Annotated in this window: 202 protein-coding genes, 1 tRNA gene and 5 pseudogenes (2 of these 208 only partly in view); 99 read left to right on the forward strand and 109 right to left on the reverse strand. The window is 67.3% G+C overall.

The annotated features are described in order from the left end of the window. The 3 genes from ABLE94_RS06395 to ABLE94_RS06405 form a co-directional block, all read left to right on the forward strand. Positions 1–554, forward strand: partial view of a hypothetical protein gene (locus ABLE94_RS06395; protein ID WP_348808347.1) — the 3' portion only. The gene continues 241 nt to the left of window position 1, outside the view; 554 of the gene's 795 nt are visible here — the last part of the coding sequence; the start codon falls outside the window, past its left edge; it ends in the stop codon at positions 552–554. Beyond that, positions 551–1,201, forward strand: coding sequence for a type II toxin-antitoxin system VapC family toxin (locus ABLE94_RS06400; protein WP_348808348.1), 651 nt, complete (start codon positions 551–553; stop codon positions 1,199–1,201). Before ABLE94_RS06395 ends, ABLE94_RS06400 begins: the two co-directional genes overlap by 4 nt. Positions 1,202–1,649: 448 nt before the next feature. Next, entirely contained in the window at positions 1,650–2,564 is a 915-nt protein-coding gene (locus tag ABLE94_RS06405) for a DMT family transporter (RefSeq protein ID WP_348808349.1), read from the forward strand. A 578-nt stretch (positions 2,565–3,142) separates the two neighbouring features. Here ABLE94_RS06405 and ABLE94_RS06410 read toward each other — a convergent pair. From ABLE94_RS06410 to ABLE94_RS06450, 9 genes are all read right to left on the reverse strand, one after another. Then, positions 3,143–3,385, reverse strand: a complete 243-nt coding sequence (locus tag ABLE94_RS06410; RefSeq protein ID WP_348808350.1) for a hypothetical protein — start codon at positions 3,383–3,385, stop codon at positions 3,143–3,145. An 18-nt stretch (positions 3,386–3,403) separates the two neighbouring features. Then, positions 3,404–4,387 carry a TauD/TfdA dioxygenase family protein gene (locus tag ABLE94_RS06415; protein WP_348808351.1) on the reverse strand — a complete coding sequence of 328 codons (984 nt, stop codon included), beginning with the start codon at positions 4,385–4,387 and terminating at the stop codon, positions 3,404–3,406. Between the two features lie 116 nt (positions 4,388–4,503). Then, a complete protein-coding gene (locus tag ABLE94_RS06420) occupies positions 4,504–4,935 on the reverse strand; it encodes a nitroreductase family deazaflavin-dependent oxidoreductase (protein ID WP_348808352.1) in 432 nt (143 codons plus the stop codon). A 9-nt stretch (positions 4,936–4,944) separates the two neighbouring features. After that, on the reverse strand, positions 4,945–5,166 hold the full coding sequence (locus ABLE94_RS06425; protein WP_348808353.1) for a hypothetical protein: 222 nt from the start codon (positions 5,164–5,166) through the stop codon (positions 4,945–4,947). A gap of 113 nt (positions 5,167–5,279) precedes the next feature. Next, positions 5,280–6,362: an ABC transporter substrate-binding protein gene (locus tag ABLE94_RS06430; protein WP_348805301.1), complete on the reverse strand. Its 1,083-nt coding sequence runs from the start codon at positions 6,360–6,362 to the stop codon at positions 5,280–5,282. Positions 6,363–6,489: 127 nt separating this feature from the next. Next, positions 6,490–7,293: an ABC transporter permease gene (locus ABLE94_RS06435; protein ID WP_348808354.1), complete on the reverse strand. Its 804-nt coding sequence runs from the start codon at positions 7,291–7,293 to the stop codon at positions 6,490–6,492. Further along, entirely contained in the window at positions 7,290–8,102 is an 813-nt protein-coding gene (locus ABLE94_RS06440) for an ABC transporter permease (protein ID WP_348805303.1), read from the reverse strand. The genes ABLE94_RS06435 and ABLE94_RS06440 overlap by 4 nt, the downstream gene beginning before the upstream one ends. Beyond that, a complete protein-coding gene (locus tag ABLE94_RS06445; RefSeq protein WP_348805304.1) occupies positions 8,095–8,952 on the reverse strand; it encodes an ABC transporter ATP-binding protein in 858 nt (285 codons plus the stop codon). The genes ABLE94_RS06440 and ABLE94_RS06445 overlap by 8 nt, the downstream gene beginning before the upstream one ends. A 100-nt stretch (positions 8,953–9,052) precedes the next feature. After that, positions 9,053–10,345 carry a DNA polymerase III subunit delta' gene (locus ABLE94_RS06450; protein ID WP_348805305.1) on the reverse strand — a complete coding sequence of 431 codons (1,293 nt, stop codon included), beginning with the start codon at positions 10,343–10,345 and terminating at the stop codon, positions 9,053–9,055. 173 nt (positions 10,346–10,518) lie between these two features. Here ABLE94_RS06450 and ABLE94_RS06455 point away from each other — a divergent pair, with 173 nt between their 5' ends. After that, on the forward strand, positions 10,519–11,976 hold the full coding sequence (locus ABLE94_RS06455) for an adenylate/guanylate cyclase domain-containing protein (RefSeq protein WP_348805349.1): 1,458 nt from the start codon (positions 10,519–10,521) through the stop codon (positions 11,974–11,976). 47 nt (positions 11,977–12,023) lie between these two features. Here the strand turns inward: ABLE94_RS06455 and topA are convergent, their stop codons facing one another. The 3 genes from topA to ABLE94_RS06470 all read right to left on the reverse strand — a co-directional run bounded on the left by topA (position 12,024) and on the right by ABLE94_RS06470 (position 16,288). Continuing rightward, a complete protein-coding gene (gene topA / locus ABLE94_RS06460) occupies positions 12,024–15,086 on the reverse strand; it encodes a type I DNA topoisomerase (protein WP_348805306.1) in 3,063 nt (1,020 codons plus the stop codon). A 314-nt stretch (positions 15,087–15,400) separates the two neighbouring features. Next, positions 15,401–15,982: a hypothetical protein gene (locus ABLE94_RS06465; RefSeq protein ID WP_348808355.1), complete on the reverse strand. Its 582-nt coding sequence runs from the start codon at positions 15,980–15,982 to the stop codon at positions 15,401–15,403. A gap of 102 nt (positions 15,983–16,084) precedes the next feature. Next, entirely contained in the window at positions 16,085–16,288 is a 204-nt protein-coding gene (locus ABLE94_RS06470; protein WP_004022110.1) for a cold-shock protein, read from the reverse strand. A 406-nt stretch (positions 16,289–16,694) separates the two neighbouring features. Here ABLE94_RS06470 and ABLE94_RS06475 point away from each other — a divergent pair, with 406 nt between their 5' ends. Next, positions 16,695–19,061 (forward strand): DEAD/DEAH box helicase, encoded by a 2,367-nt coding sequence (locus tag ABLE94_RS06475; RefSeq protein WP_348808356.1) that lies wholly within the window; start codon positions 16,695–16,697, stop codon positions 19,059–19,061. A gap of 146 nt (positions 19,062–19,207) precedes the next feature. After that, positions 19,208–19,753: a hypothetical protein gene (locus ABLE94_RS06480; RefSeq protein WP_348805309.1), complete on the forward strand. Its 546-nt coding sequence runs from the start codon at positions 19,208–19,210 to the stop codon at positions 19,751–19,753. Between the two features lie 28 nt (positions 19,754–19,781). On the opposite strand, the gene ABLE94_RS06485 is transcribed toward ABLE94_RS06480, so the two are convergent. Next, positions 19,782–20,387, reverse strand: coding sequence for a hypothetical protein (locus tag ABLE94_RS06485; RefSeq protein WP_348808357.1), 606 nt, complete (start codon positions 20,385–20,387; stop codon positions 19,782–19,784). 154 nt (positions 20,388–20,541) lie between these two features. Here ABLE94_RS06485 and ABLE94_RS06490 point away from each other — a divergent pair, with 154 nt between their 5' ends. Beyond that, on the forward strand, positions 20,542–22,026 hold the full coding sequence (locus ABLE94_RS06490; protein ID WP_348808358.1) for an MFS transporter: 1,485 nt from the start codon (positions 20,542–20,544) through the stop codon (positions 22,024–22,026). Between the two features lie 19 nt (positions 22,027–22,045). Here ABLE94_RS06490 and ABLE94_RS06495 read toward each other — a convergent pair whose 3' ends face one another. The 4 genes from ABLE94_RS06495 to ABLE94_RS06510 all read right to left on the reverse strand — a co-directional run bounded on the left by ABLE94_RS06495 (position 22,046) and on the right by ABLE94_RS06510 (position 23,828). After that, complete coding sequence (locus tag ABLE94_RS06495; RefSeq protein WP_348808359.1) at positions 22,046–22,426, reverse strand: Rv3654c family TadE-like protein; 381 nt, start codon at positions 22,424–22,426, stop codon at positions 22,046–22,048. A 13-nt stretch (positions 22,427–22,439) separates the two neighbouring features. Further along, complete coding sequence (locus tag ABLE94_RS06500) at positions 22,440–22,850, reverse strand: TadE family type IV pilus minor pilin (RefSeq protein ID WP_348808360.1); 411 nt, start codon at positions 22,848–22,850, stop codon at positions 22,440–22,442. Continuing rightward, positions 22,851–23,072, reverse strand: a complete 222-nt coding sequence (locus ABLE94_RS06505) for a DUF4244 domain-containing protein (RefSeq protein WP_348808361.1) — start codon at positions 23,070–23,072, stop codon at positions 22,851–22,853. Positions 23,073–23,189: 117 nt separating this feature from the next. Further along, positions 23,190–23,828 carry a TetR/AcrR family transcriptional regulator gene (locus tag ABLE94_RS06510; protein WP_348808362.1) on the reverse strand — a complete coding sequence of 213 codons (639 nt, stop codon included), beginning with the start codon at positions 23,826–23,828 and terminating at the stop codon, positions 23,190–23,192. 102 nt (positions 23,829–23,930) lie between these two features. Between ABLE94_RS06510 and ABLE94_RS06515 the strand changes: the two genes are divergently transcribed. Continuing rightward, the gene (locus tag ABLE94_RS06515; RefSeq protein ID WP_348808363.1) at positions 23,931–25,283 is read left to right on the forward strand and encodes an NAD(P)/FAD-dependent oxidoreductase; all 1,353 of its coding nucleotides are present in this window, start codon (positions 23,931–23,933) and stop codon (positions 25,281–25,283) included. 2 nt (positions 25,284–25,285) lie between these two features. Here the strand turns inward: ABLE94_RS06515 and ABLE94_RS06520 are convergent, their stop codons facing one another. Then, on the reverse strand, positions 25,286–25,912 hold the full coding sequence (locus ABLE94_RS06520) for a type II secretion system F family protein (protein WP_348808364.1): 627 nt from the start codon (positions 25,910–25,912) through the stop codon (positions 25,286–25,288). Further along, the gene (locus ABLE94_RS06525; protein ID WP_348808365.1) at positions 25,909–26,709 is read right to left on the reverse strand and encodes a type II secretion system F family protein; all 801 of its coding nucleotides are present in this window, start codon (positions 26,707–26,709) and stop codon (positions 25,909–25,911) included. The genes ABLE94_RS06520 and ABLE94_RS06525 overlap by 4 nt, the downstream gene beginning before the upstream one ends. 337 nt (positions 26,710–27,046) lie before the next feature. On the opposite strand from ABLE94_RS06525, the gene ABLE94_RS06530 reads away from it, so the two are divergent. The 8 genes from ABLE94_RS06530 to ABLE94_RS06565 all read left to right on the forward strand — a co-directional run bounded on the left by ABLE94_RS06530 (position 27,047) and on the right by ABLE94_RS06565 (position 37,183). Next, entirely contained in the window at positions 27,047–27,781 is a 735-nt protein-coding gene (locus tag ABLE94_RS06530; protein WP_348808366.1) for a hypothetical protein, read from the forward strand. 64 nt (positions 27,782–27,845) lie between these two features. Further along, positions 27,846–29,084, forward strand: coding sequence for an ImmA/IrrE family metallo-endopeptidase (locus ABLE94_RS06535; protein ID WP_348808367.1), 1,239 nt, complete (start codon positions 27,846–27,848; stop codon positions 29,082–29,084). Positions 29,085–29,093: 9 nt separating this feature from the next. Then, entirely contained in the window at positions 29,094–30,305 is a 1,212-nt protein-coding gene (locus ABLE94_RS06540; RefSeq protein WP_348808368.1) for a tyrosine-type recombinase/integrase, read from the forward strand. Beyond that, a complete protein-coding gene (locus tag ABLE94_RS06545; RefSeq protein WP_348808369.1) occupies positions 30,286–32,607 on the forward strand; it encodes a tyrosine-type recombinase/integrase in 2,322 nt (773 codons plus the stop codon). The genes ABLE94_RS06540 and ABLE94_RS06545 overlap by 20 nt, the downstream gene beginning before the upstream one ends. Next, positions 32,604–33,029 (forward strand): DUF6262 family protein, encoded by a 426-nt coding sequence (locus ABLE94_RS06550; RefSeq protein ID WP_348808370.1) that lies wholly within the window; start codon positions 32,604–32,606, stop codon positions 33,027–33,029. The genes ABLE94_RS06545 and ABLE94_RS06550 overlap by 4 nt, the downstream gene beginning before the upstream one ends. A gap of 97 nt (positions 33,030–33,126) precedes the next feature. Beyond that, complete coding sequence (locus ABLE94_RS06555) at positions 33,127–33,999, forward strand: DNA adenine methylase (protein WP_348808371.1); 873 nt, start codon at positions 33,127–33,129, stop codon at positions 33,997–33,999. Beyond that, positions 33,996–35,894, forward strand: a complete 1,899-nt coding sequence (locus ABLE94_RS06560; RefSeq protein ID WP_348808372.1) for an McrB family protein — start codon at positions 33,996–33,998, stop codon at positions 35,892–35,894. Before ABLE94_RS06555 ends, ABLE94_RS06560 begins: the two co-directional genes overlap by 4 nt. Positions 35,895–36,043: 149 nt before the next feature. Beyond that, the gene (locus ABLE94_RS06565) at positions 36,044–37,183 is read left to right on the forward strand and encodes a 5-methylcytosine restriction system specificity protein McrC (protein WP_348808465.1); all 1,140 of its coding nucleotides are present in this window, start codon (positions 36,044–36,046) and stop codon (positions 37,181–37,183) included. A gap of 6 nt (positions 37,184–37,189) precedes the next feature. Here ABLE94_RS06565 and ABLE94_RS06570 read toward each other — a convergent pair whose 3' ends face one another. Continuing rightward, complete coding sequence (locus tag ABLE94_RS06570) at positions 37,190–37,516, reverse strand: hypothetical protein (RefSeq protein ID WP_348808373.1); 327 nt, start codon at positions 37,514–37,516, stop codon at positions 37,190–37,192. An 85-nt stretch (positions 37,517–37,601) separates the two neighbouring features. Here ABLE94_RS06570 and ABLE94_RS06575 point away from each other — a divergent pair, with 85 nt between their 5' ends. Together ABLE94_RS06575 and ABLE94_RS06580 are read left to right on the forward strand one after the other, a co-directional pair. Further along, on the forward strand, positions 37,602–38,927 hold the full coding sequence (locus tag ABLE94_RS06575) for a site-specific DNA-methyltransferase (RefSeq protein WP_348808374.1): 1,326 nt from the start codon (positions 37,602–37,604) through the stop codon (positions 38,925–38,927). Between the two features lie 40 nt (positions 38,928–38,967). After that, positions 38,968–40,125 (forward strand): hypothetical protein, encoded by a 1,158-nt coding sequence (locus tag ABLE94_RS06580; RefSeq protein WP_348808375.1) that lies wholly within the window; start codon positions 38,968–38,970, stop codon positions 40,123–40,125. 22 nt (positions 40,126–40,147) lie between these two features. On the opposite strand, the gene ABLE94_RS06585 is transcribed toward ABLE94_RS06580, so the two are convergent. The 3 genes from ABLE94_RS06585 to ssd all read right to left on the reverse strand — a co-directional run bounded on the left by ABLE94_RS06585 (position 40,148) and on the right by ssd (position 42,758). Continuing rightward, positions 40,148–40,360, reverse strand: coding sequence for a hypothetical protein (locus ABLE94_RS06585; protein ID WP_348808376.1), 213 nt, complete (start codon positions 40,358–40,360; stop codon positions 40,148–40,150). An 83-nt stretch (positions 40,361–40,443) separates the two neighbouring features. Further along, a complete protein-coding gene (locus ABLE94_RS06590; RefSeq protein ID WP_348808377.1) occupies positions 40,444–41,625 on the reverse strand; it encodes a TadA family conjugal transfer-associated ATPase in 1,182 nt (393 codons plus the stop codon). Next, entirely contained in the window at positions 41,622–42,758 is a 1,137-nt protein-coding gene (ssd, locus tag ABLE94_RS06595; protein WP_348808378.1) for a septum site-determining protein Ssd, read from the reverse strand. Before ssd ends, ABLE94_RS06590 begins: the two co-directional genes overlap by 4 nt. A 401-nt stretch (positions 42,759–43,159) precedes the next feature. Between ssd and ABLE94_RS06600 the strand changes: the two genes are divergently transcribed. Further along, positions 43,160–43,969, forward strand: a complete 810-nt coding sequence (locus ABLE94_RS06600) for an HAD family hydrolase (RefSeq protein ID WP_348808379.1) — start codon at positions 43,160–43,162, stop codon at positions 43,967–43,969. 686 nt (positions 43,970–44,655) lie between these two features. Here the strand turns inward: ABLE94_RS06600 and ABLE94_RS06605 are convergent. Beyond that, positions 44,656–45,411 (reverse strand): Fic family protein, encoded by a 756-nt coding sequence (locus tag ABLE94_RS06605; protein ID WP_348808466.1) that lies wholly within the window; start codon positions 45,409–45,411, stop codon positions 44,656–44,658. Positions 45,412–45,674: 263 nt separating this feature from the next. Between ABLE94_RS06605 and acs the strand changes: the two genes are divergently transcribed. From acs to ABLE94_RS06620, 3 genes are all read left to right on the forward strand, one after another. Next, a complete protein-coding gene (acs, locus tag ABLE94_RS06610; RefSeq protein ID WP_348808380.1) occupies positions 45,675–47,627 on the forward strand; it encodes an acetate--CoA ligase in 1,953 nt (650 codons plus the stop codon). Positions 47,628–47,778: 151 nt separating this feature from the next. Further along, on the forward strand, positions 47,779–48,306 hold the full coding sequence (locus ABLE94_RS06615) for a phage holin family protein (RefSeq protein WP_348808381.1): 528 nt from the start codon (positions 47,779–47,781) through the stop codon (positions 48,304–48,306). A gap of 4 nt (positions 48,307–48,310) precedes the next feature. Continuing rightward, positions 48,311–49,249 (forward strand): alpha/beta fold hydrolase, encoded by a 939-nt coding sequence (locus ABLE94_RS06620; RefSeq protein ID WP_348808382.1) that lies wholly within the window; start codon positions 48,311–48,313, stop codon positions 49,247–49,249. Positions 49,250–49,294: 45 nt separating this feature from the next. Here ABLE94_RS06620 and ABLE94_RS06625 read toward each other — a convergent pair whose 3' ends face one another. The 4 genes from ABLE94_RS06625 to nth all read right to left on the reverse strand — a co-directional run bounded on the left by ABLE94_RS06625 (position 49,295) and on the right by nth (position 52,900). Beyond that, positions 49,295–50,488 carry a MarP family serine protease gene (locus ABLE94_RS06625; RefSeq protein WP_348808383.1) on the reverse strand — a complete coding sequence of 398 codons (1,194 nt, stop codon included), beginning with the start codon at positions 50,486–50,488 and terminating at the stop codon, positions 49,295–49,297. Further along, the gene (locus tag ABLE94_RS06630; RefSeq protein WP_348808467.1) at positions 50,485–51,246 is read right to left on the reverse strand and encodes an NUDIX hydrolase; all 762 of its coding nucleotides are present in this window, start codon (positions 51,244–51,246) and stop codon (positions 50,485–50,487) included. The genes ABLE94_RS06625 and ABLE94_RS06630 overlap by 4 nt, the downstream gene beginning before the upstream one ends. Positions 51,247–51,386: 140 nt before the next feature. Beyond that, positions 51,387–52,214, reverse strand: a complete 828-nt coding sequence (locus ABLE94_RS06635) for a TlpA disulfide reductase family protein (protein ID WP_348808384.1) — start codon at positions 52,212–52,214, stop codon at positions 51,387–51,389. Next, the gene (gene nth / locus ABLE94_RS06640) at positions 52,214–52,900 is read right to left on the reverse strand and encodes an endonuclease III (protein WP_348808468.1); all 687 of its coding nucleotides are present in this window, start codon (positions 52,898–52,900) and stop codon (positions 52,214–52,216) included. Before nth ends, ABLE94_RS06635 begins: the two co-directional genes overlap by 1 nt. Before the next feature lie 263 nt (positions 52,901–53,163). On the opposite strand from nth, the gene ABLE94_RS06645 reads away from it, so the two are divergent. Together ABLE94_RS06645 and ABLE94_RS06650 are read left to right on the forward strand one after the other, a co-directional pair. Further along, positions 53,164–53,376 (forward strand): hypothetical protein, encoded by a 213-nt coding sequence (locus tag ABLE94_RS06645; RefSeq protein WP_348808385.1) that lies wholly within the window; start codon positions 53,164–53,166, stop codon positions 53,374–53,376. A gap of 148 nt (positions 53,377–53,524) precedes the next feature. Beyond that, positions 53,525–54,199, forward strand: coding sequence for a Crp/Fnr family transcriptional regulator (locus tag ABLE94_RS06650; RefSeq protein ID WP_348805329.1), 675 nt, complete (start codon positions 53,525–53,527; stop codon positions 54,197–54,199). Positions 54,200–54,338: 139 nt separating this feature from the next. Here the strand turns inward: ABLE94_RS06650 and ABLE94_RS06655 are convergent, their stop codons facing one another. From ABLE94_RS06655 to sp36, 4 genes are all read right to left on the reverse strand, one after another. Beyond that, on the reverse strand, positions 54,339–55,190 hold the full coding sequence (locus ABLE94_RS06655; RefSeq protein WP_348808386.1) for an MBL fold metallo-hydrolase: 852 nt from the start codon (positions 55,188–55,190) through the stop codon (positions 54,339–54,341). Positions 55,191–55,251: 61 nt separating this feature from the next. Continuing rightward, entirely contained in the window at positions 55,252–56,019 is a 768-nt protein-coding gene (locus tag ABLE94_RS06660; RefSeq protein WP_348808387.1) for a TSUP family transporter, read from the reverse strand. Next, positions 56,016–56,492, reverse strand: coding sequence for a RidA family protein (locus ABLE94_RS06665; RefSeq protein ID WP_348808388.1), 477 nt, complete (start codon positions 56,490–56,492; stop codon positions 56,016–56,018). Before ABLE94_RS06665 ends, ABLE94_RS06660 begins: the two co-directional genes overlap by 4 nt. Before the next feature lie 5 nt (positions 56,493–56,497). Further along, a complete protein-coding gene (sp36, locus tag ABLE94_RS06670; protein WP_348808389.1) occupies positions 56,498–56,662 on the reverse strand; it encodes a Sp36 family protein in 165 nt (54 codons plus the stop codon). A gap of 57 nt (positions 56,663–56,719) precedes the next feature. Between sp36 and bagA the strand changes: the two genes are divergently transcribed. From bagA to ABLE94_RS06685, 3 genes are read left to right on the forward strand one after another with little or no spacing between them, the layout of a single operon-like run. Continuing rightward, the gene (gene bagA, locus ABLE94_RS06675; protein ID WP_348808390.1) at positions 56,720–57,862 is read left to right on the forward strand and encodes an ATPase BagA; all 1,143 of its coding nucleotides are present in this window, start codon (positions 56,720–56,722) and stop codon (positions 57,860–57,862) included. After that, complete coding sequence (bagB, locus tag ABLE94_RS06680) at positions 57,862–58,965, forward strand: ArsA family ATPase (protein ID WP_348808391.1); 1,104 nt, start codon at positions 57,862–57,864, stop codon at positions 58,963–58,965. The genes bagA and bagB overlap by 1 nt, the downstream gene beginning before the upstream one ends. A 60-nt stretch (positions 58,966–59,025) precedes the next feature. Next, on the forward strand, positions 59,026–59,664 hold the full coding sequence (locus ABLE94_RS06685) for a hypothetical protein (protein ID WP_348808392.1): 639 nt from the start codon (positions 59,026–59,028) through the stop codon (positions 59,662–59,664). A gap of 101 nt (positions 59,665–59,765) precedes the next feature. Here ABLE94_RS06685 and ABLE94_RS06690 read toward each other — a convergent pair whose 3' ends face one another. Continuing rightward, positions 59,766–60,074, reverse strand: coding sequence for a WhiB family transcriptional regulator (locus ABLE94_RS06690; protein ID WP_348805336.1), 309 nt, complete (start codon positions 60,072–60,074; stop codon positions 59,766–59,768). A 309-nt stretch (positions 60,075–60,383) separates the two neighbouring features. Here ABLE94_RS06690 and ABLE94_RS06695 point away from each other — a divergent pair, with 309 nt between their 5' ends. From ABLE94_RS06695 to ABLE94_RS06710, 4 genes are all read left to right on the forward strand, one after another. Next, complete coding sequence (locus tag ABLE94_RS06695) at positions 60,384–62,837, forward strand: penicillin-binding protein (RefSeq protein WP_348805337.1); 2,454 nt, start codon at positions 60,384–60,386, stop codon at positions 62,835–62,837. Positions 62,838–62,910: 73 nt separating this feature from the next. Further along, positions 62,911–63,909 carry a metallophosphoesterase gene (locus ABLE94_RS06700; RefSeq protein ID WP_348805338.1) on the forward strand — a complete coding sequence of 333 codons (999 nt, stop codon included), beginning with the start codon at positions 62,911–62,913 and terminating at the stop codon, positions 63,907–63,909. A gap of 11 nt (positions 63,910–63,920) precedes the next feature. Beyond that, positions 63,921–64,637, forward strand: coding sequence for a haloacid dehalogenase type II (locus ABLE94_RS06705; RefSeq protein WP_348805339.1), 717 nt, complete (start codon positions 63,921–63,923; stop codon positions 64,635–64,637). A gap of 97 nt (positions 64,638–64,734) precedes the next feature. After that, complete coding sequence (locus tag ABLE94_RS06710; protein ID WP_348805340.1) at positions 64,735–65,139, forward strand: DUF7144 family membrane protein; 405 nt, start codon at positions 64,735–64,737, stop codon at positions 65,137–65,139. A gap of 527 nt (positions 65,140–65,666) precedes the next feature. Here ABLE94_RS06710 and ABLE94_RS06715 read toward each other — a convergent pair. Both ABLE94_RS06715 and ABLE94_RS06720 read right to left on the reverse strand, forming a co-directional pair. Continuing rightward, positions 65,667–66,104 (reverse strand): hypothetical protein, encoded by a 438-nt coding sequence (locus ABLE94_RS06715; protein WP_348805341.1) that lies wholly within the window; start codon positions 66,102–66,104, stop codon positions 65,667–65,669. 231 nt (positions 66,105–66,335) lie between these two features. Next, positions 66,336–66,409, reverse strand: a tRNA-Pro gene (locus ABLE94_RS06720). A 171-nt stretch (positions 66,410–66,580) separates the two neighbouring features. Between ABLE94_RS06720 and ABLE94_RS06725 the strand changes: the two genes are divergently transcribed. The 4 genes from ABLE94_RS06725 to ABLE94_RS06740 all read left to right on the forward strand — a co-directional run bounded on the left by ABLE94_RS06725 (position 66,581) and on the right by ABLE94_RS06740 (position 70,135). Next, positions 66,581–67,000 (forward strand): DUF7144 family membrane protein, encoded by a 420-nt coding sequence (locus ABLE94_RS06725; RefSeq protein WP_348805342.1) that lies wholly within the window; start codon positions 66,581–66,583, stop codon positions 66,998–67,000. Positions 67,001–67,133: 133 nt separating this feature from the next. Beyond that, the gene (locus tag ABLE94_RS06730; protein ID WP_348805343.1) at positions 67,134–67,760 is read left to right on the forward strand and encodes a lipocalin family protein; all 627 of its coding nucleotides are present in this window, start codon (positions 67,134–67,136) and stop codon (positions 67,758–67,760) included. Positions 67,761–67,824: 64 nt separating this feature from the next. Continuing rightward, positions 67,825–68,865, forward strand: coding sequence for an acyl-CoA dehydrogenase family protein (locus ABLE94_RS06735; protein ID WP_348805344.1), 1,041 nt, complete (start codon positions 67,825–67,827; stop codon positions 68,863–68,865). Between the two features lie 46 nt (positions 68,866–68,911). Next, positions 68,912–70,135: an IS4 family transposase gene (locus tag ABLE94_RS06740; RefSeq protein WP_348807660.1), complete on the forward strand. Its 1,224-nt coding sequence runs from the start codon at positions 68,912–68,914 to the stop codon at positions 70,133–70,135. Positions 70,136–70,405: 270 nt separating this feature from the next. On the opposite strand, the gene ABLE94_RS06745 is transcribed toward ABLE94_RS06740, so the two are convergent. Both ABLE94_RS06745 and ABLE94_RS06750 read right to left on the reverse strand, forming a co-directional pair. Beyond that, positions 70,406–71,770: a dipeptidase gene (locus tag ABLE94_RS06745; protein ID WP_348806094.1), complete on the reverse strand. Its 1,365-nt coding sequence runs from the start codon at positions 71,768–71,770 to the stop codon at positions 70,406–70,408. A gap of 1 nt (position 71,771) precedes the next feature. Beyond that, complete coding sequence (locus tag ABLE94_RS06750; protein WP_348806095.1) at positions 71,772–72,332, reverse strand: hypothetical protein; 561 nt, start codon at positions 72,330–72,332, stop codon at positions 71,772–71,774. Between the two features lie 95 nt (positions 72,333–72,427). Here ABLE94_RS06750 and ABLE94_RS26405 point away from each other — a divergent pair. The 6 genes and pseudogenes from ABLE94_RS26405 to ABLE94_RS06775 form a co-directional block, all read left to right on the forward strand. Further along, positions 72,428–72,649, forward strand: a pseudogene (locus ABLE94_RS26405) (helix-turn-helix domain-containing protein); the annotation flags it as partial. A gap of 367 nt (positions 72,650–73,016) precedes the next feature. Beyond that, the gene (locus ABLE94_RS06755) at positions 73,017–73,355 is read left to right on the forward strand and encodes an SdpI family protein (RefSeq protein ID WP_348806096.1); all 339 of its coding nucleotides are present in this window, start codon (positions 73,017–73,019) and stop codon (positions 73,353–73,355) included. 41 nt (positions 73,356–73,396) lie between these two features. Beyond that, positions 73,397–74,101, forward strand: a complete 705-nt coding sequence (locus ABLE94_RS06760) for a sporulation delaying protein family toxin (RefSeq protein WP_348808393.1) — start codon at positions 73,397–73,399, stop codon at positions 74,099–74,101. Beyond that, positions 74,102–74,716, forward strand: a complete 615-nt coding sequence (locus ABLE94_RS06765) for an SdpA family antimicrobial peptide system protein (RefSeq protein ID WP_348806098.1) — start codon at positions 74,102–74,104, stop codon at positions 74,714–74,716. Then, the gene (locus tag ABLE94_RS06770) at positions 74,697–75,680 is read left to right on the forward strand and encodes a sporulation-delaying protein SdpB family protein (protein WP_348806099.1); all 984 of its coding nucleotides are present in this window, start codon (positions 74,697–74,699) and stop codon (positions 75,678–75,680) included. Before ABLE94_RS06765 ends, ABLE94_RS06770 begins: the two co-directional genes overlap by 20 nt. After that, entirely contained in the window at positions 75,677–76,000 is a 324-nt protein-coding gene (locus ABLE94_RS06775) for a hypothetical protein (RefSeq protein ID WP_348806101.1), read from the forward strand. The genes ABLE94_RS06770 and ABLE94_RS06775 overlap by 4 nt, the downstream gene beginning before the upstream one ends. A 136-nt stretch (positions 76,001–76,136) precedes the next feature. On the opposite strand, the gene ABLE94_RS06780 is transcribed toward ABLE94_RS06775, so the two are convergent. The 13 genes and pseudogenes from ABLE94_RS06780 to ABLE94_RS06840 all read right to left on the reverse strand — a co-directional run bounded on the left by ABLE94_RS06780 (position 76,137) and on the right by ABLE94_RS06840 (position 88,438). Further along, positions 76,137–77,234 carry an IS630 family transposase gene (locus tag ABLE94_RS06780; protein WP_348806102.1) on the reverse strand — a complete coding sequence of 366 codons (1,098 nt, stop codon included), beginning with the start codon at positions 77,232–77,234 and terminating at the stop codon, positions 76,137–76,139. Between the two features lie 48 nt (positions 77,235–77,282). Then, positions 77,283–77,504, reverse strand: a pseudogene (locus tag ABLE94_RS06785) (hypothetical protein); the annotation flags it as partial. A gap of 246 nt (positions 77,505–77,750) precedes the next feature. After that, positions 77,751–78,290, reverse strand: coding sequence for a histidine kinase (locus ABLE94_RS06790; RefSeq protein ID WP_348808394.1), 540 nt, complete (start codon positions 78,288–78,290; stop codon positions 77,751–77,753). Positions 78,291–78,363: 73 nt separating this feature from the next. Beyond that, positions 78,364–78,906, reverse strand: a complete 543-nt coding sequence (locus tag ABLE94_RS06795) for a CbrC family protein (RefSeq protein WP_348808395.1) — start codon at positions 78,904–78,906, stop codon at positions 78,364–78,366. 158 nt (positions 78,907–79,064) lie between these two features. Next, on the reverse strand, positions 79,065–79,553 hold the full coding sequence (locus ABLE94_RS06800) for a Dps family protein (RefSeq protein WP_348808396.1): 489 nt from the start codon (positions 79,551–79,553) through the stop codon (positions 79,065–79,067). A gap of 89 nt (positions 79,554–79,642) precedes the next feature. Further along, complete coding sequence (locus tag ABLE94_RS06805; RefSeq protein WP_348808397.1) at positions 79,643–80,074, reverse strand: organic hydroperoxide resistance protein; 432 nt, start codon at positions 80,072–80,074, stop codon at positions 79,643–79,645. 155 nt (positions 80,075–80,229) lie between these two features. Beyond that, positions 80,230–81,705, reverse strand: a complete 1,476-nt coding sequence (locus ABLE94_RS06810) for a catalase (protein ID WP_348808398.1) — start codon at positions 81,703–81,705, stop codon at positions 80,230–80,232. A 138-nt stretch (positions 81,706–81,843) separates the two neighbouring features. After that, on the reverse strand, positions 81,844–82,299 hold the full coding sequence (locus tag ABLE94_RS06815; RefSeq protein WP_348808399.1) for a Fur family transcriptional regulator: 456 nt from the start codon (positions 82,297–82,299) through the stop codon (positions 81,844–81,846). A gap of 86 nt (positions 82,300–82,385) precedes the next feature. Next, positions 82,386–83,045 (reverse strand): hypothetical protein, encoded by a 660-nt coding sequence (locus tag ABLE94_RS06820; protein WP_348808400.1) that lies wholly within the window; start codon positions 83,043–83,045, stop codon positions 82,386–82,388. A 55-nt stretch (positions 83,046–83,100) separates the two neighbouring features. Further along, positions 83,101–84,480: a hypothetical protein gene (locus tag ABLE94_RS06825; protein WP_348808469.1), complete on the reverse strand. Its 1,380-nt coding sequence runs from the start codon at positions 84,478–84,480 to the stop codon at positions 83,101–83,103. A gap of 675 nt (positions 84,481–85,155) precedes the next feature. Then, on the reverse strand, positions 85,156–86,442 hold the full coding sequence (locus tag ABLE94_RS06830) for a lipase family protein (protein WP_348806110.1): 1,287 nt from the start codon (positions 86,440–86,442) through the stop codon (positions 85,156–85,158). A gap of 101 nt (positions 86,443–86,543) precedes the next feature. Next, positions 86,544–87,932, reverse strand: a complete 1,389-nt coding sequence (locus ABLE94_RS06835) for a GntP family permease (RefSeq protein ID WP_425476159.1) — start codon at positions 87,930–87,932, stop codon at positions 86,544–86,546. Next, the gene (locus tag ABLE94_RS06840) at positions 87,932–88,438 is read right to left on the reverse strand and encodes a gluconokinase (protein ID WP_348806112.1); all 507 of its coding nucleotides are present in this window, start codon (positions 88,436–88,438) and stop codon (positions 87,932–87,934) included. The genes ABLE94_RS06835 and ABLE94_RS06840 overlap by 1 nt, the downstream gene beginning before the upstream one ends. A 155-nt stretch (positions 88,439–88,593) precedes the next feature. On the opposite strand from ABLE94_RS06840, the gene ABLE94_RS06845 reads away from it, so the two are divergent. Then, the gene (locus ABLE94_RS06845) at positions 88,594–89,310 is read left to right on the forward strand and encodes a FadR/GntR family transcriptional regulator (RefSeq protein WP_348806113.1); all 717 of its coding nucleotides are present in this window, start codon (positions 88,594–88,596) and stop codon (positions 89,308–89,310) included. A gap of 10 nt (positions 89,311–89,320) precedes the next feature. On the opposite strand, the gene ABLE94_RS06850 is transcribed toward ABLE94_RS06845, so the two are convergent. The 3 genes from ABLE94_RS06850 to ABLE94_RS06860 are packed head-to-tail and all read right to left on the reverse strand — an operon-like array spanning position 89,321 to position 92,701. Then, the gene (locus ABLE94_RS06850) at positions 89,321–90,349 is read right to left on the reverse strand and encodes a fused (3R)-hydroxyacyl-ACP dehydratase subunits HadA/HadB (RefSeq protein WP_348808401.1); all 1,029 of its coding nucleotides are present in this window, start codon (positions 90,347–90,349) and stop codon (positions 89,321–89,323) included. A 54-nt stretch (positions 90,350–90,403) separates the two neighbouring features. Further along, positions 90,404–91,432, reverse strand: a complete 1,029-nt coding sequence (locus ABLE94_RS06855; RefSeq protein WP_348806115.1) for an aspartate-semialdehyde dehydrogenase — start codon at positions 91,430–91,432, stop codon at positions 90,404–90,406. Between the two features lie 3 nt (positions 91,433–91,435). Continuing rightward, the gene (locus tag ABLE94_RS06860; protein WP_348806116.1) at positions 91,436–92,701 is read right to left on the reverse strand and encodes an aspartate kinase; all 1,266 of its coding nucleotides are present in this window, start codon (positions 92,699–92,701) and stop codon (positions 91,436–91,438) included. A 118-nt stretch (positions 92,702–92,819) separates the two neighbouring features. Between ABLE94_RS06860 and ABLE94_RS06865 the strand changes: the two genes are divergently transcribed. Then, positions 92,820–94,199, forward strand: coding sequence for a putative hexosyltransferase (locus tag ABLE94_RS06865; RefSeq protein WP_348806117.1), 1,380 nt, complete (start codon positions 92,820–92,822; stop codon positions 94,197–94,199). A 139-nt stretch (positions 94,200–94,338) separates the two neighbouring features. Here ABLE94_RS06865 and ABLE94_RS06870 read toward each other — a convergent pair whose 3' ends face one another. Next, positions 94,339–94,788 carry a hypothetical protein gene (locus tag ABLE94_RS06870; RefSeq protein ID WP_348806118.1) on the reverse strand — a complete coding sequence of 150 codons (450 nt, stop codon included), beginning with the start codon at positions 94,786–94,788 and terminating at the stop codon, positions 94,339–94,341. A 173-nt stretch (positions 94,789–94,961) separates the two neighbouring features. Continuing rightward, the gene (locus ABLE94_RS06875) at positions 94,962–95,657 is read right to left on the reverse strand and encodes a TetR/AcrR family transcriptional regulator (protein WP_348806119.1); all 696 of its coding nucleotides are present in this window, start codon (positions 95,655–95,657) and stop codon (positions 94,962–94,964) included. 247 nt (positions 95,658–95,904) lie between these two features. Here ABLE94_RS06875 and ABLE94_RS06880 point away from each other — a divergent pair, with 247 nt between their 5' ends. From ABLE94_RS06880 to ABLE94_RS06910, 7 genes are all read left to right on the forward strand, one after another. Then, positions 95,905–97,440, forward strand: coding sequence for an MFS transporter (locus ABLE94_RS06880; protein ID WP_348806120.1), 1,536 nt, complete (start codon positions 95,905–95,907; stop codon positions 97,438–97,440). Between the two features lie 10 nt (positions 97,441–97,450). Continuing rightward, complete coding sequence (locus ABLE94_RS06885; protein WP_348806121.1) at positions 97,451–98,023, forward strand: nitroreductase family protein; 573 nt, start codon at positions 97,451–97,453, stop codon at positions 98,021–98,023. Positions 98,024–98,064: 41 nt separating this feature from the next. Next, entirely contained in the window at positions 98,065–101,028 is a 2,964-nt protein-coding gene (locus ABLE94_RS06890; protein ID WP_348808402.1) for an ATP-binding protein, read from the forward strand. Between the two features lie 66 nt (positions 101,029–101,094). After that, entirely contained in the window at positions 101,095–102,084 is a 990-nt protein-coding gene (locus tag ABLE94_RS06895) for an ATP-binding cassette domain-containing protein (protein WP_348808403.1), read from the forward strand. After that, positions 102,081–102,902, forward strand: coding sequence for an ABC transporter permease (locus tag ABLE94_RS06900; RefSeq protein ID WP_348808404.1), 822 nt, complete (start codon positions 102,081–102,083; stop codon positions 102,900–102,902). Before ABLE94_RS06895 ends, ABLE94_RS06900 begins: the two co-directional genes overlap by 4 nt. 46 nt (positions 102,903–102,948) lie before the next feature. Continuing rightward, a complete protein-coding gene (locus ABLE94_RS06905; RefSeq protein ID WP_348808405.1) occupies positions 102,949–104,307 on the forward strand; it encodes a hypothetical protein in 1,359 nt (452 codons plus the stop codon). Between the two features lie 440 nt (positions 104,308–104,747). Then, positions 104,748–106,337, forward strand: coding sequence for an HNH endonuclease signature motif containing protein (locus ABLE94_RS06910; RefSeq protein ID WP_348808406.1), 1,590 nt, complete (start codon positions 104,748–104,750; stop codon positions 106,335–106,337). Positions 106,338–106,580: 243 nt separating this feature from the next. Here ABLE94_RS06910 and ABLE94_RS06915 read toward each other — a convergent pair whose 3' ends face one another. From ABLE94_RS06915 to ABLE94_RS06925, 3 genes are read right to left on the reverse strand one after another with little or no spacing between them, the layout of a single operon-like run. Continuing rightward, positions 106,581–107,918 carry a glycosyltransferase gene (locus ABLE94_RS06915; protein WP_348806128.1) on the reverse strand — a complete coding sequence of 446 codons (1,338 nt, stop codon included), beginning with the start codon at positions 107,916–107,918 and terminating at the stop codon, positions 106,581–106,583. 7 nt (positions 107,919–107,925) lie between these two features. Further along, positions 107,926–109,344, reverse strand: coding sequence for a hypothetical protein (locus ABLE94_RS06920; RefSeq protein WP_348806129.1), 1,419 nt, complete (start codon positions 109,342–109,344; stop codon positions 107,926–107,928). Next, a complete protein-coding gene (locus ABLE94_RS06925) occupies positions 109,341–110,300 on the reverse strand; it encodes a glycosyltransferase family 2 protein (protein ID WP_348806130.1) in 960 nt (319 codons plus the stop codon). The genes ABLE94_RS06920 and ABLE94_RS06925 overlap by 4 nt, the downstream gene beginning before the upstream one ends. Positions 110,301–111,050: 750 nt before the next feature. On the opposite strand from ABLE94_RS06925, the gene ABLE94_RS06930 reads away from it, so the two are divergent. Genes ABLE94_RS06930 through ABLE94_RS06940 form a run of 3 tightly spaced genes read left to right on the forward strand, consistent with a single transcriptional unit; the run spans position 111,051 to position 115,218 of the window. Next, positions 111,051–112,556, forward strand: coding sequence for a condensation domain-containing protein (locus ABLE94_RS06930; protein ID WP_348806131.1), 1,506 nt, complete (start codon positions 111,051–111,053; stop codon positions 112,554–112,556). After that, on the forward strand, positions 112,553–113,935 hold the full coding sequence (locus tag ABLE94_RS06935) for a condensation domain-containing protein (protein ID WP_348808407.1): 1,383 nt from the start codon (positions 112,553–112,555) through the stop codon (positions 113,933–113,935). Before ABLE94_RS06930 ends, ABLE94_RS06935 begins: the two co-directional genes overlap by 4 nt. After that, a complete protein-coding gene (locus tag ABLE94_RS06940) occupies positions 113,935–115,218 on the forward strand; it encodes a condensation domain-containing protein (protein ID WP_348806134.1) in 1,284 nt (427 codons plus the stop codon). The genes ABLE94_RS06935 and ABLE94_RS06940 overlap by 1 nt, the downstream gene beginning before the upstream one ends. An 89-nt stretch (positions 115,219–115,307) precedes the next feature. Here the strand turns inward: ABLE94_RS06940 and ABLE94_RS06945 are convergent, their stop codons facing one another. Next, positions 115,308–115,700, reverse strand: a complete 393-nt coding sequence (locus ABLE94_RS06945) for a hypothetical protein (protein ID WP_348806136.1) — start codon at positions 115,698–115,700, stop codon at positions 115,308–115,310. Positions 115,701–115,969: 269 nt separating this feature from the next. On the opposite strand from ABLE94_RS06945, the gene ABLE94_RS06950 reads away from it, so the two are divergent. The 5 genes from ABLE94_RS06950 (at position 115,970) to ABLE94_RS06970 (ending at position 122,963) form a co-directional block, all read left to right on the forward strand. Next, on the forward strand, positions 115,970–117,604 hold the full coding sequence (locus ABLE94_RS06950) for an FUSC family protein (RefSeq protein ID WP_348808408.1): 1,635 nt from the start codon (positions 115,970–115,972) through the stop codon (positions 117,602–117,604). A 176-nt stretch (positions 117,605–117,780) separates the two neighbouring features. Then, positions 117,781–118,890, forward strand: a complete 1,110-nt coding sequence (locus tag ABLE94_RS06955; RefSeq protein ID WP_348808409.1) for a lipocalin-like domain-containing protein — start codon at positions 117,781–117,783, stop codon at positions 118,888–118,890. A gap of 96 nt (positions 118,891–118,986) precedes the next feature. Next, positions 118,987–120,300, forward strand: a complete 1,314-nt coding sequence (locus ABLE94_RS06960) for a lipocalin-like domain-containing protein (protein WP_348808410.1) — start codon at positions 118,987–118,989, stop codon at positions 120,298–120,300. Positions 120,301–120,369: 69 nt separating this feature from the next. Next, positions 120,370–122,220: a 2-isopropylmalate synthase gene (gene leuA, locus ABLE94_RS06965; RefSeq protein WP_348808411.1), complete on the forward strand. Its 1,851-nt coding sequence runs from the start codon at positions 120,370–120,372 to the stop codon at positions 122,218–122,220. A 332-nt stretch (positions 122,221–122,552) separates the two neighbouring features. Beyond that, positions 122,553–122,963 carry a DUF6325 family protein gene (locus tag ABLE94_RS06970; RefSeq protein ID WP_348808412.1) on the forward strand — a complete coding sequence of 137 codons (411 nt, stop codon included), beginning with the start codon at positions 122,553–122,555 and terminating at the stop codon, positions 122,961–122,963. Between the two features lie 30 nt (positions 122,964–122,993). On the opposite strand, the gene ABLE94_RS06975 is transcribed toward ABLE94_RS06970, so the two are convergent. Then, positions 122,994–125,684, reverse strand: coding sequence for a winged helix-turn-helix domain-containing protein (locus ABLE94_RS06975; protein WP_348808413.1), 2,691 nt, complete (start codon positions 125,682–125,684; stop codon positions 122,994–122,996). Between the two features lie 172 nt (positions 125,685–125,856). Between ABLE94_RS06975 and ABLE94_RS06980 the strand changes: the two genes are divergently transcribed. Further along, positions 125,857–126,012 (forward strand): hypothetical protein, encoded by a 156-nt coding sequence (locus tag ABLE94_RS06980; protein WP_348806143.1) that lies wholly within the window; start codon positions 125,857–125,859, stop codon positions 126,010–126,012. Between the two features lie 77 nt (positions 126,013–126,089). On the opposite strand, the gene ABLE94_RS06985 is transcribed toward ABLE94_RS06980, so the two are convergent. The 3 genes from ABLE94_RS06985 to ABLE94_RS06995 are packed head-to-tail and all read right to left on the reverse strand — an operon-like array spanning position 126,090 to position 128,340. Continuing rightward, positions 126,090–127,505 carry a DUF2252 domain-containing protein gene (locus ABLE94_RS06985; protein ID WP_348808414.1) on the reverse strand — a complete coding sequence of 472 codons (1,416 nt, stop codon included), beginning with the start codon at positions 127,503–127,505 and terminating at the stop codon, positions 126,090–126,092. Between the two features lie 51 nt (positions 127,506–127,556). Continuing rightward, positions 127,557–127,853, reverse strand: a complete 297-nt coding sequence (locus ABLE94_RS06990; RefSeq protein ID WP_348808415.1) for an SHOCT domain-containing protein — start codon at positions 127,851–127,853, stop codon at positions 127,557–127,559. Between the two features lie 49 nt (positions 127,854–127,902). After that, positions 127,903–128,340: a DUF6325 family protein gene (locus ABLE94_RS06995; RefSeq protein ID WP_348808470.1), complete on the reverse strand. Its 438-nt coding sequence runs from the start codon at positions 128,338–128,340 to the stop codon at positions 127,903–127,905. Positions 128,341–128,564: 224 nt separating this feature from the next. Between ABLE94_RS06995 and ABLE94_RS07000 the strand changes: the two genes are divergently transcribed. Together ABLE94_RS07000 and ABLE94_RS07005 are read left to right on the forward strand one after the other, a co-directional pair. Further along, entirely contained in the window at positions 128,565–128,945 is a 381-nt protein-coding gene (locus tag ABLE94_RS07000; protein ID WP_348808416.1) for an SHOCT domain-containing protein, read from the forward strand. A gap of 423 nt (positions 128,946–129,368) precedes the next feature. Then, the gene (locus tag ABLE94_RS07005; protein WP_348808417.1) at positions 129,369–129,533 is read left to right on the forward strand and encodes a hypothetical protein; all 165 of its coding nucleotides are present in this window, start codon (positions 129,369–129,371) and stop codon (positions 129,531–129,533) included. 23 nt (positions 129,534–129,556) lie between these two features. Here ABLE94_RS07005 and ABLE94_RS07010 read toward each other — a convergent pair whose 3' ends face one another. After that, complete coding sequence (locus ABLE94_RS07010) at positions 129,557–130,963, reverse strand: amidohydrolase family protein (RefSeq protein WP_348808418.1); 1,407 nt, start codon at positions 130,961–130,963, stop codon at positions 129,557–129,559. An 83-nt stretch (positions 130,964–131,046) separates the two neighbouring features. Further along, the gene (locus ABLE94_RS07015) at positions 131,047–132,210 is read right to left on the reverse strand and encodes an ATP-grasp domain-containing protein (RefSeq protein WP_348808419.1); all 1,164 of its coding nucleotides are present in this window, start codon (positions 132,208–132,210) and stop codon (positions 131,047–131,049) included. A gap of 269 nt (positions 132,211–132,479) precedes the next feature. Between ABLE94_RS07015 and ABLE94_RS07020 the strand changes: the two genes are divergently transcribed. The 3 genes from ABLE94_RS07020 (at position 132,480) to ABLE94_RS07030 (ending at position 135,156) form a co-directional block, all read left to right on the forward strand. Continuing rightward, entirely contained in the window at positions 132,480–133,628 is a 1,149-nt protein-coding gene (locus tag ABLE94_RS07020) for a DMT family transporter (protein WP_348808471.1), read from the forward strand. A 58-nt stretch (positions 133,629–133,686) separates the two neighbouring features. Continuing rightward, positions 133,687–134,571 carry an SCO6745 family protein gene (locus tag ABLE94_RS07025; protein ID WP_425476160.1) on the forward strand — a complete coding sequence of 295 codons (885 nt, stop codon included), beginning with the start codon at positions 133,687–133,689 and terminating at the stop codon, positions 134,569–134,571. Positions 134,572–134,643: 72 nt separating this feature from the next. After that, positions 134,644–135,156, forward strand: coding sequence for a nuclear transport factor 2 family protein (locus tag ABLE94_RS07030; protein WP_348806154.1), 513 nt, complete (start codon positions 134,644–134,646; stop codon positions 135,154–135,156). Positions 135,157–135,191: 35 nt separating this feature from the next. On the opposite strand, the gene ABLE94_RS07035 is transcribed toward ABLE94_RS07030, so the two are convergent. The 6 genes from ABLE94_RS07035 to thiO form a co-directional block, all read right to left on the reverse strand. Beyond that, positions 135,192–137,795 carry a helix-turn-helix transcriptional regulator gene (locus ABLE94_RS07035; RefSeq protein WP_348806155.1) on the reverse strand — a complete coding sequence of 868 codons (2,604 nt, stop codon included), beginning with the start codon at positions 137,793–137,795 and terminating at the stop codon, positions 135,192–135,194. A gap of 71 nt (positions 137,796–137,866) precedes the next feature. Beyond that, positions 137,867–138,640 carry an ABC-2 transporter permease family protein gene (locus tag ABLE94_RS07040; protein WP_348806156.1) on the reverse strand — a complete coding sequence of 258 codons (774 nt, stop codon included), beginning with the start codon at positions 138,638–138,640 and terminating at the stop codon, positions 137,867–137,869. Next, positions 138,637–139,752: an ABC transporter ATP-binding protein gene (locus ABLE94_RS07045; RefSeq protein WP_348806157.1), complete on the reverse strand. Its 1,116-nt coding sequence runs from the start codon at positions 139,750–139,752 to the stop codon at positions 138,637–138,639. Before ABLE94_RS07045 ends, ABLE94_RS07040 begins: the two co-directional genes overlap by 4 nt. A gap of 61 nt (positions 139,753–139,813) precedes the next feature. Further along, entirely contained in the window at positions 139,814–140,575 is a 762-nt protein-coding gene (locus tag ABLE94_RS07050; RefSeq protein ID WP_348806218.1) for a thiazole synthase, read from the reverse strand. Between the two features lie 43 nt (positions 140,576–140,618). Continuing rightward, positions 140,619–140,816 carry a sulfur carrier protein ThiS gene (gene thiS / locus ABLE94_RS07055; protein ID WP_348806158.1) on the reverse strand — a complete coding sequence of 66 codons (198 nt, stop codon included), beginning with the start codon at positions 140,814–140,816 and terminating at the stop codon, positions 140,619–140,621. Further along, positions 140,813–141,931, reverse strand: a complete 1,119-nt coding sequence (gene thiO, locus ABLE94_RS07060; RefSeq protein ID WP_348806159.1) for a glycine oxidase ThiO — start codon at positions 141,929–141,931, stop codon at positions 140,813–140,815. Before thiO ends, thiS begins: the two co-directional genes overlap by 4 nt. A gap of 144 nt (positions 141,932–142,075) precedes the next feature. Here thiO and thiE point away from each other — a divergent pair, with 144 nt between their 5' ends. From thiE to ABLE94_RS07075, 3 genes are all read left to right on the forward strand, one after another. After that, positions 142,076–142,783, forward strand: a complete 708-nt coding sequence (thiE, locus tag ABLE94_RS07065; RefSeq protein ID WP_348806161.1) for a thiamine phosphate synthase — start codon at positions 142,076–142,078, stop codon at positions 142,781–142,783. 85 nt (positions 142,784–142,868) lie between these two features. Continuing rightward, positions 142,869–143,312: a hypothetical protein gene (locus tag ABLE94_RS07070; protein WP_348806162.1), complete on the forward strand. Its 444-nt coding sequence runs from the start codon at positions 142,869–142,871 to the stop codon at positions 143,310–143,312. 381 nt (positions 143,313–143,693) lie between these two features. After that, complete coding sequence (locus ABLE94_RS07075) at positions 143,694–144,062, forward strand: 2-isopropylmalate synthase (protein WP_348806163.1); 369 nt, start codon at positions 143,694–143,696, stop codon at positions 144,060–144,062. A 28-nt stretch (positions 144,063–144,090) separates the two neighbouring features. Here the strand turns inward: ABLE94_RS07075 and ABLE94_RS07080 are convergent, their stop codons facing one another. Continuing rightward, the gene (locus ABLE94_RS07080) at positions 144,091–144,570 is read right to left on the reverse strand and encodes an NUDIX hydrolase (RefSeq protein WP_348806164.1); all 480 of its coding nucleotides are present in this window, start codon (positions 144,568–144,570) and stop codon (positions 144,091–144,093) included. Between the two features lie 379 nt (positions 144,571–144,949). Here ABLE94_RS07080 and ABLE94_RS07085 point away from each other — a divergent pair, with 379 nt between their 5' ends. Genes ABLE94_RS07085 through ABLE94_RS07095 form a run of 3 tightly spaced genes read left to right on the forward strand, consistent with a single transcriptional unit; the run spans position 144,950 to position 149,982 of the window. Beyond that, complete coding sequence (locus tag ABLE94_RS07085) at positions 144,950–146,395, forward strand: GlnX family signal transduction membrane protein (RefSeq protein WP_348808420.1); 1,446 nt, start codon at positions 144,950–144,952, stop codon at positions 146,393–146,395. Positions 146,396–146,436: 41 nt separating this feature from the next. Continuing rightward, positions 146,437–147,450 carry a glutamate ABC transporter substrate-binding protein gene (locus ABLE94_RS07090; protein ID WP_348808472.1) on the forward strand — a complete coding sequence of 338 codons (1,014 nt, stop codon included), beginning with the start codon at positions 146,437–146,439 and terminating at the stop codon, positions 147,448–147,450. A gap of 6 nt (positions 147,451–147,456) precedes the next feature. Continuing rightward, positions 147,457–149,982 carry a tetratricopeptide repeat protein gene (locus ABLE94_RS07095; RefSeq protein ID WP_348808421.1) on the forward strand — a complete coding sequence of 842 codons (2,526 nt, stop codon included), beginning with the start codon at positions 147,457–147,459 and terminating at the stop codon, positions 149,980–149,982. 135 nt (positions 149,983–150,117) lie between these two features. Here the strand turns inward: ABLE94_RS07095 and ABLE94_RS07100 are convergent. The 5 genes and pseudogenes from ABLE94_RS07100 to ABLE94_RS07120 form a co-directional block, all read right to left on the reverse strand. Next, positions 150,118–151,661, reverse strand: a pseudogene (locus ABLE94_RS07100) (flavin-containing monooxygenase). Then, positions 151,658–152,251 (reverse strand): TetR/AcrR family transcriptional regulator, encoded by a 594-nt coding sequence (locus tag ABLE94_RS07105; RefSeq protein ID WP_348806168.1) that lies wholly within the window; start codon positions 152,249–152,251, stop codon positions 151,658–151,660. The pseudogene ABLE94_RS07100 and the gene ABLE94_RS07105 overlap by 4 nt, the downstream one beginning before the upstream one ends. 426 nt (positions 152,252–152,677) lie before the next feature. Then, positions 152,678–153,883, reverse strand: a complete 1,206-nt coding sequence (locus ABLE94_RS07110) for an acetate kinase (RefSeq protein ID WP_348806169.1) — start codon at positions 153,881–153,883, stop codon at positions 152,678–152,680. Further along, complete coding sequence (pta, locus tag ABLE94_RS07115) at positions 153,880–155,997, reverse strand: phosphate acetyltransferase (RefSeq protein WP_348808422.1); 2,118 nt, start codon at positions 155,995–155,997, stop codon at positions 153,880–153,882. The genes ABLE94_RS07110 and pta overlap by 4 nt, the downstream gene beginning before the upstream one ends. Before the next feature lie 38 nt (positions 155,998–156,035). After that, positions 156,036–156,623, reverse strand: a complete 588-nt coding sequence (locus ABLE94_RS07120) for a TetR/AcrR family transcriptional regulator (protein ID WP_348806171.1) — start codon at positions 156,621–156,623, stop codon at positions 156,036–156,038. A gap of 106 nt (positions 156,624–156,729) precedes the next feature. Here ABLE94_RS07120 and ABLE94_RS07125 point away from each other — a divergent pair, with 106 nt between their 5' ends. Further along, positions 156,730–157,323 carry a helix-turn-helix domain-containing protein gene (locus ABLE94_RS07125; protein ID WP_348806172.1) on the forward strand — a complete coding sequence of 198 codons (594 nt, stop codon included), beginning with the start codon at positions 156,730–156,732 and terminating at the stop codon, positions 157,321–157,323. A 28-nt stretch (positions 157,324–157,351) separates the two neighbouring features. After that, the gene (locus ABLE94_RS07130; RefSeq protein ID WP_348806173.1) at positions 157,352–157,885 is read left to right on the forward strand and encodes a GNAT family N-acetyltransferase; all 534 of its coding nucleotides are present in this window, start codon (positions 157,352–157,354) and stop codon (positions 157,883–157,885) included. 25 nt (positions 157,886–157,910) lie between these two features. Here the strand turns inward: ABLE94_RS07130 and ABLE94_RS07135 are convergent. From ABLE94_RS07135 to fgd, 3 genes and pseudogenes are all read right to left on the reverse strand, one after another. Beyond that, a pseudogene (locus tag ABLE94_RS07135) lies at positions 157,911–158,858 on the reverse strand (Abi family protein). Between the two features lie 85 nt (positions 158,859–158,943). Further along, a complete protein-coding gene (locus tag ABLE94_RS07140; RefSeq protein ID WP_348808423.1) occupies positions 158,944–159,906 on the reverse strand; it encodes a DMT family transporter in 963 nt (320 codons plus the stop codon). Between the two features lie 19 nt (positions 159,907–159,925). Next, positions 159,926–160,948, reverse strand: coding sequence for a glucose-6-phosphate dehydrogenase (coenzyme-F420) (fgd, locus tag ABLE94_RS07145; protein WP_348806176.1), 1,023 nt, complete (start codon positions 160,946–160,948; stop codon positions 159,926–159,928). A 179-nt stretch (positions 160,949–161,127) separates the two neighbouring features. Between fgd and ABLE94_RS07150 the strand changes: the two genes are divergently transcribed. Continuing rightward, entirely contained in the window at positions 161,128–163,050 is a 1,923-nt protein-coding gene (locus ABLE94_RS07150; RefSeq protein ID WP_348806177.1) for an ABC transporter ATP-binding protein, read from the forward strand. Positions 163,051–163,092: 42 nt separating this feature from the next. Here the strand turns inward: ABLE94_RS07150 and ABLE94_RS07155 are convergent, their stop codons facing one another. Genes ABLE94_RS07155 through ABLE94_RS07165 form a run of 3 tightly spaced genes read right to left on the reverse strand, consistent with a single transcriptional unit; the run spans position 163,093 to position 164,708 of the window. Then, positions 163,093–163,338 carry a hypothetical protein gene (locus ABLE94_RS07155; protein WP_348806178.1) on the reverse strand — a complete coding sequence of 82 codons (246 nt, stop codon included), beginning with the start codon at positions 163,336–163,338 and terminating at the stop codon, positions 163,093–163,095. A gap of 28 nt (positions 163,339–163,366) precedes the next feature. After that, the gene (locus tag ABLE94_RS07160; RefSeq protein ID WP_348808424.1) at positions 163,367–163,720 is read right to left on the reverse strand and encodes a YidH family protein; all 354 of its coding nucleotides are present in this window, start codon (positions 163,718–163,720) and stop codon (positions 163,367–163,369) included. 13 nt (positions 163,721–163,733) lie between these two features. Beyond that, on the reverse strand, positions 163,734–164,708 hold the full coding sequence (locus tag ABLE94_RS07165; protein ID WP_348808425.1) for an alpha/beta hydrolase: 975 nt from the start codon (positions 164,706–164,708) through the stop codon (positions 163,734–163,736). A 272-nt stretch (positions 164,709–164,980) separates the two neighbouring features. Here ABLE94_RS07165 and ABLE94_RS07170 point away from each other — a divergent pair, with 272 nt between their 5' ends. Further along, a complete protein-coding gene (locus ABLE94_RS07170; protein WP_348808426.1) occupies positions 164,981–168,868 on the forward strand; it encodes a Pls/PosA family non-ribosomal peptide synthetase in 3,888 nt (1,295 codons plus the stop codon). Positions 168,869–168,985: 117 nt separating this feature from the next. Here the strand turns inward: ABLE94_RS07170 and ABLE94_RS07175 are convergent, their stop codons facing one another. Next, positions 168,986–169,552, reverse strand: a complete 567-nt coding sequence (locus tag ABLE94_RS07175; RefSeq protein WP_348806182.1) for an HdeD family acid-resistance protein — start codon at positions 169,550–169,552, stop codon at positions 168,986–168,988. A 107-nt stretch (positions 169,553–169,659) separates the two neighbouring features. On the opposite strand from ABLE94_RS07175, the gene ABLE94_RS07180 reads away from it, so the two are divergent. Continuing rightward, positions 169,660–170,562: a thioesterase family protein gene (locus ABLE94_RS07180; RefSeq protein ID WP_348806183.1), complete on the forward strand. Its 903-nt coding sequence runs from the start codon at positions 169,660–169,662 to the stop codon at positions 170,560–170,562. Between the two features lie 117 nt (positions 170,563–170,679). Further along, positions 170,680–171,759 carry a glycoside hydrolase family 183 protein gene (locus ABLE94_RS07185; RefSeq protein WP_348808427.1) on the forward strand — a complete coding sequence of 360 codons (1,080 nt, stop codon included), beginning with the start codon at positions 170,680–170,682 and terminating at the stop codon, positions 171,757–171,759. A gap of 57 nt (positions 171,760–171,816) precedes the next feature. On the opposite strand, the gene ABLE94_RS07190 is transcribed toward ABLE94_RS07185, so the two are convergent. Genes ABLE94_RS07190 through ABLE94_RS07200 form a run of 3 tightly spaced genes read right to left on the reverse strand, consistent with a single transcriptional unit; the run spans position 171,817 to position 174,393 of the window. Further along, complete coding sequence (locus tag ABLE94_RS07190) at positions 171,817–172,479, reverse strand: DUF305 domain-containing protein (RefSeq protein WP_348806185.1); 663 nt, start codon at positions 172,477–172,479, stop codon at positions 171,817–171,819. 56 nt (positions 172,480–172,535) lie between these two features. Further along, a complete protein-coding gene (locus tag ABLE94_RS07195; RefSeq protein ID WP_348806186.1) occupies positions 172,536–172,961 on the reverse strand; it encodes a hypothetical protein in 426 nt (141 codons plus the stop codon). Between the two features lie 10 nt (positions 172,962–172,971). Beyond that, positions 172,972–174,393 carry a phosphatase PAP2 family protein gene (locus ABLE94_RS07200; RefSeq protein WP_425476152.1) on the reverse strand — a complete coding sequence of 474 codons (1,422 nt, stop codon included), beginning with the start codon at positions 174,391–174,393 and terminating at the stop codon, positions 172,972–172,974. Between the two features lie 177 nt (positions 174,394–174,570). Here ABLE94_RS07200 and ABLE94_RS07205 point away from each other — a divergent pair, with 177 nt between their 5' ends. Next, positions 174,571–174,777 (forward strand): hypothetical protein, encoded by a 207-nt coding sequence (locus ABLE94_RS07205; protein ID WP_348808428.1) that lies wholly within the window; start codon positions 174,571–174,573, stop codon positions 174,775–174,777. A 105-nt stretch (positions 174,778–174,882) separates the two neighbouring features. Next, on the forward strand, positions 174,883–175,659 hold the full coding sequence (locus ABLE94_RS07210) for a deoxyribonuclease IV (protein ID WP_348808429.1): 777 nt from the start codon (positions 174,883–174,885) through the stop codon (positions 175,657–175,659). A gap of 29 nt (positions 175,660–175,688) precedes the next feature. Here ABLE94_RS07210 and ABLE94_RS07215 read toward each other — a convergent pair whose 3' ends face one another. Next, positions 175,689–177,887, reverse strand: a complete 2,199-nt coding sequence (locus ABLE94_RS07215) for a hypothetical protein (protein WP_348808430.1) — start codon at positions 177,885–177,887, stop codon at positions 175,689–175,691. Between the two features lie 363 nt (positions 177,888–178,250). Continuing rightward, complete coding sequence (locus ABLE94_RS07220; RefSeq protein WP_348808431.1) at positions 178,251–179,192, reverse strand: aldo/keto reductase; 942 nt, start codon at positions 179,190–179,192, stop codon at positions 178,251–178,253. A 271-nt stretch (positions 179,193–179,463) separates the two neighbouring features. Here ABLE94_RS07220 and ABLE94_RS07225 point away from each other — a divergent pair, with 271 nt between their 5' ends. The 4 genes from ABLE94_RS07225 to ABLE94_RS07240 all read left to right on the forward strand — a co-directional run bounded on the left by ABLE94_RS07225 (position 179,464) and on the right by ABLE94_RS07240 (position 184,686). Then, the gene (locus ABLE94_RS07225; RefSeq protein WP_348806192.1) at positions 179,464–181,299 is read left to right on the forward strand and encodes an acyl-CoA dehydrogenase; all 1,836 of its coding nucleotides are present in this window, start codon (positions 179,464–179,466) and stop codon (positions 181,297–181,299) included. 242 nt (positions 181,300–181,541) lie between these two features. Then, the gene (locus ABLE94_RS07230; protein ID WP_348808432.1) at positions 181,542–182,021 is read left to right on the forward strand and encodes an SRPBCC family protein; all 480 of its coding nucleotides are present in this window, start codon (positions 181,542–181,544) and stop codon (positions 182,019–182,021) included. A 76-nt stretch (positions 182,022–182,097) separates the two neighbouring features. Continuing rightward, positions 182,098–183,153, forward strand: coding sequence for a zinc-dependent alcohol dehydrogenase family protein (locus ABLE94_RS07235; RefSeq protein ID WP_348806195.1), 1,056 nt, complete (start codon positions 182,098–182,100; stop codon positions 183,151–183,153). A 441-nt stretch (positions 183,154–183,594) separates the two neighbouring features. Then, positions 183,595–184,686 carry an alpha/beta hydrolase family protein gene (locus ABLE94_RS07240; RefSeq protein ID WP_348808433.1) on the forward strand — a complete coding sequence of 364 codons (1,092 nt, stop codon included), beginning with the start codon at positions 183,595–183,597 and terminating at the stop codon, positions 184,684–184,686. Positions 184,687–184,763: 77 nt separating this feature from the next. Here the strand turns inward: ABLE94_RS07240 and ABLE94_RS07245 are convergent, their stop codons facing one another. The 5 genes from ABLE94_RS07245 to ABLE94_RS07265 form a co-directional block, all read right to left on the reverse strand. Then, positions 184,764–185,540, reverse strand: coding sequence for an SDR family NAD(P)-dependent oxidoreductase (locus tag ABLE94_RS07245; protein ID WP_348806197.1), 777 nt, complete (start codon positions 185,538–185,540; stop codon positions 184,764–184,766). Positions 185,541–185,600: 60 nt separating this feature from the next. Then, complete coding sequence (locus ABLE94_RS07250) at positions 185,601–186,191, reverse strand: hypothetical protein (protein ID WP_348806198.1); 591 nt, start codon at positions 186,189–186,191, stop codon at positions 185,601–185,603. After that, on the reverse strand, positions 186,188–186,343 hold the full coding sequence (locus ABLE94_RS07255) for a hypothetical protein (protein ID WP_348808434.1): 156 nt from the start codon (positions 186,341–186,343) through the stop codon (positions 186,188–186,190). The genes ABLE94_RS07250 and ABLE94_RS07255 overlap by 4 nt, the downstream gene beginning before the upstream one ends. 84 nt (positions 186,344–186,427) lie before the next feature. Continuing rightward, positions 186,428–188,113: a VanW family protein gene (locus tag ABLE94_RS07260; protein ID WP_348806200.1), complete on the reverse strand. Its 1,686-nt coding sequence runs from the start codon at positions 188,111–188,113 to the stop codon at positions 186,428–186,430. Between the two features lie 549 nt (positions 188,114–188,662). Beyond that, complete coding sequence (locus ABLE94_RS07265) at positions 188,663–189,958, reverse strand: acetyl-CoA C-acetyltransferase (protein ID WP_348808435.1); 1,296 nt, start codon at positions 189,956–189,958, stop codon at positions 188,663–188,665. 106 nt (positions 189,959–190,064) lie between these two features. Here ABLE94_RS07265 and ABLE94_RS07270 point away from each other — a divergent pair, with 106 nt between their 5' ends. The 3 genes from ABLE94_RS07270 to ABLE94_RS07280 all read left to right on the forward strand — a co-directional run bounded on the left by ABLE94_RS07270 (position 190,065) and on the right by ABLE94_RS07280 (position 192,894). Next, positions 190,065–191,447 carry a 3-oxoacyl-ACP reductase gene (locus ABLE94_RS07270; protein WP_348808436.1) on the forward strand — a complete coding sequence of 461 codons (1,383 nt, stop codon included), beginning with the start codon at positions 190,065–190,067 and terminating at the stop codon, positions 191,445–191,447. After that, complete coding sequence (locus ABLE94_RS07275) at positions 191,447–192,361, forward strand: MaoC family dehydratase (protein WP_348808437.1); 915 nt, start codon at positions 191,447–191,449, stop codon at positions 192,359–192,361. The genes ABLE94_RS07270 and ABLE94_RS07275 overlap by 1 nt, the downstream gene beginning before the upstream one ends. 146 nt (positions 192,362–192,507) lie before the next feature. Further along, positions 192,508–192,894 (forward strand): nitroreductase family deazaflavin-dependent oxidoreductase, encoded by a 387-nt coding sequence (locus tag ABLE94_RS07280; protein WP_348808438.1) that lies wholly within the window; start codon positions 192,508–192,510, stop codon positions 192,892–192,894. A gap of 6 nt (positions 192,895–192,900) precedes the next feature. On the opposite strand, the gene ABLE94_RS07285 is transcribed toward ABLE94_RS07280, so the two are convergent. Both ABLE94_RS07285 and ABLE94_RS07290 read right to left on the reverse strand, forming a co-directional pair. Further along, on the reverse strand, positions 192,901–193,512 hold the full coding sequence (locus ABLE94_RS07285) for a TetR/AcrR family transcriptional regulator (RefSeq protein WP_348806206.1): 612 nt from the start codon (positions 193,510–193,512) through the stop codon (positions 192,901–192,903). Positions 193,513–193,707: 195 nt separating this feature from the next. Continuing rightward, a complete protein-coding gene (locus ABLE94_RS07290) occupies positions 193,708–194,697 on the reverse strand; it encodes a glycoside hydrolase family 3 N-terminal domain-containing protein (protein ID WP_425476153.1) in 990 nt (329 codons plus the stop codon). Between the two features lie 10 nt (positions 194,698–194,707). Here ABLE94_RS07290 and ABLE94_RS26410 point away from each other — a divergent pair, with 10 nt between their 5' ends. The 4 genes and pseudogenes from ABLE94_RS26410 to ABLE94_RS26415 form a co-directional block, all read left to right on the forward strand. After that, entirely contained in the window at positions 194,708–194,923 is a 216-nt protein-coding gene (locus ABLE94_RS26410; protein ID WP_425476154.1) for a hypothetical protein, read from the forward strand. Positions 194,924–194,972: 49 nt separating this feature from the next. Then, entirely contained in the window at positions 194,973–195,566 is a 594-nt protein-coding gene (locus tag ABLE94_RS07295; RefSeq protein ID WP_348808439.1) for a universal stress protein, read from the forward strand. Between the two features lie 206 nt (positions 195,567–195,772). Next, positions 195,773–195,982 (forward strand): DUF2613 domain-containing protein, encoded by a 210-nt coding sequence (locus ABLE94_RS07300; protein ID WP_348806209.1) that lies wholly within the window; start codon positions 195,773–195,775, stop codon positions 195,980–195,982. Between the two features lie 61 nt (positions 195,983–196,043). Further along, positions 196,044–199,196: pseudogene (locus ABLE94_RS26415) on the forward strand (alpha-(1->3)-arabinofuranosyltransferase); the annotation flags it as partial. Positions 199,197–200,140: 944 nt separating this feature from the next. Here the strand turns inward: ABLE94_RS26415 and ABLE94_RS07310 are convergent. Further along, positions 200,141–201,460, reverse strand: coding sequence for an acyltransferase family protein (locus ABLE94_RS07310; protein ID WP_425476155.1), 1,320 nt, complete (start codon positions 201,458–201,460; stop codon positions 200,141–200,143). A 72-nt stretch (positions 201,461–201,532) separates the two neighbouring features. Here ABLE94_RS07310 and pgfA point away from each other — a divergent pair, with 72 nt between their 5' ends. Then, on the forward strand, positions 201,533–202,735 hold the full coding sequence (gene pgfA / locus ABLE94_RS07315) for a cell envelope lipid trafficking protein PgfA (RefSeq protein WP_348806210.1): 1,203 nt from the start codon (positions 201,533–201,535) through the stop codon (positions 202,733–202,735). Between the two features lie 7 nt (positions 202,736–202,742). On the opposite strand, the gene ABLE94_RS07320 is transcribed toward pgfA, so the two are convergent. Continuing rightward, positions 202,743–204,023 (reverse strand): lipopolysaccharide biosynthesis protein, encoded by a 1,281-nt coding sequence (locus tag ABLE94_RS07320; RefSeq protein WP_348806211.1) that lies wholly within the window; start codon positions 204,021–204,023, stop codon positions 202,743–202,745. A gap of 104 nt (positions 204,024–204,127) precedes the next feature. On the opposite strand from ABLE94_RS07320, the gene ABLE94_RS07325 reads away from it, so the two are divergent. Together ABLE94_RS07325 and ABLE94_RS07330 are read left to right on the forward strand one after the other, a co-directional pair. Further along, positions 204,128–205,069: an HpcH/HpaI aldolase/citrate lyase family protein gene (locus tag ABLE94_RS07325; RefSeq protein WP_348806212.1), complete on the forward strand. Its 942-nt coding sequence runs from the start codon at positions 204,128–204,130 to the stop codon at positions 205,067–205,069. A gap of 51 nt (positions 205,070–205,120) precedes the next feature. Further along, entirely contained in the window at positions 205,121–206,842 is a 1,722-nt protein-coding gene (locus ABLE94_RS07330) for an MmpA family trehalose lipid delivery protein (protein ID WP_348808440.1), read from the forward strand. On the opposite strand, the gene ABLE94_RS07335 is transcribed toward ABLE94_RS07330, so the two are convergent. Further along, positions 206,808–207,944, reverse strand: coding sequence for a glycosyltransferase family 4 protein (locus ABLE94_RS07335; protein ID WP_348808441.1), 1,137 nt, complete (start codon positions 207,942–207,944; stop codon positions 206,808–206,810). The two genes, ABLE94_RS07330 and ABLE94_RS07335, sit on opposite strands and share 35 nt — an antisense overlap. Before the next feature lie 90 nt (positions 207,945–208,034). Between ABLE94_RS07335 and ABLE94_RS07340 the strand changes: the two genes are divergently transcribed. Next, entirely contained in the window at positions 208,035–208,769 is a 735-nt protein-coding gene (locus ABLE94_RS07340) for a class I SAM-dependent methyltransferase (RefSeq protein ID WP_348808475.1), read from the forward strand. A gap of 447 nt (positions 208,770–209,216) precedes the next feature. After that, positions 209,217–210,473: an HNH endonuclease gene (locus ABLE94_RS07345; protein WP_348808442.1), complete on the forward strand. Its 1,257-nt coding sequence runs from the start codon at positions 209,217–209,219 to the stop codon at positions 210,471–210,473. A 322-nt stretch (positions 210,474–210,795) separates the two neighbouring features. Here the strand turns inward: ABLE94_RS07345 and ABLE94_RS07350 are convergent, their stop codons facing one another. From ABLE94_RS07350 to ABLE94_RS07385, 8 genes are all read right to left on the reverse strand, one after another. Further along, the gene (locus ABLE94_RS07350; protein WP_348808443.1) at positions 210,796–211,509 is read right to left on the reverse strand and encodes a hypothetical protein; all 714 of its coding nucleotides are present in this window, start codon (positions 211,507–211,509) and stop codon (positions 210,796–210,798) included. A 92-nt stretch (positions 211,510–211,601) separates the two neighbouring features. After that, a complete protein-coding gene (locus ABLE94_RS07355; RefSeq protein WP_348808444.1) occupies positions 211,602–214,154 on the reverse strand; it encodes an ABC transporter permease in 2,553 nt (850 codons plus the stop codon). A gap of 4 nt (positions 214,155–214,158) precedes the next feature. Further along, positions 214,159–215,160, reverse strand: a complete 1,002-nt coding sequence (locus ABLE94_RS07360) for an ABC transporter ATP-binding protein (RefSeq protein WP_348808445.1) — start codon at positions 215,158–215,160, stop codon at positions 214,159–214,161. 93 nt (positions 215,161–215,253) lie between these two features. Then, a complete protein-coding gene (locus ABLE94_RS07365) occupies positions 215,254–216,276 on the reverse strand; it encodes an esterase-like activity of phytase family protein (protein WP_348808446.1) in 1,023 nt (340 codons plus the stop codon). 85 nt (positions 216,277–216,361) lie between these two features. Beyond that, the gene (locus ABLE94_RS07370) at positions 216,362–218,188 is read right to left on the reverse strand and encodes a phosphoenolpyruvate carboxykinase (GTP) (RefSeq protein ID WP_348808447.1); all 1,827 of its coding nucleotides are present in this window, start codon (positions 218,186–218,188) and stop codon (positions 216,362–216,364) included. A 243-nt stretch (positions 218,189–218,431) separates the two neighbouring features. Continuing rightward, the gene (locus tag ABLE94_RS07375; RefSeq protein ID WP_348808448.1) at positions 218,432–218,851 is read right to left on the reverse strand and encodes a DUF6802 family protein; all 420 of its coding nucleotides are present in this window, start codon (positions 218,849–218,851) and stop codon (positions 218,432–218,434) included. Further along, positions 218,829–220,397, reverse strand: a complete 1,569-nt coding sequence (locus ABLE94_RS07380; RefSeq protein WP_348808449.1) for a hypothetical protein — start codon at positions 220,395–220,397, stop codon at positions 218,829–218,831. The genes ABLE94_RS07375 and ABLE94_RS07380 overlap by 23 nt, the downstream gene beginning before the upstream one ends. Continuing rightward, the gene (locus ABLE94_RS07385; protein ID WP_348808450.1) at positions 220,394–221,233 is read right to left on the reverse strand and encodes a hypothetical protein; all 840 of its coding nucleotides are present in this window, start codon (positions 221,231–221,233) and stop codon (positions 220,394–220,396) included. The genes ABLE94_RS07380 and ABLE94_RS07385 overlap by 4 nt, the downstream gene beginning before the upstream one ends. A gap of 108 nt (positions 221,234–221,341) precedes the next feature. On the opposite strand from ABLE94_RS07385, the gene trmB reads away from it, so the two are divergent. The 3 genes from trmB to ABLE94_RS07400 all read left to right on the forward strand — a co-directional run bounded on the left by trmB (position 221,342) and on the right by ABLE94_RS07400 (position 226,609). After that, a complete protein-coding gene (trmB, locus tag ABLE94_RS07390) occupies positions 221,342–222,184 on the forward strand; it encodes a tRNA (guanosine(46)-N7)-methyltransferase TrmB (RefSeq protein WP_425476161.1) in 843 nt (280 codons plus the stop codon). Then, positions 222,181–222,957 carry an NYN domain-containing protein gene (locus ABLE94_RS07395; protein ID WP_348808452.1) on the forward strand — a complete coding sequence of 259 codons (777 nt, stop codon included), beginning with the start codon at positions 222,181–222,183 and terminating at the stop codon, positions 222,955–222,957. The genes trmB and ABLE94_RS07395 overlap by 4 nt, the downstream gene beginning before the upstream one ends. Before the next feature lie 124 nt (positions 222,958–223,081). Further along, positions 223,082–226,609 (forward strand): MMPL family transporter, encoded by a 3,528-nt coding sequence (locus ABLE94_RS07400; protein WP_348806471.1) that lies wholly within the window; start codon positions 223,082–223,084, stop codon positions 226,607–226,609. Here the strand turns inward: ABLE94_RS07400 and ABLE94_RS07405 are convergent. After that, positions 226,600–227,934, reverse strand: a complete 1,335-nt coding sequence (locus tag ABLE94_RS07405) for an AI-2E family transporter (protein WP_348808477.1) — start codon at positions 227,932–227,934, stop codon at positions 226,600–226,602. The genes ABLE94_RS07400 and ABLE94_RS07405 overlap by 10 nt on opposite strands. A 100-nt stretch (positions 227,935–228,034) precedes the next feature. Between ABLE94_RS07405 and ABLE94_RS07410 the strand changes: the two genes are divergently transcribed. Together ABLE94_RS07410 and ABLE94_RS07415 are read left to right on the forward strand one after the other, a co-directional pair. Then, the gene (locus ABLE94_RS07410) at positions 228,035–229,267 is read left to right on the forward strand and encodes a lysylphosphatidylglycerol synthase transmembrane domain-containing protein (RefSeq protein ID WP_348808453.1); all 1,233 of its coding nucleotides are present in this window, start codon (positions 228,035–228,037) and stop codon (positions 229,265–229,267) included. Between the two features lie 28 nt (positions 229,268–229,295). Continuing rightward, positions 229,296–229,766, forward strand: coding sequence for a DUF3054 domain-containing protein (locus ABLE94_RS07415; protein ID WP_348806473.1), 471 nt, complete (start codon positions 229,296–229,298; stop codon positions 229,764–229,766). A 45-nt stretch (positions 229,767–229,811) separates the two neighbouring features. Here the strand turns inward: ABLE94_RS07415 and ABLE94_RS07420 are convergent, their stop codons facing one another. Next, positions 229,812–230,686, reverse strand: partial view of an NTF2-like N-terminal transpeptidase domain-containing protein gene (locus ABLE94_RS07420; protein WP_348808478.1) — the 3' portion only. 763 nt of this gene lie beyond the right edge of the window; 875 of the gene's 1,638 nt are visible here — the last part of the coding sequence; its start codon lies beyond the right edge, outside the window — the gene reads right to left on this strand; its stop codon occupies positions 229,812–229,814.

Raw genomic sequence — 230,686 nt, forward strand, 5'->3', positions numbered from 1 at the left:
ACGGGGCGCGAACTCTCGAACGCGAGCCGGCCGTGCCGCGGTTGTTTCAACCAACGACAGTCAACCGGATCGCTGACCTGTCTGCCCCGCACGAAGGCGTCCGGTCGGTCTCGCTCGCGACCTACAACGGGCGCGTGGGTCGGCGCGTCGAACTGAGCGACAAGGTGAAGACCAACGCACTGGCCGCGGTCCAGCCCAACCAGACGACATACGGAACCGTCGTCGGCCGTGTCTTTGCAGTCGGCGAACTCCGAAAGCGGCGAGTCCTGAAACTCGCTATCCGAGACGAGAACCGCAACGAGGTGGTCGAGGCCGTGACTCCCGAATCGCTCGAGTCCGCGGCACGCGACGCATGGCGGCACCGAGTGATTGTCGGCGGCGAGATCCGACTCAACGCGCGCGGTCAGGCCGTTCGTATCGATGTGGACCGCCTCGAGCGAATGCCCGAGGACAACAGCGGCCGCCCCGCCGTCGGCGCCCTCCTAGGTTCGGTGAGCACAGAGATACTCGGCGGTCTCTCCGTGGACGAGTTCCTTGATCGGATGCGCGGATGAGTCGAGTGCCCGCCCCACCGCCTCGGATCTACGTCGACACGTCCGTCTTCTGCGACCTGCTCCTGCAGAATCCGGTACCTCACCCCGACACGGACGAACCGAGATGGAAGAGCGCCCTTCTGCTACTCCAGGCCGTGAACGACGACCGGGTAGTGCTCGCCGCGTCGGCGCTCGTGGAAGCCGAGGTCGGTTGCCTGGTGCCCTACCGCAACAGCGCCGAGGCGACGCGAGATCAGATACGCGGGTGGTTCACTGCACCCGCAACGAAGTGGACTGACGTCGACCGATTTCTGGCGCGAGATGCCGTCGCACTCGCAGACCAGTGGGCCCCGTTCGCCGAACAGGGCAAGAAGCTCGGCGGCGCCGACGCCACCCACCTGGCCGCCGCGGTCCGATTGGGATGCGACTACCTGATGACCCAAGACGGCGGATTTCCAATCGGGCAAACCGTCTCCGGCGTTCGCGTGAGGCGCCCCGACGTCGTGTGGGAAGAGACCCTGGACGACCTACTGGCCATCGAGACTGCGGACGGCGGCCACGCAAAGGGCACGAAAACAGAAAGCCCGAACGGCACTCCCCGGAACACAGAAGCGGCCTCGGCGCACGCGACCAGCACTAACCGGACTGACGGCCCCGATCCGGACTGAACATCCCGCCAGCTCTCAGCGACTAGGTCAGGGGTTCGATTCCCCTGGGCGGCTCCACGAGAACACACAGTTAACGGCAGTCTTCGGGCGTGACCACATGGCTGGTTCCGGCACGCAGGTTCCCCCGCACGGACGCGACACGGTGCTCGACGCCTTCCTGCGACCCAGAGTCACGGCTTGCCACAGTCGCGTTCACCGGTCTATGAACGCTGGTGCTTCGACCGACCACTGCGCCGCACTCGACAGTTTGGAGCATGACGAGCAGAGGCAGGAAGACGGCGACTGCCTGAGCAACTGCGAAGACCAGCACCTACCAGGCCGCAACCGGAGACATTCGTGAGGTAGCCATGTCTCGACCATTCGGACGTAGCGGACATGTGAACGGCCGCCCCGGGTAACCTCTAGCGATGTCGATGACCGCCGAACGACCCGACATTGTGGAGTAGACGTGATCCTGCCGATGATCCTGGCACTGGTTGCCGCCATGCTGTTCGCGCTTGCGTCGGTACTCCAGGCGAAGGGCACCCAGGGATTGCCGGACGAGGGCGCGACCGGCGCAGGATTCCTGGTGACTCTCGCCCGCCGCAAGACCTGGCTACTCGGTATCGGCGCCGACATCCTCGGATTCGTGGTGCAGGCATGGGCGTTGGCGGTCGGCAGTCTCATGCTCGTGCAGCCATTGTTGGTGAGCACCTTGTTGTTTGCGCTACCACTGGCCGCGATCACCGAGCACCGCAGGCTAATCGCCCGGGAATGGATTTGGGCGGCAATACTCTTCGCCTCACTGGTGGTATTCATGGTGCTGGGGCAACCGATGCACGGCATCGAGGATCCCGCGTTCAGTGCATGGATCATTCCGATCATCATCATCGTGCCGCTGGTCGCGGTGTGTGTCGGAGTCGGCTCGCGGCTGCCACACGGCACCTGGCGGTCATTGGCACTGGCGATCGCAGCCGGTGTCCTGCTGGGGGTTTCGGCCCCGCTGACCAAGACCACCATCGCCGAGTTCGGCCATGGCTTCCTGACCGGATTGGCGAGTTGGGAGTTCTGGGCGATGGCGGTGACGGCCACCCTCGGAACGCTGTGGCAGCAGTCCAGTTACCAGGCCGGCGACGTACAGACGAGCCTGCCCGCGGTGACCGTGCTCAAACCGGTTGCCGCGATGGCATTAGGCCTCACCATCTACCAGGAAAGCCTGCGGGTCGGGCACGCCGGAGACATCGTCGTGATCGTCGCACTCGCCCTCATGTTGGCATCGACGATCATGCTGGGCCGACTGTCGGCACCCGACAACGCCTCTGCCGCAACCAATTCCGAAACCGTATCGTCGAACGGCACACTGGGCGCACCCCAGACCGACTGATCCGGGATGCGCCGAGGAAGTTTGGACAAGACCGGGGGATTTCTGTAATCCACCCCGGCCTCTGGTTCAACAAGCGAGTTACAGCATCGCGTGAACGTGGTGACGAGAGTATCAGGTTGCCGAGCGTGAACGCCAATCGGTTTTCCCTGACCCGGCGGAACCGGGGCACCGACAGTTGCCGATCGGCCGATTGGCGCACGCCGGGAAATGCTGTTACACAGCGATGTTGACCGAAGAGACTACGCCTCGACGTCCCGGCGGGGACGCTCCTCGATCCATCCGCGTCGGAACTCGCGCACCAGGATGTCCCACACGGTGTAGACCACGAACGCGACCGCCGCAAAGATCAATCCACTCACCACGGCATCCCGGAAACTCTGGTCGCCCCACGTCGCTACCAAGATCGTCGTGATGACGAATAGAATCAGTGGGGGCTTATTCCCCCGAACGTGCTCACCCGACGAGAATGGAAGACCGGGAGGCCGCGTAGTCAGGCGTGTCGGCCCCGTAGAGGACACGCAGAACGCCCGGTGACGTGACGACGCACCGGGCATTCCGATGTGGTTCGCGAGGCGCGCTCAGGCCGCGGGCACGAGCGCGGGGCTCGGGCCCGTGTCGGACGGGTCCTCGCCGGCCGGGGCTTCACTCGCGGGCACCTCGACGTCCGGTGCGAGTTCTCCGGAGCCACCCTCGGGTTCGGTCTCGAGTTGCGGCTGCGGATCGACCTGCGGGTTCCCGTCGCCCTCTGCGCCCGGCGGGATGACGCCCCCCTTGGCCCTGAGCCGGGGCGGAACCCGCCGAAACTGCTGCCACTCGCACACCGACCACCTCACCAGGCCTCACGCCGCAAACGCCGACAGCCGTCGCGGTTGCTCCACCGATGAATAATGGGAGGCGTCGCCGAGGAGTATCCGACTCGCCTGTCCGTGAATGTCGACGGGGACGTCGCCTGCCAGCGTGATGCGGTGGAGTTCGCGCTTCTGATTGCCGAAGTCGGCGATGCCATAGTGCTGGGTGGCACGGTTGTCCCAGATGACCAGGTCACCGTAGCTCCAGTTCCATCGGAAGGTGTTCTCCAGCTTGGTGATCCGCGCCTGCAGAAGCGCGTCCAGACTTGCGAACTCGGATGCTTTGAGGCCGCGGAACTCCGTGGCGAAATGGCCGAGCAACAGACTGCGCTCCCCGGTCTCCGGGTGTACTCGCACCACCGGATGCAGCGTGTAGAACTCGGTGCTGGTGAATTCGGTGTAGTGCGCTTCCTTCTGGACCACATCAATTCCGCCGGACGCCTCCTTCTGTCCGGCGTAGTCGTACAGGTTGGAATGCGTGGCCCACAAGTCATCGACCAAGGAACGCAATGGTTTCGGTAACTGCTCGTACGCCGCGACGGTGGACGCCCAGGTGGTCGCACCACCGTAGCTCGGCAGCACTATCGGACGCAGCAACGACGCCTTGGGGATGCGGTCGACGAAGGTCACGTCGGAATGCCAACTGTTGGCCGCGCATTCGATGGTGAGCAGTTGTTCGCCTCGCGACGTCACCGTCGGATGCGGTGCGGTGGGTTCGCCGAGTCGGCGCGCGAAGGCGTACTGGCTGTCGTCGTCGAGATGCTCCTGACCGGAGAATACGATCACCTTGTTGACGGCCAACGCGGTCCGGATCGCCTCGGCCTGCTCGTCGGTGACGTCGCCGCCGAGTCGCACGCCCTCCACGCGAGCACCGATGTGCTCCCCCAGCTTGGTCACCGTGATATCGGCCGCCCGGTAAAGGTCCCGCGCCACCGCCTCGTGAGCACCACGGGCCTCGATCTGCGCCAAAGTCATTGTGCGCACCTTCCTTTCGCCACCCACCACTGTGGGCGTCGAATCTGAAGCATGCAGCATTCCGACTCAGGTTGATTCCAACGGCACGCGCCGCGGGATCGTGGCGTCGGGCCGCCTCACCCGCGCGGCATCAACTCGACGATCGCGATCGGCCGGCTTGTCTTGGCCTGATACTGCGCGTACCGGCCACTGTTCACCTTGTCGGCGATCTCCCAGCGCAGGGCGTAGTCGGGGTCGTCGGGATAGGTGGCGCGAGCGGTGACCGGAATGTGCTTGCGCCCGACCTGGATCTCCACCTCGGGGATGGCCTTGAGGTTTGCCAGCCACGCCGGCGGACGGGGTGATCCGCCGTTGGACGCGACGACGAGGTAGGCCTGCCCGTCCCGGGCGTAGGTGAGGGCGGTGGTGCGGGGTTGACCGGTCTTGCGTCCGGTCATGTGCAGGAGCAGCGTCGGATTGCCGAACAACAGCCGATGCCCGATCAGGCCACCGGAGTGCTCGTAGATCCACTGGTGCGCGTGCAACGCACGCACGAAGAGACTGGCCACGACAGGGCCCTACGCGGACGAGCCGCCGCCCTCGGTGTCATCGGAGGCCGGATCGTCGGAGGGAGCGTCACCAGAAGATGGGGCATCAGAGACGGACGCTGCGCTGTCGTCCGACGTCTCGTCGGCGAGCGGGTCGTAACCGGGGACGCCCTCGAGCACGGTGAGTTCGTTGTCGATCGCCGCGCCGATCGCCTTGGCGTCCTCTTTGATCTTGTTGATGAAGTCCGACATGCTCACTCCTCGCCGACCGCGGCACCGGATTCTCCGGCCGATACTCGCCGTCCAGGGTACAAGAGCCGGCGGCCGCGGCCCCGGGAGATGCCCGTGGGCGCGGCCGCCGCCGGTCAGGCCCGCTTGAGGTCGGGGTTCTCCGCGTAGACCTCCTTGATCAGCGACATGTCGAAGATCTGCTCGGCGGTGAGGGTGTATCCCGCCTTGGCCAGCGCCTCGATGTTCTGGTCGATGAGCGCGTCGGTCATGGTCAGCAGGCCGTTGGCCTTGGTGTCGTCGGAGACGACGAGACCGTTCTGTGCGGTGGCCTCCTTGGTCTGCTCGGCCTCGTCGAGTCCGAGGTCCTTGCCGTACTTGGTGACGGCGAGTTTCGCCGATCCGGCCGGGTCGGCGACGGCGTCGTACCAGCCCTGAATATCGGCCTTGAGGAAGGCCTTCACCTTGTCGCGTTCGTTGTCGATGGTTTCCTGCCGCACCACCAGCGTCTCGGCCACCAGCGGCAGGTTGAAATCGGCGAACAGGAAGTTGGTATTGGCGAAACCGGACTCCGCCAACGTGATCGGCTCGTTGGTGACGTAGGCGACCCATCCGTCGACCTCACCCTTGGTCAGCGGTGTCGGGTCGTACTGGACGGTGATCTTCTGGACGTCGGCCTCGGTCATCCCGTTGGCGGTGAGCAGCGCCTTGAAGACGTTCTCGTTGGATGCCTGCACACCGATCTTCTTGCCGGCCATCTGCTGTGGCGTGGTGATCGGCGCGCCGGCCGAGGAGACGATGCAGAAGGGGTTCTTCTGGAAGGTCGCCGCGACGGTCTTGAGGGCGGCACCCTGCAGGATGACCGGCGCGGTGAGCTGTGGCGCGGTCATCCCGATCCACACCTTGTTCGACGTCAGGCCGGTCTCCACGCCGGTTCCGGCGCCGCCGCCGGTGAGCAGTTCGGGGGTGCCGAGTCCCGCCTGTTCGAAGTAGCCCTTCTCCAAAGCCCAGTATTCACCCGCGAATTCGATGTTCTTCTGCCAGGAGAGTTGGACCTTGGGGTTGGTCGACGAGGCGCCCCCGGTGTCGGAACTGCCGCTGCTGCAGGCCGAGAGGGCCCCTGTGACACCCAGTGCCCCGGCCGCACCGCCCGCCATCAGGGAGTAGCGCAGGAACGATCGGCGATCGAAACCCCGGGCGGGCGTGTGGTGTCGTGTCATTGTTCCTTCTCCCCTCCCGGCGGACGTCGGTGATCCGCCGAGTATTCTCCGGTTGTCTGTTCTCCGGTGTCAGCGAGAGCGCCGTTGCCCTGCATGGTTTTTCGTATCGCCCACCGTCGTGGTCATCTCAGGCCGGCGTCATTCCCATCTGGCTCAGCACGACGGTCTCGATCACGCCGACGATGGCGTAGATGACGATCGACGACACCGTGATCACCAGCACCGAGGCCCACAGTTCGTCGTAGGCCGCGGCCGGAAGTGCTTGCTGCAGAGTTGCTCCCAACCCCTTATTGGTGGCCAGCCACTCGGCGACGGTGGCACCGATGATGGCACCGGGCACCGACACCTTGGCAGCGCTGAACAGCGACGGCACCGCCGACGGGATCGCCGAGACGCGCAACGCGGTCCAGCGACCTCCGCCGTAGACGGCCACCACGTCGTCGAGGTGTTTGGGAGCGGCGGCCAATCCGGTCATGATCATCACCAGGGCGGGGAAGAACACCACGATTCCGCCCATCACCGCCACCACCGCCACACCGCGTCCGACGATCATGGTGATCAGTGGGGTCATCGCGACGAGGGGCACCGACCGCAGCAGCATCGCGATCGGCATGAAGGTCTGCGCCGCGGGCCGCGACACCACGAACACCGCGGCCACCACCAGCGCCGCGATCATTCCGGTGACGAATCCGATTGCGTAGTCCTGCAACGTGATCCAGAGGTTATCGGTGATCTGTTGGCGGTTCTGCCCGGCGTCGGGATCAGTGAACAGGTAGGCGAGAACGTCACTCGGGGTGCGGCCGATGATCGGCCCGATGTCGGGGAAGGCGAGCAGGAACAGCCACCAGATCACCAGGATCAGCACGAACGACAGGACCAGCGATCCGAGGAACTTCGCGATCGTCCACAGACTCGATGCGCCGACACTCATCGCGTCACCGCCGTCCCGGTGGACCACCGGGTGACGAATCGCGCGATCACCGCGATGATCGCGTACCCGATGCCTGCGACCACGCCGCACAGCAGCGCGATCGCCCACACCTGTGGGATGTCACCGGCCTGCTGGGCGATGATCATCGCGGGCCCGGCACCCTGCTCGGGCATCGCGAGGAATTCGCCGAGGACCGCACCCAGCACCGCCGCGGGCGCGGAGATCTTGAGTGCGGCAAGAGTATTGGGAAGTGCGGCCACCGATCGGACGAACCACAGCTGGGCGAAGCGTCCGCCGCCGTACACCCGCACCAGGTCGAGGCTGCCCCGGTGCGGTGACCGCAGGCCGGACAGCGTGCCGATCATGGTGGTGAAGAACACCGAGATCGCGGCGAGGAACACGATCATCGTCTGCACCTCGGCGAAGGCCACCTGGATGATCGGCGCGACCGCGATGATCGGCGTGCAGTAGGAGATGATGGCCAGCTGTGTCGCGAGCCCCTCGACGGGCGGGATGATGATCACCAACAACGCCAACGCGATGGCCAGCCCGTTGCCCCACAGGAATCCGCGGAAGGCCAGCGAGATGGTGGCCGAGAAGTTGTCGACGTAGAACTGCAGTCCCCGATCCCCGATGGCGGCCAGGACCGCCCAGGGCGTCGGGATGGTGCCGTTGAACCATTCGAGGGCACCGGCGAGCCACCAGAGGCCGATGAGTCCGACGATCCCGATGGCACCGGCGGCCCACCGGTCGGGTGCCAGCCGACCCCAGCGGCCGGTCGCGGCCCGCTCGACGACCGCGCTACTCATGCGCGGCCCCGGCGGTTATGGCGGTCTCGCCGGCACCGGTGTCACCGCCGGCGGGCTTGGCCCCAAACAACAGACCGGACAAATGGTCGTGCAGCGCATGGAATTCGGGGGTGCGCATCATCTCGGGGGTGCGTGGGCGCGGCAGGTCGATCGGCACCATCTCGATCACCCGACCGGGCCGCGGACTCATCACCGCGACGACGTCGGACAGGAAGACCGCCTCGGCGATACCGTGGGTGACCATCAGCGTGGTGGCCGGCTTCTCCGTCCAGATCCGCAGCAGTTCGATATTGAGACGCTGACGGGTCATGTCGTCGAGCGCACCGAACGGTTCGTCGAGCAGCAGCGCGGTCGGGCGCACCACCAGGGCGCGCGCGATGGATACACGCTGACGCATCCCGCCCGAGAGCATCGCCGGTTTGGCCTTCTCGAATCCGGTGAGACCGACGAGTTCGATCAGGTCGGCCACCAGCGCGTCGTCCTTGGGCATCCGGCCCACCTGCAGCGGGAGTTTGATGTTGGATTCGACCGAGCGCCACGGCAGCAGGGCGGAGTCCTGGAAGGCGATCCCGAGCTGGTGGTTGCGTTGCAGCTCCGACGGCGACTGACCGTTCATCAGGACGGTGCCGGTGGTGGCGTCGTCGAGTCCGGCGAGGATGCGCAGCACCGTCGATTTGCCGCACCCCGACGGGCCGAGCAGCGAGAGGAACGCTCCCTCGGAGGTCTGCAGGGACATCTCCGACAATGCGGTGACCGAACTCGATCCGCGGATCGAGCGGGTGGCGAATGTCTTCGTCAGACCGGTGATGTCGAGACCGGTACCGAGTGGACGCGCCGGAACTGGGGCCATGCGAGGCCACGCTAGAAGGTCGGTATTGCCCGCTTATTACCGCTAAGTAACCCCTTGCGGGGTCCCACCGACGCCGCCCCACCCAGGCGCGTCGGACGGCCTACGTCGTACCCGGGTTGCGCATCGCGAGCCCGATCCGGGCGACCATGGCGTCCACCGCGAACTTCGGTTTGACGTTGACCTCCAACGCTTCCCGGCAGTCCAGCACTGCCTCCACACAGCGCAACAGCTGTTCTGGGCTCGCATAGGCGGCCATCGGCCGGGTGATGTCGTCGGTCTTGTCCGGGTGCATCGCGGTCACCGCGGCACCCATCGAGATCACCAGCGCGTCCCGGTAGAGCGCCGCGAGGTCGACCAGCGCACGGTCGAGGACGTCGCGCCCCACCCGGGTGGCCCGTGACTTCTGCCGCTTCTCCAGCTCCTTGAGCGCACCCGCGCTGCCGCGCGGGGCCCGGGCGGTCCCCTTGCCGGTGCCACCGGCACCCAATGCGGTCTTGAGTTCTTCGGTCTCGGCCTCGTCGAGTTCGGCGCTGATCGCCTTGGCCGCCGTCTCCGCCGACCGGACGAGGTCCTCGGCGGCCTTGTAGGCCGTCGCATCTCGCGTGGCCGCACGGGCGATCCCCAACGCCGATTCGCGTTGCGCACGCGCGTCGGCGTCGGTGGCGAGCCGCTTCGCGCGGCCGATGTGACCGCCGCACACCGCGGCCGCCCACGACGCGGCCGGCGGGTCGATGCCGTCACGGTCGATGAGGACCCGTTCGATGTCGGCGGTCGACGGCGTCGCAAGCGGCACGTGTCGGCAGCGCGAGCGCAGGGTCACCGAGATGTCCTCGGGATCGACCGACGGCGCACACAGCAGGAACACCGTCCGCGACGGCGGCTCCTCGACCACCTTCAGCAGGGCGTTGGCGGCCTGCTCGGTGAGCCGGTCGGCGTCCTCGACGATGACGATCTGCCAACGGCCGGTGCCCGGGCGCCGAGAGGCCACCTGAACGATCTCGCGCATCGAGTCCACCGACAGGCTCAATCCCTGCGGGACGATGTTGCGGACGTCGGCGTGGGTCTGGGCCATCACCGTCGTACACGCACGACATTCGCCGCAGCCGACGACGTCCGGGTCCTGGCATTGCAGGGCGGCCGCGAAACACGTCGCGGCCACCGACCGGCCGCTGCCGGGCGGCCCGGTGAACAACCAGGCATGGGTCATCGACGCACGCGCACCCGCATCCAGGGCGGCGTCGGCGCCCGCGTCCGCCTCGTCCGAGAACATCGACACCGACCCCATCGCCGCCTCGTCGAGGCGGTTCGCCAGCCCGCGGGCAGCGCGCGCTGCGTCGGTCAGGTCGGCGACCACGGCCGACTGTCCGATCATGCGGTCAAAGACATTTGTCACAGCAGCCAGCCTAAACCGCAGCTGGGACAGTACTGTCCCGGCCAATCGCGTTTAACAATTGCAAGCAGCCAGCTACCGTGGTTGACGTGGTGCAACGTCGGTCATGGCTGTCCAAGGCCATTCACACGGGGAAATGGCTGGTCCACACCCCGTGGCCGATCCTTGCCCTCGACATGCTGCGCGCCAACCTCGTCGGCGCCCTGTTCACCTTCGCATTCCTGCGGTTCGGCATGCCGGCCAGCGACTCGTTCCGGCTCGACGAGATCACCGCCGTCAACCAGGCGATCTTCGCGGTGTACCTGGTGGTGGCGATGATCGTCGGGGCCCTGCTGAGCATCCAGTTGTCGCTGCCGGTGCTCATCTGGCATCGGCGACGCACCCGATTGGACAACGAAGGGGCACGACGCCGCGCCCTCCAGCTGCCGATGCTGCTGTCGGCGGTGAACGTCGGCATGTGGTTGATCGGCGGCGTCCTGTTCACCGTGGTAAACCTCACCGTCTCGCGGCGCGATGCGTTCATCGTCGCGATGGCCAGTGTCATCGGCGCCCTGGTGACCTGCGTTCTGAGCTTCCTGCAGTTCGAGAAGGTGCTGCGCCCGATCACCGTCGCCGCGATGGCCAACAATCCCGACAACGCGATCGCCCCCGGCGTCACCACCCGCATCACCGTCTTCTGGGTGATCAGCGTCGTCGCCCCGATGGCCGTCATCGTCGGCCTGATCACGATGCAGCGACTGCACTTCATCGAGACCGATGCGACCGGGCTGCTCCGACCCATCCTGTGGATGGCGCTGGCCTCGCTGGCATTCAGTGTGCTTGCGATCTTCCGGGTGGTCGCGGCGATCAACGATCCGATCAAACAGTTGCGGCGCGCGCAGGCGAAGGTTTCCGCGGGCGACCTGAACGCCGCGGTGAAGATCTACGACGGCTCCGACCTCGGGCTGCTGCAGGCCGGGTTCAACGACATGGTCGCCGACCTGCGCGAACGGCAACAACTGCGCAACCTGTTCGGCCGATACGTCGGCGAGGACGTGGCCCGCCGCGCCATCGAGACCGGTACCGAACTCGGAGGCGAGGAACGCTACGTCGGCGTCCTGTTCGTCGACATCGTCGGTTCGACCCGGCTGGCCGTCAACCGGCCACCTCGCGAGGTGGTCGACCTGCTCAACGAGTTCTTCCGGGTGGTGGTGGCCGTCGTCGGCCGCCACGGCGGGTTCGTCAACAAGTTCCAGGGTGATGCGGCGCTGGCCATCTTCGGTGCCCCGCTCGACCTCGAAGACTTCGCCGGCCGAGCGTTGGCGTCGGCGCGGGAACTGCGCGCCGAACTCTACGAGACCCTCGGCGACACCGACATCGGCATCGGGGTGTCGGCGGGCAAGGCGATCGCCGGCCACATCGGGTCGGAGCAGCGACTGGAGTACACGGTGATCGGCGACCCCGTCAATGAGGCCGCCCGGCTCACCGAACTCGCCAAGGATGAACCGGCCCGCGTGCTCGGTTCGGCGCGTGCGGTGTTCCTCGCCTCCCAGGGCGAGGCCGAGCACTGGGAGATCGGCGAGGGCGTCGAACTGCGCGGACGCGGTATCGAGACGCTGCTGGCGCGACCGCTCGTGGAGACGCCGCAGCAGTAGCGGCACGTGCAGCGATAAGGCCGGTCTGTTCCGGGCAGCCGGCTCGGTCAGCCGTCGGCCGGGGGCGTCTTCTGGGCGGCCGTCTTCTTGGCCGTCGTCTTTTTCGCCGTCGTTTTCTTGGCCGCCGTCTTTTTCGCAGCGGTCTTCTTGGCGGCGGTCTTCTTGGCCGGGGCCTTCTTCGCGGCGGCCTTCTTGGTGGTGCGCTTCTTGGCCGGACCGCGGGCGCGACGATCGGCGAGCAGCTCCATGGCACGTTCGACGGTGATGGTGCCGACCTCGTCGCCCTTGCGCAGGCTCGCGTTGGTCTCGCCGTCGGTGACGTACGGGCCGAAGCGGCCGTCCTTGATCACCATCGGCTTGCCGGACACCTCGTCGTTGCGCTCCAGATCACGCAGCGGCGGCGCGGCGGCCTGCCGACCGCGACGCTTGGGCTCGGCGTAGATCTTGAGTGCGTCCTCGAGGGTGACGGTGAAGAGCTGATCCTCGCTGGTCAGTGACCGCGAGTCGGTGCCCTTCTTCAGGTACGGCCCGTACCGGCCGTTCTGCGCGGTGATCTCGTCACCGGATTCCGGGTCGGTTCCGACCACCCGCGGCAGCGACAGCAGCTTCAGTGCATCCTCGAGCGTGACGGTGGCGACGTCCATCGTCTTGAACAGCGAGCCGGTCCGCGGCTTGGGGCCGGCGGCCTTCTTCGCGGTCTTGCGAGCCGTCTTCTTGGCGGCGGTCTTGGTGGCCGTGGTGGTCGAGGCGCCACCCCCGGTCGGGGTCTCGTCGAGCGGGACCACGTCGCCGTCGGCGGCACCACCGTCGCGGGGGGTCGGGCCGGCCGGGATGGTGGCCGGCGCGCCCGACGATCCCCCGTCACCGTCGTCCCCGTCGTCGTCGCTGGGCAGGATCTCGGTGACGTACGGGCCGAAACGTCCTTCCTTGACCACGATTTCGTGGCCGGAGGCCGGATCGACGCCGAGCACGCGACCCTCCTGCGGGGTCGAGAAGAGCTTCTCGGCCACCGCGAGGGTCAGTTCGTCGGGGGTCATGTCGGCGGGCAGATTGGCGCGCTGCAGATCCGGTTCGGCGTCGGGGCTTGCGGCGACATTGCGCTCGAGGTACGGCCCGAAGCGGCCCACCCGGACGTACACCGGACGTCCCTGCTCGTCGTCGAACAGCCGGATCGAGTTGACCTCGCGGGCGTCGATCTCCTCGAGGTTGACCCCGACGAGCTTCTTCAGCCCACCGTGCTTGGCGATCTCGGAGTTCGCGATTTCTGAATCATGTTGTCCCCCAGCCGCATCGTCACCGAAGTAGAACTCGGTGAGCCAGCGGGTGCGGTTCTCCTGACCGCTGGCGATCTGGTCCAGATCGTCCTCGAGGGAGGCGGTGAAGTCGTAGTCGACGAGACTCTCGAAGTAGGCCTCGAGCAGTCCGACCACCGCGAACGCGACCCAGGACGGAACCAGCGCGTTGCCCTTCTTGAGGACGTAACCGCGGTCCTGGATGGTGCCGATGATCGACGCGTACGTCGACGGCCGGCCGATGCCGAGTTCCTCGAGCACCTTGACCAGCGAGGCCTCGGTGTAGCGGGCCGGCGGGTTGGTGGTGTGCCCGTCGGCGGAGGGCTCGGTTGCGGTGAGCGCCTGACCTTCTCGCAGTTGCGGCAGCCGGTTCTCGGCGTCGTCGGCCTGGCCGCCGGCCTGATCGTCGACGGTTTCGACGTAAGCAGACAGGAAGCCCGGGAAGGTGATGGTACGGCCCGACGCCGCGAAGGTGGCGACCTCACCGCTGGTCGCGGTGCCGCTGATGCGCAGGCTCAGGGTGGTGCCCTTGGCGTCGGCCATCTGGCTGGCCACGGTGCGCTGCCAGATCAGTTCGTACAGACGGAATTCGTCGGTCTCGAGCTGCCCGGCGACCTGTCCGGGGGTCCGGAAACTCTCACCGGCCGGCCGGATCGCCTCGTGGGCTTCCTGGGCGTTCTTGACCTTTCGCGTGTACTGACGCGGAGTCGGATGAACGAAGTTGTCGCCGTACAGATCTCGTGCCTGTGCGCGGGCCGCGTTGATCGCCGACTCGCTGAGCGTGGTCGAGTCGGTACGCATGTAGGTGATGAAGCCGTTCTCGTACAACCGCTGCGCGATACGCATCGTGCGGTCGGAGGAGAAGCGCAGCTTGCGGCCGGCCTCCTGCTGCAGCGTCGAGGTCATGAACGGCGCATACGGACGACGCGTGTAGGGCTTTTCCTCGACGGAGGTGACCTGCATCGCCGCGTTGTCGAGGGCTGCGGCCAATGCGGTCGCACGCTGCTGGTCGAGGACAACCACACCGTCGGTCTTCTTCAGCACGCCCTTGGGGGTGAAGTCACGACCGGTGGCCACGCGGGCGTCGTCGACGGAGACCAGGCGCGCGGTGAAGGTGCGCGGGGTCGAGTCGGAGTCGGCACCGGTGTCCATGGTGGCGTCGATGTCCCAGTACTCCGCCGACACGAACGCCATCCGCTCACGTTCACGTTCGACGATGATGCGGGTGGCCACCGACTGCACGCGGCCCGCCGACAGCCTCGGCATGACCTTCTTCCACAGCACCGGGGACACCTCGTAGCCGTACAGGCGGTCGAGGATGCGGCGGGTCTCCTGCGCGTCGACGAGATCGATGTCGAGGTCGCGCGGGCTCTCGGCGGCGGCGCGGATCGCCGGTTCGGTGATCTCGTGGAAGACCATCCGCTTGACCGGGATCTTCGGCTTGAGCGTCTCGAGGAGATGCCAGGCGATCGCCTCCCCCTCGCGGTCACCGTCGGTGGCGAGGTAGAGCTCGTCGACGTCCTTCATCAGGGACTTGAGTTCGGTGACGGTCGATTTCTTGTCCGGCGAGACGACGTAGAGCGGCTCGAAGTTGTCGTCGACGTTGACGCCCAGGCGCGCCCACGGCTGACCCTTGTACTTCGCGGGCACGTCGGCCGCGCCGCGGGGCAGGTCGCGGATGTGACCGCGGGAGGACTCGACCACGTAGTTCGACCCGAGGTACCCGGCGATCTTGCGCGCCTTGGTGGGCGACTCGACGATCACGAGTCGTCGGATCGCCTTCCCGCTCGTGGGGGTCGTGGTGCTGGTCTCGGCCAACGCGGGTCCTTCGCTTTCGAACTGTTCGCTTCGGTGGGTGTCGCCGGCGGGTGTCGTCGGTGGGTGTCGCCATGGGGGCGGTCACCTGCACTGTAGAAGAAAACCGTTCTGGTATCCGTCAGTGGGGTTTGTACCTTATTAATAGCGTCAATTGCACATCCGAATTCCCGCAGGGGCACGTCGGACATTCCGAATGAACGGCCTTGGGGCCGAAAATCCGCTGGTCAGACTACATTGGGCGGTTCGGTCACACCGACGACGACGCGGCCGACATCGGCGCGTTCCGTCACCGATCCGTGACCTGACCGGGGCAGTCAGTACGGGTCGCCGGGCCAGTCGCCGGCCGATGCCCCCGCGGGTCCGCGGCCGACGTATTCGGCCAGTCGGGCCAGCCGGCGGGGCCCCGACACCCGCAACGCCGGGGTGTTGATGCGGGTCCCGACCAGTGTCGGGGCGATACCGACCCGCATGAGCGCGGTGGCCAGTACCGCGTGGGAGTCCGGGCAGTGCGGGTCCAGTCCGAGCAGATACTGACCGTGATCACCGTGTCCGGTGGCCAGTGCCCAGAACCGCAGCGCCCGGGGTGAGGGAACCCAGCCGACCGGCATCGTCTTGACCGCCCCGGTCGACCACGCGCGGTGCAACACGTCGAGGTCGTGGCAAACCGAGGTGCGCGCGATCGGCGAGCCCTCGTCCGAGGTGATCGATTCGGCGTCGAGTCCGGTGCTGCGCATCTCGTCGACGATCGCGTCGGCACGCCAGCGTGCGCCGACGACCACCGACACCCGGGTTCCCGACCGCGTCGACGACGTCTGGCCCCAACCGGCGAGCAGACCCGCGAGATCGGCCACCACCGGCTCATCGGTCTCGGCTGAGAAGAACGCCAACTGGCCCACGCCACCGACATTACTGCCCGGACACGAAAAACCGCTCCCGGCCTGATATCAGGACGGGAGCGGTTTCTTTGAGAAGCCTGTTCGCGTTTCCGCGAGATCGGCTCAGACGGCGCGGACGCCCGTCGCCTGCGGGCCCTTGGTGCCCTGTCCGACCTCGAACTCAACGCGCTGGTTCTCTTCGAGGGTGCGGAAACCGGATCCCTGGATCTCGGAGTAGTGGACGAACACGTCGTCGGACCCCTCGTCAGGAGCGATGAAGCCGAAGCCCTTCTCCGCGTTGAACCACTTCACAGTTCCCTGTGCCATTACTGCATTCCTTTACATCATGCCAACTGTCAAGTACGGGGTGGCCCCGTACCGTGGCCGGTCTGACCGCCATACCTCGAAGAAGCCCCGCCGGATGGGTGGACACCACCCACGTAGGAGTAAAACTCAGTACCACGGCTGCAACCCGATTCCCCCGAACACCGCAGTGACGATGTACCGAGAGAAGCTGCGGCCGCACATAGTCAATCATGTTCGGGGCGCCAGCGATAGTCACAGCAACCACGACGAATGAAAATGTGGACGATTTCAAGCAGATGGAATCTGTCGGTAACATCTGAGCAGACCCCGCGCCAGTGAGGAACATATCGATCCGGTCTCGAATCCCCGTCCGACAGCGAAACTCTGCGACGTCGGCGAGGCGCGGACACGACCCGATGCACGCTCTATGACTTTGCACACCTACGGAACCGAGCTCCTGCGCCGCTGCCTCGCCGGTACCGAAACGGACTCTGGTCCCCTCACTCACCTGTCCGTCATCCCCTCGCGCACAGCGACTTTCGCCGACTGGCCGGAATGGGTGCCCGACGAGGTCCGATCGGCGTTCGCCGACAACGGCATCGAGCGGCCGTGGGCACACCAGGTGCGGGCCGCCGAGCACGCCCGCGCCGGACGTCACGTGGCCATCTCCACCGGCACCGCATCGGGAAAATCCTTGGCGTATCAACTGCCGATCCTGACCGCCATGCTCAACGAACCGCACCCCACCGCCCTCTACCTCGCTCCCACAAAGGCATTGGGCGCCGACCAGATCCGGGCGGTCTCCGCGGTCACCGCCGGGCGGGCCGCCTTCTCCCATCTCGCGCCGTGCGCCTACGACGGCGACACCGACACCGAGATCCGGCACTGGGCCCGAACCCATTCCCGGTGGATCTTCACCAACCCCGACATGTTGCATCTGGGTATCCTCACCGGCGTGCTGGCCCGCGGCACACCGACGGCGGCCGGGCCGGTGCACGGCCAGTGGCGCCAGTTCTTCCGTCATCTGCGCTACATCGTGATCGACGAATGTCACCACTACCGAGGCGTGTTCGGGTCGCACACCGCCCTGGTGCTGCGGCGCCTGCTGCGTCTGGCACGGGCGTGCGGGTCTGATCCGACGGTGATCGCGGCCAGCGCGACGGTCGCCGATCCGGGCGCCGCCCTGTCGCGGCTCATCGGCGAACCGGCCGTCGGCGTGACGCAGGACTGTTCGCCGCGTGGAGAGCGCACCGTCGCACTGTGGGAGCCGGACTTCCTGCCCGGCATCTCCGGCGAGAACGGCGCACCGGTACGACGCTCCGCGGGAGCCGAATCCTCGCGACTGCTCGCCGATTTCGTGATCGACGGGGCGCGGACACTGTCCTTTCACCGCAGCCGCCGGGGCGTGGAGATCGCCGCCCTCGGTGCACGAAAGTTGTTGTCGCACAGCGCTCCTGAACTGGTGGACAAGATCGCCGCCTACCGGGCGGGTTACCTCGCCGACGATCGGCGCCGCCTCGAGGCGGCGATCTCGGAGGGTGACCTCGTCGGCGTGGCCACCACCAACGCCCTTGAACTCGGCGTGGACATCAGCGGCCTGGACGCGGTCATCATCGCCGGATATCCGGGCACCGTCGCATCGTTCTGGCAGCAGGCCGGCCGGGCCGGGCGTCAACGCACCTCCGGTGACGCCCTGGTGGTGCTGATCGCCCGCGACGATCCCCTCGACACCTACCTCGTCCACCACCCGCAGGCGCTGCTCGGCACCCCGGTGGAGGCACCGGTCATCGATCCGGCCAATCCCTTCATCCTCGGACCGCACCTGCTGTGCGCCGCCACCGAATACCCGTTGCAGGACACCGAGATCGAACGCTGGGGTGCGCGTGACGCGGTCGCCGAGCTCGCCGCGCAGGGATTGCTGCGCCGCCGCGCGGCCGGCTGGTATCCGGCGCCCGGGGTGGACCCACACGGCGACATCGACATCCGCGGCGGGATCGGCGGACAGATCCTCATCGTCGACGCGACGACGTCGGAACTGCTCGGCACCGTCGACGCCGGACGGGCACCGGCGACCGTGCATCCCGGCGCGGTCCACATCCATCAGGGACGCACCTTCGTCGTCGACGAACTCGCCCTCGACGACGGCCTCGCACTCGCCCACCCGGAGGAACCCGACTGGACGACGTCGGCGCGCGAGACCACCGCGATCACCATCACCGACACGCTGTCGCAGGAGTCATTCGGACCACTGCGGACCGCGCTCGTCGACGTCGACGTCACCCACCAGGTGGTCGGCTACCTGCGGACGCTGCTGTCCGGGGAGGTCCTCGACGCGGTGGAACTGGACATGCCGCCCCAGACTCTGCACACCCGCGCGGTGATGTACACCCTCGACCCCGAGGCCCTGGAGGACATCGGTGTCGACGCCACCCGCCTGCCGGGCTCGCTGCACGCCGCCGAACACGCGGCCATCGGGCTGCTGCCACTGGTCGCCACGTGCGACCGCTGGGACATCGGCGGACTGTCGACCAACCTTCATCCCGACACCGGACTACCGACCGTCTTCGTCTACGACGGGTACCTGGGTGGGGCGGGATTCGCCGAACGCGGTTTCGGTGCGTTCGCCACCTGGATCGCCGCGACCCGCGACGCCGTCGCCGGATGCGGATGCGAGTCGGGATGCCCCTCCTGCGTGCAGTCCCCCAAGTGCGGCAACGGCAACGACCCCCTGGACAAGGCCGGAGCCGTCGCCACCCTGACCTTGATCGGCCGGCTGCTGCAATCGCCGGACTGAGCCGACCATCGACGCCGAAACGCGCTGTTCAGCGGATGTTTCGGGACACCGGCCGCACCGATTGACGATCCCTTGTGGGTGCCCGCACGATCGCGAATTCCGGTGTGTGACGGGACTACCCGCGAGTTCTCGGTGATACTGGTCGAATGCACGACAGGGATTCCCGGCGGAGCACACCGTCGCGGACCATCCTGCGGGCGCGCCCGGTGTACTACCTCCTGGCCCGTCCGACGCAGGAGCCGGATCGTCTGCCGCCGACGATCGGCGAGAGCGACGTGTTCTTCTCCGAGGACGAGGCCCTCGACGCGCTCGACATCCACTACGCCTGGACCGCCGTTCGCCACGACGACAGTGAGTTCGTCGACTCCGCGCACTGGTATCTGCAGAGCGCGATGGTCGGCCCCCGCATCAGCCCGTCGCTGGGCGAGGTGTACCTGGCTACCGTCGACGAGCAGAGCGGTGAGACGTGGGCGGCGGCCGGCGGATTCCTCACCGAGGGCGAGGTGGTGCACTGGGCGCCGTTCGTCGCGGCGGTCCGCCCCCGCATCCGGACCGCCGTCGGCGACACCCCGCTCGAGCTGGCCTACCGCGGCGACGCATCGGTCTACTTCGGGCAGGTCTGGTTCGCGCCCATGCATTCGGTACGGGTGTACCCGAAACGCATCGTGGTGGGCGACGAGGCGCACGGGTGAGGGGCGCGCGGGTGAGGAGCTTCTGGTTTCAGGCGCCGCACTCGAGTGATCGGCCATAGCGCTCGCTACACCAGGCGACCGTGTTCGTCGCATCCCCGAAGCCGGTCATGGCCAGGTAGCGCACGCCGTCGCCGTCCGTCTGCAGGGTTGCGCTGTACGTCGCGCCCGCGTACATGGATCCGCTGGTGCCCAACCCCTGCGATGACAGTTGACTCACCAACGTGACGGCGATGCCCTGGCCCGAGCCACGCCACGTCGCCGACCAGGTCTCACCGTTGAACGCGCCACTGTAGACCTTCATGGTGCCGTTGCCGTCGGGATTCAGCGTCATCTGCCGCGTGTGGCCGATCCAGTCACCGGCGTAGGCGGCGGTGTCGACGGCGGGGGTGGTCGGGGTCTGGGTGGCCGGGGTCTGGGCGGCCGGTGTCGGGGTGATCGTCGTCGGGGGGCCGCCGCCGGGTGGAACGATGACGGTGGCGGTTTCGGTGACCACGACGACCGGCGACGCCGACCCCGCCGATGCCGAATCGGTGCCGGAGTGGCAGGCGGTCAGCGCCACGATCAGCGCCGGGACCATCCCGATGGTGACGACGACGGGGCGTCGCGTGGGACGTCGTGGGAGCGCGGAGAACATGCGGCCCAGTGTCGCAGTGCCGGGAGCGACGGTGCACGCGAAGTGCCGCGGATTCCTTCCACCGGACGAATCGTCGTGGCGGCGGGAGGGGCGCCGCGGGTCGGGGCATCGTCGCATGGCCGAATGACCGCGTTCTCGGGCACAATGACCGCTCATGAACGTCGGTGAGGGTGCCCCGCCGAGCGCGGGTTGGAGAACGCTCGCACGGCCCGCCTGGGTGGACCGATCACCCCGGTCGTACTGGTACACCGTCGCCGGTATCAGCTTCGGCGCGTTGATGGTTCAGCTCGATTCGAGCATCGTCACACTCGCCTTGCCGACCCTGCAGCGCTCGTTCGACGCCTCCCTCGCCTCTGTGCAGTGGGTGTCGGTGGCCTACGTGCTGACGGTGGTCGCGCTGGTCGCGCCGTGCGCCCGGCTCGGCGACGGCCTGGGCCGCAAGACGCTCTACCTCTGCGGGTATGCGGTGTTCACGGTGAGTTCACTGCTCTGCAGTGTGGCCCCGGATCTGTTGTCCCTCATCGCCTTTCGTGTCCTGCAAGGTACCGGCGGAGCGGCGATCGCCGGCAATGCGATCGCCATGGTCACCGAGAACATGCCCAAGGACAAGCTCCGCGACGGGCTCGCCGTCCAGGCGGCCATGCAGTCGGCGGGCCTGGCGCTGGGACCGATGTGCGGCGGATTCCTGGTCGACGCCTTCGGCTGGCGGTCGATCTTCTGGGTCAACGTGCCGATCGGGCTTCTCGCGCTGGGGTCGGCCTTCATCCTCCTCCCGCCGGGACCGGCCCGTCGCCGCATGCCTCGATTCGACTGGCCTGGAACGCTTCTGCTCGCCCTGGTCGCCGTCGGCCTGCTGATCGGATTGTCCGGACTCTCCGGCCTTCCCCTGGGCCTGGCCGCCTCCCTCGCGTTGCTGGCGAGTCCCCTGCTCACCGTGCCGGCGTTCTGGCATCGGGAGAAGAATGCCGCCGCCCCACTGATCGATCCGCCGACGATGCGCACCCCGCAGATCGCGATCGGCGCGTTCGGCGCCCTGGTGAGCTACCTCCTGCTGATCGCTCCCACCGTGCTCGTACCGCAGATCCTGGTCCCCCTCGGCAGATCGGTGAGCGAGACCGGCGTGATCCTGTTCGCGATGCCCGCGGGATTCCTGGTGGCCACCGTCGCGTCGACCGTGTGGTTGCACGCATGGGCCGGTAACACGACGCGCACCGCGGTGGCGTGTGTGGTGATGCTCGGGTCGCTGGTCGCGTTGGCGACCCATCCGATCGAGCTCGGCTGGATCGTCCCGGCACTGGTCGCGCTCGGCGTGGGACTCGGCGTGTTCGTGCCCGCCAACAACGCCGCCGTCATGTCGGCGGCCACCGCACGCGGCACCGGGACCGCCGGCTCACTGATCTCGATGTTCCGCAACGTCGGCGTCGCGATCGGTGTGGCCGTCGTGACCCTCACCCTGCACATCGCCGGCCACGACAGCCGCGCCGACGCCACCGATCCGACCGGCCCGGCGCACGCCGACCTGCTCGACGGCGCCCGGGCGGCCTGGCTGGTGCTGCTCGCGTTCGGGCTGGTGGCGGCACTGATCACCGCGGCGTCGGCCGTCGCCGCCAGACGTGCGGCGTCAGCGGCCACCCGGTGACGCCGACGCGTGCCCGCCCTCAACTCACCGGACCGGCACGTGCCGCCGCACCGGCCTCCCGGGACCCGAACACGCCCAACTCGATCGGGACCACGACCTCCACCACCACATCACCTCCCCGGAGCCCGCACGTCCTCAGTTGCGCACCGCTTCGCTGATCGGCGATCACCTCACGTGCCGACGCACACGGATCGGCGGCGGCGCCCACCTGATCGACGGCGGCGGCCAGGGCCGCGAGGTCGGCGGCGGATTGGGCGCGGTGCCGAGCGACCACCGACGCCCCGACGTAGACCACCATCAGCAGCACCGTCAGCACGGCGAGGATCACCCCGGCCGCCACCACCGTCGCATACCCGTCCTCATCGGCGACGACACCACCACGCCGCGATACCGCCGTCACGGAGCAACCCCGGTCATGGCCGGACCCCGGGCGCGAACTCCACCTGGTCGGAGCCGTCGGGCTCCGGCACGGCCACCGCGCGGGCGGTCATCGACACACCCGGCAGCATCGGCACGCCGTCGGTGACCTCGACGACGATCCGGACATCGGTCGTGGTCACCGAGATCCGCGCATCGCCACCGACCAGATCCGTTGCCGCCGAACGTGCCTGCGCATCTCCGGAGGCGGTGAGTCGTGCCACCTCGCGAGCGGCGTCGGTGCACCGGATCTCGGTGACGACCGCACCGATGACCCCGAGGCCCAGGATCAGGATCGCGATGATCGCCGAGATCCCGTACGCCGCTTCGACCGTCACCATCCCGGCATCCCCGGTGATCAGCCGCCGCAGCCATCGGCGCCGAATTCTGCTTTCCTGCCGAGACATTCAGCTCACCGACGTCGACAACGCCTTGTTGATGATGCCGGTCAGCGCCGAGACGATGTCACCGCCGGTGACGACGGTGTACAGGATCGCACCGAAGGCCGCCGCGGCCACGGTGCCGATGGCGTATTCGGCGGTGCTCATGGCGTCGTCCTCGCTGATCAGGCGCAGCGTCTGACCGGTGATCCAGTCGCGGGTCTGACGGTATCTGCGGTGAGGTGACATGGGGTGGTCCCTTCGATCGTCGGGTTGATTCACGGGATTGGACGCACCGCAGGGCGCCGCGGTTCCACGAATCCCCGAGAAATTTCTGCTCCGACCGAAGAGCCCGCTACCGCACCGTCATTCGGGGCCGGCGGTGATCGTCAGCCAGATGATCCGGGCCTGCGCCGCGGCCACCGCCGCGTCCCCCGAGGTGTCGTCCCCGACCGTCATGATGTGCTGGGTCGCGGCGCGCTCCACCATCCAGGTGATGGCGGCGACCGCTTCCCGGGTGACCACCGGATCGACCCGGCCGTCGGCCTGCCAGCGGGCGACATTCCCGTATGCGTAGTCGACGAACATCCCGATCCGGCCGTGGTAGAACTCCGCCACCTCGGGGTCGTACGCGGCGACCTCGGCGACCGCACGCATCAGCGGCCAGTGTCCTCGGGTCTCGGCGATCATCGCGGCGACCGCCGACTCCACGCCCGCGACGCCGGCATCGAGTGATGCGTCGTCGGCGAACCACGATGCCGGGGCGGCGAACAGTTTCGCCGACGCCACCTCGGCCACCTGGATCAGCAGGTGACTCTTGTTGGGAAAGTACTGATAGAAGTTGGTGCGCGACATGCCCGAGTGCTCCGCGATCCGTTGCACCGGGAGTTCGGTGAATCGTTCGCCGGAGCTCAACAGCTCTTCCACGGCGTCGAGGACGCGGCGGGTGATCTCGGCCCGGCGGCGGGGTCCGTGCCCGCTGTGTGTTCTCGTCACCGAGCCCATGCCGAGATCCTACCGCCCGCCTTGACACATGCGATACGCAGGGATAACGTCGCCTGACACTGTGTCGGACTGCATGTCGGGGGTCGACGGAGAGGAACATCGATGGACTCTGCCGTCGAGCAGTTCGACGCAGTTGTCGTCGGCGCGCGGATCGCCGGATCGGCCACCGCCACCGCCCTCGCCGAGCGCGGACTTCGGGTGCTGGCCATCGACTCCGCCCGGTTCCCGTCCGACACCCTGTCCACCCATCTGCTGTGGCCGACGACGATGGCCGAGATCGCCGCACTCGGCGCGTTACCTGCTGTCACCGCGATCGGCGCCCCGCGGATGCCGCTGGCGCAGGCCTCGCTCGGCGACCTCGGTTGGCAGACGCCCTATTCACCGGTGTCCGGTATCGACTATGCGATGTGTGTGCGCCGCACCCACCTCGACCGTGCCCTCGTCGACACCGCACGCGCGGCCGGCGCGGAGATCCGGGAACGTTGCAGCGCAACCGATCTCGTGTGGGACGGCGGTCGGGTGGCCGGGCTCGTCTACACCGACGACGACGGCGCGGTGCACGAGGTGCGTGCCCCCGTCGTCATCGGCGCGGACGGACGCAAGAGTCTCGTCGCCACCCTCGTCGGTGCAGCGAGGCCCACCCTCGTCGCACCCAGCGGACGGGCGTGCTACTACGCCTACTGGTCCGACGATCGAGATGACTTGCGGCACATAGCCTCGCAGTGGCGCGTCGACCGCCTGCTGGGCACCGCCTTTCCGTGTGACGGCGGGGATCTGCTGTGCCTGCTGCAGCCTCCGATCGACCTGATCCCCGAGTTCCGCGGACGCCGGGCCCACGACGCCTATCTGCGTGGCATCGAGGCGCTGCCCGGGTTGTCTCGTCGGCTGCAGGGCTGCGAACTGCGCTCGGGTGTGCGGTCGTGTGTGGGCATCGAATCGTACTTCCGTCGATCGAGCGGACCGGGCTGGGCGCTGCCCGGTGACGCCGGGCATTTCAAGGATCCGGTGACCGCCCAGGGTATTCGCGACGGCCTGCACTACGGTCGGCTGCTCGGCGAGTACCTCGCGCCGGTGCTGGCCGGACGTGACGGCGTCGATCCGGCGGCCCTCGACCGGGCAACCGGCATGTGGTCACGACGACGCGAACGGGAATGCGTCGAGGTCTATCAGTGGACCAACTTCCTGGCCTCCGGCCTGCCGCCATCCCCACTCGAGTACGAGTTGTACCGCCGGGCCGGGGCGGACATCGGCTACGCGTCGATCCTCGCCGACATCTACAACCGGGTCCGCCGACCGGCGGAGATGATGCCGGTCACGACGCTGGCCGGGTCGGTCGCACGTGCACTGCGACGCCCCGATGTGACCCTCGGTGAGGTCGGGACCGATCTGCGCTTCCAGCAGCGGCGCATGCTCGGCGATTGGCGGGAGAAACGTCGATTCCTTTCTCGAGGCTAGGGTCAGATCCCGCCGAGGGTCTGCGCGGCGAGACCCACGACGACCGGCACGATGCCCAGGCACACGAAGGCCGGCAGGAAGCACAGGCCCAACGGTCCGCTGATCATGACGCCGGCGCGTTCGGCGCGCGCCAGGGCATCGTCGTTCGCCCGACGCCGGACGGTTCCGGCGAGGTCGGTGACACCCTGCGAGAGCGCCGACCCGGCCCGCGCCGATCGCCGAGCCAGGGTGGCGAGTTCGTCGAAACATGTTACGGCGGAACCATTGCGACGACGCCGCCACCATCGGCGATCAGGGCGGGAGGTGGATGCGGGTGCCCACGCCTGCTGCGGATCGGCTCCGAGGGAGAGCAGTTCGGCCGCTGCGGCCAGGGGGCGCGCCACACCCGTCGGGGCACTTTGTGCGGCAACCCGGACCGACACCGCCACAGGCAATCCGGCACGCAGGCAGACCGCGAGCAGATCCAGTGTCGCCGCGACGGCGAAGGGATCGTCGGGGCGCGTGGTGGCGCCGAGCCACCGGGGTTCACGGTTGCGCACCGGCATGTCGACGACGCGGTAGAGCATCCAGCGGCGTTCCGGCCAGCACCAGCAGGCGCCGGCGAGGCACAGCAGCACCATCGTGGTCATCGGGTGATCACCTTGTCGGAGATCCGTTCCGACCACACCAGCCCGGCGGCCACCAACCCCGCACCGACCACCAGCAACACCCCGCCGAGCCCACCGCCGGTCAGGATCTGCACCGGACGCGCACCCGTGGCCTGACCCAATGCGATACCCAGCAGCGGCAGCACCGCGAGAACCGACGCCGTCGCCCGGGGACCGGCCAGACCGGCCCGGGTGCGATCGTCAAACCCGCGGCGCTCCACCAGATCTGCGCGGACCGAGTCCAGCAGCTCGGCCAGGGGTAGTCCGTATCGGTCCGCGGTCTGCCAGGCGATCGCGATCCGGTTCCACGACTCGTCATCGGTGCCCGCATCGGCGTCGACGACGATGGTGCCGCCGAGTTCGGCACGTCCGGCGAGCACCGACAACGCCGCCGCGACGGTGCTCGTACCGTCGGTTCCCGTCGACATCTCCTGTGCGGCAACCGAACATGCTCGTGCCGGTGGCGCGCCGACCGAGAGTTCGGCGATCATCAACGTCAGCGCCGTGAGGAGTTCGTCGCGGTGGTGCGCACGCTCGCCGAGTCGACGCCGATGCCGCGACAGCCACCACGCCACCCCGGCCACGATGCCCGCCGCGATCACCGGCGCGACACCGCCGATCACCGCCACGGCACCCAGGCCGAGCATCACGATCGGCCACCGCGCGAACGCGGGCACCGACGACCGCGACGCGAGTCGGATGCGTTGCAGTCGGTGTGCGGCGCGAGGGCGACCCGACCACAGCACCGCGCACGCGAGCGCGAGCAGTACCGGCGTCATCGGCGTGCCATCAGATCGCGGAGCTGTGGGTGATAGTCGGTGATCCCGCTGCCGGACAACCAGACCGGGACGATCGTGACGAGTCCGTCGGGCTCCCGATGCAGCATCCCGATCTCCGCGATACCCCGGGTGCCGTCCGCTCGTCGGGAGACGCCGATGACGATATCAGCCGCTTATGTGGGGTTAAGCCACGACTGAAGCGCAAATATACCGGTCTATCTGTACAAATGACAGAGGTAACATGTATACTATTGCGTCGTGTGGTCAGCATCCGACAGGGAATCGCTCCGGCGTGTTGCCCTCCTCAATGGAGGGTTAGGGGGTAAATTTTTGCCCCATGGAACTACACGACGATCCGGGGCGGTTGCTCCTCAAGTTTCGCGAGCAGCACGAGCAGGTGTTGGGCGAGTTTCATGGCGACTTGGTGGCCCGTGCGTCAGAGACCGACACTCGATTCGCCGACCAGGGCGAGCCGCGTCGCATCGTTCGGTCGGCGTCGCTTCTCGAAACCGCGCTCAAGTCAAGGGAGCGACGGCAAACCAAGGAATCAACGCTGCAGGCTCGGGGCAGTTACGGCTTCTCCATGGTCCTTGTCGATGGGCACGGGACCGTGGTGCGAACGAAGCTGTTTCCACGTGGCGAGGATGGCGAGCGTCTCAAACCAGTCCCGTACATCCCTGGTCGTCAGCCGATTCGGCGTCCAAACGAGCTGCAGCTGAGCTTCGAGGACGAGCTGGGAGAGCCGTTCGGCGGGGACGACCTGATGGCGCCACCTCCGGGTTTCACGTTCTACGTGCTGTGGTGGCCCGGCAGCTTGGGGCTGGGTGGAGCAGAACTCGCTGCAGGGTGGGTCAAGAACAAGGTGGAGCCCGTTCTGTATGCGACCCTTCCCCTACCCGAGCCCATCATGGAGATTCGCAAGACTTCTGCGGGTGTGCCGGGAATGCCGGCAACTCCGTTGGAATCGGCCTCGACGACTTCCGGGAGGGGCAAGAAGCCCCGACGCATGGACGACGACTTCGATTCGGTCGTGGGTCCAGAAGAAGCTGCCCCGCCGCAGTCGCCGTCCTAGGTGGCCACGCGGTTGATGGGCCGCGACTTCGGACGCGGCCCGATGATGTTGAATCGAGCACACGATGATTGAAGTATTTGGTGCACGAGTCAGGCAGGCCCGGGTGTTGCGACGGATGTCGGCGACATCGGTGTGCGAGTCCATGGGGTGGAGCCCAACCCGGCAGACGAAGCTAGAGAAGTCCTCTGTCCTGTGGTCCACGAGCGAAGAGATTGAACGTTTCTCTGCCCTGTTTGATTTTCCTGCAAGGTTTTTCAGTAGCGAGCCGCGAACACGACTCACGGCTGGAGAGTTGCTGTTCCGCGCACCTAAGTCGATGACGAAGGGCGAGCAAGAGTTCTTGGCGGTGTTCGCGTCACTGGCTGGTGACATTCTCGACGATCTGGATGATCATTCGAAGCTACCGCCGGTACGGGTGCCTGCGATTCAGAGTGGCCCGTCCACCGGAGTGCCTATTGCTTTGGCGGCACTGCAGCTCCGCGAGGCGATGGGACTCGATCCTGATGAGCCCTTCGACGATCTGATGTATGAGGCAGAACGTGTGGGCGCGCCCGTCATCGTGCGTCGTCGGGAGCGGGGTGAGTGGGATAGCGAGTTTGCGGCGTCGGCGGCGTATGCCCGGACCGAACGACACCTGGGTTATTCGAGCTGGGTCGGTGAGCATCGTGACCGGCCGCTGCTGGTGCTTCGGGAGTCTGAGTCGTGGGAGAGAACTCGATTCACGGTTGCACATGAGTTGGGGCACTTGGTCTTACATAGCCGTGTGTCGTGTGTGGTGGGATCTGATCAGGAGAGTGAAGCCGATCGGTTCGCGGCTGAGCTTCTGGCACCGATTGCTGTGGTCGCAACCGAGCTACCGACGATGATGTCGTTGCTGAACCTCAAACCACTCAAGGATAAATGGGGTATATCGTTGGGCGCCTTGATCCGTCACATTCGTGATGCGGGTCTGATCGATCCGGTCCGGGCCGAGATGCTCACCAAGCAGTTGTATTCGCGGACCAACCCCGATACAGGGCACACCTGGGGTGTGACGGAGCCGGGGTGGCTGGATCGCCAGCCCGAGCGGCCACGACTGATCAGCAAGTTCGTTGAGCGTTGCTATGGAGCGATGTCGTTGGGAGAGTTAGCAGCCCAAGGCGCCACTGGGCTGCCACTGGATGTCCTCGATTGGATCTTGGCGACACAGCGTACCGCTCCGTCGCTTCCGATCCCACAGAGCCCGAACACTCCGACACGGATAGCGGCGGCCCACGGCGAGGCTGACGTCGTTGTGCTTGATTCACGACGGCACCGGGCGTGAGGTGTCGCGGTGGCCAGAGTGCAGCGACTGACGTTTCCTGATCGAACGCACTCGGTCACCGTGATCGGCGCCGACCGACTACCTGTATCTCAGGCCCGCGAGTACCTGCGGTTCCTCACTGACGAGGGGGCATCCCCCAATACAGTGAAGTCCTACGCGTACGGGCTGGCCGCATGGTGGACAGTCCTCGAACACACCGGTCACGCGTGGGATGACTTCCCCACCACGCTGTTCGGGGAGTTCCTGCGTTATCTCCGCAGTGGCGACCTACCGAATACGGCGCGGATTGGCCCACCGCACGAGGACGCCGGCATGGCTGATTCGTCTCTCCAACCTCGCGGCGCAGCAGTGCTGTCAATGTATCGGTACTTCGCCGATGCCTATGACCTCACCGGCCCGTATCGCCGTCTCTACTCCTCACACGCCCGCACCGCACGCCGCAATCCCTACTCGCCGTTCCTCACCGGCGTCGGCCCTCAACAGAAGTGTGACCAACCGATCTACCGGCACCGCACGCCTAACCGGAGCGAGACTCCAGTCCTGTTGCCAAGCCAGGTCGTCGCCATCCTCGACGCCTGCTCGACACAGACTGAGCAAGACTGGTCAGGGAGCGCCTCCGGGTTACGCGACCGTCTACTGTTCGCAGTCCTCGCCGAAACGGGCATGCGGCTGGGCGAAGCCCTATCATTGCGCCACCACGACTTTCACATCAGCGGCGGCGACACTCCATACGTACAGATCGCTGGCCGCAACGACCACCCGCACGGCGTGCGGGCAAAGTCGGGTGCACGTCGCATCTACATCGGCGACGATTTGGTCGGTCTTTACAGCGAGTTCGTGTGGCAACTGATCGCGCAGGGGGCAGACGTCGCCGTCAACGACCTGGCGACACATTTCGTGTTCGTCAACCTCGCCAGAGGCGAGCGGTACGCGGCGATGCGCCCCGACACTGTGTACGACAAGGTCGACACAATCAGCGCAGCGAGACCTGAATTGCCCGGCCAGTGGACACCGCACTGGTTTCGGCACACGCACGCAACAGCGCTGCTCCTCAATGGGGTCCGCGAGCACGTCGTCATGAGGCGACTGGGGCACGCCGACGTGCAAACCACTCTGTCGATCTACGGGTGGGTGACCGAGGACGCCGAAATGCGTTCCGTCGCAGAGTGGAAGAACTACGTCGCGGGGTGGAAGGGACTGCATGACAACGGACAGGAATAGACCTTCTGCCTCGCGGGCACGCCGTCCGACCGCTTCCGGCCTGGAACTGACCGACCAGGTGTGGGGACGCGAATGGGCTCGAGTCCCCGAGGAATGGCGCACCCTGCAGTACAGCATCGACACCGCCCCGGCGAACACCGTGTTCCTGCAGAATCAGCGCTACATGACCGCCAACCGCGCCGCAGAGTTCCACGACTTCACACCATCGTCTGTGCCGCAACGGTTCTGCGACGAAATCGCCTGGTGGGTATGGCTCTGCGGGCATGAGGGTATTCGCAAGATGGAACCGTCTCTGTTGAAGTGGTGCGGTCGCGCCCTTGACGCCGCGGTCGCGGATTACCTGGCCGCGCACCATCGCGAACCAACGAGTATCGCCGACCTCGACGTGGCACACGTGATCCGCCATGCACTCGTCGGGTTCGAACGCCGCAACCAGCGACTGCCGAGCACCGGCGCCCGCCGCAACATCACCCACCTGATCGAGCAACTCCACCTGTACGTCTCGGTGCGTTGCACCGCGAAACCGTGGTGGGCACACGATGTGTGGGACCTACGCGCTGACCCGCGAATCCCGGTACGGGAACATGAACCCGCCCACGACAAGTCAGTCAGGCTGGGACCGATCGAACCAGTGTGGTTCCGCGAGGGCATCAGGTTTTGGCTGCGCACCTCGCTGACCGGCGAGCTGCTGCGCTGGTCATCGGTGACCGATCGTGCCCGCGACGCTGCCCGTCATCTCGGTCCGTTCCTGGTCTCGCACGGCATCGACGACCCCATCATCGCCGGAGATCGGGCGTCGCTGCGCCAGTTCTTCTCCGAGTTTTCCGACTACCTCACGTCGCCCGATGCAGGATACCGGCCAAACACACCACTGTCGGACAGCGCAATCGGTGCCACTCAGTCTCGCACACAGGTGTTCTACACGTTCATGGCCGACAACGCCGACGAGGCAGCACTGTCGACGGGCAACAAGAGTTGGGCGGCGTTGACCGACTCACACACCCGCCTGTGGGGGCCGACATTCAAAGGGCGCCGAGGAAGGAACCAGCGTGAGTTGACGTGGTTCTCGACCTCCGAACTGCAGCAGATGCTCTGCTACCTTGACGTGCTCGCCGGTGACCGCGCAGTACCCGTCGCCATCACACACCCCGACTCGACGATCTCCCTGGTCGATGGGCTCGGTGACCCACAAGCCGCCCGCACCTGGCTTCTGCAGGCACTGACCGGTCGTCGGGCATCGGAAATCCTCATGCTCGATTTCGACCCTCTCCTGCCGATTCCGGGCCAGGAACGCCCGCAGGAGTCTGACGACCCTGACGCATTCGTGGCGAAACTGAAATACCAACAGACCAAGGTCGACGGGGTACTGCCAACGATCCTTGTCGAACAAGCCGTGGTCAACGTCATCCACGAACAGCAAGCATGGATCAAGACTCGATACCCGGAGTTGACACCGAAGTACCTGTTCCTCGGTCTCCGACATCAACATCTGGGGCAACGCCCGCGCACCTACCATTCCTACCGCGTGAAGCTGACCCAGCTCGACAGGATTCATGGTCTCACCGACGCCGCCGGACATCCCCTGCGGTTCTCCCAAACACATCGGCTGCGACACACCCGCGCCACCGAGCTACTCAACGACGGTGTACCCATCCACGTCGTACAACGCTATCTCGGGCACGCCTCCCCGGAAATGACACTGCGCTACGCGGCCACCCTCGCCGCCACAGCAGAAGCAGAGTTCCTGCGGCACAAGAAGATCGGCGCCGCGGGCGTGGATATCGGCATCAGCCCTACTGACATCTTTGACATGACCCAACTGTCCCAACGCACCGACCGCGTACTACCCAACGGGGTCTGCCTACTGCCACCCCTGAAAACCTGCGACAAAGGCAACGCGTGCTTAACGTGCGGGCACTTCGCCACAGATGCAACACATCTCGAGGAACTCGAAGACCAGCGCGCCAAGACGATCGCCCTCGTCGACGTTCGGCGTCGCCAGTACCTCGACCGCACTGGCCGAGAGCTCACCGACGACAACGTGTGGATTCACGAACGCCGTCGCGAGATCACCTCACTCGACGCGATCATCACCCGCCTCCACAACGATGCAGCAGCCGACGGCGCCGGCAAGAGCATCAGCGGAGCCGGAACCGCAAACCGGTTACCGCTGCTCCAGATCAAGACCCGAGGCAGCCACGAATCCGTGCTGCGCAAAGCCGATGCCGCTGCCAACGACACGACCGCGAGTCCCGAGCCTGCCACCCACGATCCCGGCGCCCATCCAGGCGAGTCCCAGTGAACGCGTCGAAACCTCCCCCGCCAGGCGAGAAGGCGCAGCGCGGACTCGCCCGCCACCGCGACACGGTGGCCGCCGCCAAACGTCGAGACATCGACAAGGCACTCCGAGACCTACGCAAGGCCAACGCACCCATCACGGTCGCGGCCGTCGCCGCGCGGTCCGGCGTATCTCGCAAGACCATCTACAAACACCGGGACGTCATCGCCACAATCGACCAGTACCGACAGCATCCGCCGGAGGCCGCGCACACCGAGTCTGGCGAGGCGGGCGTTGTCGGCGCTCTTCGCCGAACGCTGGCGGCACGCGAGAAATCGCTGGCCGAGAAGAATCAGCGCATACGCGAGCTGCAACAGCAGGTCAGCGAGCAGGCAGACACCATCGCGATGCTCTACGGCCAGCTCGACGGCCTGGGGAACAGATGATCGAAGCAGCGACTGACCCAAGGGGTTCTCCCGCACCGACACGGATTTCGACGGCAGCTAGGATATCCGGAGGCGTGAGGTGAGTGAGGAGGCGCAGGTGCCCGTTGATCAGGCGATTTCCGCACCGGCGATGAGGCCGTTCGTCCGGTGGGCCGGTGGGAAGTCCCGGCTGTTGCCGAAGTTGCTCCCGTACTTTCCCGAGACCATCACCAACTACCACGAGCCGTTCGTCGGCGGTGGCAGCGTGTTCCTCGCCGTTCGGCCCAGGATCACTGGTCACGCGCACCTGTCAGACCTGAATACACATCTGGTAAACGCGTGGGTCGTCATGCGCGACCACCAAGGCGACCTCGTCGAACGGCTCAAGTGGTACGAGGCGAGCGACTCTAAGGACTTCTACTACGAGGTCCGCGCCGCACAGCCCGAGGACGCCGTGGATCAGGCAGCACGTTTCTTCTACCTGAACGCCACGTCATGGAACCACCTCTGGAGGGAGAATTCGAAGACCGGTGCAATGAACACCCCGTGGGGGAACCGGCAGTTCAAACCGTTCACGGACGAGACGCTCGCATTGATCCGACAGGCACTGACAGAGACAACCATCCAGGAGCAGGATTTCCGGGATGCGTTGTCCGGCGTTCAGCGTGGCGACTTCGTCTACCTGGACCCCCCGTACCTCCCCATTTTCACCAATCCTGATGAGGCAGAACCAACTTCGAAGTTCAACAAGTATACGGCCAAAGTGTTCAACGGGGCCGACCTCAAGGACCTGGCGGCGCTATGTCGGGAACTGACAGACAAGGGAGCATGGTGGGTGTTGAGTAACCGCGATACCAGCGGTGTACGTGACCTTTTCGACTCTGGTGAGATTGTCACCTTCACGACCCACCGGCCGTTGTCAGCCCAGGCCACCCGTGAAGTCGAGGCACGGAAGTCTCCCGAAGCGATCATCGTGGGAAGGCCACAGTGAGCGACCAACTCGTCGAGGCAGTCTTCGTCTTCTACTACGGGAAGGCTGCGCACAGCCCCACCTACGGACGGGGCGTCACTGCCGCCGGAGGAAAGTCGGCGGGCTACACCAAGGACTACCTGCAACTCGTTCAATCACCCGAGCTTCGGGAGGCTCTCCTCGAGTTCTTTCCCCCGAATGATCCCTCGGGAATGAGAACGAACATCGACTACAAATGGCCGGGCGGTACCAGCAAGGGCGCCATCATCTTTCGCTCGAACGACAGGCCACACCTGAGTTGGGAAACATCGCAGGGAGCACCGCCCGCATGGAAGATGACGCCGAACCCGAATTCGACGGGCCCCGAAACAATTCCCGGCGATCCCTCGAAGACGACGATAGCCGACGCCGACGCCGAGTTCGACAGCTTCGTGGCCACGGGCATGAACGCCTATCTGGTCGCGATCAAGTTAGTTGATGAGCCGAATACTCTGCACCTGCGCTGCTACTTGGCAAGTCCTCCAAAAGAATTAGAGTTCGCCGATGCCGCGCTCCTTCCGACTGCGATTCGGAATCTCGCGTACTCCACCAAGAAGACACGGGCTTTTGGATGGTTGCGTCTCCGAAACGAAGGTACGGCGCTGACCGGCGACGTCGCGGCACTGATCGAGAAGTTGGAGGAGAACCCCAACGTCCTGCTCGTCGGCCCGCCCGGCACCGGAAAGACCGTCGCCCTGGACCGTCTCGCGAAGTACATCGAGGAACCAGGAAGTCGAATCCTGTTCGACCCCGACAAGAATCATGCCGCCTGGACGGAGAACACCTCCAACGCCGACGCTGGGAAAGTCCGCACCGTGGTCTTTCATCCCAATTACTCATACGACGACCTGGTCGTCGGTCTCATGCCCATCCCAGCCCCCGGCAACAACGGTGGGGTTATCGTTCAACCCACCCCAGGGCCGCTCCTTAGCCTGGCCCACTTCGCCACCGCAACCGGACATCGGACCGCACTCATCCTCGATGAGTTCAACCGTGGCAACGCGGCGTCGATCTTGGGCGACATGCTCGCACTGCTCGACAAGGACAAACGCGGCAGTGCCGCCGTGGATTTGCCGTACTCCACGCTCGGCATATCCGTCACCGATGAGTTCGCACCCAACAACACCGACCCCACAGTGCCGAGCCGGTTCAGTCTGCCGCCCAACCTGTGGATCATCGCCGCCATGAACAGCAGCGATCGATCGGTGGCACCGTTGGATGCTGCACTACGACGACGCTTTTCGATTCTCGACTACCAGCCCGATTACAACGCTCTAGAGAACCATCTCGAAGCGGCCGACGACCTTCCAGTCCATGCCACACCGATCCCCAACGCGGCTGCCGAAGCTGACGACAGCGAGGTGGGTGACAGTTCCGGCAACGCCGCCTCTTCTGGCGAAGAGAGCGAGGCGGCCGAGGAAACAGCGGGCATTGGCGACACGAATGCACCAACGGGCCTCGACGGCTGGACACCGGCACACGTCGCCAGGCTGGCGGTCGATGTCCTGCAAGCAGTCAACCGGCGCATTACGTCCGTGCTCGGCAAAGACTTCCAGCTGGGTCCCGCAAACTTCTGGAAGGTCCAGGGGCCCAGCGCCCAAACGGCTTTCGATGCGCTGGTGACCGCGTGGGACGATCACCTTCGCCAGACGCTTCGGCTGTCATTCCAGGACAACGACGATGGCCTCGCGGCCGTGCTGCTCGCGGGGTCATCGGACTCCGCTCGCACCAAGCCGACAAAGACGGCCGCGTGGTGGCGAGCAGCCGAGAGCTCGGTGGGTTCTTTGGGCCAGGCGCGACTTGAACTGACCGAACTCGGAAGCCTGGACCCTAGTGACGCGCTGAACGAATTGCGGCGTCAAGCCGGCTACCCGTGAGAGCCAACGACGAAGCGCTGACGTTCACCGAGTGGCGTTCAGAATCGTTAAGCAGTAACGATATTGCTGAGGTAAGGACGGCTATCGGGGGTCTGCGAGAGGTCCTTAAGCCTCGCTTCAGCCAGTTCAGACTCCAACCCGACGGTCGAGTGGCGCTGGGTAACCTTCTCGGCTCCACCGGCCTCCCGTCTGGGAGGGCACTGCGCGTTGACCCGCCCCACACCACCAACGAGCGATGGCCTGACGCTATCGTTCAACTCCTGAATGCGAACACGCGGATCGCGGTATCGAGCAGCCGACGATCGAGTCATAGCCCACCCCGCAGTGACCTCACGACCGCCGTTGCAGCTGAGTACGCGAACCGCCTGCAATCCGCACTAGCGGCCTCGGGGCCCATTGAAGCGTACCAACGCGAACGACTTACACTGCGCCGCTTGCGCGGCCATCTCCGGGTCTCCGACTGGGTGCGGACATCGGTCCTGCATCCCAATCACTTCCCCATTGAACGCGACAGCTTCACGACGTCCAATGATTTCAGCCGTGCGCTCGCTAAAGTCGCTGATCTACTTGCAGTTTCGTCTCGTCAGGCCTCTATCGCCATGCGACTTCGCGGCATTGAACGGCAGCTATTGCCAGGCGCACCTTCGCCGACCAACGTCAACCCGTTCATCGCCAACAAGCCGCTACCTCCGCAGTGGCGTCACTACCAACCGGCTTGGGATATCGCCGCGGCGATCCTGAAGAACCGCTCCGTGGTTGGCGACCCCGGAACCATCCACGGCTTGGAGGTTGCTGTCGAGCCGTGGCCACTACTCGAAACCCTTCTGGAACGCACCTTGACTGCACTCGCGCATCGTAGCGATGGCCTGTACCAGGTGGCGGAGAAGACCACGCACTCGCTGATCACCGACAATCGGACGAACGTAGGACAGAGCGTGATCCCGGACGGCTTGCTCATGAGGAGTCCGGGAGTGCCGACGATTTCGTTTGAGGCGAAGTACACCAGCGATTCGGCCAAACCGGACCGCGATCACACGTTCCAGACCCTCGCGACAGCGGGCTCTCTGCGAACAGCGATTGCTGTGCTCGTCTATCCCGGGGACCAAGAGCCATGCGTCTACGACGTCTCAGGTTTCTCAGCGGGGCCGCGGTTCCTGGTCACCATCGGGCTGTCACTGTTCACCTACGAGCGCGGCGTAGGTGACGACACCCGCGCACAGCGGCTGGAAGCGGTCCTCGCGGACCTCTATCTGCGCCTGATGCGGACACCGGGTGACTTGGGGCCCTGAACTGACTCAGCGCGCTCGCCTCTTCCGAGGGCCCGGGCCGTGCTCCACGAGGCCGATTTCGGTTACGTTGTCTTGACCAGCGGCTTTCTGGAGCGTCACCGTGCGGTAGTACTTGATGGCCTTCTCTAGTGCCTTCGGATTGTCGGTGTGACTTGCCACAATCGCTGCTATGAGTTCCCGACGCGTCGTGTTGAGGCCCGCATCGTTCGCCGCCTCGACTAGTCTGTCCAGGCGATTGTCGACGGCGATTGGCCAACGAAAACCCGGCTGCTTGTCCCTGCTCTCACAGAGTTTTTCCGCAGGTGAAGCGGTGTGGCGGTTCCGTTCGGTCATACCTATCGCCTAACATTTAACATATGTTTTGGATACGTATCTGCGACCTACGATGCACTGTCTTGAAGATCGCGCTGGACTGAGCATGACAGACAAGCAGATCACCCTCAACTGGCCAAACAAGGACAAACTCCTCTGGGCCGTCGGCGAGTCCGACTACAAGTGGGCCGACTCGACCGAGGCAGCTCCGGCGAAGCCGATCATCGAAGTCGGAAACCTCGGCGCCCCACGCTCCCCAGCAGTCGGGACGGTCGTGTGCGGCGACGGACTCGATGCGCTGGCCGCACTACATCACTCGGGCGCACTCGCCCCGCAATCAGTGCGGCTGCTGTACATCGATCCACCTTTCAACACAGGTCGATCGTTCGGCTTCTACGAAGACGCACTGGACAGCGGGATGTGGCTGTCCCTCCTCCGTGACCGCCTGCTCGCCGTCAAGCCGTACCTGTCCGACGACGCAAGCATCTGGGTCCATCTCGATGACAGCGAGAACCATCGGGCACGTTGCGTGCTTGACGAGGTATTCGGGGTCGATGCCTTCGTCGCAAATGTGGTGTGGCAGAAAAGAACTACCCGGGAATCACGGTCAGCGTTCTCCAACAATCACGACCACCTGATGGTGTACGCGCCGAGCGGCCCTCGTTCATGGAAGAAGCGGCGGAACCTCCTTGTAAAAGATGCTTCCGAGCTTCGCAATCGAGACAGCGACCCCCGAGGACCCTGGGCCGACGCGCCGTTCACAGCTCCCGGCTACCGCGCCAACCAGCACTACACCATCGTGAATCCCGCAGGCAAGGAACTACTTCCGCCTCGCGGACGTAGCTGGTATGCCACCGAGGCAACCTACAAGCAACTGCTCCAGGAAGACCGGATCTGGTTCCCGCGCAGCGGCGCTGGCAACCCGCGATTGAAACTGTTCGCTCACCAGGTTCGCGGGCTTGTTCCCTTCTCGGTCTGGTCTGCTGCTGAGACCGGTACCAACGACGACGCGAAACGTCACCTGCAGACCATGTTCCCGGACACTGACACCGTCTTCGCCACACCGAAGCCAGAAGCGTTGCTCGAACGGATCATCCACGTCAGCACCGATCCTGGTGAACTCGTACTCGACCTGTTCGCAGGCTCGGGAACCACCGCCGCCACCGCACACAAAATGGGGCGCCAGTGGATCGCAATCGAGCGATCCGTTACAACCACGCAGAAGGTACTGATTCCGCGGCTCGCCCGAGTCACTGCCGGGACAGACACCGGTGGGGTGAGCGACCTTTACAGCTGGAACGGCGGAGGCAAATTCACTGTCCTACAGGCGAAGCCGTCGCGAGGCCGCGTGCGTGGTGTGAAGATTTCCGCTACCGTCGCCAAGTCGGCAGTGCGCAGCGGGAACCGTCCAGCCCAGGCAGCGGCATCCTGACGGAGTTCTTCTTCCTGCAACTGCCAAGACAAGGTGCGCAATGGCCGAATTGGAACGAGGTAGAGCCCCCGGGAGTCAACCTGATGAAGATGACGAGTTCTTCATCCACTGCCTCAACAACTATTCGAACATCGCGATTAGTGTAATCATCAGCGACCTTGGTCTGCAGTCGGATCAGGTACGGAAGATGATCCGTCAGCATCATGACCTTGTGGTCAGACAACTTGAGGCCTCCTCAATTGACTACAAGGAACTGGGCAACGCCCTTGTACCGAAGCCTGGTCGTCACGAGGTTGCGTTCATCTTCAACTCCCGGCGGCACGAACGAGTGGCATACGGCTACGAGATTGCAGACCTGTGGGTCCCGGCACTGAAGCAGCACGGGCCTGAGAAGACCGCTTTGCGGGTCGGTGATGTCATTGGCCCGCCCGACGAGTTCATCTGGCAAGAGTTCGACGAGCGCCTTGTGGGACCAAGCGGCTGGCCGCGGCTAGCGGCGGGCGGCTATTTCGTGGTGTACATGACGAATATGTCAGCCACCCAGCTCACGAACACTGCTGCGGCGCTATTAGATTCAGGTGGAGGCTATCTCGGCTACGTCGACTGTTCGACATGGTGCCCGTTCAAGTTTGGTCTGCACCTGCCGCAGGTTGGGTTGCGCTTGCGCGACGCCATCATTTGTGAGAGGGACGTCGATGGCTATGCGAATCTGATCGGATACCCTTATGAGGCAAGTGGTTTCCAGATCGTGGGGATCGATGAAGCAATCTACGGACCATTTCTCTCACACCGTTTGGACAACGGAGTTCCCGAGTGGGCTGACGTCGATAGCTCTGTGGCGTTGAGCCTCCTTGGTGGCGATCTCCAGCCAGCCACAACGACTCGCGTTGTGATCAACGAAAGTCGGATTCAGTACCTCAACACGGATCACGGCAACTCACTTCGGACGGCAGGACTTGCCTCGCTGGATCACGACGCGTTGGCCGACGCGATCAAATCGAAGCTGACAAATGGTCTGGTCTATAACATGCGGTTCAAGCCGGGCTCACGCAACGGCAAGCCGGCACCCGAGCTCAACGCGATGATGTACAGCGTCCAGGTGGAGTTTCCCGACGAGAACGGCGAGGTAAGGCGCTATCAGGTTGGGCTGAAGTACACCGCAGACACGCACACCAGCGAGATCATCACCTTCTACTAACCAGGTAGGTGACTACTAGTGCTCAAATGCCGTCGGATGGCGTCCAGCTGTCGAGCCTTTCCCAGATACCGAAGGTCGGACATTCCGGAGCGACCACGACAATACCGCCAGGCCCGATGGGATGGGAAAGCACGCTCTCAACCTCGAACTCGATTCCGCCGCCGTCGCACGGAAATATCCAGGTGCCTTCTTCAAGTGCAGCCCAGACATCGTCGTCATGACCACTGTCCAACATCGGGGCCACGCTTGTCTCGACGACCGCTGTAGCACCATCGTCGACGCGGCGCCAAATGCTGCTTCCTGGGCGTGGGGTATTCATCACCGAGCCCGCCTCTTGCTGTGAACGCTCGTGGCGTGGTCGGGCGATAAGCGCAACAGGCTCTCCCACTCCGGCCCAATCGGTAACAGTGCTTCCTGCAGGTGTATCCGGTTAGGCGTCCGGGTTAGCCTGTGACCTATCGGTAACAGGCGGTAACGGCTGCATCTAACCCCAGATAACACCGCGGCACCGAGCTGACTGTGCAGTGCCGCGCGCCCCATTCCGCCCAGTGCCGCAAGCGCTTCCATCCGTGCGGGCACCTCGGCGGTCGAATTGGCGTGCAACGTACCGCCACTGCCGTCGTGCCCGGTGTTGAGCGCGGTCAGCAGGTCGATCACCTCCGCACCGCGCACCTCACCGACGATGATGCGATCGGGCCGCATCCGTAACGCCTGCCGCACCAGCACCCGCACCGGGACCTCGCCGGCACCTTCGACATTCGCGGTTCGTGCGACCAGCCGGACCACATGCGGATGCGTCGGCGTCAACTCCAGGGCGTCCTCGACGCAGACGATGCGCTCGGTGTCGGCCATCTGCTCGATGAGCGCGCCGAGCAGGGTCGTCTTACCCGAGCCGGTGCCGCCGACGATGAGGAAGGACAACCGCGCATCGAGGATGCCGCGGAGGAGATCGGCGGCGTCGGCCGGAATGGCGTCCGCGTCGACGAGTGCATCGAATCCCATACTGGCGGTGCGTAACACGCGCAGCGACAGGCAGGTTCCGTCGGCCGAGAGCGGTGGGATCATCGCGTGCAGCCGCACCGTGTAGCCACGACGTCCCAGGCTCGACAGTTGCCCGTCGACCCACGGTTGGGCGTCGTCGAGGCGTCGGCCGGCGCTCAGTGCGAGACGCCCGGCGAGGCGACGCACCGCGGCGTCGTCGTCGAATCGGATACCGGTGAGCGCCAGTCCCGTTCCACGGTCGACCCACACCCGGTCGGGCCCGACGACGAGGATGTCGGTGATGTCGGGTTCGGCGAGGAGTTCCTCGAGACGACCGGCGCCGGTCAGTTCGGTCTGCAGGTAACGCAGCACCGCGAGCAGGTCGGTGTCACCGAGCACCCCGCCGGATTCGGCCCGGATCGCGTCGGCGATGACCGCCGCGGTCACCTCGGTCTTCTCGGCGGCGAGCCGGGTACGTACCCGATCGAGAAGCGCCTCGTCGGCGTGTGCCGCCCTCATGCGACCGACCGATCACCGGCCGCGGGTGGCGGGGCGAACCGACCGGCAACGGCGGTTCGGACGCCGGGACCCGACGCCGGCCCGTGGTCGGCAACAGTGACGGCGCGATACACCGCCGTCGCCGCCCGCCCCAACGGGCTACGCGAACCCGGTTGCAGCCGTCCGCCTTCCACGCGACCGGGCAGTCTCGGATCCGGACGGAAGGCCGCCAGCAGCGGCAGACCGACGGCATCGGCGATCTGGGCGGGCCGCAGACCGCCCGGCGACGGCCCGCGGATCACCAGCCCCACCTCGGCGGCATCGCCGAGAAGTCGGTCGGCCACTCGGCGCGCGGCTGCGCACCCGGACACCGTCGGAGTGGAAACGAGGACCACCAGATCCACCGATTCGACGACGCCGCGCACGATGTCGGTGTCGGTGCGCGGCAGGTCGACGACCACCAGGTCGCCGTGGGCACGGCCGGCGTCGACGGTGGCGAGCACCGCGTCGGCGGTCAGTGACGCACCGTCGTCGCGGCGACCGGTGAGCACCGACAGGCGGTCGTTGGCCTTCGGCAACGCATGACGCAGCGCCTGACCGTTGACCGCACCGGCCTCGATCGCGAGGTCCTGCCAGCGCAGACCCGGCCGGTCCTCGATGCCGAGCAGCAGATCGACACCGCCGCCGAACTCGTCGACGTCGAGGAGCAGCACCTCCTCGCCCGCGTCGCCGGCGGCGAGGGCGACCGCGGCGGCCAGCACCGAGGCACCGGCTCCACCGTGGGCGGCCATCAGCGCGATGGCGCCGGCGGTGGCCTGACGCGGGGTGCGCAGTTCGGTCAGGCGCCGGACGAGGTGGGACTCGTCCGCCGGGAGGAGGGCCGCATCACCGGCACCGAGATCCATGGCCGCTCGCCACGTGGTCGCCGCCGGTGGCGCGTCGGCGACGAGCAGCACACCGTGCCGTCGGGGGACTGCGGTATTGCCGAGCACGGCCACCGCCGACGGATCGACGACGACCGCGCGGGCCCGCAGCCACTCGGCGCGGCACCGTTGCGGGTCGACCACGACGAGGCGGTAACCGGCGGCGGCGGCGCATCGGGCGACGTCGTCGCACAGGGCGGGGTCGACGAGGGCCAGCAGGGAGTCGGACATGGCGTCATCGTGACGGACTCTCCGGGCCGCGCCGCCGCGCGGCGTGATGGAACTGGCGGATCTGTGGAAACCGCGGAGATTGTGCACAACCGCTGTGGGCTGGTCGGGGGTTAGAAAAGTGCCCCAGATAGAGGACGACCCCGGCCAGGGGGGGAGGAGGCCGGGGTCATCGCGTTTCAGCCCCGGGGGGTCGGGCTGAAAGGCGCCGGTCCGAAGACCGGGTACCACCGACTATACACCCTCGATCGCAGTCCGCAAGCGTGATCGACATCCGACACAACGTCGCGTTTTCGTCTCACTGCCTGCGGGTTTACCGACCCGAACAAGGCACCGCACCGGCCGCAACGCGCGAGATGACCGAAGTCGACTTATAGCGTAGCCGGGAGTCGTATCATCCGACGATGAGCGATGGCCGCCCACCCACGCCCGGGCCGGACGTCGCAGCCTTCTTCGATCTGGACAAAACGGTCATCGCCAAATCGTCCATCCTCGCCTTCAGCCGCGAGTTCTTCCACGGCGGACTCCTCGACACCCGAACCCTGATGAAGTCGGCCTACAACCAACTCACCTTCGCCCTCTCCCCGGCCGACGCCGACCACGTCGAACGCCTGCGGCGCCACGTCACCACCATGTGCCGCGGATGGGATGCGACCCAGGTGCAGCGGATCGTGGCCGAGTCGCTCGACGAGGTCGTCACCCCGCTGATCTATGCCGGCGCCGCCGAACTCATCGCGTTGCACCATGACCTGGGTCACGACGTCGTCCTGGTGTCCGCATCCGGCCGCGACATCGTCGAACCCATCGGCGCACTGCTCGGCGTCGACCACGTACGGGCCAGCGAGATGCAGATCGACGACGACGGCCACTACACGGGCGAACTGACCTACTACTGCTACGGCGAGGAGAAGCGCGCGGCGATCGAGAGCGTGGCCGCCGATTACGGCTACGACCTCGACAAGAGCTACGCCTTCACCGACTCGATCACCGACGTCCCGATGCTCGAATCCGTCGGCCACCCGCGCGTCGTCAACCCCGATCGAGCACTACGCCGACTCGCCGAGAACCACGACTGGCCGATCTACGACTTCGCGCTCGAGACCGAGCCGTCGGCCGCCTCCGCCGCAGCACCGGCACTCGCGGCGGCACTCGTCGTCGGTGTCGGAGCGGCCGTCGGCTACGGGGTGGGAGTGCGCCGCACGACGTCCCGGTAGCCGCCTCGGCACCCGGAAGTTGTTGCGTACCAGCATGAACCGCAGGTTACGAGAACTCCACCGAACGTTGACACGCTTGAGTCTTGCTGTGATCGGCGTCACGGTGTACAAAGGTCTTACGGAACCTCGGAAGGCAACGCTCGATCCGGAAGAGAAGGATCGAGCCCCCATCCCGAGCCTTCCCAGCACGGGCGGCAAGTACCCACGCGGAGCAAGCCGCATAAGGCACAAGTGTTGTGCGCCTGCGACATCGAGGCCATGTGACGAAGATGGAATGGCAGCGCCCCGACCCTCGGACAGCGCCGACGGAATCCACGGATGACGTCGTGATGGGACGAGATTGGCAGCGCCGGAACAGAATTCGCTTGCATAGCCGAGGTCCATCGCCGAGGCGGTAACCACAACCCACCAAGCACGCTTGGTAGCTTGAGTCCGTGCTTTGCGGGCGGCACCTTCGTCGATGACGAGGGCGCCGCCCGCAGTGTTGTGCCCCCGCAGTGTTGTGCGGGGGAGAACAAGCGCCGTCAGTGAAGAAGCGAGCGCTGTCAACGAAAACCAGAGCGCTGTCAACGGGTTCCAGAGCGCTGTCAACGAAGAACCGGGCGCTGTCAACGGGATTCAGGGCGCTGTCAGTGAAGGACAGAGCGCCGTCAACGACAGCCGGGGACCCTCAGCGCAGGCCCCGCTCACCCGGCACGCGCGGCGTCGGCGATCGACCTCGCCTCGGCCGCACCGGCGCTCAGCGCCTCGCAACAGAAGATGATCCACTCCCCCAGCGCCTCCGGACGGCCGGTGCCGAATGCCTTCGAGAGCACCCGGTAGTCGGCGACCCGCCGCAGCCACGTCACCTCCGGCACGCCGAGATTGTGCGGATCGAGGCCCGTCGACATACAGACCAACCGTGATGCGGCACGCGCCACCACTCCGTTGGCCGTCGGAAACGCCCCCAGACTCAGCAACTCGCCGTGGACCACCGCGGCCAGGATCGGGGCGGCCACCCGGGTGGAGCCGGTGATCAGCTGGGCCAGCAGATCCAGCCGGTCGGCGACCTCGGCACCGGCGCGGGGCCGGCCGAGGTCGTCGGGATCGTCGACCAGGTCGGCCGCGGCCAGCATGTGCAGCCGGGCGAAGGCCTGCGCCGGGGCGCGGCGGAAGATCGCGGTCAACGAGTCGGCGGCCTCCCCGTCGAGGGCCTGGGCCACCCGCATCGCGCCGGCCAGGATCGGATCGTCGAAGTCGCCGTCACGACGCAACTCGACGCTGCCGCCGTCGATCGCGGCCGAGGACCGCCCGGCACGCCACGACGCCTCGGTCGCGGTCTTGTCCCAGCCGCGCAGATTGGCGGGATGACGATGCACGGCCGCGAGCGCGTCACGCGCGGTGTCGGCGGCGGCGCTCACCCCGGGCAGGTCGGCCAGTGGGGCGAGCGGATCGGCGGTCACGTGCTCGAACCCTACCCGCGGACGCCCGGCGGCCACACCGACGCCCACCCCGTGCTCGTACAAGCGGCCCGCACACGCCCACCCGGCGGCAACCGGGCGCCGCTCACCGAACGCCACCCACCATTCGTCGCGCGCAGTGGTCCCAGGTGTCTGCAACGGCCATCCAACGTGACTACCCTCACAATAGGTTCCCCACGGTCGCCGCGTCACGCGCGGCGGCCATCCGCGATCCGTTGCCGACCAGCGAAAGGCCATGCAATCCGATGACCACATCCGCATCCGAAACCGTTCCCGGTTACCCGCCGTCGGAGGAGTTCGCCGCCCAGGCCAACGGCACCGCCGAACTCTACGACCGCGCCGATTCCGACCGCCTCGGCTTCTGGGCCGAGCAGGCCCGACGCCTGGACTGGGACACCGACTTCTCCCAGGTTCTCGACTGGTCGGACGCCCCGTTCGCGAAGTGGTTCGTCGGCGGCAAGCTGAATGTGTCGGTCAACTGCGTCGACCGCCACGTCGCCGCGGGCAAGGGCGACCGCGTCGCCATCCACTGGGTGGGTGAGCCCGGCGATTCCCGCGACATCACCTACGCCCAGCTCAAGGACGAGGTGAGCCGAGCCGCGAACTACTTCACCGCGATCGGCCTGACCGCCGGTGACCGGGTGGCCATCTACATGCCGATGATCCCCGAGGCGCTGATCTCGATGCTGGCCTGCGCCCGCCTCGGTCTGACCCATTCGGTGGTCTTCGCCGGATTCTCCTCCGGCGCGCTGCGTTCCCGCGTCGACGACGCGTCGGCCAAGCTCGTCATCACCACCGACGGCCAGTACCGCCGCGGCAAGCCCGCCCCGCTGAAGGCCGCCGTCGACGAGGCCCTCGGCACCGGCGACGACGCCGCGGAGTCGGTCGAGAAGGTCATCGTGGTGCGCCGCACCAACCACGATCCGGATCTGCCGTGGGTCCAGGGTCGCGACGTGTGGTGGGAGGACACCGTCGCCGAACAATCCCCCGAACACGAGCCGGAGGCCTTCGACTCCGAGCACCCGCTGTTCCTGCTGTACACCTCCGGCACCACCGGCAAGCCCAAGGGCATCGTGCACACCTCCGGTGGCTACCTCACCCAGGCGTCCTACACCTTCCACTACGTCTTCGACCACAAGGAAGGCCGCGACGTCTTCTGGTGCGGCGCCGACATCGGCTGGGTCACCGGGCACAGCTATCTCGTCTACGGTCCGCTGTCCAACGGCGCCACCGAGGTCGTCTACGAGGGAACCCCCAACTCCCCCAACGAACATCGCCACTTCGAGATCATCGAGCGCTACGGCGTCACCATCTACTACATCGCCCCGACGCTGATCCGCACCTTCATGAAGTGGGGCCGGGAGATCCCCGACGCCCACGACCTGTCCTCGGTGCGTCTGCTCGGTTCGGTCGGCGAGCCGATCAACCCCGAGGCGTGGAAGTGGTACCGCGACGTGATCGGCGGCAACAAGGCCCCGATCGTGGACACCTGGTGGCAGACCGAGACCGGCGCCATCATGATCTCCCCGCTGCCCGGCGTCACCTCCACCAAGCCGGGATCGGCGATGGGCCCGCTGCCCGGTATCAGCGCCACCATCGTCGACGACAACGCCAACCCGGTCGGCGCCGGCGAGCAGGGCTACCTCGTCCTGGACAAGCCGTGGCCGTCGATGCTGCGCGGAATCTGGGGCGACGACGAACGCTACCGCGACACCTACTGGTCTCGCTTCGCCGAGCAGGGCTGGTACTTCGCCGGTGACGGCGCCCGCTACGACGACGATCACGCCCTGTGGGTTCTCGGACGCGTCGACGACGTCATGAACATCTCCGGGCACCGCATCTCCACCGCCGAGGTCGAATCCGCGCTCGTCGGGCACTCCGGGGTCGCCGAGGCCGCCGTGATCGGCGCCGCCGACGAGACCACAGGCCAGGGCATCGTCGCCTTCGTCATCCTGCGCGAGGGGGTCGAGAACACCGGCGAGGTCCTCATCGCCGAACTGCGCCAGCAGGTCTCGATCGAGATCTCACCCATCGCCAAACCCCGTGAGATCAACGTGGTGCCCGAACTGCCCAAGACCCGCTCGGGCAAGATCATGCGACGACTGCTCAAGGACGTCGCCGAGGGCCGCGAACTCGGCGACACCTCCACCCTCGTCGACCCGTCGGTCTTCGAGGCCATCCGCGCCAAGAAGGCCTGAACAACAGCGCACCACGTGGTCGCACCGCAGCGAGCGGCTCCCCGCCCGGGGCGCCGCTCGCTCGCGTTCGGGTCCGAGCGCGACACTCCATCGACCCCGACGCGGGGCAGCATGGCAACATAACCCACACACCCCAGAGACGGAGGATGCTGTGAGCCGAAACGACAACGGCCAGTCTGCACCGAGCAGCCGGCCGGTCCCCGCGATCCCGCTGTCGGACGCGGATCTCGGCCCCAAGGGCGAGCCGACCATCGGCAACCTGGTCAAGGACGCGACCGCGAGCATGTCGACGCTGGTCCGTTCGGAGGTCGCACTGGCCAAGGCGGAACTCGTCGACGAGGCCAAGAAGGCCGGTGCCGGTACCGGCGCACTGATCGTCGCCGGCGTGACCGCCCTCTACGCCAGCCTGTTCTTCTTCATCTTTCTCGCCGAGCTGATCGCGGTGTGGTTGCCGCGCTGGGCGGCCTACCTGATCGTGCTGGGACTGCTGATTCTCATCACCATCGTCGTGGCGATCGCGGGATACCTGTTCTTCCGCAAGGTCCGCGGGCCCAAGAAGACAATCGCCTCCGTCAAGGAGATCCAGACCGTCCTGCCGTCGTCGTCGGTGCATACCGACCGATCCAAGGCGGCCGTCGCCACGGACCATCCGAACATCCCGCCCGCCCGCGAAGGCTGACACCGTGGTCGCGCCCGACCCGTCGAGCGTGCGGCTGCCCGGCGTCTGGCGTCACCTCGACGTCCGGGCCAACGGCCTCCGGTTCCACGCCGTCGAGGTCGACGAACCGATCGCCGACCGCCCGCTGGTGCTGTTGCTACACGGGTTCGGCGAGTTCTGGTGGAGCTGGCGGCACCAGTTGGGTGCGCTCTCGCAGGCCGGTTTCCGGGCCGTCGCGGTGGACCTGCGCGGCTACGGCGACAGCGACAAACCGCCACGCGGTTACGACGGCTGGACGCTCGCCGGCGACACGAACGGGCTGATCCGCGCGCTCGGCCACACCAGCGCCACCCTCGTCGGGCACGCCGACGGCGGCCTCGTGTGCTGGGCGACGGCCACCCTGCATCCCCGCGTGGTCTCGGCCATCGCGGTGATCGCCTCACCGCATCCCCGATCGCTGCGGCACGACGTACTCCTGCGCACCGATCTGCGATCGTCGTTCCTGCCCGGCTTCCTGGTCAATCAGCTTCCCCGCTACGCCGAGTCACGGCTGACCCGACGCGACGGCGCCTTCGTCGGCCGCTACTTCGGGCGGCGCGCCGGGGCGGCCTGGAAACGCACCGACGACTACGCCGAGGCGATCACCCGCAACCGTTCGGCGATCCAGATCCCCTATGTCGCGCACTCCAGCCTGGAGTATCAGCGCTGGGCATTCCGCTCCCAGTTCCGGCCCGAGGGCATCCGGTTCATGCGCCTGATGCACCGGCGACTGCACATCCCGACGCTGTCGCTGCGCGGCGCCGACGACCCGTTCATCACCGAACACGTGATGACCGAAAGCCACACGTGGGCCGAGGAATTCACCCACCACGAGATCCCCGGCAGCGGACACTTCGCCCATCAGGAACAGCCCGGGGCCCTCAACGCCCATCTGATCGAGTTGCTGCGGACGACGCGGACATAGCGCGGCATCGGTGCGGGTCCGGCCGCGTGCATCGCGGACGGCCCGTCACTCGCGCAGGCACACCCCGGTCCGCACCTGCGCATAGCGTCCTTGCGCCCGTTCCAGATCACTGCGGACGACGTTGGCGGTCAGCGCATATCCGGTCTCGTCGGCCGGGTTCTCCGCGGTTGCGAAGACGACGCCGAGAACCTCACCGTTTGCATTGATCATCGGCCCACCGGAATTGCCCTGCCGGATGACGCCCCGCACCGTGTACACCTCGCGCACCACCTGCCGGTTGCGGTAGATGTTGGCGGTCGGCAGTTCGCCCACACCACGTATCCGGACCGCCGTCGAACGGAACGGCCCGGCCTCCGGGAACCCCAGGACGATCGCGTCGTCGCCGGTCGCCGCCTCGCGCGCGGCGAACTCCAGGGGCTCGGCGCCGAGGTCGCTGACCCGTAGCACCGCGACGTCATTGCCGGCGTCGAAGAGCACCACATCGGCGTCGTAGGCGGCTCCGCCGTCCGGGGTCACCGTCAGGGTGGTGGTGCCGGCCACCACGTGCGCGTTGGTCATCACCAGATCGCGACCGACGACGAAACCGCTGCCCTCCAGCGCCTGACCGCAATCCGGCGCCTCACCCTCGATCTTCACCACACTCGACCGGACCTGCCGGACCACACGCGAATCGGCGAGAGCGGCATCGGGCGGATCGACCTGGCTGGCCGTGGTGGTGGGGCGCAGCACCCCGTCGAACACCTCGCCCTGGAACAGTTCGTCGAAGCGGTCGGCGGCGCGGGCCTCCAGGCCCGCCGGTGCGGCCTGCCCGACCGCACCGAGGACCGACGAGTTGTCGATGGCCTGCTTGAGGGGCGACCCGTCGTGCGACAACGGGATCGACAGCAACCACATCGCCAACACCGCCGCGATGGCCTGCAGCACCAGACCGACGCCGCTGTCGACGGCCCGCAGTTCCGGTGACCGGATGCCGCTGCGCAGGGCGCTGCCCAGGATCATGCCGGCGACCTCGCCGATGACCACCAGCCCGACGAGGACGACGACGGTGATCACCAGCTTCAGGTTCCGGTCGTCGGTGATCGAATAGGCATGTGGCACAAGCAGAATGCCGGCGACTGCGCCGAGCAGGACACCGAGCACGGCCAGCGCCGAGGCCACCGCACCGTGCCGGTAGCCGCTGATCGCCGCGATCAGCGCCACCGCGATCACGACGATGTCCACCCACGTCGAGGACGTCACGACTGCGTCCCGTCGTGCTGGTCGCGCAGATGCGCGGGCAGCACCGCGGCCGCACCGGTCTGCTGCGGGCTGCCGGCCAGCTCGATCATCTCGTCGAGGGGCCGGACGTCATCGGTGTTCCACGGCACCGCCCAGCCCGAGGCGTCACTGATCGCGGCCAGCAGACCGCCGGTGAAACCCCAGACGAGCAGACCGTCGACGAAGAACGCGGGCCCCTTGTACACCTGGCCACCGAGCACCGACCGACGAACCTGAAAGCGGTTCTGCGGCGCGAGCAGTTCTCGCAGCGACACCCGGGCCACCCGCGCGGTCTCCCCCGGGTCGACGGCGCGTACCGGTCCCGGCGTGCTCCAGTGCGCGAGTACCGGCACCACATCGAACCCGGAGACCGGCACCGGGAAGCTGGGCAGCGTCGCCAGGACGTCGACGCCGTGGGCGGACAGTCCCGTCTCTTCGTCGGCCTCGCGCAGGGCGGTGCCGACCGGGAAGTCGTCGCCCGGATCGACGCCGCCACCGGGGAAGGCCACCTGCCCGCTGTGCTGACGCAGCGTCGGCGCCCGCTCGGTCAGCAGCACCTCCGCGTCGGCGGGCAGACCCCCGGGATGCAGCGGATCGGCGTCCCACGATCCGGAGATCAGGATGAGCACCGACGCCGACCGGCGGTTGCGGCCCAGCATCGCGGCCCAGCGCGTCCGGTCACCACCGCGGGAGAGGACCCGCTCGCGGACCGCGGTGACGTCGTCGGTCAGCGTCCGCATCCACGGTGGGATCTGTTCCCGCGGTACCAGCGGACCGATCGGTGTCTCGGGGAAGTCGTCCGGGTCCGGTGTAGCGCCATCCTCCGGGCTACCGCCGCCGGAATCCGGGCTTCCCGGATTCCCGGAGCGGTGAAAGATTCTCACGTAGTGACCCCCGTCGCCGACCGCACCTCGTCGGCGATCTGCTGGGGATCGTCGAACACCGTGGGCGCGATCTTGGCCACACTACCGTCCGCGCGGACGATGATCGTGGACGGAAACACCCGCGGCGCCCGCAGCGCCGCAGCCACCGCACCGTCGGTGTCGAGGACGACCGGCAGGTGCACGCCGAGTTCGGTGAGGAATCGCAGCACCAGGTACTGGTTGCCCGCCCCCTCCTTGGCGTGCACGGTGAGCACGGTGACCTTCTCGCCCGCGCGCTGGGCATACTCGGCCAGCACCGGCAGCTCGCGGCGGCACGGCTCGCACCAGACCGCCCACATGTTGATGACCAGCGGCTTGCCGACGGTCCCCGTTCCGACGTCGTAGGGCGCACCGGTGGCCAGGCACGGCACGCTCACCCCGGCCAGCACCGCCGAGGGCCCGGGCGCGGGGCCGCCGACCTGCGGACACGGTGCGATCGCGGCGTCGGTCCGCGCCTGCGCCAATTGCGCATCGTCGACCTGCAGATCGGTTGCCGACAGCGCCCCGGACGGGCGGACCTGCTGCGACGACGAGGACGACGATCCGTCCTCACGCGGCCAGATCGCCACGACCAGCGCGATGACGACGACGAAGAACACCACCGTCCAGCGCGCGGCGGGCGGGAACCGGGAGCCGCGCGGTCGGTGCTCGGGTGCGGGCTGCGGGGCCGCGGTCGGCGGAGGCGCGGTCGGCGGGGGCGTCGCCGGCGGGGGCGTCGGCGTCTGTCCGGACGCGCTCTCCGGAGCCTCGGACGAACCGTGTGGGTCGCTGTGGTCGGTCGTCATCAGGGCGCGATCCCCGCCAACTCCAGCAGATGATCGGTCTCAGGTCCCTTCACCAGTGCCGCGGCCTGCTCCTTGTCCATCGGTCCGGTACCGACCGACGGGCAGTCCTTGGCGAGGATGCACACGCCGCAGGCGGGCTTACGGGCGTGACAGACCCGACGGCCGTGGAAGATCACCCGATGCGACAGGTCGGTCCAGTCCTTGCGTTCGATCAGCTCGCCGACCGCGTGCTCGACCTTCACCGGGTCGGTCTCCTCGGTCCACTGCCACCGGCGCACCAGCCGGCCGAAATGGGTGTCGACGGTGATGCCGGGCACCCCGAAGGCGTTCCCCAGCACCACATTGGCGGTCTTGCGGCCGAAACCGGGCAGCGACACCAGCTCGGGAAGCGTGTGCGGCACCTCGCCGTCGAAGCGTTCGACCAGCGCCTGCCCCAATCCGATGATGGAGTTGGCCTTGTTGCGGTAGAACCCCGTCGACCGGATCATCTCCTCGAGTTCGATCCGATCGGCCTGCGCGTAATCCCAGGAGGTCCGGTACTTCGCGAACAGCGCCGGGGTCACCTGATTGACCCGCACGTCGGTGCACTGGGCCGACAGGATCGTCGCCACCGACAACTCCAGCGGCGTGGTGAAGTCGAGTTCGCAGTACACATGCGGAAACGCGACCATCAGCGCCCGATTCATCCGGCGTGCACGACGCACAAGACCCAGGTGGGTCTCGTTTTTCACCGACCGCTTGGACGGCACCGCGACCGCGGCCGGCGCCTTCGCCGCCCGTGTCGGCGATCCCGGGGCCTTACGTGCACTCACCCGTTCAGATTAGCGATCGTGCGCGGGGTGATCGGCGCGCGCGTCGCCGCACTCGCCGCCAACGCTTTGGTCACAAAGCGATCACCACGGCCATTCTGGTTGGGAGTCGGCAACCCCTCCGGTGTTTACTGGGGGCCATGCAAGGACTCGCCGTGCTGCTGTTCCCGGCTGTGCTGATGCTCTTCGCGCTCGGCATGGAGAAGGTTCAAGCGTGGACCGACAAGGTCACGGTCAACCGTGACAACGTCGAGGAATTCCTGGAAGGCGCGGAGCCGCAGCACGTGGACACCCTCGCCCGCGAGGGGATGCCCGCCGCGCTGGACGAACTCCGCAACCGTCGGGCGGGTTGAGTCGTCGCGCATTTCCCGCAACGGGACACGCTCGCCATTGCGACGCCCGTGACCCATTCAACACTTATGCTGGTGGCGAGAGTAGCGTTGCACGAGGTGCGATGATCCGGTCGTACCCGGTGTTGTCACAGTGAGAAGGGACTCCTTGGTGGAGGAAGTACTGGCGCGGGCGGGCATATTCCAGGGTGTTGAGCCCTCTGCCGTTGCGGCGTTGACCAAGCAGCTGCAGCCCGCCGATTTCCCGCGTGGGCATGTCATCTTCCACGAGGGCGAACCCGGCGACCGGCTGTACATCATCCTGTCCGGCAAGGTGAAGGTCGGCCGTCGCTCGCCGGATGGACGCGAGAACCTGCTGACGATCATGGGGCCGTCCGACATGTTCGGCGAGCTGTCCATCTTCGATCCGGGTCCGCGGACCAGTTCGGCCACCACGGTGACCGAGGTGCGCGCGGTGTCGATGGACCGTGACGCGCTGCGCGCCTGGATCAAGGACCGTCCGGAGATCGCCGAGCAACTGCTTCGCGTCCTCGCCCGCCGCCTGCGTCGCACCAACAACAACCTCGCGGACCTCATCTTCACCGACGTCCCCGGCCGCGTCGCCAAGCAGCTCCTGCAGCTCGCGCAGCGTTTCGGCACGCAGGAGGGCGGCTCACTGCGCGTCACCCACGACCTCACGCAGGAAGAGATCGCCCAGCTCGTCGGCGCCTCCCGCGAGACCGTGAACAAGGCCCTCGCCGACTTCGCCCAGCGCGGCTGGCTGCGTCTGGAGGGTAAGAGCGTGCTGATCGCCGACTCGGAGCGCCTCGCCAGGCGCGCACGGTAAGAGCGGACCAGACCTGACAAAAGTGGGGGAAGAATCTTCTTCCCCCACTTTTCTGCTCTTCGGCAGGAAGTTTCTGGCCGACGATGACGAACCCCGCGGAAGAACACCGTCGGGCCCCGCAATGACCGTCGGACCGTGGTCATTCCCCCCGCAGGTACTCCAACTGCGCCTTCACCGACATCCGGGCCGCCGGCCAGAGCTTCTTGTCGACGTCGGCGTAGACCTTCTTGACCACCTTCATCGGCTTGGCCTGGTGCGCGGTGACACCCATCTCGTCGAGCGCGGCCTGGATCTGATCGATGCGCTCCTCGCGGTGCGCCTTGTAGAAGCGGGCCACCGGCTCGAGGGCCGGATGGTCGGGGCCGTGCGCGGGTAGCAGCGCCGCGTCGGCACCCTCGACGATGAGCCGGTTCAGCGACGCCATGTAGTCGCGCAGGCTGCCGTCGGCGGGGTCGATGACGGTGGTGCCGCTGCCGAGGATGGTGTCGCCGGTGAGCACCGCACGCGAATCCTCGTGCTCGACCAGGAAACTCACCGAGTCACCGGAATGGCCGGGGGTGAACAGGACGGTGATGCGCAGTCCGGCGATCTCGATGATCTCCCGGTCGCGCAGCGGCGGCGCGTTGCGACTGTGTTCGGCCAGCCGGGCGCGGGTGGGCGCACCGGTGTGTTTGGTCAACCGGTCGATGGCGCCGGTGTGGTCGAAATGCCGGTGGGTGATCAGCGTCAACGCGATACCCGGTTGGGCCGCAACGTTTTTCACATGTTTCTTGTGACGCGGCGGGCCCGGGTCGACGACCACACACTCGGCGTGGCCGGGTGCCCGCAGGATGTAGGTGTTGGTCCCGTCGAGTTCCATCACGCCCGGGTTCTCGCAGAGCAGCACCGACGCGAACGGGGTGACCTCGCGCAGCACGCCGTAGGCGGGATGGGAGACCGGCTCGTTCGCCGGGGTGGGTTCGTCGGGGGCTCCGACACCGGAATCCGTCATGCGCCCAGGGTAATCGCGCTCACACCGGCCGCCGGATCGGGTCGCCCGCGGCGCCCGCTGCTCACCCGGTGATCAGGTCATACGACAGCTTCGCCACCATCACCACGACGACGGCCAGCAGCACCCAGCGCACGAAGGCGCTGCCGCGCCCCAACGCCATCCGCGCCCCGATCTGCGCGCCGATCACGTTGCCGACCGCCAACGCCGCACCGAGCAACCACATCACATGCCCCTGCGCGGCGAAGACCGCCAGCGCACCGAGGTTGGTGCCGGTGTTGATCACCTTGGCCGTCGCCGAACTCTCCAGGAAGTTCGTCCCGACCAGCGCGGTCAGGGTGATGATGAGGAAGGTTCCGGTGCCCGGACCCATCACACCGTCGTAGAACGCGATGACGACGCCCGCGATCACCAGTCCGGCGATCATCGACGCCCGCGAACGTGGTGTGGCCGAACCGGATCCGAAGCCGGGGTTCAGGGCGACGAAGAGTCCCACGGCCACCAGCATCACCAGCACGATCGGTGTGAACACGTCGGTGGGCAGGCGGCTCGCGACGAAGGCGCCGGCACCCGAGCACACCACGGCGCAGGCGAACACCGGCGCCAGACGTCGCCAGTGCAGCGGCACCGCACGGGAGTACCGCCACGCCGCCGACGCGGTCCCCACGACCGCGGCGAGTTTGTTGGTGGCCAGCGCCGACGCCGGAGCGACGCCGGGCTGACCGATCAACAGCGCCGGGATGAGGATGAGCCCGCCGCCGCCGACGACGGCGTCGACCCATCCGGCGGCCGCCGCGGCGAGGATGAGCGCCGCGACGACCTCAGCGCTCACTGATCGGCGACCTCGACGATGAGTTCGACCTCGACCGGCGCGCCCAGCGGCAGTTCGGTCACGCCGACCGCCGATCGGGCGTGGACACCGGCGTCGCCGAAGATCTCACCGAGCAGGTCTGAGGCGCCATTGAGCACTCCGGGCTGACCGGTGAAGCCGGGTGACGACGCAACGAACCCCGTCACCTTGATCACGCGCACGACCGAGTCGATCCCGACGAGACCGTCGACGGCGGCCAGCGCGTTGATGGTGCACTGCCGGGCGGCCGCGGTGGCCTGATCCGGTTTGACGATGCCCTCGGCACCGACGCACACCTTGCCGCGCGCAGTCAGCTCGCCGTCGACGAACGGCAGCTGACCGGAGGTGTAGACGAGGTTCCCCGACCGCACCGCCGGCACGTAATTGGCCACCGGCTTCGGTGCGGTGGGCAGCGCGATTCCCAGTTCGTCGAGACGTCGGGTCCAGGTACCCATCGCGATCAGCCCTTCGGTCGCTTCAGGTAGGCGACGTGCTGCTCACCGGTCGGTCCGGGCAGCACGCTGACCAGCTCCCAGCCGTCGGCGCCCCACTGATCGAGGATCTGTTTGGTGGCATGGGTCAGCAGCGGAACCGTCACGTACTCCCACGGGGTCACTTCACTCATGTGGGTTAGCCTAACCGGTTTGTTCCCGCGGACTTCTACAGTGGATAGGGTGGGGCGATGGTCGACGATACTGCCGATGACGGCACGACACACACCGCCGGGGGCGGCGCCGGTGACGGCGCGCGGTATGCGGCGCAGGCCAGGGCCGACGACCTGGCCGACGATGTGACGGCAGCCGCCCTGCGCGAGGACACCGAGGACGTGACCGCGCAGAACTCCTGGCCGGACTCCGCGGCCCGCGCCCGGTTGCACTTCGTCTCCGGCAAGGGCGGCACCGGCAAGTCCACGGTCGCCGCGGCACTGGCGCTGACCCTCGCCGCCGACGGCAAACGCGTCCTGCTCGTCGAATGCGAGGGCCGGCAGGGCATCGCGCAACTCTTCGACAGCCCGCCGCTGCCACCGACCGACACGCGAATCGCCACGTCCGAGGGCGGCGGCGAGGTGTGGGCGCTGGCCATCGACATCGAGCACGCCCTGCTCGAATACCTCGACATGTTCTACAACCTGGGCTTCGCCGGCCGCGCGATGAAGCGCATCGGGGCGATCGACTTCGTCACCACCGTGGCCCCGGGTCTGCGCGACGTGCTCATCACCGGCAAGGTCAAGGAACGCATCATCGCAACCGACAAGAAGGGCACCCGGGTCTACGACGCGGTCGTCGTCGATTCGCCACCCACCGGCCGCATCGGCAGCTTCCTCGACGTCACCAAGGCCATGGCCGACCTGGCCAAGTCGGGACCGATCCGCAACCAGAGCGAGGGCGTGGCCCGGCTGCTGCACTCGGAGGAGACCGTGATCCATCTGGTCACCCTCCTCGAGGCGATGCCGATCACCGAGACAATCGAGGCGGTCGACGAACTGCGCGGCAAGGATCTGCACATCGGCAGCCTGATCATCAACCGCGTCAACCCGATTCATCTGCCCGCCGACTCGATCGACGACATCGCCGAGGGGCACATCGACGCCGCCACCGTGGCGAAGGGACTGACCGCGGTCGGCATCGACGCCTCCGAATCCGACTTCGCCGGACTGCTCACCGAGACCATCGAGCACGCCTCCCGGCTGCAGGCCCAGCAGGTCGCCAAGGCGCAGCTCGACGAGGTCGAGGTGCCCACCCTGGAACTGCCCACCCTCGGCGACGGCATCGACCTCGGCGGGCTCTACGAACTGGCCAATCTGCTGCAGAAAGCGGGCGCGTGATGCCACTGGACCTGAAGATGGGCGCCGTGCTGGCCGACCCGGAGACCCGCGTGGTGATCTGTTGTGGCGCAGGCGGAGTCGGCAAGACGACGACGGCCGCCGCGATGGCGCTGCACGCCGCCGAGGCCGGTCGGACCGTCGCGGTGCTGACCATCGACCCGGCCAAGCGGCTCGCCCAGTCACTGGGGATGAGCGAACTCACCAACGACCCGCAACCGGTCGCCGTCGACGGTGCCGGAACGCTGGACGCGATGATGCTCGACATGCGCCGCACCTTCGACGAGATGGTGCTCGAATACTCGACACCCGAACGCGCAGCGGCGATCATGGAGAACTCCTTCTACCAGACCGTGGCCGAATCCTTCTCCGGCACACAGGAATACATGGCCATGGAGAAGCTCGGCAAGCTGTTGGAGACCAATCGCTGGGATCTGATCGTCGTCGACACCCCGCCGTCGCGGAATGCACTGGACTTCCTCGACGCCCCGCAACGCCTCGGTTCGTTCCTGTCCGGACGGCTGATGAAGATGCTCGTCGGCGGTGGCCGCGGGGTGGGCCGGATGGTCACCGGCGCGATGAGCCTGGCGATGCGTGGCGTCTCCACCATCATCGGTGGCGACATGCTGCGTGATGTCGCCACCTTCGTGCAGTCACTGGACTCGATGTTCGGCGGTTTCCAGGACCGGGCGATGAAGACCTACGAACTGCTCAAGCAGCCCGGCACCCGATTCGCCGTGGTGGCCGCCGCGGAACCGGATGCCCTGCGCGAGGCCGCGTTCTTCGTCGATCGGCTCTCCGAGGAGTCGATGCCGCTGACCGGACTGATCCTCAACCGCACCCACCCCAACCTCACCGGCATCACCGAGGACGCCGCGCGGGCGGCGCTGGAGCGCAGCGACGGCGACCTCGACGAACTCACCCGCGGCGTGCTGCTGGTGCACGCCGAACGCGCCGGGACGGCCAAGCGTGAGGTCCACCTGCTGCAGCGGTTCACCGCCGCCCACCCCACGGTGCCGATCGTCGGGGTCCCGTCGCTGCCGTTCGAGGTCGCCGATCGGGTCGCGTTGCGCGCGGTCGCCGAGCAGATCACCGGGCGGGGCTGACGCATCACATACATCGGGGGATGGGCGCGCCACTGTGCGGGTTCGGCGGTTCTCGGCGGGTTGCTCACCACATTCGGCGCGGCACTGTTCCAGGGACTCGCCAGCCCCGGCGGCCGCGGCTACGTGACCTACATCGCGGTGTGGCCGGAACCCGCCGATGGCTTCGGGTCGGAGACGCTGCGTTATCTGACCGTCGCGGTGATCGGCATCGTGATCGGCGCGCTCGCCGCAACGGTCTCGTATCTGACCGGCGCCCGGGCCGCCCCGGCCGGCTCCCGCGTCGGCCTGACCGTGACGGCCGGACTCGTCGGCATCACGCTCGGACTGGCGCCCGTTCTCGCGATGCTGACGGTCACCGACTACCCGGACGTCTCACCGCTGCTGATCTACGGGGTCTGTGGCGTCCTCGCGTACGTGCTCGCCGTGGCCGCGATCGGCCTGGCGCTGAGGGCCGTCGGAGATGAGCGGGTGCGGTCGACGATGTACGCCACCGCGGCCGTGTTACCGATCGGGGCGGTGGCGGCCACGGCCGGCGGGGTGCTGAGTGCATGGACGCTCGGGTTCTCGACCACGACGTCGACCTGGATCGTCGTGGTGATCCTGGTGATCGGTGTGCTGGGCGCCACGCTCGCGGTGGCGCGCGGGGTGGCACTGCGGCGGGCGGGCCGGGGTGCGGGCCACGACTCTCACCCGGTCTGAACGCGAATCGTTCCGCCCGGTTCCGACCTGGATCAGAAACGTCACATCACCGGCGGGATGTACCCGGCCGGTGATGTGTGAAGTGACTTCTCTGCGCTACCTCAGCCCGCGACCCGCTGACGCCGACGCTGCGCCTCGAAGAACTCCGCCCACGAGGTGACCTCGGGATGCTGACGCAGCAGCGCGCGACGCTGACGTTCGGTCATGCCGCCCCAGACGCCGAATTCGACCCGATTATCGAGCGCGTCGGCGCCGCACTGCAGTTGCACGGGGCAGTGGCGGCAGATGGTGGCGGCCTTGCGCTGGGCGGCGCCACGAACGAACAGATCGTCGGGATTCTCGCCGCGGCAGCGCGCCTGCGACACCCACGTCAATCGCGCCTCTTCCGTTGAAACCGCCGCTGTCGCCATCGTCGCCCCTGTCTGTCGTTGTGTGCCGGCCACCCGCGTCGCCGGCTTCTCGACTGCAACCCGCCTATTCGAGATCGCCGCGTCGTATTTGATACATACAACACTCTGTCGGACCTGATGTTAAGTGAGTCACATTCTGCCCTCAATCTAGGGATCTGTGCTGAGGACCGCAACCCCTGGGCCGGAAAAACTGGCACACACGTGCAGACTTGACGAATCGTCGCAGTTCAGAAGGCATGCCGTGGTCGATGACGTCGCCCGCGGTCGAGGCTGCGCGGGTGTTGACGAAATCACACGTATCCTGTCGTGGTGCCGATCTCGAAGAAGCTGGGGCCACTCGCCGCGGCGTGTGTGCTCGCCGGTGTGTTGGTCGCCGGACTCCTCTATCCCGTGGCCACCGGAATCGGAGTCGTCTCCAATCGGGCGGCATCGGCGGTGGAGAACGTCTCCTCCGAACTGCTCAACGGCACCCTGCCGGAGGTCACCACGATGACCGACGCGGCGGGCAATCCGATCGCGTTGCTCTTCGATCAGTACCGCTATCAGGTCGGCTACAACGACATCTCGCAGAACATGATCGGCGCGATCATCTCGATCGAGGATCGGCGCTTCCTCGAACACGACGGGGTCGACTGGAAGGGCACGATCCGCGCGGCGCTGAAGAACTCGTCGTCCGGCGAGGTGCAGCAGGGCGCGTCGACCCTGGATCAGCAGTACATCAAGAACTATCAACTGCTCGTGCTCGCCCGTACCGAGGCCGACCGGCAGGCCGCCACCGAGACCACCCCGGCGCGCAAGCTGCGTGAGGTACGGATGGCGTTGACGATGGAGCAGTCGCTGATCGAGCAGGCCAAACGCAAGGGCCTCTCGGACGCCGCCGCCAAGCAGGAGGCGAAGAAGCAGATCGTCACCCGCTATCTGAACGTCGTGCCGTTCGGCAACAACGCCTACGGCATCGAGGCCGCGGCGCAGGTGTACTTCAACTCGCACGCCAAGGATCTGACTGTCGAGCAGGCGGCGCTGCTCGCCGGAATGGTGCAGTCCAGTAGCGCGCTGAATCCGTACACGAACCCCGAGGCGGCGTTGGCGCGGCGCAACACCGTGCTCGACACGATGATCCAGAACTTCCCGGATCGCCGCGACGAACTCATCGCCGCCAAGGCCAAGCCGCTGGGCGTGGTGCCCAACCCGAACATCCCGACCCAGGGGTGCATCGGCGCCGGGAACAACGGCTTCTTCTGTGACTACGCGCTGCAGTTCCTGGCCGAGAACGGCATCTCGCGGGACTCGGTGATGCGCGGCGGCTACATCATCAAGACCACGATGGATCCGCAGGTGCAGCGGTCGGTGCAACGCGCCCTGCAGACCCAGGCCGACCCGCAGGCCGACGGCGTCGCCAGCGTCATGAGCGCGATCCGGCCGGGCACGACGTCACACCCCGTGCTGGGCATGTCGTCGAGCCGCAACTACGGCCTGAACCAAAACGCCGACGAGACCGTGCAACCGCAGCCGTTCTCCCTCGTCGGTGACGGCGCCGGGTCGGTGTTCAAGGTGTTCACCACGGCTGCGGCCCTGGAGAAGGGCGTCATCGGCACCGGCTCCAACATCCCGGTGCCCGCCTTCCTCGCCGTCCAGGGCATGGGTAACAGTGGCGGTTCCTACGGCTGCCCGGCCAACAGTTACTGCGTGCGCAACGACGGGCGGTACCCGGCGACGATGTCGATCAGCCAGGCGCTCGCGCAGTCCCCGAACACCGCGTTCGTCGGGTTGCTGCAGCAGACCGGGGTGAAACCGACCGTCGACATGGCGGTGCGGCTGGGTCTGCGGTCCTACAACACCCCCGGCACGTCGGGCAGCGGCGACAAGTCGATCGCCCAGTACGTCAAGGACGGCAACTTCGGTTCGTTCACCCTCGGGCCGTTCCCGGTCAACGGGCTGGAACTGTCCAACGTCGCCGCGACGCTGGCCTCCGGCGGTGTGTGGTGCCCGCCCAATCCGATCGGGTCGATCAACACGATCAAACGCGACGAGAACCTCAACGCGGTCCCGGGACCGGACGGCAATCCGGTGCTCAACGCCGTGCCGTTCAACCCGCCGGCCTGTGACCGCGTCGTCGAAGAGGGACTGGCCAATTCGCTGGCCGTCGCGATGGGCCAGGACGATCGTGGGGGAGGCACCTCGGCCGCCGCGGCCGGGGCCACCGGATGGAATCTGCCCGTCTCCGCCAAGACCGGTACCACCGAGGCGCATCGTTCCGCGGCGTTCCTCGGCTTCACCAACAACATCGCCGGCTCGGTGTACGTCTACAGCGACGGACCCAACCCGGAGGGCATCTGCACCAGCCCGCTGCGGTCCTGCTACGACGGAAACCTGTACGGCGGTTACGAACCCGCGCGCACCTGGTACTCGGCGATGCTGCCGGTGGCCAACAACTTCGGCCCGACCGCGTTGCCGCCGTCCGATCCGCGGTATGTGGCCGGCACCAGCCGTGGCCGCATCCCGAACGTCACCGGACTGACCGCCAGCGACGCGACCTCGCGCCTGCAGGCCGCCGGATTCAAGGTCACCCAGCTCGAGGTCGACTCCGCCCGCCCGCAGGGCACCGTGCTCTTCACCGCGCCGTCGGATTCCGCACAGCCGGGTACCACCATCACGATGTACGTGAGCAATGGTCGTCGCGCCGAGGGCGGCAGCGGTGAGCCGACGCAGACCACCGTGCAGGTGCCCGGCGTCGGACCGGTGATCATCGACCTGCCCGGCTGAGGCGCGCGCCGGCGTGCCCGGTGAACACGCCAACCGGCGTGTCGGGCAACCGGTGTACGCGTATCGTGGGGTGATGTCCATCCTCGATGCGAACCTGGTTCGGCAGCTCGATCGCCACCTCCCGACGTCGACGACGGCCCGCTCGGTGGCAGCCGGCGCCGGACTCGCGGCCGCCGGACTCTTCTACTCGACGGTGATCGAACGCAATGCGTTCACGCTGCGGCACACCACCATGTCGGTGCTCGAGCCGGGCGCCACACCGCTGCGGGTGCTGCACATCAGCGATCTGCACATGATGCCCGATCAGCGCCTCAAGCAGGCGTGGGTGTCCGAACTCGATGCGCTCGAACCCGACCTGGTGATCAACACCGGCGACAATCTCGCTCACCCGCAAGCGGTTCCGGCGGTCATCCAGTCCCTCGGCGGGCTGCTGTCGCGGCCCGGCCTGTTCGTCTTCGGGTCCAATGACTACTTCGGCCCGAAACCGAAGAACCCCTTCAAGTACTTCCGGACCGAACACAAGCGGACCCACGGGGCACCGCTGCCGTGGCAGGATCTGCGGGCCGCTTTTGTCGAACGCGGCTGGCTCGACGCCACCCACACCGTGCGCGAACTCGAGGTCGCCGGCGTCCGGGTGGTCGCTGCGGGCGTCGACGACCCGCACATCGAACGCGACCGCTACGACACGATCGCCGGCCGTCCCAACCCGCTCGCCCAACTCCGACTCGGGCTGACCCACTCGCCCGAGCCCCGGGTTCTGGATCGCTTCGCCGCCGACGGCTACGACCTCGTGCTGGCCGGGCACACCCACGGCGGCCAGCTCTGCCTGCCGTTCGTCGGTGCCCTCGTCACCAACTGCCACCTGGATCGTTCCCGGGTGAAGGGCCCATCCAATTGGGGCTCGACGATGAAGCTGCACGTCAGCGCCGGCCTGGGCACCTCGCCGTATGCCCCGGCCCGATTCTGCTGCCGCCCTGAGGCCAGCCTGCTCACGCTGACGCCCGTCTCGCACGGTGACGCCACCTTCGACGAGGATCAGTCACTGCCGCAGCTGGCCACCGACGCGCACTGAGACGCGGCCACGTGCCCACCGTCGGCGACAGTCTGGCCGAGGAGGTCTCGGTTTTCGCCTTCGACACCTTCGGGACCGTCACCGACTGGTTCAGCGGTATCCGTGCCGCGGTGGCCGAGGAGATCGGCGACGTCGACGCCGCCGAGTTCACCCGCGAGTGGCGTCGGCGCTACTCCCCCATCCTGGCCCGGGTCGAATCCGGTGAACTGGAATGGCGCGGCCTGGACGATCTGCAGGCCGAGACCCTCGGCCTGGTGGCAACCGGGTTCGGCGTCACTCTCGACACCGGCGCCGCCACCCGACTGGTACGGGCGTGGCGAACCATCCCCGGCTGGCCCGACGCGGCATCCGGTCTCGCTCGCCTGCGGAGCCGATTCACGGTGTGCGCGTTGAGCAATGGGAGTGTGGCGTTACTATCCGCGATGGCCAAGCACAACGGCTTCGGTTGGGATGTCATCGGCGGTTCGGACCTCTGGCGGCATTACAAGCCGCATCCGGCGACCTACCTCGGCATCGCCGAACTCCTCGAGGTGACGACCGATCAGGTGATGATGGTGGCGACCCATCAATCCGACCTCGACGCCGCACGTTCGGTCGGCCTGCACACCGCATTCATCGAACGCCCCCTCGAATGGGGTGATGCGTCATTGAAAGACGATTCCGGGTCGGCGGACAACGATGTCCATGCCCGCGACATCCTCGATCTGGCAAGCCAACTCGGCTGTTGATCCCGACCAGCGGGTTCATCCTTTTCGGGCGATGCCCACCCATGTGACCGGGCGTGAGAATGATTTCCGGAAACATTTTCACGAAAGGGGCATTGTCATGTCGGCACCAGTTCAGGATCGGCATCCGGTCCGCCAGGGGTTCGCGGGCGGCGCCACCATCGGCGCCGGCGTCCTGCTGCTCGTCGCCGGCGTCCTCGGCTTCCTGTCGGGGATCTCGGCCATCGTCAACGACGACCTGTTCGTCGTCGGACCGCAGTACGTCTACCAGTTCGACCTCACCACGTGGGGCTGGATCCACCTCATCGTCGGCATCCTCGCGATCGCCATCGCCTTCGGGATGTTCGTCGGCGCCACCTGGGCCCGCGTGTGCGCGGTGATCATCGCGGCGATCTCGATCATCGCGAACTTCCTGTGGCTGCCCTACTACCCCTGGTGGTCGGTCCTGGTCATCGCGTTGGATCTGTTCGTCATCTGGGCCGTGTGCACCTGGAAGACCGACTGAGAACCGGGCCACCGTCGCATCCGGTGATACGACGACGACCCGGCCGAGTTCGCACTCGGCCGGGTCGTGTCATGCGGCGATCGGATTCGATCGATGGGCGATTATCGACGGGCGATGAAGTGTGACTGAGGTCGTCGCCTGCACTTCCGATCACCGTCGGTTCACTCCGCGTTCCGTCGCTTTGGAGTGACCCGTTTCCGCCAGAAGGATGATCACCACACCCACGTGCTTATCCTCGGGATCATCGCAAACGATGTACCAGATTCGACCTCCACCAGTCACCTCGTACTGTCAGCGAACATACTCGCGCCCTTCGTAAGTCGCCGTCGCGAGCTTTCCCTTCAACGGGTGTACACGACCTTGGCGCCTCTCCAACGGCGTGCGCGTGAGATAGTCCCACGCGTCGGTCGCAGCATACTTCGCTCCCGCGAGGAACGCCTGCCAACCTTGGTGCGCCCTGCTGTTTCCGCAACAGACCAGGCACTCCGACTTCTTGACAGGACGGGGTACCTGATTACGAATGTCACTCAAGGCTGCTCGGCAGGGACCGGGGAGGTCGTGATCTCGGGACCATTACCAGGGATGAACCCGGCAGCATAGGCCGCCGCGGTTCCCCGCCACGCGTCGTACTCATCGAGCAATCGCTGATAGATCCCGAGTTCAACGGCGCTCCACAGCAAGCTGTCGATCTCCGCAGCACATTCCTGCTGCTGGTCATCGTCCAACTGACCGAACCACGCGTCGACAGCGCGAAGAGCATCGATCACATGCCCGTGCGTATGGGTGGCACGCATGAGCCGCGACGCCAAAGCAATCCCCGCCTCGCGGCTTTCGAGGTCACCAGCCCGCATCAGCACAAGGTCCGCAGCATCACGACGCGTGATACGGACAGCACCGTGCTCTGCCTCTGCGATCACCTCATTGGGGTGGCGCAGCAGGTCGGTAAGAGTGTGAGTGGTGCCCATGGTGTCAATCTTAGTGCACATCAGATAAACCTCTGATGTTTCTTCCACAAGCCGCGCGGACCCGGAAATGGTGCCGTCAGAGCCACTATTCGCGAGGAGTCCACCGCACTTCGGACCGTCGGCTCACCACCGCGACCACAGTCAGCGGGCCGGCCGTTCCGGCCATACGGACAAGTAAGGCGCTGACCCGGAAAACCAGGTCAGCGCCCTGCTGTCGTCTCAACCAACGAGTCGGGGTGGCGGGATTCGAACCCACGACCTCTTCGTCCCGAACGAAGCGCGCTACCAAGCTGCGCCACACCCCGTGTGCAACCTGCGATAGCTTACCCCCGGAGTCCGCCGGGAGTTAAATCGGCTGGTCAGCGTGCCAATCCACGACTCATTGTGAGTCGAATCCGCCCAACACATCCCCTCCGATCTCAGGTTCGCGTAAGGATGGGATCACGCACGTCGCGTACAGGAAAGGACCGCACATCATGAGCAGTTCCATCGAGGATCGCGAGATCAACTCGTCCACCAAGACCGGCTTCGCACTCGGGATCTCGATCGTCGCCGCGGCGTTGCTGTTCGTCGCCGGCATCGTGGCGATCTTCGAGGGCATCGCAGCCCTCAGCAACGACGAGATCCTGGTGGTGGGCGTCGACTACACCTTTGAGCTCGATCTGACGTCGTGGGGCTGGATCCACATCATCGTGGGCGTCATCGCCGTCGTCATCGCCGGTGGTCTCGCCGTCGGTACCGCCTGGGGCCGGGTGGCGGCGATCGTCATCGCGTCGCTGTCGATCATCGCCCAGTTCCTGTGGCTGCCCTACTACCCCGCCTGGGCCATCCTCATCATCGTCCTCGACATCATCGTGATCTGGGCGGTGGCCACCTGGAGTCCGGCCAACGCCTGACGGCGCTCGGGTGTCGACGGGCTGCCTCGTGGCGGCCCAGCCCGCCGTCGTCTCCGGCGGGCACCGCTCACCCATCCGGATCACCCGTTCGCGGCGAATGGCTGACGTTCACAGAACGAAAGGGAGTTCCACCATGCCGCTCGCGCGCCGCACCATCCGTCTGTTGCTCGTGCCCCTGGCCGTCATCGGCGCGGCGGGTGCGATGATCATCGCACCCGCCACCGCCGACGCCGCGCCACTGAAGCCCGTTCCGAAGCTCGACGTGCAGCGCTACCTGGGCACGTGGTGGCAGCAGGCCACGATCCCGTCGTTCTTCGGTGTCCGCTGCGCCAAGGACACCAACGCCACCTACGGCGTCATCGACGCGACCACGATCAGCGTCGACAACAAGTGCACGTCGTTCACTGGGCAGCCCGATGGCATCAAGGGCAAGGCGACCGTGGTCGATCCGGTGAGCAACGCCCAGCTCATCGTCACCTTCCCGGGTGTCCCCAACACCATCGATCCCGGCAAGACCCCCAACTACATCGTCTCGTGGGTGGCCGACGGCGCGACACCGGACGCCCCCTACGAGTACGCGGTGGTCGGCGACCCGTCACGCCTGTCGGGATTCGTGTTGTCCCGCAAGAAGGTCCTGACCACCGCGGAACTGCGGATGCTCAAGGATGCGACGGAGAAGGTCGGCTTCAACTCGTGCACCTTCCTCATCTCGCCGACCACCGGTGGGCGCAGCGACTATTCGCCACTCTGCACGGTCTGAAGATCCGCGATCGGGTCGGTGCGGTTGCGCCCGGTGCCCACCTGATCGGTCGTAGCCTGATCAGGTGAGCACCCCCCGCCCGCCCGAAGCGCTGTTGGCCGATGCCTACCGCATCGCCGACGAGATCCTCTATCCCGCCGCCGGCGAGGTGGACCGCATCGGGATCATCCCCGAATCCCATTGGTCCCACCTCGCCGGCGCCGGACTGTTCGGGATCGCCGACGCCGGGGCACGTCTCGATCTCACCGCAGTCCTCGAGATCCAGGAGGTCCTCACCAGCGGTTGCCTGTCCACCGCTTTCACCTGGCTGCAGCATCACGGCGTGGTCATCGCCCTGTCCTCGACGTCCAATGCGGCCCTGCGTTCGGAGTTGTTGGCCGACACGGTGAGTGGACGGCTGCGCGCCGGTGTCGCCCATGCCGGCGTGGTACCCACCCCGCCGCGGATGACGGCCACCCGCACCACCGACGGCTGGATCATCGACGGCTACGCCCCGTTCGTCAGTGGCTGGGACATCATCGACCTCCTGCAGATATCCGCCCGCGACGTCGAGACCGACGACGTGATCGCCGCCATCCTGCCCGCGCGTCGCCCGATCCCCGAGATCACCGCGAGCCCCATGCACCTGTCGGCCGGAAATGCCACCAGCACAGTGTTTCTGCGCGTCGAGGGCCTACGGGTGAGCGACGCACAAATCGTCAGTCGCGTCTGCCTCGACGACTTCTTCGCGAGCCAGAACATCGGCCTGCGCATCAACGGCACGCTCCCCTTCGGCCTCGTTCGACGCGCCACGGCACTGCTGGAGCGACTCGACGACGTGCACGCCGCCCGAGCACTACGCGAACGGGCCGGTGTGATCCGCGCACGCCTCGACGAATCCCTGTCCGACACACCGGCACTCCTCGACGCCCGCGCCGATGCCGCCCGACTGGCCGTCGAGGCCACCTCCGCACTCGTCGCCGCCGACGGCGGCCGCGCCCTGGTGACCGGCTCCACCCCGGAACGCCTGGCCCGCGAGGCGATGTTCACCCTGGTCGCCGCGAGTCGACCTCAGGTGAAAGACCTTCTCGTCCAACGATTCAGCGGAGCCGATAACCCGAGTTAAGCCCAATACCGTTCAGTTAAGGTTGCAAGGGTGTAGTTTGTAGGGTATGCCTCGTGCTGGGTGGGTGAAGCCTGAGTCGGATCGTCGGTTGTCGGATGTGGTGTCGGTGGGTGTGTTGATGCGGACGTTTCCGCCGGATGTGGTGGATGAGGTGATCGCGGCGGCGGGCCGGACCGAGGTGCGTCATCGGGCGTTGCCGGCGCGGGTGATGGCGTATTTCTCGATTGGGATGGCGTTGTATGCCGAGGGCTCGTATGAGGATGTGTTATCCCAGCTCACGGATGGTTTGTCGTGGGCGTCGGGGTGGGAGGAGTCCTATCGCGTTCCGGGGAAGTCGGCGATTTTTCAGGCGCGCTCGCGTCTGGGGTCGGCGCCGATGAAGGCGTTGTTCGAGCGAGTGGCGGTGCCGTTGGGGAGCGAGTCGACGCCGGGGGTGTGGTTGGCGGGGCGTCGGCTGGTTGCGGTGGATGGGACGTGTCTTGATGTGGCGGACTCGGCGGTCAATGATGAGTTCTTCGGGCGGCCCGGGGTGAACAAGGGTGAGCGGGCGGCGTTCCCGATGGCGCGGCTGGTGGCACTCGCCGAGTGCGGCACGCACGCCATTTTCGCCGCCGCGGTGGGCACGTACGCGCAGTCCGAGGCGGTGCTGATCGAGTCGTTGCTGCCGCGTCTGACGTCGGGGATGCTGGTCACTGCTGATCGTGGAGTGTTCTCGTATGCGTTGTGGCGCAATGCTATAGCGACGGGGGCGGATCTGTTGTGGCGGGTGAAGACCTCGGGTACAGGCCCGAAGCCGCGGCATGTGAAGGACTTGCCGGATGGGTCGTGGCTGGCTGAGCTGCAGCAGACGCATTCGGCTGCGGCGCGGCGCGCTGAGCCGATGCTGGTGCGGGTGATCGACTACACCATCGATGACGGTCGGGAGAACGCCGAGCAGTATCGGTTGCTGACCACGATCCTGGACCCGGACGAGGTCGGTGCGGTCGAGTTGGCTGCGGCCTATACCGAGCGGTGGGAGATCGAGATTGCCTTCGATGAGCTGAAAACCCACCAGCGTGGGCCCCGTACCGTGCTGCGCTCGAAGTCTCCTGATCTTGTGCTGCAGGAGATTTGGGGGCATCTGTGTTGTCACTATGCGATCCGGTCGTTGATGGTCGAGGCCGCCGGTCACGCCGGCCACGATCCTGACAGGGTCAGTTTTGTTGCCGCACTGAGGATTACTCGCCAATCGGTCGCCCACCAGGGCGACTTTCCCCCCTCACGACCCTGACACAACCAGCCACAGCTGGCTCACCTTCCTCACTCGCCTCACGCGCAGACTCAACCCTGCACGCCGCCGCAGAGCTAACCCACGTGTCGTCAAACGCAAATACGTGAAATGGCACGTCAAACGCGCTCACCACGCCGCCTGGCCGCAACCGACACAGTCACCGGTCTACGCAACCGCACCGCTTAACTGAACGGTATTGGAGTTAAGCCACTTTCCGTTGACAGCGCTCTCCGTTCCGCTGACAGCGCCCAGACGTCGGCCCGTTTCGCGTTACTGACCCGTCGATTCGGTTCGGGCACCGAAGTCCCGCAGGAACAGCGCCTCGGCAACGGCGAGATTCTCGATCTCGGACGGGTCGACGCTCTCGTTGGGTGCGTGGATCAGGCAGCTCGGCTCCTCGACACCGAAGAGCATGATCTCGGCGTCGGGGAAGGTCTCCTGCAGCACCGTGCACAGTGGGATCGACCCGCCCTGGCCCTGCTGCACCACCTCGTGGTCGTAGGCGCTGCGCAGCGCGGCCGAGATCGCCTCGAAGGCGGGCCCCTCGGTGGAACCGGAGAACGGCTTTCCGGTGGCCTCGCGTTCGAATTCCACCCGGGCGTTCCACGGCGTCACCGCCCGTAGGTGTTCGATCAGCGCATCCTGCGCCACGGCCGGGTCCATGCCCGGCGGTACCCGGAGATTGATCCGCGCCCGCGCCTTGGGCGTCACCGATGCCGACGATCCGACCACCGGCGAGCAGTCGATGCCGAGGACGGTGGCTGCCGGTCGCGCCCAGACCATTTCGGCGATGCTGCCCGAACCGACGACGTCCACACCGTCGAGAACCGTTGCGTCCTTGCGGAATTGCTCCTCGGCGTAGTCGATACCGGTCCACTCCTGATCGGCGTCCACCCCGCGGACGGTGGTGTTGCCGTCGGCGTCGCGCAGGGTGGCGAGCATCGCGATCAGCGCCGCCAGGGCGTCCGGGGCGGCACCGCCGAACATGCCGGAATGCATGGCCGACGACAAGGTTTCGACGCTGACGACGACATTGGCGATCCCACGCAGACTGGTGGTCAAGGTGGGGCGACCGACGCCGATGTTGCCGGAGTCGAGAATGAGGATGGCGTCGGCGCTCAGCAGTTCCGGATGCTTGGGCACGAAATCCTCGATGCCGCCGGAACCCTGTTCTTCCGAGCCCTCCCCGATGATCTTGACGGTGACGCCCAGATCCTTGCCGAGGGCCCGCAGCGCCGTGAGGTGGACGGCGATGTTGCCCTTGCAGTCGGCGGCGCCACGCCCGTACCAGCGTCCGTCGCGTTCGGTGAGGGTCCACGCCGGCGTCGTCCAGGCCTGTGAGTCCAGCGGCGGCTGCACGTCGTGGTGGAAGTACAGCAGCACCGTCGGCGCTCCCGGCGGACCGGGGATGTGTCCGGTCACCGCACGGGACCCGTCGGAGGTGACATGTGCGGCCACGTCGGACACCCCGGCGTCGGTGAACGCCTCGATCAGCCAGTCCACCATCTTCGCGCACTCCGGCGGCTCCGGCCGGGACGGATCGAAGACCGACTCGAAGGCCACCATCTCGGTCAGATCCTCACGGGCCCTGGGCATCAATGCGCTCACCCGTTCGCGAATCTCGTCCACACTCACGTCAGTTCTCCTCCGATGCAGTACTGACCGGCTCGGTACCGATCCCCGGGTCGCGCCCGAATCCCCATTGTCGCAGCAACCGGCGCAATTGCCCGCCGAAGCCGGCGCGGTCACTCGCCTGATTTGCCGGTGCGAGTCCACCACGGCAGCACGAGCAGTGACGCCACGAAAAAACACAGCGCACCGACGAAGGTGCCACCGCCCGCGAGCGTGGCATCGAGGGCATCACCTCGGACGTCACATAGGCGGCCACCGCCGACACCATGAAGGCGATGCATCCGAGCATGTTGATCTGCGTCGCCCACCAGTCCACATCTCGCGGGTTCCATAGCGTCTCGGCCCGCGTGTAGGCGATGACGACGAGCACACCACTGATGAGGAAGGCCACCGATCCGGCGAAGTCCGGTCGCCAGACATGATGCTTCTCTGCCTGCACGGTGCCGACCGTCAACGCGGCCGAGGTGCTCACGTTGAACAGCACCGTACCGAACGACTGCGTCGACGCAGCCAGCCAGTCGTCGCTGAATGCCCTTGCACCCGAGCCCTTCTCGGTCAGTATCATCGGCCCGCTGTCGACCAGTGGCGCGCGTCGTAAGTGTCTGAACGGTTGGTTTGCTGCGATAATGGGGTATGGCGAATCGTCCTGCTGCAGCATTGATGTTGGGTGATGGTGGTCGTGAGGTGCTGGAGTCGTGGACTCGGTCGGGCTCGGTGCAGGCGTCGGCGGCGAAGCGGGCGCGGATGATGCTGCTCGCTGCTGATGGTGTGGCGAATCGGCGGATCGCGGAGTTGGTAGACGCGTCGCCGACGACGGTGATCGCGTGGCGCGAACGCTACCTTGAGCGCGGTCTGGCCGGCCTGACTGATCGTGCACGCGCTGGGCGGCCGCGGCAGGGCTGCGGGACCTCGCGATCGCCGCGCTCCTCTGGACGCTCGGACACATCCTCTACGCCCGCGATCACGGGCACTACAAGTCTCGACTCGTCGCCCGCGCCGACGCCTGCGTCACGTGCTGCGTCTACTCGCCCGCCCCGACCACGAGACCCGCCCACACACGAAGCGGCCTACGTGTCCCCGTTACAGGGGAATCGTGGCGCGAAGTGCCACCAACCACCACCGTTCAGGTTGTCAAGTGTCTGGTTCTCTGTTCTAATCCTTGTGGTAGTGGATTTTGGGGATCACGTTCACCATTCGCCAAACCCGGCAGTCGGGTCGATACCGGCGAATCTGGAAGGGGGGGTTGGACATGGCGCAGGCCATCCTGATTGGGGCCTTCTACGTAGCAATGATGGTGGTCAATGTGGTTTTCGTCGGTTTGGTTGCAGCGAACCGGGTGAAGCCGAATCGGCTTGTCGGCATTCGGATTCCGGCGGCGTTTAGGAGCGCTGAAGCCTGGACTTCAGTTCAGAAGGCGGCGGTGCCGTTTCGACTGACAGCGTCCGCCGTATACGCGGCCGGGCTCGTGGTTCTCATCAGTGGTGTAGACGTGAGCCGGTTCGGACTGCTCGTCGTCGTGGTCTGCGTCGATCTTGCCCTCTATGTAGTCGGGCACGTCGTGGGGAATCGCAGGGCGAAGTCTTTGTAGGACAACGTTATATAGGTGACGCAATCCGGGGAGGTATGCACGTGTTTAGCGTGATCAAGAAGTACAAGCTCGGTGCCGTGGTGATCGGGGTAGCAGCGGTCGCTGCCGTTGCCGCTGCCGTGATTCCAGCCGCACTGGTAGACAGTTCGCATCACGCGGCCGCGACAGCACGGCCGGCGCAGGCGAAATACGGCGATTACGACGTGATCGATGCGGTGGTGTTCAGCCAGGGGCGGATCGTTGACGACCATCCCGGGCTGAAGGCGAAGCTGCTGAACAGTTCCGTGCAGCCGTTGGACCCGGAGCCCCGGCAGAAGTTTGAACAGTTTGTCCTGCAACGAAACCCCGACTTTCACGATGTCGTCACCGTGCCGCTACAGTCCGGAGATCCGTACGCAGCACAGCAGGCGCTGAGAACGTTGTCCACGAAGGTGACCGAGGCCGTTGACGCACCGCAGCGTGACAACGCGGCCGTACTCGGCAACACCTCCCTGAGTCAAGGAGTAAGGCAAGGGGCGGTCGCCCGCGCTGCCGGGTTCGCCTGGCACGATAGCTGGCTAGCGACCGAGGGGTACATCGCAGCCGTGTGGGCGGCGGCCGCGGTGCACACCGTCGGCGGCGCTGTAACCGTGGCGGTCGCGCTCTACGTGGCCCCGGCGGTGGCGACGTATGAGTTCAAGGTGAACTCAGCGGACGATCTCACGAAGAACAGCATGGTGGCCGCGCTGGCCAGCAGCCTTGCGTAGATGACCGAGGCTAACCGCCAGGCTGAGGACGGCACCACGCTAACGCCAGGCCGGACCGCGAATCCGCGCCGGGTGTTAGGTGTTTTCGCCGGTGCCGCCACGGCGGTGCTGCTGCTCTTCGGTGTGACCATCTTCTACACGCTGCCGAGCAACGTGCTGTCGCAGCGAGACGACGACAGCGCCGTGCGCGAAGCCGTCCGGGTGCTCGCCGCGCAGCAGTTCGGCTACTTCACAAAGGACCAGCGCGGCGACCAGGCCGTCGTGTACCGGCTCGATGGGAACGGCACGATTCACAACCTGATGAAAACGCCGCAGAACCTACCGTCAAACCTGTTCGGCTGGTCCAGGATTCAACGCGCCCAGGGGCCGGAGGTGGCCGATCTGCTGAACTTCAACCCTGACCTGCAGTGGCGCGAGTGCAACAGTGCCGCTGAGGCGTGCATCAAGACGAACGCTGACATGCCGAGCACTGCTGCCACCACGAAAACCCATCGTCACACCATCTGCGGCGAGGTATACGTGGTGGTCGAACGCACCGTGGACTGGAGCTTCCGCAAGCTGGTCGACTATGACCGCCGCGCAGTGAGAGTGAGCCATGTCGACGTGGCGTGCTGACTTCTCCGACATCTTGACGTCACTGCTGACGACGATCACACGATTTGATCATCGTAACCGGTGGTGGGCAGTCGGCCGTTCCCTCCTCGCGGCCGCCACCATGTCAGTAGTTCTGCTGACACCGCTGGACTACCTGTTCACTCCGGTGGCCGGTATGCCTGGACCCCGCTGTGGTGGTGTACGAGCCGTCTCAATGCTGTGTATTGGCAACCCGGACAGTTTCCAGGAACTGCGTCGCTGGCTACTGGTACTGATCCTGGCCGTCGTAGCCAGCGGTTGGCGGCCCCGATATACAGCGCTGCTGCATCTGTGGGCGACCTATTCCATCGCCGTGGCGATCACCCTGCCCGACGGTGGCGAAGCTATCGCTGTGATCGTCTGCGGTTTGATCACCCCGCTCGCGTTCGCCGACGACCGAACCTGGCACTGGCAGCAGCCTTCTCGACCGCTATCGGACGAATGGTCGGCTCTTGCACTGGTATTCACGATCGCACTCCGTCTGCAACTCGTGTACATCTACCTTGACACGACGTTCGCCAAGTTCGGCAACACCGCCTGGGTGGAAGGGTCGGCGATGTACTACATCTCCCGCGACTCGGCGTTCGGCGACGGAGGACTGTTTCACGTCCTGAACCTGGAGGTAACCAGGACCGCGCTGGGAACGATCCTGCTGTCGTGGGGCGCGCTGGTCATCGAGGCGCTGATCGCGTTCCTGCTATTGTTCAGCGCGCGGTGGCGCAAGGTAGCCCTTGTACTGGACGTCGTGCTCCACGTCGGTATTGGGCTCACTCTCGGCCTATGGAGCTTCGCCGTCGTGATGATCTCGTCCGCTACGATCGCCGCGAACCCGGACCGTGCCGCCTGCGGGCGGGCCGTCGAGAATCCCGCGTCCGAACCACCTGATGCACCGTCGACGCCAGATTCAGAGCGGACCGAACACGATAGCGAGGTATCACCAGCATGAGCGACACAGCCAGTATCACAGTGTACGCGCAGGGGCATCCGGTCAACTCCTGTGTGCTCTACCCGATGGCGGTACCGTACGTCGCCGTGGACGGAGGAACCCCGCAGCGACTGCGCTGGGGCCGGAGTAACGCCTACACGTTCACCGGCCTCGCCGCAGGAAACCACGACCTCTTGTTCGAACTGCGCTACAAGGGTTTCAAGAATCCCGTGACACGGGCCACCGAGACCGTCGCGCTGGAGGGCGGCGAAACCGTCGAGTACCGCGTCCGTAACGGGTGGAGCAATCAGCACCCGTTCACCTTCAGACGTGTCAGCTAATTGAGTACGCGGATAGCACTGGCGCCAGGCGCTTAGAGCGGTTGTCGCCCGACATGGATTCTGCTGCCTCCGAGGCCGTCGTCGGCCGCTCTCAGTCGGTGCCCGCTATTGCAATTACCTCGCAATGATAGTAACGCTAGTGGCGCGAGTTTGAAGTTGTTGGACGGTTGGCTTTTTCCAGGATCTGTTCGGCTGTTTTGGTCCAGACGAATGGGTGGGCTCTGGGGTTCCATCCGTCGATGAACGCGCGGATTTTGGTGTTGAGGTCTGTGACGGAGGTGAACACTCCGCGGCGAATCGCTTGGCGTTCAATGATGCCGAACCAGACCTCGACGAGGTTCATCCAGGAGGCGTGGGTTGGGGTGAAATGCACGATGACTCGGGGATGCTCGGCCAGCCACTTCTTCACGTTGGCATGTTTGTGAGCTGCATAGTTGTCCATCACCAGGTGCAAGTCGACCGGATTACCGGTGTCATCGACGGTGTCGCGGTAGGCCCGTTCGACTTGCTTGAGGAAAGCCAGGAACTCTTGGTGGCGATGCTTGGGCTTGAGTGCGGCGGTGACTTTCCCGGTCGCGATATCGAGGGCGGCGAACAAGGTGGTGGTGCCGTGCCGGTAGTAGTCATAGGAGCGGCGTTCGACCTTGCCCGGTTGCATCGGCAGGATCGGCACCGTCCGATCCAACGCTTGAATCTGGGACTTCTCGTCAACGCAGAGCACGATCGCGTTCTCCGGCGGATTCAAATACAAGCCGCAAATGTCGGTGACCTTGCCCACCAACTCCGGGTCGGTGGAGAATCGAAACGACTCGGCCTTGAACGGTCTGATCCCATACGCTCGCCACGCTCGGGCGACCGAGGCGTCGGAGATCTTCAGCTTCTTCGCCAGCAGCCGAGTCGACCAGTGCGTCACCCCAAGGCTTTTCGGCGGTGGCGTGAGCGTGGCGACGATGATCGCATCCCTATCGAGCCGCCGCGGCCGCCCGGAGCGTGCACGATCAGTCAGGCCGGCCAGACCGCGCTCAAGGTAGCGTTCGCGCCACGCGATCACCGTCGTCGGCGACGCGTCTACCAACTCCGCGATCCGCCGATTCGCCACACCATCAGCAGCGAGCAGCATCATCCGCGCCCGCTTCGCCGCCGACGCCTGCACCGAGCCCGAGCGAGTCCACGACTCCAGCACCTCACGATCACCATCACCCAACATCAATGCTGCAGCAGGACGATTCGCCATACCCCATTATCGCAGCAAACCAACCGTTCAAACAGTTACGACGCGCACCACTAGCTGGATCAGGCCCGCCCCGGTGAAGAACCAGGCTCCGACGAAGAAGCAGATGTTGGCATTCGCCGCCCCCATCCAGACACTGATCCAGGGCGCGGAACCGAGCGCGAACAGGCTCGAGCCGATCATGAAGCCCCAGCATTGCTTTCGCAGCGTCGGGGCCAGAAGCCCGCGGCGGCGCCGGCTGACCGCGCCCGGTTGGGCTGCCGAGTCGGACACCCGTGTCACCGGCGCTCGCGGGTACAGGCACCAGCGTGCGCGGTCGGCATCATTTCTCTCCTCGGGACTGCGATGATGGGCGACGGTCGGCAGGGACCGCCAACCCGGCTACCCGCAGTTCTCTCACACCCGAGTTCGTGCCGTCTTCATGCGTGTCAGATGATGTTGCGCGCTCAGCTCCCACCACATGCATGCAATGCATTCCTTGTTTATGGGAGCTGCGCGCGCTCCAATGCGGAGGGGACGTCAGCGCTCAGCGTCCGCGTCGTCGGCACCCACGTCGTCGGCACCCAGGTCACCGGCACCCAGGTCACCGGCACCCAGGTCATCGGCACCCGCGACGGCCGCGTAACTCTCGGTGAACGAGACCCGTGGCGTCGTCGCGGCGTGGAATGCGGCGAGGCCGGCGAAGAACAGCGCGGCCAGCCCGAAGACGCCGGCGAGTACGAGTGACGCCGCGTGCAGGACCGTGAGGTACAGCCCGTCGCCACGAGTCGCAAGCCCCCCGGCCGCCGCCAGCACCGCACCGAGCAGCGCCCACACGGCGCTACGCACCCGCGGCGACACCGTCGAGACGAAGAAGAGTCGCTGGTAGAGGGCGGTCTCGTATTCGTCCACCGCGGCCAGGCGCACCGGGTCGTCGGCTCCGAGTTCGCGCAGTTCGCGCGCCAGCGACGCTTCGCGCCGCAACTGCTCCGGCTCCCGCTCGCGAGAGCGGACGAAGGCGACGGCCGCGACGACCGCGGCCACGAGGAAGATCCCGACCATGACACCCCAGTACTCCACACCGCGAGGCTACCGTCGCCTCCGACGGGCGGGTGCGCCAGGTCACAGGGCGCCGGTCGGCGATCCCTCTCGGTCAGGAAAGGTCCAGGTATCCGCCGTATGCGCCGCAGTGCAGACATCGGAACACCGCGACCGAGGCGTCACCGTCGGCGCGCAGGATCGGCAGCAGCTCTGCCCATTGGTCCACCGGCACCTCGGCGGTGGTGCGTACCTGCTCGATCGCGTCATCGCCGAGGGCGATCATCTCGTCGGTTCCGGCCATGCCGACAAATTCGGCGCCGTCGTCGCAGTGCGTCCACCATCGTCGGTCCTGCCAAGTCGGGAACCCCGGTGTGCGGTGGGCGATCACGTCGATGACGTCGTGGGGGACGTCCCACCGTGGTAGGTCCCATCCGATGTCGGCGGTGAACTCACCGTCGAACCTCGCCGCCGCCGACCCGTCGGCGATGCACCACGGGCACAGGTCGTCGATCTCCTCCTCGGAGTAGAAGCTTCCCTGGTAAATCCAGCCGCGGGAGCGTTCGCAACACTGGCAGACGACGTCGCCGGGTGCGAAGGCGCCGGCGGCCACCGGGTCGCGAAAGTACCGAAATGTGGGCAGCTCGGAGTCGGGCATGGCGTCAGGGTAGCCACCGCAGACGACGAGACCCACCGCAGACGAGCCCCAACACCAACGAGCCCCGCCGAAGGGGCGGGGCTCGTCGCGGGTGAGGGAAGCGAGGACCAGGCTGTCGCCCTCGCGTCCCCCGGGTGATGTGGCGCTCAGCGTTGCGTTCAGGCCACCTGGGCCTGCCACATCCAGTGCAGCTGCTCGAGCTTCGAGGCGAATCCGATGAGCAGGTCCTGGGTGACCGGGTCGGTCGACGCGGTGGTCTCGATCCGCTCCCGCAGGCCGGCGATGACGGCCTTGAGGTTGTCGACCACGGCGGCGACGACGTCGGCGTCCTTGGTCCAGCCCTCACCGAATCCGCTGGTACGGGCGGTCTTGGCGACCGTCTCGGCACGCCCGTCGGGGCTGACGCCGATGGCGGTGGCACGCTCGGCCGCGGCGTCGGTGAACTCGCGCGCGGTGCCCACCAGGACGTCGAGTTCGAGGTGCACCGAACGGAACTGTGCACCGACCACATTCCAGTGGGCCTGCTTCGCGATCAGCGACAGGTCGATCAAATCGACGACGGTCTCCTGCAATGCGGTTCCGGTGACCGACTTCTGCTCCTCGGAGAGGGTGCTGGTGATCGGGGTGGTCAGAGTAGTCGTCATCATGTGACGTCCTTTCTGTTGTGCCGCGGCACCGTGTGCTTGTGGCGGGTGCCGCATGGATGAGTCTCGTCTCGAGCAGTCGGTGACGCGGATCAGACCCGAACGGTCAGCGTGTGCTCGATGTTTCCCTTGGTGGCCTTCGAGTACGGGCAGAAGGCGTGTGCGGTCTCGGCGAGTTCGGTGGCCTTGGCCTCGTCGAGGCCGGGGAGGTAGGTCTCGATGGACACCCCGAGACCGAAGCCGCCGTCGGCGGAGTCCTTACCGATGGCCACCGTCACGGTGACCGTGGATCCCTCCGGCGCGGGCGTCCCGGCCTGCTTGGATGTCAGACGCAGCGCGCCGAGGAAGCAGGCCGCATAACCCGCGGAGAACAATTCCTCCGGGTTGCTTCCCTCACCGCTGCCACCGAGTTCTTTGGGCGGCTGCAGGTCGAGGTCGATGCGTCCGCTCTCGGACACGACCTCGCCGTCGCGGCCGCCGCCGCTGGCCTTGGACGAGATGGTGTATGCGGTCTCGATTGCCATAGTGCTCTCCTCACTGATACCACCGGGGTCGACGGTGGAAGATGATCGAACGTCCTTGCTGTCCAACGATTCTCGACGATGAAAGGTTCCCATTCCAGGCGAACGGCGAAAGAACCTCCCCGGTAACGGGATTCAACTTCCCCTACGCGGGCGCGTCAGCCCTGTTGGCCGTCGCGCACACCCTCCTCGACCTTCTTGCCGAGTTCGGCGTCCACGTTGCGCCAGTACTCGAACACCCGTGAGAGCACCGGTTCTTCGACACCGTCGAGGACGTGGCCGACGATGTTGTTCACCAGCCGCTCGCGGGCGTCGTCGTCGAGGACCTCGCGCACCATGGTTCCGGCCTGCGCCCAGTCACTGTCCTCGGGGTGCTCGATGTAGCCGGCGCGGACGGCCTCGTCGCCAAAGGTCCACAGGCCCTCGTCGCCGGCGGCCGCGGCGTCGGCGTGCGGGCCACCGTAGGAGTTGGGCGCATAGACCGGCACGTCGGAGCCGCTGAAGTCATAGGCCATCGCGCCCTCCTTGGAATAGGAGTTGACCTGTGCGGCCTTGGCCGAATTGACCGGCAGCTGAGCGTAATTCGTTCCGACCCGGTAGCGGTGCGCGTCGGCATAGGAGAACACCCGGCCCAGCAGCATCTTGTCGGGCGAGAAGCCAATGCCCGGAACCACATTCGACGGTTCGAAGGTGGCCAGCTCAATCTCGGAGAAGAAGTTCTCCGGATTGCGATTCAGCGTCCACTTACCGACCTCGATGAGGGGGTAGTCCTTCTGCGACCACACCTTGGTCAGGTCGAAGGGATTGAACCGATAGCCCTCCGCCTCGTCTGGCGGCATGATCTGCACCTTCAAGGTCCAGGACGGGAATTCACCCCGGTCGATGGCCTCGTAGAGATCCTGGCGGTGATAGTCGGGGTCACTGCCGGCGAGGGTGTCGGCCTGTTCCTGGGTGAGGAAGTCGATGCCCTGGTCGGTCTTGAAGTGATACTTCACCCAGAAGCGTTCACCGTCGGCGTTGACCCACTGATAGGTGTGCGATCCGAATCCGTCCATGTTGCGCCACGACTTCGGGATGCCGCGATCGCCCATCAGCCACGTCACCTGATGTGCCGACTCCGGACGCAGGGTCCAGAAATCCCACTGCATGTTGTGGTCACGCAGGCCGGACCCGGGCAGTCGCTTCTGCGAGCGGATGAAATCGGGGAACTTGATCGGATCCTTGATGAAGAAGATCGGGGTGTTGTTGCCGACGAGGTCGTAGTTGCCGTCCTCGGTGTAGAACTTCACCGCGAAGCCGCGCGGGTCGCGCCACGTATCGGGGCTGCCCTGTTCGCCGGCCACCGTCGAAAAGCGCACCAGCGACTCGGTTGTCGCACCCGGCTGGAACAGCTTCGCCTTGGTGTAGCGCGAAACGTCGCCGGTGATCTCGAGGTGTCCGAACGCGCCGGCCCCCTTGGCGTGCACGACCCGCTCGGGGACCCGTTCGCGGTTGAACTGCGCGAGCTTCTCGAGCAGGTAGTGATCGTGGAGCAGGATCGGCCCCTGCGTGCCGGCGGTCAGGGATTCGTTGTCGCTGGCAACCGCGATACCGGCATTGGTCGTGGTGCGCGGGGTGTTCTGAGACGAGGTCATACGTGGCTCCCAATCGTGAGTACGTCAGGTCGCGGCACCGGGCTGTGGCACCGTCGTCATGTGGTCGATCGCCATGTGGTAGATCTGCGAATTATCTTGTCGCCCTGCGGTTTCAAGGCCTGGAACTTTGTGGACCGCTCACCCGGCGGGGTCGGAGCCCGCATCGTGCGCGGCGGTGGTGCGGCAGGCCGGACACCTTCCCCAGAACGTCACCTCTGCCTCGTCGATCTCATAGCCATGATCGGGGTCGGGGTCCAGGCACGGGGCCCGGCCGACGACGCAGTCGATGTCGATGATTTCGCCGCAGGACCGGCAGACCAGGTGATGGTGGTTGTCCCCGGTGCGGGTTTCATAGCGCACCGGCGAGCCCGCCGGTTCGATCCTGCGCACCATGCCACGTTCGGAGCAGGTCCGCAGAACGTCGTACACGGTTTGAGTGGACACACCACCCAGCCGGTCCCGCACGCCGGCCGCCACGAAATCGGCGGTGGAATGCGGATGATCATGCAGGATCTCGAGCACCGCGAGCCGCGGCGCGGTGACCCGGAGGCCTGCGGCGCGAAGCGCGTGGGTGAACTCTGTCCGATCCGGCATGAGTCCACCATAGCCGCTTATTTGGAACAAGTCCAGTATTTGGAAGAATTCCAGTTAATTAGGTGAGCCTTGCCTCAGGCGCCGGTTCAGCTCGACCGCAGCATCCGCGTCGGACGCATCCGCGTCGATTCGGGCAGCCAGCGGTTGACGGCGCGCCGCAGCGTCATCACCGCGGCGATGACCAGCAACGCGAACTGTAACCATCCGAGGACGACCACACCCGACCACAACTCCGGATACCGGAAGAACAGATCGAGCCCGACCGGGATGCACATCAGGTGCAGCGCCACGATCGCCAGGAAGAAGTTGCGGCAGTTGCGGCTGTGGTGACTCGCCGCGGCGACGAGGAAGGCGTATTCGCCCACCAGGAACAGGGCCGCGATCACCAGTCCCGCCACCGGGAGGACATCGGCGAAGGTGGTGATCTGATCCCCGGTCGGCTGCCCCTTCGGCGTGGTCACCGCGTCGACGAGCATCCGGTGGCGCAGTGCGTCACGCGTCGCCCCGAGGTTGATTGCGCCGTAGACGATGCAGATCAGCCCACAGACCGCCGCCGCCCACCAGGCCACCCGGGCGTGCAGCACGAGGGCCGCGGGAGCGGGCCCGGGCGCGCCCGGACGCTTCGGGTAGAGGTTCGCGCGGTCACGGTCGGCGGAATTGCGTTTGCGCAGTTCGGCGAGATCCTCCGCGTCGAGTTCGGCCTGCGTGGGAGTGCGGTCCGCATCGTCGGGAGTGGCGTCGGTCATAGTCGCATTGTCGCACCCAACGCGGCGTCGACGGTTTGGTGGTGCGCTCGGCGGTTCAGGAACCGATCTTGAGCATCCGCCCCACCGTCGCCTGCCAGAGCGTTCCGTCGGCGGCGATCGTTCCGGTCAGTTCGAGCGGTTCGTCGACGGGCGCGCTGCCCACCTGCAGCGTCTCCACCCGAGCGCCGGTCGCGAAATCCGTCGCGATGTAGTCGACCGGCCCGAGTTGCTGAACCGAACCCGCGACGTACGGACCGTAACCGAGACCGTGGATGAGACCGTCGGCGCGCGAGAGTTTCGGCAGCGACGCGAGGCGGTCGCCGTTCTCCCACACCCGCCGGCAGCCCTGCGCCGACACATCGATTCGCGTGGAGCCGCCGACGAAGCCGGCGTCGGCCGGGACCGACGGTCCCGAGACCGCCATCGGCGGGTACTGATAGCCGTAGGTGCTGGGGATGACCAGCGAATTCCCCCACGCGATCGGCGAATTCTCGGTGCCCTGCCCGGAGGTGGCGAACGCCGGCATCCGGCAGACCAGGCGACCGGTGTCGGACTCCCGCACGATCAGCGACGGACGCGCATCGGCGTTGTCGACGATGGCCACCCACCCGTCACCACCGGGACCGAAGTAGGTGGGCGTCGTCCCCGATCCCCAGGTGAGCTGGCCGGGCTTGCGGGCCGAACCACGGTCGTAGGATTGCCGCCACACCGTTCGTGGCGCGGCGCCCGGGTCGGCCCACATCTCGTAGAGCGCATGTGTGGTGATCACCGAGACACCGCCGGGGTGGACGCTGAGCCCGTTGCCGAGGTCCTCCCCGGCCGGCAGATGGGTGGCGCGCACCGTCCGGTCACGGTTGACCAGCCCGACGACCCCGTGGGTCGTTGCGAACCAGATCCGTCCCGCGGCGTCCGGGGCCAGCCCGGTGATCGCATCGCCGGACGGGATGTGGCGTGACACGTCGATCCGGCCGTCGACGTAGACCTGCCATCCGGATGTCGTATGCCGGTGCGCCACAGAGAGAATCGAGTTCGACCCGTCGGCGACGACCACCCGGTTACTGCCGTCGAGATACCCGTACACACCGCCGAGCAGACCACCCTTGCGCAACTCGGTCCGGGCCAGCGGCGCGGCCGTGCGCGGATCGAACAGCACCACCGTCGGCACCGCGACCCCACCGGCGCCGACGAAACCGGTGCACAACGACACCGGCATCCCGTCCGAGCCGATGAAGGTGGCCGCGCATGCAGCACCGGGCACCGACGACGCGAGCAGTCGCGCACCGCGTCCCGGCCCGGGATGCGGCGTGGAGTCGGTGGACGCGAAATCGCCGTGCATCAGCGACGTCCCCGCCGGACCGAGGATCGGTGGCCCCGGATCGGCCGGCGGATTCGCTTGTGCCGCACCCGCGCCGGTGATCAGCACGGCGGCGGCCATCAGGACCACGGTCATCAGGGTCACGGTCTTCGTGGCCACGACCGTCGACCGCGACGCTCGAGTACCGGTCCCGCGTCTCACCCGTATCCGCATGCGCGACAGCACATCACATCCGAGCCGATCCGGCCAGGGTTTCGCGCGGCCTCGTTCACCGCGCTCTGTTCGACGTTGACAGCGCCCGCGTGGCCACTGACAGCGCTCACCTCTCCGTTGACGGCGCCCTGAGTTTCGTTGACAGCGCTCGTCTCCCCGTTGACAGCGCCCTGAGTTGCGTTGACAGCGCTCGATACTGCGTTGACAGCGCTCTCCCAACCGCCGGCCGAGCCCGACGAGGCGCTGGCCGAGGAGGTGTCGAGGCCCTGTGAAGGTCAGGCTGGAAACCGATCGGAAGTAAGAAGGCCTGATGCGAGCGCTGTCAACGCGGGAGAAAGCGCCGTCAACGTCAGAGAGAGCGCCGTCAACGTCAGAGAGAGCGCCGTCAACGTCAGAGAGAGCGCCGTCAACGTCAGAGAGAGCGCCGTCAACGTCAGAGAGAGCGCCGTCAACGTCAGAGAGAGCGCTGTCAACGTGGGAGAGAGCGCCGTCAACGTCACCCGACGACAACGTCCCCGTGGACGGAACGCTCCCCCGGCGGTTGGTCCGGGGAAGGGTTCGTCCACGGGGACGTCACGGGGATCAGCTGTTGAACTCGCTCATCAGGAAGCTCGTCGCGGGCAGCAGCGTGGTGATCATCGGCAGTGCATGGTTGACGACGAGACCCGGGAAGATCGGCGGGATCGGGTTGGTCACCATACGCACGTCGGCACCCTTGGCACGCCAATCCTGGTACAGCTGACGCACCTGGCCGTACGGGATGACGTCGTCGTTGATGCCACCTTCGAGCAGCACCGGCGCGTTCGGCGTGAGCCGACCGATCCGCTGTTCGTCGACGACTGCCTTCACGTCGGGGTACTGATTGATGACCGCCGACAACGGCTTTCCGCTGCGCGTCCACTGACTGGTGCGCTGGAATCCGAAGGCCAGTCCGGTGTCTCCGATGCACTGCGTCGACAGTGTCTTCAGTGCCGCGCGGCCGTTGGCATTCGTCTCACGGTCGACGACGGTCTTGAGTGCGGGGTAGCGGGCCTCGAGGCCGTTGATCGCGTAGCCGATACCGCCGACGATGAACGTCCCGTCGATCTGGTCGATGACCTTCGACAGATCCGCGGGCGGTGCACCGGCGTAGGTGGCCTTCACGTTCAGATCCGGGGCGTAGGTGGCGGCCAGCTCGGCCGCCGACGCGGCGGCGCCGCCACCCTGGGAGTATCCGGAGAAGCCGACCGGCGAATCGGCCGGTGCGCCCGCGACCTTCAGCGCGGCCCGCGCCGCGTCGAGCATGGCGTGTCCGGATTCGGCGCGATTCACGTAGGTGTGGATACCCGGGGTACCCATGCCGATGTAGTCGGTGATCGCCACTCGCACACCGTTGATGAGCAGCAGGTTCATCTCGAGAGCGGAGTAGTTGACCGCGATGCTCGGCTTGCTGGGGTCGATGGCGAGCGGGAAGCTCATCAGCTTCGACCCGGCGCACTGATCACCCTGGCCGACGGTGCCCGGACCGAGGACCACCGTCGGGCGCGGCCCCTTGCCCTGCCACGGCGCGGTCGGCTCGACGACGGTGCCGGTCACCGGCGCGGGTGATCCGTCCTGATAGGTCGAGGTGTACATGATGCGCTTGGCGGTCCCCGGCCACTGGTTCGCTACACCCGGGATCTGCAGCAGCAGCGGCGAGGCCTCGCTGCGGATGATCGAGCCGGGCGTCGAGTTGAACGACGCCGGCGGAGTGTAGAAATCGGCGGCCTGCGCCGCCGGTGCGGCCATGCTCAGGCCGGTGCCCACGACGGCACCCGCGGTGACGACGCTCGCGATCCGAACGGTCCAGGAACGTTGCCGTGATGAGGTGAATCCCCGAATGTGTCTCATGCCGAGGTAACCTACCACACGGTAACAACGGGGCGTGGCAGGGGTCACGAAACGTTCCGGCGACGTGACGATTCACCAGCACGCGCCACCCCCGCGTCGCCTCAGATCACCACCCCGAGCGCCGAGACCACGATCAGCCCGGTCACCGACAGGATCGTCTCCATCGCCGACCACGTCTTGAACGTCTGGCCGACACTCATCCCGAAGTACTCCTTGACCAGCCAGAACCCGGCGTCGTTGACGTGCGACAGGAACACCGAGCCGGCGCCGATCGCGAGCACCACCAGCGACACCTGACCGGACGAGAGGCCGTCGACGAGCCCCAGCATCAGCGACGACGCGGTGATCGTTGCGACGGTCGCCGAACCGGTGGCCACGCGGATCAGCGCGGCGAGCACCCAGCCGAGCAGGATCACCGAGATGTTCGCCGCCGACGCCCAATCGGCGAGCAGGGTGCCGATACCGGTGTCGACGAGGACCTGTTTGAACCCGCCGCCCGCCGAGACGATCAGCAGGATGCCGGCGATCGGCGGCAACGCCGATCCGACGCAGGTGGAGATGGTGTCGCGGTCCATGCCCGACCCGCGCCCGAAGTTGACCATGGCGACGATGACCGCGACCAGCAGGGCGATCAACGGCGTTCCGAGCACGTCGAGGACCTGCCGGATCGGGTTGCCGTCGTCGGAGATGGCGATCTCGGCGATCGCCTTGCCGAGCATCAGCACCACCGGCAGCAGAACGGTGGCCATCGTGACCCCGAATCCGGGGCGGCGTGAGGTCGGCCCGTCGGCCGGGTCGGCATCGAAGGTGTGCGGGGCGTCGAGTGGCACCCACTTTCCCGCGAGGGTGCCGAACAGCGGACCGGCGACGATGATGGTCGGGATGGCCACGGCGACGCCGAGCGCCAGGGTCAACCCGAGGTCGGCGCCGAGCGCATCGATGGCGACCAGCGGGCCCGGATGCGGCGGCACGAATCCGTGCATCGCCGACAACCCGGCCAGGGCGGGAATCCCGATGGGGATCAACCCGATTCCCGATCGCCGGGCGACGAGGTAGATCACCGGCATGAGTAGCACGAGGCCGATCTCGAAGAACATCGGCAGACCGATGATGGCGCCGACCAACGCCATCGCCCACGGCAGCATCCGCGGGCTCGCATGCCCGACGATGGTGTCGACGATCTCGTCGGCACCACCGGAGTCGGCGAGGAGCTTGGCGAACATCGCACCGAGCGCGATCAGGATGCCGACCCCGGCCGCGGTCGAACCGAAACCCTTCGTGAACGATTCCAGCACCGTCGGAATCGACTCGCCGGCAACCATTCCCACGGTCGCGCCACCGAGGATGAGGGCGAGGAACGGGTGCAGTTTCACCCAGGTGATGGTCACGACGATGACCGCGATACCGGCCACCGCGGCCAGCACCAGTTGCCAGCCTCCGGCGACGGGTTCGGGCAGGTCCGCGTCGGCGGCGAGCAGCATCGGCGACATCATGACCGGCTCCCCTCGGAATCATGGTCACTCGCAACAGCATCGACGATCGCATCGACACTCTGGTCGACGTCGACAGCGAGCCCCGCTTCATCCGACCCCAACGGTTCCAGGGTCTCGAATTGCGATGCGAGCAGCGAGGCCGGCATGAAGTGTCCCGGCCGCGACGCCTGACGACGCCGGATGACGTCGAGCGACCCCTCCAGATGAACGAATCGCACCGCTGGGCAGTGCGCCCGCAACCGGTCGCGGTAGATGCGCCGCAGCGCCGAACAACTCATCACCCCGCCGTCGGCGTGGTCGGCCAGCCAGACACCGATCTCGTCGAGCCACGGCCCGCGATCGTCGTCGGTGAGCGGTTCACCGGCCGACATCTTCGCGACGTTGGCCGCCGAGTGAAAGTCGTCGGCGTCGGCGAATGGCACCCGCAGACGCTGCGCCAGCGCCGCTCCCACCGTTGACTTACCCGATCCCGACACTCCCATAACCACCACCGGTGACCCCATGAGCTCTCCTCATCGCTTGTGCTTCCGATCACAGAGTGTGCCGTATAAGTAGTATTAATACAAGTAATTCTGGTCTCTCGTAGTTCTATATGAACCAGAGCGGCGCACTTACCCGATCATTCATCCCGAGACCCGATCAATGAGAGGATGTGTGGGTGAGTCAGGAAACAGGCCCGAATGACCGGCACGAGCTGGTCCTCGGCACCATCGGCGCCCGGATCGCCGCCGGGGACCTGCCCGTCGGGGCCGTACTGACGCTGGACGGGATCTGCACCCAACACGCGGTGTCGCGGACCGTCGCACGCGAGGTGATCCGGGTACTCGAATCGATGGGGATGGTCGCCTCGCGCCGCCGCGTGGGCATCACCGTGCAGCCGCGCACGCGGTGGAGCGTCTTCGATCAACGGCTCATCCGGTGGCGCCTCGACGGCGACGAACGCGAGGACTTCCTGCTCACCCTGTCCGAGTTACGACGCGGAATCGAGCCCGCCGCAGCCGCTTTGGCGGCCGTTCGCGCCGACGAACACCAGTGCCGGGTGCTCGCGGCCGCGGCCTCCGACATGGCGGTACACGGCCGGACCGGCGATCTCGACGCATATCTCCAGGCGGACAAGATCTTTCATCGCGCGCTGCTGGAGGCGAGCGCGAACGAGATGTTCCGTGCGCTCACCGGCGTCGTCGGCGAGGTGCTGTCCGGGCGGACCCATCACGGCATGATGCCGGCGACACCGAATCCCGTGGCCATCGCTCTCCACGACGATGTCGCTCGGGCGATCCGTCTCGCCGATCCCGACACCGCGGAAGCCCGGATGCGCGCCATCATCGATGAGGCCGCATCAGCGGTCGCACAGCACGACCGGATGTCCGAATAGCTACCAGAGGTCAGCTGAAGCGGACGTTCATCGTCGCCAGGCCGAAGATCTTGCGGCCACCGGACTTGGCGATGAGCAGGATCACGCCGCTTCGGGTTTCAGGGTCCAGCGACTTGATCTTGCCGGAGAACTCGATGTCGCCGCCCTCGGCCGCGGAGACGGCGGCAACCTGGGACAGCCGTACCGCATAGCGGGTGACGGCACCGGGATCACCCGCCCATGCGGAGACGAAGCCGGCGCCGAGTCCCATGGTGAGCATGCCGTGCGCGATCACGTCGGGAAGCCCGGCCGCCTTGGCGATCACCTCGTCCCAGTGGATCGGGTTGCCGTCCCCGGAGACACCCGCGTAGTTGACCAGATCGCCGCGGGAGAGCCGTGCGTGCCGCAGCGGCAACTCGGCACCCACGACCAGGTCGTCGAACCGCAGCGTGCCCGGCGTGCGCTCGACACCGGCATTGGAAAACCGTTGCGGGACATCGGGCCGCACCGTCTTGTGATAGTCGGCGCCGACCGCGTCGGTGGACAGCACGGTCACGTCGTGCACCATCAGACTGCGCGCGAGCGCCGTCATCGACTGGTCGACCTCGTCGCCGCCCACGCCGACGACGGTGGTGTGCATGGAGTGCACCGTCTCCCCGGCGGTATCGGTGAACGTGTTGGTGATGGTGAACATGTCGCGGCCCGCGATCCGACGCACTCCGGTGAGTTCGACGTCGGTGGTCAGTTCATCGCCTTCGACGATCGGCCGATGCTGCTCGAACACCTGCTCGGTCTGCACGTAGGTCTCGTAACCGACGACGACGGTCTCCAGCAGGGAGCGGTTGGCCGACATCGCCGGGATCGAGGTGAACGTCAGCGGCGTCACCAGTCCCGAGTAACCCAGTGCGGCCGCGGCGGATTCGTCGCGGTGCACCGGGTGAAAGTCCTGCACCGCACGCGCGTACTCGCGGATCTTCTCGCGGCCGACGAGATAGGTGCCGTCGACCTGGTAATAGTGGCCGAGCCGATCGGCGATCGCCGGGGCATCAGGAGAGGACATGAGGCATTACCTAACGGTGGTGAGGGACGATGCCGGTCGCCGCGCGACGGCGCGTCAGCCGACGAGTAGCTCGGCGATCTGAATCGTGTTGAGTGCAGCACCCTTTCGCAGGTTGTCACCCGAGATGAACAGCGCCAGCCCACGCCCGTCGGGCACGCCGGGGTCCTGCCGGATACGTCCGACCAGGGAATCGTCCTTACCGGCCGCGGCCAACGGCGTCGGCACCTCGACGACCTCGACGCCCGGTGCGCCGGAAAGGATTTCGGTGGCACGTTGCGGCGACAGCGGCGAGGCGAACTCGGCGTTGATCGACAACGAGTGACCGGTGAACACCGGCACGCGCACACACGTGCCACTCACCAGCAACTCCGGCAGACCGAGGATCTTGCGGGATTCGTTGCGCAGCTTCTGATCCTCGTCGGTCTCACCGGAACCGTCGTCGACCAGCGCACCGGCCAGCGCGACCACGTCGAACGCGATGGGGGCCACATACTTGACCGGCGCCGGGAAGTTCACCGAGGACCCGTCGTAGACCAGCTTCTCGACGTCATCGATCACCGCACGGGATTGGGAGGCAAGCTCTTCCACACCGGCCAGTCCGCTACCGGACACCGCCTGATACGACGACACGATCAGACGCGTCAGACCGGCCTCGTCGTGCAGCGGCTTGAGCACCGGCATCGCGGCCATCGTGGTGCAGTTCGGGTTGGCGACGATGCCTTTCGGCGGGTTCTTCGCCAACTCCCCGTTGACCTCCGAGACCACCAGCGGCACATCGGGATCCTTGCGCCAGGCGGAACTGTTGTCGATGACGGTCGCACCCGCGGCGGCAAAGCGCGGCGCCTGCTCCCGCGACATGGTGGCGCCCGCGGAGAACAACGCGATGTCCAGACCCGACGGATCGGCGGTCGCGGCATCCTCGACGACAATCTCGCCGTCACCCCACGGCAGCTTCTTACCCGCCGACCGCGGGGAGGCGAAGAAGCGCACCGAATCGGCAGGGAACTTGCGTTCCGCCAACAGGGTTCGCATGACTCCACCGACCTGCCCGGTGGCGCCGACCACTCCGATACTCACACCCATGGTTCAGCGCCCCGTTCCCGCGTAGACGACGGCTTCCTCGTCACCACCGAGCTTGAAGGCCTCGTGCAGGGCGCGCACCGCGTCGTCGAGTTCGGTGTCGCGGCACAGCACCGAGATCCGGATCTCGGAGGTCGAGATGAGTTCGATGTTGATGCCGACGTCGCTCAACGCCTCACAGAAGGTGGCGGTCACCCCCGGATGGCTCTTCATGCCGGCACCGACCAGCGACACCTTGCCGATGTGATCGTCGTAGAGCAGATCGGTGAAGCCGATCTCGGACTGCAGCTTGGTCAGCTTCTCCACGCCGAGCGGACCGAGCTCCCGCGGCAGGGTGAAGGTGATGTCGGTCTTGCCGGTCTCCACCTTCGAGATGTTCTGCAGCACCATGTCGATGTTGATCTCGGCGTCGGCGACGGCCCGGAACACCTTGGCGGCGTAGCCGGGTCGATCCTCGAGGCCGACGACGGTGATCTTGGCCTCGCTGCGGTCGTGTGCGACACCGGTGAGAATTGCTTCTTCCACGGGAATGTCCTCCATCGATCCGGCGACCAAGGTGCCGGGTTTGGTCGAGTACGACGAGCGCACGTGAACGGGAACGTTGTATCGGCGGGCGTATTCCACGCACCGCAGCATGAGCACCTTGGCGCCGCATGCGGCCATCTCGAGCATCTCCTCGAAGGAGACGGTCTCCAGCCGACGTGCGTCGGACACGATCCGCGGGTCGGCGGTGTAGACGCCGTCGACGTCGGTGTAGATCTCGCAGACGTCGGCCTCCAGCGCGGCGGCCAGCGCCACCGCGGTGGTGTCGGAGCCGCCGCGGCCCAGCGTGGTGATGTCCTTGGTGTCCTGCGACACCCCCTGGAACCCGGCGACGAGCACGATCTTGCCCTCGTCGAGCGCTGCCCGGACCCGGCCCGGCGTGACGTCGATGATCTTGGCCGCGCCATGGCTGCTGGTGGTGATCACGCCGGCCTGGGAGCCGGTGAACGACTGCGCCTGCGCACCCAGTGAGCTGATCGCCATCGCGACCAGCGCATTGGAGATCCGCTCGCCCGAGGTGAGCAGCATGTCCATCTCGCGCGGCGGGGGTGCCGGGTTGACCTGCTGGGCGAGGTCGAGCAGTTCGTCGGTGGTGTCACCCATCGCCGACACCACCACGACCACGTCGTTGCCCTGCTTCTTGGTCTCGACGATGCGCTCGGCGACACGACGGATGCGTTCGGCCGAGGAGACCGAGGATCCGCCATATTTCTGCACCACGAGTGCCACGTCGGCTGCCTCCCTGCATGGTTGTCGTCTGTGTTTGCCATGGCAACCTTACCGGCGGTCGGTCAGGGGCATGCGGGCGCCGGTGGTCGCCGGTGACCCGCGGGGCTCCCGCGCTCGGATGTGTGACCGGTACCGCCGACACCCGACCCGACGCACAGCGCTCTGCCCTACCATCTCTGGCGTGTCCACCACGAGTGCGCAGCGTGCACAGGCCGAGCCCACGAGCCCGGACGACGACGCGCTCGCGACGCGCGGCCGGGTCCCCGACTGGCGTTCGTGGATCCTGCCGATCGGCATCTACCTGGTCATTCGGGCCATCGGCATCGCCGTCCTGGCCCGCTTCGACGTCCTGCGCGGCGTGTCATTGCGCGACTCGCTGGCGGCCTGGGACGGCAAATGGATGCTGGCGATCGCCGAACACGGCTACGGCGGCGTGCCGATCGACCTCACCGACGCTCGCGGCATCCACTCCTCGGACACGGCGTACGCATTCTTCCCCGGCTACCCGTATGCGGTCGGGCTGATCGCGAAACTCCCGTTCGTCTCGCCGTTCGCGGCCGCGGTCCTGCTCAACCTGGTGCTGGGCTGTGTCGCCGCGGTCGGCGTCGCCCGGTTGGGAGCGCTGTGCGTGCGTCGGATGGCCGGCCGGTCACCGATGGTCGACGCGGTGTCGGCGCCGGACGCCACCGCATCCGAGACGGCCGACTCTGCTGACGGCCGCGTCGTCGACCCGCGCCGCGTCGGCCTGTATCTGGTGGCGATCTTCGCCGCGACACCCATGTCGGTGGTGCTGAACATGGCCTACACCGAAACCCTGTTCTGCGTGCTGAGCATCTGGGCGCTGGTCGGCGTGTTGGAACGCCGCTGGCTGCTCGCCGGGATCTGCGCCTGCCTGGTCGGGACCGTTCGTCCGACGGCGGTGGTGGTGATCGGGGTGGTGATGCTGGCCGCGCTGATCGATCTGTTCGGTTCGGGGCGGTCTCCGTTCGCCGGGTGGCCGGCGGTGCGGGGCTGGCTCGCCGTCGTCATCAGCCCGCTCGGGTATCTCGGGTATCTCGCCGTGGTGTGGGCGCACACGGGTTCACCGACGGGCTGGTTCACCATCCAGACCCAGGGCTGGGACACCCGATTCGATTGGGGTGTGGCCGCATTCGATTTCGTCAACGACATGCTGGTGAACTCCGGTGAGATCGCCCCGGTGGCCACCGCGTGGATCATCGTCGGCACCCTGGTGCTGGTGTGCGTGGCGATCTGGGCGCGACTGCCGTGGCCGGTCGCGACCTACGGCGTGCTCGTCGTCGCGTCGATCGTGCTGTCGAGCGGGCTGATGATGAGCCGCCCCCGCCTGCTGCTGCCGGCGTTCGTGCTGCTGATCCCGCTGGCGATCCTGTTCGCCCGCGCCCGCCCGGCCACGGCCATCGCCGCGCTCGTCCCGATCGTCGTCGGCAGCGCCTGGTTCGGTGCGCACATGCTGACGGTGTATCCGCACGCGATGTGAGGGCCGGTCGCGGGTCCGCAAGGCCTGCCGAAAGTGGGGGAAGAACGTTCGTCCCCCAGAAACCTCATCGTCGGCGAGGAATGTCTGCCGGACGAATCAGCTTCTGGGGGACGAACGTGTCGGGTTTACGACGTCGTCGTCAGGCGAGCGCCGCGAACGTGCCGTCGAGGCCCGAGTCGCGCGGTACCGTCGTCTGACTCACCGACGGCACCTGCCACGGGCAGCGGTCGAAGCCGGTGCCGATCAACGACGTCACCGGCGTCCCGCGGTCGATGACCTGCAGTTCAAAACACGACCCAGGTCCGGCGTCCTCGGTGATCCAGTCCGCCATCACCGTCGCCAAGTACGCATTGATCGACGCGTCGACCAGCTCCGGTGGCAGCACCTCGTCATTGTCGATCGCGAGGTCGGATATGGCATCGGTGAGCTCGTAGGCCTGGTCGGTGGCCAGCAGCTGGGTGGTGCCGGCATCGAACCGGAATACCCACGCGTGATCGCCGGTCGGCGCCGCCGAGGCCGCCGGAGCCAGCGCCATACCCATCGAACATGCCGCCAGCGCGGCAAGCATCAGTCGCACAACCATTTTCATGTGTTCCCCCAACCCTCATCGGAAATCATCTGTGACCGCCATGCGGCTTCTGCACCATACAGCATGGCGGGTTCACCATAGCGGCGAGATATCAGATATGCGTGTCGGCGGGTGAGCACACTCGACGAGGATCGGCGCCCACTCGACAGGCAACGGCGCCCACTCGACGGGGATCAGCGCCCACTCGACGCTTCGAAACCTGCGCACAGGTAGGCCACGCCGGCGTCGAGGATGGTGCGTGGCGACAGCAGACGTCCGACGTCGGCCCGCGCCGCGACCGACGACACGATCGGCAGCGATGCCAGCCGGGTGTCGTCGTCGCGTTCGGTCCAGCCCTGCAGCAGATCGCCGAGCCCACCGCCGGCGTCGGCGGCCGTCCCCTCGGCGCGCAGGATCTGCTCGCTGACGCCGACCAGGGCGACGCCGTTGACGTAACTCCAGAACGTCAGCACCATCTCGACCGCGCGCGCGGGTTCGACGCCGAGTTGCCCGAATCCGTCGGACAGCCACTCGAGCCCCTCGAGGGAGTCGTCGCCGAATCCGTAGCGTGGCACCGAGTAGGCCAGCACCACCCACGGGTGGCGCTGATAGAGCTGCCAGTCGATGTCGGTGGCGATGGCGATCCGCTCGCGCCACGTCGGCGCCGGGTCCATCTCGACGGGATAGGGAAAACGCCGTCCGACCTCGGCCGCCATCGCGACCAGCAGCGCATCCTTGTCCGCGACGTGCCGGTACAACGACATCGCGCCGACACCGAGATCGTCGGCGATCCGGCGCATCGAGAGCGCGTCGAGTCCGTCACGGTCGGCGATGGCGATGGCCGAATCGACGATCGCCGACGTCGTCAGCTTCTGCGTCTGCGGGGCCACCGTTTCTCCCTCCTGACCGACCGCCGGGTCACCACGTGTGACATTCACCGGGAATAACCCACTTGCGTACAGCGTACTCATATCCGTACCGTCAGTGAGCGTACGACGTACGCGTCGCTTCGACGAGAACCGTCCACACCGAGCACAGTCCACACCGGACACCATCCCCACCGAGCACCACCATCCCCACGAGCACCACCATCCCCACGAGCACCACCATCCCCACGAGCACACGGAGAGTCGCATCATGTCCACCCAGTACCGCCCCGTCGATCAGCGTCACCGCGAACCCGCGCGCGCCGATCGCCGAACCTGGCTGGGTCTGGCCGTGCTGACCCTGCCGGTGTTGCTGGTGTCGATGGACTTCTCCGTCCTGTACCTGGCCATCCCGTCGATCACCGACGCCATCGAACCGACGGCCGCGCAGCAGTTGTGGATTCTCGACATCTACGGCTTCCTCATCGCCGGCCTGCTCATCACCATGGGCAACGTCGGTGACCGACTCGGTCGTCGGCGCATCCTGCTGGCCGGCGCCGCCGTCTTCGGTATCGCGTCGGTGATCGCCGCGTTCGCACCGAGCGCCGGCATCCTCATCGCCGCGCGTGCCCTGATGGGGATCGGCGGCGCGACGCTGATGCCGTCGAGCCTGTCGCTGATCGCCAACATGTTCCCGAACGCCCGTGACCGCGGTCGCGCCATCGGCGTGTGGACGGCCGCCTTCGCCGGCGGCTCGGCCATCGGTCCGGTGGTGGGAGGCGTTCTGCTGCACCACTTCTGGTGGGGTGTCGTCTTCCTCATCAACGTGCCGGTGCTGGCCGTGCTGTTCCTGCTCGCCCCGCGCCTGGTGCCCGAGTACCGGGCCCCGTCGACCGACCGCTTCGACATCGTCGGCGTCGTCCTGTCGCTGCTGGCGATCCTGCCGATCGTCTACTCGATCAAGACGATGGCCGCCGAGGGCGTCACCCCGCTCGTCGCCGTCATCGGCGTGGTGGGCGTGGCGATGTTCGCGGTGTTCATCGTGCAGCAACGCTCCGCGCGGGCACCACTGCTCGACCTGAAGCTCTTCGCCAATGCGCAGTTCAGCTCCGCCGTCGCGGTGGCGCTGGTCGGCATGATGGCCCTCGGCGGCACCTCGTATCTGACCGGGGTCTACCTGCAGTCGGTGATGGGCCACGACGTGCTCGCCGCCGCCCTCGCCGGTCTGCCGATGGCCATCGCCGTCGCCGTGTTCTCGATCGGCGCGAGCCGCGTCGCCGCCTGGGTGGGTGTGCGCACCGCGTTCATCGGCTCGGTGGTCCTGGCCGCCGCCGGCAACCTGGGATTGCTGTGGCTGACCACCGACAGCCCGCTCTGGATCTATCTGGTGGCCACGTCGGTCGCCGGTATCGGCTACGGCATCCAGTTCAGCCTGGTCTCCGACATCGTGGTCGGTTCGGTTCCGCCGGAACGGTCCGGCGCGGCGTCGGGCATCTCCGAGACGAGCTTCGAACTCGGGACCGCGCTCGGCCTGGCCCTGCTCGGGTCGCTGGCCACGCTGGTGTTCCGTGAGCACGCCGACGGCCGGAACTTCGGCGACACCCTCGGTGAGACCCTGCACGACGCCGGGCAGCTGGGCCCCGACGGCACCGCACTGGCCGACGCCGCACGCAGCGCCTTCGTCGACGGCATCCACGCGGCATCGCTGGCCGCGGTGATCACGTTGTCGGTGCTGGCGGTGGTCCTGGCTGTGGTGCTGCGCACACCGGTCGGCGACGACGACGATGCCGCCGTCGAGACACCGTAGGCTCGTCGGGGTGCACGCACCGATCGAGAATCGCTGGAGCGCCCGCGGCTACGACCCCGAGGCGACGATCACCACCGCGGAGGTGACCGACGTCCTCGAGGCCGGCCGATGGGCACCCACCTGGGGCCGTATCCAGCCGGTCCGGTTCATCGTCGGGCTCCGCGGCGACGACACCTTCACGCGGCTGGCCGCAACCCTCAACCGCGGCAACAAGAGTTGGGCACCGGCCGCCGGCGCCCTCATCCTGCTGAGCACCAGCAACAATCCCGACGACGCCATGGTGCACGAGTACGGCGCCGTCGACCTCGGATTCGCCGCCGCACAGATGAGCATCCAGGCCGTCTCGATGGGGCTCAACGCGCACCCGATGGCCGGATTCGACGTTGCCGCCGCGCGGGCGGAGTTCGGTGTCCCGGCCGAGTCCCGACCGATGCTGGTCCTCGCCCTGGCCCGCCTGGCCGCCGACCCGACCACCCTCGCCCCCGAGGTCGCCGAACGCGACGCCTGGCCCCGGGAACGACTCCCCTTGCACGACATCACCTTTGCCGGGCAGTGGGGCACGTCCTTCTACCCCGCCGACTGATCACCGCCGACTGACCACCGCCGGCCGCCGATCGCTCCCCGATGAGTTCCCCGCCGCCGCAGACGCATCCCCGTGTCGGGCTGCTGGGTCCCATCACGGTCATCGACGGTGACGACGAGACACCCATCACGTCCGGGCGCGCCCGGGCACTGCTGACCGCCCTCGCGCTGGCCCATCCGCGGCCGGTCGGCGTCGCCGCACTGGTCGCCGACGCCTGGGCAGACCGGCCGCCACAGAATCCGGCCGGGGCCGTGCAAACGCAGATGTCCCGCCTTCGGCAGGTCCTCGGTACCGGATCGATCGTGGGCTCGGCCGCCGGATATCGACTCGATCTCGCCGTGCCGGTCTCCGATCTCGCTGTGGCCGAATCACTGTCGGACCTCGACGACGACCCGGACGGGGCCGGCGCGGCCCGGGTGCTCGCGCTCTGGCGTGGCGACGCCGGCGCCGACCTGCCGGCCGGTGAACTCCGGGATCGCCTGCGCGCCCGGGCCGATCGCGCCCACCGCGCCGCGCTCGAGCGGGAGTGGCATGCCCGCCTGTCACACGACCCGGCCGGCGTGGCGGCCGAGATCGCCGATATGCGTGGCGATCTGCCACTCGACGAGCATCTCGCGGCGCTCCAGATGCGGGCCCACCTGGCCGCGGGCGATCCGAATGCGGCGCTCCGCATCCACGCGGAGATCAGTGCCGAACTCGCCGAGCGGCTGGGCGCCGATCCCGGTCCGGCACTTGCCGCCGCCCATAGCGCCGCCCTCGCGTTCGCTCCGCTGCCCCACACCCCGGCACCGCCGGCCGACACGTTCCTCGCCGACGCCGGCACCAATGCCGAACTCGCCGAGGCGATTGCACGATCATCGCTGGTGACGATCGTCGGCCCCGGCGGCATCGGCAAGACCCGACTGATCACCGAGTACATCGCGTCGACCCGACCTGCCGAGGTCTTCGTCGACCTGTCGGCGGCCCGACATCCCGACGACGTCGCGGCCGCCGTCGCCATCGCGCTGGGACGGGGCTCCCTGCCCGAACAGGACATCTCGACGGCCGCGCCGTCGGTCACCACCGGCGCCGTCCTCGCCCAGCTGAGCCCCGTCGGTGCGCTCGTGGTGCTCGACACCTGTGAACACCTGGTGGCCTTCGTCGCCGACCTCGTCGACGACATCCGTTCCCGCCGAGCCGATCTCACCGTCGTGGCCACCAGCACGACCCCGCTGGGGGTGCCCGACGAGCGCATCGTGACCGTCGGCCCGCTCGACACCGACCGCGGCGTCGAACTCGTCACCCGGCGGGCCCGCGAGTTGCGGTCGGACGTTCACCTCGATCGCGGCCTGCTGATCGAGTTGTGCCGACGCCTCGACGGTTCCCCGTTGGCACTGGAACTCGCAGCGGCACAACTGCGTTACCTGTCGCTGGCCGATGTAGTCGGGCGACTCGACGCACGTTTCGGGTTGCTCGCCGTCGCCGGTGCGGGCCGACACCATCGCATCGCCGACGTCGTCGCCGCCAGCTGGGACCTGGTGAGCCCGTCCGCCCAACGCACCCTGGCGGTCCTGGCCCTGTTCCCCGCGGAGGTGCGTATCGACGACGCTCTGGGTTTCGGGTCGGTGACGCTGCCCGCGCTCGCCGAACTCTGTGATCACCACATGGCGAGCGTCGTCGAGTTCGACGACGGCCGCACGCGGTACCGGATCACCGAGACGGTGCGGGAGTTCGTCCGGGAACGCACTCGGCTGGACCCGCCGGTCCATCGGTCGCTGCATCACGAATTCGTCTCCTGGGCAGCCGATGTCGTGGCCCCGACGACCGATGATCTGATCGCCGGCCGGGTCGGTGACGCCGCCGGACGCCTCGACGAGAGCACCGACGCGGTGTTGACCGCCCTCGACGATCCCGCCACCGCCGCCATCCCGGGTGCCGTCACCCGATTGCTCCCCATCACCCTGTGGCGTCTGGTGCGCACCGGCGGTTACCCCGACGCCGAGCGGCTCGCGGTGATCGCCCTCGATCACCCCGGAAGTCCCGATGACGTACTCGGATTATTGTGCGCCACCGCCTATCTCATGGTTCGTGGACGATTCCGGGAGGCCGCGCGGGCGCGGACACGGCTGCGCGCCACGGTCCGCCGGGCACCGGCAACCGCCGGGCCGATCGCACTGGCCGTCGACATCGTCACCGGATCGCCGCGTGCGACCGCGCGCATCCTCACCGACGCCACTCGCTCCTCCGACGCCGTGGTCGCCGCACTCGCCGAGATCGTCCGCTCCGATGTCGCCGAATTCTATGCGGCGGTGCACTTCTCCCGTCGATGCGCCCTGGCGGCGCTGGTGTGCGCCGAGCGGGCGGGACACCCGTGGCTGATCGCCGCCGCCCGCCAACGGCTCGGCCGCGGGCATGCCCTGACCGGGGACCGACCGGGTGCGGCCGCCCTCTATGCCCGCAGCGCCGACGACTTCGCCACGATCGGGTTCTCCGACGAGTCCACGGGTATCCGCATCCATCAGGCCCTGGCCCTGGCACCCTCGGATCCGGCCGCGGCCACCGAGATCCTCGAGGCGTGCCTGCTCGCCGCCGGTGATTCGCGGCGCCCGCACGTCGCCACCGCCCACATGGCCCTGTCGGTGCTGCGCCTGCCGGAGAACCCGCAGGCGGCGCGGCGCTCCGCGGACACCGCGATCGCCATCATCGGGGCGCCGCACGACGGGCACTCGGCCTACCTGCACGGGGTGCGTGCGGTGATCCTGGCCCGGTCCGGCGCCGAGGTGGCCGCACGGCTCGCGGCCGACGCACTCGGCGTCGCGTTGCGGTTTCTGGTGGCGGCACCGACCGTCAATCTGCCGGCGCTGGCCGGGGCGGCCGCGGCGATCTGTCTGGTCGAGAACCGCGCCGCCGACGATCCGCTCGCCGCCGCCGCCCGGGGTGCCCACTACCGGCGCGACTTCGCGGTGATCGACCTGGGCGAGGGACCTCGGTCACACCGTCGGAGCCTGATTCGGCTGGTCGGATAGGTTTCGAGGCGTCGTCGACGCACCGGTGAAAGGGAGATGAAAGGCCGGCCGGGCACTGTGGTCGGCATGCTTCCCGACATCGCGATCAACGCGGAGCACCTGCGCAAGACCTTCGGTGACGTCGTCGCCGTCGACGACGTCTCGCTCACCGTGCCCACCGGTTCGGTCCTCGGCGTCCTCGGACCCAACGGGGCCGGCAAGACGACCACGGTCCGCATGCTGGCGACCCTGATCCGCCCGGACTCCGGCCATGCCACCATCTTCGGACGGGACCTGACCGGCGATCCCACCGCTGTGCGTTCCCTGATCTCCCTGACCGGGCAGTACGCATCGGTCGACGAGGATCTGACCGCGCTGGAGAATCTCGAATTGTTCGGGCGGCTGCTCGGATTCAGTGGTCGCAAGGCCCGCGCCCGCGGCAGCGAGTTGATCGAGCAGTTCGGGCTCAGTGCCGCGGCGAACCGTCCGGTCAGCGGATTCTCCGGCGGCATGCGTCGCCGCGTCGACCTGGCCGCCTCGATGATCCGCACGCCGGCCCTGCTCTTCCTCGACGAGCCGACCACCGGCCTGGACCCCACCACCCGCACCCAGGTGTGGTCGGTGGTGCGTGATCTCGTCGATCAGGGCACCACGGTGCTGCTGACCACCCAGTACCTCGAAGAGGCCGACCAACTCTCCGATTCCCTCGTCGTCATCGACTCCGGCCGCGTCGTCGCCTCCGGAGACGCCGACTCCCTCAAGGACCGCGTCGGTACCCGTTCTCTGGAGATCGCGGTGGAACCGGCCCGGCTCGACGCCGCCGCACGGGTTCTGCGCGGCGTACTCGACGCGACGGTGACCGCGACCCCGGAGAACGGGCGGCTGGTGGCGCCGATCGCCGACCCGTCGCTCTCTGCGCGGGCGGTGGTCGCGCTCGAGGATGCGGGTATCACGGTGGCCGAGATCTCGGTCCGCCGACCGAGTCTCGACGACGTCTTCTTCTCCATCACGGCCGCCCCGGCGGCCCCGCCGGCATCCGACACGGACGCCGCCACCGAAAGCGGGGCCGCGGCATGACGCTTGTCACCGAAAGCCCCTCACCCGGAATCGACTTCGGGCCGATCATCGAACGCATCGGGCCCGGCAAGGTCGTCGCCGACACCCTGACGATGACCCGCCGCGGATTGCTGCGACTCAAGCACACCCCGCAGCAGCTCTTCGACGTCATCGTCATCCCCATCGTCTTCACCGTGATGTTCGCCAACATCTTCGGTGGGGCCATCGCCGGTAGCGTGGATGCGTATCTGCCGCAACTGGTTCCGGGTGTGCTGGTGTCGGTGGCGATCACCAGTTCGGTGGTCACCGGTGTGCAACTCCGAGAAGACATGGACCGCGGGGTGTTCGACCGATTCATCTCCCTGCCGATAGCCCGGATCTCTCCGCTGGCCGGATCGCTCATCGCCGACGTGGTGCGCTACTTCATCGCCTCGGTGATGTCGATCGGCGTCGGGATGGTGATGGGGTACCGACCCAACAGCGTGCTGGGCACCGTCGCCGGGGTGATCCTGACCATGTTCGCGGCCTTCGCGATCAGCTGGATCTTCGCCCTCATGGGCGTGCTGATGTCCAAAGCGTCGGCGGTGCAGGGTGTCTCGATGTTGGTGCTGATGCCGTTGACGTTCACCTCCAACATCTTCGTCCCGGTGACGACGATGCCCACCTGGATGCAGAACCTGGCCGACGTCAACCCGATCTCGCATCTGGTGTCGTCATTGCGGTCGTTGATCAATGACGGCACGGTGACCGGCCACGTCGCGTGGACCCTGCTCGGCACGCTGATCATCATCGCCGTCTTCGCGCCGATCACGGTGCGCGCGTACCTGCGTAAGGCCTGACGACGCCCGTTCCTCCCCACCCGCACGACAAGGACGAAAACTGTTGGTGACCATCGCCGCACACCCCACATCGATGTCCGCGGCACCCGGCCGCCCGGAACGACTCACCCCCGACGACGACCTGTTCGTCCGGATGGAACACGCGATGGGACTACCGGTGGTCAACCAGGCCGTCTGGCGCCTGCCCACCCACCTCGATCCCGCACGCTTCGCCGAACTCGGCGCGGCACTGGCCCGCGGACGGCTCAGCAGGTTGGTTGTCCGGTCCGCATTTCCGTTGCGGGACCGATGGGTTCACACGCCGGATGCGGGACGTCACGCCTTCGACGACGAGCAGATCGACGCCGCCGACGGTGCCGCGTGGGCGCTGGCGCAAGCCAATCTCGGGATCGACAGTGTCACCGGTCCGTCGTGGCGCATGAGTGCGATCACCACACGCGATACCGACGAGACGTTCGTGTCCTGGGTGTCCTCGCATGTCATCGGCGATGGCGGCGCGGTGATCACCGGCATCGGCGAAGCCCTCGACGGCATCGGCTATGACGCCGCCGATGCCGACACCGGCGTGCTGGACACGGTGCGGGAGGGTGCCGATGCGCTGCGCACCAGCGCCGTCGCCGCCTATCGACTGGCGCGACACCGCGCTCAACCCGCACCACTCCCGCGTCCGACCACGCCCGCACCTGCCGTGTCGGCCGAGGACTGGGGCGGAGTCAGTCCGACCGTCATCGTCACCATCCCGGATGCCGCCTTCGACGTGGTCGCGAAACGCGTCGGCGGTACCGCCAACACCCTGTTCACCGCCATCGTCATCGGCATTCTCGAAGACTCTGGCGCGGTCGCCGACGGCGACGAGATCCCGGTGAATCTGCCCGTCTCGACCCGTATCCCGGGCGATCGACGGGCGAATGCGAGTACCGGCGTCACCGCCCGCATACGGGTGAGCCCCGCCCTGCGCACCGATCTGAGTCCGTTGCGCACGGCCAGCAAGACCGCGTTCGCCTCGGCAACAGGTGCACCGAGTTCACTTGCGCTGCTGGGCCGTCTGGCTCAGCCACTGGGCGACTCCATCGTCCGACGACTGGCCGCCGACTCCCGTGCACCCCTGTGTCTCGCATCCAACCTGGGCACCCTCGACGCCGGATTCGCCGGCCTCGGAACCGGACTGCCCGGTTCGGTGGCGATGCGCTCGATGACCGTCGGCGCCTCCCTGGACGTGATGCGCCGGATGGCCGGCGGCATCAGTGGCTGGTCATCGCGCAGCGCCGGACACATCACCCTGTGCATCACCGCACTCGATCCCGACCGCGTCGCCAACACCGCAACGCTCACATCGCTGGTCGCCGAGGAACTCTCACGCTGGGATCTCGACGGATCGTTCTGGGGCGCCCAGCCAGAGGAGTAGGACCTCAGCGGCCCCGCCGGCCGAGTGCACGCAACCCGCTGGTCGAGTGCGCCTGGTCCCCGCTGGCCGAGTGTGCTTAATCCCCGCTGGTCGAGTGCGCCGCGCGAGCGAAGCGAGCTCGTCGCATATCGAGACCACCTCCGCACCCCCGCTGGCCGAGTGCCGACGAGCTTGCGAGTCGGTGTATCCGCCCGGCCGAGCTTGTCGAGGTCGAGGCCACCTCCGCAAGCCGCAAGCAGTACGCAAGCACCAGCTTCACCCCCGCTGGTCGAGTGCGCCGCGCGAGCGAAGCGAGCTCGTCGCGTATCGAGACCACTTCGGCAAACTGACATCGAAACCGGGCCACCACCAACCGATTCCGCGCCGAAGAAACTTGTCGGACCCCCTCGCTACACTTGACTCAGTTCAGTTGATCCGACCGAGCAGAGGAGGTGAACATCATGGCCACCAACATGATTGGCAGCCACAAGGCACCGGAACTGTCGATGACCGCCGACGACGCCGCCATGATCGATCACCTCCCCGTCGAGGCCGCGACCGCTCTGGCTCGTTCCCTGCAACGCCAGGAACGACAAGTGATCGCGCGGAAAGTGCTCTCCGCGGCGCGGATCGGGCACACCGTGTACGACGAGATGCTGCTCTCGGGCCATCAGACCAACGTGCACACCACCGGCGCCGTCGACAAGTCCGCCACCGGCAAGGTATCCACCACCCTGGGCGTCTCGGTGCCGCAAGCCACCGCGTGGATGACGCTCAGCTTCCTGCTGTCGACGCTCCCGACCGTGACCGCGGCGTTCTTGGACGGTGACCACTCGCTGGAACGTATCCGCATCATCGCCAACGAGATCGCCGTCCTGTCCGACGACGACGTCCGCGCCTTCGCCGAAACCCGTGCACTGCAACTGGCCGAACGCAATCAGGCGGATAAGACCCTGCGGGATCAGGTCATCGAGATGGTGATCGCCCTGGATCCCGACGGCGCCGCGGACCGTCGCGAGGAAGCTGCCGCACGTGACCAGAATGTGCGGGTCCGCCGAGACACCAACGGGCACTGCAGCATCTCCGTCTACGCACCAGGTGAGATGGGTGCCCATCTGGCGGCGCGGATCGCGAAGATGATCAGTGAGCGGATCTGCCCGCGTGATCCGCGTCGTCAGGGTCAGGTGCAGGTCGCGGCGTTCGCCGAAATCCAAGGACTGCCCGGCGCGCAGCTGTCGTGTGAGTGCGGTCGGGGCGACTGCTCGCGGGCGATCCCCTTGCCGGAAGAACCCAGTGGCCTGACCGAACTCGACATCGACCCCGCCGCGACTGATCTATCTGGCGATGTCGAGGTCGATGCGGACGCCGACATGACCGACGATCCCGAGACGATCACCGACGGCGACGCTGACTGTGACGACGCTGACTGTGCGGCAACGGATACTGTTGAGGCACAACCCGACGCGGACACCGATGCGCAGTTGTCGCTGTCGTTGATCACCGACCCGTCCGGGCAGCGGGAAGCTCGGTTGGAGTACTTCGGCGTTGTCGACGACGCTCACGCTGCAATCTTGATCAGTTCGGGACAGCTCGTCACCGTCACCGAGTTTCCCACCCTGGACATCCCCAGCATCAGCACCACCACCTCTCTGGACCGGATACCGGCGGCGTGGCGTCGCCTCGACGATCCGTTCCCGGCGGCACCGATCGACCCGACCGGGCACGGCGGCTATTTCTTCCCGCCGCCGCGTGCGTTGACGTATCGGATTCCGGCGTGGTTGCGGGAGAAGATCATCGAGTTGGATGGCACGTGCCGGTACCCGCATTGCGGGCGACCGGCCAGTGAATGCCAGATCGATCACGTGGTGAAGTTCGTGCACCAGGATCCGATCACCGGTGGCTGGACCGTGGAATTCAACCTGATGCCGTTGTGTACCCCGGACCATCAGCGCAAGCACATGGGGTTGTTGATCCCCACTATGTTGTCGGATCGGGCTGTCATCTGGCGTGATCCGGTCACCGGGGAGACCATCACCACCTATCCGCGGTAGGTCACTGCCGTCGGGTGGTGCTGCGCTGCAATCGGTTTCCAGCGTCGGGTTGCGTGGTCTCGACACGCCACGGGCTCGCAAGCTCGCACGAGGCGGCTCGACCGGCGAGACGGTGACGGCTCGATCGGCGGGAGTCTGGGTGCGCTGCAGTCGGTTTCCAGCATCGGGTTGCGAAAGTGGTCTCGACCTCGACAAGCTCGGCCCGGCGGGATGAGTGGTGCTACTCCGCAACGGGTTTCCGGATCATTCCCCCGCCGGCACCGGCAACCGCACCTCGACGATGTCGGCGGCGGCGGCCACGGCACGCTTCGGGGACACCATCCGCTGGGCGAACTCCACTGCTGCGCAACGGACCTTCTCCGTCAGGACCGTTGACAGGTCCGCGCGGATCGACTCGTCGGTCAGTGCCGAGAACGCTCGGCCGGTGCCGACTCCGAGGGTGCGGATACGCTCCGCCCAGAACGGCTGCTCGGCGGTGAACGAGTACACCGCCGATGGCACACCGGCCCGCAGTGCGGCGGCCGTCGTCCCCGCTCCCCCGTGGTGGACCACTGCGGCGCAGCGTGGGAACAGCCACGCGTGATTGACCGCACCCACGTGATAGATGGACGTGTCGTCGGCGTCGACCCCGGGCGTGGCTCCCAGGCCGAACACACATCGAACGCCGAGTTCGGCTGCAGCCGCGCCGAACAGTGACCGAACCCGCTGCGGGTCGGTCACCGGCATCGAGCCAAACCCGACAAACACCGGCGGCTCGCCCGCGTCGAGCCACTCGGCCAGTTCGGCGTCCCCATGCGAGGTCTCGGCGAGGTGATCGCGGGCGCCGGCGGGCAGGTCGAGGAATCCGATGATGGGTTTGACCGCGTGCCCGGCCTTCCATTCGGCAACCAACTCCGGAGCGATGGCCGGGTCGTAGGCCTGGATCTGCGGAACCCGCAACACCCCGAGACGATCCGGGCAGCCGGTGCGCGCGGCGGGCCTGCCGATCCGCCGACGAAATCCGTTCTCGCTGTATCGTGTTGCCCACCACACGATGCGGTCATAGGCCCGCCAGCTGCGTCGCTTCCACTTCGGCGACCACGAGTCGGTGACGCCGGGTAGCGGACCGATCACCCCGCTCTCCGACATCGGCGCATAGCGCAGCACCGTCAATGGCACGCCCAACCGCTCGGCGAGCGCGAGGCCCCGTGCCTGACACAACGGGGCGGCGATCAGCATGTCGACGTCGGTGATCGCCGCGTCGTCGTCGAGGAAGGTCTCGACCATGGCCCGGTCGAAGGCCGAGATGCCGTCCCGTACCGTGTCGAGCGCGAATCGTGCACGCGTCCATGGGTTTCGGGACCGCTGGGCGTCCAGCGCCTCATCGGAGGACCACTGCGTGCCGGTGTCGCGGCCGATGGCCACCACCGTCGCCACTCCCGCGTTCCGCGCGAAGCCCAGCAGATTGGGCGGTACCGCGACACTGACCCGATGGCCACGCCGCTGGAGTTCGACGGCCAGACACACCCCGGGCTGCACGTCGCCCCGACTGCCGTAGAGGATGACGGCGACATGCGCGCCGTCGGATCGGCTTGTCATCATGAGTAATTCACCAGAATCTGTGATCGAGGCCCCACGCCGACAGCTCCGCACTGAGCAGCTTCGCGAGGTGATCCTCGTCGCCGTAGTACTCGGGGCTGAAGGCGGCGAACGACAGGGTGACGGTCGAACCGTACTCGACTATCCACGCCGAGAGCCCCGGGCCGGGCATCGCCACATCCTCACCCGCGGTGTCCTGCACCATCAATCGCAGCACGAACGACGACGCGGGCACTCCGGCGATGGTGCGTACCCGATCGTCGAGCACCCCGAGATTGGAGACGCTCACATCGGGGGCAGGCACCGACCGCAACGCCGTCGTCAGCACCCGTCGCGGCATCAATCGCACCAGCGACTGGAGATCGTCAGGCACGTCGGTGCCGGTCTTCGCATACTCGGCGAACGCCTGCCGGCTCAGACCACGGAGGTAATCGAGGTCGGCCGGCGACTCCTGCGGTTCGCCGACCCGCAGCCAGATCCCACCAGAGGCGTTGGCGCGCAGATCCTCTGGCCCACCGCGTTTGCTGACGGCGACGCTGACACGCATCTGGTCACCGACGGGATAGCCAGATCGGCGCACCAGCCCACACACCAGCGCGGTGAAGAGGGTGTTCCCGGTACCGCCGTACTGCCGGGCCTGGGCATGCCAGAGGTCGCGGTCGACGTCGACGATGGCCAAGGTGGCGCGGTAAGGGTCGTAGGTCGGCGGTGGTGACGGCGGGCGATTCGGGACCACCGGCGCGGTGCCCTCGCGACGTTCGCGCCGCCGCTGCCGTGCATCGCGGGCCACGGCACGGACCGACCGTGCCGCCGAACGGATCTGCCGTGCGCTGTCCCGCGCGTCCTCGGCCAGTGCCCGCGCACCGCGGGCGGTGTCGGGATCGGCGAGTGCGGTCGTCTCACCGTCGGCAGCGGCGACGAGGGCGCGCATGATCGCCTCCCCGTCCGCGATCAGGTGCGACAGCAGCAGCACCACGACGCGGCGTCCACGGGTGGTGGTCGTCGTGTGCACTCGCCAGCCCAGTCCCTGCGCGGGACGCAGATCCGCCGAACGCAGCAGGTTGTCGGCCCACGCACCGATCTCGGCATCGTCGATGCGGGCGCCGACGATAATGCGCGGTTGCACCCGCGAAGACACCCACCGACGACGCGCGGCCGGGAAACGTCGGCGCGAAATGGCGCGGTGGAGCAGGCCGGTACTCAACGACTCCGCGTACCGCTCGATGGCCTCGAGGCCCGGGTCGTCGTCGAGGACCCAGCAGAACTGGATGGGTGTGCGGAATCCGAGTTTCTCCTCGGCGAGCAGAAACGCCTCGTCCGGACCGGACACCCGGAGGCCCGTCGTGGCCGAACCATGCACCGCGGCATCGGAATGCGCACCCACGGCCTCGTCGGTCACACTGCGCCCGGTCACACCGCGCTCGGTCACGGCAGTCCCCGTTGCGAGGTCTCCCGCAGGAGATTGCGAACGGAGAAGGTGGAGGTCTGCTCGTCGTGTGCGCGGATGAGCACGAGGCGGGCGGCATGCACCACGATCAGTGGCGGCAGATAGCCGAACACCACCACCGCGGTCAGTCCGTATCGCCGGTGCATCAGCAGGGTCCGTGGCAGGAAGCTCATGTACTCGACGAATGCCGGCAGCGCGGTCTCCATCCGGCGCGGCGACACGCCCACCGTCAGCGAGGAGAGAAAAGCATTGCGGCCGTGCGCGTCCTGGACACACAGCCCCATGTCGACATCCTCGAAGATGTCGCGGCGCATGCTGACCCGCGTGCGGATCACCTGCCACATCTCCCGCCGCACCACCATGTTCGATCCGTACAGCACCGGAATGTCGCGTGGCGCCACCGTCCCGTCGGTGTCACTCGCACGTCCCCGCTTGGGGATTCGACGCAACAGCGGATCGATCAGCCTGCGGACCCGGCTCGTGGAGCCCTCCAGCGGAAGTCCGTAGGCGGCGCCGCGGCCGCAGAGGGCCGACCAGTGCCCCGCCGTGTCCGCGGTGAAGAACTCGACGATCGTGGCGGCCCACGTCGGCGGAACGCGGGTGTCGGCATCGATCCTGGCGATCACATCTCCTGTTGCCGAATCCATCCCGGCGTTCCGAGCAAAGACCAAACCCTGATTCGATTCATTGATCACCCGGACAATGCGCCATTGGTCAATGAATTCCTGAATGACCTCGGCACTGCGATCCGTCGAATTGTTGTCCACCACCACGATCTCGGCGATGTGGTCGGCCTGCTCGAGCAGCAGCGTCAGGCAGGTACCGATGGTGTCTTCCTCGTTGTAGACCGGGATGACCACGGACAGCCGCACCTGCGGGTCCGTGGCGTCCTCTCCGGCGGCATCTACTGCGAGGCTGGCCACGTCTGAGGTCGTCACCGCAATCCTTTGCTATGTCGAGTTGGTCTTTCGCGATGGTGACATTGCTGTCGGCACATCGCATTTCGGATACGCCATCGGCACACGGGTGCACTCGCACCCGACGACCGGTGGACACAGGCACCGTTGCCTCGCCCGGGTCGGCGACATCCGCCGTCGGCGGTGGCCGCGGGAAAATGAACAGGGAGCACGACATGTGCGATCGCAACAGCGACTCGACCTCGGAACGTGACCCCCGTGCAGGTTCCTTCCGCGGAGTCTAGGACACCGGCACCCACCTGGCAATGATTGGCGCCACCACGACATATGCGGACGGACTGATGAATCATAATTCGGCGGCCGTTTCACATCTAATTCACAGAAATCGAGGCGGCGTTTCCGTCAATTCTTCAAATCGGCACATCCGACATTTCGCGTCAGTAACTACCCACCCCCGAGGGTTGCCCACATCTCATCGCGCAGGGCTGGCGGGAGGGGCGAAATGCCGCTAATGTCATCGCTTGTCGACCTTCATGGTTGGGGATGAGGGAAGACGAAAACACGAAGGCGCATTCATTGTGTCGTCGAACACTGCTCGCGGAAGATGCATGCTCTGTCACTGCGTACTCGGCTTTGGTGTGACCAAGGACTCACCGTCGCCGCATTTCCGCGGGTGTCATCTGTCATCCTCCCCCAACAGCACCGGGCGTTCGGAACGGGGACCGCACGCTCGAGCTGACCAGCTTTCGCCTAGTCACCCCTGGGGATGTCATGGAGTACACGGAGCTTGCGGACTATCCGGTCCCGACCGGTCGGATCACCGAGTGGATTCCGACCGTCGAGGCCGATCGGTGGCAGTCGGACGATCGTCCGCTCTCACCCAATCACGCTGCGCACCTCTACCATTCGGCCACGTCGTCGACCGCCGACGATTTCGGGCTGGGCTCCTGGATCGGCACGGCCTTCCGCCTGCCCGGAGCCTTCGATCCCGACACCTTCGCCGAGGTCCTGCGCATCTGGATCGCCCGGCATGACGCGTTCCGCACGACGGCCCAGCACGACGGGCACGGCCACGCGCGCTACGTCGTGGTTCCGGACTCGGTGACCATCACCGCACGTCGCCAGGAGGCGCCCCCGGAGGGGGTGAGCGTCGACCACCACATCGAGCGCTTCTTCGCCCGCGAGGTCAGCGCCCTGCGCTGGCCGCACGTGGTGGCCACCACCATCGAACCCGACAGCCTCCTCGAGGCGACCAAGGGCGTCATCGTCATCGTCGGCGCCGATCACTCCGTGATGGACGCCTACACCCAGTTGCTGCTGATCGCCGAGTTCCGGGAGATCTACGGTGCGCTGACCGACGGCCGCGACCCGGTCCTGCCGCCCTGCGGATCCTTCGTCGACCACTGTGCCCACGAACATCGCACGGCCGAATCGATCACCGCCGATCACCCGGCGGTGACCACCTGGCGATCGTTCCTGGAAGGCGACTCCGGCCGGCTGACGATGCCGCGATTCCCGTTGCCCACACAGCCTTCCGCCACCACCGAGACCACTGCGACCACCGCGGCGGCTCCCGGCTGGCAGTCGAGCCTGTCGCTGTGGCTGCTGGACGCGCAGGAGACCGCCGCGTTCAACGCCGCCTGCAAGCAGCACGGCAAGTCGCTGTCCGGTGGTGCCTTCACGGCCCTCGCGGCGGCGATCGAGCGCCTCACCGGTGAGCGCACCACCCGCTTCGTCATGCCGATGCACACCCGCACCGATCCGGAATCCCTGGCCGCCGCCGGGTGGTACGTCGGCCTCGTGCCCGTCGAGATGTCGTTGGGTGAGGCGAACACCTTCGCCGAGGCCATCGACATCGTCGACGCCGGCGTGCGCCGCCACGCCGCGCTCACCCACGTCCCGCACCCACGCATCGCCGAACTGCTGGCGGTGACCGAGGCACCACGATTCGCCGTGTCCTTCGTCGACGCACGATTCGTGCCGGGCGCCGACTCGTGGGACGAGCGGGATCGCGCGCTGCGCAGCCGAATCCACAATCTCGACGAGGTCTACCTGTGGGTGAATCGCACCCATGAGGGTATGAACGTCTCGATGCGTTTCCCGAACAACGAGGTCGCCGCGACGTCGCTGCACGCACTGATCGGCGAGTACACCGCGGTGCTGCGCGAGGTCGCCGCCACCGGCGATCTGGCCTTGTGCGGCGCACCCGGCGACACCGGTTCCGCCGACACCGATTCGGCCCCGAGCCCCACGGTCACCTCGACCGAGGTTCGATGAGACTGGGTCCGGACACCTATTGGTGCCCGCTCCCCGGGCGGCTGGTGGATTTCGTCCCTGCACCGTCGACGATGCAGGCGGCCGAGGCCGCACCGGAGCACCCGGTGGGACCGTCACTGCTGCAGGGTGACCACATCTCCGGTGTGCTCGCGCAGCGCACCGCCGGCCGCGAGCACCGTGGGTACACCTGCAGTGCGATCACGGTGGACGCCGACCTCGACGAGGACCGGATGGCGGCGGCGCTGACCGCATTCGTGCGGGCCCACGAGGGTCTGCGGTCGTCCTTCCGGGTCGACGAGAGCGGCGGCGTCACCCGCTACGTCGTGGATCCGGACGCGGTCGACATCGTGGCCGCCGATGTGGCCGAGACCGGCCCGCATCGTCATCTGGCCCAACGACTTCCGCACACGGCCGTCTTCGATGCGTTCCCCGGATGCGCCTTCGGGGTGGTGACACGACCGGGGTCGTTCGACCTCTACTACGGCATCGATCATGCCTACGGGGACGGCAGTTCCCAGGTGCTCGGGCTGCTGGAGATCCTGGCCCGCTATCGCGGCGAGGAGAATCATCCGCTGGTGTCCGCACGGCACGGCAGTTACCTCGATTACGCCGTCGAGGAGTTCACCCGTGCCGCGGGGCTCACCCCGGATTCGCCCGGCGTCGTCGAATGGCGGCGCGTCCTCACCGAATCCGGCGGCACCATTCCGGTTTTCCCGCTGCCGCTGGGGCTCGGTGACGATCCGCAGCAGGTGTTCATCCACTGTGAGGATCTCGCCGACGCCGCCACCACCGAGGCGCTGTCGGTGATCGCCAAAGCTCATGGGACGAGCCTGATCTCGGTGATCTACGCGGGACTCGCGCTGGCGCACAAGACGTTCTCCGGTGCCGACCGCTACGCCACCGCCACGGTGCTGTCCACCCGGGGGAACGCGGAGCATCGTGGTTCGCAGGGTTGGTACTGCAACTTCGCGCCGATCGGATTCGAGATCCGCGGCTCGACGCTCGAGGAGGTCATCGACGACGCGGCCGCCGCCGTGGAGGCGTCGAAGCGCGCCGTCGCCGACCCGGTGCACGGTGCGCTGGCGATCCTGCTCGGCGAGGGGGCCATCGACCCGTCGGTGGTCGCGAGCCCACAGATGGTGACCTACTTCGATTTCCGCTGGTTCCCAGCCCCCGACGGCGCCCACGACATCGTCGTGTTCACCGGCGAGGGACGCACCCGCAACGCGTCCCTGTGGATCTCCCGCGATCTCGACGGTCTGCGCATCAACACCCAGCGCCCCGACAATCCGGTGGCGGCCGAATCGGTGGCACGGTACTTCGCCACCGTCCGCGACATCCTCACCGCCGCGGTGGCCGTCGACGCAGGAGCACGCTGATGCACGTCACCGCCGTCGACCTCGCCGACCTCGCCGGTCGACTCACCGAGATCGAGATCACCTGGGATGCGGAGCCGGCGCGGTGCGAGGTGCCGGTCACGTTCAATCAGGGCAACCATGTTCGCGCCCAACTCACCGGGAGCGGGGCCTGGTTGGCCGGGACGGTGACCCTGCCGGATCGCCATCCCGACCGGTCGCGGATCGTCGAGGCCGTCACCCGCCTGCTGGTCGAGCACGACGCGCTCCGGGCCCGAATTCGGCCGTGCGACACTCCTCGTCAGGATGTGTACGGCCCCGACCAGTTCGCGGTTCGGGCCCGGACCGTCGGCACGGTGTGGCACGGATTCACCACCGCCCTGATCACCGAGCGGTGTCGGGCGGGTGAGGTCCCCGGATTGTTCTTCGGCATCCTCGACGATCGGCTCGTCTGCGCCTTCGATCATGCGCATGCCGACGCCTTCACCATCGATCTCGTCCTGCGACGGCTGTACGAGCTCTACGCCGATCCCGACACCGCCGCGCGCACCACACGCAGTTTCGCGCAGCGGTGCGTCATCGAGGCGACGGGCGCGTCGGTGTCGGGTGGACCGCACTCGACCGACCCCACGCGTCTGATGCAGGTGTGGGAGGACTTCTTCACGATCACCGACGCAACCCTGCCGGCCTTCCCGCTGCCGCTCGGATCGGGAGCGGCCCCGCAGCGCACCGTCGTCGTGCCGCTGCTGAGCTCCCCGGAATGCCATGATGCACTGGGCCGTTCGGCGTTTGCCCACATCCTGGCGACCTTGGCGACGGCAGTGGCATCGGTGGGCGGTCCACGGCGACTGGCGACGCTGATACCCGTGCACACCCGCGGGGCACGCGATTCCGGCTGGCACGACACGGCCGGCTGGATGGTCTCCAACGCGCCGGTGGTCGTCGACGCCGGAGACCCGGACAGCGCCACGCGCTGGCTGACACACGCTGCGGCACTGACGGATCTACCGCTGGATCAGGTACTCGCCCACTGCCGGCCGAGCTTCGTCACCGAGGGCATCTTCATGGTCTCCTACCTCGACTACCGCAAGCTGGGTCCAGCATTGCCCGGAGCACAGCACATCTCGGCCGTGACGAGAACCGACACCGCACAGTTCTGGTTCAACCGTTCGGAGTCCGGCCTGGATCTGCGCGTGCGCTATCCCGGCCGACCCGAGGCCGACGCCGTGATGGCCGACCTGCTCCGGGTGCTCACCAGCGAACTCCGGGAACCGTTGCGCCACAGCATGTGCCGCACCAGCGCCTGAGTCCCGCACCCAGTTGCACGCTCGGCTCCCACCTGCACGCCGTGCATTCCGTGCGTGTGGGAGCTGCGCGCGCATCGTCGGGTGAGTCCCTACGCGCGGCAGGTCGTCGCGGCGGTGTCGATGGCCGCCTCGGCCGCGTGGCGTTCGTTCTCCGACCACCCGTGGACGCCGAGGAACATCTGACGGTTGTCGGCGTCGGTGGGGCGCACCTGATCCCAGTAGTCCGCGCGGTCGGCGGGACTCAGCGCCAACACGTTCGCCAGTTCCGCCGACGAATCCGGGTACTTCATGATCTTGGCGTAGTCGGCCGGATCCTGCGCCGCCAGCGTCGCCTCGGCCTGCCCGACGGTGCAGGTGCTTCCCGGCACCGTCGACGACGTGTCGGCGGCAGATGCGACGCCGGCCGCGACGGTGGCGAGGATGCCCGCCCCGACGACGGCGATGCCGATCCGCACACCGACGATCTGATTCACGAGTTTCATGGGTCCACCTTTCTCCCGCACCGAAAACACCTCCGGTGTGACAGCCACCAACACTAGGAAGCCACCTTGGGAGTGGGCTGTGACGCACCTGCCAACCCTGAACGATTCCCACAGCGCGAGAACGCTTTTCACCGTTCGTCGCCATTGTCCGAATTGACGGGTGCGCCTTCCGCCGGGATCGGGCCGGTGCGCCCATCCGGGCAAGAACTACAGTGGATCCGTTCCGTTCCGTTCCGTTCCGTTCCACCCACCCCGACACGATCGCACCGATGGACACCGACGACCCACGCCCCCAACCGCCGGCACGGCCATCGATGATGGGCGCTCTGTTCGCGGTCCCGGACGTGCGGGGCCGCTGGCCCGCGGCCATCCGGGCCGGTCTCGCCTTCGCGATACCCGCCGCCGCGCTGTATCTGCTCGGCTTCGACCGCGACTGCCTTCTGGCCGCCCTCGGCGGATTCGCCGCACTCTACGGCGAGAAGCGTCCGTACCGTGTGCGGTGGCGGGCGGTGAGCACCGCCGGCGCTGCGCTGGTGGCAACCACCGCCGGGTACGGCGCGCTCGGGGCCTGGGCCGGGCCGTCGGCGACGCCGACGCAGAACCTCGTCGTGATGACCGCGCTGGTCGCCGGTGCGGCCGCCACGGCGTTCTGCCTGAACGCACTGCGGCTCGGCCCGCCGGGCCCGTTCTTCTTCGTCCTGACCGCCGCGATCGCCTCCGTCGTCACCCGGCACGGCGTCGACCTCACCCCACTGGTACTGGCCTCCGCCGCCGGCGCCGTCGCATCCCTGGTGGTGTCGATGGCGCCGGCCCTGTGGCGCCCGCACGGCCCGGAGACCGCCGCCACGGCCGTGGCGATCCGGGCGGTCGAGGACTACCTCGACGACAACCGCAGTGCCGGCCCCGCACATCGTCACGGGGTGGCCCTCTCGACCCTGCACGCGTGGTCCGTGCTGCATGACGCGGCCGCCACCAACAGCGCTCTGGCCCAACAGCTCTGGGAGTCGATGCACCGCTGGCACGGCGCGCGGCAACCCGTCGACCTCGCACCGCCACTGCCCCGGCCGTCGGTCGCCCACCGGCTGCGGATCGCCGCCCGGCGGTTCAGCCACGCCGAGGTGACCACCGTGCGGGTCGCGGCCGCCGCCTTCGCCGCGGGCGCGATCTCGATCGCCACCGGACTCTCGCGTCCCGACTGGGCGATCCTCGGCGCGGTGCTGGTTCTCCAGTTGGGGCCCGACCGCATCCGCGGTATGGTGCGCGGTGCGCACCGGCTGATCGGCACGGTCGCCGGACTCGGCGTGTTCGTCGCCCTGCACCTGCTCGATCTGGGGGTGCCGACGCTGATCGTGGTGATCGCGGCGCTCAACCTGCTGATCGAGTTGACCATCGTGGGCAACTACGCCGTGGCGGTCACCTTCATCACTCCTCTCGCCATGCTGATGGGCGATCCCGCCGCCGACATCACCATTCCGGTGCGTGATCGCTTCCTGGAGACGCTGCTCGGCGTGGTCTGCGCCATCGCCGCCATGTGGCTGGTGCTCGGGCGTGCGCATCGCCGCACCTGGCGGTATGCCGACGACGCCGTCGTCGACGGTTTCGACGACGTGCTCGACGGCGCCGCTGCCGGACCCGTCGGTTCACCCCGGCCGATGACGCTGCGCCGGGACCTGCAGTGGTCACTGCTCGAAGCCGAGATGGCCGCCACCGACGCGGCGGGAAACGAACCCGGGTGGGCGCGACGACGCTGGGCCGCCCACGTCGCCCTGTGCCACGTCGGCCATGAGGCACTCACGTGGTGCTGGCGTGCCGATCCGCACCGCCCGCTCGACCCGGCGATCGCCGGGATGCTGTCCGAACGTCGGCGCCTCCTCACCGATCACACGCCTCCCGACGGCCCCTGACCGGCGCACGCGTACGCCCTTGGGTCGCCACACCCTTCGTTAATTGACAGTTGACAAACAACTCGCGCGCGCCTATACCTCTATGTGTGCCCGTTCACATCCGGCCCTGGAGATGTGGCAGCTCGCACTCATTGCCGTTTGTCGTCCCCGACAACTCATGGAAAAGGCTCACCCGCATGGCTCATCCCCGGTCCCTCACCCGACCCATCGCATTCCGCCTCGGCGCCTGGGGTGTGGCCGCCGCGACCTGCGCGGTGATCGCCGCGGGTCCGGCCGCCGCCGACACCCACCCGGGCACCTACGGCGACTTCGCGCCCATCGAACGGTCGATCTCGCTGCCGCGGGATGAGTCGTCGCACCGGCAACCCGCCGAATGGTGGTACATGACAGGCCATCTCACCGGTGTCGACCCGGCGGGCAAGACCCGCCACTACGGTTACGAGATCGTGGTGTTCCAGATCGCCGCCGTCGCCGGCGTCCCGCCGATCTACGACTCCCACTTCGCGATCTCCGACCTCGGCCGCCACAAGTTCAGCTACGCCGAGCACACCACCGCGGGCGCCTACTCCACCACCCCGAACGCCGTCGACCAGGACGTCGCGGGATTCAGGATCACGGGCTCGATGGGGCACTACGCGGCGTCGGCATCGCAGCCCGGCTACTCACTCGACATCCGCACCACCGCCCTGGTGCCGCCAACCCTCAACGGCGTCAACGGTATCGAGACCTTCGGCGACTGGGTGTCGCCCTACTACTCCTACACCTCCAACGCCACGGTCGGCACCCTGATCGATCACGGCGTGCCGGTGAAGATCACCGGCAACAGCTGGTACGACCACGAATGGGCCACCGGCGCACCGGGAACCGACGGCACCGGGTGGAGCTGGTTCGGGGTCTCGTTGGACAACAACGTCCAGTACAACCTGAGCTTCTTCCAGGCACCGTCCGGCGAGGTACAGAAGGTGATCGCCGTCAGGACCGCCGACGGCCACTACGCCCCGGTGCCCGCCGACCAGGTGTCCATGCAACCGATCGGCGCGTGGCGCAGCCCGCACACCGGATACACCTATCCGACGAGCTGGCGAATCACCTTGCCCGGCGGCGCAATCACACTCACCCCGAAAATCCAGGACAGCGAGCTCAGCGGCGGCGTCGGCCACAAGTTCTACTACGAGGGCCCCACCACCGTGACCGGAACCCTCGACGGTGCCCCCGCAACCGGCAACGCCTACGCCGAGATGAACCCCCGCGGCGTGAACTGGCGACCCGACCAGTTACTGCCCTGAGCACCACCCGCACAAGCCCTTTCGCACTTCCCTCCTTCACCGCGCCTTCTACCGCACCCTCTGTCACCCCCCTATGTCGCCCCCAAGGAGTACCCCATGTCCTTCAAGGCTTTTCGACGCCTGCTCACCAGTGCCGCGGTGCTGGTGACCGGCACTGCCTGCGCCCTGACCATCGGCGCACCGGCCCACGCCTTCCCACCGGTCCCCGACTTCCCGCAGGTATTCACACCGCCGGGACCCGTCACTTTCCCGCGGGACGAGTCGCCGCATCATCAGCAGCTGGAGTGGTGGTATTTCGTCGGCCACCTCTACGGCACCGACGCGCACGGAGCGAAGCGCGAATTCGGCTATGAGGCAACGGTGTTCCAGCTGTGGCCACTGCCCGTCGGATCCGACGCCATCTACTCCTGGCATTTCGCGATCACCGATGTGAACAAGCAGAAGTTCCGGGTCGAGGACCGCGCGAACCTCACCCCGATTCCGGCTCGCAACGGCGGATTCGGATTCACCGCGCAGGATTGGACGCTCGGCGGAAGCAACCAGAACTACCACATCAAGGCCGCCATGGCCGACCGCGGATACGCCGTCGATCTGCACACCAGCAGTTCCATCCCGTTCGTGGTCCACAACGGCAACGGACTGGTCGACTACAAGGCCGTCGGCAACACCTCGGCGTACTACTCCTCGACCAACCTCGACACCACCGGCACCATCTGGGATCACGGTGAGCCGATCCGGATCACCGGCTCGTCGTGGCAGGATCGCCAGTGGTTCAACAAGACCCAGATGTTCGGCGGCGGATGGAACTGGTTCTCACTGCAATTGGGCGACAACACCCAGTACATGCTGTACTACCTGACCGATCCGTCGACCGGTGCGGTGATCAACAAGATCGGCACCAAGGTGGTCAACGGTGTGCCGACCACCGTCCCCGGCAACCGGATGGGCCTGACCGTGCTGGGCAGCCAACGCAGCCCGTCGTCGGGATTCACCTATCCCACCAAGTGGCGTCTGACCGTCCCTCCGGAACCTTCCGGGTCACCCGCTGGTGCCGCATCAGGAGCTCACCGTCTCCCTGCACCGCACCTACCTCGAGGCGGCGTCGGCGGTCACCGGCCGACTCGACGGACAACCGGTGTCCGGCCGCGCCTACGCCGAGGTCAACCCGTGGGAGGAGCCCTACACGTCACTGCCGTGACCGGACTTCTCACCCTCTTGAGGGGACGACTGCGACGGATTCCGAGCGCCCACCGCGCCGGAACCCGTCGCGGTCGCGTGTGCGCAACGACTCCCGGGCGGGCAGCCCACGCGGATCGCGACCGACATTTGATCCGGACATGCCCCGAGGAGTACATTCGACTGCATGCAGCGTGCGCTCCTTCTCGGTTGCCGCGGCGGGGTCTGATCTGACCGGCCCTCCGTCGCGGGCCTTTCTATGCGCCGGTCACCTCCCCCCTTGACTCTCGGAGAATGACCATCATGGCAGCAGCAGACACTTTCACCTCGGGCGCAAGCCGAATCGTCGAGCCCACCGGCCCGATCCCCGCCGACCAGCCCGCGTGGAACACCCAACGCAATTCCGCGATGCCGGTACACCGCTACCGCCCCTTCGCCGACGAGGTCGAGACCGTCTCGGTACCCGACCGCACCTGGCCCGACAAGGTCATCGACCGCGCACCCGGATGGTGTGCGGTGGACCTCCGCGACGGCAACCAGGCCCTGATCGATCCGATGAGCCCGGCCCGCAAGCGCCGCATGTTCGACCTGCTGGTCCGCATGGGCTACAAGGAGATCGAGGTCGGATTCCCCTCGGCCAGCCAGACCGACTACGACTTCGTCCGCGAGATCATCGAGGACGGCGCCATCCCCGACGACGTCACCATCCAGGTGCTGACCCAGTGTCGTGACGAGCTGATCGAGCGGACCTTCGACGCGTGCCGCGGTGCCGCCAACGTGATCGTGCACTTCTACAACTCCACCTCGATCCTGCAGCGCCGGGTGGTGTTCCGCGCCGACAAGGACAAGATCACCGAGATCGCCACCCACGCCGCCCGCAAGGTGCTCGAGGTGGAGAAGAACTACCCCGACACCAATTGGCGTTACGAGTACTCCCCGGAGTCCTACACCGGCACCGAACTGTCCTACGCCAAAGAGGTCTGCGACGCGGTCACCGAGATCATCGCGCCCACCCCGGAGCGGCCGATGATCATCAATCTGCCGGCCACCGTCGAGATGGCCACCCCGAACGTCTATGCCGACTCCATCGAGTGGATGCACCGCAACCTGGCCCGCCGGGACTCGATCATCCTGAGCCTGCACCCGCACAACGACCGCGGCACCGCGGTCGCGGCGGCCGAACTCGGCTATCAGGCCGGCGCCGACCGCATCGAGGGATGCCTGTTCGGCAACGGCGAGCGCACCGGCAACGTCTGCCTGGTGACCCTCGGCATGAATCTGTTCAGCCGGGGCGTCGACCCGCAGATCAGTTTCTCCGACATCGACGAGATCCGTCGCACCGTCGAGTACTGCAACCAGCTGAACGTTCCCGAGCGTCACCCCTACGGCGGCGATCTGGTCTACACCGCGTTCTCCGGCAGCCATCAGGACGCCATCAACAAGGGCCTCGACCAGATGAAGTACGACGCCGACGCCGATGACGCCGACGTCGACGACATCACCTGGGCGGTCCCCTACCTGCCGATCGACCCCAAGGACGTCGGCCGCAGCTACGAGGCGGTCATCCGCGTCAACAGCCAGTCCGGCAAGGGCGGCGTCGCCTACATCATGAAGACCGACCACGGCATGAATCTGCCCCGGCGCCTGCAGATCGAGTTCAGCCGCGAGATCCAGAAGCTGACCGACGGCGAGGGCGGCGAGGTCGCACCCAAGGAGATGTGGGACGTCTTCGCGCAGGAGTATCTGCTGCCGATCCGGCCGCTGGAACGGATGCGCCAGAAGGTCGACGCGGCCGAGGTCGACGGCGGCGAGGACCGCATCACCGTCGTGGTCAAGGTCGACGGCGTGGAGAAGGAGATCTCCGGCTCCGGCAACGGTCCGCTCGACGCCTTCGTCGATGCGCTGGGCACCGTCGGATTCGATCTGCGCATCCTCGACTACAGCGAACACGCGATGACCGCCGGCGGTGACGCCAACGCGGCCTGCTACGTCGAGGCCGAGATCGACGGCGAAACCGTATGGGGGGTCGGCGTCGCCTCCTCCATCACCACCGCATCACTGCGCGCCGTCGTCTCCGCCGTCAACCGCGCACATCGGGTGGCAGCACCGGCCGACGAGGCCGGCGACACCGCACCACGCACCTGGGCCCCGTAGGCCGCAGGTCACACCGTAAGTTCCCAGGTCACACCGAGATCCCCGGGTCACATCGACCCTCACATCAGAAACCACCGGCGCGGGCGATCCCCGACGCCGGAGCCACCGAGCGCGGTTACGTCGCCGTCATCGCGCGTGGCACGGAATGGGCCGGACACTTCCTTGCGCGAGAAACCCTCGCGAATGTGTCCGGCCCTTTGCCGATTCGCCGGGATCGATCCCGGGTTCTCATCCCTTACGCATGACGACCCGCGACCGCCCCGACTCCACACTGGAACGAGCACATTCCCGTTGCCCCGTCGTGAGGAGCCGGACCATTGCACGCTGCGGACATGGGCCCCATCGACTACCTGGTGATCGAATTGGCACCGGGTACCGAGGAACTGCCCACCCGGATCGGTGAGACGCTGGCGCGGATGATCGCCTCGGGCATGGTGCGGATTCTGGATCTGCTACTGGTCCATCATGATCGGGACACCGGGTTGTCGGTCCGCGAGTACGAGGACGTCGGCGCCACGCTCCCCGCGGAACTCGGTGGTTCACTCGCCGAGATTCTCGCGCTCGAAGATCTCGACAATCTGGCTCCCGCGATCGAACCGGGCCGCAGCGCGGCAATCCTGGTGTGGGAGTACGTCTGTGCCCGGCAACTCATCGACGCGGCCGCCGCGTCGGATGCCCAGTTGGTCGCGCAGGGACGAATCCCGTTGCGCGCCATCGTGTCCTCGCTGTCCTGCGATGAGTGACAGGTGGGCCGCGCCCATCTCGGACCGCGGTCAGAGCAGGCGACGCTCCCGCGCCCGGTCGACCGCGTCGCGCCGGGTGGACACCCCGAGTTTGCGATAGATCGACTGCTGGTGGGTCTTGACGGTGTTGACGGAGACGAAGAGGTCCGCGGCGATCTCGGATGCCTTGTACATCGTCGGGAGATACCTCAGCACCGCCAACTCACGCTCGGTGAGCAGTTGTTCGGGCGCCACCGCATCCGGATCGGCCGGTGGTGGGGACGCCGCGGCGGTGTCGTCGCCGCAGAGTTCGAGGATGCGATCGACCACCTCGACATGTTTGCCGGTCAGCAACCGGTATCGCGCCACGATGGGGCCGATGTCGGCGGACCACGCCGCGAACGGGCGCACCGATCCGGTGGTACCGGCGACCGCGATCGCCTCCCCGATCCGGTCGAGGGCCTGGGCGTCGCGACGGCACCGGGCGGCCGCGACGGCGGCGACCACCATGGCCTCGCACTGCTGGATCGGATAGTCGCGGTACTTCGTCGACGGCCCGAGGATCGCTGCGACGTCGTTCGGCTTCGCCGACGCCAATGCGACCTCGGCGGTGACGACCCGTTCGAGGACGCCCGCGAGTCCCCAGTCCTGCGGCATCGGTGGCAGGCTTTCCCGGGCACCCTCGACGTCCCCGTGGACCAGGTGCAGCCGGATGAGGACCACGCACATCCACCGCCGGAGCAGGTCGGGCAGCGCGCCGGCGCGCGACCGCAGGACGGCCAGGCGATCGGCGGCGGTCCGGGCGGCGTCGGCGTCACCGGCGGCCACCGCCACCCAGATCGCGTAGATCTCCACGATCATCAGGGCGGCGATGTCGGTGACCGGTTCCCCGGCCACCCGCGCGCGCCGCACATGCTCCCACGCCTCCTCGAGGTGTCCGGTGTGCAGGGCTGCGGCAATGCACACCGCATGCGAGATGAGCACCTGAGGTTGCCTGCTCCAGCCCCGTCGGCCGGCCTGCTCCAACGTGGCGCGCGCCCGCCGACCGGCCTCGGCCAGATGACCGTCGATCAGATCCAGCAGCGACAGGTAACCCGACGCCGCGATGGCCACCAACCCCATGCCCTGATCGACGGCCTGATCTCGGCAGCCTTCCAGCATCCCGCGTGCCTCGACCAACCGGCCCTGCAGCAGGTTCCCGATCCCCAGGTTGTTGGTCGCGAGCACCAGGTAGGCGGGCGCGGCCGGGATGTGACCCGGTTCGACCTCGCCGATGACCTGCCGGATCTGCTCGGCCCGCACCGTGAGATCGGCGATGGTGTGGAACCGGGCGAGCACCATCCGGGCCACCGCGACCACGATCCGGGCGCTCGACACGAGTTCAGCGTCGGGATGAACCGCGCCGTCGGCCAGCATCCGCTCGACGGCGTCCGCGTACTGGCCCATCAGCAGGTAATCGCGTCGGTGATAGGCCAGCACGACGCCGATGATCTGCTCCGCCACGGTGGCCGGGAGGCCCGGCTTGTCGTCGACCTGCTGGAGCGTCGCCGCCAGATCGGCCGCGCGCGCGGTGAGCATCAGGGGAATTGCATACCCCCCGAGCACCCGCGCCGCCTGGGCCCGATCGTCAGCCGCGATCAGGTGCCCGACGGCGGCCACGTGATCACCGTGGTCGAGATACCAGTGCGCCGCGCGGCGATGCAGTTCGGGAACGCTGTCGGGCACTTCGGTCTGCAGCCGATCGCCGAGCAACTCCCGGAGCATCGGGTGGTAGCGGAACCAGTCCGGGCGGTCGGCGAGGCGCACCGTCAGCGCGTTGTCGGCCACCATCTGCTCGAGAACACGGCGGCCGTCGTCGCGGCCGGTGAGGGCATGCGCCAGCGATGCATCGACCTCCGGGACGAGCGAGGTCGCCAGGAGGAATCGCCGGTCGCTGGACGACAGCCCCGCCAAGACCTCCTCGAGGAGATAGGCGGCCACCAGGCGGTTGTGACCGCTGAACTGCCACAGCGCGTCTCGACTGGCCACCTCGACCGGTGAGCCGCGGCCCAGCAGCGCCAGCCGCAGACCGGCGGGCCACCCCTGGGTGCGTTCGCCGAGCACACCGAGTTCGGCCTCGGACAGACCCATCCCGTCACACAGCTGCCGGGTCTCGACACTGGTGAATGCCAGGTCTTCGGCGGTGATCTCGGTGACGGCACCGTCGAGCTGACGCCGTCGTAGGCGCAGTCTGGGCCAGGTCCGGCCGATCAGGATCAGCCGCAGCCGATGCTCACACGCGTCGAGCAGCCGGATGATCGATTCGTTGACGTCGGTATCGGTGATCAGATGGACATCGTCGATGACGACGATCACCGGGGTGCTGCCCGCCGCCAGGACATCGCTGATCCGATCGACGTCGCCGAGGCCGAAATCGGGGCCCGGGGCGATCAGGTCGAGACCGTCGTCGTATCCGGACACTCGGGCCACCCGGAAGGCCGCGAGCATATCGGTCCAGAACGACGGCAGGTCGGCGTCGGGATCGGCGGTCAACCACACCACCGGCCACGGCGCATCCTCGGCCCACGCGGCCACGGCGAGGGTCTTGCCGTAGCCCGGCCCGGCGCAGACCACGGTGATCGGTCCCTCGATACCGGCGATCAGTGCGGCGTCGAGGCGGGGCCGGTCGACCAGAACCGGCGGAACCGCCGGACGCGACACCCGCAAGCGCGAGCGGGCGCCGCCGATGCCAGTTTCTGTCACAACCCGTCCCGAGGAGATCGCCGGATACTTCCGGCCAGATCTTACGCACCGACGACCACATCCACCCGGGTTCATCAACCTCGCGGGTTCATCCACCTCGGATGACGACCCGATCCGGGCATCCCGCCCATGATGGACACACCAGCACGATCTCATCAGTCGAGGAGAACCCATGACGATGCGTCCCTCACGAGGCACCCGGCATGCGGTGATCGGCCATCCGGTCGGCCGGGCACGCCCGGTTCCCGCCGCCGGCGACACGATCGCCAAGGCCATCGAACGTCGTGCCACCAGGGTCGACGGAGCATCCCGGGGTGCGCCCACCTGACGGGTGCGCCCACCTGACGGGTGCGCCCACCTGACGGGTGCGCCCGGGAAGGACAGGACCGGAACCGATCGTCCGGCTCAGACGTCGGCGACCGCGGTCACCTCACCACGCTCGATCGCCGCGACGAACGCAGCGTGATCGCCGGTATTGACCTTGGCGTACCGGGTGGCGAACCGACGGATCGCCTTGTCGAACTCGGCGGTCTCGCCGAGGTATGCCGAAATCGCGACGGCGTCGCCGGATCGGCCGTGGCCGTAGGCGAGCACCCGGGCACACACCCGGCCGTAGGCATACAACCCCTTCTGGTCCAGGGCCTCGATGACGAAGGAACCCTTGCCGTCGCGAAGTTGACGGAGGTAGAAGTCACGTTGCGTGCCGTCGAGGCCGGGCCCACCGTTCCACCCCAGGAAGACATCGCTGACCGCCTGGATCAGCTTTTGCCCGTGAACGACGCGCTGGCCCTCGTTGTCATAGGTCGGCCCGTCGAGATATCCCGCGAGCACCGAACGCTGGGCCTCCTTGGCCTGCAGTAGCAGCGGATCGCCGGAATCCTTGCCCTGCAGCAACAGAACCCACGCCTGCGTGCCCACACTGCCCACCCCGACGACCTTGCGCGCCATGCGCACGAACTCGAAACGATCGAGCAGGACCTGATGATGCGGCTCCATCGTCGCCCGGAAGTCGACGTACCGGCGTGCGATCTCGTCGTAGAACCCCGGCGCGGACTCACCGAGCAGATTCTCGATGGGAACGATCAACGGGGGCTGATCGACGAACTCGAGGGCGCCGTCGACGACGGTCGTCAGCTTGCTCAACGCCTGCAGGCTGTCGCGCCGCCACGCCTTCTTGATGGTGCGTTGGACCTCCTTGGCCGACTTCGGATCCAGATAAGGGCTCAGCAGTGCCAGATCGGGCGTCGGAATGGCATGGCTGTACCAGGCCTTGAGGGTCCCGGTGGTCGCGAGATCGGCCATCGTGGTGCGGTATTCGGTGGCGCAGCCCTGCGCGATCTCCTTCGCGGCCTTCGGCGAGAACCCGTTGCCCAATGCCGCCACCACCAGACTGGCGGCCAATCGCTTCACGTCCCATTCGAACGGACCGGGATACGTCTCATCGAAATCGTTGACGTCAAACGTCAGTTGCCGTTCCGGGGTGGCGTACAGGCCGAAGTTGCTCAGATGCGCGTCACCGCAGAGTTGCACGGTCAGACCGGAATTCGGGGTCCGGGCCAGATCGTCGGCCATCACCAGGGCCGCACCGCGATAGAAGGTGAACGGTGTCCGCGCCATTCGGCCATGGCGGATCGGCACCAACTCGGCTACCCGGGTGGCTGCCTGACCCATCAGCAGACCGATCGGATCGCGGTCGGTGCCGTCGCCGAGATCGGCGAGATCGGCCACCGCGACACGGTCGGCCGCCGCGCGCCCGACGGCCTCCCGGGCGGTCACACTCAGGTGGCGTGCCGGCTCGACCACTACATCCGGAGCACTCATGGCATGTCCGTTCTCATCGGTGGTGAGTGACGCGAGATCGATCCCGCGCCATCAGGATGCGAGGATGCGCTGCTTCTCCGCGGCGAACTCGGCCTCGGTCAGAACTCCCTGCGCGTGCAGATCCGCGAGCTGCTTCAATTCGGCGATGCGGTCGGCATTCGACGCCGCCGGGGCCGGCGGCGGTGCCTGCTGAACATACTGCGGTTCGGGCTGCGCGTACTGCTGCTGCTGGTCGTAGCTCTGACGGGCCCACCGTTCACCCTGGCGACGAGACACCCTGTTGGACACCGCCGTTGCGGTGCCGGCGACGACGGCGGTACGTGCCATTCCACGTAAGAGTCCGGGCATGATCTTCTCCTTGAATTCTGTTCGGGCCGGGTCGAATTCGGCCGGCTTGTCAGTTCTCGGCGGCCTCGAGCGCTTCAACCAGGTCGGTGACCGGAATCCGTCCGGACGCGACGGGCCGAGCCCCGGTCCGCAACAGTGCCGTGGCAAACGGTGCGGCCCAATGATTTTCATAGACGATGATGGCAGCGGCATGGCCCGGCTCCAGGACCGTGCCCGCCTCGGCGACATCGTCGTCGCCGATGAGTCCCGATGACGCCTCGGCGAACAGTGCGATATCGAGGTCACCGTCGAGGTCGAGGTCGGCGATGTCGATGCCGACCACGCCATCGGCGGTGCGTCGGACGAAGGCCAGATCGAGGACACGGATGATGTCACGGTCGACGAGATCGCGGAGATGCCCCAGCGCGCTGCCGTCGAAGTGTGCGTCTGCCGGGAATTCGACGACGAGGTAATCGATCGGACCGATCTCGGCGTCGACGTCGGTGATCTCACTGTCTGCTGAAGTCATGGTTCTCAGCCTCTCATCGCCCGGAACTACGCGGCATCATCCTACCGGTATGACAACAGCCGGCTGTGGTAATCCACCACGCCGCCACCAGGTGATCTCATCCGGTCCGGGTGATCCGCGTGCGCGCACGGGCATCGCACGATAGACCGGTAAACGACCATCGTCGGGTCCGCCATGGCCCGAGATCGTGAGGGAGACTCGTCATGTGGAATTCGTTCTGGGACTTCATCTGGGGCATGGTGGTGATCTTCGCGTTCGTCGCGTACCTGCTCGTGCTGTTCTACATCCTGAGCGATCTGTTCCGAGACCGGAAGCTCTCGGGCTGGTTCAAGGCGATCTGGATCATCTTCCTGATCGTCATCCCGTATCTGACCGCACTGGTGTATCTCATCGCCCGCGGGCGCGGGATGACCGAACGCACCATCGCCGCGCAGCAACAGGTGCAGCAGCAGACCGACGACTACATCCGCAACGTCGCAGGCAAGTCATCGACGGAGCAGATCGCCGATGCCAAGGCGCTGCTGGATTCCGGCACCATCACACCGCAGGAGTTCGAGGCACTCAAGGCGAAAGCACTCGCGTAACCCTGCCGCCGACGACCTCACGACGCTCGCGCGCGGTCGGCGGGATCGGCACATCAGCGTCGCGATACCCCTGGACGATCCGGATCGGGTGGTCGTATCCGGCGACCGGAACTACCACGAAGCGGCGCAACGCGGCCGCGAAGACCGGATCGTCGAGCGGACGCGAGACGAGTTGATCGGTGCGTCATCTGCCCGGCGATGACGGTGGCCGGACTCCCGCCCGGATACTCCGGGGCCACGACCCGGCGACGACACCGGTCAACCGGTCGCGATCAGCGCTGTGACGAGGACAGATGTGAACGTCGACTACACTGTTCGGCGCGGCGCCGTCGGCATGTCACACTCCTTGTTTACGAGTGAGTACCCACACCAACCCGCCCTCCTGGGTGGAACATCTGCGCTTTCCGCGGACAATTGAGTGACATGACATCAATGGGAATCCTCGCGCTCAGCATGCTAGTCGTCCTCGTCGCCTGCGCCGCGGGAATCGGCGCGCTCATCGGCATCATCGCCGATTCGGCCCGCACGTCCACCTCCGCACCGACTCCCGGCGCCGAACTCAACCCCGTTCCCACCGCTGCCGCCTGACCCGGCGCCCCACACTCAGACCGTCAGATCTCGTACTCCACCCGCCGCCCCTGCACATAAACCTCGGCGATCGCGGGTTCCCGCATTCCGAGCAGCAGCGCGAACAGCGTCTGATCCCGCGCCAATTCCGGATCGTCGGATCGAATTCCGTGGTCCAGCAACGACTGCAGCGGCGCCCAGCGCTCGGGTTCGATCACCACGAAATCCGCCTCCTTTCCCTCGTCGAAGTTGCCGAATCGCGCCTCGGCATCGAGTGCCCGCGCGCCGGCCAGCGTGCCGGTGAACAGGAGCTGCGCCGGATGCAATGCCACGCTCGCGTCTCCCGGTTCGGAGATATGCACCTTGAACGCATCGGCGAGCACCTGCGGTATCAGCCACTCATCTCCTGCGCCACAATCACTTCCGGCCGCGACGGTGATCCCGGCCGCGATGGTCCGCCGCCACGGCATCGTCCCCGACCCGAGGAACTGTTGAGACGTCGGACAATGCGCGATCGACGTCCCGGTCTGCGCCATCCGCGTCAGCTCGGCGTCGGTGCAGTGCACCGCATGAGCCATGATCGTGCGCCGGCCCAGGAGACTCTCACCCCCGCGGCGTGACCCGGGCAGGAACTTGCCATCATAGGTGTCCAGGTAGCTGTCAACCGCGAAAAGCGTTTTCACCGTGTCGATCTCACCAGTATGCGGACGATTGTTCTCGTTCAGGTGGGTGTGTACGTAGACGCCTTGATCGGCGACCGACGCGTAGAGATCGCCCAACGCACGCAGCGTCTCGGTGGTCACCGACAAGGTGAACCGGGGCACAATGGCGGTGTGGCGCAACGCCGTCGACGGATCGCCGGTGTCCGACGCGTGCCAGCGGTCGATCTCCGCCATCGTCAACGCGATCGCGTCGGACTCCGAAGTCATCAGGGGCTCAGCCGAATCCGGACCCGTCGTTTGAATCCCCCGGCCGCTGACGATGCGGAGGCCCGCGCGCTGCGTCTCGGTGAACAACGCATCCTGCGCCACCGGAAAGGCCGAGCCGAACACCATCGCCGCGGTTGTTCCGGCCCGGATCCGGCGGGCAGTGAAATCCCGTGCGACACGTCGGGCGAACTCCGGGTCGGCCAAACGGGCCTCGGCGGGAAAGATGCAGGTGTTCAGCCACTCCAGCAACTGACCGCCGCCGTAGGCGTCGAGGGAGTAGGTCTGCGGGAAGTGGATGTGGGTGTCGACGAAACCGGGGAGCAGGAAGGCCGCTCCGTGATCGATGACCGGGTGCGCGCGGTACTCATCCGGCACGTCGCCGCGGGACCCCGAGAACAGGATGACCCCGGTGCCGTCGTCGACAACCAGCGCGCCGTCGGGGATGTCGACGAGTGCGGCCACGGCGTCGTCGACAACGGGGCTCCCGGCGATGTGGACGATGTGCCCGAGGTGCGTGCTCATCGTCCAACCGAAGCACAACCCCGCGGGTTCGGCGCGCCGAGCGAAGGCGACCGGTCGGAGGTGACCGGATGGAGGTGACCGGGTCAGATGACGTGGCCGTCCCATTCGTGGTCGTGCATGAATCCCTCGGCCAGACCGACGCGGTATTTCACGCAGCTCCGCACGATGCCGAGGTAGGCGGCGGGCAACAACAATCCCGGTTTCCGGTCGCCGGGCACCCCGATGACATCGTCGAATCCACGCAGATCACGGAAGTACTCCCGCATGGTGCGGCCCTGCCTCGCATCCTTGCGCCACCCGAAGATCGACATGCCGACCTTGATCATGGTGTGTACGTCGTCGTCGGGGACGATGACCTCGGTGTTCTCGCCGAAGAATGCACGATCGAGCCGGTTGTGTGGACGGAACATCATGATCCCGCTGGTGGCGCGCGGGTTGCATTCGATGCAGTAGAGCCCCTTGTCGGGATGATCGATGAAGTCGAACCCGACCTGACCGGTGAAGTCGGTACCGGCGAGGAAGTCGGTCACCCAATCCACGATCCCCTGGTGGTGGGCCGAGACGAACGACAGGCAGGAGCTGCCGCCGATCGCATATTCCACCGGATAGGTCGCGTGCGCAAAGATCCGCCCCTCCCGCACCACTGAGTAGGTGCAGTAACGATCGCCGGTGAGCCACTCCTGCGCCAGCCACGGATTGCTCGGGTCGTGGTCGAGCCAGTCCATCGGATCGCCGGGGTAGACCTTGTGCACCTTCTGCGAGCCCCGCGAATAGCACTTCTTCACCGCGAACGGGCCGGTGAAGTCGAGTTGCCCGATGTCCTCCGGCCCCCGAAGTTCGGCGAACTTCAGGGTCGGCACACCGCGATCGGCCAACATCACCTGGAAATCGAATTTGTTGTGCAGCCGGTTCTCGAGTTCGAAGTCGGAGAGGAACAATTCGCATTCGGGCGGGAAGAGTCCACGCATCATCGAGAGGATGTCGGTTTCCTCATGAATCGGGATGACGATGTCCACCGCATCCTCGACGACGATCCGCGCGAGCTCACGACAGTATTTCTGCGGTTCAAACTTCGGCGGTGGTACCAGGTGAAAGCCGTGAACCGCGGTGGACGCCCGGGTGAGGGCAACCGGAATCGAGTCCACCGTCGTCACCCGATGTCCGCCGGCTGCGAGCAGTCGCGCCAGGTTCAGGGTCAGAAACGATCGGCCGAAGGTGATGAGCACATGCTTACCGGTGGGGGCCACGTCGCGAGTCTAGGGCGTCCTCCTCATCGGGGCGGACACCCGGTGCGGGCCCAACCGGATCGGTGACCGGCACCGCGTGTCGATCGTTTGCAAAAATTGATGAGCCGTTGTCGGTGCGACCCGGCATACTCGGACGCAGGGGTCCGGAATACCGGGACCGCGATGGCTGTTGCAGTCTTTCGCGTTGTTAAGTTGATGTTGCCGGTCGTCCACGACCGGATCTCGACGGCAGATCCGATGTCGTCGTGCAGTGGGTGGAGGTGATGGAGATGCTGTTTGTCGTCGGCGTCATCTCCGCATGCCTCGCCGCCGTCGCATACGGCATGTCGACGGTCCTGCGGGCGCTCGGCGCCCGGCGGGTCGCGCAGACCGCCCGTGAGGACGGCATCGAGGACACCAACCCGGCCGGTGGACCGTCGTTGCAGTCGACGATGTCCACCCTCGTCGACCCCTCGTTCATCCTGGGAACGGTCATGGTGATCGTCGGCTTCGCCGGCGGGGCGGTGGCTGCGCGGTTCCTGCCGCTGTTCCTCTCCCAGACGATCGTCTCGGCCAATCTCGTCGTCACCGCGCTGCTGGGGACGATCATGCTCAACATCGCCCTGCACACCCGCGACTGGGTGTCGATCTGGCTGGTCGTCTTCTCCCTGTGTCTGCTCGGTTTCTCCTCGTCACATACGACCGGTGATGGCCAGGCCCACTCGATCCACTGGGGTCTGTTCGTCGCGACGCTGGTGTTGTCGTCGCTGGCGTTGCTCGGTGTCTACCGGCTGGGTCGCCACGGCGCGATCGTCGGGGGCGCCATGGCCGGCCTGCTCTTCGGCGTCATCGCGATCGCCGTGCGCATCCTCGACGGCGTCCACCCCTTCGATCTCAAGGTGCTGCTCCTCGATCCGGCGGCGTGGACCATCGCCGTCGCCGGCGCGGCCGGATTCTTCGTGCAAACCGTCGCCCTGCAACTCGGTGCGGTCAACGGCGTCACCGCGGTCCTCGTCGTCGGTGAGACCGCGGGACCGAGCCTGGTCGGGGTGCTGTTCCTCGGCGACACCGCCAAGGAAGGTCTGGGCTGGCTGGCCGTCGTCGGATTCATCGGCGCGGTGATCGGTGCGGTCCTCGTCGCCTGGTACGGCTCCGGCGATCCCGACCACTTCGGCGAGGCACCGCCGATGAAGGGCGGCTGGCGACGCGGACGGGAGAATGACGACCTCGACACCGCGGAGCGCGACGCCGCCGGGGTGACGAGCGACGGGTCGACGACCGCCGCGGTGAGCACCGACACCGACGACGAGGTCAGCGAGGACCAGTTCTGCGACGCCGACTTCACCCTGGTGGAGGACGATCTGGAAGCCGACCTGGGTGTCACCGGCGATCAGCGGGTGGCCCGTCCCGGCGGTAACGGACCGCGCCGCACCCCGTGACGCCTCACCCCGTGAACCGGCTGCACGCTTGACACCGACCGATGGCGCCGACAGCGTGGTGACCATGTCCACGACCACATCCGCCGCCCGCCGCGCCTACGACACCCTCGAACCCTTCCACGTCCTGGCCTACTTCAGTCCGGCCCTGGCCGGCGCGCACGAGGCGACCGGCCTGAACGCGCATGCCTTCTACGTGGGTGCGCGTGCCGCACCGATGGGTCCGTGCGCGGCGTCGGTGGTGACTGCCGCCTTCGTCAACTTCGCCCCCGATTCGATCGCCAAGAGTTGGGCCAAGGCGCTCGAGGTCGGCCTCGACCGGGTGTCGCAGGCCCGTGACCGGATGCTCGATGAACAATTGCGCGACATCTGGGGCGAGGGCGTCGACGACGACGCGATCGCCGCGGCCGCCGATGTGTTCGCCGAGGCGGCGCAGACCCTGCCGTACTCGGGTCGTCCGCTCGCCGCCGCGTGGGCCGCGGCCCCGGCACCCACGCCGCCGCACCTGCGGCTGTGGCATACGTTCGCCGTGCTGCGAGAGTGGCGCGGCGACAACCACATTGCCGCGCTGGTGGTTCACGGGCTGGGCGGACTCGACGCCGCGGTATTCCACGAGGCGGCACTGCCCGATCCCACCGTCACGCGCCGGGTGCTGGGCCGGGATCTGACGCTGCTCACCCGCGGCTGGTCGGCGCAGGAGTGGGAGGAATCGGTGGATCGTCTTGTCGCCCAAGGGCTCGCCGAACGCACCGGTTCCGATACCGATCCCGGTCACCGCCTCACCTCCGACGGCGCCGCCATCTACGACGACATCGAGGCGCAGACCGACGCCCTCGGTGAGCAGCTGTGGTCGCGTCCGGAGCTGTCGGAGACCGTCACCGCCCTGCGCCCGTACGTGAAGTCCGTCATCGACGCCGGGGTCCTGCCCGGCACCCGGAAGAAGTAGCCCGGAAGAAGTAGCCGGCGAAATCGGCGATCTCGATCCGCCGGCGGGTGTGGTGGGTGTATTGGTCGAACCATGACACCACCGCCCCCCGCCGACGAACACGAGCCACGTGATCACCAAAGACGTTTCACCAGTGGATATCTCGCGGAGATCAAGCAGCTCAAGTATCGGTATCTGCGGGCCCTGGACACCAAGGACTGGGATGATTTCGCCGCCACCCTCACCAACGATGTGATCGGCCACTACGGCGGCCTCGACCTCACCGGCCGCGACGACCTCGTCGGCTTCATGCGCGAGTCGGTGGGACCGGGGGTGATCACCGAACATCGTGTGTCACATCCGGAGATCGACGTCGACGGCGACATCGCGTACGGACGCTGGTACCTGTCGGATCGGGTGATCGTCGCCGAGGTCGAGTTCATGCTCATCGGCGCCGCCTTCTACGCCGACGAATATCGACGCACCGCCGACGGCTGGCGGATCTGCGCCACCGGATACGAGCGCACCTACGAGGCGCACGTACCGCTGGCGTCGATCCCCGGGTTCAGCGTCACGCCGGGGCCGGCGATCGTGGTTCCTGAATGATCACCGTTCGGCGAATGATCACCGAGCCCGCAGGATCACCGTTCCCGGAGAATCAGTGAGGCGATGCCGTCGCGATCGGTGACGTCGAGCTTGGCACAGGCCCGGTAGATGTGGCCCTCGACGGTGCGGACCGAGACGGTGAGCCGCTCGGCGATCTGCCGGTTGGACAGTCCCGACGCCACCAGCGTGGCGATCTCACGTTCGCGGGTGGTCAGCGGCAGCGGCTGCGCGGCCTCGAGCAACGCCGGGGTGCGCAGGCCACCGCAGGCCGCGGCCAGGCGATTGGCCATCGACGACGACGCCACCGTCGCCGACCGTTTGCCGGCCTTGTCATGGATCGCCGACGCCTGCGCGGCGACGTCGGCCGCCGACAGCCGCAGCCCCAGTGCCTCGAGATCGGCGGCGCAGACGTCGAGTTCCACCCCGTCACCGGCGGCGAGCGCCTCGGCGTGCCGGGCGTAGAGGCCCGGCAGCGGACCGTCGATCCGTTCGGCCAGTTCGGCCAGGCGCCCGGCCGGGCCGGCGTCACCGAACCGGACGACGGTGTGCAGCGCCTGCGCCTCGACGGCCAGTTGCCCGGTCTGCGCGGCCAGCGCGGCCGCATCCCACGCCCGCCGGATACCCAGTGACACCGTGCCGGCGGCGGCCGCCTGCCAGGCCTCGGCGATGCGCAGCATCGGCCGGAACACCGCGACGTGCCGGCCGTCCCGGGCGCGGGCGCGGGCCAGGACGGCCTCGGCGCGGTCGGCCTCCCCCAGCGCGCTCAGCGCCTGGGCGAGAAAGACATAGGCGGGGAAATTCCACGAGGCCGAGTACTCCTCGCCGTCGAGGGTGGCCAGGGTCTGCTCGATCCGCCGCACCACCGATGCGCATTCGCCCCGAGCCAGTTCGACGGCGGACACCAAAATCCCGGACATCGCCCAGCTGAGATACTGCGCGGTGTCGGCGAACGCCACGTAGCGTCCGGCGGCGGCGTCGGCGGCGTCGAGTCGGCCGCCGAGGATGAGTCCGAGGATCTCGCCGATCCCGGCCGGATACCGCAACAGTCCGTCGGTGAACTTCTCGGCCTCGCGGGCCCGCTGGATCAGCGGATCGAGTTCGTCGCCGCGCCCGATGAGGGCCCGGGACAGCATGCCACCGAACACACCCCATTCGACCGCCCACGGCAGCGCGTCCTCCGGTGCCAGTGCGGCATCCGACAGGCGCAGCGCGTCATCCAGCTTGTTCTCGAAAAGCGCACAGGCAGAACTGATTCCGTCGACGATTCCCATCAGGTGCGGATCGGTCACCGCAGCGCGCACCGCGTCGAGGATGGTCGATGCCCGGTCGGCGTCGTTCATCACCCAGAACATGTTGCCGACGCGCTGCAACCCGATCCGCAACTGCAGCGACGCCTCGAGCCCGGTGGTGTCGATGCGCGCGAGGATCGCCTCGGCCTCGTCGGGATGCCCCTGCCACATCAATGCCCGCGAGAGCAGTTCGGCCTCGGCGGGACCGCCGCCCTCCTCGAGCGCGGCGCGCGCGAATCGCTCCCCCATCGGGGTCTGCGCCAGGTTCAGGGCGTCGCCCGCGGCCGCCGACAGCAGACCGAGGTCGACCGCGGACGCGTCACTCTCCAAGGCCAATTCGGCCAGCCGGATGCGGTCGGCGGGTGACGACAGCGAGCGCCCGCGCAGGGCCTTCACCAGATTGCCGCGCAGGCGCCGCGACGAGGCGAAGCCGAGGCGTCGGCGGATGACCTCCCCGAACAGTGGATGGTGGAAGCCGACGTTGAGGTTGCGGCCCTCCCGTTCGATCCGCACCAGTCCGTCGATCTCGGCTTCCTCGACCGCCTCCTCCCCGGCCACCTCGGCGAGGACGTCGAGATCGAGGGGTTCACACAGGCTCAGGTATTTCAGTGCGGTCAGCACCGACTCGTGGAGTTGTTCGATCCGTCCCTCGAGCAGCGAGGCGAGTTCGGAGGTGATGGCCGCACGTCCGCGCAGCTGCCACACCCCGTTGACCTGCCGCAGCGTGTTGGCCTGACGGGCACCGTCGACGAGGTGGCGCAGGAACAGCGCGTTCCCGCCGGACGCCGCCCACATCCGATCGGCCGAATGTTCCTCGAGTTGGCCGCCGAGCACCGACTCCACCAGTTCGACGCTCTGCTCCTTGGTGAACGGCGACAAGGTGATCCGCAGCAGGTGGTTGTCCTTCCACAACGAGGTCACCGCGTCGGGTACGGTCTCGCCGCTGCGGACCGTCGCCACGATGTGCACCGCGCGGTCGATGGCGAGTTGATGCAGCAGCGTCGCCGACAACTCGTCGAGCAGGTGCGCGTCGTCGACGCCGATGACGGCGTGACCGTCGGCGAGCAACGATTCGCGGGCCGCCGCGAGGTAGGTGACCGGGTCACTGGAGGTGGCCGTCCCGACCAGATGGGCGAAGACGCCGAGGGGGATGCTGCGCGCGGATTCGGTTCCCGCGACCCACCGCACGCCACTGCCGATGCTCGCGGTGACGTGCCGCGCGAGGGTCGTCTTGCCGACGCCGGAGTCCCCGGTCAGCACCACCCCACCCACGGCGGACTCGCCGCGCAGGGCCGCAGAGATGGCGCGATACTCCTTCTCGCGTTGCACCAGGGGCCAATTCGTTGGCATGGTTGCTGATTTTAGTCCCTTTATCAGCAAATACGCAGGTGAATATCAGCCAACGACATACGGTCGGTTGATCACGCGTCCCGTCGGTTGGTCACCACGACGCCGGCGACGTAGATGACGATGGCGACCACCGCGAAGTACACCAGCGACACATACGAGTTCCAATGGAACACGTCGTCGGCCGAACCGCCGGACAGGAATCGCGACCCATTGGCGAACGGCAGGAACGGGCCGACCCAGTCACGCACCCGCGGAACCGATCCGAGGATGGTCTCCAGCACCAGCATCCACACCAGGACGATGGAGATCGCGCCGGCGGTCTGACGGACCAGCGCACCGATTCCCATCGACAGCAGCACGCACAGCGCGGCGAAGATCGGGGTGCCCCAGATCTGCCGGATCACCGCCGAGTTGCCGAAACCGACGACCGAGGTGCCGAGACCGGCCTGCAGGATCAGGATGCACACGACCGCCAGGACCAGCGTCGTGATCACGGTGAGCGCAACGTAGACGACGGCCTTGCCGATCAACACCAGCGGCCGGTTCGGCACCGCGAGGAACGACGCGCGGATCGTGGAGAACCGGTATTCGCTGGTGATGCCGAGGACCGCCATGATCATCAGGACGATTACGGCGAACTGCTGCAACCCGACCAGGAGCACGGTCATCGCGGAGCCGTCGGCGATCTCGGTGCTGCTCGTTCCGGTCTCGTCGGGTGCCCCGGTGAACAGCGCACTGAACAGCGCGGTGATACCGATGCTGAGCAACACCACCAGCCCCATGCACCAGTACGGGGAGCGGATGGAGCCGAGTTTGATCTGTTCGGCGCGCAGGACGTCGATCACTGCGGACCTCCCTGGGACGGGCCCGGGAACGGCCCCGGTGCGGGCGGGGCAGGCGGGAATCCGGGTGGCGGCACCTGACCGGGTGGCACATACCCCGGTGGTGGCGAGCCGTGGCGCGGCGGACCCGAATGCATACCCGGCTCGGCGCCCGGCATCGCCACACCCATCTCGTGGGCGCCGCCACCCGGCGCCGCCCCGGCACCACCCTGATATTCGACGGCGTGCGCGGTCATCGCCATGAACGCCTCCTCCAGCGATGCCTGCGCGCCGACGAGTTCGTGCAGGGTCACCCCGGCCGCGGCGGCGATGTCGCCGATCCGATCGGTGGTCGATCCGTCGTCGACGACGAACACGGTGCGTCCGTGGGCGTCGATCTCCGGGTGCGGCGTCACGCCGGCGGTGACCAGCGCGTGATGGAGTTGATCCGGATAGGGCGAGCGCACCCGCACGATGGTGCGGGCCGCCGCGGTGAACTCGGCGACCGACTTGTCGGCGATCAGCCGGCCCTGTCCGATGACGATGAGGTGATCGGCGGTCAGCGACATCTCGGTCAGCAGGTGACTGGACACCAGGACGGTCCGGCCCTCGGCGGCCAGCGCTTTCATGAAGTTGCGGATCCAGACGATGCCCTCGGGATCGAGGCCGTTGACCGGCTCGTCGAACAGCAGGGTGTGCGGATCGCCGAGGATCGCGCCGGCCAGTCCGAGGCGCTGCGACATGCCCAGGGAGAAACCCCCGGCGCGTTTGCCCGCGACCTGGGTCAGGCCGACGGTCTCGAGGACCTCGTCGACGCGGGCGGCGGCGATGCCGTTGCTGGCGGCCAGCCACCTCAGGTGTGCCCGGGCGCTGCGGTTGGGGTGCACCCACTTCGCGTCGAGCAGGGCACCGACCTGCCGCAGCGGATGATCGAGGTGACGGTATTCCTTGCCGTCGATGGTGGCGCGTCCCGCGCTCGGCCGGTCCAGTCCCAGCATCATCCGCATGGTGGTGGACTTGCCCGCACCGTTGGGTCCGAGGAAGCCGGTGACGATCCCGGATGCCACCTCGAAACTCAGGTTGTCGACGGCACGCACCGGCCCATAGTCTTTGGTGAGGTTCTCCACTCTCAGCACGGACTCGACACTACACAGCTTCCGGTGTCGGCCGGGCGGTGCGATGTCTCAGGGTGATGTCTCAGGCGTCGCGGTCGGGCGAGGAGGCGTTCGCCCAGCGTCGCCGCGGAATCCGGCCCGCACCGGCGGCCAACCGGCCGGCGGTGACGCCGTGCCGCATCGCCGCGGCCATCCGTTCCGGATCGTCGGCGCGCGTCACCGCCGTCGCGAGAAGTACTGCGTCACAACCGAGTTCCATGGCGAGAGCGGCGTCGCTCGCGGTTCCGATCCCGGCGTCGAGAACGATCGGTACCGTCGCCCGCGAGACGATCATCTCGATGTTGTGCGGGTTGCGGATACCGAGGCCGGTACCGATCGGCGAGCCCAACGGCATCACCGCCGCCACGCCGAGGTCGGCGAGTCGGGCGGCCAGCACCGGATCGTCGTTGGTGTAGGCGAGTACGACGAATCCGTCGTCGACGAGTTGGGTTGCGGCGTCGAGGAGTTCGACGGGATCGGGCAGCAGCGTCCGCTCGTCGGCGACCACCTCGAGTTTCACCCAGGACGTCTCGAGTGCCTCCCGCGCCAGTCGCGCGGTGAGGACCGCCTCGGCCGCGGTGTGAGCGCCCGCGGTGTTGGGCAGGATGTCGATCCCCAATCGCCGCAGCAGTTCCAGCACGCCGGTGGCACTGTCGGCACTGACCCGCCGGATGGCCACGGTCGTGAGTTCGGTGCCCGAGGCGATCAGTGCGCGGGAGAGAACATCGAGGTTTCCCGCACCGCCGGTACCCATGATCAGGCGTGAGGTGAACTGTTTGTCGGCGATGCGCAGCGGATCGCCGATTCCCGGGTCGACCGCGGTGCCGAACGCGGATTCGGCCGGCGCGCTAGCCACCTTGCACCGCCGTCACGATCTCCACCACGGCACCGTCGGAAAGGCCACGGCCCCAGCCACTTCGGGGTATCACCTCGCCGTCGACGGCCACCGCGATCCCTCGATCGGGCAGACCCATCGTCGACACCAGGTGCGCCACCGATCGGTCGTCGGCGAGGTCCATGGTGTTCCCGTTGACCCGTATCGTCATACTCGTTCCCCTTTCGTGACGCCCGCCCCGATCCCGGTCTCCCTCGGCGCCTCGCCCAGCAACTCGAGGACCGCGTCGGATGTGTAGGGCGCCAACATGATTCCGTTGCGCCCGTGACCGGTCGCGATCACCGTCCGGTCGTCGGCCCGTTCGATGATCGGGAGGCCGTCGGGCGAACACGGCCGGAATCCCACCCCCACCTCGGTGAGTGAATACTCGCGCAGGCCCGGATAGACCTCGATCGCGTCGGCGAGCAACTCGGCCACGCCACCGGCCCGTGCCGCACCCGAGGCGTTCCGCCAGTCGGACACGTCACCTTCGTATTGTGTTGCGCCGACGACGATTCCGTCGCTTCTCGGCACCAGGTACACCATCCGGCCGTCCACTCGAGCGCGGATGACGTGCCGCGGCGGCGGTACCGTCCAGCGGTCGGCGGTCAGGCGCAGCACCTCCCCGGCGGCCAGGTGCACCGGGGCCGACGGCCACAGGTCCACCATGCCGGCGCCGGCGGTGAGCAGCACCTGATCGGCGTCGACCTCGGCCGGCGAGGTGATCCGGCGGGTGACGATGGTGCCACCCACTGCTTGCAACGCTGCGCGCAGTGCCGCCAGTAACCGCCGATTGTCCACTGCCCCTTCGCCTCGCGCGAGGTATCCACCGCGCAGCCGCGGCCCGACGGCCGGCTCACGACGACGGATCTCCGCGGCGCCGACGGGTGTCAGGTCGTCGTCGCCGCGCGGTCGGGCCGACCACACGAAGTCGGCGAGTTGGCGGAGGTAGGCGACGTCGGCGGCGGTGGTCGCGACGAACAGTGAGTCGCGGGCCGCGATGATCGACGGGTCGCCGAGTCGCTCGACGAGTGCCGGCCAGCGCCGCACCGAGGCTTCCGAGAGCGCCAGCAATGCGTCCTCGCCGGGATGTCCCTCGCCCAGCGAGCCGAGCATCCCGCCAGCCACGTGCGCGGCGCGGTAATGCTCGCCGGCGTCGAAAACCGTGACGCGCCAACCACGATCGGCGGCGGCCAGTGCGCAGGTGAGGCCGATGACGCCGCCACCGACGACGGCCAGCGTCCGCCCGTGCGGCCGTACGGATTCCGGGATCCGCGAATGATGCATCCGTGCTCCTTCCTTCGCCGGCATGATCCGGATCAGGTGTGACGGTCTGCGGGGGCGGCCCGCACTCTCAGCCCGACGTTCCCCGGACTCCCGTGTGGTGGTGCCAAGCCTACCCCCGACCGCACGGCCGCTACTCTCGTCCCCATGTCGACCGAATCTCGGACTCCCGGGACCGGCCGCGCCGAGGGACCATCCCGGCGCGATCGCCTCACCACCACCCGGCTCTACCTGTGCACCGACGCCCGCCGCGAACGCGGAGACCTGCCGGCCTTTGTCGATGCCGCGCTTTCCGGTGGGGTCGACATCGTGCAACTGCGCGACAAGGGTTCGGCCGGTGAACGCGAGTTCGGCGTGCTCGAGGCCCGCGAGGAACTCGCCATTCTCGCCGACCTGCGCAGCATCGTCGACGCACACGGCGCACTGCTGGCGGTCAACGATCGCGCCGACATCGCCGCACTCGCCGGCGCCGACGTTCTGCATCTCGGCCAGGGCGACCTGCCTCCTGCCGACGCCCGGCGCATCGTCGGCGACGACGTTGTGATCGGCGCCTCCACCCATGACCCGGAGCAGGCCGCGGCGGCGATCGCCGACGGCGACGTCGACTACTTCTGCACCGGACCGTGCTGGGCCACCCCGACAAAACCGGGTCGGGTCGCCGCCGGCCTCGACCTGGTGCGGTCGGTGGCCGCGACCGGCACCGCCAAGCCGTGGTTCGCGATCGGCGGCATCGACGCCGACCGCGTGCCCGAGGTCGTCGACGCCGGGGCCGGACGGATCGTCGTGGTCCGGGCGATCACCGCGGCCGCGGACCCCGCTGCGGCGGCGACCGATCTGCGGAGTCGGCTCGGCTGAACTGACGCAGCACCATTCACCCGCAACCGGAGATGCTGCCGAAAGCGACCCCGCGGGCGTGGTACCAGCAAACCGAAAGGCCACGATGATCAGCGACGACGACGGCCATGCGGAGAACCTGACGTTCGCGGAGCAATTGACGTTCGCGGAGCAATTGGCGTTCGTCGAAGAGATGGCCAACCGTTTCGGGCCAATCCGGGACGCTTTTGTCAACCGGCGGCAGGAGTTCGAAACCGAAGGACTCGGCGTGCCGGTGTACATGGTTCTTGCCGATACGGCGTCGTGGATCGAGCGCAGCTCCACGTCCGATCCGATGGGCGTATCCCGCATGCTCGACGCATTCGATTCCGCGTACACGAGTAGCGGAGTGAGTATTCGTGCGCTCATCGGGGTGGGTTTGGTCGAGAGCCTTCCGGGGATGTGGAGTGAACCCGGCAGGAACGTGTGGGACCTCGCCGGAAGCAACGTTCGGCGACTCATGGACGTGTACGCGAAACAGGGCGCGATTTTCGGAAAGGACCTTCTCTGAGCAGAAGCCGGGTCGAGGCAGGCGTACCTTGCCACTCACCCACGCGGACTGCCCTGAGTCCCCTCCCGAAAACCGTTTGCCCACCGCCACGAGCCGGGTCTATGGTGGTCGGATCATGTCGTGGACACACATCGCGCTCGTAACCCGCCGCAGCGGGGTCTGATTTGACCGACCCCCCGCTGCGGGGTCGGCGTGCGCTGGATGTCATGCGTTGGAAGTCGGTCACCCACTCTTTGACCGAAACGATGATCCACGATGCATTCTCGTCACCTCTCGCCCGCACCCTTGTCCTCGGGTGAGCGCGACCCTCATCCGTCCACGTTCCCCTGGTCGCGCTGCGGCGGTCCACTCCCTCGCGGCATTCGCGAGGAGGCAACGGGCATGACCTGGCAAGAGTTCAATGAATCCTACGGCGCGAGCGGCGCCATCCGCCTCGGGTCCTTCTCGGTGGCACCGGCCCCGGCGGACATGGTCGAATGCCGGGCCACCATGGCCTACGCCGACCGGATCATGTCGCTGTCGTCCACCTCGACCGGCCCGATCGGCGCCATGACGTCGATGCTGCACGAGATGGGTGCGCACGTCTCGATCCTCACGCTGCATCAGCGCCCGACCGACGACGGATTCGCGTCGTTTCTGCTGTGTGAGCGCGACGACCGGAAGTGCTGGGCCTACGGCGACGGCGCCACCGGCGACGAGGCCAACGTCAAGGCCCTGATCGCCGGCGCCAACCGACTCCTCGAGCCGTAGGCGCAGGCCCCGGGAGGTCCGGCAGCGCTCAGGTCGGGTCGAGCGCCGCCAGACGTTCCCGCAACTGAGGCCACGCCTCACCGAAGGCGGGATGCAGCGGCAGACTGTCGACGTCGGCCTCGTCGACCCACCGCAGTTCCGCGGATTCACCGTTGGCCACGGTCCGGACCGGCGCGTCGACGTCGGCGATCACCGTCGTGTAGGTCCACGCGTCCACCCGGTGCGTCACCAACGCGGCGACCACATGCAGGTCGTCGGCCTCGATTCCGGCCTCCTCGTGCGCCTCACGCAACGCGGTGTCGATGGCGCTCTCGTGGGAGTCACGCGCCCCGCCGGGCAGACCCCAGGTGCCGCCCTGATGGGACCAGACCGCCCGATGCTGCAGCAGGATCAGGGTCCGGCCCTCCTCCTCGTGGGGCGCACGGACCAGCAGTCCCGCCGCACCGTTGACACCCCAATACCGGCTGCCATCGCCACCGATGACCCAGCCGTCCCCGTCTCCGCGCACACATGCCTCCTCGACACCCGAGAATCGCCGGCGAGAAACTCACCACCGCCATCCACGGCAGGTGCGTCCGCACCACCACCGTTCCTCCACCGTATGTGAGGCAGCGCACCTCGGCCAGGGGTGGCGCGCGTGTCGGGCCGATGCGGGCGAAGTGGAGAAAACGCCCCGGGGAGGTGGGGCATCGGCCCGTCGACATGTCCTAGGGTTGAAACGGACTCCTCCCCCGGAGCGATTCATCCGATACCGAGCGATTCGCCCGATACCGGACACTGCCACGCCGCGGCGAGGCGTCGGTGGGTGCGCCCTGCCGATGCGGGCGGAGCGACCAGCACACTGAGCAGTTCGCTGCCCAGGACCGGCGGCCAGAAGAGGTGACGACGTGACCGGCGACGCATCTGGAGTGCGTACCGCGCTCACTCGTGCGGGTCGCACGATCCGACCGCATCCCACCACCCCACCGATCCGGCAGGTCCTCACCGACCGTCGCGAACTGATGTCGATGGGCCGGGGGCGCGCCCAGTCACCGTTGGTCACGCTGCGTCACTACGCCCGCACCACGCCCGGCAAACTCATCATGATCGTCGCCGTCCTGGCCATCGGGATCCTCGCCACCGGCTGGTACGGCTCCAACGTGCTCGAGAAACGCACCGACTCCCTGAAATCGATGATCGACGTGGACGAACCCCTCGCAGAGGCGTCCCAGGTGCTCTACAGCTCGCTGTCGATCGCCGACGCCGCCGCCAATTCCGCGTTCATCTCCGGCGGTCTGGAATCCCCCGAATTGCGGGCACGCTATTCCGACGCACTGGCCACCGCCTCGGCGTCGCTGATGCGGGCAGCGGGCACCTCGGGGGCGCCCGGCGAGGACAACGACGCCACCGACCGCGCGATCAACGCCGACCTGCAGACCCTCGCCACGACGATCCCCGTCTACAGCGGACTCATCGAGACCGCCCGCATCAACAACCGGCTCGGCAACCCGGTGGGCAGCGCCTATCTCGGTCAGGCGTCGGCGCTCATGCAGGACCAGATCCTGCCGTCGGCCCAACGACTCTACGATCGACGCTCCACCGCGATCGCCGACCCGCAGCAGGCCCTGACGATCCCGCCCTACGGGGTCTACTTCGGGTTGCTCGTGGTGAGCCTGGCCCTCATCGCGACCTCCCGGTTCCTGGTGCGCCGCACACGACGCCGATTCAACATCGGGGTGCTCGCCGCCCTCGTCGCGATCCTCGGGGGGCTGGCGTGGCTGCTCATCTCCGGGTTGGCGTCCGTCGCGGCCACCAATTCGGCGAAGGTCGACGGCGCCGATCCCCTCGGGCAGCTCACCGAGGCCCGCATCCTCACCCAGCAGGCACGGTCGGCGGAGACCCTCTCGCTGGTCCGTCGCAGCGATCAGGCCGACCTCGACCAGACCTTCGCGACCGCCACCGACAGCATCAGTACGACGTTGACGCATCTGGGTGGGCAAACCGCCGACGACGACGGCGCGTTGTCGTCGTCGCAGGTGGAGTCGGTGAAGTCGGCGCTGGCGCAGTGGCGCGAATCCGACGAGCAGGCCCGTGCGGCGATCGAGAAGGGTGACTTCGCGACCGCCCGCACCCTCACGATCGGCAGCGATCCGTCGAGCACCGCGAGCAGCTACGCCGCGGTCGACTCGGCGTTGACCGACGCGATCACCACCACCCGCAACTCGTTCCGCGACGACATCAACACCGCGCAACGGGTCCTCGGCTACACCGGTACCGGGATCATGGTGCTGTCGCTCTTCGCCGCGGCGGCCCTCGTGCTCGGCATCATCCCGCGGATCCGGGAGTATCGATGAACCCCGTACCGATGAACCCCGGACCGATGAACCCCGGACCGATGAACCCCGGACGGCATCCGCTCACCTCGCGGCGCCACGGCGCGGCACGGTGGATCGTGCTCCTCGGCGCGGTCGTCGTACTGTGCAGCGGTTGCGTGACGTTCACCGCGCCGGAGTCGCCGCCGCCGTCGGCCGCGGGTGTCACACCCACCCCGCCCGGGGTGCAGACCGCGACGACCACCGAGCCGGTGCCGAACTCGCAGTCGTGCAATGCGACGGCGAGTCTGCGTCCACCCGAGCAGATGCCCGAACCCAACGAGATGCCGCCGAACAGCACGATGGCCGTGATCGCCGCCCGCGGTCGGCTGGTCGTCGGCACCGACATCGGCTCCAACCCGTTCAGCTTCCGTGATCCGCTCTCCGGTGACATCCAGGGATTCGATGTCGACATCGCCCGCCAGATCTCCGCGGCCATCTTCGGTGATCCCAATCGGATCGAGTACCGGGTGCTCAGCTCGGCCGACCGCACCGAGGCACTGCGTGACGGCTCCGTCGACGTCGTGGTCAAGACCATGTCGATCACCTGCGACCGTCTCCGAGAAGTCAGTTTCTCGGCCCCGTATTATATTGCGTCGCAACGCATTCTGGCACCCAAGAATTCCGGCATCACCGACGTCGACGGCCTCGCCGACAAGCGCGTGTGCGCCGCGCGCGGAACCACCTCGATCGGCCGGATGCAGGCCGACCAACCGCGTGCCAAGATCATCACCACAACCACATGGGCCGACTGCCTGGTGATGTTGCAGCAGGGCCAGGTCGATGCCGTCACCACCGACGACGCCATCCTGGCCGGGCTCGCCGCACAGGATCCGTGGGTGGAGGTCGTCGGACCGGGTCTCGGTGCCGAATACTACGGAGTGGGCATGCCGCAAGGGCACGATGACATGGTGCGGTTCGTCAACGGAGTCCTCGCGGAGAACAAGGCCAACGGTCAGTGGTATGCCACCTACAACCGGTGGCTGAGCAATCTGGGCCCCAGCTACGGCCCGCCACAGGCAACATATCGGGACTGAGGGACGATGACCGGGCACGACGAGCGCACCGACGAGACACCCGCGTGTGTCGACGTCGGGACGCAACGTGCCGCGCTGGAAGACCTCGACGTCGGGACCCAACGCGCGGAGTCCGACGATCTCGACCCGGGAACCCAGCGCGCATCGCTGGAGGACCTGGATCCGGGAACCCAGCGCGCATCGCTCGACGATCTCGATCCGGGAACCCAGCGATCCGATCCCGCCGACCTCGGGACCATGGCCACCCCGATGACCGGATCGACCGATCCGGTGGTGCGGTCCAGACCGCTCATCCCGACCGAGGCACTCACCTCGGTCGGCCAGACCCGTCGTCTCGTCCCAAAGCGCCGCCCGCAGGTGCACGATCGGCGACTCGGCAGCGGTCTGGTCGAACTCCCGAAGATCACCGACATCGAGCCCGCGGACGCCGTCCTGGACTATCCGGTCATCGCCGAGGCCAAGCGCACCTGCTGGCGCTGCGGCCGACCGGTGGGACGTGACTCTGGTTCGGCTGCAGGCGAACTCACCGGAACCTGCCCGCACTGCGGCGCGCGATACTCCTTCGTTCCCGGACTCGAACCGGGCACCGTCGTCGCCGGACAGTACGAGATCGCCGGCGCCATCGCCCACGGTGGCCTCGGCTGGATCTACCTCGCCATCGACCGCAACGTCTCCGACCGCCCCGTCGTCCTCAAGGGTCTGCTGAATTCGTCGGACTCCGAGGCGCAGCAGGTGGCACTGGCCGAGCGGCAGTTCCTGGCGTCGGTCAATCATCCCGGCATCGTCAAGATCTACAACTTCGTCGAGCACGTCACCGACGACGATCAACGCTTCGGCTACATCGTCATGGAGTACATCGGCGGCCAGACGCTCAAGCAGATCACCTCCGGCGGTGCGGATTCCGACTCCGCGCAGGCAACGATGCCCATCGAACAGGCGATGGCCTACATTCTCGAGGTGCTGCCGGCCATCGGATATCTGCACTCGGTGGGACTGGTGTACAACGACGTCAAACCCGAGAACATCATGATCTCCAGCGACGAGGTCAAACTCATCGATCTCGGCGCGGTGTCGGCGATCAACGGGTACGGACACCTGTACGGCACACCGGGATTCCAGGCGCCGGAGATCGTACAGACCGGACCGCAAGTGGTCACCGACATCTACAGCATCGGACGGACCCTGGCGGTCCTGACCGTCGACATGCCCATGGAGAAGGGACGCTATCTCGACGGGCTGCCCGACGCCGAGTCGACACCGGTGTTCGCCGACAACCCGTCGTTCCACATGCTCCTGCGGCGGGCGACCGCGGCCGACCCAGATGACCGCTTCGCCTCCGCCGAGGAGATGACCACGCAGCTGCTGAATGTGTTGCGCGAGACCGTCGCCGTGCACACCGGGGTGCCGCGACCGTCGCTGTCGACGGTGTTCACCCCGCAACGCTCCACCTTCGGGACCGATCTGATGCTCGCTCCCGTCGACGGCTTCTTCGATCCCGATCTCGCCGCCTTCTACGATCCGGTCGACATCGCCCGCGCGCTGCCGGTGCCGCTGGTCAATCCGACCGATCCCGCTGCCGGACTGCTCAATTCGGCGGCGCTGTCGGATCCGCGCCAGACCCTCGACTCGATCGGCGCGGCCCGGGCCGAAGGTTTCGCATCACTGCTGGGCCGCCCGGCCACCAGCGCCCACCCGTCGCTGGAGATCGACCTCGCCGAGGCCCGAGCACACCTCGAACTCGACGACGTCGACACCGCACTGGCCGTGTTGCGGGATGTCTCTGCCCAGCACGGGGATTCGTGGCGGGTGCAGTGGTACATGGGTATCTGCGCCCTGATGAACGACGAACCGGAGTTGGCCCACGCCCGCTTCACCGACGTCCTGGCCGCGATGCCCGGTGAGGTGGCACCCAAGTTGGCGACCGCCGGCACCTCCGAACTCATCGGACGATGGCTCACCGACGAGAAACAGCCGACCGACGATGCCGACGGCGCTCCCGATGCGCGCATCGAGGAGATGTACGCGATCGCCGCACACCATTATCACGACCTGTGGCTGACCGACCACAGCATCGTCACCGCCGCCTTCGGGCTGGCGCGCCTCGCCGTGGCCCGCGGCGACTTCGACGCCGCGATCGAACCGCTCGACGAGGTCCCCCCGACGAGCCGTCACTACAACACCGCCCGGGCCACCGCCGTGCTCGCTCTGGTCCACGGACGCGATCCGCAGTTGGTGGAGAAACGTCAGATCATCGAGGCGGCACAGCGTCTGGAGGCGATGCCGGATTCCGAGCCCCGCAAGGCGCGTCTCCAACTCATCGTGCTCGGCACCACGATGGGGTGGATCATGGCCCATCCCGAGGAGGCCGGCACCCCGGCCACCGTGCTCGGCGTGCCGTTCACCGAACGTGGACTCCGCGCCGGAACCGAACGCGCACTGCGCTCACTGGCCCGTCAGATGCGCAGCAACCGCGATCATCGTTTCCTGCTCGTCGACCTCGCGAACTACGTGCGTCCCGACAGTCTGTTCTGACGTCGTCGCGTCGAGTGGGCGCCCTATCTCGTCGAGTGGGCGCCCTTTCCCGTCGAGTGGGCGCCCTTCCCCGTCGAGTGGGCGCCCTTTCCCGTCGAGTGGGCGCCCTATCCCGTCGAGTGGGCGCCTCGCGTTCTACCGACGCACCGACGACGCGGCGCGCACCGAGATCGTGTGATCTCCCGGCGCGAATCGCGACATCATCCGACGGTAGGTGGCGGTGTAGGTCGGCCACATCACCGAGTTCCGGCCGGTCGAGTCGAAATACCAACTGCCACAACCATCGGAGTTCCAGACCGTCGACGCCAGCCGTGCATCGATGTCGGCCACATACCGATCATGGGCGGCCTGCGTCACCTCGACGGTGCCCGCGCCGTGCGCGGCGAGATAGGTCAGCACCTGGCCGATGTAGTAGGCCTGCGCCTCGAGCATCAGCACGATCGACGAGTGCCCGAGGTTCGTGTTCGGGCCGTACATCAAGAACAGGTTGGGAAAGTCCGGGATCTCGACACCGCGGTAGGCGCTCGGCGATCCGTGCCAGACCTCGTCGAGTCGCCGTCCGTCGCGGCCGGTGATGACCGACGCCAGCGGCGGCGCGGTAGGGGTGAACCCGGTGGCGAAAACGATGGTGTCGACCTCGAATTCGGTGCCGTCGGCACTCACCGCACCGGTCGGGGTCAAACGCTCCAGGGCACCGGTGACGGTGGTGTGCGGATGGACGAGCGCCGGATACCACTTGTTGGAGATCAGGATTCGTTTGCATCCGATGCTGAAATCCGGGGTGAGGCGCCGTCGCAGGTCTTCATCGGCGATCTGATGATGCAGATGCCGCAGCGAGATCGCGCGGAAGATGTCGAGGAGCTTGCGGTGGTGCGCCATCGCCATCACGTGGAATTCGTGGGTGAGCCAGGTGAAGCGCCGGGCAGCGCGATGCAGCTTCGGAAAGCGTTTGTAGGCAGCCTGTTCCACCGGCCCGATGGTGCGATCCAGGCGGGGATCACCCACGACGGAGTGCGCTGGAAGACCACCAGTTGGTCGACGTCGTCCACGATCTCGGGCACGACCTGGATGGCCGACGCACCGCTTCCCACCACGGCTACCCGACGGCCGGCGAGGCTGTGCGCGTGATCCCACTGCGCGGTGTGAAAGACGTTGCCGGAGAAGTCTTCCAGTCCGTCGACCGCCGGGATGGTCGGGGCCGACAACGCCCCGGGCGCCGCTATCAGGTAGGTGGCCAGTACGGTGCCACTCGAGGTGTCCACCCGCCATCGCCCCTGCTCCGCATCCCACAGGGCCGCGAGAACCTCACAGCCATAACGGATCTGGTCGTCGAATTCGCGCGCGACACCCTCCAGGTAGTTCTTGATCTCCCAGCCACGGCCGTAGGTGTGCGACCAGTCGGACTTGTCGGCGAACGAGAGTGAGTACAGGGAGGTGGGCACATCGCAGGCCGCGCCGGGATAGCTGTTGTCACGCCAGACGCCGCCGGGGCCGTCGGCACGTTCGACGGTGACCACAGTGAGATGCGGATGGTCGGTGCGCAGTCGGTGCAGCGCGGCCAGTCCGCCGAATCCGGTGCCGACGATGAGGACGTCGACGCACTCGGTGCCGCCGCTCGGCTCGGGGCCATCCGTGGCGGGCGGTTGCGTGTCGGGTCGATCGGTGGGTGTGAGAGTCATCGTCGGAGCGCCTCCGTGAAGGTGGTGAAGATGCGACCGGCGACGTCGCGGTCGGTGGAGGGGTCGCGCAGCAGGCGCGAAATGGCCAGTCCACGAGCGAGTTCGGCGGCCACCTCGATCTGTTCCGCGGAGTAGCGGTGCCCGAACAGTTCGAGACCGGTGGTCAGCAACTCGTCGGCGATGCGCTGCTCCACCGGGATCAGTGCTTCCCGCAGTGCGGGATCGGTCCGCGAGGCGACCCAGAGTTCCAGCGCCGCATAGAACAGCGGACCGTCGAACACGTCGAGCAGCAGTTCCAGGTCCGGTTCGGCCGCGCCGGCACGTTCGATGATCTCGGCCTTACGCCGGTCGACGAGGTAACCGATCGCGGCCACCACGAGTGACTCCCGCGTCGGGAACTGATGAAGCAGCGCACCGCGCGACACCCCGGCCCGCCGATTGACCTCCTGGGTGGTGGTGGCACCGTAGCCCCGCTCGATCAGCAACGCGACGGTGGCGTCGAGCACCTTGTCGCGCGTCGCCGCCGAGCGTTGCGCCTGAGTGCGCGGGGCGGGCGTCGTCGGGACGGGAGTGGTCGGCGTTTCGGACACTCCGTGATCGTATCCGCCAACTTACGATCAGTCCAGACTGTTTTTGCGAGGTTCTCGTCGCGCACACCACCCCAACACCACTGACCACGCTCACCTCAACGTTGACAGCGCTTTCGTGTGCGTTGACAGCGCTCACCTCGTCGTTGACAGCGCTTCGGGATCGTTCCAGCGCAACCTGCGGAGGCCTCGACACCTCCTCGGCTAGCGCCTCGTCGGGCTCGACCGACGGGTGGGTGAGCGCTGTCAACGCAGGGGCGAGCGCCGTCAACGGTTGGGTGAGCGCTGTCAACGGGTGGGCGAGCGCTGTCACCGTAGGGGCGAGCGCTGTCAACGCGTGGGTGAGCGCCGTCAACGTAGGGGTGAGCGCTGTCAGTGCACCTGCGAGCGCTGTCAGTGCACCCGCAAGCGCCGTCAGTGCGGCACGCGCTACCCCTCGACGACTTCCGCCGACTGCCGGGCGATGGCGAGTTCCTCGTTGGTGGGGACCACCAGGACGGCGACCGGGCTGTCGTCGGTGGAGATGCGTCGCGGTTGCCTGCTGCGCACCACATTGCGTTCCGGGTCGACGACGATGCCGTAGTTCTCCAGCCCGGCAAGGGCGTCGGCCCGGACCGAAGCCGCGTTCTCGCCGACGCCCGCGGTGAAGGTGATGGCGTCCACCCGTCCCAGGTCGATCATGTAGGCGCCGATGTAGCGGCGCAGCCGGTGGATGTAGACGTCGTAGGCCAGCTTTGCGGCCGGGTCGCCGTCGGCGATTCGCTTTGTGACGGAACGGAAGTCGTTGTCTCCGCACAGCCCCTTGAGGCCGGAGTTCTTGTTCAGCAGGGTGTTGATCTGATCGGCGTTCAGTTTGACGACGCGGTGCAGATGCAGCACGACGCCCGGGTCGATGTCACCGCTGCGGGTACCCATCACCAGCCCCTCCAGCGGCGTCATGCCCATGCTGGTATCGATGGGGTCGCCTCCCCGGATCGCCGAGGCGGACGCACCGTTACCCAGATGCAGCACAATCTGATTGACGTCGGACGGTTCCTTGCCCAGCAGGTCCGGCACCTGCTCGGAGACGAACTGATGGCTGGTCCCGTGGAAACCGTAGCGGCGAATGGCATGCAGTTTCGCGACACCGCGGTCGATGGCGTAGGTGGCGGCCGCCTCGGGCAGCGCGTGAAAGAAGGCCGTGTCGAAGACGGCCACCGAGGGCACGTCGGGAAGCTTGTCCCGGGCCGCCTGGATACCGGTGAGATTCGCCGGGTTATGCAGCGGCGCAAGCGAAGAGATGCGTTCGATCTCACTGATGACGTAGTCGTCGATCAGCGTCGGCTCAAAGAACGTGCGCCCGCCATGCACCACTCGGTGCCCCACCGCCGACAGCCCCGCGTTCGCGAGGTCGATACCGCCTTCGGCGAACAAGGCCATCACCCGGCCGATGGCCGCGGCGTGGTCGAGCAGTTCGAGTTTCTCGGTGATCTCCTCACCGGCCTGGACGTGGGTGATCGTTCCCTCGTCCTCACCGATGCGTTCGGCGATCCCCTCCGCGATGACCACCTCGCTACTCGGATGCACGAGTTGATATTTCAGCGACGACGATCCGGCGTTGAGAACCAGCACCGACCCGGCGATCTGGTCGGTCATCGGGTGACCTCCTCGGCGGCCATGTTCTGTGCCTGGATCGCGGTGATGGCGACGGTGTTGACGATGTCGTCGACCAGCGCACCACGCGACAGGTCGTTGATCGGCCGTCGAATACCTTGCAGCACCGGTCCGATGGCGATGGCGCCGGCACTGCGCTGCACGGCCTTGTAGGTGTTGTTGCCGGTGTTGAGGTCCGGGAAGATAAGCACCGTGGCGCGCCCGGCGACCGGCGAATCGGGCATCTTGGTTTCGGCGACGGACGGTTCGACCGCCGCGTCGTACTGAATCGGGCCTTCCACCAACAGATGTGGGGCGCGCTCCCGGACGAGTTCGGTGGCCACGCGCACCTTGTCGACGTCGGCACCGGTTCCCGAACTCCCCGTCGAATACGACAGCATCGCCACCCGAGGCTCGATCCCGAAGCCCGATGCCGTTGTCGCAGAAGAGATGGCGATGTCGGCGAGCTGCTCGGCGGTGGGATCGGGCACGATGGCACAGTCGCCGTAGGCCAGCACCTTGTCGGCCAGGCACATGAAGAACACACTCGAGACGGTGGAGACGCGAGGTGCGGTCTTGATGACCTCGAAGGCCGGACGGATGGTGTGTGCGGTGGTGTGCGCCGCACCGCTGACCATGCCGTCGGCGCGACCGGTGTAGACGAGCATCGTGCCGAAATACGAGACGTCGCGCATCCGTTCCTGCGCCTGCTCGAAATCCATCCCCTTGTGTTTGCGGAGTTCGGCGTAGATCGTCGCGAATTCGTCGGTGAGTGGCGAGGTTTCGGGATCGATGATCTCGACGCCGGTGATGTCGATACCGAGATCCTGCGCGCGCCGGCCGACCGCATCGGGATCGCCGAGGATGATCAGCGAGACCACGTCGCGACGCAGCAGACGTCCGGCGGCGCGCAGGATGCGATCGTCCCCGCCCTCGGGGAGCACGATGCATTTCTTGTCGGCGCGGGCGCGGGCGATCAGCCCGTACTCGAACATCTGCGGCGTGGTCACCTGACTGGTCGGCACCTTGAGGACGCTAATCATCTCGTCGGCGTCGACGTGGCGTTCCATCAGTTCCAGTGCGGCCTCGATCTTGCGGACCGATCCGACCGCCACCCGCCCGCGGGTCTTGGCCGCGGTGCGCGCGGTTTCGTAGGTCCCCTGTTCGCAGGCCAGGATCGGCAGCGTCGACTTCAGGCCGCTGACGAGTGCGTCGATCATCGGATGAGGATGCAGCCCACCATTGAGAATGATGCCGGTCAGCCGCGGAAAGCCTTGCGCGGCATTGGCGGTCACCAACGCGAGCAGGACGTCGGACCGGTCGGCCGGGGCGATCACGACCATGCCGTCGCTGAGCCGTTCGAGGATGTGCTCGACGGTCATGCCGCCGACCATCACCGTCAGCGCCTCCCGGTCGAGCAGTTCGGGATCCCCGCTGAACAGCGAGGCACCCAGCGCCTCCTGGAGTTCGGCCATGGTGGGCGCGAACAGCACCGGGTCTTCGGGCAGGCACCAGGCCGGTACCGGGACCTTGTCGAGTTCGGCGTGAATCCGTGACATCTGTTGCGGATCACAGCGATTGGCGACGATCGCCGCGGTGGTGGCGTGGATGGCCGCGATCTCGGCCAGCAGGTGTTCGGCGAGCTCGCGCACCTCAGCGGCGGTGTGGCCGGATGCGTTGAGCGCCAGGATGATCGGCGCCGAGAGGTTGGCCGCGACGCGGGCGTTGAAGGCCAGCTCGGACGGATTGCCCACGTCGGTGTAGTCCGAACCGAGGATGACCACGGCGTCGCATCGCGATTCCACGACGTGGAACCGGGCGACGATCTCGGCGATCGCCCCCTCGGGTGCGGCGTGCACCTGGTCGTAGGTGACGCCGATGCAGTCGTCGTAGTCGACGTCGGCCGAGGCGTGCTCGATGAGCATCTCCAGCAGGAAGTCGCGTTCCCCGGCGACGGCCCGCGAGATCGGCCGGAACACGCCGACCCGACCACCGGTCGCCGACAACAACGCGAGCACTCCCAGCGCGATCGTCGACTTTCCGGTACCCCCCTCGGCCGAGGCGATGTAGATACTCGTCGACGGGGCGTTCGCACTGTCCTCGCTGGCTGCGGTCATGGTGTCTTAGCCTAGCGATACCCGCCCGGCCAGGCGCCCTACTGACCGGTCGGTTCGGTACCCTCCGGCCGCGCGGCGTCCGCGACGATCGCGCGCACCACCAGCTCGGCCACCTGTTCATCGGACAAAGCGCTCTGCGGGACGAGCATGACCGAGTAGATCACCCGCACCAGGAATTCAGCGGCTCCTCGCGGATCGGGCACCAGATGTTCACCGATCTCCGGTTCGAGGTCCTGTAGTGCCTCGTCGACGATCCGCTCCACCAGCGACGGCCCGGCGGCGGCGTCGGTGCTGATGATCGCCCGGACGATCTCCTCGGGTTCCTTGCGCAGCACGTATTGCAGGGCCTCGTGCTCCCGGATGTAGGGCAGCACGTTGCGGATCTGGGCGCGGACCTTGCCGGCCGCATCCGGTTCGCTCGCCGCCCAGTCACGCAGCAGCACCCGCAACTGCGCGACCTCACGCTCGACGATGGCCGCGACCAGCGCATCGCGCCCACCGAACATGCGATACGCGGTGGCCCGTGCGACACCCGCGTGGCGAGCCACCGACGTCAGGCTCAGTGCCTTGGCCCCGAAGCGGGACACCAGGCTGACCCCGACGTCCACCATCCGATCGCGTTCCATGAGAAAACGGTAGCGAACGGGTCGCATTCGGGGTGATGCGCCGCGCACGACGTCACAGTCGTGTCACTGTTGTGCGCAGAAGTGTCGATCATAGTAGTCTCACCGCATGCCCCCCGACGGACCCACCGCGCCGACCGCGCTGACCACCGCCATCGCCGACGCGGTCCGCAACGCCCGTCTCGAACGCGACATGACCGTCGCCACCCTGGCCACCGAGTCGGCCGTCTCGCGCGCGATGATCACCAAGATCGAACGCGGCGACGCCCAGCCGACGGCCGCACTGCTCGCGAAACTCGCCAACGCCCTGGGCCTGACACTCTCGGAGCTGATCGCCCGCGCCGAGAATTCCGAGGCCCGGCTGGCCCGCCGGGACGAACAACCCACCTGGACCGACCCCGACACCGGATACCGCCGACGAGCCGTATCCCCCTCCGCCGCACACGATCTCGAACTCGTCGAGGTCGATCTCCCACCCGGCTCACAGGTCTCCTACCCCGCGGAGTCGTATCGCTTCATCGATCAGCAGATCTGGGTCCTGGCCGGCACCCTCAGGTTCGACGAGGGACCAGCGACCCACGAACTCCACCCCGGCGACTGCCTGTCGCTCGGCGCGCCGGCACCGTGCCGATTCCACAATCCGTCCACCACCGAAATGTGTCGTTATCTTGTTGTGCTCCACAAGGTTTCCCGACCGCGCTGACACCGGATCGACCTCGAGAGGCCCCACCATGGACATCCGCGACGCCACCGACCTCGACGCCGAGGGCATCACCGTCATCTACAACGACGCCGTCGAACACACCACGGCGATCTGGAACGATCAGCTCGTCGACGCCGCCAACCGCCGTGCATGGATCGCCGACCGTCGGGCCGCCGGATTCCCCGTTCTCGTTGCCGTGGAACCGGACCCGGGCAATCCCGACGCGGAGCGGGTCCTCGGCTACGCCACCTACGGCCCGTTTCGCCCCCACGACGGCTTCCGCCGCACCGTCGAGCACTCGGTGTATGTCCGTGGGGATCAACGGGGTCGGGGCCTGGGCACCGATCTGATGGCGGCCCTGCTCGATCGGGCGCGCAACGCCGGGGTGCACGTCGTCGTCGCCGGGATCGACGCCGCCAACACCGGGTCGATCCGGCTGCACGAGCGACTCGGCTTCACCCGCGTGGGGACACTGCGCGAGGTCGGCACGAAGTTCGGATCATGGCTGGATCTCGCGTTCCTGCAACTGATTATCGACGACGGGACGCCCGCCGGTCGGTAAGGCGGATCGGCGGGTTCGCCGACGGCTACCGCCACAGCGGCAGAGCCTGCCAGTTCGAAGGAAATCCCATCTCGCCCTCGGAGCGCATCCGAATCGATGCCAGTCGCGTCGTGATCAGATCGGCGACCCCGTCCACCCAAGTGGTTCCCGGCGAGATCACTTGCAGGAGATGACCCGCAATGCACAGTGAGACGAATACAGATCCGTCCTGGCCCTTGGCCAGTCCACGAAAGCTGTCCATGGCCGCCAACCGGGCGGTTCCCACCGGCGTGAGGTTTCGGTTCCATAGCCGTGAATGATGCGCACAGACGTTGCGCACCACCGTGATGTGTTCGAGGAAGTTGGCCAGAATGTCGCCTGGTCTCGCATTGCTACGGGTTCGCGTGCCCGTGATACCCAAGTCGTGAGCGATACGGTCGCGGTCGCTCATCTTCATGCCTTTGTAAACCTTCGAAACGTCTGCGAAGTCGAGGACCTCCGTCAGCACCCAGATCGGAATCTACCCGTTGTAGTTGACGAAGTGGTGACCGATGAACGGGTCGCGTCTCTTGGCGCGGTTGGCACGCTTGGTTACGGTGCTCAACCAATCCAAATGCTGCCCGCTGGTGAGGAAATCATCGCTGAACGGAGTGTGACCGAGGTAGGCGACGCCTCCCAGTCGTCCGAGCGCGTGACCGACCTGCGAACGCATGGCAACCTCGATACGCTCAACCGCGCTCAGCATGTGGTTCTTGAGGTGACGATCGAACTCATACAACGCGGCGACATCGGCGAAAGTGGTACCTCGTTCGAAGTGATCGCTGAGGTCCCCAGAGACGTCCCTCCGTCGATAGGGGTACCAGTAGCCACTGAGGCGATAGTAGCCGACCTGCGCCAGCCAGCGAGCGGCGTGTTCCCGATCGCCGATGACCATCCCTCGCTGTTCCAGACGAGCAAGTTGCGCATTGATCGACAGCCATTGCTTCGTCACCATGCGGGAAGGTTAATAGAAGTCCGGCCCGCCCTCGACAAAGCGAGGCGGGCCGAAACGATTACCACAAGTCTAGCCCACAGTTCCCTCACTTGCCACGAGGGTCACTCACGGCCTGACCACCATCGACCGGCTGCTCCTCGCCTACCCGGCGCCACCGCAGCGGCACCCGCAGCAGCCCGCGCGTCAGGGCGACGCCCACCAGGCACAGCACACCGCCGACGATCCGTAGGGGTGTCGGCACTTCGGCGAGCAGCAGCCAGGACAACACGATGACCAGGGCCGGCACCACCAGTGTGGTGGCCGCCATCGCCCCCGCCGACGTGCGGGCCAGTGCATAGGCCCACGTGCTGAAGGCGATGGCGGTCGGGCCGATGCCGAGGAACACCATCCAGCCGATGTCGGCGGCCGCGGCCGAGGCCACCTCGCCGATCGCGGCGGGAACAAAGGGCAGGGTGACGACGAGGCCCGCGATCGCACCCCAGAATGTCGCGGTCAACGCGTCGACGGTGCCCAGCGCCACCTTCTGCACCAGCACGCCGGCCGCGTAGAGCACGGCGGCGAGCAGTCCCAGTCCGACGCCGAGCCAGTCCGCGTGCCGCTCACCGCCACCCACCGTGATGAGGACGACGCCGCCGAAGGCGATGGCGATGCCGACCACCAGCCGCGTCGAGAAGCCTTCGCCCAGAAAGAATCCGGCGAACACGGCGACCAGGATGGGTGCGAGATTCACCAGCAGTGCCGCGGTTCCGGCGTCGATGTGCTGTTCGGCCCAGTTCAGCACCACGCTGTAGGCCCCGAACCACGCTGCGCCGTAGGCGATCACCAGTGCCAGGGATCGGCCGCGCGGTGGCACGAACGGGTTCGACGCCGCGCCACTCGATCGTCGTACCACGACGGCGGCGATCACCACCAGCGTGACGACCGCGATGGCGAGCCGCCCGAAGGCGAGCACCCCCGGCGAGAATGCCTGTCCGGCCGAACGGATCGCGATGAACGACAGGGACCACAGCGCGACGGTGGTGGCCGCGGCGAGGGCCGGGAGATTCACCGCACGTGGCGTCAGAGAATCACTCCGCGACAGTCAGTTTCCGCAGGCGCGGGGCCAGGTCGGACTCGAAGTTGTCGAGGAAACGACGCTGATCATGTCCCGGCGCGTGGAAGACGAGGTGATTGAGGCCGGCGTCGGTGTAGAACTTGACCTTCTCGACGGCCTCATCCGGGTCGGAGGCGACGATCCATCGTTTGGCCACCTGCTCGATCGGCAGTTCGTCGGCCAGACGTTCCATCTCGACCGACGAATTCACGCTGTGCTTCTGCTCGGCGGTCAGCGACAGCGGCGCCCAGAATCGGGTGTTCTCCAGTGCCAGTTGCGGATCCGGATCGTAGGAGATCTTGATCTCGATCATCCGGTCGATCTTGTCGAAGTCACGCTCGGCCTTCTCTGCGCCCTCCTTGACCGCCGGGATCAGCTTCTCGGTATAGAGTTCGGCGCCCTTGCCGGAGGTGCAGATGAAACCGTCGCCGGCCCGTCCGGCGTACCGCGCAACCACCGGCCCACCCGCGGCCACATACACCGGAATCGGTTGTTCCGGAACGTCATACATGTAGGCACCCTGGGTGTGGTAGTACTCGCCGTCGAAGTCGACCTCGTCGCCGGTCCACAGTTCGCGCATCAACCGAATGGCCTCGCGCAGCCGGGCGAAACGCTCCTTGAACTCCGGCCATTCACCCTGAAAACCGGTCGCATATTCATTGAGCGCCTCGCCGGTGCCGACGCCGAGCATGATCCGTCCCGGATACAGGCAGCCCATGGACGCGAAGGCCTGCGCGATGACGGCGGGGTTGTAGCGGAAGGTCGGCGTCATCACCGACGTGCCGATCTGCACCCGCTTGGTACGTTCGCCCACCGCGGCCATCCATGCCAGCGAGAACGGGGCGTGCCCGCCATTGTGCCGCCAGGGCTGGAAGTGATCGCTCACCGCGACCGAATCCATCCCGTGTTCCTCGGCCGCGACCGCGATCTCCACCAACTCGCGGGGATCGAACTGCTCGGCCGACGCCTTAAATCCGAGCTTCAACTGCTGTGCCATGCCGCCGCCTCACTTCGCGGAACGCCCGCCCGGTCTCGAGTTCCGGTGTCGCTCCGATCGCTGTCGTCTGATCGATATCCAACGTACTCATCACGTGATCCGCTGCACAGACGCGGCCCCATTGACGCCCAACTCGACAACTAGACCTCAAGCTCACTTGAGGTTCTATCCTCGTCGTCATGAGTATGGAGTCCGTCGCCTGGGACATCATGTATCGATCCGGCACCGCACCCACCGGGTCGGCCGGCGGCGCCGACCGCCGCACCACGCTGCGCCGGGTGGGCGGCTTCGCGCGCCCGCACCTGCGCCGCATCATTGCCTTCCTCGTGTTGTCGGTGTTCACCGCCGTGCTCACCGTCGTCACACCCTTGCTGGCCGGGCATGTCGTCAACCTGATCACCGCCGGAGACCCCGGGGCCGGCGCGGCCATCGTCGGCGTCGCGGTGCTCATCGCGGTGATCGCGGTGGCCGAAGCGGGCGCCGCCGTCATCACCCGCTGGCTGTCGGCGACCATCGGCGAGGGACTCATCCTCGATCTGCGTCGCGCGGTCTTTGACCACGTGCAGAGGATGCCGGTCGCCTTCTTCACCCGCACCCGCACCGGCGCCCTGGTCAGCCGCCTCAACAACGACGTCATCGGCGCGCAACGCGCCTTCAGTGACACCCTGTCCGGGGTCGTCTCCAACACGGTCACCCTGGCGCTGACGCTGGGCGTCATGTTCGCGATCAGCTGGCCGATCACCCTGATGGCACTGATCCTGTTGCCGGTCTTCGTGATTCCCGCCCGACGGCTCGGGCGGCGGATGTCGGCACTGTCGCGGGAGGCCGCGGAGCACAACGCCCGCATGTCGACGCAGATGACCGAACGGTTCTCCGCCCCCGGCGCCACGCTGGTCAAACTGTTCGGGCGTCCGGAGACCGAGTCCGCGGCCTTCGCCGACCGCGCAGATCGGGTGCGCGACATCGGGGTTCGCCGTGCCATGCTGCAGTCGGTGTTCATGACGGCGCTGACCCTGGTGTCCGCCTTGGCCCTCGCCCTGGTCTATGGCCTCGGCGGATGGCTCGCCGTGCACGAGCACCTGTCCGCAGGTGCGGTGGTGTCGCTGGCGCTGCTGCTCACCCGGATGTATGCACCGCTGACCGCCCTGGCGAACGCCCGCGTCGAGATCTCCTCTGCGGTGGTCAGTTTCGAGCGGGTCTTCGAGGTCCTCGATCTGGCGCCCCTCATCGCCGACAAGCCCGGCGCCATCGCCGTGCCGCACACCGATGAGACCCGTGGCGTCACGGTCCGTTTCGACGACGTCTCCTTCGCCTACCCGTCCGCGGACAAGATCTCCCTCGCCTCGCTGGAAGAGGTTGCGCAACTGGACAATCGGGGCGGCAGCACCGTGCTGCATCACATCGACCTCGACGTCCCGGCCGGATCGATGCTCGCCCTCGTCGGCAGTTCCGGCGCCGGGAAGTCGACGATCGCCTCGCTGGCCACCCGACTCTACGACGTCGACGAGGGATCGGTGCGGCTCAACGGCATCGACGTCCGCGACCTGACGTCGGCGTCGGTGCACGCCACCGTCGGATTGGTGACTCAGGACGGCCATCTCTTCCACGACACCGTCCGAGTCAATCTGACGCTGGCATGTCCGGATGCCTCCGACGACGAGATCTGGGCCGCATTGCGCCGGGCCCGGCTCGATGACCTCGTCGCGACTCTTCCCGACGGCCTGGACACCGTGGTCGGGGAACGCGGCTACCGACTCTCCGGCGGTGAACGTCAACGCCTGACGATCGCACGACTGTTGCTCGCGAAGCCGTCGGTGGTGATCCTCGACGAGGCGACCGCCCACCTGGACTCGACGTCGGAGGCCGCGGTGTCGGCGGCGCTCGGCGAGGCGCTACAAGGCCGGACGTCGATCGTCATCGCCCACCGACTCTCGACCATTCGCGCCGCCGACCAGATCGCGGTGCTCGAAGACGGCCGCGTCGTCGAACGCGGAACCCACGCGACGCTGCTCGCAAAGGGCGGGCGCTACGCCGAGCTGTACCGCACCCAGTTCGCCGGGGAGGAGTCGTCGCGCGAGTGCTGCCCGGCCGTGGGTGCGTGAACACACACTCGACGGGAAAGGGCGCCCACTCGACGCACGGACTCAGTCCTCGGGATCGTCACCGTGATCGCCCGGCGGCGGCGTGAGCTTGGCCTTCCGGTAGGTCATCACCAGCATCATGATGTTGACCAGGATGAGGATGATGCCGAGGGCGACCCACACCCACCGGCCGTCGCGCCACCAGGTGTAGGTCAGGAATCCGACGCAGACCATCAGGATGATGGCGCCGACGGTGACCATGCCACGCGAAAAGCCCTGCGCGGCGCTCTGGAACTGATGATTGGTCACCGGACGTGCACTCCTCGTACTACTGGGGTCAGTTCTGCACGACGATCGCCACCGCGGTCGCCACTGCCACCACCACTATGGCAGCGACGACGATGATCACCTGGCTCGACCCCGGCATCGGCTCACCGCGACGCAGCGCCCGGTCGGTGCGCCGCCACCGCCAGGCGCCCAGCAGCACGATCGCACAGCCGAGCGCGACCATCACCAGACCGAGAACCGTCTCCACGATCGCATCGGTGACGTCGGGGGCGACGTACACGATCGCCACGCCGCCGGCGATGAAGCCGAGCGCGGTACGCACCCACGCGAGCAGGGTGCGTTCGGCGGCCAGGGTGAATCGGGCATCGGGTGCGCCCGGCGGCCTCAGATCCTCGGCGGGCACCACCCGATCGTCGTCATCCGGCCCATTGGTTTTCGCGGTCGTCAGTGTCCTTGGCCTCTCGAATCGCGTGGCCGGCAAATGCGGCGGTGGCCTCGATCGCCTCCAGTGTCTCCTGGTGACGAAAACCGAAGACCGGGAACGCATGAATCTGCCACGAATAACTGTGGGCCACGGCGTCGATTCCGGCAGCGTCGAGGTTCTCGATGAGGTGGATGACGTCGGGTTCGAGGAGTTCGTTCTCGGCGGTGACCATGATGGTCGGCGGGAAGTCCTCCGGGTCGAGATCGGCGATGCGGCGCGCCCCGGTGAAGGGCAGCGGACCACGCAGGAACGCCGGGGCCAGTTTGCGCAGCTGGGACAGCGGGATGTAGGCATCGGAGCGGCTGCTGCGGTCGGGATTGTCGGCGAGGTCGATGTCGAGCAGCGGGGAGAAGCCGATCAGCGCGGTCGGCGCGGGCAGGTCCTGCTCGGCCGCACCTTCGACGACCTTGGCCGCCAGGAAGCCACCCGCGGAGTCCCCGGCCACCACGACACGTCGAAATCCGCGTTCGGTGAGCAACTCGCGGTACGCCGACATGGTGTCGGCCACCGAGGTGCCGACGCCCGCGGCCGGCAGTTGCCGGTAGACGAGGGAGAACACCGGCAGTTCGGTGGCCTTGGACAGGCGCGCGGCGATGGAGCGGTGGGTGCCGACGCCACCGACGACGAACGCCCCACCGTGCAGGTAGAGGACGGCGGTGTCGGAGTCGCGCCGCGACGGCCCGGTCGGCACGATCAGTTCGGCCGGACGTCCGCCGAGTTCGAGTTGCTCACGGACGACGCCGCGCGGGGTGGGGCCGGCGGCGAAGGTCCGGTCGATGAGGAACAGACCGGCCATCCCGGCGCGGCCCAGGGGCCACAGCGACATCAGCGGTTTGAGTGCGATGCGGCTGCCCAGCCAGATCGGATACGACAGCAGGCTCGCCTTGCGATGATGCACGATCGGCATCGGACTCCTCCAGGGTTCTGTGTCAGGGAGGCCGAGGTGTGACGCCTGCGGCCTTGGTACCGGCACGTCGTCGGACCACCCGAGTGGACTGATCGGGAGTGTGTAAGTGAACCTACACCGGCCTCCGGCGCTCACGGGGCGGTTACGGCGGGTTTCGCAACCGAACTCACCGGAGCCCGGCACCGAGACGAATGACACCCAGCGTTCACCCGTGTCCGGGTCAACACGCATCCCGGGCGCGATATATTTCTTGCTTCCATGTCGAAAAAACGGTGGTGAGAGTGGACATACCCGGCCAATATCTGTTGTCGTCTCAGGCGAGCGCACCGCGCACGCTCTGCGACATCCTCGACGAGACCGCCGCACGGTATCCCGACGCACCCGCCATCGACGACGGCGACGTCATCGTCAGCTACTCGCAACTGCTCGCGGTGATCCGTCGCGGCGCCGACCGGCTCGCCGCGGCCGGGGTGCGACGCGGCGGTCGCGTCGGCATCCGGATGCCGTCGGGGTCGCGGGATCTCTACACCGCGATCCTGTCGACGATCTACGCCGGCGCCGCCTACGTGCCGGTCGACGCCGACGATCCCGAGGAGCGCGCCGAACTCGTCTTCGGTGAGGCGGGTATCGACGCCCTCGTCGACGCCTTCGGGGTGCATGCCACCAACCCGACGGACGAACAGACCGAGGCCGTCGCCGACGTGCGTCCCACCGTCACCGACGACGCCTGGATCATCTTCACCTCCGGTTCCACCGGAACCCCCAAAGGTGTTGCGGTGACCCATCGCAACGCCGCCGCCTTCGTCGACGCCGAGGCGCGACTGTTCCTGACCGGCGAGCCGATCGGCCCCGGCGATCGCGTCCTCGCGGGACTGTCGGTGGCCTTCGACGCGTCGTGCGAGGAGATGTGGCTGGCGTGGCGCAACGGCGCCTGCCTGGTGCCCGCACCACGTTCGTTGGTGCGCAGCGGCATGGACCTCGGGCCGTGGCTGGTGCAGCGCGACATCACCATCGTCTCCACCGTGCCGACGCTGGCGTCGCTGTGGCCGCCGGAGGCCCTCGAGGCGGTCCGGCTGCTGATCTTCGGCGGCGAGGCCTGCCCGCCGGAACTGGCCGAGCGCCTTGCCGTTTCGGGTCGCGAGGTGTGGAACACCTACGGCCCCACCGAGGCCACCGTGGTGGCGTGTGCCGCACCGCTGGGCGGACCGGGACCGGTCCGTATCGGATTACCCTTGGCCGGTTGGGATCTCGCGGTGGTGGGCGCCGACGGCAACCCGGTCGCTGAGGGGGAGATCGGCGAGTTGATCATCGGCGGCGTCGGACTCGCGCATTATCTGGACCCGGCCAAGGACGCCGAGAAGTACGCGCCGATGCCGAGCCTGGGATGGGAACGTGCCTATCGCAGTGGCGATCTCGTGCGTCTGGATGCCGAGGGCCTGGTATTCCAGGGCCGCGCCGACGATCAGGTCAAGGTGGGCGGCCGACGCATCGAACTCGGCGAGATCGACAACGCCCTGCAGCATCTGCCCGGTGTGAGCGGCGCCGCCGCGGCGGTCCGCACCACCGCGGCCGGCAACAGTCTGCTGGTGGGGTATCTCGTCTCCGCCGATCCCGACTTCGACGTCGAAGCCGCCCACACCCTGCTCACCGAACGCCTCCCGGCGCCGATGGTGCCCCGCCTGGCGCTCGTCGACGAATTGCCCACGCGCACATCGGGAAAGGTCGACCGCAACGCCCTGCCCTGGCCACTGCCCGGCGCGGCCGCGGACGCCGATGACGACGACGCCGACGATCTCTCGCCGACCGAGGCGTGGCTGGCCGGGCGCTGGACCGACGTTCTCGGCGCGCGGATCACCAGCCCGGACGCCGACTTCTTCACCGAGGGCGGCGGATCGCTGTCGGCGGCACAATTGGTGACCGCGCTGCGCGAACGCTACCCGGCGATCACCGTCGCCGATCTCTACGACCATCCGCGCCTCGGGGCCCTGGCCCGCATGCTCGACACCATCGCGCCGACGACGGTCATCACCGAGCGCGAGGTCACCCCGACACCGCGGTCGACCGGCGTGGCGCAGATCCTGCTGTCGGTGCCGCTGACCACCCTGACCGGACTGCAATGGGCGACGTGGCTGGGCGTGACCAACAACGTCGGCGCCTGGGCGGCACGCCGACTCGACGTCACGGTGCCGTGGCTGGTCGAGGTGAACTGGTGGGTGGTGCTCGTCGCGTTCCTGGTGTTCATCACTCCCCCGGGCCGGATGGTCATCGCGGCTCTCGGGGCACGCGTCCTGCTGGCCGGCGTGCAACCCGGCACCTATCCGCGTGGTGGCGGTGTGCACCTGCGACTGTGGGTCGCCGAACGACTCCTCGAGGCCGCCGGCGCCGCCAACATGTCGGGCGCGCCGTGGATGATCTACCTGGCCCGGGCGCTCGGCGCCGACATCGGCCGGGGCGTCGACCTGCACACCATCCCGCCGGTCACCGGCATGCTCACCGTCGGCGAGGGCGCCTCCATCGAACCCGAGGTGGACCTGTCCGGGTGGTGGATCGACGGCGACGTCGTTCACATCGGTGCGGTCGAGGTGAAGCGCGGCGCAACGGTCGGCGCCCGCTCCACCCTCGCACCCGGCGCGGTCGTCGGGCGTGACGCGGAGGTCGCGCCGGGTTCGGCGGTCTTCGGCCGCGTCAAGAAGGAACAGCACTGGGCCGGATCACCGGCGGTCAAGGTGGGTAAGGCCGAGCATCGGTGGCCGGCGCACCGGCCGCCGCGGCGGACCGCGTGGGTTCCGGCCTACGGACTGTCGTCGCTGCTGCTCGCGGCCATCCCGCTGGTGTCCCTCGGCGCCGGCCTGGTGGTCATCGGGTCGTGGGCGTTGCACGCGAATCGTCTGCGCGACGTCGCCGAACGCGCCCTGATCCTGATCCCGGCCGCCACCCTGGTGAGTCTCGGCACGTTCGCGGTGATCACCGCGGTGCTGGTCCGGCTGCTCGCGATCGGCATGACGAAGGGCTATCACCCGGTGCGGTCGCGGGTGGGCTGGCAGGTGTGGATGACCGAGCGGCTCCTCGATTCCGCGCGCACCTACCTGTTCCCGCTGTACGCAAGTCTGTTGACGCCGTGGTGGTTCCGGATTCTGGGCGTCAAGGTCGGCAAGGGCACCGAGATCTCGACGGCGCTGGTGCTACCCAAGTTCACCACGATCGACGACGGTTCCTTCCTCGCCGACGACACCATGGTCGCCTCCTACGAGCTCGGTGGCGGCTGGCTCTACATCGACGACGCGAAGATCGGCAAACGCTCATTCCTCGGCAACTCCGGGATGACCGGCCCGGGCCGCAAGGTCCCCAAGAACGGTCTGGTCGCGGTGCTCTCGGCCGCCCCCGACCGCGCCAAGAGCGGGTCTTCGTGGCTGGGCAGTCCGCCGGTCCGGCTGCGGCGCACCGCCTCGGAGGCCGACACCTCCCGCACCTTCGATCCGCCGATGAAACTCAAGGTCGCCCGGTCGATCATCGAAACGCTGCGGCTCATCCCGGTGATGGTGTCGTTCGGTCTGGGCCTGTTCATGCTTCTCGGCCTGCAGTACGTCGCCTTCCACGCGAATTACGTGATCGCCGGCCTGGTCAGCGGGCTGATCCTGCTGGTCGCCGGGGCCGCCGCGTGCTGCATCGCCGCCGCGGCGAAGTGGCTGGTCGTCGGCCGGATCGTGGTATCCGAACACCCGCTGTGGAGTTCCTTCGTGTGGCGCAACGAGTTGTCGGACGCCTTCGTCGAGACCGTCGCCGCACCGTGGTTCGCCAACGCCGCCACCGGCACCCCGATCCTCAACCTGTGGCTGCGGATGCTGGGCGCACACATCGGCTGCGGCGTCTGGTGTGAGACCTACTGGCTGCCCGAGGCCGATCTGGTGACGCTGGGCGACGGCGCGACCGTGGAACGGGGCTGCGTGGTGCAGACCCACCTGTTCCACGACCGGGTGATGGCCATCGACCGGGTCACCCTGGAGGCCGGCGCGACGATGGGCCCGCATTGCGTCGCACTGCCGGCGTCGGGGCTCGGTGCGTCGGCGACGGTGGGTCCGGCGTCGCTGGTCATGCGCGGCGACGTGGTGCCCGCCCACACCCGGTGGCAGGGCAATCCGATTGCGCCCTGGTACCGGTGAGACTGGTACCGCTGAGACTGGTACCGCTGAGACTGCACCCACCCACGTGAAGCGGGCCGTCACCGAGGATCTCGGTGACGGCCCCAGTGGGATTCGGGTCGTGGGCGACGCTTCGGTTCAGACCGTGGCGTCGACCTTCTTCGGCAGGGTGAAAAGGGAGGCGATGCTGATCACGATGAGGAAGATGCCGCCGATCAGGACGAGGAGGTCGACGCCGACTCCGCCGAGGGAGATCATCGCGATGCCCGCGAGCACGCCGATGATTCCGGATAGGACGAGGAACCAGGTGGGGGCGTGTCCCGACTTGGTGACCGCGGCGTAGAGGTCACCGACGCCCTGGAAGATCCAGCCGACACCGATGAACAACGCCAGCAGCCAGACCGCGTTGCCGGGATGAAACAGCGCGATGATGCCGAGGGCCAGGATCGCGAATCCCAGGATGCCCAGCAGGATGCGCCATCCGGGGGCGATGAACGTGGCGGCGAAGGCCTGATAGATCCGGAAGATGCCGGTGATGATCAGCGAGATGCCGAACAGGACGGCCAGCACGATGGTGGTCGCGCTCGGCCAGACGACCGCGATGACGCCCAGCACAATGCCGAGAATCGACGTCGCGATGATCGCGGATCTCACCGCACCGATGAGCTCGTCGGGGATCTGTCTGGTGTACACACCGAATGTCATGGCCGAAGCGTATCCCGCGTGACATGCGGAGGGCACTCAAAGCAGCCAGGTTGAGTCCAAGGACCCCGGGAGAATCACCCGAAACGGGTGGCGGTAGACAAGAACACGTGACGCCGATCGCCTTCTTCCGCACCGAGTCCGACGACCGGCTGATGCCGACCCCGTTCGCCCGCAGTCTGTGGGCGCCGGGAACCCTGAACGGGCCGGCGGTGTGTGCCCTCGCCGCGCACCGCACCGAGGCGTTGTTCGCCGAACCGGGGTTTCGTCCGGCCCGATTCACCATCGACCTGTTCAAGGCCGCGCGGGAGGCCCCCACGGCGACCCGTGGTCGGCTGATCCGATCGGGTGGGCGTATCCGCGTCGCCGAACTCGACGTCGTGCAGTTTCCCGACGAGTCGGCGACGGCCGATGGCGACGGGGTCGTCGTCGCGCGGTCGACGACGGTGTTCCTGCGGGTGTCGCACAATCCACCCGGCGATCGGTGGGAACGGCGACCGGAGACGATCACGTTCACACCGCCGGACGACGATGGTGTCCCCACGGCGCCGTTGGATTCCGACGAGCCCGACTCCTTCACCATCATGTGGGCGCACGACGACACCGATGGCACCGTCGGCCGGTGGGATACCGAGATGGCCCGACACCAGAACGGGGCACGGAAACGTCGCTGGGCGCGCGCTGCTCCCGCCGTCCTCGGTGAGCCGATCACACCGTTCGCGCGCGCCGTGACGGCCGCGGAATCGACCAGCCTGATGGCCAATTGGGGTTCGACGGGTATCGGTTTCATCAACTGCGATCTCACGGTGGCGTTGTCACGTCTGCCCGAGGGGCAGTGGATCGGTGTGGAGGCCGATTCACATACCGAACACGACGGCATCTCCGCTTCGACCGCTGGGCTCTACGACGCGAAGGGCATGTGGGGTACCGGCATGGTGACCGCGGTGAACAATTCCGCCGCCGAGATCGACTTCACCAGTCACGATCTGCACGAGCGTTTCGTCACCGAGTGATCGCGGGGGTGGTGATCACGCAGGGGTGATCGCGAGGGGTGTGATCACGCAGGGACCGCGCGGGTCCGTGTCGCGGCCCCCCGACGCCTGCTCACAGCTTTTGCTAAGGTGCCGGACATGTCCCGGTCTCGACTGTCCCGTATTCGGACCGCCATGACGATCGTGGTCACCGCGGCTGCCCTGACGACGGGACTGGCCGTCGGATCACCCGCCGGTGCCGCCGACTACGCGGCCGGAAATGCATCGATGGTCGCCCGGCTGACCGGGCCCGGGGCCATCAACGACACGGTCGGTCGATATCAGATCATCGGTACCGACCTCGGCATCATGTGGGACAACGGTCGCGGTGAGATCCTCACCGCCTTCGGTGACACGCAATCGTTCAACGGGTGGTCACTGCTGCACGGGTCGCTGTTCCATTGGCGGTCGAATGTGCTGTTGCGCAGCACCGATCGCAATCTCGCCGACGGCATGACGTTCACCGGGCACACCGGGCCGCCCGGCTATGCGAGCAGACTGCTCAAACCCAACCTGCGCCGCGAGATCACCCTGATCCCGACCGCCGGTGTGGCCGTGGGCAACCGGCAGTACCTGAACTACATGTCGGTGAAACGCTGGGTCGCCGACAGTCACTGGGTGACCAACTTCTCCGGCCTGGCGGTGTCCACCGACAACGGGCGCAGTTGGCACCGGACCGACACCTACCGACCGAACAGCGGCGGCAACGTCAAGTTCCAGATGTCGGCGTACCTCAAGGTCGGTGACACCGTCTACCAGTACGGCACCCCCGACAGCCGTTGGGGCGCAGTCTATCTGGCTCGGGTCCCGGCGTCGCAGATCGAGAATCTCGGTGCCTACGAGTACTTTTCGCGTGGCCGCTGGGTGCCCCGCAATCCCGGGGCCTCGACGCCGATCATGCCGCCGAAATCGGGTGAGATGTCGGTGGCGTGGAATTCGTACCTGGGTAAGTATGTCGCGCTCGTCCAGACCGATCCGGGTGTCATGCTGCGCACCGCCGACAGCCCGCAGGGACCGTGGTCGGCCGGCGAACTCGTCGTCTCGCGCAATGACCCGTACTCCGGGTACGCGCCCTTCATCCATCCGTGGTCGACGTCGGGTTCGACCCTGTACTTCACCTACTCGGTGTCGTACGGATACCAGGTGTATCTGATGCGATTACCGTTGCGACGCAACTGATGTCGCCGGGCCTGCGGTTCCGCCCACCGAGTGGCAGGCGGAACCGGAGGCGCCGCGTCAGCGACCCAGGAGTGCGTTCATCTGGTCGATCTCGGCCTGCTGCGAGGTCTTGATCTGCGTTGCCAGCGTGCGCGATTCGGGGTTGACCCCGCCGGCGAGTTCCTGGTCGGCCATCGTGATGGCCCCCTGATGATGGGTGATCATCCCTTGCAGCCACAGGGTGTCGAAGGCCTGCCCGCGGGCGTTCTCGAGGGCATCCATCTGGGCATCGCTCATCATGCCGCCCATGGTCGAACTCGAACCTGTCATGGACCCGTGGTGCATACCGCCCATGTGGTCATCGGCATCGTCGTCGACCGCGATCCCCCAGGATGTCAAGCGGGCCGTCATCTGGTCGATCTCGGGTTGCTGGGCATTCTTGATCTGCGTTGCCAGAGCGAGGATCGCAGGATTGTCGGTGCGACTCGGCACCAACTCGGCCATCTCGATGGCCTGCTCATGGTGCGGGATCATCATCTGGTTGAACATGATGTCGGTCCGGTTGTGCGCCGAGGCACCCGGCGACGACGTCACCGAGTCCATGGCGCCGCTCATGTGGCCGGCGTGCGCCCCGCTCGGATGTGTCGCGGTCTCGTCGGACGACGAGCAGCCCGCGACGATCAGGGCTGCGCAGGCCGCGAGGGCAGCACCCGTCAGTCGGGTGCGGTTGATGGTAAACATCTGAAAACTCCTGTGCTGGTGATTGATACGTGATGTCGGATGGCCTACACCGTCCATCAGCAGCGGATCACCGAGAGCGTCAGATGAGTGTGATGAGCCCACGGGGGAGCCCGGCCCAGCCGGCCGATGAGTGCCGGCGCGATCCCCATCAGGACCGGTGGCGCCGCGAAACCCCAGACGAGGACCAGCAGAATCACCGGCGGCAGTGGGACGTCCTCACCCCGCAGGGACACGCAGTGATGCCCGAGGATGCAGTGATCGCCGTCGCTCATGTGTGCCTGGTCGGTGTGCTCATGTCGTCCGGCGGTCACCATGGTCGGATCCGGCTGAGCGGAGGCCACCGAATGCATCGATCCGTCCCGCGAACCGGCCGTCGAGGCCCCGGCGATCAGCGAATGCATGAGCGCCACCGCAACACCGAGCAGCATCACCACGACGACGCGCAGCCACCACGGCCGGTGGGGTCGTCGCACGATCGGCATGCTCCCGAGGCTATCCGGATCGCGAGACAGAAGCCCCCGGCACGTCATCGGCTACATCGGCGTCGGTGACATCGGCGTCGGTGACATCGGCGTCGGTTACATCGGCGTCGGTTACATCGGCGTCGGTGACGGTTCCCACGCGCTCCGGCTCCAAGTCGGAGTCCGCCACCTCGTCGCATTCGGCGGATCGTCGGGCGTTGCGGGGCGCGACGATGCGGCGATCGATCAGTTGATACACGAGTACCACCACGCCGGCCAGCGCCCACCCGAGCAGGATGTCGAAGACGTAATGTTCGGCGGTGTAGACGAGCGTGAACGCCATCGCAAGGGCATAGCCCATGAACAGTGTTCGGCCGAGCGCCTTGACCCGCGGCCACATGAACAGCGCGAGGAGCATCGTCAGCCCGGCGTGCAGGGACGGGATCGCGGCGACGAGATTGGACTTTCCCTGACCGATCTCGATGAGGCCGGATGCGACATGGATGTGCAGGTATTCCCAGCCACGCGGGGAGATGCGCTCCACATACGGCGCGGCGCCGGCATACGACGGGTCGATCGGCCCCAGCATGCCACCGGGTTCGGTGGCCACCGGGTTGGTCATGCAGATCGCTTCACGCGGGCCGTCGGCGACCTCGGCGGCGGTGCATCGGGCCGCCGCCCAGGGTGGGGCGGCGGGAATCAGTGTGTATCCGACCAGGCCGAGGAACGTGGTCGCGACGAAGCAGATCGCGAACCGACGCCACGCCGAGCGGTCCCGCAGCCACAACACCGCCGCCACCGCATACGGAACGATGAAGTACGACATGTAGACGACGCTGGTGATGACCTCCCACCACGGCGCCGACGGCTGTTTCAGGTGCTCCTGCAGCCACACCGTCGGGACGGCGCCGAACATGGCCTTGTCCACATCCGGCGCGAGATGCCATTCGACGGGCACCTGAATGATCTGCGCGACGTTGCGGGTCCAGTCGTAGAGCAGCAGGATCAGCGCGAACGGCGCCCAGTCGAGGAAGACCGTGATCGTCTTCCGGCGCCCGATGCTGGCCGCGATCAGACCCAGGCACAGCAGGATGATCAACCGGGTGCGGTCGAAGGCCAGGCCGTACTGGACCACCTGCCAGACCATGAACAGGCCCCACGCGATCAGCGCGACCCGACGTACGACGGTGAGGTCGCGGCGCTTCTCGGGTTCGGCCTCCATCTCGGCGGCCGCGGCGAGGTCGTCGAGGACCGGCTCGAGGTCGACGGGGTCGGCACCGGGATCATCGGGCGCGGAATCGTCGGGCGCGAGATTGTCGGGCAGTGAGTCGCCGGAGACGGGGCCGTCGGGTCTGACGTCATGGGATCTGGTGTCGTCGGCTACCGAATCCTCGGTCGCCGATCGCGCTCTGGGGAACCGCGAGGCCTGACCCGTCGTCTCGTCGATACTCAAGCCCCAGCCCCTCACCAATTCCGTTTCCCGCTCGTCACCCAACGTCAGCCTAATGAACATCTGGTGTTCTCGACGCGTTCGGACACACGTTGTTCTCCGTTCGACACCCAAACCTCTTAGACTCGAGAGTGGTAGAGGTCACAATCAGCGGGCCCGGGTCCGGTAGGGAGGTCGACGATGCCGAACAGATTCCTGCGATACGGCGATCAGCGGTACATCATCACCAGGGAGGCCGAGGCGCGCCTCGACCGCGCGCTCGAATCCGTGTACACCAACGGCGGCGGCCACCAGTGGCTGAACCTCTATCACGACACCGAGGCGCCGTGCCGTCTGCTGATCGCGTCGGGCGTTCCCATCACCATCGAGACCGAACCGAACGACTGACCGGGCGACCGCTCGTCCCCGTCAGCCCGCGGATGAGCGGTCGGCCCAAAGATCAGCGGTCGGCCCAAGGATCAGCGGTCGGCACCGCACTCTAGGGTGAGAGCCATGCGTATCGGAGCCCATCTGCGCGAGGACGACGACCCCTTGGCCACCGCGACCGATCTCGGGATCGACGTCTTCCAGATGTTCGTGACCGATCCGCAGAAGTGGAACAAGCCGGTCCCCCGCCATGATGCGGCGGCCATCCGCGAGTCACCGATCGACGTCGTCGTGCATTCGAGCTATCAGATCAATGTGGCCAGCCTGAACAACCGGCTGCGGATGCCGTCGCGCAAGGCCGTCGAACAGCAGGCCGCCGCGGCTGCCGATCTCGGGGCGTTCGGACTCGTCGTCCACGGTGGTCATCTCCGGGACAACGACGATGCCGCCGAGGGCTTCGCCAACTGGCGGAAGCTGTTCGACCGGCAGGTCGACAAGGGCGGCTTCGGTGTTCCGATCCTCATCGAGAACACCGCCGGCGGCGATCACGCCATGGCGCGCACCCTCGAGGCGATCGACCGACTGTGGGAGTCGGTCGGCGATTTCGACCAGGCCGGCTTCTGCCTCGACACCTGCCACGCATGGGCCGGGGGTGAGGATCTCGTCGGCCTCGTCGAACGCGTCCGGGCGATCACCGGTCGTATCGACCTGGTACACCTCAACAACTCTCGTGACGAATTCGATTCCGGCCGCGATCGGCATGCGAATCTCGGTGACGGACACATCGATCCGGAGGTGCTGGCCGCGGTCGCGGCCGCCGCCGACGCCCCGGTCATCCTCGAGACCCCCGCCGAGGGCATCCCGGACGACCTGGCCTACCTGCGGTCGGCACTCACCGGCTGAGGTGGGTTGAACGACAACGCATTTGCTCGTCACCTGGGGTAGGTGATGAGGATTTGTCCGGTGTGGCTGTTGGTCCAGGTGATGGACCGGTCGAGGTGCATGACGCCACGCCAATGCCCGACGTGCTTGCGGTGATGATCCGGTTTACACAGGGGCGCAAGGTTTTCCACCACGGTCCAACCGCCCTCGGCGGGGTTGGCATGGAGGAACGCGACCAGGTGATCGAGTTCGCAGAGGTGTGCGGGCATCCCGCAGAACGGGTACCGGCACCACAGGTCGGTGGACAAGATCTCATCACGTATCCGCTGTGGCGGGGCATAGGTCAACGCCCCCGGCGGCGGTGTGGTGTAGCCACCATGACCGGTCGGATCCACCGGCGGCGCCTGCGCCCGATCCACCACCTTCTGTAAGCGCTGCAGGGCCGGTCGGGCGTGATCGGGCACCCAGATCACCCGCGCATGGGCTGCGACATGTTCGGCCTGGACCGGATCGATCGCCCCGTACCCGTGCAACCGGTCCGGGATCTGCCCACTCGCATCACGCACCAGCAGAAACGCCGGCGGCTGCGCCGGGGTCACCGGCACCAGATCCTGCGATACCGGCGGGGCCGGCACGATCGGGGAGGTCACCGCCATCACCGGCACCGGAGAGGTGTCGACCGGCACCACCGCCGTCGACGCACCTGCGGCGTCGCTGACGCCCTGGGCCTCGTTGGTATCATCGGTGTCGTTGATGTCGTGGTCGCCGTTGACATTACGATCGTCATCGGGGTCCCACTGCAGGTCGTGATGAGCGTGCGGGTCATCGGGTTCGGGCGCGGTGTCCTCGTCGGGCAGGTGCTCCTCGGCATCATCATGTCTCGGAGCGAGCACCTCGTCGGGACCCGACACCGTGAACGACGCCTCGCCGAACACCACCACCTCAGTCGAGGAACCGGACTCGGACGCGACAGGCTCGGACGCCGACGACGCGGACTCGGACGGGCCAGATTCAGACGAGGTCGGCGGGGAATCCTGGACCGGCTCGGATGCCGGGGCCGGGGTGGACTCCGACGGCGGCGCGGGCTGGGGGGTCGGCGTGGACTCGGTTGGCGCGGACTCGGACGGCGTGGACTTGCCCGCAGTGCGGCCCGCAGCCGCCTTGGCCTCGTGCCGTCGCTGCCGACGGGCGGCCGGAGCCGGGCAATTATCCAACCCGCACTGACACCCCAACCGCACCCCCGGCGCGCCGAGCAACTCACCGAACGCGACCGTCCGCAACAACCCCACCCACCGCGGATCATGCTGACACACCCGCCGCGCAATCAACTTCGCCATCCGCTCCCGCAGATAAATCCCATCCTGCGCCAGCACACACGCAGCAATCGTGGCGTGACCATCGATATCATTCCGGACGATCACATCCGCCCAGTCCTGCTCGAACTCCTCCCGCGACCGCGTCGCCCGATCCGCGTCATCAGCGATCAACGCGTCATCCAGATCGTCACGCAACACCGAATCAGCGGTATCCCGCGCACCCAACTCCAACGCAATATCCTCAAACGACGGCCGCTCGGCGTCAGTCTCATCGGCATCGGGATCGGCGTCGGGATCGGCGTCATCTCCATCGACGTCACCCGCTTCGGCATCACCGCAGCCATCACGATCAGCCTTGCCGGCATCACCGTCGGCGGCGTCGTCGGCCTCACTCTCCGCATCGTCGGAATCCGGTTGCGGCACACCATCACCATCACAAGTGCTGCCGTCGTCGTCGGTGCCGTCCTCACCACCAGCGCAGTCCTCACCACCAGCGCAGTCCTCACCACTGGCGCTCGGCTCGGGCTTGGCGTTCATCGCCGCACGCTCAGCCGCCTGCACCAGAATCTTCACCCGATGCGTCGAATACTGCCCCTCCAAGAACGCCGCCCAGATCTTCGGGAAATCCAGCAACAGGTCCTCGAGATTCATCCATTGCCGCGCCCTGGACCGCGTGATCCCCAACGCCAACGACACATCACCGACGGCAGCCTTCACCGCCCGATCCCGCACCACCATCTGCCGCAAACCCGGCAACCCGGCAAGCGCCTCCTCATAGGAGCGCCGACCGATCTCCCCGGCCAACAACACCGCACGTGCTTCCTCACGACGCGACCGCATCAACGCCAACCGCGCCTGCTCCCCACACTCGGTCAACGACATCGACCGCACCCGCGCGAGATCGGCATCGACGTCATAGGTGAACACCGACACCACCCCCTCCCACGCAGTCAGGAAAACCGGATAACCATTGCCTCACAGTCGAATCCGACCCGGCGATCACGCCGCCGGAACCATCTCCAACCCTCTGACCCACACGCTATACCCGACCACCGACAAAACCGGATCGCCCGCCAACCCCACCAGATCGGGCCGGCACAACCCCGGTGACGGAGCGCCGCCGGCCAGGGTTCCACCGGATTCCCCGAGAACTCTTCCCCCACCTACAGATTCGTCCCCCAGCAATTCCCCGCCGACGAACACAAACCCGGGGGACGAACCATTCCTCCCCCACTTTTGGTCTCGCCCAGCACTTTCGGGTCGCGTAGCACTGTCCCCCTCACACGCCCAGCACCCTCACACGGCAGCGTCGAGTCTGCCTCGCTGCTCGTCGGTGAGGGTCAGTTCGGCCGCGTCGAGGGCCTCGTCGAGTTGGGCGACCGAACTGACTCCGACGATCGGGCGTATCGACGGCGTGCCGCCGAGCAGCCAGGCGAGCACCACCTGACCCGGCGTCGCACCGAGTTCGGCTGCCACATACGCCAATTCGGCAAGACGGCGGGTCGTTCCGGGGTGATCGTACGGTTCGGGGAACGGACGGTCGGCCCGGTCGTAGCTGCCCTGGATCAGCGGACTGTAGGCCCACAGCTCCAACTCCGGATGCTCGGTGACGTAGTCGACGGTCTCGTCGGAGACGAACCCGAACCGGTGATCCTTGCCCGGCACCACGGTGTCCGGACGCGGACGCACATACGACGTCGACAGCTGCAGGGCGGTGAAGGGCTCAGTGCCCGCGACCGCGGCCAGCGCCCGCGCCTGCTCCACCCGCCACGTCGGGTGATTGGAGATGCCGATCCGCCCGACCGTCCCGTCGGCGACGAGCCCGCCGAAGGTGGCGACGATCTCCGCCATCGGGGTGGCGCGGTCTTCGAGGTGCGCCCAATAGAGGTCGATCCGGTCGGTGCGCAGCCTGCGCAGACTCGCCTGTACCGACCGCGTCACCACGTCGGCGGCCAGCCCGACGACCTCGCCCGGACGGCCCGGCACCGGCTCGGGCCCCACCTTGGTGGCGAGCACGACCTCGTCGCGCACGCCGGGATTGTCGGCGAACCACCGTCCGAGCATCTCCTCGCTCTGCCCGCCGGCGCCGGTCGCCGACGCCCAGAAGGCGTAACAGTCCGCGGTGTCCAGGGTGGTGCCGCCGCGCTCGAGGAATCGTTCGACGATGGCGCGGGAGGTGGCGTCGTCGGTACGCGTGCCGAAGTACATACAGCCGAGGACGAGGTCAGCGGTGGACATGCGATCGAGGGTACGAAAGACCCGCGTCGCGGACACCCCGGATGGCGCCGCACGCAGCTGCTTGCAAAAGTCAGCACGGTCACAAATCATCGGGTTGTCGACCGGAACCCGGCAGGGTATTCTTGAGGTTACCGGCCAGTAACTTAGGGTCGATCGGTGCTGCTCTCACACCGTTTGCCTCACCATCGTCCGCACGAGTTCACCCGGCCAGCAATGCAGCGGCGATCACCGCACGGGAACCAGTTCAGCCCGCGTCAGATAGGAATCACAGATGGGCCACTACAAGAGCAACATGCGCGACCTCCAGTTCAACCTCTTCGAGGTATTCGAACTGGACAAGGTGCTCGAGTCGGGGGAGTTCGGCGATCTGGATCATGAGACCGCCGTCGACATGCTCCGCGAGGTCAAATCCCTCGCCGAGGGCCCGATCGCGGAGTCCTTCGCCGACGTCGACCGCAACCCGCCGGTCTTCGACCCGGACACCCACAGCGTCACCATCCCCGAGGGCTTCAAGAAGTCCTACAACGCCCTCATCGAAGGCGGCTGGGACAAGGTGGGCGTCGCCGAGGAACTCGGCGGCATGCCCGCACCCCGCTCGCTGTACTGGGCGATCGGCGAGATGATCCTCGGCGCCAATCCTCCGGTGTTCATGTACGCCGCCGGCTCCGGGTTCGCGAACATCTTCTACGACAACGGCACCGACGAGCAGAAGAAGTGGGCCGCCATCTGCTCCGAGCGCGGCTGGGGCGCCACCATGGTGCTCACCGAGCCCGACGCCGGCTCCGACGTGGGCGCCGGCCGCACCAAGGCCACCCAGCAGGAGGACGGCTCCTGGCACATCGACGGCGTGAAGCGCTTCATCACCTCCGCCGACCAGGACATGACCGAGAACATCTTCCACCTGGTGCTCGCCCGCCCCGAGGGCGCCGGCCCCGGCACCAAGGGACTGTCGCTGTTCTTCGTCCCCAAGTTCCACTTCGACCCGGAGACCGGTGAACTCGGCGAGCGTAACGGCGCCTTCGTCACCAACGTCGAGCACAAGATGGGCATCAAGGCCTCGGCCACCTGCGAGGTCACCTTCGGCCAGCACGGCATCCCGGCCAAGGGCTGGCTCGTCGGCGAGGTCCACAAGGGTATTGCGCAGATGTTCGACGTCATCGAGCACGCCCGAATGATGGTGGGCACCAAGGCCATTTCGACGCTGTCGACCGGCTACCTGAACGCCCTCGACTACGCCAAGGAGCGCGTGCAGGGCGCCGACATGGTGCAGATGACCGACAAGGCCGCACCGCGTGTGACCATCACCCATCACCCGGACGTGCGTCGTTCGCTGATGACCCAGAAGGCCTACGCAGAAGGCCTGCGGGCGGTCTACCTCTACACCGCGTCGCATCAGGATGCCGTTGCCGCACAGATCGTTTCGGGCGCCGACGCCAACCTGGCCCACCGCGTCAACGACCTGCTGCTGCCGATCGTCAAGGGCGTCGGCTCCGAGCGTGCCTACGCCAACCTCGGCCACGAGTCGCTGCAGACCTTCGGCGGTTCCGGCTTCCTGCAGGACTACCCGATCGAGCAGTACGTCCGTGACTCCAAGATCGACTCGCTCTACGAGGGCACCACGGCCATCCAGGCGCAGGACTTCTTCTTCCGCAAGATCATTCGCGACAAGGGCCAGGCCCTGGCACACGTCGCGGGCCAGATCCAGTCGTTCATCGACTCCGAGGCCGGCAACGGCCGCCTCAAGGCCGAGCGCGCACTGCTCAAGACCGCCCTCGAGGACGTACAGGGCATGGCGGCATCGCTCACCGGCAACCTGATGAACGCACAGGAGAACCCGAAGGACCTCTACAAGGTCGGCCTGGGCTCGGTCCGCTTCCTGATGGCCGTCGGCGACCTGATGATCGGCTGGCTGCTGCTGCGCCAGTCGGAGATCGCCATCGCCAAGCTCGATGAGGGTGTCACCGGCGACGACAAGGCGTTCTACGAGGGCAAGGTCGCGGTCGCGAGCTTCTTCGCGAAGAACATGCTGCCGCTGCTCACCTCGGTCCGCGTCACCGTCGAGAACGTCGACAATGACATCATGGAGCTCGACGAAGCGGCCTTCTGAGCCCAACACCAATCACACGGAAGCCCGCTTGTCGAGCGGACATCATGGAGCTCGACGAAGCGGCCTTCTGACACCGAAAAGAAGAACTGACGCACAACCAGAGAGGCTGGAACCGAAAGGTTCCAGCCTCTCTGGCTTTCCCCACCAAACGTCGCAGAACGTCACGCCATAGAGTGACGTTGCACGACGTCCTCGTCGATCGGCCGTCCACCGCCGGCACGCGAGCGCGCATACTGGCTCCCATGGGCGCGCGGACCTTCCGGATGCACAGCCGATGGCGGATTCCGTTCCGCCGCGACGACGTGTTCGCCGTCCTCGCCGATGCCGACGGCTACCAGACCTGGTGGCCACAGATCCACGACGCGGTGCGGATCGACGACGTCAGCGGACGTGCACGCTTCCGCTCACTGCTGCCGTTCTCCCTGCATGTTCGCCTGACCCAGGAACGCATCGACGCCGGCTCCGGCGTCCTGCGCGCACGCCTGGCCGGTGACCTCGTCGGCTGGAGTCAATGGGCCGTCAGCGTCGACGATCCACTGACGCACAGCGTCGTCGACTTCCGCCAGCAGGTGGACTTCACCAAACATGTTGCCGTGGTGCCACTCTGGATGATCCGGCCCATCCTGCACGCCAACCACCGATTCATGATGTGGTCGGGCCGTCGCGGCCTCATCCGGCACCTCGCCGACCGTGCGGCACGACGCGACCAGATCTCAGATTGAGACGCGACGCGCCTTCCCCATGCGCGCCGCCACCCGTAGCGTGGGCCCGGGGGGACCGATCACAACGAGGTGAACGATGAAGGCACTGGTATTCCACGGTCCCGGTCAGAAGGCGTGGGAGGACGTTCCCGAGCCCAAGCTCAGCGAACCCACCGACATCATCGTCAAGATGAACACGACGACGATCTGTGGAACCGATCTGCACATCCTCAAGGGCGATGTCCCCGCCGTCACCCCGGGCCGGATCCTCGGCCATGAAGGTGTCGGCACCATCACCGAGGTCGGCGAGGCCGTCACGACGCTGGCCGTCGGGGATCAGGTGATCCTGTCGTGCATCTCGGCGTGTGGAAAGTGCGCCTACTGCAAGCAGGGAGTGTTCTCGCATTGCCTTGGCGGGGAGGGAAGTTCCGGAATCGGCTGGATCTTCGGCCATCTCATCGACGGCACCCAGGCCGAATTCGTGCGCGTCCCCTACGCCGAGACCTCGGTGTACAAACTGCCGTCGACGGTCAGCCCCGAACAGGGCACCCTGCTGTCGGACATCCTGCCCACCGGGCACGAGATCGGCGTCCGGCACGGCGCGGTGAAACCCGGCGACGTGGTGGCCGTGATCGGTACCGGCCCGGTCGGATTGGCGGCCATCGCCACAGCGGGCCTCTACGGACCGAGCCGCGTCATCGCGATCGACCTCGACGCCAACCGCGTCGAGCAGGCCCGCAAGTTCGGAGCCACCGACGGCGTCGTCTCCTCGGCCTCGGACTGGCGCGATCAGGTGATGGCCATGACCGACGGACTCGGCGTGGACGTCGCGATCGAGGCGGTCGGCATTCCCGCCACGTTCCAGATGTGCCTGGACATCGTCCGCCCCGCCGGCCATGTCGCCAACGTCGGCGTGCACGGCACACCGGTCGAACTGGCTCTGCAGGATCTGTGGATCTCCAACATCGTCATGACGATGGGGCTGGTCAACACCAATACCCTTGACACACTTCTGAAACTGGTGGCGCAACGCCGCATCGATCCCGATCCGTTCATCAGTCATCGTTTCGCGCTCGACGAGATCGTCGACGCCTACGACGTGTTCGGACGCGCGGCAGAAACCAAGGCGCTCAAGGTGATCCTGAACGCCTGACCCGAACGCGGTCCGGCCCACCGACCACCGACTCCGATGGTCTCGTCCGGGACCGGGCCGCCAGTTCGGCCGCGTCGGCACCAGACTTCCTGCCGTGCCACTGATCTCGCCCCATGACGACGCGTACGGCCCAGCCCGCCACGATCACCACCAGGACAACTGCCGCAAAGACGACAACAATTCCCATCGCAAGAGCGAACAACTCACCCTCCCCCAACCTGCGCTTGTCCCCAGAAATAGTGACAGCCCGCTCGAGCGTTGTCCACCGACGATGAGCCGCTGCCCGTTCACACTCTTTCGCAAAGATCCAGTTTCCCGAAGCGAATCCGGCGGCATGCAGTCCGGCGGCGTAACCTCTTGCACCACTGGATCTTCAACGGATCGCGACCGAAGCCGGCCACGCTGCCGTAGCGTCTGCGACGCCACATACGATAGGACGACGTGAAGACACTCGGGGGACTCTTGTTCTGCCATCGGACTGCCGTCACCGGACTTCGGCCCAGCGCTCGCATCGCCCGGAGAAGAGTCCGTGCGCACATCCTGTGGCTTCTCGGTTTTGCGTGCACCGTGGGTTTGGCATGCACCGTGGCTGCCGGACCGGCGACGGCCGCGCCGAACGTCGGTACCGCGCCTGCGCCGGCGTCGGTCACACGGGTCACGACCACCATCGACACCACCTGTGCGGGCGCACCCAAACAGGTCCCCGTCACCTGGTATCTGCCGGCCGGTCAGCCCACCGGGTTGGTCTGGCTACAACACGGATTCTCCCGCACCGCAGCCAATCTCGACGTCGAGGCCCGCAACTACGCGGCGTCCGGACTGCTGGTGGCCGCACCCACCCTGGACTCCGTCAGTGTCAACGGCTGCGCAATCGCCTTCAACGCCGGTGACAACACGGCCTTCATCCGGCAGATGGCGTTGGAGTTCGGGCACGCAGTCGAACCCGACAGCGCCGTCGGGCGGAGTTTCACCCGCGCCTCCGCACAGGCCCACCGCCCCGATCTGACGATGCCGGCACAGCTCGTCTTCTCCGGTCACTCCGCCGGCGGCGAGTTCGTGCTGACCGCGGCCAACCAACTGCGCACCGCCGACCCGGAGGCGTACAGGCGACTGGCCGGGCTGGTGCTGTTCGATCCGGTGAACTCGTTCCTGGGCAACAACTTCTACACCTCCGCCAAGGAACTGGGCGCAGCAGAACTGCCCATTCGTGTTATCGCATCCCAGCCGTCGGTGTCGAATACCGGCGGGCTGGGCGTCACCTGGCTGTCGCAGACCACCCGGCAGGACTTCCTCGGCGTCCGACTCGTCACCGGTGTGCACATCGACGTCGAGTCCGACTCGACCGACCTGATCGGGGAGCTCTCCGAGCTCGCGGTTCCGCGTCCTCGTAACGGACGGGTCATCCGCAGGTTGTCCGCGCAGTGGGCCGACGACCTGATCACCGGCACCCGCACACCCGCCTACTACCCCGGAGGCAGCTACTACCAGAGCCTGGTCGCCTCGCACACCATCACGACACTGCCCGTCGGGTAGCCCGGACGCGCACGGCGGCCCTCCCGACAGATGATTGCCGAGGGCCGCCGTGGCGTGTGAGAGGTGTTGCGGCCGAACTACTTCGGTGGCATCCGGATGCCGCCGTCGACGCGGACGACCTCGGCGTTCATGTAGGAGTTGGTGACCAGTTCGACGACCATCGACGCGAGTTCGTCGGGCACGCCGAGACGCTTGGGGAACAGCACCGACTCACCGAGCTTGGCCTTGAATGCCTCGGAGGCCTCGCCCTCGCCGTAGATCGGGGTGTCGATCAGTCCGGGTGCGACGGTGTTGACGCGGATGCCCGCCGCCGACAGGTCACGGGCCACCGGCAGGGTCATGCCGACGACGCCGCCCTTGGAGGAGGAGTACGACGCCTGACCGATCTGACCGTCGAATGCGGCGACGCTGGCCATGTTGACGATGGCGCCACGCTCGCCGCTGTCCAGCGGCTCGTTGCGGCTCATCGCGGTGGCAGCCAGGCGGATGCAGTCGAAGGTGCCGATCAGATTGATGGCGATGACCTTCTTGTAGGCGTCGAGGTTGTGCGCCGAACCGAATTCGCCGTCCTTGCCGATGGTGCGCTGGGCCCAGCCGATACCGGCCGAGTTCACCAGGACGCGCAGCGGACCGAGTTCGGTGGCCTTGTTGACCGCGGCCTCGATCTGTTCGGTGTTGGTGACGTCGACGTTGACGAACGCGCCGCCGACTTCCTTGGCGAGAGCCTCACCCTTCTCCGCATTGAGGTCGGCAACGACCACCTTTGCGCCCTTAGCCGCCAGCTGGCGCACCGATGCGGCGCCGATGCCCGACGCCCCGCCCGTCACGATTGCACTTGCTCCGTTGATATCCACGACGACAGCCTACGACGCGGTGTGGTACGGGTAACACACCGGGCCCGAGCGAGCGGTCGGTCAGCCACCGTGTTGCGCGGTCAGTGGGCTCGGTGGCGTCGACACCGTGGTGCCGGTCGCGCCGATGTCCACCCAGCCGCCGGGATTCTGGCACCGCAATCGCGGCCCGGCCGTCGCGGTGCAGGTGGCCACGCCGACGGTCACCGACTGCCCCGGCAGGAGTTCGGCGATCGCGCCGGACCACATCGGCCATGCCGCGGCGTGCACCCCGGTGTCATCGATGTCGACCGTGGACGGATTGACCCCGGGAATCGCGCCGGGCGGCATGTGGCAGGTGAGGTTGCCCAGTTGCGCCGTGGCGACGTTGAGGCCGATTCCGCACGTCGCCACCCCACCCGCGCGAAGCAGAAACAGATTGCCGGTGCGGCCGAACTGTCCCGGATCGACGGGCGTCCCCTGCGCTCCCGGCGTCTGAGCGGCGGCACTGACCGGTGCGAACGCCGTCGACACCGGCCCCTCATCGCGAATCGCGTCACCGGTGACGGAGCAGCCGGCGAGGATCACGGTCACCGGCACGACGAGGGCGACCGCAAGGCGTGGAACCGAGACACGCGGAACACGTGTGGCCGGGACTTGTCTGGGGCGTTTCATCGATGCTGATCGTACGGTCGGGTCTCGTGCTGCGGCGCGTCGACGACCACATGTTCATCCGACCGGACGTCGACGGCGTCCACCACATCGCTGACAGCGCCCGCCTCGACGTTGACAGCGCTCACCTCGACGTTGACAGCGCTCGCGCACATGTTGGAAAGCGCCGTCAGTGAGGGATTGAGCGCTGTCAGCGTTCAACCGAGCGCTGTCAGTGGTGGGTGGCGCGCCCAGTCCACTCAGCTGACACACCGCACGATCGGTTCCGGGTCGTAACGCACGGTCCTGGTGTGCCGGCGGATCTCGGTGCCGGTGGCGGCGTCGGTGATGACGCGGGTGTTCGACGCGGTGAAACCGCGGCTACCGCTGCTGGCGATACAGTTGTCGTCGCCGGTGATGGTGCGGACCTCGGGCGAGGTGTAGTTGACGCGACTCCCCGTGATCGATTGCACGTCAACGGTTTTCGTTCCCCACATGCGAACGGTCACCGACGACGAGCTCCAACTGGTCTCGATGAGGACTCCGTGTCGCGAACGGTTGCCGATCACCAGGTCGATGGCGCCTTCGAAGACCGTCGCCTCGCGGGCCTCGGGGTAGCGGGAGATGTAGTAGGCGTGTTCGGTGTGGTCGACGTCGTCGAGGCCGGCGAAGTACGCCGCGTTGTAGAGGGTCGTCGCGAACTGGGAGATCCCTCCGCCGACGGCCCGGGACGCGCGGCCGTGATCGATGATCGTCGAGGTGACGTAGCCCTGCGCGGTTCCGCGGGGACCGGTGTACCCGTTGAGCGAGAAGTTCCGGCCCGGGAGGATCAGCGCGCCGTCGACCTCCTGGGCGACGAGCCGGATGTTCTCCCCCGATGCCGACGAGAATCCTCCGGTGGTGAACTCGCTGATCACCTCGGTGACGCCGAGGTCGCGGGCGGCGCGTGTGGTGAGGGCGGGTGGAAGCACCCGGTACGTCGCGTCGACGGTGCGCGGACCATCGCCGGTGATCATCCGCTCGATGGCAACGAACGTCGCCTCCCAGTCCAGGGCGTGACCGTCGCGCGCGGCGATCACCACCGGCGAACCGGTCGACAACGAGAACCTGGCATTCACCGGCCGGCTCTCGGAACGGGACAGGCCGGCCAGGATCGCGCGACCTCGTTCCCGGTCGAGGTGCGGGACGAGGCCACCGCGGCCATCGGGCCGGAACGTGAGCGCACTTGCGATCTGCGCGGGCGTGAGTCGCACGTTGATTCCGTCGCGACCTTCGACGACGAGGTCGTCGGCGACGGCAGTGCGCGCGGGGCCTGCGACGGTTGCAGTGACGACGTCGGCGGCGACGGTCGGGGCAAAGGGTTCCATCGGCAACTCGACGATCCCACCCTCGAGCCATTCCCGGGTGAGCACCGGACGCGCGGCGTCCCGGTCGACGCGTAGCCCGGCGGCGGGCATGTCCGCGATGGGTTGGGTGCCGTCGTAGTGCACGCCACCGTCGACGGCGGCCCGTTCGAGGCTGCCCTTCTGATCGTCGAGGGCCGCGTCGAAGAGGGCGGGATCGAGGCCCACCACCGGGTCGACGTCGCGGGAGAGTCCGAACAGCGCCGCAAGACGGGCGAAGGGATTACGGGGTTGGACCGAGAGCGCAGCGGCGGTGGCGTCGGCGTCGAAGGTCAGGCCGAGCGAGTCCGGCGCGACGGACGCTTCGCCGGAGGAGGTGCGGAGGGTGACCGGTTGCCGTGACAGCTCCGACAGTTCCGCGAGTTCGCTCGCCAACTGCGGCTGCGAGAGATTCCCGACGTCACGCTCGGCGATCGTCGCGCCGCGCGCCGTGTGACCGGAGGTGACGACGAGGTCGAGGGCGAGAACCAGCGATATGACTGCGGTCACACCGATCGCCACACGGATCCCGGCCCGTCGGTGGCGGCTCGACAACGGTCCCATCGCATCCACAGATACCGGACAACTCGGGCGACTGCGAATTTGCGGCGGTCCAGGACCGTACACGCGCCGAAAAACCGGGTGGCAGCAGTCAGAACCAGCAGTGTGTGCGCCGCGCCGCGATGCAGGAGGAAGAGCGAGGAGCGAAGCGACGATGCGATGACGACGAAGAGCGGTGCAGGTGGGCGCGCACACACGCGTCGCCGGAGGCGGCGCAGAAAACAGAGTGTGTGCGCCGCGCCGCGATGCAGGAGGAAGAGCGAGGAGCGTAGCCGCCGGGCTGAGTAGCACCTCGTGCGCGGAGCGCCCGCGGTGCGTATCGAAGTCGACGATGCGATGACGACGAAGAGCGGTGCACAAGGGCGCACACACACGCGATTCGCGAAGCGATCGCAGAAAACACAAGTTCCGGTTGAGCTGTCGGGTCGGGGGTCTGACAGCTCAACCGGAACAACAGTTATATCTACGGCACTTTCGTCGGCGTTACAACATCAACCGCCGTTTTCCCCCGGGTTCATTTCATCAGTTTTTTGTTGATGATCGGGTTGAAGGTCAGCCCTCGATGATCGCGGTGACACCCTGACCGCCGGCGGCGCAGATCGAGATCAGCGCACGGCCCCCACCGTTCTCCTTGATCTGCTTCGCGGCCTGCGCGACGATCCGGCCACCGGTGGCGGCGAATGGATGCCCGGCCGCCAGCGACGACCCGTTGACGTTGAGCTTGCTGCGGTCGATCGGCCCCAGTGCCGCGTCGAGGCCGAGGCGCTCCTTGCAGTACTCCTCGGACTCCCACGCCTGCAGCGTCGCGAGCACCACGGAGGCGAAGGCCTCGTGGATCTCGTAGAAGTCGAAGTCCTGCAGGGTCAGTCCGTTGCGCTCGAGCAGTCGCGGCACCGCGTAGGTCGGCGCCATCAGCAGGCCGTCGGGCCCGTTGACGTAGTCGACGGCGGCGGTCTCGGAGTCGACGAAGTAGGCGAGGACGCCGATGCCCTTCTCCTGCGCCCACTCGTCGCTGGACAGCAGTACCGTCGACGCGCCGTCGGTGAGCGGGGTGGAGTTGCCGGCGGTCATCGTCGCGTCGCCGAGGGAGACACCGAAGGCCGGCTTGAGTTTGGCGAGCTTCTCGACGGTCGAGTCGGCGCGCAGGTTGGCGTCGCGGGTGAGGCCGAGGAAGGGAGTGATCAGGTCGTCGAAGAACCCCGAGTCGTAGGCGGCGGCCATCTTCTGGTGGCTGGCCGCGGCGAGGGCGTCCTGGTCGGCGCGCTTGATGCCGAATTCCTTGGCGGTGATCGCCGCGTGCTCACCCATCGACATGCCGGTGCGGGGTTCGCCGTTGCGCGGGATCTCAATGCCGAGCTTGGGCAGCACCTTGAGCACGCCGAGGATCTGTTCCTGTGTCGAGCGGGCGCGGTTCACCTCGAGCAGCCGGCGGCGCATGCCCTCGGAGATTCCGATCGGGGCGTCGGAGGTGGTGTCGACGCCACCGCCGACGGCGACGTCGTAGCGGCCGCGGGCGATGCCGTCGGCGACGGCGGTGATGGCCTGCAGGCCGGTGCCGCAAGCCTGCTGCATGTCGAAGGCCGGGGTGTACGGCGACAGCGCCGATCCGAGGACGCATTCGCGGATGAGATTGAAATCACGCGAGTGTTTGAGCACCGCTCCGCCGGCCACCATGCCGAGCCGTTCACCTTGCAGGCCGAATCGGCTGACCAGGCCGTCGAGGGCCGTGGTGAACATATCTTGGTTACTGACCTTGGCGTACGTCTTGTCCTGGCGCGCGAACGGAATGCGATTGCCGCCGAGGATCGCCACCGGACGCTCGGCACGGGTCTTGGGTGTGTAGGCCACGAGAGATCTCCCAGGTGTTGGTTGGTACCTATAGCGTATTCTTACTCCAGAGTAAGTTAGATGTCGAACGGCACTCCACTCCGAGCGTCCCCGATCACATCGAGTCATGCACACAGATCTGAAGGAGATTCACGTGGCGAACACCGGCCTGTACTCGAGCTTCGTTCACTCCGGACCCGGCGCGTTCATCGCCAAACAGGCGGGATTGCCCGTTCCGCCGGCACTTCGCCGGTACAAGGCGTCCGAGCCGCCGCTGCCCGGCCCCGTGCTGCTCGGCGGACAGGGACGCCTGATCGAACCGCTCCGCGAACTGCTCGCGGACCCCGACTACACCCTGATCGAGAACGCCACCACCGGCCGCAGCGCCGACAAGTACGGCGCCCTGGTGTTCGACGCCACCGGCATCACCTCCCCCGCCGAACTCGAGCAGCTCTTCGGGTTCTTCCAGCCGGCGATGCGCTCGACCGCCGCGTGCGCCCGGTTCCTGGTCATCGGCACCACCCCGGAACTGATCACCGATCCCGAGGAGCACGTCGCCCAGCGCGCCCTCGAGGGATTCACCCGCTCGCTCGGCAAGGAACTGCTCAAGGGCTCCACCGTGCAGCTGGTCTACGTCTCCCCCGACGCCAAGACCGGCCTCACCGGACTCGAGTCGACGCTGCGTTTCGTGCTGTCGGCGAAGTCGGCGTTCGTCGACGCCCAGGTGATCCGCGTCGGCGCGGCCGACTCCACCGCCCCGGCGAACTGGGACAAGCCCCTCGACGGCAAGGTGGCCGTGGTCACCGGTGCCGCCCGCGGTATCGGCGCGACCATCGCCGAGGTCCTCTCCCGCGACGGTGCCCACGTCATCTGCGCCGACATCCCGGCGGCCGGTGAGGCCCTCGCCCAGACCGCCAACAAGGTCGGCGGCACCTCGTTCCCGCTCGACGTCAGCGCCCCCGACGCCGGCGAGAAGCTGGCCGATCACGCCCTGGAACGCCACGGCGGCATCGACATCATCGTCAACAACGCCGGCATCACCCGCGACAAGCTGCTCGCCAACATGGACGACGCCCGCTGGAACTCGGTGATCTCGGTCAATCTCATTGCGCCGCAACAGCTCGTCAATGCGCTGGTCGCCAAGAATGCGATCCGCGAGGGTGGTGCCGTCGTCGACGTCTCCTCGATCGCCGGCATCGCGGGCAACCGTGGACAGACCAACTACGGTGCCTCCAAGGCCGGCGTCATCGGCCTGGTCGATGCCTACAAGTCGATCCTCGGCGAGAAGGGCATCACCATCAACGCCGTCGCACCGGGCTTCATCGAGACCAAGATGACCGCGGCTATTCCTCTCGCCACCCGCGAGGCGGGCCGTCTGATGAGCTCGCTGCAGCAGGGTGGACAGACCGTCGACGTCGCCGAAACCGTTGCCTACTTTGCCAATCCGGCCAGTAACGCCATCACCGGCAACGTGGTGCGGGTGTGCGGCCAGGGCTTCCTGGGGGCGTGATGACCAAGACCATCACGTTGCCCGCGGCGCCGTCGACCGCCGACATCTACTCCAAGGCCGTGACCGCGATGCTCCCGGTGATCGGGAAATCCGGGTCGGTACGTCCCGACACACCACTGCCCGATCGCCGCTACCGGCTGGAGAACGTCCGCGTCGACGCCGAGCGCCTGCTCGCCTACACGCGGGCCACCGGCCAGCAGTTCGGGCCGACCCTGCCGATCACCTACCCGTTCGTGCTGCAGTTCCCGCTCGCCATGAAGATCATGACCGACGGCGACTTCCCGTTCGGCGCAGTCGGTTCGGTACATCTGGAGAACAGCATCCACCGGCTGCGCCCGATCGGTATCGACGAGCCGCTCACCATCGAGAACCACGCGGAGAACCTGCGTGAGCATCGCAAAGGCCTTCTCGTCGACATGATCTCGGAGATCAGCGTCGGCTCCGAACTGGTGACCCGGCAGGTCGCGACCTTCCTCAAGCAGCAGCGCACCAGCCTGTCCGACGAGCCACGTGGACCGGCACCCCGGGAGCAGGCGCCACCTCCGCCGGATGCGGTGCTGTCGGTGGATCTCGGCAAGATCCGTGAGTACGCGGCCGCCTCGGGTGATCGCAACCCGATCCATATGGGCGATCTCACGGCCAAGGCGTTCGGATTCCCGAAGGCCATCGCACACGGAATGTGGAGTGCCGCAGCCGCGGTCGCCAACGTGGAGGCACAGCTGCCCGACGACGTCACCTATTCGGTGCGGTGGGGCAAGCCGATTCTGTTGCCCGCCAAGGTGAATCTGTACGTGCACCGTCTCGACGGCGCCGGCGCGGGCAGCGGACAGAGCCTGCCGGGCAACTTCGATCTGTCGATCCTCAACCGGCGCAAGGGATATCCACATCTGACCGCGACGACGCGCCACGAGTGAGGGGTCGCCGCGTGCCGACACACGGGAGGTGTCGGCACGCGGTGTTCACCCCCAGAAGCACTCGAGAGTCATGGGACACAATGAATTTTGACACCACACGCGGAACCCGGGGCCGCCGCCAACCGACCGGCCCGCTGTTCCGGCTGATGAATTTCGTAGTGGGCAAACGAATCCGGAAGACGGGCGAGCTCGGCGGCAGCAAGGCACTGATCCTGACCACCGTCGGCGCCAAGACCGGCAAGGAACGCACCAACCCGTTGAGCTGGTTCGACGACGGCAGCGGCGGGTGGCTGATCATCGCATCGGCCGCGGGCGCCACCGGAAACCCCGGCTGGTATCACAACATTCGGCGGAATCCGGACCGGATCCGCATCGAGGTCGACGGCCGCACCGTTGCGGTGGATGCCGAGCAACTCACCGGCGAGGAACGCGCACTCGCCTGGAAGGTCATCGGCGACAACCCGCGGTTCGCGGGCTATCAGGACAAGACCGACCGCGTGCTGCCGATCATCCGCCTCACCGAGAAGAACTGATCGGACTCACTGCAACGGTGTGTGCACGCCGACGCCCTTGAGGCCGCGCCAGGTGATGCCGACCAGCAGATCGGTGGCGGTCTCGAGGTCGACGTCGCCTTCACTCATCCGGTCGGCGACGGCCTCGCCCGCGCCGACCAGCGCGACGGCGGTGAGTTCGAAGTCGATGTCCTTGGCACCCTCGACGGTGGTACCGCGGCGGATCAGTTCGGCGACCATCTCGACGACCTGACGGCGACTGGTGCTGACCGTGTCGGCGAAGGTCGCGCTGCCGACGGCCACGCGGTAGAGGACGCGCCAGGATTCGCGGTGCTGGTCGACGAATCGGAGGAATTCGCGGACCACGGTGCGGGCCTGTTCGCTTTGCCGCAGCTTGGGGTCGAAGCCAGCGGACATCGCGTCGATGAAGCGTCCGGATTCGCGGGCGATACACGCACTGAACAGCTCTTCCTTGGAGCCGTAGTAGAGGTACAGCATCGGTTTGCTGATCTGCGCGTGCGCCGCGATGGAATCCATCGACGTGTCGCGATAACCGTTCTCCGCGAACACCGTCACCGCGGCGTCGAGCATCTGCTGTTCGCGTACCGCGCGTGGCAGCCGCTTGGTACCGCCGGCCATGCTGGTCACCCCTCACTTCGATCACACCACCCGAACGGCGGATCGAACCATCTTACCGCTCGGTAAGATCACGTGTGACCGGCATCCCGCTCTCGGGTGCCCAATTCCACAACCCGTAACAGCATAGGTGCATGCGGGTTGGGCACCGGGGGCACCCCGGCCGGCATCCGACCACGACGTCGGCCCGACGGCTTCTCAGCAGGTCAGCTGCCCCTTGGCCCGCAGGATCCGCACGACCGATGCGTTGACCTTCTGCTCGGGAAGACGTCCGGATTTCACCGCGGCCTCGAGGTGATCGAGCACGCTCGGAACCGCGTCGGTGGTGATCCAGAGCGCGATGTCGCCACCGGCCACGAGGAAACGTTGCACTGCGACATTGATCGGGAATTGCTGGTTGATGGCGCCCATGCCGGACAGGTCGTCGGAGAACACGACGCCGTTGAACGGCGGACCGCCGTAGGGCTGTCCGGTCCGCAGCATGCCGATCGCCTTGGCGCTCAGGCTCGCGGGGGTGTCACCCACCGTCAGTCCGGGAACGATGAGATGCCCCACCATCACTCCGGCGTTGCCCGGATTCTGCAGCAGCGTCTTGTACGGGACGAGGTCGCTGGTCTCGAGTTGCGACAGCGGCGGGGTGCGCACCACACCGAGGTGGGAGTCGCCGGAGCCGTGGCCGTGGCCGGGAAAGTGCTTGTACACCGGCATGATTCCGGCGGATTCGAGCCCTTCGGCGAAGGCCTGACCGTAGGTCGTCACCGTCTCCGGATCATTGGAGAACGAACGATCGCCGATCACCTCGTCGTCGCTCTCGTCGCTGACATCGACGTCGGGGGCGAAGTCGACGGTGATGCCCTTCGCCTTGAGCTGGCGACCGATCCGGGCGGCGAGCTCTCGGACCTGCTCGGGGGTCTGCGACGCGGCGAGCTCGCGCGCCGAGGGCGAGTCGATGCCGAGTGACGACAGCCGCGACACCCGGCCACCCTCCTGGTCGACGGTGACCATCAGCGGGATCCGCGATGCGTCGTTGATCCGTTTCAGGTTGGCCGGGTTGGTGAGGATCGACTTGTCGGTCCAGCTGCCGATGAAGATGCCGCCGACGGGCTCGTTGGACACCAGGGAGTAGGCGTCCTCGGTGCCGGTGACGCCGACGACGATCGACTGGCCGAGTTTCTGACGCAGCGTCATCCCGGCGACGATGTCGGAACCGCAGCCGACCGGGACGATCGAGGTGGGCGCCGCGGACGCCGAACTCGACGAGTACGCCGATGAGGACGTGGCCGAGGTCGCCGAGGACGAGCCGGCGGCGGTCGAATCGGAGTCGGTGTCACATGCGGTGATCGTCATCCCGGCGGTCGCGGCGACGGCGAGCAGGCACATCAACTCGCGAAAGCGGCGAACACGACGTCGGTGAGGTCGTTGACCAGAGCCCATGGCATGAGTCTGGCATGTACGCTTGGCCAATGGACGCGCGGTCCATTTCCGACAGCCACGGCCCCGTCGATTCCGGCACGGGCCGGCCCGACGAGAGCGCCGAGGCCGCCACCTCACCGCCCGCCACATCCCAATCGGTGATGATCGCCTTCGACGGCGGCGCCAATTCCGAGCGGGCGATCTCCTATGCGGGACATTTCCTCAAGGCCTCGGTGGCGCACGTCGTCACCGCGTGGCAGCCGGGAACCCTCAATCCGGCCCGTCTGTCGAGCCTGTCGGCCGGTATTCAGCCGTTCGTCGACACCACGCCGCTGGAGATGGATGTCGACGACGCGGTGCGGGACGAGGCCGCGCGGGTCAACGCTCTCGGGGTGGAGATGGCCCGGCGGGCGGGACTCGAGGCACACGGAACCCTCGTCGAGGTCGAGTCCACCGTGTGGGGCGCGCTCGTGTCGGCGGCCGACACCCTCGACGTGGACCTGCTGGTCACCGGCACCCGCGGCGACTCGGGCCTCAAGGCGTTGCTGCGTTCGAGTGTCGCAGGGCGTGTTCTGAAGCATTGTCATCGGCCGGTGTTCGTGGTGCCCGCCACCTGCGACAAGCAACCGCCAGTGATGCCCTGACTGGTACGCGGCCGTCGGATATCCGCGGAGCGATCGCCAACAAGCACCGTGTGTGCGCCGCGCCGCGATGCAGGAGGAAGCAGCCAGCGAGCGAAGCGAGCGGCGCTGCTGACGACGAAGAGCGGTGCAGGTGGGCGCACACACGCCGCGTCGCCGGAGGCGGCGCCAATAGCAGAGCGCCATTGAACACTGGTACTTTCGTGATCATGCGCAATAACCGCCTGGCCGCCGGAGCGATCTCCGTGGGAGTGGCCGTCGCCGGCATTCTGGTCGGTTTGGGTGCGGTGTTCCTCGGTGGGTTGTTGGCGGCGGAGACGAGTCCGTCGACGGATCTGAACAACGTCAACCCGAATAGTGGTTTTGTGCAGGGTTCGGTGGATTACGGATCCCGGGGTGGCGCCGGCGCCAATCAGTGAGTGGTAGCCGATCGCGGTGGGTGACCGGTTGGGGCGTCGTGGGATCGGTGTGGCCGCGGTGGTGGCCCTGCTGTTCTCGTTTCTGCAGTCGCCGGGTCTGATTGCGGCCGACACCAAACTCGATCTCACTGCCGATTCGCTGGGCTTTCTGGGCCGTGCGACTCATCTGTGGACGCCGCAGGCCCCGATGGGTCAGGTGCAGAATCAGGCGTACGGCTATTTCTTCGCGCATGGCGCGTTCTTCGCTCTCGGTGATCTGGCGCATCTGCCGCCGTGGGTGACGCAGCGTCTGTGGTGGGCGTTGCTGCTGGTCGTCGGCTTTGTCGGGGTGGTTCGGCTGGCCGAGGCGATCGGGGTGGGTTCGTCGGCGTCCCGGGTGCTGGCCGGGGTGATCTTCGTGCTGAGTCCGCGGGTGCTGACGACGTTGGGGTCGATCTCGTCGGAGACGTTGCCGATGATGCTCGCGCCGTGGGTGCTGGTCCCGGTGATCCGCGCGCTGGACCATCGGGATGGTGTGCCGGTGTGGCGGCATGCCGTGGTGTCGGCGGTGGCGGTGGCGTTGATGGGGGCGGTCAACGCGGTGGCGACGCTCGCCGCCGTGGGCGTGGCGGTGGTGTGGTTCTGTTTGTGTGCGCGCACCGATGTCCGCCGATGGGCGCGGTTCGGCACTGCGTGGGCGCTGGCGTGCGTGTGCGCCTGCGCGTGGTGGATCGTGCCGTTGCTGATCCTGTCGCGGGTGTCACCGCCGTTCCTCGACTTCATCGAGTCGTCACGGGTGACCACCGAGTGGACGTCGCTGACCGAGGTGTTGCGGGGGACGAGTTCGTGGACGCCGTTCGTCTCCGATGAGCGGGTGGCCGGCGCGGTGCTGGTGACGCAGCCGGCCGCGGTGCTGGCCACGGGTACCCTCGCGGCCGCCGGGCTGGCCGGATTGTGCATGCGGCACATGCCGTTTCGACGTCGCTGGGTGATCGTGCTCGGTATCGGCCTGGTGCTGATGTGTGCGGGATACGCCGGTGGACTCGGTTCCCCGATCGCGGAGCCTGTGCGGGTCTTCCTCGACGGCCCCGGAGCCTTCCTGCGCAACATCCACAAGTTCGAGCCGTTCGTGCGTCTGCCGCTGGTGCTGGGTGTCGCGCATCTGCTGGCGCGGGTTCCGTTGCCGGGAGCGGTCGGGGTGCGGGAGTCGTTGTCGGCGTTCGCGAATCCGCAGCGTTCGAAGGCGGTGGCCGCCGCGGTGGCCGTCGTGGTCGCGCTGATCGGCGCCGGTTCGCTGATGTGGACCGGCAGCCTCGCACCGGAGGGCGCCTACCGGGCGATTCCGAACTATTGGCAGCAGACGGCGACCTGGCTGGAGGAGCACGGTGCGTCCGCGGACGGCACCGACCGGCGGGCGTTGGTGGTGCCGGGCGCTCCGTCGGCCGATCAGCTGTGGGGCCTGACCCGTGATGAGCCGATTCAGCCGCTGGCGCAGACGCCGTGGGCGGTGCGGGACGCGATTCCGTTGACGCCGCCGGGTGCCATCCGGGCCCTCGATTCGGTGCAGCGCGATCTCGCCGACGGGCGTGCCTCACCGGGGTTGGCGGCGACACTGGCCGGGCAGGGCATCGCCTACGTGGTGTTGCGCGCCGACCTGAATCCGGACACGTCGCGGTCGGCGCGGCCGCTGCTCGCACGCCACGCCCTCGACGGTTCGCCGGGTCTGGCGCGCGCGGCGGAGTTCGGGCCGATGGTGAGTCCGCCGACGGTCGACGGCGTGGTGCGCGACGGCGGCCTGCTGCCGCCGATGCGGGCGATCACGATCTACCAGGTCACCCCGATCACCGGCACCGGCCCGACGCTGACCGACACCGACGCGATGCCACGGATCGCCGGAGGACCGGAATCGATTGCGGTGCTGAATGATCTGCGCGCCCGTCTGGGTGAGGCACCGTTGGGTCCGGTGCTGTTGGAGGCCGATGCCGAACGGGCCGGTGTGCCGCGTGGCCCGGTGATCATCACCGACACTCCCGCCGATCGCGAGGTCGACTTCGGCCGCGTCGACGATCACAGTTCGGCCATTCGTGCCGCGGGTGATCCGCGTCGGACCCAGAACGCCGCGCCCGACTACCCGGTGGACGGGCAGCCGCTGACCCGCGGGCAGTGGCTTTTCGACAATCAACCGGATCAGGTGCGGGTGACGACGTCGTCGTCGGCCGCCGACGCCACCCAGCCGGGTCGGACGTCACCGGCCAGTTCCGCGGCCGCCGCCTTCGACTCCGACGCCGGGACCGCCTGGGTGTCGGGTGGTTTGACGTCGGCGGTCGGCCAGTGGATGCGACTCGATTTCGCCACTGCGCGAACCGATCTCGCGCTGCGCATCACCACCGCGAAGGCGCTCGGCCCGGATGTGACGTCGGTGGTGGTGACCACCGAGTCCGGCTCCACGGTCGCCTCGGGGCTGGAACCGGGCGAGGAGGTGACGGTCACCGCACCGAGCGGCCCCACCCGGTGGGTGCAGATCCGTGCGGCCTCGACCGATGACGGCACTGCCGGCAACCAGTTCGCACTCGGTGAGGTCGGCGTCCTCGATCTGGCCTCCGGCCTGCCGCATTCTATCCGGCACCGGGTGGTGCTGCCGGAGGTTCCGGCCGACACGGATGTCACGGGTTGGCTTCTCACACAGGAACTCCCGGGACGGTCGGCATGCGTGGCACAGGACCGCGAGGATGCGACACCCCTGGTGCGGTGCTCGCCGGACCTGGGTGTGTCCCCGGAGACACCGGCCGTGCTGACGCGGGCACTGTCGGTGCCGAATCCGGTCGATGTGGCGCCGGTGATGGTGCTGCGTCCCCGGCCGGGTAACGCCCTGGACGCGCTGCTCACAGCGGCCGGCACCATCCGGGCGTCGGGGGCCTCCGAGGTCAACGATCCGCGGGGTTCGGCGCAGGCCGCCGTCGACGGCGATCCGGGTACCGTGTGGACCGCCGCGGAACCCGAGAAGAAACGTGATCGACCCACCCTCACTCTCACTCTTCCTGCCCCGCAGGATGTTTCGTCGCTGCGCATCGTGCGACCCGCCGATTATCCGGCGGCGCCGACGGAGATCACGGTGGATCTCGGTACCGGCCCGCAGCGGGTCCGGGTCGGCGCCGACGGCGTGGTGCGGCTGCGCCCGGCGGTCACCGACCGTATCTCGATCCGCATCGAGAAACGCACCGACATCCTCGACGTCAACAGCCTCGGGTTCTCGAGCCCGGCACCGGTCGGCATCGCCGAGGTCGAGATCAATCCCGGTGCTGCCTTGATGAATTCGACCGCTACCAACCGGCCGATCGACATCGGCTGCGACGCCGGCGTCGGGATCACGGTGTCGGGCCAGGTGATTCCGATGTCGGTGCACACCACTGCCGCCGCGCTGCGTGCCGGCGACCCGGTGATCGCCCGACCGTGCGCCCAGACGCCGGTGCGCCTGGGTTCCGGTGAACAGGAGCTCTCCGCCAACCCGGGGGCGGCGTTCTCGGTGGCGACCGTGTGGCTCGGCCGCTCGGCCACCACGCCTGCCCGATCGGGGCAGCGGCCCGAGGTCACCGAACCCGAGGTGACCCAGTGGCAGGCGACGGCACGGTCGATCGTGCTGAATTCCGCGTCCACTCAACGTGTTCTGCGGGTGCCGGAGAGCACCAATCCGGGCTGGGTGGCTCAGCTCGACGGTCGGACACTCACACCGATCGTCGTCGACGGCTGGCAGCAGGGTTGGATCGTGCCGGCCGGCGCGTCGGGTACCGTCACCCTGTCGTTCCGCTACGACAGCCTGTACCGGTGGTCTCTGGTCGTCGGATTCGCGCTGCTGGCAGCACTTCTGGTGGTCGCGATGGTGTGGCGACGGCGTGGCGATCCGTCGGCGCGCGATGCGACCGCGGATATCGCAGGGGATGCGGCAATGCCGGGCACCTGGCCGGCCGCAGTACTCGGTGCGCTGAGTTGGCTTGGTGCGTCCTGGATTCTGGCCGGGCGGTGGGGTGTGCTGGTCGCCGCCCTCGCCGAGGTGGTCGTCGTGCTCACGCGTCCCGGTGCGGTGGTCGGCGGCACCGTCGTCGCGATGATGGCCGCCACCGTCGGATTGGCTTCGGGCCCATGGCATTCACCCACCGGCTATCACGGTTTCGGGTGGTGGGTTCAGCTGCCGGCGTTGGTCGCGGTGTCGTTGGTGATGGCCTCCGCGGTGGTCTCGGCCGTACCCGCCGACGCCCGCGTCGATTCGATCGGTGCTCGTCTGCGGGCACTCTCGCGGCGGCGCAACCAGTCTCGGGCGGGTTCTTCGACGAAGGCGTAGCTGACGGCCGAGATCCCGACCGACAGCACCACGGTGAGGCACCAGACCAGGAGGGTGTCGCCGGAGAACGGCACGATGCCGAACAGCCCGAACACCACCGCGAGCACCGCCACGTGCCAGATGAAGATGCCGTAGGACCAGCGTCCCAACGCCAGCATCATCGGTGCGGTCAGGAATCGGAAGCGTCGACGCACCGCCGGCGTGCGCCCCGACGGGGCCTCACACACCAACGGTGCGAGGATCGCGAATCCGCACGCCGCCCCCAGGACCATCTTGACGGCGAACTGCCACGGCGCGAGATCACCGAGGCCGGTCGGCCCGGCCAGCGGCGTGCACGCCAGCCCGTAGGCCACCACCAGCAACGCCAGCATCAGGATGCGCCGCGATCCGAGTGCACTGATCCGGCGGGACAGCCCCGTCGTGCCGCCGAGGTCGTCGGCGCCGGTGACCTCGGCCAGGATCAGCCCGGCGGCGAACCACGGCAGGTGCCCGATCACCCAGTTGGTGGGTTCCACCCCGTCGGGCAGCGCCAGCGCCTCGACCGCCCACGCCCAGCCGAGGCTCAGCAGCCCCAGGGCGCACAGGACCGGCAGGCGCGCGCCACTGCGGCGGCCGCGCAGCCGCATCAGTGCCAGACCGAGGATCGGCAGCAGCAGATAAAAACTCACCTCCACCGACAGACTCCACATCTGCGTCATCCCGGCGGTCAACGACAGCGGCACGTACACCTGGGTGAGGGTGAGGTTGGCCAGCCACACCGTGAGGTCGGCGCCGCGGGCCTCGGGCAGCAACGTCAGCACCACGATCACGACGACCACATATGCGGGCCAGATGCGGACGACGCGGTGGCGGAGGTAGCGGCGCACCGACGGGGTGAGCGCGGCGCCGTGTGCGGCGGCGACCCAGTTGCGCCACAGCAGGAAACCCGAGAGGGCGAAGAACAACGCCACCGCGAGGTCGAGGCGACCGAGGATCGGACCGATCACCGGCAGGCGCACCGCGCCGGTCTGAAATGCGACGTGGGTGGTCAGCACACCCAGCGCGGCGACGGCCCGCATCCCCTCGAGTTGCGGGAAGAACCGTCGGTATTCGGGGGCGGCGACGGCGGTCACGGTCTCCGCACCGGCGCCGGCACCGTCGTGGACCCGGGCACCGTCAGACATCGCACCAGGTTACCGGCGGCGACCGGCGATCCGTATCTCCCGGCCCCGGGCCTCATCAGTACCCTCGCCGGTATGTCGTCGACGCCATCACCCGACCCGTCGACGACGGCCGAGGACCACGCCGAACGGGCGGTGCACCCGGCGGGTTCGCACCGATGGTCGACCCGTGATCTGATCGGGCCCACCCTCATCTTCGTCGGCGGATTCCTGCTCGCGGCGGCGATCGCCTTGCCCACGCTACTGGTCGGGCAGCTCCGGCAGATCCCGCTGTCCACCGACATCACCACCGTCGCCACCAGCGTCCCCGCCGCCGACGCGCCGGCGGGCGGTGACGGCCCCGTCCCGTCGGCGACGATCCTCGATCGGTGTTCGCTCAACACGCCGACGGCCCGCACGCTGGATGCGACGCTGGTCCGTCAGCAACGCGTGGTCGCGGTGCAGCCGTCGGACCGGGACGTCGTGACGCTGCAGGCGGGGACATCGGTGCAGGCCGACCGCATCTGGCTGGACGGCCGAATCACCGACGCCGACGCCGCACGTGCCGGCTCCGAGCAGGCCCCGGCACAGGGGCGCCCGGCGTGTACCGATCCGACGCTGTCGGCGATCCGGGATCGTGTGACGCTCGACCGGCGCTCCGCCCAGCCGGATCAGGGCAGCTCGGAGGTCCAGTACGACAGCACCGCCGCCCCGGTCGCCACCCCCGACCGGCACGGATACACGTATGTGCTGCCCTTCGGGGTGAGTGACACCGCAGGCACCTTCTTCGACCCGACCACCCGACGATCGGTGCCGCTGACCGCGCAGGGCGAGACCCAGGTCTCAGGCCGCAGCGCGACCCGCTTCGTCGCCGACGTCGACGACACCGACCTCGACGCCGTGCACGCCGGCCTGCCCGACGGCATCCCGGCCACCCGGATCACGCGCCCGGCGTCGTGGTTCGGTGTCGGCGGGGATCCCGCGCGAGAACTCACCGCCACGCTGCATCAGACGTCGCGGTGGGAACTGGCCGTCGACGACGCGACCGGCATCATCCTGGACCAGCGGATCACCGTCGATCAGGCCTATCGCCTCACCGACCCCGCTCTCGCCGACTTCCGGTTGACCAATCTGAGCGCGACGTTCGCCTACGACCGCGACACCCGCGACCGGCTCGCCGATCTCGCGGGTGATCTCGGGACGCCCGTGGTGATCTGGGGTCGCGTCGTCCCGATCGCGGCCGGTGTCCTCGGGGTCGTGGCGATGATCGGTGGGATCGTGCTGTTCGTTCGGCGCTGACGCGAGGTCACTGCCGGCTGCGGTGTTCCGGCCGGGTGACGAACCGGCCGGTCACCGCCACGGCCACCGTCACCGTCACCGCGGCGGTGAGAACCAGCGCCGGGACCGACTGCACGACGGTGAGGATGACCACGGCCTCGATCAGCACCGCCGCCCAGGTGAGCAGCGCGACGCGGGTGCGGTCGGCGGCGATCGCGGAGAGCAGCAGCACCTGCAGGATCGCCATCGCCGAACCGGTGTAGGCGAACAACCAGAGGAGCGGGACCAGCGGGCGGTAGGCGTCGCCGATGACGATCGGCACGAGCGGCCCGACCGCGCCGGCGCCGATGGTCAGGGCGGCGCCGATCACCGCGACGACGGCGACCGCGTGCCGCAGCGATTCCCGCGAACGGGCCGGGTCGGCCAACCGCGGATAGAACACGACGCCGATGGCCTGCGGCAGCCAGAAGGCGGCCTTGGTGGCCACCGCACCCAGCGCGTACACGCCGGCGTCGTCGGCGCTCAGCACGGTCCCGGACAGCAGCAGATCCACCGACATCGCCACCACGAGCACCAGTTGCACCTGCGAGGCACGCAGCACCCCGGCCACGTCGGCATCGGTGCGGATCGGTGGCGCCACCTCTCGGTGGCCTCCGATGTCCCCGACCGGGCCGCCCGCCCATCGGACCGCCGACCAGATCAGCGCCGCCGCGGCGAGGGCGCCGAGGGTTCCGGCGAGCAGTCCGGCGAGCGGTGATCCGCCGAGGGCGAAGGTCACCAACGTCGGCACCGACCGGAGCAGACCGACGGCGCCGAGCACCCAGGCCAGCGCCCGGAACTCGCCTCGTCCCTGCAGAACGCCCTGACCTGCGGCGATGATGACCAGGACGGGGGCGGTGGCCAGGGCGGCGGCGGTCGCGGCGGTGTCCGTGTGCGCGAGGGCGGCGACGACCGGCACGCCGATCGCCGCCAGCACGGCCACACATCCGGCCGTCCGCCAGGTCAGGGACCGCAGCGCTGTCGGGAACTCCCCGACGGCGTGCCCCGTGGGTCCTCGACGTACGACGTCACGCGCGATCACCGCCTGCAACGCCAGCGCGGGCACACCGAGAACCAGCATCGCCGAGAGGAGTCGCGCGAACTGTCCGTAGTCGCCGGGCGTCAGCCACCGGCCGGCACCGAGGTAGACGACGTAGGCGGCGGCGTTGGCGACCATCGATCCGACGGCCACCCAGCCGAGTGCGCCCACGACGCCCGACCCGGCCGCCGCACGGGCCGAGAGGCCACGCACCCGGGACGGACTCACCATGCAGAACAGTGTGCCCGACGGGAACCGGCGCCCCGCGGCACATGTGAAACGATGGTGGGCGATCATTGCGCAGTTCCAAGACCCGAAGGCGACGAGTAGCCACGATGTACGACCAGCAGAACACCTCCGCGGAGACCGACCCGAGCGACATCGGTTCACGTATCGATCCCGTTCTCGCCCGCAGTTGGCTACTGGTCAACGGCGCCCAGTACGAGCGCTTCGCGCCGGCCGCCCGCTCGCGCGCCGACATCGTCGTCCTCGACATCGAGGATGCCGTCGCCCCGAAGGACAAACTGGCCGCCCGGGAGAACGTGGTGCGCTGGCTTGGCGAGACCTCCGACGATCATCCCGGCGGTGCCGGTGACTGGGTGCGCATCAACGGTTTCGGCACCCCGTGGTGGGCCGACGACCTCGACGCGTTGGCGCCGACCTCGATCGGTGGGGTGATGCTCGCGATGGTCGAGTCCGTCGACCACGTCACCGAGACCGCCAAACGCCTGCCGAATGTGCCGATCGTCGCGCTGGTGGAGACCGCTCGCGGGCTGGAGCGGATCAGCGAGATCGCCACGGCCAAGGGCACCTTCCGGCTCGCGTTCGGCATCGGCGACTTCCGTCGTGACACCGGTTTCGGTGGCAGTCCCCTGACGCTGGCGTACGCCCGGTCCCGATTCACCATCGCCGCCAAGGCCGCTCATCTGCCGAGCGCGATCGACGGGCCGACGGTCGGGTCGGGCGCACTGAAGTTGACCGAGGCCACCGCGGTCAGCGTCGAGTTCGGCATGACCGGCAAGATCTGCCTGACGCCCGATCAGTGCGCCCCTGTCAACGAGGGCCTGTCGCCGTCGCCGGATGACATCAGTTGGGCGCGTGAGTTCTTCGAGGATTTCGAGAAGTCGGGCGGCGAGATCCGCAACGGGTCGGATCTGCCGCGCATCGCTCGTGCCACCAAGATCCTGGAACTCGCCCGCGCCTATGCGGTGACCGAATCCGACTATGTGGTCGATCCCGGCCACGCGGCGGCCCCGTCGGACACCTATCACTACTGAGCGTCCGAATCGTCTGTCGTCGTGACGGATACCGCGGTCCAGACGAGGTCCGTGGCACGTCCGCGGTCGCTGCCCTGGCTGTATCTGGTGGGCGTCGTGGCAGCCGTGACGATCCTCGGGCCCGCGCTGGGCCCGGGGTATCTGCTGTATCGGGATGCGGTGTCGACCACGCGGTCGTTCGTCACCGACGCCGCGCTCGGCATCGGTGATCTGGCACCGCGTGCGGTTCCGCAGGATTGGTTTGTGGCGCTGGCGAGTTCGGTCGTCGATGGTGGGCTCGTGGTGCGTCTTGTCCTGTTCGGCGCATTGGTAGCCGCGGCGGTCGGTTACGGTCGGCTGGCGCTGCGGTTGGTGCCCGCGGCCGGGCGTTCCGGCGCCGTCGCGGCGGCGATCATCGGGGTGTGGAATCCCTTTGTCGCCGAACGTCTTCTCCAGGGGCACTGGTCGCTGCTGGCCGGATATGCGGCGTTGGGCTGGCTGGTCGTGGCCGCCCTCGACGTCGCGGACCGCCCGCGTTCGACGACGCGGTGGCTCCAATTCGGTGGGTTGCTGGCGGCGGCCGGGCTGACACCGACCGGGTCGGTGCTGGCGGTGATCGTCGTGATCGTCACCGCCGTCGCGACGCGACCCCGACTCCTGCCCGGGTATCTGGTGCTGTGGTGCTGTTCGGCGTTGCCGTGGCTGGTGGCGACGGCCGTCGGCGGTGCGAGCGTGGATTCGGATGGCGCGCTGGGGGTTCGAGCCTTCGGACTACGTTCGGAACCCTTTCTCGGACCGGTCGGCACGGCCCTGGGGCTGGGTGGCATCTGGAATGCCGACGCGGTACCGACGAGCCGCACCATCTGGTGGGCCGCGGTGGCGACGGTGTGTCTGTTGGTGGTGATCGTGGCAGGCTCGGTGATGTTGTGGCGGGGTCGTGCCGGCCTGCCCGCCCCGGATCGGAGCGTGGTGGGCGCGTTGGGCGGGCTGGCCGCGGTCGTGGTGATCGTGGTGGCGGTGACCGCCGTCGGGCCCGGCCGGGACGCGTTCGGCTGGGTGGTGGGCGCCGTCCCCGGCGGCGGGCTGCTGCGGGACGGCCAGAAGTTCCTCGCGCTGGCGGTACCGTTCGTCGCGGTGGCGTGCGCGGCCATAGTAGGCGGTCTTCGGCGTTATGTGCCTGCGGGTTTCGCGTTGGCGGCGGTGGGTCTGCTGGTGGTGGCGCCGCTCCCCGATCTCGCCTTGGGCGTCGGTGGTCGGGTGACACCGGTGACGTATCCGGCGGACTGGTCGGCGGTGGCAGCGATCGTCGGACCCGATGACGGCGCGGTCGCGCTGTGGCCGCCGGGAACGGTGCGTCATTATCCGTATGCCGATGGGGCGTCACTGGATCCGGCCTCCCGGATGCTGCGTGCACCGGTCGTGGAATCCGGGGAGTTGCGGGTCGACGGCCGGGTGATCGACCCGCGCTCACCGGCGGCGGGCGAGGTGGAGTCGGCCCTGCGGTCGGGCGACGTCGATCGCCTCCGATCCCTGGGGGTCGGCTGGGTCCTGGTGGAAGACAACCTGTCCGGCGATCCGTTGCCACCCGCAGTCGGTGTGATGACGCCGACGTTCAGTGGGGATTCCCTCACCCTGATCCGGATCGAGGGAGCGCAATCGCCGAGCGCATCGACGGCGGCGCGGGTGGCGGCCTGGACCGCGCACCTGATGTGGGCGGCCATGCTGATCGGCGGGGCGGTGGCGGTCGCGTATTCGACGGTCAGCGGGCTTCGCGCGCAGCGTCGAGGACGCTGACCATTCCATCGCAGGTCTTCTGCCAGGAGTAGCCCTGCGCCTTGGCCGCGGCCGCGGCTCCCAGCCTGCGTGCCAGATCCGGGTCGTCGACGAGTTTGCGTGTGGCGGAGATCAGTTCGTCGATGCCGTCCACCAGTAGTCCGGTCTGCCCGTCGTCGATCGATTCGGCGAGACCGCCGGCGGCGCGGTAGCCGATGGTGGGCGTGTGGTGTTGGGCCGCCTCGATCACGGCCAGTCCCCAGCCCTCCTTGGCCGAAGGCATCAGGTGCACGGCCGAGCGAGCGAGCAGTCGGTGCTTCTCGGGGTCGTCGACGTGCCCGTGGAAGGTCACCGCGTCGGCGATGCCGAGCTCAGACACCTTCTCGTGCAGGCGATCCGACCACCATCCGTCGCCGATGACGTCGAGGTGCAGATCGGGATGTTCGCGCCGCAACGCGGCGACGACGATGAGCGCGTCCTCCACCTGCTTGTGCGGGACGAGTCTGCTCAGGACGCAGAGGTGGGTCTTATTCGGTGCCGCGACGTCGGCGTGCCCCTCCGGGACCGGGTCGATCCCGTTGTGGACAACCGAGATTCGGTGACGGTCGACGCCGAGCGCGTCGAGCTCCTCGGCCGACGGTGTCGACACGGTGACGTAATGGTTGCGTCGGTGCACTCGTGGCGAGAGCACGGATTCGATGAACCAGCCGAGCCGGCCGAGGAGGCGTCCGGCGACCGGCCACTGCTCACGATGGCAGTGATGCACCAGCACCACGGTGGGAGCCGTACTGACGACGGAGGCGAAGAACGGCACACCGTTCTGGGTGTCGACGATGAGGTCGGGTGGGGCGTCGGCCAGCGGGCCCCGGCCCAGGCGGCCCGCGAGCAGGATCGCCATGACGCGCGGGTAGACGGAGATGCGGCCGCCGACCCGGAGGAATCGCATCCCGTCGCGCCACTCTTCTCGAGCCGCGCCCGGATACGACGCGGTCAGGTAGGTGACCCGGCGACCTCGCCGGACGAGTTCGGCACCCACGTGCTCGAGGTAGGTCTCGCTGCCGCCGCCCTGCGGGTGACGTGTATCGCGCCAGCAGAGCAGCAGAACGTGGGTGGGTGTGGTCATCGTCTTTCCACGGTACCGGTTCGTGCAGGTCGAGCGCGCCGGTAGCATCTGTGCGTGCCCCGGCAGACCCGACCCCGCTCCGTCCCGGCCATGCGCACCCTCGCCACCCTGCGCCGCGCCGCCGGTCTGCTCAACGACTTCCGGTTCGAGCAGAGCGACCCGGCCCGTTTCTACGGCTCCCTGGCACGTGACACCGCGGACATGGTCGAGGCGCTCACCCCCGACGGGCTCGACGGAGCGGTGATCCTCGACGTGGGCGGCGGGCCCGGATACTTCGCCGACGCCTTCGACTCCCGGGGTGCCCACTACCTCGCCGTCGAACCCGACCCGACGGAGATGCACGCCGGCGGCCTCGAGCACCGCGGAACCGTGCGGGCGTCCGGACAGCACCTCCCGTTCGTGGATGGGTCGATGGACGTGACCCTCTCCTCGAATGTCGTCGAGCACACCTCCGCCCCCTGGGAGATGTGCGACGAGATGGTGCGGGTGACGCGCCCCGGCGGCATCGTGATCGTCAGCTACACCCTGTGGTGGGGCCCGTTCGGCGGCCACGAGATGGGTCTGACACACTACGCCGGTGGTCACCGCGCCGCGCGCTGGTACACCCGACGCCACGGCCATCCACCCAAGAACCTCTACGGCACTTCACTGTTCGCGGTCACCGCAACCCAGGGTCTGCGTTGGGCCGAGTCCCGCTCGGACACCACAACACTGATCGCCGCGTTTCCCCGGTACCTGCCGTCCTGGATGTGGTGGGTTCTTCGCGTCCCGGCCCTGCGAGAAGTCCTCTCCACGAATCTCGTGGTGGTACTGCAGAAGCGGTAGGCTCGCGGGTTCCCGAAACCCGTTGACAGCGCTCTGCATTCCGTTGACAGCGCCCCGCTCTGCGTTGACAGCGCTTTGGATTCCGTTGACAGCGCTCTCCTCGTCACTGACAGCGCTCTGTATTCCGTTGACAGCGCTCGTATTACGGTCGAGTCGGCCCCATCCCGCCGGTCGAGCCGACTTCTTCCCGCCGGTCGAGCCGACCCGGAGCGCAAGCGGAGGGTCGTGTCCGCCGGGCCGAGCTTGTCGAGGTCGAGACCAGGTGACATGACGCTGGAACCGTCACCACCACAACACCTCCCGCGAAAGCGACGCCCCATACCACACCCCACCGACAAGAAAACTCCGCCGACAACAAGTTATCCACAGACGAAAAGTTATGCACAGCAACAGGATTGGAGAAATCGGGCCTTGCGCCGACCGCCAACGAGGCGTACTGTGGTGTACATGACATCGGGGGAACTTGACATCACCATCGACTTGTTGTCGGAGCTCGACTACACCAACGGCAGCCTCACCCGTGAAGACGCAAAGTACGCTCTTCACGCGATCCTGCTCATCCGCAACCTCGTCGATCACCATGCCAGCATCCTTGTCGGACAATGTGATCACCTCGGCGTGGCGGAGAACGAGGGTCGCAAGCTTCAGGAACTCCTGCACGAATGGGGTGTCGCCCCGGCCTCCGCGTCCCGAATGATCCGACTGGGCACCACCCCCGACATCGAGCGGGTACACCGCCACACCTCGCTGGGCACGCTGTCCGCCGAACACGCCGACGCCATCGTGAGAGGATTGGCGCACATCGAGAAACGATCCGGACAACCCGTCACCGCCGAGGAACGTGACGCGCACAGCATCGCCCTCCTCGGCCACGCGACCGCCGGGTTCACGCCCGCCGAAATCCGCAACTACGCCAAAAGCCGAGGCAACCAGCAGGCCGACGACACCGACGGACTACCCGCCGGCGAAGACCGTTCCATCAACACGCTGGACTTCCACGATTCCGATGACGGACGACTCACCGTCACCGGCGACCTCCATGCCGTGCTCGGGGAGAAACTCAGGACCGCGATCGAAGTGCTGTCGGCGCCACGGCCCCAGCCTGACGGGTCCCGCGATCCGCGTTCCGCAGGTCAGATGCGTGCCGATGCTCTGGAGATCATCCTCGACACCGCCGCCCGAGGCGAGCGCTGCGATGACGACGGGCCACGGATGCCCACCGAACTGGTCAACCTCACCATCCCCACCGGCACACCCTCATTGGCATCCCTGCAGTTCATGGGATCGGTCACCGAAGCCACCGCCCGCAAACTGTGCTGCGACGCCACCGTCGGCGTCATGATCGTCAGCAAAGACGAGGTACCCCTGTCACTCGGACGGACCATCCGATTGTTCAACCGGGCCCAACGACGAGCGCTGACACACCGAGACAAAGGGTGCATCAAGTGTGGAGCGCCGCCCTCACGAACCCAGGCGCACCATATCATCCATTGGATTGACGGTGGCGAAACCTGTTTGGAGAACGGCGCTTTGCTCTGCACGGCCTGCCATGACGCCGTCCACCATAACGGATGGGACGTCGTCATGGGAGCCGATCACCACCCCTGGTTGATTCCACCGAAAAGTGTTGACCCACAACGACGATGGCTGCGGTCCTATCACCGCAGGACCATGACGTTGGATGGATTGCCGGGTGTGGCATGACAATTCGATCTACAGCCTTGCCTTGCGAGGTCTCGACACGGCTCGTCGCTAGCGCTCCTCACCGGCTCGACCGACGGGCAGAGGGGCTCGACCAACGGGCAATGGGGCTCGGATCGACCAGCTGGTTAGGGGCACTACCAGCGCCCAATAAAGCCCACGCTTAACAACAGACCAACCAACCCGCACCCGGCTCCGGCCGGGACCGCATCGGTACCTTGACAACTCCACAGTGACAACTGATCTGGACCTGGGTCCGACGATGAGCAGGCATTTGAGTGCTGCGGCAATCGGATTCGGTCCAGCGCGTCCCAGTTGGGTCCGCTCAGTTGGGAAGGTCTGCGACGCAACGGAGTAGGCCTCCGTTGCTGGTGTTCGAGGTCAACAACTCCTCGCCCTGAAGGATCGTGCATGTCACCGGGCCGCGGAGCACGACCGCGGTGAGTTCGGCGGTGCCGCCGCCCACCCGCGTGGCCTTGCTCCACGGTGCCGCCGTCACCGGGTCGATGGCGAAGTCGGTGCCCGCGCGATAACGGACACCGGCGACATCACCGCTGCCGGTGAGCTGATACACCACCGACCCCGAGGCCGCTTCCGTGGTCGTCGTGGTCTCCTCGGTCGTGGTCTCCTCCGTCGTGGTGGTCGTCGTAGACGACGACGGGCGTTCGCTGGACACCGTCGTCGTGCTCGACGCAGCGGCGGATGATTCATCGCCACCCGAACTCCGCACGATCAGTACGGCCGCCACCACGATGATGACGAGCGCCGCAACGACCGCCAACGCCAGATACAGCGTGCGGCGACCACCGCCACCCGACCCGCCGCCGCCCGACCCATCGGGATCGGCAGGTCCGCCGGGTCCCCCCGCATACGGCCCCGCGGTGTAGGCGCCCTGTGTGTAGGCCGGCTGCGTGTATGCCGGTTGTCCCGCGCCCACATAGCCCGACTCGGGATACTCGGCAGGGTTCTGGTCAGGCTCGAAGGCGCGTGTCTGCGGTGGTATGCGCGGATCGTGCGGTTCTCCGGGTGGCTGGCTCATGGGCCGATTGTGCCAAATCCCCGGCAGCCGATCCGCCACCCATGTCGATCACCCGAACGCCTCACCCCCGATCAGCAGGGAATCATCGACGGTCAGCCCTCCGCGATCGCCTCCAGCGGCCGCGTGCGGGCCGCCCGGACCGCCGGCCACAGGGCGGCCAACACGCCGACGACGGCAGACGCCAGCAACGTCCATCCCATCAAGGACCACGGCAACACCGGGTCGCCGAGACCCCAGCGCGCCAGGGTGCGCACCAACGCCCACCCGATGACCGACCCCAGCACCACACCGAGAACGGCGCCGTAGATCGCGATGAGGACCGACTCGATGTAGATCGTCCGCCGGATCTGACTGCGCAGAGTGCCGATGGCCCGGAGCATGCCGATCTCACGTTTCCGTTCGACCACCGACAGGGCCAGCGTGTTCACGATCCCGAGCACCGCGATCAGCAACGCCAACCCGAGCATGCCGTACAGCGTCGCGAGCATCTGGTCGATCTGCGTGGAGATGCTGCTCTTGTACTGCTCACGACTCTGCACCTGCACGGTCAGATAATCCTTCGTGGCGGCTTCCAGGTCGCGGCGCAGCGTGTCGAGGTTCGTGCCCGGCGCCGCGGTGATGAACACGACGATGCTGGTGCGACTCGCCGGAGGCATCACCTCGTCGTACACCTTCTCGCCGACGATCCACGGCTGCAGGCCCTCGTTGTCCTGGTAGACCCCGGCGATCGTCACCGGGACATCCGCGCCGGTCGCGGAGGTGAAGGTGAGGGTCTGCCCGCGCTTCCAGCCCCGTTCGAGGGCGGTCCGCTCACTGATGAACATGCCGTCGGCGGGTAGTTGATCCGACGCCCCGTCGAGCATGTTCACCACCGACACGGCGGCGAGATCACCGCCGACGGCCGCGTACCCCGACCGCCGTTCCCCGTCGATCCGGGCGGTCACGATCCCGAACGACACCTCCTCCGCGATGCCCGGAACGTTCTTGACCGCAGCACTGACCGACTCCGGAACGGGCAGGTTGTTGCTGCCCACCAGGATGTAGTCGGCGCGCACACCGCTGTCGACGGCCTCGTCGACGGTGCCCTTGAACGAACTCCCGAGAGTGCCGATCACCGCGACCAGCATCAGACCCAGCGTGAGCGCGAAGGCGGTCGCCGCCGATCGACGCGGATTGCGCACCGCATTCGTCCGGGCCAGGCGTCCGACCGTGCCGAACGGCGCGCCGATGACCCGGCCGAGGGCGCCGACGATCGGCCGCGCCAACGCCGGCCCGGCCAGGACCGTGGCGATGATCGCCGCACCCGCGCCGACACCCACCACCACGGCCCGCAGCAGGCCTTCACCGAGCGCACCCCAGGCGATCGTGCCGATGGCGACGAGCAGGAAGAAGATCCCGACCAGCGTCCGATTGCGCAGTGGCGCAGACCCTTCGGTGACGCCGGCGCGCATCGCCTCCACCGGCGACACCCGCGACGCGCGCACCGCCGGCACCCACGCACTGATCATCGTCACCACGACGCCGACGAACATCGCCGCGACCACCGCCCACACCCCGACCTGCAGTGAGCCACTGGGTAATCCGGATGTGGAGGTGATGATGGCCTTCAGAATCGCGGCCAACCCGATGCCGACGCCGAGCCCGACCACCCCGCCGATGATCCCGACGATGAACGCCTCGAACAGCACCGATCGCGACACCTGCGGACGACTCGCGCCGATGGCGCGCAGCAAGGCGAGCTCCCGGTTACGTTGGGCGACGATCATCGAGAAGGTGTTGTAGATGATGAACGTGCCGACGATGAGTCCGATCGCGGCAAATGCCAACAGGATTCCGGTGAAGATCGTCAGGAACTCGTTGACCTGATCCTTCTGGTCCTGGCGCACCTGGTCACCGGTCCGCACCTTGTACTCGTCGGCCGGCAGGACCGCCCGCACCCGGTCGGCGAGTTCGTCATCGGACACCCCGGACGCCGCGGTCATGTCGACCAGGGAGACATGGGAACCGTCGGAGAACAGTGTCGCGGCGGTGGCCTGATCGAACTGGACGTTGACGTATCCGCCGGTGGCGGTGGGTAGATCGAGCAGACCGACGACCGTCACGTCCATCGGCCGGGAATTTCCCTGTCCGACAACCACCTTGGTCTTCGATCCGACCTTGAGCCCACCGGTGTCGGCGGCCGAGGAGTTGACGACGATCTCGTTCGGCCCCGACGGCGCCCGACCACCCGGCAACAGGGTCTCCGGCGAGATCGCCTGTCCCGGAGGGATGTAGGCGGTACCGACACTCGGCGCCCCACCCGACTGGATGGCCGTGCCGTCCGCGCCTGCGAGCGTCACCAGCCCCGACTGGTTGGTCACCAGCTTGCCGATCCCGAGTTCCTCCCGGCGGTTCTCCAGGTCGGTGACCACGCTGTCGGGGACGCCGGCCGACGTCGACGACTCCGGGGTCACCTGGACGGAAACGCCGGGAGCGGCGCTGTCGAAGATCGAGTTGAAGGCGTGAGAGATGGTCGAGGTGAACACGATCGACCCGGCAACGAACGAGGTACCCAGCACGATCGAGAACACCGTGAGGACCAGACGAAGCTTGTGGGCGCGCAGGTTTCGCAGGGAAACCTTGCGCATCACCGATGATGAGGCCATCGGATCAGCGGGCCTCGTGCCGGCCGCGCGGCGCGGCGCCGTCGGGACCGGTGTCCGGATCGGAGTCGCCGGAACTGGAGTCGTCGGAATCGGAGTCGCCGGAATCCGAGCCCTGATCCGCGGCCTGATGCCGACCCACCCCGGCGTCGGCCGCCGGCGCCCCGGAGAGAGTCTTGGAGAGGATGGGCCGGGGCCGGTCCTCGTCGTCGGTCGTGGACGGCGACTCCGGCGTCACGAAGTGATCGTCGTCGAGATGCCGCATCACCTCGAACACGTCGTCGGCGGTGGGCCGGGTGAGCTCTCGCACGATGTTGCCGTCGGCGAGGAACACGACGCGATCGGCGTACGACGCGGCCCGCGGGTCGTGGGTGACGATGACGACGGTCTGCCCGAATTCGTCGGTGGCGGCACGCAGGATCGACAACACCTCACCCGAGGAACGCGAATCGAGGTTGCCCGTCGGCTCGTCGCCGAAGATGATGTCCGGTCGCCCGACGAGGGCACGCGCACAGGCGACGCGCTGCTGCTGCCCGCCGGACAGTTCGGTGGGCAGATGCCCGAGCCGATCGCCGATGCCGAGCCGGCCGACGACGGTGTCGAACCATTCGCGGTCGACGTCGCGGCCGGCGATGTCGAGGGGCAGGGTGATGTTCTCGGCCGCGGTCAGGGTCGGCACCAGATTGAAGGACTGGAAGACGAATCCGATGCGGTCACGTCGCAGCTTGGTCATCTCCTTGTCGGAGAGCCCGGTGAGCGCGACGTCTCCGATGTAGGCCCGGCCGCCCGACGCCTCGTCGAGTCCGGCGAGGCAATGCATCAGCGTCGATTTGCCGGAACCGGACGGCCCCATGATGGCGGTGAACTCGCTCTTGGCGAACCCGACTGTCACACCCCGCAACGCGTGCACCGCGGTGTCGCCCGTCCCGTAGACCTTGGTGAGGTCCTCCGCCCCGGCGGCCACCGCGGTGCCGCTCGGCTGCGTCAATTCTGCGTGCGCTGATGTCATGGCCACCACGGTGCCAGGTTGCGCCCGCAATGGCCATCAGGGGTTTCCCCCAACTGGACGTCCGGGTACATCGTTTGTCGGACCGGCACCCGATCAGCGGCGCGGGAAGCGGACCTCGAGCGCGTGCACACGCGTCGGACCGTTGAACATGTTGTTGGTGACGACGTAGAGCATCCGCGCCCGGTAGTTCTGGCCTCGGACATCGGGAAGCCAGTTGCCCCAAGCCATTCCCGACATGTTGCCGGTCACCAGGCCGGGTACGGGATCGGTGGAGAAGATCAGCGTCTTGGGCATGGCCTTCTCGTTGCCGGCCAGCTTCGCCTTGTTGGTCACCGCGTCGGCGCCACGGGTGGTGGTCCAGTAGATCCGTGTCACACGTCCGCGACCGCGCTCGAGCACCAGGAAGTCGGTGTCGTTGACGGCGATCACGTCGGCGGCGACCTTGTCACCGTCGGTGCGGTAGACGAATTCTCGTTGCGGCACCGCACGGCCGGCGCCGAAGGTGAGCAGCCGGGCCGCGTTCGCGGGATCCTGACGCAGTCCCCCGGCGGTGATGACGCTGACCTGGCCGCGCGGGCCGACCGCGACCCCGGTGAGGCCACGCTGGCCGTTGACACCGGCCTTGCTGGTGGGCCGCCACGCCGACGGCAGCGGCAAGTCTCGGACGAACGTACCGATCGGTCCGATCTGGCGGACGAACTCCTGGTTCCCGCCGCTGACCACCACGTAGTCGCCACCGAGCTTGCGGATGCCCTCGAACTGCGCGGCACCGGGAAGGAGCGGGAGGGTGCCCGGCCCCAGCACGGTACCGCCGCCGGTCAGTGACGGGACCCCGAGTTGGCCGAGTGCCGCCGAGAAATTGATGTGGGTGGTGTAGAACCGGGCCGGGCCCGCGCGTCCCACGTCGGTGGAGATCATCGCGTAATCACCGTTGCCGATCCGGTCCATTCCCGAGATGGCACCGAAAGTCGGTATCCCGGGCGCAATCTCGGTATCGACGTACCGTGACGTGACCGAGAATCCCGGCGCGGGTGCGGCATCCGCCACACCCGCGTTCAGTGACACCGCGATTGCGGTTGCCGAAACGAACGCTGCCCCCCACGAGCGAATCCTCATAGGGGGCAACGATACCGCAGAGTCAGGCGATCAGCTCAACCCACTCTTGAGAGTTTGGTGAGAGTCAAGCCGACACGCGGTGTGATCAGCCGAGACGCTGCTTGAGCTGATCGAGTTCGTCCTGCAGGCTCGTGGGCAGCTTCTCACCGACGAACTCGAAGAGCTCCTCGATCAGCGGCAGCTCGCGACGCCACTCGTCCTCGTCGAAGTTCAGTGCCGCCTCGACGTCGGCGGCCGGCACATCCAGTCCGGTGACGTCGATCTCGTCGGGCTTGGCGACGATGCCGATCGGGGTGTGCACACCCTCGTTCTCGCCCTCGATCCGGCCGATGATCCACTTCAGCACGCGGCTGTTCTCGCCGAATCCGGGCCACAGGAAGCGGCCGTCGTCACCGCGACGGAACCAGTTGACGTAGAACACCTTCGGCAGTTTCGAGGCGTCCGCGTTCTTGCCCAGATCGATCCAGTGCTGGAAGTAGTCGCCGACGTGGTAGCCCATGAACGGCAACATCGCCATCGGGTCGCGGCGCACGGTGCCCACCTTGCCCTCGGCGGCGGCGGTCTGCTCGGAGCCGACGGTGGCGCCCATGAAGACGCCGTTCTGCCAGTCACGTGCCTCGGTCACCAGCGGCACGGTGGTCTTGCGGCGACCGCCGAACAGGATCGCCGAGATCGGCACACCCTTCGGGTCATCCCACTCCGACGCCAGCGACGGGCACTGCGAGATCGGGGTGCAGTAACGCGAATTCGGGTGTGCGGCAGGATGATCGGATTCCGGGGTCCAGTCCTGACCCAGCCAGTCGGTGAGGTGGGCGGGTGCGTCGGTACCGATTCCCTCCCACCAGATGTCACCGTCGTCGGTCTCGGCGACGTTGGTGTACAGGGTGTTTCCGGCCTCGATGGTCTTCATCGCGTTCGGGTTGGAGTCGTCGCTGGTTCCCGGGGCGACACCGAAGAATCCGAACTCCGGGTTGATGGCGTAGAGCCGGCCGTCCTCACCGAAGTGCATCCAGGCGATGTCGTCGCCGACGGTCTCGGCCTTCCATCCGGGGATGGTCGGCTGGATCATCGCGAGGTTGGTCTTGCCGCAGGCGCTCGGGAAGGCGGCCGCGACGAAGTAGACCTTGTTCTCCGGGCTGGTCAGCTTGAGGATCAGCATGTGCTCGGCCATCCAGCCCTCGTCGCGGGCCATCACCGAGGCGATCCGCAGCGCGTAGCACTTCTTGCCGAGCAGCGCGTTGCCGCCGTAGCCCGATCCGTAGGACCAGATCTCGCGGGTCTCCGGGAAGTGTGTGATGTACTTGTCGGCGTTGCACGGCCACGCGACGTCGGCCTGACCGGGCTCCAGCGGTGCGCCCACCGAGTGCAGCGCCTTGACGAAGAAGCCGTCGTCTCCGAGGATGTCGAGGACCTGCGAGCCGACGCGCGCCATGATCCGCATGGACAGCACCACGTATTCGGAGTCGGTGAGTTCGACACCGAGCTTCGGCGACGCCGAACCGAGCGGACCCATGCAGAACGGGATCACGAACATCGTCCGGCCGCGCATCGAACCGCGGTAGAGCTCGGTCATGGTGGCGCGCATCTCGGCGGGCGCCACCCAGTTGTTGGTGGGGCCGGCGTCGGCCTCGTCTTCGGAGCAGATGAAGGTGCGCGACTCGACGCGGGCGACGTCGGCCGGGTCGGACTTGGCCAGGAACGAGTTCGGCTTCTTCTCCTCGTTCAACTTGACCAGGGTGCCGGCCTCGACCAGGTGGGTGCTGAGGCGATCCCATTCCTCGTCACTGCCGTCGGACCACACCACCCGGTCGGGCTGGGTCAGCTCGGCGACTTCGGCGACCCACGCCAGTAGGCCCGCATGTTTGGTGGGCGCTTCACTCGGGTCCAGCCCGGGAATGGTTGCTGCGGTCATGGGCTCCTCCTCGGAGTTGGCCACCATGGTCGGCGGCCGGGTGGTACGACGGCTTATTCCCAGGATACGACGACCGACCGGCCACCAGGTTCTGGGTCGAACAGATGCGTTCTATGCCACATTTCCGTATGTTCACTTATCCCGCAAGCCGTCCGGAAAAGGTCCTGATCAGCGAAATTCGGCCAGATCACCGACTTTCGACCCTGGTGAAATCCAATGAGGTCGGCGATACTCGAGGTCGTTTCATTCCAGCCTGCCGGCGTCGGTGGGAACCCAGTTTCCGGAGTCGTCGAGGGTGTGCGCCTGGTAGCTCCCATCCGAGCCGATGCGGGTCACGGTGTCGACGCGGCCGTCGTTGTCGCGGTCGGTGTACACGGTCAACCCGTCCGGACCGGTTCGGGTCAGCGAGTCCTTCACGCCGTCGTCGTCGGTGTCGACGTCGGCCGGCCCGAGATCCCAGATGCGTCCGTCGTCGTACATCCACAGGTGATCGTCGGCGGGTGCGGCGAGATCGTCGAGCCCCGGGATCGACCCGCTGGCGCCGACGGAATGGGCGACGGGATCCACCCCGTCGTCACCGAAGCCACCCCCGGCGAACAGCGGATTGATCTGCTCGGCGCCCACATCGGACTCCTCGCCCTCACCCGGTACGAACGGGTCCATCGCGTCTCTCCTCTCCGGCATCGGCCGCCGCGGCGCCGTCCATCCACAGTTCCTGCATACGCGCCGCCGCCGTCGCACGCAGCCGACGGAGCTCGTCGACGCGCGCCTGGCGTTGCCGGTCGGCGCCCGCCCGCTCGGCACGTATCCCACGCAGTTGCTCGTCGAGTGCGGCGACGTCGGCGGACACCTGCCGTACCCGGCGCTCGTGATGCCGGATGATCTGCCCGGTCAGCCACGATTCGGTGTCGGTGACGGCCGCCGCCACCCCTCGTTCGATCGTGGCGCGGGCCTCGGCCAGCACCTCCGCCGACCAGGCCCGCAGCTCGGCGCGGCGGGCACCGGCGCGGCGCACCCCGACCACCCACAACGCCACCGCGACCCCGATCACCAGGGTCAGTGGCATCGACACCCACTGCAGCGTGTGCACCGACGCCATCGGCGCCACCACCAACCGTCCGAGTCCGATGCCGGTGGACGCACCGAGCAGCACCACCAGCGCATCCTCGGCGCCGCGACGACCACTCGGAGGCTGTGGCCGCCCGGCCGCGGGCGGCGGGCCGAATCCGGGGCCGGCGGGTGGGCGCGCGCGGTCCGACGGCCCGCCGGGTCGGCGTGGATCACCCCCGTCGATTCCCAGCAGCGCGGTCACCGCGACCTCGTCGAGCCGGTCGTCGGTGACGGCGCCGATGTGCGCGCCCAGGCGCCTGACCTCCTCGTCGAGCCACGCCGCGTGATCATCGAGTTGCCGCGGACCGGCCTGCGCGATCCGTTGCGTGGCCGCGTGCGCCAGGGCCCGCGCCCCGGTCTGCGCGTCGGCCAGCGACGCCGCACGCACTCCGGCGAGTCCGGCGCGAACCGCGGCCAGGCGGTCGGTGCGTCCCCGGTCGCGAGAGGCGACGAGGAGTCGGCGTCGGTGCATGAGTGTGTCGGTGTCGTCGCCGGGGTCGGGGGGCGCCGACATCTCCGCCAGAAGTGCCGCGTCGAGCGCCCCGAGGCAGGCCCCGGTACGCATCCGTTCCCGGCGATCGGCCGACGGTGCCGAGCCGGCCGTGACGATCCAGGAGACCAGCTCGTCGATACCGGATTCGTCGACCGCACCGGCGAGCGCGGCGGCCGCGGAGACCGCGAACAGCGGAAGCTCCTCGTCGGGGTCGAGGTGCCGACGATGTTCCCGCAGCCGGCGCGGCCATTCCCAGAAGGCGTCGATCTTGGCGCAGACCAGCACCACCGTGCCGATCTCGGTGCGCAGCCGGGTGACGAGATCGACATCGGCGGATTCCGGCGTCGACGACGGATCGATCACCAGCACGCCGACGCCATCGCATGCGGCCACCGGCAGCGACTCGCCCGGTCGGTGGCCGGTGACCTCGAGATCCGGGGCCACCCCGGTGATCGCGCCGATCAGCTCACCCACCCCCGCACCGGGGGCGCCGGCGACCACCACACGAACCCGCGGCCGCGGGCCGGAACCCTCGCAGCCGGCGACATCCCGACCGGTGACATCGCATCCGGTGGCCGCACGGACGCGCAGATAGAGGTCGCTCACAGCGTCACCTGTGGTACGCGGAGCAGACGTTCGAGGACGTCGCGGTCGGCACCCGCGGCGGCGAGATCGTCGACCTCGGCGCGGGCATGGTGGGCGCGTCGTCGACGAACACCGTCGACGAGGGCACCGAAGGCCGGCACCAGCGCGTCGATCCCGCTGAGCCGATGCAGCACGGCGTTCAGCGCCCCGGCGTCGCCCGGAATGTCTTCGACGAGGAGGTCGAGCACGGTCTCGATGCCGTATCGGTCCAGTCGCTGCAGCAGCGTGCGGCGCATGACGCGTTCGGCACTGCCCGGTGCACCGCGCAGATACTTCGCCGACATCGACGGCATCTGCTCACCGCCGAGCGCACTCGAACGCAGGAATGCGACCTCGTCGGCGGTCAGATCGGCGCAGGCCAGCAGTTGCGACACCGCGATCACCGGCCGCCCGAGCTCCGCGGCGATGCGCTCGGCCCGTTCTGCGGCCGCATCCGGGTCGTCGTGGGTGTCGGCCTTGCCGAGCACGACGATGCCGCGATCGGGCATCAGAGCCTCAAGAGCGGCCCGGTCGGAGTCACGCACACCCGCCACCAGCACATACACGGTCAGATCGGCGTCGGCGAGGGCCACCGGATCCTCACCCGGTCCGAGCGCGGAGATGGCCAGCCGTTCCCGCAGTGCGCGGGCCATGGTGTCGCGGCCGGTCCCCGCACGACCGGCGACCGCGATCGTCAACGGGCGGAGGTAGTCGGCGCTCAGCTCCGCGAACACCGCGCGGACGCGGGGCCCGAGACCGTCGACGAGCGTCGGATCGCCGTTCAGCGCGCGCACGAATGCGTCGTCACCGTCGATCATGTCACCTCCCCCGCCGGTCTGCGCTGCTCGCAGCCTAACCCGAGAACGCCCGGTCCGAGACGGAAGAATTCACAGGCCAGGGGTGTCGAGGATGATCTGGTCGGGGCGATAGGCGACGATGGACCGGTGAACAACACCGTCGATCCGCCGCCGGGCGGGGCACTCGACCCTTCCCGCGAGCAGGTTGATCGCTCCCGGCTGTACCCGCGCGTGACCAGTTTCCGGTTCCGCCGGGGCACGCTCACCGCCAATCAGGAACGCAACTGGGACACCCTGTGGCCCACGTTGGGGCGTGATCTGTCCACCGACACCGAACGCCGGCCGGAACCCCCGCTGGACTTCGGCCCGCTGTTCGGGCGCACCGCGCCGCGGGTGCTGGAGGTCGGCAGCGGCACCGGGATCTCGACCGCCGCGATGGCCGCCGAGGAACCCGACGTCGACGTACTGGCCGTCGAGGTCTACAAACCGGGACTGGCGCAACTGCTCGGTCTGATCGACCGCAACGGGCTCACCAATGTCCGGATGATCCGCGGCGACGCCGTCGTCGTGCTGCGTGAGCTGGTCGAACCGGCGAGCCTCACCGGCATCCGGGTGTTCTTCCCCGACCCGTGGCCCAAGTCCCGTCACCACAAGCGCCGGTTCATCCAGCGCGGCACCGTCGAATTGATGGCCGATCGCCTCGTCGACGGCGGTGTGCTGCACATCGCGACCGATCACGCCGATTACGCCCGATGGATCGCCGAGATCCTCGCCACCCAGAATCCGGACGCCCCTCATGTGGTGCCGGCGACCGATCCGGTGCCGATCTCGTTGCGGCGTCCGACGACGAAGTTCGAGGGCCGCGCCGAGGTCGAGGGCCGTTCGGTCAACGAGTTCGTCTACGTCAAGCCGGCTCCGCGCGCATCCGCCGCCGATCACTCCGCACGCACATCCCCCGAGGAGACGCGATGAACGACGCCACCACGGCTTCCCGCGCCCGCTTCGCCGACACCATCTCCGGGCAGACCTCGGCGCCCCGGGTCCTGCTGGTCTGGGACGCACCGAACATGGACATGGGTCTCGGCGCGATCCTCGGCGGACGCCCCACCGCCGCACACCGACCACGCTTCGACGCGCTGGGCCGCTGGATGCTCGCGCAGACCGCGGAGATCTCCGATGCGGCCGCCGCGGCCGCCACCGGCGAGACCGCCACCCCCGAGGCCGGCGACGTGGAACGCGACACATCCACCGACGGTGACGCCGAGGCCGCACCAGGAGGTGCCACGGCGGTCCTCGTCGAACCCGAGGCGACCGTCTTCACCAACATCGTGCCTGGTAGCGCCGATGTGGTGCGCCCCTGGGTGGAGGCCCTGCGCAACGTCGGCTACGCCGTCTTCGCCAAACCGAAGATCGCCGAGGACAGCGACGTCGACGCCGACATGCTCGACCACATCGAGTTGCGCAGGCACACTGTGGGACTAGCCGGGCTGATCGTGGCGTCGGCGGACGGTCAGGCCTTCCGCGAACCGTTGCTCGATATCGTGGCCGAGGGCATCCCGGTGACGGTCATCGGCTTCCGGGAGCACGCCAGCTGGGCGTTGACGACCGAGGGGCTGACGTTCGTCGACCTCGAGGACATCCCCGGGGTGTTCCGCGAACCATTGCCGCGGATCGGTCTGGATTCACTGCCCGACGACGGCGCCTGGCTGGCACCGTTCCGGCCGCTCAGCGCGCTCCTGCGCTGAGTCGGGCCGGTCGAAGGGCCGGAGGGGAAACCGGCACGACGGCGGGATCGCCGCGCGGGTACCTCAGCAGGTACTCAGGCGGCGCTGCGACAATCTTTCCCCGAACTTCACGAAAGGACTCGGCGTGTTCGGAGCCATCGGCACATTCGTCTATCGGATGCGCTTCGCCGTCATCGCCGTCATGGTCGCCCTGATGGCCGGCCTGGGCCTGTACGGCATGGACCTCGGCAAGTATCTGAGCCAGAGCGGCTGGTTCGATCCGACGTCACAGTCGGCGAAGGGATCGGTCGTCGCCGACACCGCACTCGGCCGCGATCACCGTTCCGACGTCATCGTGCTGATCACCCCGGCACAGGGCACCAGCGTCGACGATCCGCAGTTCGGGGCGAAGGTCGAGCGGTTCGTCACCGACCTCATCGACAAGCACCCGACGATCGTGCAGCGCGCCTTCAACGGCGACACCTCCACCCCGGAGGGTCAGCAGCAGGCGCTGTTGAACAACCAGCAGATCATCGACCCCTTTTATCAGCCGACCGACGCCGCCGGGCAGGCCGCGCAGGACATCGTCCGGTCGCGCACCTTCACCGAGGACAAGAAACACGCGTTCATCAGCATCGGCGTCGCCGGCAACGACGACACGACGGTGCTCGAGAACTACAAGACACTCGAACCCGACCTGACCAACATCGCCGCGCGCTACGACCTGCCGGGCACGACATTCCAGCTCGCCGGTCTGCAACCGGTGGCCGGGGCCATGGCCCGCGGCATGGACGCCGACATCCACCGCGCCGAGATCATCGCCCTGCCGCTGGTCGCGTTGATGTTGTTCTTCATCTTCGGTGGCGTCGTCGCGGCCTGTCTGCCCGTCCTGATCGGTGGCCTGACCATCGCCGGGTCGCTGGGCATCATGAAGATGATCGCGCAGGCCACCGAGCTCAACATCTTCGCCCAATCGGTCGTCACACTGATCGGTCTGGGCATCGCCATCGACTACGGCCTGTTCATCGTCAGCCGTTTCCGTGAGGAGCTCGCCGAAGGCTATTCGACGAAGGCCGCGGTACGAAGAACCGTGATGACCTCCGGGCAGACGGTGGTCTTCTCCGCGACCATCATCGTCGCGGCCATCGCATGTCTGCTGATCATGCCGCAGGGATTCCTCAAGTCGGTGGCCTACGGGGCGATCGCCTCGGTGTCGCTGGCCGCGATCCTGTCGATCACCGTCCTGCCGGCACTGCTGGGCATCCTCGGACCCCGCGTCGATGCGCTGTCGCTGCGCTGGATGCTGTCCTACACGCTCTTCCCGATCGTGCGGTCGTTCTCTCCGCCGACCGCCGATCGCCTCGACCGCAAGGTCGGCGATCTGACCGGCCGCACCAAGTCCCGTGACGAGATCATCAACGGTTTCTGGGGCAGGCTGTCCGGCTGGGTGATGAAACACCCGGTGGCCACCGCGGTCCCGACGGTCCTGTTGCTGCTGGTGTTGACCATTCCGTTCGGCGGCATCAAATTCGGTGGGATCAGCGAGCAGTATCTGCCGCCGGACAATCCCAGCCGCATCGCGCAGGAGAACTTCGACGAGTATTTCCCCACCGAGCGGACCGAGGAGATCAAGCTCGTCATCATGTACGACGAGAACGACTCGTCGGCAGGCAACAAGATCGCCCAGATCGCCGACGAGGCGAACAAGATCCCCGGCTTCACCAAGCAGTTCAGTGCATCGGCGAATGACGGCGCACTGGCCGGCAACTACGGCCCGGGCGGTCCCGCGATCATCCAGATGTCGGCCGGTCTGGTCGACCGGGACACCGCCGGTGAGGCCATCAAGGATCTGCGGGCCATCCAGAAACCGGACGGCATCCGCATGTGGGTGGCCGGTACCCCGACGCTCACCCAGGACTCGATCGACGCGCTGCTGCAGCGGCTGCCGCTGATGGCGTTGCTGCTGGTGTTGGTGACCGGTCTGCTGATGTTCCTGGCGTTCGGCTCGGTGGTGCTGCCGATCAAGGCGGCCCTGATGTCGGCGCTGGGACTCGGTGCCACCCTCGGCATCCTGACGTGGATCTTCGTCGACGGCCACGGCGCCTCGTTGGCCAATTTCACACCGGGACCGCTGTTCGCGGCCGTGCTGGTGTTGATCATCGCCATCGTCTTCGGCCTGTCCACCGACTACGAGATATTCCTGTTGTCCCGGATGGTCGAGGCGAGACAGAAGGGCGCGAGCACCACCGAGGCCATCCGCACCGGGACGGCGCTGACCGGCCGCATCATCACCGCTGCGGCCGCCATCCTGGTGGTGGTGACCGGCGCCTTCGGCCTGTCGGACATCGTGATGATGAAGTACATCGCCTATGGCATGATCGCGGCGCTGATCCTCGACGCCACCATCATCCGCATGCTGCTGGTGCCGTCGGTGATGAAACTTCTCGGCGACGACTGTTGGTGGGCGCCGCGCTGGATGCGCACCGTGCAGCGCAAGATCGGTCTCGGCGAGACCGTCCTAGACGATGAACCCGACGAGAAACGCGACGATGTGGGCGCTCCACGCGCCATCAGCGCGGGCACCCTGATCTCGGAGGTGCCGACCTCGGTGATGGCCGCGGCCCCCGGCGGCGCGGCCGGTCGACGTCGCCGCCGTGGCGCACGATCGGAGCCCGCGGAGCCGACGCCGAATCCCGGATCACGTCGCGACGCCGCCCCCGCCCCTGCCGCTCCCGCCCCTGCCGCACCGGAACCGCAACCCGGGCCCGGCGAACCGGCCGCTCCGAGACCCCGACCGATGCCCGTTCGGGTCGGCCCGTCGGCACCGCCGTCGGGTGAGCAGCCGATCACTCGCCGCGCGACGACGACCGGTCCGCGCCCGGTGCCAACCGCACGCCCGGAGTCCGATCGACGCCCGATGCCACCGCGGCCGTACTCGCCGCGCAAGACCGACGGCCCGGACACCGGGAGCTGGAAGCTCGGCGCCGGCGGCATCCGTCTCGGCGGCGAACCCACAAGTGGCGAAAACCCCACTGCCACAGCAACTCCTACACAGACCCACGGACCACAGACACGCGGACCGGTGCCACAGCGACCCGCGGCCGGCGCGACCGACGGCGCACCACCCGCGCCACCCGCGCCACGGCCCGGCGGCGCTGCGAGTGGCCCTCCCAGTGGCCCTCCCAGTGGCACCGTGCCACCGCCCGCCCAGCAGTCGAGCGGCACTGTCCGCCGCCCGATTCCGCCGGTCCCATCCGCGCCCCCAGCCGCGCCGCAGCGCCCCGCAGGTGCCGCCGCCCCATCACCGCTGTCGCGCCGACCCGACCTCGACCGCACCGGCAAGCGTCCGTTGGCGGCATCGTTGAGTCCCGAGGACCGCGCCCGGGCCACCGGGCAGCCCCGCCCGCCGCGCGCCGCATCGGACGGCCCGTCACCGATGGATCGTGGTCTGTCCCAGGATGGTTCACGGACACCGGCGCCACGGACACCGGTCGCCGCACCTCGATCACCTGCTCCGGACGCGACATCGCCGAGGACGCCGTCGACCACCGTCGGCGACGCCGAGGCCGGTGGTGATTCCTCCGCGGATCGACATGCCGCCACCACCGGTTCCGACGAGCGGATCAGCGTGCACGACCTGATCCGGCGAAGCCGGGGTGGCGATCAGTCCTGAGGTGACGCGGAGTCACCGGCGTTCGGGACGTCGGTGGCATCCGGCCTGCGCGTAGTGCCGCCGGGCGCACCGTCGTCGGCCGTTTCCTGTTGCGCCGCACCATCTGCGGGCGCGTCATCTGCGGCCGTGGGCTCGTGGGGTTCGTCGAGCCGTTCGGCGAGTTCCTCGGCATCGTCGATCGCGGTCTCGAGCCGCACGCGGTCCCAGACCGGCGGATCCGGTGACGCCTCGAAACCGTCTCCGTCGCCGAGGATCGCCGACACCGGGTGCCCGGCGAGGTATCGGATCGCGGTGTTGCAGAACGCGATCAGCGGGACCGCCAACAGACCACCGACGATGCCGGCCGCGACGATCCCGGCCGCGATCGCCAGGACCACCGCCACCGGATGCAGCCGCACCGAACGCCCCATCAGGAACGGTTGCAGCACATGACCTTCCAACTGCATCACGCCGACGAGGATGGCCAGCACGATCACCGCGGTGACCCAACCCTGGGTGACCAGTGCGATCATCACCGCCACGGTCCCGCTGATCAGGGCACCGACGATGGGGATGAAGGAGAAAAGGAAGATGAGCGTCGCCAGCGGAAGGGCCAGCGGCACACGCAGAATCGCCAATCCGACGCCGATGCAGACCGCGTCGACCAGCGCAACGACCACCGTCGCCCGGACGTAGGCGACCAACGTGCCGAATCCGGCGATCCCGGCGGAGGCAACACGATCGCGGGAACCCCGGGGAATCAGCCGGGTGGTGAACGCCCAGATCTGCCCGCCGCCGTAGAGGAAGAAGATGATCAGGAACAGCATCAGCAGCAGGCCGGTCACGAGTTCGGTGGCCGTCGTCGCCGTGGCCAGTGCGCCGCTGGCCAGCTTCTCCTGGTTGTGCTGCATCAGGGTGACGATGTTGTCGCCGAGGTGACTGACCTGCGACCGTTCGATCTTCAGCGGCCCCTCCACCAGCCAGTCCTGGGTCTGTTTGACCGTGGAGACCACCTCGTTGGTCAACTCGGGGAATCCGTTGACGAAGGCGCGCCCCACAAAGGTCAGCACCCCCGCGACGACGCCGAGGGCGACCAGCATGACCGCCACGACGGCCAGCGACCGCGGCCACCGACGACGATCCAGGAAGTCGACGGCCGGAACGAGGAACGCCGAGAAGAGGATCGCCAGGCTCAGCGGCACGGTCACCTCGTCGAACTTCTCGAAGATCCGCCCGAGGACGTACACCGCGGCCAGGATCAGCAGCAGTCGCCAACTCCACTCGGCGGCCGCCCGCACCGTCGGATGAACCTTCGTACGATCCAGATCCGCGAGGGAACGGGCCACGGAGTCATGACTCCCGCCGACACTGCCGCCATCGCCCGATTCGGCCCCCGGGCCGCCGTCATTCACGAATGCCAGCGTAGCGGTGGTTAGGGTGAGGGCTATGTCATCGGACCATTCGGCTGCCCGGGCGCAGCCGCGTCACCGTCTGTGGTGGTGGTTGCGGTGGCTGTTGCTGGCGGTCGTGCTGGTCATCCTCGCGGTCGAGATCGTTCTGATCTGGCCGAAGCTCGAGGAGGCCTGGGATCAGGCCGGCGATCTGGACTGGGTGTGGCTGGTGGCCTGTGTCGTGGCCGCCATGTTGTCGATGGACAGCTTCGCGCAGGTGCAACGGGCGCTGCTGCGCTCGGCCGGGGTGCGGGTGAAGCAGTTGAAGTCGTTGTCGGTGGTGTTGGCCGCCAACTCGTTGTCGCAGACCATGCCTGGCGGTCAGGTCCTCGCCCCGGCCTTCACCTACCGCGAGACCCGCAAATGGGGGGCCACACCGGTGGTCGCGTCCTGGCAGGTGGTGATGTCGGGCCTGCTCGCCGGTGTCGGGCTCGCCGTCCTCGGCTTCGGTGGCGCCGTGCTCGCCGGCGCCCGCACCAGCCCGTTCTCGGTGATGTTCTCGGTGGTCGGTTTCATCGCGGTGGCGGTGGTCCTGCAATACCTGGCGACGCATCCGGAATCGCTGCGGTCGACCGGGGAGCGGGCGCTGAGCTGGTTCAACCATCTGCGCAACCGGCCGGTCGACCAGGGCGTCGATCGCTTGAACGAGATCCTCGAACAGTTGCGGGCGGTGCAGCTGACCCAGCGCGACACCGCGATCGCGTTCACCTGGAGCCTCTTCAACTGGATCATCGACATCGGGTGCCTGCTGTTCGCGTGCTGGGCGGTCGGGGTGCATCCCACGATCCCGGGCGTGATGGTGGCGTATGCGGCCGGCAAGGCCGTGGGTACCGCGGTTCCCCTGCTGCCCGGCGGGATCGGGGTGGTCGACGCCGTGCTGGTGCCCGCCCTGACCACCGCGGGAATCCCCGCAGCGGATGCCCTGACCGCGGTGCTGGTGTACCGGATCGTGAGCTACGTGCTGGTCGCGGCGATCGGGTGGGTGGTGATCCTCGCCAAGTTCCGGTCCGGCATCCGCGAGAAGGACACCATCGAAGCCGAGTACGACCGGGACCGCGAACTGGTGCAACAGGAGTTCGCACACCCGTCGACCCACGAGGAATCCCCGGCGCCGCCGGGTGAACGCAGCGATGCCCCACTCGCCGAGGTGGACTCCGACGAACCGGGCGGTTCGACGCCCACGACACCGCCACCCGACGGGACCGATGAGGGCACCAATTCGGGTTGACGCCCGAAAAGCGCTACCGTGATGGACCATGCCGAGTTCTGACATGGCTACCCGGGGGAATGCCAAGGCGCCATCATCGCTGCGATGGCCGGTCACCGGTGCCGCCGACGCCGTTGCCGTCACCGTCTTCGTGCTGATCGGACGGGCGTCACACCACCACGGATACGAGCTCCTGGGGCTCATGCAGGCGCTGTGGCCGTTCCTGGCCGGCGCCGCCGTCGGGTGGTCGATCGTCTACGTGTACTCCCATGTCCGGTCCAGCGACTGGTTCGGGCACGACTTCCGACCCGAACGCGTCCTCCCCGCCGGTGTGGCGATCTGGTTCTGCACGGTGACGGTGGGCATGATCCTGCGCTACCTGTTCCACGAGGGCGTCGCATTCAGCTTCGTCATCGTCGCGACGGTGACCCTGGGACTGTTCCTGCTCGGCTGGCGGGGCGTCGCCGCCTACGCCCTTCGGCGCAGCGATTCACACTGCCCCACCACCGGCGCCGCCTGACATCGGCCGGTCACCGACACCGGGCGGTCACTCGGTGCGGAGCGGTCACTTGATGCGGAAGTACTTCTGCGCCACCTGAAGTGCCGCGGTCCCCGACTTCGGGCCCTCGGTGTAGATCACGATGACCTTCCCGCCCTGTACGCCGACGAACCATCCGGGCCCCTCGGGACCGTTGGTTCCGACCAGAGCGCGCAGGCCGGGCGCCGCGGTGAGATCGCTGGCGTCGCCGGTCTTGGCCGTGGTGGTCATGGCCTGCCAGATCGGCTTCGTCAGGTCGGCACCGAGGTCACCGAGCGCGCCACCGACGACCTTCGTCGGAACACCCTTGATGACGAACGGTGCGACCGAACTCCGCGTTCCGGTGGAACTGCGCGCCATCGCCACACCGAGCGCCGCCATGTTGGTCATCGACATCTTGGACGTCTCGGACTGCAGGTCGATGGTCGCGACACCCGGCCCGGAGGTCGGCGTACTCGCTCCAGGCACGGTGAACTGCACACCGAGGCCGAGCCGGTCGAGGACCGCCTGCGGGGTCTCCTGCGCGTCGCGGGCCGAACGGTCGACGGCTGTGAGCACCGGATCGAGTGTCGTACCGACCGGGTATGCGGTGTCGAGGGTGATGGCCCGGTCTGCTGCGTAGGAGTTCTGCGCCACGCCGAGGATGCCACCGGTGGTCGCATCCAGCGCCATGATGGTGGCGGGCTGTCCCACCTCGACCGCGGCGTCGCCCAGTGACAGCTGCACCCCCTGATCGACGGTGGTCTCGACGTCCGCGCCGGGCGGGCCCTGCTCGCCGTCGAGGCGTCGCGGCGCCATCCCCGGCCCGACCATCTGGACCTGCCATCCGGCGGTGGCGTCCCGGATCGCCTGCCAGTAGTTGGTGAGGCCGGCCTCCAGCGGCGAGTTGAGACGACGGTCGG

Source organism: Gordonia sp. VNK1 (assembly GCF_040049135.1).
Classification (GTDB): domain Bacteria; phylum Actinomycetota; class Actinomycetes; order Mycobacteriales; family Mycobacteriaceae; genus Gordonia; species Gordonia oleivorans.

What these genes read in the sequence shown, in the direction of transcription:
- ABLE94_RS06400 (WP_348808348.1), top strand. Translation starts at nt 551, where the DNA reads ATGAGTCGAGTGCCCGCCCCACCGCCTCGGATCTACGTCGACACGTCC.
- ABLE94_RS06415 (WP_348808351.1), bottom strand. Translation starts at nt 4,387, where the DNA reads ATGACTTTGGCGCAGATCGAGGCCCGTGGTGCTCACGAGGCGGTGGCG.
- ABLE94_RS06425 (WP_348808353.1), bottom strand. Translation starts at nt 5,166, where the DNA reads ATGTCGGACTTCATCAACAAGATCAAAGAGGACGCCAAGGCGATCGGC.
- ABLE94_RS06430 (WP_348805301.1), bottom strand. Translation starts at nt 6,362, where the DNA reads ATGACACGACACCACACGCCCGCCCGGGGTTTCGATCGCCGATCGTTC.
- ABLE94_RS06435 (WP_348808354.1), bottom strand. Translation starts at nt 7,293, where the DNA reads ATGAGTGTCGGCGCATCGAGTCTGTGGACGATCGCGAAGTTCCTCGGA.
- ABLE94_RS06440 (WP_348805303.1), bottom strand. Translation starts at nt 8,102, where the DNA reads ATGAGTAGCGCGGTCGTCGAGCGGGCCGCGACCGGCCGCTGGGGTCGG.
- ABLE94_RS06445 (WP_348805304.1), bottom strand. Translation starts at nt 8,952, where the DNA reads ATGGCCCCAGTTCCGGCGCGTCCACTCGGTACCGGTCTCGACATCACC.
- ABLE94_RS06455 (WP_348805349.1), top strand. Translation starts at nt 10,519, where the DNA reads ATGCTGCGCGCCAACCTCGTCGGCGCCCTGTTCACCTTCGCATTCCTG.
- ABLE94_RS06470 (WP_004022110.1), bottom strand. Translation starts at nt 16,288, where the DNA reads ATGGCACAGGGAACTGTGAAGTGGTTCAACGCGGAGAAGGGCTTCGGC.
- ABLE94_RS06475 (WP_348808356.1), top strand. Translation starts at nt 16,695, where the DNA reads ATGACTTTGCACACCTACGGAACCGAGCTCCTGCGCCGCTGCCTCGCC.
- ABLE94_RS06480 (WP_348805309.1), top strand. Translation starts at nt 19,208, where the DNA reads ATGCACGACAGGGATTCCCGGCGGAGCACACCGTCGCGGACCATCCTG.
- ABLE94_RS06485 (WP_348808357.1), bottom strand. Translation starts at nt 20,387, where the DNA reads ATGTTCTCCGCGCTCCCACGACGTCCCACGCGACGCCCCGTCGTCGTC.
- ABLE94_RS06490 (WP_348808358.1), top strand. Translation starts at nt 20,542, where the DNA reads ATGAACGTCGGTGAGGGTGCCCCGCCGAGCGCGGGTTGGAGAACGCTC.
- ABLE94_RS06500 (WP_348808360.1), bottom strand. Translation starts at nt 22,850, where the DNA reads ATGTCTCGGCAGGAAAGCAGAATTCGGCGCCGATGGCTGCGGCGGCTG.
- ABLE94_RS06505 (WP_348808361.1), bottom strand. Translation starts at nt 23,072, where the DNA reads ATGTCACCTCACCGCAGATACCGTCAGACCCGCGACTGGATCACCGGT.
- ABLE94_RS06510 (WP_348808362.1), bottom strand. Translation starts at nt 23,828, where the DNA reads ATGGGCTCGGTGACGAGAACACACAGCGGGCACGGACCCCGCCGCCGG.
- ABLE94_RS06515 (WP_348808363.1), top strand. Translation starts at nt 23,931, where the DNA reads ATGGACTCTGCCGTCGAGCAGTTCGACGCAGTTGTCGTCGGCGCGCGG.
- ABLE94_RS06520 (WP_348808364.1), bottom strand. Translation starts at nt 25,912, where the DNA reads ATGACCACGATGGTGCTGCTGTGCCTCGCCGGCGCCTGCTGGTGCTGG.
- ABLE94_RS06525 (WP_348808365.1), bottom strand. Translation starts at nt 26,709, where the DNA reads ATGACGCCGGTACTGCTCGCGCTCGCGTGCGCGGTGCTGTGGTCGGGT.
- ABLE94_RS06530 (WP_348808366.1), top strand. Translation starts at nt 27,047, where the DNA reads ATGGAACTACACGACGATCCGGGGCGGTTGCTCCTCAAGTTTCGCGAG.
- ABLE94_RS06535 (WP_348808367.1), top strand. Translation starts at nt 27,846, where the DNA reads ATGATTGAAGTATTTGGTGCACGAGTCAGGCAGGCCCGGGTGTTGCGA.
- ABLE94_RS06545 (WP_348808369.1), top strand. Translation starts at nt 30,286, where the DNA reads ATGACAACGGACAGGAATAGACCTTCTGCCTCGCGGGCACGCCGTCCG.
- ABLE94_RS06570 (WP_348808373.1), bottom strand. Translation starts at nt 37,516, where the DNA reads ATGACCGAACGGAACCGCCACACCGCTTCACCTGCGGAAAAACTCTGT.
- ABLE94_RS06575 (WP_348808374.1), top strand. Translation starts at nt 37,602, where the DNA reads ATGACAGACAAGCAGATCACCCTCAACTGGCCAAACAAGGACAAACTC.
- ABLE94_RS06580 (WP_348808375.1), top strand. Translation starts at nt 38,968, where the DNA reads ATGGCCGAATTGGAACGAGGTAGAGCCCCCGGGAGTCAACCTGATGAA.
- ABLE94_RS06585 (WP_348808376.1), bottom strand. Translation starts at nt 40,360, where the DNA reads ATGTTGGACAGTGGTCATGACGACGATGTCTGGGCTGCACTTGAAGAA.
- ABLE94_RS06590 (WP_348808377.1), bottom strand. Translation starts at nt 41,625, where the DNA reads ATGAGGGCGGCACACGCCGACGAGGCGCTTCTCGATCGGGTACGTACC.
- ssd (WP_348808378.1), bottom strand. Translation starts at nt 42,758, where the DNA reads ATGTCCGACTCCCTGCTGGCCCTCGTCGACCCCGCCCTGTGCGACGAC.
- ABLE94_RS06600 (WP_348808379.1), top strand. Translation starts at nt 43,160, where the DNA reads ATGAGCGATGGCCGCCCACCCACGCCCGGGCCGGACGTCGCAGCCTTC.
- acs (WP_348808380.1), top strand. Translation starts at nt 45,675, where the DNA reads ATGACCACATCCGCATCCGAAACCGTTCCCGGTTACCCGCCGTCGGAG.
- ABLE94_RS06630 (WP_348808467.1), bottom strand. Translation starts at nt 51,246, where the DNA reads ATGCGGACGCTGACCGACGACGTCACCGCGGTCCGCGAGCGGGTCCTC.
- ABLE94_RS06635 (WP_348808384.1), bottom strand. Translation starts at nt 52,214, where the DNA reads ATGACGACCGACCACAGCGACCCACACGGTTCGTCCGAGGCTCCGGAG.
- nth (WP_348808468.1), bottom strand. Translation starts at nt 52,900, where the DNA reads ATGAATCGGGCGCTGATGGTCGCGTTTCCGCATGTGTACTGCGAACTC.
- ABLE94_RS06645 (WP_348808385.1), top strand. Translation starts at nt 53,164, where the DNA reads ATGCAAGGACTCGCCGTGCTGCTGTTCCCGGCTGTGCTGATGCTCTTC.
- ABLE94_RS06655 (WP_348808386.1), bottom strand. Translation starts at nt 55,190, where the DNA reads ATGACGGATTCCGGTGTCGGAGCCCCCGACGAACCCACCCCGGCGAAC.
- ABLE94_RS06665 (WP_348808388.1), bottom strand. Translation starts at nt 56,492, where the DNA reads ATGGGTACCTGGACCCGACGTCTCGACGAACTGGGAATCGCGCTGCCC.
- sp36 (WP_348808389.1), bottom strand. Translation starts at nt 56,662, where the DNA reads ATGAGTGAAGTGACCCCGTGGGAGTACGTGACGGTTCCGCTGCTGACC.
- bagA (WP_348808390.1), top strand. Translation starts at nt 56,720, where the DNA reads ATGGTCGACGATACTGCCGATGACGGCACGACACACACCGCCGGGGGC.
- bagB (WP_348808391.1), top strand. Translation starts at nt 57,862, where the DNA reads ATGCCACTGGACCTGAAGATGGGCGCCGTGCTGGCCGACCCGGAGACC.
- ABLE94_RS06690 (WP_348805336.1), bottom strand. Translation starts at nt 60,074, where the DNA reads ATGGCGACAGCGGCGGTTTCAACGGAAGAGGCGCGATTGACGTGGGTG.
- ABLE94_RS06700 (WP_348805338.1), top strand. Translation starts at nt 62,911, where the DNA reads ATGTCCATCCTCGATGCGAACCTGGTTCGGCAGCTCGATCGCCACCTC.
- ABLE94_RS06710 (WP_348805340.1), top strand. Translation starts at nt 64,735, where the DNA reads ATGTCGGCACCAGTTCAGGATCGGCATCCGGTCCGCCAGGGGTTCGCG.
- ABLE94_RS06715 (WP_348805341.1), bottom strand. Translation starts at nt 66,104, where the DNA reads ATGGGCACCACTCACACTCTTACCGACCTGCTGCGCCACCCCAATGAG.
- ABLE94_RS06725 (WP_348805342.1), top strand. Translation starts at nt 66,581, where the DNA reads ATGAGCAGTTCCATCGAGGATCGCGAGATCAACTCGTCCACCAAGACC.
- ABLE94_RS06730 (WP_348805343.1), top strand. Translation starts at nt 67,134, where the DNA reads ATGCCGCTCGCGCGCCGCACCATCCGTCTGTTGCTCGTGCCCCTGGCC.
- ABLE94_RS06740 (WP_348807660.1), top strand. Translation starts at nt 68,912, where the DNA reads ATGCCTCGTGCTGGGTGGGTGAAGCCTGAGTCGGATCGTCGGTTGTCG.
- ABLE94_RS06750 (WP_348806095.1), bottom strand. Translation starts at nt 72,332, where the DNA reads ATGATACTGACCGAGAAGGGCTCGGGTGCAAGGGCATTCAGCGACGAC.
- ABLE94_RS06755 (WP_348806096.1), top strand. Translation starts at nt 73,017, where the DNA reads ATGGCGCAGGCCATCCTGATTGGGGCCTTCTACGTAGCAATGATGGTG.
- ABLE94_RS06765 (WP_348806098.1), top strand. Translation starts at nt 74,102, where the DNA reads ATGACCGAGGCTAACCGCCAGGCTGAGGACGGCACCACGCTAACGCCA.
- ABLE94_RS06770 (WP_348806099.1), top strand. Translation starts at nt 74,697, where the DNA reads ATGTCGACGTGGCGTGCTGACTTCTCCGACATCTTGACGTCACTGCTG.
- ABLE94_RS06775 (WP_348806101.1), top strand. Translation starts at nt 75,677, where the DNA reads ATGAGCGACACAGCCAGTATCACAGTGTACGCGCAGGGGCATCCGGTC.
- ABLE94_RS06780 (WP_348806102.1), bottom strand. Translation starts at nt 77,234, where the DNA reads ATGGCGAATCGTCCTGCTGCAGCATTGATGTTGGGTGATGGTGATCGT.
- ABLE94_RS06795 (WP_348808395.1), bottom strand. Translation starts at nt 78,906, where the DNA reads ATGCCCGACTCCGAGCTGCCCACATTTCGGTACTTTCGCGACCCGGTG.
- ABLE94_RS06800 (WP_348808396.1), bottom strand. Translation starts at nt 79,553, where the DNA reads ATGATGACGACTACTCTGACCACCCCGATCACCAGCACCCTCTCCGAG.
- ABLE94_RS06805 (WP_348808397.1), bottom strand. Translation starts at nt 80,074, where the DNA reads ATGGCAATCGAGACCGCATACACCATCTCGTCCAAGGCCAGCGGCGGC.
- ABLE94_RS06810 (WP_348808398.1), bottom strand. Translation starts at nt 81,705, where the DNA reads ATGACCTCGTCTCAGAACACCCCGCGCACCACGACCAATGCCGGTATC.
- ABLE94_RS06815 (WP_348808399.1), bottom strand. Translation starts at nt 82,299, where the DNA reads ATGCCGGATCGGACAGAGTTCACCCACGCGCTTCGCGCCGCAGGCCTC.
- ABLE94_RS06820 (WP_348808400.1), bottom strand. Translation starts at nt 83,045, where the DNA reads ATGACCGACGCCACTCCCGACGATGCGGACCGCACTCCCACGCAGGCC.
- ABLE94_RS06825 (WP_348808469.1), bottom strand. Translation starts at nt 84,480, where the DNA reads ATGGCCGCCGCCGTGCTGATCACCGGCGCGGGTGCGGCACAAGCGAAT.
- ABLE94_RS06830 (WP_348806110.1), bottom strand. Translation starts at nt 86,442, where the DNA reads ATGAGACACATTCGGGGATTCACCTCATCACGGCAACGTTCCTGGACC.
- ABLE94_RS06835 (WP_425476159.1), bottom strand. Translation starts at nt 87,932, where the DNA reads ATGTCGCCGATGCTGCTCGCCGCCGACGCGGACCTGCCCGAACCCGTC.
- ABLE94_RS06840 (WP_348806112.1), bottom strand. Translation starts at nt 88,438, where the DNA reads ATGGGGTCACCGGTGGTGGTTATGGGAGTGTCGGGATCGGGTAAGTCA.
- ABLE94_RS06850 (WP_348808401.1), bottom strand. Translation starts at nt 90,349, where the DNA reads ATGTCCTCTCCTGATGCCCCGGCGATCGCCGATCGGCTCGGCCACTAT.
- ABLE94_RS06855 (WP_348806115.1), bottom strand. Translation starts at nt 91,432, where the DNA reads ATGGGTGTGAGTATCGGAGTGGTCGGCGCCACCGGGCAGGTCGGTGGA.
- ABLE94_RS06865 (WP_348806117.1), top strand. Translation starts at nt 92,820, where the DNA reads ATGTGTGACCGGTACCGCCGACACCCGACCCGACGCACAGCGCTCTGC.
- ABLE94_RS06870 (WP_348806118.1), bottom strand. Translation starts at nt 94,788, where the DNA reads ATGAAAATGGTTGTGCGACTGATGCTTGCCGCGCTGGCGGCATGTTCG.
- ABLE94_RS06880 (WP_348806120.1), top strand. Translation starts at nt 95,905, where the DNA reads ATGTCCACCCAGTACCGCCCCGTCGATCAGCGTCACCGCGAACCCGCG.
- ABLE94_RS06890 (WP_348808402.1), top strand. Translation starts at nt 98,065, where the DNA reads ATGAGTTCCCCGCCGCCGCAGACGCATCCCCGTGTCGGGCTGCTGGGT.
- ABLE94_RS06895 (WP_348808403.1), top strand. Translation starts at nt 101,095, where the DNA reads ATGCTTCCCGACATCGCGATCAACGCGGAGCACCTGCGCAAGACCTTC.
- ABLE94_RS06900 (WP_348808404.1), top strand. Translation starts at nt 102,081, where the DNA reads ATGACGCTTGTCACCGAAAGCCCCTCACCCGGAATCGACTTCGGGCCG.
- ABLE94_RS06910 (WP_348808406.1), top strand. Translation starts at nt 104,748, where the DNA reads ATGGCCACCAACATGATTGGCAGCCACAAGGCACCGGAACTGTCGATG.
- ABLE94_RS06915 (WP_348806128.1), bottom strand. Translation starts at nt 107,918, where the DNA reads ATGATGACAAGCCGATCCGACGGCGCGCATGTCGCCGTCATCCTCTAC.
- ABLE94_RS06930 (WP_348806131.1), top strand. Translation starts at nt 111,051, where the DNA reads ATGGAGTACACGGAGCTTGCGGACTATCCGGTCCCGACCGGTCGGATC.
- ABLE94_RS06935 (WP_348808407.1), top strand. Translation starts at nt 112,553, where the DNA reads ATGAGACTGGGTCCGGACACCTATTGGTGCCCGCTCCCCGGGCGGCTG.
- ABLE94_RS06940 (WP_348806134.1), top strand. Translation starts at nt 113,935, where the DNA reads ATGCACGTCACCGCCGTCGACCTCGCCGACCTCGCCGGTCGACTCACC.
- ABLE94_RS06945 (WP_348806136.1), bottom strand. Translation starts at nt 115,700, where the DNA reads ATGAAACTCGTGAATCAGATCGTCGGTGTGCGGATCGGCATCGCCGTC.
- ABLE94_RS06950 (WP_348808408.1), top strand. Translation starts at nt 115,970, where the DNA reads ATGGACACCGACGACCCACGCCCCCAACCGCCGGCACGGCCATCGATG.
- ABLE94_RS06955 (WP_348808409.1), top strand. Translation starts at nt 117,781, where the DNA reads ATGGCTCATCCCCGGTCCCTCACCCGACCCATCGCATTCCGCCTCGGC.
- ABLE94_RS06960 (WP_348808410.1), top strand. Translation starts at nt 118,987, where the DNA reads ATGTCCTTCAAGGCTTTTCGACGCCTGCTCACCAGTGCCGCGGTGCTG.
- leuA (WP_348808411.1), top strand. Translation starts at nt 120,370, where the DNA reads ATGGCAGCAGCAGACACTTTCACCTCGGGCGCAAGCCGAATCGTCGAG.
- ABLE94_RS06970 (WP_348808412.1), top strand. Translation starts at nt 122,553, where the DNA reads ATGGGCCCCATCGACTACCTGGTGATCGAATTGGCACCGGGTACCGAG.
- ABLE94_RS06980 (WP_348806143.1), top strand. Translation starts at nt 125,857, where the DNA reads ATGACGATGCGTCCCTCACGAGGCACCCGGCATGCGGTGATCGGCCAT.
- ABLE94_RS06985 (WP_348808414.1), bottom strand. Translation starts at nt 127,505, where the DNA reads ATGAGTGCTCCGGATGTAGTGGTCGAGCCGGCACGCCACCTGAGTGTG.
- ABLE94_RS06990 (WP_348808415.1), bottom strand. Translation starts at nt 127,853, where the DNA reads ATGCCCGGACTCTTACGTGGAATGGCACGTACCGCCGTCGTCGCCGGC.
- ABLE94_RS07000 (WP_348808416.1), top strand. Translation starts at nt 128,565, where the DNA reads ATGTGGAATTCGTTCTGGGACTTCATCTGGGGCATGGTGGTGATCTTC.
- ABLE94_RS07005 (WP_348808417.1), top strand. Translation starts at nt 129,369, where the DNA reads ATGACATCAATGGGAATCCTCGCGCTCAGCATGCTAGTCGTCCTCGTC.
- ABLE94_RS07010 (WP_348808418.1), bottom strand. Translation starts at nt 130,963, where the DNA reads ATGAGCACGCACCTCGGGCACATCGTCCACATCGCCGGGAGCCCCGTT.
- ABLE94_RS07020 (WP_348808471.1), top strand. Translation starts at nt 132,480, where the DNA reads ATGCTGTTTGTCGTCGGCGTCATCTCCGCATGCCTCGCCGCCGTCGCA.
- ABLE94_RS07030 (WP_348806154.1), top strand. Translation starts at nt 134,644, where the DNA reads ATGACACCACCGCCCCCCGCCGACGAACACGAGCCACGTGATCACCAA.
- ABLE94_RS07035 (WP_348806155.1), bottom strand. Translation starts at nt 137,795, where the DNA reads ATGCCAACGAATTGGCCCCTGGTGCAACGCGAGAAGGAGTATCGCGCC.
- thiS (WP_348806158.1), bottom strand. Translation starts at nt 140,816, where the DNA reads ATGACGATACGGGTCAACGGGAACACCATGGACCTCGCCGACGACCGA.
- thiO (WP_348806159.1), bottom strand. Translation starts at nt 141,931, where the DNA reads ATGCATCATTCGCGGATCCCGGAATCCGTACGGCCGCACGGGCGGACG.
- thiE (WP_348806161.1), top strand. Translation starts at nt 142,076, where the DNA reads ATGTCGACCGAATCTCGGACTCCCGGGACCGGCCGCGCCGAGGGACCA.
- ABLE94_RS07070 (WP_348806162.1), top strand. Translation starts at nt 142,869, where the DNA reads ATGATCAGCGACGACGACGGCCATGCGGAGAACCTGACGTTCGCGGAG.
- ABLE94_RS07075 (WP_348806163.1), top strand. Translation starts at nt 143,694, where the DNA reads ATGACCTGGCAAGAGTTCAATGAATCCTACGGCGCGAGCGGCGCCATC.
- ABLE94_RS07090 (WP_348808472.1), top strand. Translation starts at nt 146,437, where the DNA reads ATGAACCCCGGACGGCATCCGCTCACCTCGCGGCGCCACGGCGCGGCA.
- ABLE94_RS07095 (WP_348808421.1), top strand. Translation starts at nt 147,457, where the DNA reads ATGACCGGGCACGACGAGCGCACCGACGAGACACCCGCGTGTGTCGAC.
- ABLE94_RS07110 (WP_348806169.1), bottom strand. Translation starts at nt 153,883, where the DNA reads ATGACCGACCAGATCGCCGGGTCGGTGCTGGTTCTCAACGCCGGATCG.
- pta (WP_348808422.1), bottom strand. Translation starts at nt 155,997, where the DNA reads ATGACCGCAGCCAGCGAGGACAGTGCGAACGCCCCGTCGACGAGTATC.
- ABLE94_RS07120 (WP_348806171.1), bottom strand. Translation starts at nt 156,623, where the DNA reads ATGGAACGCGATCGGATGGTGGACGTCGGGGTCAGCCTGGTGTCCCGC.
- ABLE94_RS07125 (WP_348806172.1), top strand. Translation starts at nt 156,730, where the DNA reads ATGCCCCCCGACGGACCCACCGCGCCGACCGCGCTGACCACCGCCATC.
- ABLE94_RS07130 (WP_348806173.1), top strand. Translation starts at nt 157,352, where the DNA reads ATGGACATCCGCGACGCCACCGACCTCGACGCCGAGGGCATCACCGTC.
- fgd (WP_348806176.1), bottom strand. Translation starts at nt 160,948, where the DNA reads ATGGCACAGCAGTTGAAGCTCGGATTTAAGGCGTCGGCCGAGCAGTTC.
- ABLE94_RS07150 (WP_348806177.1), top strand. Translation starts at nt 161,128, where the DNA reads ATGAGTATGGAGTCCGTCGCCTGGGACATCATGTATCGATCCGGCACC.
- ABLE94_RS07165 (WP_348808425.1), bottom strand. Translation starts at nt 164,708, where the DNA reads ATGCCGATCGTGCATCATCGCAAGGCGAGCCTGCTGTCGTATCCGATC.
- ABLE94_RS07175 (WP_348806182.1), bottom strand. Translation starts at nt 169,552, where the DNA reads ATGACATTCGGTGTGTACACCAGACAGATCCCCGACGAGCTCATCGGT.
- ABLE94_RS07185 (WP_348808427.1), top strand. Translation starts at nt 170,680, where the DNA reads ATGTCCCGGTCTCGACTGTCCCGTATTCGGACCGCCATGACGATCGTG.
- ABLE94_RS07190 (WP_348806185.1), bottom strand. Translation starts at nt 172,479, where the DNA reads ATGTTTACCATCAACCGCACCCGACTGACGGGTGCTGCCCTCGCGGCC.
- ABLE94_RS07195 (WP_348806186.1), bottom strand. Translation starts at nt 172,961, where the DNA reads ATGCCGATCGTGCGACGACCCCACCGGCCGTGGTGGCTGCGCGTCGTC.
- ABLE94_RS07205 (WP_348808428.1), top strand. Translation starts at nt 174,571, where the DNA reads ATGCCGAACAGATTCCTGCGATACGGCGATCAGCGGTACATCATCACC.
- ABLE94_RS07210 (WP_348808429.1), top strand. Translation starts at nt 174,883, where the DNA reads ATGCGTATCGGAGCCCATCTGCGCGAGGACGACGACCCCTTGGCCACC.
- ABLE94_RS07220 (WP_348808431.1), bottom strand. Translation starts at nt 179,192, where the DNA reads ATGTCCACCGCTGACCTCGTCCTCGGCTGTATGTACTTCGGCACGCGT.
- ABLE94_RS07225 (WP_348806192.1), top strand. Translation starts at nt 179,464, where the DNA reads ATGGGCCACTACAAGAGCAACATGCGCGACCTCCAGTTCAACCTCTTC.
- ABLE94_RS07230 (WP_348808432.1), top strand. Translation starts at nt 181,542, where the DNA reads ATGGGCGCGCGGACCTTCCGGATGCACAGCCGATGGCGGATTCCGTTC.
- ABLE94_RS07235 (WP_348806195.1), top strand. Translation starts at nt 182,098, where the DNA reads ATGAAGGCACTGGTATTCCACGGTCCCGGTCAGAAGGCGTGGGAGGAC.
- ABLE94_RS07250 (WP_348806198.1), bottom strand. Translation starts at nt 186,191, where the DNA reads ATGAAACGCCCCAGACAAGTCCCGGCCACACGTGTTCCGCGTGTCTCG.
- ABLE94_RS07255 (WP_348808434.1), bottom strand. Translation starts at nt 186,343, where the DNA reads ATGTGCGCGAGCGCTGTCAACGTCGAGGTGAGCGCTGTCAACGTCGAG.
- ABLE94_RS07260 (WP_348806200.1), bottom strand. Translation starts at nt 188,113, where the DNA reads ATGGGACCGTTGTCGAGCCGCCACCGACGGGCCGGGATCCGTGTGGCG.
- ABLE94_RS07270 (WP_348808436.1), top strand. Translation starts at nt 190,065, where the DNA reads ATGCACACAGATCTGAAGGAGATTCACGTGGCGAACACCGGCCTGTAC.
- ABLE94_RS07275 (WP_348808437.1), top strand. Translation starts at nt 191,447, where the DNA reads ATGACCAAGACCATCACGTTGCCCGCGGCGCCGTCGACCGCCGACATC.
- ABLE94_RS07280 (WP_348808438.1), top strand. Translation starts at nt 192,508, where the DNA reads ATGAATTTCGTAGTGGGCAAACGAATCCGGAAGACGGGCGAGCTCGGC.
- ABLE94_RS07285 (WP_348806206.1), bottom strand. Translation starts at nt 193,512, where the DNA reads ATGGCCGGCGGTACCAAGCGGCTGCCACGCGCGGTACGCGAACAGCAG.
- ABLE94_RS07290 (WP_425476153.1), bottom strand. Translation starts at nt 194,697, where the DNA reads ATGACGCTGCGTCAGAAACTCGGCCAGTCGATCGTCGTCGGCGTCACC.
- ABLE94_RS26410 (WP_425476154.1), top strand. Translation starts at nt 194,708, where the DNA reads ATGTCGGAACCGCAGCCGACCGGGACGATCGAGGTGGGCGCCGCGGAC.
- ABLE94_RS07295 (WP_348808439.1), top strand. Translation starts at nt 194,973, where the DNA reads ATGGACGCGCGGTCCATTTCCGACAGCCACGGCCCCGTCGATTCCGGC.
- ABLE94_RS07300 (WP_348806209.1), top strand. Translation starts at nt 195,773, where the DNA reads ATGCGCAATAACCGCCTGGCCGCCGGAGCGATCTCCGTGGGAGTGGCC.
- ABLE94_RS07310 (WP_425476155.1), bottom strand. Translation starts at nt 201,460, where the DNA reads ATGTCTGACGGTGCCCGGGTCCACGACGGTGCCGGCGCCGGTGCGGAG.
- pgfA (WP_348806210.1), top strand. Translation starts at nt 201,533, where the DNA reads ATGTCGTCGACGCCATCACCCGACCCGTCGACGACGGCCGAGGACCAC.
- ABLE94_RS07320 (WP_348806211.1), bottom strand. Translation starts at nt 204,023, where the DNA reads ATGGTGAGTCCGTCCCGGGTGCGTGGCCTCTCGGCCCGTGCGGCGGCC.
- ABLE94_RS07325 (WP_348806212.1), top strand. Translation starts at nt 204,128, where the DNA reads ATGTACGACCAGCAGAACACCTCCGCGGAGACCGACCCGAGCGACATC.
- ABLE94_RS07335 (WP_348808441.1), bottom strand. Translation starts at nt 207,944, where the DNA reads ATGACCACACCCACCCACGTTCTGCTGCTCTGCTGGCGCGATACACGT.
- ABLE94_RS07340 (WP_348808475.1), top strand. Translation starts at nt 208,035, where the DNA reads ATGCGCACCCTCGCCACCCTGCGCCGCGCCGCCGGTCTGCTCAACGAC.
- ABLE94_RS07345 (WP_348808442.1), top strand. Translation starts at nt 209,217, where the DNA reads ATGACATCGGGGGAACTTGACATCACCATCGACTTGTTGTCGGAGCTC.
- ABLE94_RS07350 (WP_348808443.1), bottom strand. Translation starts at nt 211,509, where the DNA reads ATGAGCCAGCCACCCGGAGAACCGCACGATCCGCGCATACCACCGCAG.
- ABLE94_RS07355 (WP_348808444.1), bottom strand. Translation starts at nt 214,154, where the DNA reads ATGGCCTCATCATCGGTGATGCGCAAGGTTTCCCTGCGAAACCTGCGC.
- ABLE94_RS07360 (WP_348808445.1), bottom strand. Translation starts at nt 215,160, where the DNA reads ATGACATCAGCGCACGCAGAATTGACGCAGCCGAGCGGCACCGCGGTG.
- ABLE94_RS07365 (WP_348808446.1), bottom strand. Translation starts at nt 216,276, where the DNA reads ATGAGGATTCGCTCGTGGGGGGCAGCGTTCGTTTCGGCAACCGCAATC.
- ABLE94_RS07370 (WP_348808447.1), bottom strand. Translation starts at nt 218,188, where the DNA reads ATGACCGCAGCAACCATTCCCGGGCTGGACCCGAGTGAAGCGCCCACC.
- ABLE94_RS07375 (WP_348808448.1), bottom strand. Translation starts at nt 218,851, where the DNA reads ATGGACCCGTTCGTACCGGGTGAGGGCGAGGAGTCCGATGTGGGCGCC.
- ABLE94_RS07385 (WP_348808450.1), bottom strand. Translation starts at nt 221,233, where the DNA reads ATGATCGACGGTGACGACGCATTCGTGCGCGCGCTGAACGGCGATCCG.
- ABLE94_RS07395 (WP_348808452.1), top strand. Translation starts at nt 222,181, where the DNA reads ATGAACGACGCCACCACGGCTTCCCGCGCCCGCTTCGCCGACACCATC.
- ABLE94_RS07410 (WP_348808453.1), top strand. Translation starts at nt 228,035, where the DNA reads ATGTCATCGGACCATTCGGCTGCCCGGGCGCAGCCGCGTCACCGTCTG.
- ABLE94_RS07415 (WP_348806473.1), top strand. Translation starts at nt 229,296, where the DNA reads ATGCCGAGTTCTGACATGGCTACCCGGGGGAATGCCAAGGCGCCATCA.